This window comes from Kiritimatiella glycovorans (genome assembly GCF_001017655.1).
GTDB lineage: Bacteria > Verrucomicrobiota > Kiritimatiellia > Kiritimatiellales > Kiritimatiellaceae > Kiritimatiella > Kiritimatiella glycovorans.
The window spans coordinates 1261314-1488701 of the sequence record NZ_CP010904.1 but is presented as its reverse complement, the minus strand read 5'-3'; the positions used below and the strand labels follow the sequence as shown (position 1 = coordinate 1488701).

Here is a 227388-nt window from a genome sequence, read left to right as displayed (position 1 = left end):
TCGAAGAGGTCGGGCGCTTCGGGCAGGTGCACGTCGAACACCTGCGCCGGCCCGAAGGCGAGGACCTGGAGGGTGAACGCGCCCGGCTCGAACGGACGAAAAGGGCGCTGGCCCTGCTGCCGGAGCCGGAGGAGCAGGCCGACCCGGAGTGCTCCGGGGAAGAGATCATCGCATCGCTCGAAGACCTCGACGGGCGGCGCCACCGCACGCGTGAGATGCTCGAGAAGTTGCGCGGAGAGCGGAAACGCATCGCCCCCTTCGGCGAATTCGATCCCCTGCAGGTCCGGGAGCTGGCCAACCGCGACATCCATATAAGGCTCTACAAGACGGCGCCCAAGCAGCCGGTTCCGGAGCCGGACGATGCCGTGGTCAGGGTGTTCCGTCGCGCGAAGGGAGAGGCCTTCTTTGCGGTCATCTCCCGTAGCCTGCCGAAGATCGAGGCGGAACCGATCGATCTGCCCGATATGAGCCTTTCGGAGATGGACGAATGGATCCGGCGCGCGGAGCGCGAGCTGCAGGAGATCGCGCAGTCGCTCAAACGCTGCGCCTGCTATCGGCACGTCCTCGAAGACCGGCTTCATCTTCTGGAAACCCGGGTTCACTTTCACGAGGTGGAGCGCGGCATGGAGCAGGCCGAACCGGTGGCCGTGCTCAAGGGGTTCTGTCCCGCCGAGAGAGAAGAGGAACTCCGCGGCCTCGCCGCCCGGCGGGGGTGGGGCGTGATCTTGACGGACCCGGAGCCCGAAGACCGGGTGCCGACGCTGATCCGCAATCCGCGCTGGGTGCGGCCGATCAAGGCGATCTTCGACATGATCGGGATCACGCCGGGCTATCGCGAGGTCGATGTGAGCATGTTCTTCCTCATTTTTCTGAGCATCTTCTTTGCGATCCTCGTCGGGGACGCCGGCTACGGCGCTCTGTTCCTCGGAATGACGCTCGCCGTGCGCGCGAAGTGGCCGCACGCGCCGGGGCATCTCTTTCATCTGCTGATCCTGATGAGTTCGTGCACGATCGTCTGGGGGGTGCTGACCGGTACGTATTTCGGCACGGGACTTGTACCCGGTCCGCTGGAGAGGCTGCAGATCGGCTGGCTGACCGGTGAGGGTGCGGATGCTCATCTTATGCTTCTCTGCTTTGTTATAGGGGCCGTGCACCTCTCGCTGGCGCACGGCTGGAACGCGATCCGCCTGATGAATTCCGTGCGTGCCCTGTCTCAGATCGGATGGATCGGGGTCACCTGGTCGATGTTTTTCGCCGTGCGCTACATGGTGCTCAACGAACCGTTTCCGCCGGCGGCGGGCTGGACGCTGCTGGGCTCGGCGGTGCTGGTGCTGCTCTTCATGAATCCGCCGCGGGAGATCAAAAAGAACGGATTCGGGTACGTCACGTTTCCGCTCGACCTGATCAACAACTTCGTGGACCTCGTCTCCTACGTGCGTCTCTTCGCCGTGGGGGCGGCCACGTTTGCCGTGGCACACTCCTTCAACCAGATGGCCCTCGAGACGGGCTACGACGGCGTCGTATCGGGGATCGTGGCGACCCTGATTATCTTTCTCGGGCATACGATGAATATACTGCTCGCGGCGATGGCGGTCATGGTGCACGGCGTCCGGCTGAATGCGCTGGAATTTTCAAGTCACGTGGGCATGGAGTGGTCCGGCACGGAGTATCGACCGTTCCGGTACGAGGCTGATTCGGCCGGGAACACGTGAGAGTAAACGCAGAGAGTAAGGCAGCAGCGAACACGGGAGGACGAAGATGGATCTGGAAATGGCAGCGGCACTGGGCAAGGCCGGCGCAGCGGCGGCCTTGAGTATGGCGGCGATCGGTTCGGCGCTCGGAACGGGAACGGCGGGCATGGCGGCGATCGGCGCGTGGAAGAAATGTTACCTGCAGAACCGGGCGGCGCCGTTTATCCTGCTGGTCTTTATCGGCGCACCGCTCTCGCAGACGATCTACGGGCTGATCCTGATGAACGGGATCAGCGGTATGTGCGAGACCGCGCTCGAGGCCGGCGAGATGATGAACTGGCCGGCTATGCTCGCCGCGGGATTCGTCGGCGGCTTCGCCATGGCGATGTCCGCCTGGTTCCAGGGCAAGGCGGGCGCCGCGGGTTCCGACGCACTCGGCGAGACCGGCCAGGGCTTCGGGAACATCCTCATGACGCTCGGCGTCGTCGAAACGGTCGCGCTGTTCGTCATGGTGTTCGTGCAGGGCGCGATTGGATGACGCGTTCTGCGTGCGAAGGCTGAGGTCTGGACGGGGGTTGAGTCCCGCGGGTCTCAGCCTTCAGATTTCGAACTCAGCCATCCCGGTTCGGCACAGGCCGCCCGAGCTTCCGCAGGACTTCCTGAAGGTCCTCCCAGGCGGGGCGTTTCTGCGAGGGTGAGCGCAGCAGATAAGAGGGGTGAAAGGTCGGCATGAGGTCGACGCCCTCGTAGGTCTGCCACGAGCCGCGGAAGCGCGTGATGGCGACTTCCTTGTGCAGCAGACCCATCACGGAGGTCTTTCCGAGGGCGACGATCACCTTCGGCCGGATAATCCCGATCTGGGCGCGCAGGTAGGGGATGCACGCATCCATCTCGTCCGGCGAAGGAGGACGGTCCTTTCCGGTGGACGTGTTGTGGGCGCGGCATTTCACGATGTTGCCGATAAAGACTTCTTCGCGTGCGAATCCCATCGCGGCGATCATCTTGTCGAGCAGCTTGCCGGCGCGGCCTACAAAGGGACGCCCCTGCCGGTCCTCCTCGGCGCCGGGTCCCTCCCCGATGAACATCACGTCGGGCCTCAGCGGTCCCTCGCCCGGAACGGTGCAATTTCTGTGGCGGCAGAGGCGGCACTTTTCGCATTCCGCCACCGCGGCGGCGACGGCTTCGAGGCTGTCGTACTCGAGGATCGCCCCGGCCGCAGGCGCGACGCTTCCGGGGTCCACCGCCGGGCCGGTCGACGTAGAGGACGCTTCGAAGCTCTTTTCCAGGTCATCCATCGTGTCCGGCTTTACCTCCACGGGTTCGCCTTCGTCTTTTGCATAGGCCGCGTATTCGCGGATCTGTTTCGCCATGCGCCGCTTGTGGTCGGTGTCCATATCGTCCGTCTCCCCCTGTGTGCAGAATGACGTCATAGCAGAAGTGCCGCCCGCGGACGAGGATGAACAGGGTTGATCCTGATCTGACTATTCAGTGCCGGGCGAGCGTAGAGTCCGGATCATGTGCTCCATGTCCCCCGGCACGGGCGCCTCGAACACCATACGCGTTCCGGTGCGGGGATGGGGCAGGGCCAGCCGGGCGGCGTGCAGCATCTGGCGGTCCGGGGCGGGCAGGGATTTCGGCGGCTTGCCTCCGTAGACGCGGTCCCCGAGCACGGGATGTCCGAGATGCGCCAGGTGAACACGGATCTGGTGGGTGCGTCCGGTTTCGATACGGCATTCGACCAGCGAGACATGGGCCAGGGAGTCAAGGGTGCGGTAGTGAGTGACCGCGTCTTTCCCGCGCGGCGGATCGACGGCCATCTTTTTTCGTTGCGTCGGGTGACGGCCGAGGGTCGTGCGCAGCGTGCCGGAGGCCGGCACGGGCGTGCCGCGGACGAGGGCCAGGTAGCGTTTGTCCGCGTTCCCGGACTTGAATGTCGCGACCAGGGCGTCGCGCGCGGTAAGGGTGCGGGCGACCACGAGAACTCCGCTCGTGTCGCGGTCGAGACGATGCACGATGCCGGGGCGGTGTTCCGTCCCGGCCGCTTTGATCCCGGGCCAGCGGTACAGGAGCGCGTGGACGAGCGTCCCGTGCACGTGGCCGGGCGCAGGGTGCACGACGAGGCCGGGCGGCTTGTTCAGCGCGATCAGGTCGTCGTCCTCGTAGAGAATATCCAGCGGGATATCCTCCGGGACCAGCTCCGGAGTCGAGGACGCGGGCGCACGCCAGCAGACCGTCTCGCCGGCTTTCAGACGATGCGAGGCCCGCACCGTTTTCCCGTCGACAAAGACGTGTCCGCCGCGGATGCGGCGCTGCCACTCCGCGCGCGGTTCGTCGGGTCGAAGGCCGGCGAGCCATGCGTCGAGGCGTGCGCCCCCGTCGTCCGCGCTTACGACGGCGCGTCCGCTTTCGGTTTTCGGCTGCTGATCCACCACAGAATAAGGCCTCCGGCGAGCACGGCCAGACTGGTCCACTGGGCAACCGTGAGTAGCTGCCAGCGCAGACGCGGGTCTCCGCGCAGAAACTCAAAGAGGAACCGGCCCGTTCCGTAGAACACGAAATACAGCGACGCGACCCGACCCGGCCGGACCCCGCGCAGATAGACGAACAGCAGGGCCCCGTACAGCGCGAGATTCCAGCCCGATTCATACAGCTGGACGGGATGAAGGGACTGTCCGGGCCAGACCTCGTCCGGGTGGGAGTCCGGAGGGAAGCGGACGGCCCAGGGAAGCCGACAGGGGATTCCGTAGCAGCACCCGTTCAGGAAGCAGCCCACGCGTCCCAGCGCGTGGCCGAGGGGCAGGGCGGTAATGATGAAGTCTCCGAGCTTCAGAAACGACTCATGCCTGGCCTTCGCGATGAGCCAGGAGGCGGCCAGGCCTCCGAAGAGGCCGCCGTAGAAGATCAGTCCGCCGTGGTCGATGCGGGCGATTTCGCCGGGATGGGCCGTGAAGTAATGGAGATTTGAAAAGACATAGGCGAGCCGTCCGCCCAGGATGCCGCCTAGCATGATCCAGAAGGCGAGTTCCGCCCCGAAGCCCGGGGGCCGCCCCTCACGCCGTCCGAGCAGGTTCCAGTGGACTACGGAGGCGAGAAAGCCCAGCGCGACCATGACGCCGTACCAGTAGATCGTGACGCCGCCAAATTGCAGGAATACCGGATGCATGCCCCCTCCAGAACAGTTGAAAGCAGTGACGTTAGCACGCCGTCCGCCGCGCGTCCAACGGTTGAACACAGCGGTCAGCGATTCTCATTATGGCTTCACCCTTTTCGGTCGGGGTGGCACCCGACCCTCCCAGTGCCCGAAAATGCGTCGGATATCGACTCGGGAGGGACGGCTGCCACGCCGTCCGCGGTCGGAATGCGGCCATAATGAGAATCGCTGCACAGCGGTACTCCGTCCGGGCGCGTGATATCGTTCGTAGTAGCGCCGCACGCCTGCCCCCGGCAGGCCAGGCGCGTGAAAGATAACGGCCCTGGCCCTGCTTCGCAGGCCTACGGGCCCACTACGAACGGAAGAGAAAACGCACGATCCCTTTCCCCGCGCTATTCTCATTCCGCTTTGCGATCCCTGCGCCTTTGCGAGAGTCATCGCTTGTGTTTTCGAACGGGGTTATTCCGGTTCGAACCGTACGCCGCGCGGCGGGCTGAAGCGGTCCCCGGCGCGGATGCCCTGTTCGGCGTACCACCCCCCCGCCGTCTCGACCGCGTAAAGGCACCGGCGCGACGAGGAGTAGTCGCCGGTCGTGTCATGGGGAGTCATGGTGTGGATATCCGTGATGATCCAATCTTCGCTTACAAAGGCCACGTCGATGGGCACCGGACAGTTTTTCATCCAGAAGCGGAGTCGGCGGGGCTGATCGAAGACGAAGAGCATGCCCGTGCCCGGCGGGATGTCGGTCCGTCCCATCAGGCCGCGGGCGCGTTCGGCCGCGGAATCAGCGATTTCGCAGCGGAGCGTGCGGCCTTCGATACGCAGCACCTCCGTTTCGCCCGCCTCGCGGCTGCAGCCGCAGAACGCGAGCACGGCGCACAGCAGGCCGATTGCGGGAAGAACCCTCACGGGACAAGCACCTCGTTACGCACGGTTCAGTCTCCGAAGCAGGTGCCGACGTCGCGGGCGGCGGTGACCCACGGATGGTCCGGGGGCACGAGTTTTTTCTTTCCCGCCACTTCCTCCAGATCGACCGGTTCCGCCCCCCTGCCGCGTGCGGCGATCATGACCCCGTAGCGTTCGTCGGCCAGGGCGCGGGCGCAGGCGGTACCCAGGCGTGTGGCCAGCACACGGTCTCCCGCCGAAGGCGTGCCGCCGCGCTGGAGATGACCCAGGATCGTCAGTCGGCTCTCCTGCTGCGTCAGACGTTCCAGCTCCCGGGTCAGGATCACGGTATGATTGAGGTGTTCCTCGTGAAATTCCGCGAGCTTACCGGAGTACTTCTGCCGGTCCGATTTGCGGTCGGCCTCTTTTTTCTTCTTAAGCAGGTTCTCGACCGTGTCCGCCTGTTCGCGTGACATGGCGCCTTCGGCGACGGCGACAATGCTGAAGCGTTTTCCCGCTCTCGTGCGGTCGCGGATCGCCTGCGCCACCTTCTCGAGGTCGTAGGGGATCTCCGGGAGCAGGATCACGTCTGCACCGCCGGCGATCCCGGCGCCGAGCGCCAGCCATCCCGCGCGATGACCCATCAGTTCGACCACGATGATCCGATGATGACTGGTGGCGGTGGAGTGAAGCCGGTCAATGGCCTCGGTGGCGATGCCCAGTGCCGTATCGAACCCGAAGGACACATCGGTACCCGCGACGTCGTTGTCGATCGTCTTGGGAAGCGAGATGACGTTGAGTCCTTCCTTCTGCAGGCGCCGCGCGTTTTTCTGGGTGCCGCCCCCGCCCAGGCAGACCAGGGCGTCCAGGTGATGGCGGCGGTAGGTGTCCACCGCGGCCTCGGTCATATCGCGTGTCTTATCCCCGATCGTCATTTTATGGGGTTTGTCGCGGCTCGTTCCGAGTATGGTTCCGCCGTCGGTCAGGATCCCTGAAAGCAGACGGGGGTCGAGGTCCATGGTGCGGTTCTGCACGAGACCGCGGAAACCGTCGCGGAATCCCAGAAAACACATGCCGTGCTGCTCCCGACCGGCGCGGACGACCCCGCGTATCGCCGCGTTGAGTCCGGGACAGTCTCCCCCGCTGGTCAGGATGCCGATGTGATGGGTCATGGTGTCGAGCTCCGGTTGCCGACTCGCAGGGCCGTGGTGCGCTAACTTTAAATCTTTCTCCGACTCCGACTCCGACTCTGATTCTGACTCTAACTCTGATTCTAACTCTGATTCTGATTCTAACTCTGATTCTGACTCAGGTTTCAGGTCTCAGGTTTCCCACTCACCCTCACCCTTCCCCTTCCTCCTCTGACTCAGGTTTCAGGTCTCAGGTTTCCCACTCACCCTCACCCTTCCCCTTCCTCCTCTGACTCAGGTTTCAGGTCTCAGGTTTCTCACTCACCCTCCCACTCCATCCTCTCCTACGTCGAGATCCGTCCCACGTCTCTGACCTCGACCGGTTCGAGGTTCCACACCTTCTCCGCATACTGGCGGACGGCCCGGTCGCTGGAAAACCAACCCATCCGGGCGACATTGAGCAGGGTGGCGCGGCACCAGCGTTCGCGGTCGCGGTAGCATTCCGCGACGCGCTGCTGCGTCTCGATGTAGTCCCTGTAATCCGCGAGGTAGAAGAAGGGATCGCCGTGTGCGGTCAACTCGTCAAAGAGTTCTCTGAACACGTCGGGATCCTCGGGTTCGTACTCGTTGTCTTTCAGGGAATCGAGTACGCCTTTGAGTTCAGGATTGCGGTCGTAGTACTGCCAGGGGTTGTATCCGTCGCGCCGGAGGTCTTCGAATTCCTCCTCGCGGCGGCCGAAGATGAAGATGTTCTCTTCGCCGACATGTTCGGCGATCTCGATGTTCGCGCCGTCCCAGGTGCCGATGGTCAGGGCCCCGTTCAGCGCGAGCTTCATATTGCCGGTGCCGGACGCTTCCTTGCCGGCCATGGAGATCTGCTCGGACAGGTCCGCGGCCGGGATGATTTTCTCGGCGAGCGAGACATTGTAGTCGGGGAGAAAGACGACCTTCAGCCGCCCGTCCACCTCGGGATCTTTGTTGATGACGTCTCCGAGTGTATTGATCAGCTTGATCACGCGTTTGGCGAGCAGATAGGCGGGCGCGGCCTTGGCGCCGAAGATAAAGGTCCGCGGCGTAATCTCCATTCCGGGGTTGTGTTTCAGCCTCCGGTAGAGGGTGATGATGTGCATGGCGTTCAGCAGCTGCCGTTTGTACATGTGCAGGCGTTTGATCTGAACGTCGAAGAGGCTGTCGGGCGGCACGTCCACCCCGGTGGTTTCATGGATGTATTCCGCGAGCCGGGCCTTATTGCGGTGCTTGATTTCGAGGAAGCGTGTGCGGAAGTCGGGGTCTTCGATTTCCGGCTCGAGTCGTTTCAGCTGCTCGAGATCGTAGATCCACTCATCGCCGATGCGTGAGGTGATCAGCTCCGCCAGTTCGGGGTTGCACTGCACGAGCCAGCGGCGGTGGGTGATTCCGTTGGTGATATTGATAAAGCGGTCCGGCTTGAGATCGGCGAATTCGGGCATGACGCGTTCGCGCACCAGCCGGGAGTGGAGTTCCGAGACCCCGTTGACCGCATGGCTGCCGACGACGGCGAGGTGGGCCATGCGGACCTTTTTGCGTTCGCCTTCCTCGATGAGCGAGACCTTCTGCAGCAGCGCATCGTTCCCCGGCCGCGAGAGCTGGACGCGCTGGAGGAACTGGTGATTGATCCGGTAGATGATTTCCATATGGCGCGGGAGGACGCGTCGGAGCAGGTCTTCCGACCATTCCTCGAGTGCCTCCGGGAGCAGCGTGTGGTTGGTGAACCCGAGGGTCCGCACCGTCAGATCCCATGCCTTGTCCCACGGCACATCGTGCTCGTAGCAGAGCACATTCATCAGCTCCGCCACCGCGAGCGCGGGATGGGTGTCGTTCATCTGGATGGCGTTCTTTTCCGGAAAGTCTTCCCAGTCGTGATGATTCTTCAGATAGCGCCGCACGAGGTCGCGGATCGAGCAGGTCACCAGGAAGTACTCCTGGATCAGCCGCAGTTCGCGCCCCGCCTGGGTATTGTCGGAGGGGTAGAGCACCTTGGTCACGTTTTCGGCCCAGTTCTTCTCCTCCACGGCGCGGACGTAGTCGCCCTGGTTGAAGACGTCGAGCTGGAAGCCTTCGGCGGCACGCGCGCTCCAGAGCCGGAGCATGTTGACCGTATTCACCTTGTAGCCGATGACGGGGATGTCGTAGGGCACGCCCTCGAACATCTGCCAGTCCGTCCATACCTGAAAGGTCCCGCCGTGGGGGTCCCTGACGTCTTCCAGCCGGCCGTAGACGCAGACCGGCTGGACGTATTCGGGGCGCACCATTTCCCAGGGGTAGCCCGTGGACAGCCAGTCGTCGGGTCTTTCCCGCTGCCAACCCTCCTGGAACTCCTGCCGGAATATCCCGTGTTCGTAGCGCAGCCCGTATCCGTAAGCCGGATATTCGAGCGTGGCGAGCGAATCCATGTAACAGGCCGCCAGTCGTCCCAGCCCCCCGTTGCCCAGGCCGGCTTCGGTATCGCGTTCGAACATGGCCTCGGGATTAAGACCGAGCTGTCCGAGCGCTTCGCGCCCCGGCCCGAGCATGTCCAGCGCCAGCAGGTTGCTCTTCAGCAGCCGGCCGACGAGATATTCCATCGAGAAGTAGTAGAGGCGCTTGACGTCGCGGTCCAGGTAGTGCTGCTGCGTCGCGACGAAGCGGTCGATGACCAGGTCGCGCACCGCGTGGGCGAAGCTCCAGTACTCGTCGTAGGGGGTGGCGGTGCGTCCGTCCTTGCCCCGTGAATACTTGCGGTGGAAAAGGGTGCGCGTCTTGAGTTTTTCCGGTGGGGTCTGCGTGGTGCGGGTCGATTCTTGCTCGCTCACGGAGTCGTTCCTGTGTTTGTATGGGCCTCGTTTCAACCTCGCCGGAGCGGGCCGCGGAAGCGGCTCCGGAGTTCGGGAAAAGATATGGGGCAAATGCCGCGCTATTTCAAATCATTATCCTCCCTTTCGCCGCTCAGTCTGCGCACGATCACCGAAACGGAACGGCGGAACTGCGAATGCGCCCGCCCGCCGTTTCCCCGCCTGACCCCGCACAGCGCCTCGCTGCTCGATCGTCTCGGACCCTCGCACCCGCTTCGCAGGACGCTGATCCCGGCCGTTCCGGAACGCGACGGCGCGGCGGGGGAAAGGGTCGATCCGCTCGGAGAGGAGGCGCACATGCCTCTCCCGGGGCTGGTTCATACGTATCCGGAAAAGGTGTTGTGGCTCGCCACCAGCCGCTGCGCCGTGTACTGCCGCTACTGCACGCGCCGGAGGCGCGTCGGAAAGGACGGGGACGATGCGCTGGAGGACGGGCCCCGCCTGCGCTGGCTGAAGTCTCAAACCGGGATCCGGGATGTTCTCGTCTCGGGCGGCGATCCGCTCGTGCTGGCGGATGAGCGGCTCGACGGGCTGCTCGGTTCGATTCGGGCGGTGAACCATATCCGCACCCTGCGTGTCGGCTCGAAAATACCGGCCGTGCTTCCCGAAAGAATTACGCCCGGCCTCTGCCGCCTGCTGCGTCGTCACCGGGCATGGCTCAGCCTGCATTTCGTGCATCCGGACGAGCTGAGTCCGGAAACGTGCGGGGCCCTGGACCGGCTTGCGGACGCCGGGGTGCCGATGATCGCGCAGACCGTGTTGCTGCGGGGGGTCAACGATTCGGCGCCCGTGCTGACGGAACTCTTCTACCGCCTGCTGGAGTGCCGGGTGAAGCCGTACTATCTTCTCCAGTGCGACCCCGCCATCGGAACCGCGTCCTTCCGGACGCCGGTCCGCAGGGGAATCGAACTGATCCGGTCGCTCCACGGGCGCATCGCCGGTCCGGCGATTCCCCAGTTCGTGGTCGATGCCCCCGGAGGCGGCGGCAAGATCCCGCTGCTCTCGGACGATCCGCTCGAACCGTGCGACGGGGGCTGGACGCTGCGGAATTTCGAAGGGAAAGAATTCCGGGTGAGCGAGGCGGGAAGACCGGACTCGTCAGATCGTTCGGACTGACGGGACACCCGGCTTTTTCCGACTCAGTTCACTTTCCCTTCTTCGCGGCGCTTCTTCACCACTTCTTCCGCGATCGACCACGGAACGGCCTCGTAGTGCTCGAAATGCATCGAGAAACTCGCGCGCCCCTGAGTCTGGGACCGCAGCGAATTCGCGTAGCCGAACATTTCGCTCAGCGGCACCATCCCGCGGATGACCTTCATGCCGCCGCGGCTTTCGTTCATGGACTCGACCCTTCCGCGACGCTGGCAGACCGAACCCGAGACCGCACCCATGAATTCCTCCGGCGTGGTGATCTCGACCGACATCACCGGCTCGAGGAGCTGCGGGTTGCCTTTAAGAAAGAGCGCGCGGAAGCCGTGAAAGCCCGCCGTCTGGAATGCGAACTCGCTTGAATCCACATCGTGATAGGATCCGTCCTGCAGCCGTACCCGCATGTCCACGACCGGATAGCCGGCGAAGGGGCCGGTGCTCATGGCATTGATGATGCCCTTCTCCACGGAGGGGATGTACTCGGAAGGGATGCGCCCGCCGGTGATTTCGTTGACGAATTCGAATCCCTGGCCGGGGTCGATCGGCTCGACCGTCATGACCACATGGCCGTACTGCCCGCGTCCGCCGGACTGCTTGGCGTGCTTGTACGAGCCTTCCACCGGGGAGGTGGCGGTCTCGCGGTAGGCCACCTCGGGGCGGCCGATCTCGGCGGCGAGATTGAACTCCCGTTTCAGGCGGTCGACGATGATTTCGAGGTGCAGCTCGCCCATTCCGGAGATGATCGTTTCATGTGTCTCGGGATCGAGCGACACCGTGAACGTCGGGTCCTCGTCCGAAAGACGATGCAGCGCCTCGCCGAGCTTCTCGTTGTCGGCCGAGGTCTCCGGCTTGATCGAGATCGACATCACCGGCGCGGGGAATTCGATCGCCTCAAGGTGAATCGGATCGTCTTCCGTGCACAGCGTATCGCCGGTCTTGGTGTCCGAGAGCCCCACGATCGCAACGATGTCCCCGGCATGGGCCTCCTCGACCGCCTCCTGCCGGTTGGCGTGCATGCGGAGGATGCGGCCCACGCGCTGCCGGCGGTCCTGCGTGCTGTTGAAGACATTGACGCCCGACCCCAGCGTGCCGGAATAGATCCGGATATAGGTCAGCTTGCCCATGTGCTTGTCGGCCACGATTTTGAACGCCAGGGCGGAGAACTTCTCCTCGTCGTCGACCTTGCGCCGCTTGCTCTCGTCCTCTTCGCAGATGATCGGCGGGATCTGTTCGGGGGAGGGGAGAATGTTGACGACCCCGTCGAGCAGCCGCTGGACGCCCTTGTTCTTGAACGCGGACCCGCAGTACACGGGCACGACCTCACGGGCGATCGTCGCACGCCGCAGGATGCCCCAGATGTCGTCTTCGCTGAGATCGTCATGCTCGAGGAACTTCTCGAGCAGCTCCTCGTCCTGTTCGGCGCATTTCTCGACGAGGTTCTGGCGCCATTTGCGCGCCTCCTGCAGCCATGCTTCCGGGATGTCCTCTTCGCGGAAATCCTTGCCGTAGGATTTATCCTCGTAATACACGGCCTTCATTTTGATCAGGTCGATCAGTCCCTCGAAATCCTCTCCGCTGCCGATGGGTACGACGACCGGAACCGCGTTGGCGCCGAGTTCCCCCTGGATCGACTCGACCACGCCGAAGAAGTCCGCCCCGATGCGGTCCATCTTGTTGATGAAGGCTATTTTCGGCACGCTGTACCGCTCCGACTGGTGCCAGACCTTTTCGGACTGCGGCTGGACCCCGCCCACGGCGCAGAACAGGGCGATCGAACCGTCCAGCACGCGGAGGCTGCGCTCGACCTCCATCGTGAAGTCCACGTGGCCGGGCGTGTCGATGATCGAGATCATGTGATCCCTCCAGGAACACGTCGTCGCGGCGGAGGTGATGGTGATGCCGCGTTCCTGCTCCTGGCTCATCCAGTCCATCACGGCCGCGCCGTCGTGGACTTCGCCCAGTTTGTGCGAACGTCCCGTGTAATAGAGGATGCGCTCGGTCACCGTGGTTTTCCCGGCGTCGATGTGCGCCATGATTCCAATATTTCGAACTTTGGAAAGCGGTACCTTCCGTGCCATGGTATGTCTCCCGCTGGCTGTATGATGGTTGCGATGCTGTTGACAAAGAGCGGCGAACTATAATTCGCCGCGACGAAGCATCAAGGGCAAAAAACATTTGTTTTACATAAGGATGCCCCCGATGCAAGGGGGAAACGGAGGAAGACGGTGGAAGTTCTGTTTGTGGGCGATATCGTGGGGCGTCCGGGACGCACGGCGTTTCAGCGTCTGGTGCCGGAGTGGCGGCGCGACCGGGGGCTCGATCTCGTGATCGCCAACGCGGAGAATGCGGCCGGCGGGCGCGGGCCGGGCCCGTCGATCGCCGACGCGCTGTTCGAGGCGGGCGCCGACGTCCTGACGCTCGGCGACCACGCCTGGGACGACCGCGAGATGATCGCGCACATCGCGTCCGAGCGCAGGATTCTCCGCCCGGCGAACATGCCGCCCGGCGCGCCCGGACGCGGGGATCTGCGCATCGACACCCCCTCGGGTCCCGTCACGGTGCTGTCGCTGATCGGCCGGACGTTCATGGGGCCGAACGACTGCCCGTTCCGCGCCGCCGACGACGCCCTGAAGGAGGCCCGCGCGCCCGCGCGGGTGCGAATCGTGGATTTTCACGCCGAGGCCACCTCTGAAAAGATCGCCATGGGGCGCTATCTCGACGGCCGCGCCGCCGCGGTGTGCGGGACGCATACTCACGTGCAGACGTCCGACGAGCGCGTGCTCCCGGGCGGCACGGCCTGCATTACGGACGTCGGCATGACCGGACCGCGCAATTCCGTGCTCGGACGCGAGATCGAACCCGTGCTGGAGAAATTCATCACCCATGTGCCCCAGCGATTCGGCGTGGCGAAGGGCGAAGCGGTGCTCGAGGCGGTGCGGATCACCATCGACCAGGCCACGGGCCGGGCCGAAGCGATCGAACGCATCCGGGAGATCGTTTCGTGAAGGTGTACGGGGTCAGCGAGCTGACGCGCCGCATCCGCACGCTGCTGGAAGACGACCTCGGGACGGTATGGGTCGAGGGCGAGATCTCCGGTCTGCGACGCCCGGCGTCGGGGCACTGCTATTTCACGCTCAAGGACGATCGGGCCCAGTTGAGCGGCGTGCTCTTCCGGCGCGACGCCGCAAAGCTCGATCTGGCGCTCGAGGACGGCATGCAGGTGCGCGGGACCGGCAGGGTGACGGTCTACGAGCCCCGGGGGCAGTACCAGGTGGTCTTCCGCCGCCTCGAGGCGGCGGGCCGCGGCGCGCTCATGGCCCGGTTCGAAGAGCTGAAGAGGAAACTGGACGCCGAAGGACTGTTCGCGCCCGAGCGGAAACGCCCGCTTCCCATGCTTCCCCGCTGCATCGGGGTGGTCACCTCGCCGACCGGCGCCGCGATACGGGACATCATCCAGGTGCTCGACCGTAGATTTCCCGATGTCCACCTGCTGCTGGCGCCGGCGAAGGTGCAGGGGGCCGGGGCCGCGGAAGAGATCGCGACGGCGATCGAGGCGCTCAACGCGCTCCCGTCCGCGGGCGGCGGCCGCGGGCCGTTCCGGCCGGATGTGCTGATCGCCGGCCGCGGGGGAGGAAGCCTCGAGGACCTCTGGGCGTTCAACGAGGAGAGGGTTGCCCGCGCGGTGGCCGCCTCAGCCGTGCCGGTGATCTCCGCGGTGGGGCACGAGGTCGATTTCACGATCTGTGATTTCGCGGCCGACCACCGCGCACCGACTCCGTCGGCCGCGGCGGAACTGGTGGTGGGACGCAAAGCGGATTTCAGGGAGCGGCTGGACCGCAGCCAGTGGCGTATGCGGCGCCTGGCCGGGCAGCAGATCGCCCGACTGCGCCACCGCGTGGACCTGCTCGCCGGTAGCTACGTCTTCCGCGAGCCGTCCCAACTGATCGGGCAGCACCGGCAGCGCCTGGACGGACTCGACCGACGCATGCGCCATGCGCTGAACGCTCGCACGAACGTTCGTCCGCGGCTCGCGGGAGCGGCGCAGCGACTGCAGGCCGCCACCCGGGACGCCGTCCGGGAGGCGCGCAGGGAAACGGAGGGTACAGGAACGGCCATGCGCGTCGCGGTCCGGGACTATTGCGCCTCGCGCCGGCATGCGATCGAGCGCGCGGCCGGCAAACTCGACACCCTGAATCCCTTCAGGGTACTCGATCGCGGATACAGCCTTACTCGGCGGGAAGACGGCTCGGTGGTGCGGAGCGCCTCGGATCTGGCGCGGGGAGCACGCCTGATTACCGTGCTGAGCCGCGGCGAAGTGGAATCGACAGTGGATCGGATACGGGAGGATGGAACCCATGACAGACGAGCACACACGGACTGAACAGCCGCAGAAGTTCGAGGACGCGCTGGCGCGCCTCGAAACGATCGTGGAGGAGATGGAGGCCGGAGCGTTGAGCCTCGACGAGATGATCGCGCGTTTTGAAGAAGGTTCGCGCCTGGTCAAGTCCTGCTCCGCGAAACTCGACGAGGTCGAACGGCGCATCGAAAAGCTGGTGCAGCGGGAAGACGGAACGCCGGATGCCGAGGCGTTTGAGGAAGACACGGAGTAAACCGGCCGCACGCAGCCGGACGTTTCCGGTTTGACAGACGGAACAGGGCTAACCTAGTATCGCGCGCTATTTGGTGAGGGTCTTGAGTACAAGGGAGTGTCGCATGCCGACCTATGAGTATGAATGCCGCAAGTGCGGTCACCATTTCGAGAAATTCCAGCGGATTTCGGACGCGCCGGCCAAGCGCTGCCCGAAATGCCGTGGCGCGGTGCGCCGGCTGCTTTCGGCGGGCGCGGGCGTGATTTTCAAAGGCGAGGGGTTTTACGCCACGGACTACCGGAGCGAATCGTACCGGAAGCGGGCGGCAGAGGAGAAAAAAGCGTCCTCGGGCGGCGAGTCGTCCGGCGGCAAGGAAACGGGTAAATCTGAAGGCAAGACCGGCTGAAGTACGCCGGGCTGCATGGCGCAGGCTAAAGGAGAAGAGGCGGGATGATCGAGAAACACGAATTTCACCGGATGCTCAGAGAATTGGACGGGAAGCCGTTCGCGGACTACGAGCGTCTGATCCAGGACTGTGATTTCGGACGTTTTGTGCTGCGCGTCGCGGAATCGGGATTCAACGCGGAGCAGCCGCGGCTCGCGTTCACGCTGCGCATTCCCCAGAATCTGGCCGGATTTCCCGCCGATCTGTTCGACTCGCCGGTGCGCAGAACCGCCCTCGAAGACTGCCTGATACGTTCGTTCGATGCCGAACTGGCCCGCATGGCGCAGTTCGGGCCCGACGGCACGGCCCGGCGGCACATTTACGTGGCCTCCCCGGGACAGGCCATCCTTCCGCGTACGGCGATGCTGGTGACCAAGGAATACGTCGAAGCCCGCATCTGGATCTCGCTCCCGTACAAAACCCTGCCGTATGCCTTCGGTCAGGATGAACGGGTGATCGACGGCGGCGCGGCGGAGAGGATCTTTTTCGACGAACTCCCGGTGGCGGTCAATGCGGGCATGCTGTACTGCAATGTGGACCGCGATTATGTGCAGCAGGCGGTATGTCTCATGGAGGATGCCACGCGCGTGCGCCAGCTCCTCCCGACCCGCGGACTGGTCTCCTTTATAGGCGAGGGGGCGCTGACGGCGCGTCGCTGTCTCGACGGCACTCCTGACACCGAGACGGGCGAGCCCCTGATGGTTGACGAGGATCAGATGGCGGAACTGGAGGTTCCCAACGCGGGCACTGTCCGGGGACTGGGTATCCCCGCCGGTCTGACCGTGATCGTATGTGAGGGCGGAAGAGAACGCAGGGACCTGATCCGGGCGCTTTCGGATGGAATTTATAACCATGTGCTCGGCGACGGGCGCGAGATGGTGGTGACGGTCTCGGACGCGGTCCATATCGGATCCGAGCTCGGGCGCAGCATCCGCCGGATGGATCTCAGCCCCTTCTATGCCGACGGCGATACGCGGGATGCCTGGGTCGATTACTCGACCGAGTGCGCGGACGCGTTCGAGTCGCAGGCGGCCTCGACGATGGAAGCGCTCGAGTCCGGCGGCCGGGTTCTGATTTTCGACGAGGACAGCTCCTCGCCCGAATTCCTGTCGGGCGCCCCGGCTGGCCGCGGGCTGCTGGAAAAGCCGGAACGGATCCCGATTTCGTCGCGCGCGAGGGCCATGGTGGACGATCTCGGACTCTCCATGATCGTGGTCGGTTCATCGCTGACCGCGGAATACCTCTCTTCCGCGGACACGGTCTTCCGTTTCGAAGGCAACCGGCTGACGCAGATCGATGCCGGGGCTGCGGACGGGCATTATCCGGAACCGCCGCACGCTCCCGCGGTCGATCTTCCGGCCCTGCTGGACCGGAGCCGCTGGGTCATGCCCGGCAGCCTCGACCCGACGTCCGGCGTGGACGATACCGCCATCGGGGTCGTGTCCGGACACGAAATCCGGTTCGGCCGTTCGACGGTCGATCTCTCCGGCGTCACGCAGATCGCGGACGTTCACCAGATGAACACCATCGGCCATGTGCTCTATTACGCGCGCCTCAGGTTTATGGACACCGGTTCCTCGCTGCGCGAGGTCCTGGACCTGATCGATCGCGACCTGACCAATCAGGGACTGGTGGGACTGACCCGTGATCTGCGCGGGGACCTCGCACGTCCGCGCCGCCATGAGATCGCGGCGGCGCTCAACCGCCTGCGGGCCTTTCGCGTCTCTCACGCGACCCAGTAAGGCGCAGGCATGAAGCTGGTGATCCAGCGGGTCCTCAGCGCCGGGGTCGAGGTGGACGGGGTCCGCGTGGCGGAGATCGGGCGGGGCGCGCTGGTGCTCGCGGGTGTCGGCGAGGGCGATACGGAGGCGGATGCCCGGCACCTGGCGCTCAAAACGGCGAAACTGCGGATGTTCGAGGATGCGGACGGCCGCATGAACGAGTCGCTGGACGCCGTCAAGGGTTCGTGCCTGGTCGTCAGTCAGTTCACGCTCTACGGCGACTGCCGCAAGGGGAACCGTCCGAGTTTTGTGGGGGCCGCGGATCCCGAACGGGGCCGGGCGCTGTACGAACTCTATGTCCGTGAACTGGAATCCGCGGGAATTCCGGTGAGTACGGGTCGGTTCGGTGCCCTTATGCGGGTGGAACTGGTGAACGACGGTCCGGTGACGCTGATGCTGGAGAGTTGCGGACGCGCATGAGGAGCAGGCCATGGCTACGACAAAGACAACGGTTGGCGATATCGATCCCGAAGTGCTCCGTTTTACGGCGGGGGAGGATCGCACCTGGGACCGCGAGCTGGTGGAGGCGGACTGCATCGGCACGGCCGCCCACGTGGTAATGCTTTCGCGTATGGATGTGGATCCGCCCGTGATCGGTACCGGGGAATGCGACGCCGTGATCGAGGCGCTGAAAGATATCATCCGCGCCGACCGTGCGGGCAAATTCCGAATCTCCGAGCAGGATCAGGATGTCCACCTCGCCGTGGAAAGGCGGCTGACCCGGGAGCTGGGCGATACGGGACGCCGGGTCCATACGGGGCGGAGCCGCAACGATCAGTCGGCGGTGGATCTCCGTCTGTACACGAAGCGCGAACTGCTGGAGCTGCTGTCGGAGACGGCCCGTCTGGCCGGAACGCTGCTCGACTGGGGACGGGAGCGCAGGGATGTGCCCATGCCCGGGCGCACTCACATGCAGCCCGCGATGCCCAGCTCGCTGGGACTCTGGGCCTCCGCGTTCGCGGAAGGGCTGCTCGATGACCTGGATCTGCTCATGCATGTCTACGGAACCAACGACCGCTGCCCGCTGGGGGCTGCGGCGAGTTACGGGGTTCCGCTCCCGCTCGACCGCGAGCTGACCTCGCGGCTGCTGGGTTTTTCCTCGCCCGTGCACAACGTGCTGCATGCGAACCATACGCGCGGCAAGCTGGAAAGCCTCGTGCTGGCCGCTCTCTCACAGGTGATGCTCACAGTCTCGCGGCTGAGCCAGGACTTGATGCTCTTTACGATGCCGGAACTCGGCTATGTGCAGCTCCCGGATGACTTCTGCACCGGGAGCAGTATCATGCCCCAGAAACGGAATCCCGATGTGCTCGAACTGGTCCGCGCGCGCACGGCCGGCGTCCTCTCTGCAGCGGGTTCCGCGGCGGAGATCATGCGCGGCCTGCCGTCGGGATACAATCGCGACGTGCAGGAATCCAAAGGGGCTCTGATCAAAGGGCTCGCCGATACCCGCGCCTGCGTCAGGATCCTGCAGCCCCTGATCGCAGGGATGCGCGAAGACCGCGATGCGCTGCTGCGAGGGTTTACGCCCGGCATTTTCGCCACCGATCGCGCCCTGGAACTGGTGGGCGAGGGCGTGCCGTTCCGTGAAGCCTACCGTCGGGTGAGACGCGAACTACGGGAACTGGACGGGCGTGACCCGGAAGAGGCGGTGAAGATCAAGGACCACGCCGGGGCGCCGGCGGGGCTCGACTGGAAGGTGTACCGCAAAAGGGTGCGCGCGGCGGAACGGTTCGTTCGAAATCACACCACCGCGTTCAACGACGCCGTCTCCGATCTGCTCAAGGCTCCCTGGCCCGAACTCGCACCGCAGAGCGGGGACCGTAAAGGGGCGGGAAAAGGTGTTTGAATCGGCGCGTGGCGTACTTTTCCGCTTGTGCGCGAGGATTCGTGGGTGATACATTGCCGTCGTTTGAACACGCGGCGAACGGGCCGTGAAAGGGAACCGAACAGGAGCGTATGATATGAGAAGCAGGAAGTGGATGGTGGCGCTGGTGGTCTTCGTAGCCGTGGGAGTCGCGGACGCGAATGCCGGCTATATGGAAAAAATCATGCGCAAGCTGGGTCGCGGGGTGGCTAATGTGGCGTCCTCTCCGATTGAATTGCTTTCCAATATGCAGGATGTTACGGAAGATTCCGGCCTCCTGGCGGGACTCACCTATGGAACGGTGCGCGGCGTCGGACATGGCGTGGCCCGGATCGGGGTCGGAGCCGCCGAAATCCTCTCGTTCTATGTACCCTCGGAACCGGTTATTCATCCCGAATTCGTGATGGATCCCGACACCTCCGAGGAATACGAATGGGAAGTCGGTCCCGGAGATATGGAGTAGCAAACTTCTGAAGTCCTACTCATGAAAAAACGCCCCCCAGCGGGGGCGTTTTTTTGTTCTGCGATTATTCGTGAAGGAAATGGGTTCGACCTGTGTTTCTGGGTAGGGCGTGCTCTCTCCGCCTTCGGCCCTTTATGCCTTCGGCGGACAGGCTAAGCGCGCCGGGTTTGCGGATGGCCCGATCGCAGCGGTGGATTAGAAATCCGCTCGCGTCACAACGTACGCGTACTCGTACTCAGCGAAGCGGTACTCGTACTCGAGCTCCTTTTATCGGGGGAGTGGGATCGCGCCTTCGGCGCTCCGAGTACGAGTACGAGTACGAAAACGGCGGGCGGCCTTCTGCTGTCCAGCAGAATCCCAACCCTCACGCACGGGTTCGGCTTGCGCCTCCCGGGCAGGGCGCGATTCCATCCCCCGATTCAAGGAGTACGAGTACGATATTCCCCCGGGTGTCCCCATGTGGAACTCAGGCGCTGTCCCATAGAAAACTCGTCTTACCAGCGCCTCCGGGGTCGCGGATGCGGACCATGGCGTTTCCCTTTGACCGGTTCACCGAGCACCTCGATTCTTTTCGGTTCGAGGTAGTAGGCGGGATCTTTCCTGAGTCGGGGATGCACGTCGAACTCGCGGACAGTGCCGTACACGTTCAGCGGGGTGTGGCGTTTCATGGCGCGGAACTTACGGCCCAGATCGCTGTCCTGTTCTACGATCAGAGGAAGCTCCTCGTCCCCCACGGAGACGCGATAGTGATCGTCACCGTCGAACCCAGAGTCCTCCATGAACGCCGGAAACCTGCTGCTGATGTCCAGAAAGACGCCCCTGTAGGTGACGTCCTCTTTCTCGTGTGCTTCCGGATCGAGCTTCAGGTCCTTCAACTCGATCTTCCGGTACGTTTCCCCTTCTTTGTCCTCGCCGGAGGCGAAAGCCGTCACCGACAGCCCGGTTATGAGCGCCACGGCAATCATTGTTTTCATGCGTTCCCCTCCTCGCTGGCGTAGGGGACAACCTGATCTTCCATCCCGCAGTGGATGAAGCTCTCGTTCATGTGTTCCCGTTCGTCCAGGCCGATTCTTCGGAAGACGTCGGCCCAGTTCCCGATCCGTCCGCGTCCGGTGATGATGGAGGGATCCTCAACCGCCTGATCCTCCCATTCGGGGTGCTCCTGTACGAACCGGGCGTAGGTGTGTTCGGCGTGGTCCTCGAACTCCGCGTTAAACAGAAAGGCGCGGCGGATATGGAAGGTCGCCACCGTGCGCGTGAAAGCGATGTAGAAGAGGATGATGAAAAAACGCACCGGCGCGCTCAGGTACCACGGATCGCGGATGTGGTCCCTGCGCATCTTGTAGTCGATGGTTTTCAGGTGCCAGAGTTCGTTGTCTTCCGCCTCCCGGCTCCAGTGCATGACCTCTTCGGAATCAGCGATTTTGCGGGAGTCGCCGTAAATCCACGCCATGCGCCAGTATTGCCGGAGTTCCCAGGCCTGATAGGGAATCCGGGCGAGGATCTCGATGAGCTTGGTCTTCGGCAGCGTGGTCTTCTTTCCCGCGACCAGGTCCATCACCGCGAAAAAGAACCGGGCGGCCGCGGAATAAGGGTAGCGGGGGCGTTCGAGCGAGGCCTGCTGTTCTCTTTTCAGGTCGATCGAATCAATATCCATGGATTCCTCCCGTTTCGGGTCACAGGTGCGTGAGCGGGGCTTTTCCGACGGAATAGACGTTGAATCCAATGTGGAACAACGCGGTGTGGTCGAGATAGTTCCGTCCGTCGAAGACAAAGGCCGGCTTTTCCATGCGGCCGTACACCTGCTCGAAATCGAGCGCGGCGTACTCCGGCCAGTCGGTGATCAGCGCGATCGCGTGCGCCCCCTCCGCGGCGCGCATCGGATCGGCTTCATAGGTGATGCGCTGATCGCAGCCGGCGAGGTCGCGCCTTGCGTTGTCGAGCGCCTTCGGGTCGGTGATCACCACCTCCGCCTGCTCCTCGATCAGGTCGCGGGCGATCGACAGGGCCGGCGTCTCGCGCGTATCGCCCGTATTGGCCTTGAAGGCGAACCCGAACAGGGCAATGCGCTTCCCGGCGATCGTGTTGAACATGCTGCGCAGCATCCGCTCTACAAAGCGTTCCTGCTGAAACTCGTTCATCTCGACCACCTGGCGCCAGTACGCAGCGCACTCATGCAAGCCGTAGGACTCGCAGAGATAGACGAGATTCAGGATATCCTTTTTGAAGCACGAGCCGCCGAAGCCCACGCCCGCGTTGAGGAAGCGCGCTCCAATCCTGGAGTCTGCTCCGATGGCGCGGGCCACCTCGCCGACGTCGGCCTCCGTGGCTTCGCAGAGAGCGGAAATGCTGTTGATCGAGCTTACGCGCTGGGCGAGAAAGGCGTTGGCGGTCAGTTTCGAAAGTTCACTCGACCAGACATTGGTCGTCAGAATCTTTTCGCGCGGCACCCAGTGCGCGTAAATGTCCGCAAGCACGTCCACCGCGGCGCGGCCTTCGGGCGTTTCGCGCCCGCCGATCAGGACCCGGTCGGGCGATTCCAGATCGGCGATGGCCGTTCCTTCGGCCAGGAACTCGGGGTTGGAGAGCACGTCGAACCGCACCCCGGTCTGCCCGCTCAATAGGATCCGCTCCATGGCCGCCGCGGTGCGGACCGGCAGCGTGCTCTTTTCCACGACGATCTTGTCGCTGCGCGCATGTTTCAGGATCTGGCGGGCCGTCTTTTCCCAGTACTGCAGGTCGGCGGCCCGTCCCGCTCCGCGACCGAACGTTTTGGTGGGGGTGTTGACGCTGACGAAGATAATGTCGTTTTCTTCGATGCCTTTTTCGATCTCCGTCGAAAAGAAGAGGTTGTGGCCCCGGGCCTCCCGAACTACCTCGTCGAGACCGGGTTCGTAAATCGGCAGCTGGTCCGATTGCCAGGCCGCGATGCGTGATTCGTTGATGTCCACGACCGTCACCCGGATGTCCGGGCATTTCTTCGCGATCATCGCCATGGTCGGACCGCCCACGTAGCCGGCGCCGATGCACAGTATATTGCGGTTCACAAAGCCCCTCCGGTTGCTCCACACACACCCCGGAGTTTCCCCGTTTTCGCCGCGGGGGTCAATATTTACGGTTGCTCGCCAGCAGTTCTCATTATGGCCGCATTCCGACCGCGGACGGCGTGGCAGCCGTCCCTCCCGAGTCGATATCCGACGCATTTTCGGGCACTGGGAGGGTCGGGTGCCACCCCGACCGAAAAGGGTGAAGCCATAATGAGAATCGCTGGTTGCTCGCAGCACAGCTCGCAGCAGTGAGATTCCGGCAGTTCCAAATCGTCATCGCCGCCCGCGTTCGTTAGAGTGCCGGAATGATGACGACGGGCGAAATGAAGCATGCCTGGGTGGAGATCGATCTTGAGCGCGTACGGCGTAACGTGCGCGCCGTGAAGGATTCGCTGGGCCCCGAAACCGGTCCGATGTTTGTCGTAAAAGCCGATGCCTACGGGCACGGCATGATCCCCTGTGCGCGGGCCGCGGCCGAAGCGGGGGTACGCTGGTTTGCGGTCGCGTATCCGGAGGAGGCCTTCCCGCTGCGCCGGGCGCTCCCGGAGGCGGAGATCCTGGTGCTGGGTGTGGCGATGGAGGACGAGGTGGAGCCGCTCGCCCGCGAACGGATCACGCCGATCATCGCCAACCGCGAACACGCCCGCCTGCTGGCCTCCGTCGCGGCGGCGAAAGGCGTGCAGCTGAACGCGCACCTGAAGGTCGATACCGGCATGAGCCGACTCGGCGTCCTGTGGTCGGAACTCGATCCGCTGCTCGAGGAACTGGCGGAATCGGACGCACTCAGGCTGACGGGGATCTGCAGTCATTTTGCCGCGGTGGAACCCCGGGATCTCTCCGAAGCCGAGCGCCAGGCGGGGCGGTACCGGGAAGCGGTGGAGCGGGTCGAACGGATGACGGGTACGCGCGTCTTCCGTCACCTGTCGAGCAGCCGCGCCGCGAAATACTGTCGTCAGTGGGATTACGACGCCGTCCGGCCGGGGATCGCGCTCTACGGGTACGGGGCGCGCGACACGGAGGGTCGGTTTCAGACGGAGCCGATCCTGCAGTGGAAATGCCGGGTCCTGCAGGTCAAGCGCCTCCCGGCGGGATCAAAGGTGGGCTATTACGGGACCTGGACGCTGCCCCGGGACACGTGGCTCGCCACGCTCTCGGCGGGGTATGCCGACGGCTACCACCGCGCGCTGAGTAACCGCGGCGATGTGCTGATCCGCGGCCGCCGGCGGCGTATTGTCGGCCGCATAAGCATGAACTGGATTCTGGTCGACGCAGGACCCGAACGCGATGTGGACGTCGGCGACGAAGCGGTTTTGATCGGGGAGCAGGGGGGCGCAGCGGTGTGGGCGGACGAGCTGGCGCGGCTCTGCCGCACGATTCCCTACGAGATCCTGACCGGCATTCACCCCGCCCTGCGCAGAGTTTACCGGTAGAACCAGCGGCTGGCCGTCGCCACAATGGCGCAGATGCCCGATATGGCGAGACAGACAAACAGGACCAGCCACTGGAGTCGTTCCGTATCGTAATTCTGGCCGTGTTCGGAGAGACCGTAAAAAATGATCACCCCGAGCGCGAAGAACATGAACGCAACCCACCACAGCCAGGACTTCGGATAGAAGGATCGATGTCTGTACGGTCCGAGATCAGCCATGGTTCGCAACCTGTCTTTCGCCGTTTGCCCGTAAATACGGGGGGTTATGAACTGTCCTTTTAGATAATCACCCCCCCGGATGCAAGAGCTTTTCCGGAAGGTGTTTTGAGAAGATGCTTCCCGTCCGGAAAGAGTCATCCCGCACGGAGCGGCGGACTTAAATAAAGCGGGCGAATTTCTCGGCTACCCGATAGACACGTCCGGCCAGTCGGCGGCGCAGCTTTCGAAAAGTCTTATGCGTTCGCCCCTTCCTGTCGCGGCCCGCATGTCTCCGGACCCGCGTGGATTCGAGGACCATCCAGAACCTGGCGAGGGCATCCGCCGTGCGATGGAAAGCATGGGTTGGCGCGGAACGCACCGCCGCAAGCGACCTGCACAGGGCCACAGGAAATCGCGGCCCACCGGGAGAGGTCGGGATGATGTCCGACATTAATTCGTCGGTTTTGCGGCGGATCGTATCCCGGATTTGCTCGCGACGGCTCCGGCCCGAAAGGTAGATCCGGTCCAGCCGCTCCATCGAGTTGTCCCGCAGCCGGCGGTCCGCTTCACGCTCGCGGCGTTGTGCATCGTAATGCAGGGGTTCGTCGATAAAGGTCCGCCCTTCGTTGAGACCTTCCTTGATCGCAGCCTCCGCCCCGGTCGAGCTCCGGTTCGCACACGCCATGATGAGTCCGTAGGCGCTCAGCGAAAGAATGAGAAGCGTACCGCCTCCGATGAGCAGGACGAGCAGGGACTGTTCGCCGAGAGTCCACGCCGCTTCACCTCCCGCGGGATCCCGCGGGTCGCGCGCCGCCCCGGAACGTACGAGGCTCTTTTCATCGGAGAGGTCATAGTCGGCGCGGGTGAAGAGCACGCGGACGTAGCTGTCGTCGGTGGACGGCTCGAGGTCGTCCGGGAGGTCCCGCGTCCCGGGCGAGGCTTCTTCCGGTTCCGTCCCGCCCAGAAAAAGCGAGCCGGGCTCATCGCGGACGGTATCCGGCGCAATTTCGCCGGGGCCGGACAGCGGTTCCGCGGTATCCCAGGGGTCGCCGACGACCGACCGCAGGGTCAGGGTCAGCACCGATGCGATGACGAGACTCGCCATCCGGTATGGATCCCCTGTGCGCCCCGCCGGAAATTGCATGCTTCCACCCCTCTGAGTTCGTCCAGGGGGGAACCGAACCGCAGGGGTATTTGTGGGGTGTTAGGAAAATCTTTGTTAATCGCAATAAATTCGTGTTGCTCACTTAACGCCCGCTTCTTATCCAGTCGACGAGCAGTCGCGCGCCGAACAGCGTGGCGCCGGGGGGATGCGGGGCTCCGGTCTTTTCTTCCCAGGCCGTGCCGGCGATGTCCACATGCGCCCACGGCACGCCTTCCGGAACAAAGTGTTTGAGGAACGCGGCGGCGGTAATGGCCCCCGCCTTGCCGTCGCCGATGTTGCGGAGGTCTGCGAAGGGCGATTCGAGTGCCTTCCCGTATTCAGGCCACAGGGGCAGCGACCACACCCGGTCGCCCGAGTTTTCGCCGGCGCGGATCAGGTTCTCGCGCAGACCGGCGTCGTTGTCGAGCAGCGCCGCGGCATGGCTGCCGAGGGCGACGATAGAGGCGCCGGTGAGGGTGGCGAGATCGACGATGGCCGCGGGCTTGAAGCGCGCCGACCAGGAGAGGGCGTCGGCGAGCGCCAGGCGCCCTTCGGCGTCGGTGTTGATGACTTCGACGGTCTTGCCGGAGTGCATGCTGATGATATCGCCGGGCCGCGTGGCCCGTCCGTCCGGCATGTTTTCCACCGCGGCCATGAGGCCGATGACGGGGCGGGGGCAGCCGGTGGCGGCGAGCAGTCGGATGGCGCCCAGCACGGCCATGCCGCCGCACTTGTCGTAGCGCATCCACTCCATGTTCTTGCCGGGTTTGAGCGAGAGGCCGCCGCTGTCGAACGTCACGGTCTTTCCGACGAGCACGACCGGTTTCCCCTTGCGCGGGCCGGTACGCAGGACGATGAGGCGCGGGCCGTCTCCGCTTCCGCTCCCTACGGCGGTCATGCCGCCGAACCCTTCGCGGCGGAGCCGCTGCGGTCCGAGCACTTCGCACCGGAATTCCTCTTTCTCGGCGAGCCTGCGGATGCGGGAGACCAGCTTGCCGGGCGTGGCGCGATTGCCGGGCAGGTTGGCGATCCCGAGGGTCGAGTTCATGAGTTCTCCCTCGCGCGCGGCCGTGCGGGCCCGGGCGCGAAGGCGACGTACGTCCTTCCGGGCCGCCCCGGCGAAAACCGCTTCACGGAGCGAACGTTCGGGACGCTGACTTTTGAGCGAGGAGGCCGGGGACGCGGCGCCGCAGGTGAGCCCCCGGGCGCAACGGAAGAGCGCCGACGCGGGATCATCGTCCTCGCCATGCGGCAGAGCGCAGCTCAGCACCAGCGTTTCGACGCCGTTCTGTGCGGCGCAGCGCGCGGCCGCCGCGGCTGCGGTTTCGAGTGCGGCGGGGGACGCGCCCTGATCTCCAAGTCCGGCGAGCAGGATCGATTCAGGCCCTCCCGGTACGGACGGGGCGGGGAACTGCCGCGCTTCCCCGGCGCACCCTGAAAACCCCGATTTTTCGATCCGATCCTCTACCGCCCTGCGTAGCGGTTCCGGTTCGTTCCCCTCCAGGTACGGAGTCGTACCGCGGGCGAAGATCAGCCATACGCCGCCGTATGACTCGCGCGGCCTGGAAGAACAGGAAATCTTCATGATGGTTCCCATAATGAGCGTATCCGTCCGTGTGTCCTTGTCATTCCATGTCCGGGCGCGGCTCCGCCGGGGGGCGGCTGTCCGCGCGGTAGCCGTGTTTCGCGATGCGGTATTCCAGGTTCATCCGGCGGAGTGCGTCGGAGTTGTACTGGATCACCACCGAGTTCTGTTCGATGTTCGGAGTGACCTCATAGACGCCGGGCATCCATCCCCCGTCGTCCTCCCGAAAGGCCTCCCGCATGGCCTCGGCATCCTGCGCGGTCTCCAGTCCCGGAACGTCGAATTCCGCCGTGCGGACCTCTTGCCGGAAACATCCGCCGCAGAGCGCCAGCATCAGCGCGATACACGGAAGGGTGCAGATAATCGATCGGTTATTCATGGCCGTCTACTCCTCTGATGATGTGGTATGCGATTCAATATCGTGTTCGATCCCAACCGAGATTCTTACGGCGTCTGACTCAGGTCTCAAGTCTCCGGTTTCAGTCCCGTGGGGCTCACGGCTCCAGCTCCATGATGCCGGTTTCGAAGATCTTCTTCATGTAATAGCGGGAGAGGTGTTCGGCCCCGGTGTCTTCCATTCTCCTGATCCATTCCGCGGCGCCCGGAAACAGTTCGCCGAAATAGAGCAGGAACTCACGGTAGAGCGGCTTCGCCGCCTCGTAGCGAGAGTCGCGGTGGCGGCTCATGGCGAGGCCCAGCAGAAAGGCCGGGTGGTCGGGGTCCTGTTCACGCAGCCTTTCGTAACCCGTTTGCGCCGTCTCATGTGCTCCCGAAAGCAGAGCCATGTTGGCGGAGATCAGACGCGCCTCGAGTCGCTCCGTCGAGCCGGGGGCGAGGTCGGGGTGAGACAGCAGCTCCCGGCAGGAGGTCAGGGCGCTGCGGAAGCGGCCCTGGCGGTAGGCCGAACGGGCCTCTCCGATGATGGTGTCGGGCGAAAGCGGTTCGCGGGCCGCGCGGTTGAAATGGTGAACGGCCGCGATGCCGGTGATCAGTACGGCGATAATGGCTGCGTCGTATACGTCGATCCGGTTCCGCCGCAGGAAGCGGCGCAAGCCGCGCAGCGGCCGGCCCCCGCCGCGGACGGCCGTCTCCTCCGCGGCGGCATCCAGCACGAACGCCGCCTGGGACGGACCTAGAAAAGGAATCAGGTGTCCCGGTGCCGATTTCCAGTGTCGACGGAACGCCGCTCCGTACCAGCCGCGCAGGAGGCGTCGGCTGTGGGTGTGATAGACCGTCTGCAGCCGCCCGCCGGGATCGAGACGCGCCATGTCGGCGGTGAGCAGCGTGTACAGGGCGGGGGTCGCCTGTTCCTCTCCCGTGCGCGCGAACAGACTTTCCCCTCCGACGGTCCGCGCGGGAAAAAACGGCGTCTCGGGAATGCGCGCGGTCAGAATCGCGCGGCGCGCGTCTTCCAGATGACGGTTCAGCGCCGGGGCGATGGTATGGAAGCCCTCGCGCCGGATCGCCTCGTCTTTCGTGAAGACGCGGCTGTACACGTGATCGGTGTCGTCCCAGAAATCCGTCTCGATCATCTGTTCGAGTTTTTTCCCCGCGTCGGTGATCATGGCCGGCGCCGGTGCGCCGGCGCGCTCCTCGTGCAGACGCAGGACAGCCTCGATTTCCCCCAGCAGCAGGGCGGCGAGTTCGGCGGAGGACGACTCCTGCTCGAAGCGCGCCGGGTGAATCATCTCTCCGGCCGCCTGCCACCGGGGCCGCTGTGTGCCGGGGGGGAGGAAGTGACGGATCTGCCACTGGACGTAGCGATTGAGGCGGGGGAGGTCGCGCTGCAGCCGCCCCGGATCGCGCGTCGCCCGCCAGACGCGTTCGTACGCGCGTGCTACCAGGGGGTAGGGGGCGGTGACTTCCTCGCGCACCCCGTCCGGCCGGGCTCTCGCCGGGAGATAACCGTCCGATCGTTGCAGCGAGAGCGCCGTGTGCATCAGCGACACGGCTACGTCGGTGTCCAGGTGCAGCCAGGCGCGCGTCAGCGGATAGAGTTCGTTCAGCGAGAAGGTGGGTTCGGTGTATTCGGGAGACACGGACCACGTGCCGGGGAGGGACTCGCAGGGCGGACGAAGGCGGGCCAGGGCCGACTCCGAAGCGATGGAGGTCCACGCCGCCTCTTCCTCGTCCTGGTCGAGCAGGGCGGACAGCGCGCCGCGGACGGGCGCCATCTCCGGCCGCGCGCCGAACCGGGCGAGTAGCGCATCCGTGTCCGCCTGCGGATCGCGCGCAAGGACCCATTCCGTGCCGCGCCCCCCATCCTGGCACCCGGTCGCCCAGGTCTCGGGGGGGAGGGGATCCAGGTCGATGCCGGACGGGGCGGAGATCCGCACCACGCCGGGTGCGGCGTGACGGATGAACACCGGGCGGCGCGCCGATTCGCGGGAGCGGGTCAGGATGATCGTGTCCGCCAGATAGCGGACATAGCGGTAGCGCCGCGCGGACGGTCCGAGCCCGAACGACGCGGCCTCTCCCGTTTCCGGCAGCATGAAGCGCCGCTCCCCGGTCGCCGTCAGCAGCGGGGTTTCGTCCCCCGCCCGGGATTCGTTGCGGGAGTCCGCGGGAGCCTGGAGAGGCCAGCCGCCTCGCCAGGGCAACGCGGGGATCGCGGTCCAGCCCTCGAAAAGTTCGTGTGTCGCTTCAGTCATTGATCGCGGATTTCCTGCCGGTGAGTGCACCACTCACCTTAATGGAGATGAGCCGTTGTCCTAAGCGATTTTTTCTCTAGAATGAGGCCGGCGGGCCGGTATGCTCGCAAACGGCCACGGAGTGACGGACGAAGGAGAGACGATGAGTGACGGCGGCAATCCCCGGGAGTGGATCGCAGAATATATACCGGATCTTGAGCAGCGTATGAACGCCTTCGCGGTCGAAGCCATGGAGATGGACGAAGAGCTGAAGGAGGCCTTCTGCAGCGAACTGGCCCTCCAGTCCGGCGAGCTGGAGGCGGGACTGCGGGACAACGATCACGAGCGCATCCGTCGCGCCGCGCATTCGATCAAGGGGATGGGAGGCACGATAGGCCTTCCCGAGATCTCCGTGCTGGCCGAAGAAATCGGGAGCTGCGTAAAAGAGGGACGCGAGGAGCGGTGCGCCGAGCTGGCCCGCGCGTTCATCCAGTGGAGCCGCAACTACACGGGACAGGGGTCCTGAGCGGGAGAGGTCGATGACCGGACACGTATCCGAACGTTCGCTGGCAGGACGGGTCCTGGTCGTCGACGACGAGCGCCCAAACCGCCTCTACCTGCGGAAGCTTCTGAGCGCACGGGGATGTGAGGTGATCGAGGCCGAAAACGGGCCGGTCGCCCTGGAACGCGCTCACGGCATGCGCCCGGATCTTATTCTGGTCGATGTGGTCATGCCCGGCATGGACGGGTTCGAGCTGTGCGGCAAGCTGAAGAGCGACCCGCGCTGCGCGGAAGTGCCGGTGGTGATGGTCACCGCCAAGACGAAGATCGATGATCTCGCCCGCGCCTTTGAGATGGGCGCGCTGGACTACATCAGGAAACCGTTCAATCCGCGCGAACTCGTCCTGCGCGTAGGGAACGCGCTGGAACTGAAACGCAGCAACGAGTCGCTCCAGCGCTGGAAGACGCGCGTATCCAACGAACTCAGACTGGCGGGTACGATTCAGCGGACGTTTTTTTCCGACAAACCTTTTTTCAGTTCGTCGTTCGAGATCCGTATCGCCTACCAGCCGTGCATGGACGTCGGCGGCGACGCCTTCGACATCGTGGAGCTGCCCTCGGGCCGCCTCTGCGTGTATGTGGGCGACGTCTCCGGGCACGGGGTGGCCCCGGCCATGATCTCGACCTATCTTAAGGCGTCGTTCGGCGAGCTGGTGCGCAACATGCCGGACGCCGGTCCGGCCGACCTGTGCAACGAACTCCACGCCCGGTTTCGGCAGAGTGTGGACGCCTCGTCCTACTACGCCACGTTTTTCGTCGCCATACACGATCCCGAAACGAACGTGTGGCGCTGCATGAACTGCGGTCATCCCTCCCCGCTGCTGGTACGCGACGGGAAGTCGGGAGCCGCCGATCTCTTTGAAGAGGGCGGCGGCGTGCCCATCGGATTCCCGATGCTGGGAGACGCGCCGTACCGCCGGGAGGATGAGGTTGCGGTGCAGGCGGAGGAAGGCACGTATTTCGTGCTCTACACCGACGGCATTCTGGAGGCGCGTCACGAGGCCAGCGGCGAACTCTGCGGCCGGGACAGTCTCCGCGCGCTGGCGGGGGAGGTGCTCGCGCGCGAGAACGAGTTCAACAAGGCGCGGGGGCTGCTCCGGGAGGTGCAGCAGCGCGGCTATTCGCTGGAAGGCGACGACTGTACCTCCGTCTGCATCTACATGAAGCGCAAGCGCGAGGTGGCCCTGGAGCGGTTCTCGCCCCCGGAACTCGAAGAGGTGTCCAGACTCGCCGCGGAGACGGAGGGCCTGCTGAAGGACCGGGGCTGGTCCGAAGACGCGGCGGCCTCCGCGCGGCTGCTGCTGATGGAGCACGGCGCAAATATCGTCTATCACAGCGAACTTGCGGAGGACGAGACGTTCTGGGTGCAGATCAATCTCGGCGACGAAGTGTGCAGGATTGTCGCGATCGACCGGGGCCGGGAGTGGAACATCGACCGCCGCAGCCGGCGCGGCGACGAAGAGGACATGCTTGCCGAAGGGGGGAGAGGACTGGCGATTATCGACGCCGTGGCCGATTACGTGGAACGCTATCGGATCAATCACTCCAATGTGTCCTTTTTCGTCATACGAAGAGAGCAGCGGGAGACGGAATAGTTATGCCAACGGACAGCGTATATCGCGCCCGGCGGGATCTTTTTGATCAGCTGAATGTGCCGATGAACAAGGCGGACATCAAACGGCTTCGCCGCCGCCAGCGCATCCGGCTGAAGGTGTGGGAGGCGACCCTCAACAGTCTGCTGGTGTTCAAGCGACTGCTGGACGTGGCGTTCAGCCTCGTCGCCCTGGTCCTGCTCCTGCCGGTGTTTGCGGCGGTCGCCGCGGCGATCGTCCTCGAGGACGGTCGGCCGGTGCTCTACGTCCAGAACCGGGTCGGTCTGGACGGGCGCGTGTTCCGCTTCTACAAGTTCCGCTCGATGTACCGTAACGCGGACGAGATCAAGAAACAGCTGGCGGCGGATAACGAATCCGGGGACGGGGTCATCTTCAAAATGAAAAAAGATCCGCGCGTAACCCGGATAGGCCGCATCCTCCGCAAATTCAGCATCGACGAAATGCCGCAGTTCATCAACGTGCTGATGGGCGACCTGTCCGTCGTCGGCCCGCGCCCCCCGCTGCCGGACGAAGTGGCCCAGTATTCTCTGGAAGAGCGCAAGCGTCTGCATGTAAAACCGGGATTGACGTGTCTGTGGCAGATCAAAGGGCGGTCGGAAATCCCGTTCCATGAACAGGTGAGGCTCGACCTGGAATATATCCGCAGCCGGAGCCTGTGGAACGATGTGCTGATCATCCTGAAAACCGTCCCGGCCGTGCTGCTGGGGAAAGGGGCGTACTGAATCGTGAAGAGGGACGTCGGAAGAACGGCCTCTCGCGGGCCTCGTGGCAGTCGGGGGAAGCGTGTCAACGGCCCCTGCGGGGCCTCGTGGCAGTCGGGGGAAGCGTGGCAACGGCCCCTGCGGGGCCTCGTGGCAGTCGGGGGGGGCGTTCCCCCGAGCGAAGCGTTGCCTCGAGGCGCGAAGCGCCGTTGTCCCGAGCTGGAGAAGGCGTGGCAACGGCCCTCGCGGGCCTCGTGGCAGTCGGGGGGGCGTTCCCCCGAGCGAAGCGTTGCCTCGAGGCGCGAAGCGCCGTTTCCACGAGCGGGGGGGATCGTGGCAATCGGGGGATATGTCGTTTCCCCGAGCGAAGCGTTGCCTCGAGGCGCGAAGCGCCGTTGTCCCGAGCGGGGAAGCGTGTCAACGGCCCCTGCGGGGCCTCGTGGCAGTCGGGGGAGATCGTGGCAATCGGGGGATATGTCGTTTCCCCGAGCGAAGCGTTTTCCCGAGGCCGAAGGCCGTTTCCACGAGCGGAGGGAAGCGTGTCAACGGCCCTTGCGGGCCTCGTGGCAATCGGGGGGGATCGTGGCAGTCGGGGGATATGTCGTTTCCCCGAGCGCAGCGTTGCCTCGAGGCGCGAAGCGCCGTTTCCTCGAGCGGGGGAAAGCGTGTCAACGGCCCCTGCGGGGCCTCGTGGCAATCGGGGGGGGCGTTCCCCCGAGCGAAGCGTTGCCTCGAGGCGCGAAGCGCCGTTGTCCCGAGCTGGAGAAGGCGTGGCAACGGCCCTCGCGGGCCTCGTGGCAGTCGGGGGAGATCGTGGCAATCGGGGGATATGTCGTTTCCCCGAGCGAAGCGTTTTCCCGAGGCCGAAGGCCGTTTCCACGAGCGGAGGGAAGCGTGTCAACGGCCCCTGCGGGGCCTCGTGGCAGTCGGGGGATATGTCGTTTCCCCGAGCGCAGCGTTGCCTCGAGGCGCGAAGCGCCGTTTCCTCGAGCGGGGGAAAGCGTGTCAACGGCCCCTGCGGGGCCTCGTGGCAATCGGGGGGGATCGTGGCAGTCGGGGGATATGTCGTTTCCCCGAGCGAAGCGTTTTCCCGAGGCGCGAAGCGCCGTTTCCTCGAGCGGGGGAAAGCGTGTCAACGGCCCCTGCGGGGCCTCGTGGCAATCGGGGGGGATCGTGGCAGTCGGGGGATATGTCGTTTCCCCGAGCGAAGCGTTGCCTCGAGGCGCGAAGCGCCGTTGTCCCGAGCGCAGCGTTGCCTCGAGGCGCGAAGCGCCGTTGTCCCGAAAGCACGCGGACGTCGAATGAAGTCGTAGAAATCGGAGTGGTTGAATAAAGTCGACCCCAAACAGGGAGAAGAAAATGGAACTGAACTGCACGCGGAAAGACAATGTGGGTATCGTGGCGCTGCACGGAGCGCTGACGGCCGCCACGGTGGATGCCTTCCGGGAACAGCTACGTTCGTGGCAGGAGGCGGAGAGTGACGTCCTGAATTACGTGGTCGACATGGGGGATGTCGATTTCATGGACAGCGCGGGGCTGGGAGCCCTCATTGCGACGCTCAAGCGGATCACGGAACGCGGCGGCGATCTGAAAATCGCGGGGCTTCAGAAGAAGCCGCGCATGGTCTTTGAGATCACCCGTGCGTACAAGGTGTTCGAGATCTACGATTCGGTCGACGAGGCCGTCCGCTCCTACAGCGATTAGATGCATGCCGTGATCGACACGGGCGCACGGGCGCCCTGGGCCGGGTCGCTCGGAACGACGCCGCAGGCGCTGCTGCCGGTCGGCGGACGCGCATGGATCGAACACGCGATCGGACAGTGTGTCGATCTCGGGATCCGTGATTGCCGCATCCTGCTCGGCGAGGGCGCGGAAGAGATCGAGCATTTCGCGGGCGAGGGGGAACGCTGGGGCATCCGTGCGCAATTCAGCTTTCTCAATCCGGGACAGACGATCCGGGACTACCTCGCCGGACATCCGGAGTTGTGGGAGGGGGGCGTGCTTGCGCTCTCCGGCCCCGTGTTTCTCCGCCGCGGCGCCTCCTACGACGAATGCAGAGAAGCAGGTCCGCCCGCGGAACCCGCGCTCTATGCACAGGGTGAGGCGCTGGCGCTGGCGGCCTCCGATCCCGCCCACGTGCAGGCCTGGCTCGATGGAGTGCTTGAACCGGGCGGGTGGGAGCACCTCGATATTCAACCGCAGGAGATCCGCTCCACTCAGGAGTACTGCCGGCTCAACATGGACTTCGCCGCCGGGGAGGCCAAGCGCTACGTCCGCCCGGGCTACGCCTTTCAGAAAGGGAACCACATCGGGCTCAATGTCATCATCCCCTCGTCGACCGAATTCCGCCCTCCGGTCATTATCGGTAATGACTGCCGCTTCGGACCTCTCTGCACCATCGGTCCGCACGCGGTCATCGGCGACCGCGTCATTGTCGAGCGTCATTGCGAACTCTCCGACTGCGTGGTGCTGGGGCACAGCTACATCGGCACCAATCTCGAGGTCCGCAACAAGATCATCGCCGGCCGGAGGCTGATCGATCCCGAGAGCGGCGATTTTATCGATCTTACCGATCCCTGGCTGCTCGCCGAAACGGGCGGGAGCGGAGCCGCCCGGGATTCGGTGCGGTTCGTCCTCGAGTACCCGGTCGCACTGGTTCTCTGGATCGTGCAGCTGATCCCCTTTCTCGCCGGCACCCTCGCGCTCCGGATCTCCGGGGCGGCGCGGTTCGAGAAGCGGGAGGTCTACGGAATCCACCTGCGCCGTACGCACCGGGTGCCGCTGCTGAACGTGGCGCGCCGCAATCGGCTGGTGCGCTTGTTTGAGGGACTGAACCTCGACCGGTGGCCGCTGCTCGGGCGCGTACTCACCGGTCGTTTCCGGCTCTGCGGCCAGCCGCTGCTGGATGCCGACACCGCGAAATCCGGTCTCGAGGACCTGAACATCTATTTCCCCGGGGTCTTCTCCTACGCCACCGGACACGCCGAGAGCGATACGTTGTGCGACTGCCTCTACTACGCCTATCACCGGTCGATCCGCGAAGATCTTCGTATCCTGCGCGAGGCGATCTTCAGGAAATTCCTCCGCCTTATCGTTTCCAGTGAACCTCCGCATTGATAGACTGTCGAATCCCACTTGAAGCGGAGGTTTTTTATGTCCACGGACACTGCGGCCGGTAGAGCGCCGCGCAGCTTTCATGTGCTCGTCAAGCCTATCGGACCGGTGTGCAACATGGCCTGCCGGTACTGCTACTATCTCGAAAAACGCGCCCTCTACGGCGAGGCGCACGATTACCGCATGGCCGACGACGTGCTGGAGTCGTTCGTGCGCCAGTACATCGCGGCCCAGGAGGTCGACGAGGTCGAGTTCGGCTGGCAGGGCGGGGAGCCCACGCTGCTGGGCATCGACTTCTTTCGCCGAGTGGTCGAGCTGCAGCGGAAGTATGCCGACGGTAAGCGGGTCCATAATTCCCTGCAGACCAACGGCACGCTGCTGAACGACGAGTGGGCCGCTTTTCTGAAAGAAAATGATTTTCTGGTCGGGCTGTCCGTCGACGGCCCCTCCGATCTGCACGACTACTACCGTGTGGACCGCGCCGGGAACCCCGCCTTCGACAAGGTGATGGCCGGGCTGGAAGCGCTGAGAAAAAGGGACGTGGAGTTCAATACGCTGACCTGCGTGAACCGTCTGACGTCGGAACATCCGCTGAAGGTCTACCGCTTTCTGAAGCAGATCGGCGCCCGCCACATGCAGTTTATCCCGCTGGTGGAGCGTAAGGCGGATGCGCAGGCCCGCGAGATCGGGCTCGAACTCGATGTCCCGCCGCCCGTGGGGGAGTGGGAGGACGGGGAATCGCCGGTGACCTCCTGGAGCGTACGGCCTCAGGCCTACGGTAAGTTTCTGACGGCGATTTTCGACGAGTGGGTCCGGCACGATGTCGGTCGTTTCTTCGTCAATGTCTTCGATTCCTCGCTGGCCAACTGGGCGGGGTTTCCGGGCGGGGTCTGCGTCTTCCGGAAGACGTGCGGAAAGGCGCTGGTGCTGGAGCACAACGGCGATCTCTACTCCTGTGATCACTACGTCTATCCGGAGTACCTGCTCGGCAACATCACCGAACGGTCGATGGTGGAGATGGTCGAATCGCCGCGTCAGAAGGCCTTCGGCGACGCCAAGTACGAGGCGCTGCCCGAACAGTGCCTGCGCTGTCCGTGGCGCTTCGCATGCAACGGCGAGTGTCCCAAGCAGCGCTTTCTCCACGCCGCCGACGGCGAGGCGGGGCTGTGCTATCTCTGCGAGGGCCTCCAGGCGTTTTTCGCCCACATCGATCCGTACATGCAGGAGATGACGCGGTTGATCCAAACCAATCGTCCGGCCTCCGAGATCATGGACGTCATCGCGCAGCGAGAGCGCGGTGCATCGGCGTGGCGGGACGTGGGCCGCAACGACGCCTGCCCCTGCGGCAGCGGCAGGAAATTCAAGAAATGCTGCGGCCGTAGCGCCTCGCAGCCGTGAATCAGAGTAAGAGGGAGCGGAATTCTAATCCGGCCGCTACGGTTCCAGTAGTTCCACAAAAAAACCACGAAGAACCACGTTTTTGCGCGACTACCACGCCCTGACGCGGGGGAGTATTTCGCCGGCGGCCCTCCGGCCCGCTTCGATCGCCCGGTCGGCCTTGACGAAATCGAGGAGCTGGATGCCGGGCATTTCGGGGCGGATGAGCAGGTCCGGGGGGTGGTCGCGGAAACGGGCGTCGCAGATCCGGGCCTCCATGATCTGGATGGACAGGCCGAGCACTTCGAACAGATTGGGGCCTTCACCCTGTTCGAGCCAGGATGGCGCCGCGGATGATCTGTGGGAGAAGAGGTCGTCGATCGCGGTGCGGAACTTCTCAAAAGTGTTTCCCGGCGGTGCAGCCGGGGACTGGGTCCACGCAGGTGTATCGTCGCCCGTGCGTTCGTTCCAGCGCGGGGCGGAGTTGATTTCGACGGCAATCACCCGGTCGGCGCCCATGGCGTGGGCCACATCGACCGGCACAGGGTTGACCAGGCCGCCGTCGACCAGCAGGCGGTCGCCGCACGCCACCGGAGAGAACATGCCGGGAAGCGAGATGCTCGCCCGTATCGCCTCGATGAGCGGCCCCTCGCGAAAGACATGCGGCGAGCCGGTCCGCAGGTCCGTGCTCACCGCCGCAAACGGGATAGCCATCTCACCGATGTCCCGGCAGGGCACCCGCTCGCGGAGCCAGCGCTCGATGTGGTGCCCGTCGATCAGGCCCTGACGGGGAATGCGGGGTTCGACGAAGTAGTAGAGGAAATCGCGCCAGTTCATCTTCAGCGCCAGTTCCCGCAGGGCTTCCAGTCCGCCCCCGGCGTAGACCCCGCCCACCAGGGCGCCCATACTGGTGCCGGCCACGCAGTGGATGTCCACGCCTGCGTCCAGGAGCGTGTCGATCACCCCGATGTGCGCCCAGCCGCGTGCCGCCCCGCTGCCGAGGGCCAGCCCGATGCGTGGGCGGGTTGCGTCATCTCCGGACTTGAGGAAAGACGGCCACTTCATGGCGTCGCACGTTGAGGTTCGACCTCGAAATCCCAGACGAGCGGAAGATGGTCGGAGAGTTCCACCTGCGGCACGTCGAATCGGACGGAATGTATTTCAGGGCTGTGGAGAATAAAATCAAGGTGGCGGCGCGGCTTCCAGCTCGGGAACGTCGGCACCCGGTTCTCGTTGGCGCTGGTCAGCCGGGTCGCGCCGAGGAAGAGATCAATCTCGTTTTCGCCCCACAACGCATTGAAATCACCGGCCACGATGACGGGTTTTTCGGTCCGCTCGACCAGGTTGTACAGCTCGGCGAGCTGCTGGTGGCGCGTCCGGAACTGCAGGGCGAGGTGGACCAGGAAGATGACGACGTTCTCGAGTTCGAGTTCGATGATCAGCTTCTTCATGCCCCGCTTGAAGTAGTGAAATACCGGTTCGATCGAGTCACGCGTGAGGAAGGCATTGCCCTGCTTATTCATGACCGGGATGAAGCGCGTCCAGCCCTCCGCATGGTACTTCGAGCGATAGATATGGTAATGGCCCAGCCGGGCCGCCATCTGCTCCGCCTGGTTCCGGTGTCCCGTGCGGAACGAACCTTCGTCCACCTCCACCAGACCCGCCACATCCGGTTCGCAGGAGGCGACAAAATCGGAGATGGCTTCGATATTGCGCGTGGAGTCACCCAGGTAACCGCCGCACGGCAGGAAGAACCGGTTCGGACCCGTGCCGTATCGTATGTTGTAGAGAAGCAGTCGCATGGTGTCGTGAAAGACTCTGCGATCAGTCAAACAGGTTCTCGCGGGGTTGGCAAGGAGGGGCTGGGGAAAGAGTGGGATGTGGTTTGCGGGATGCGGAAAGGGAGCTCTCTTACTCTGATTCCGACTCTGACTCTAACTCTGATTCTGATTCTGATTCTGATTTCTTACTCAGGTCTCAGCTTTCAGGTTTCACACTCAATCCTCTCATCCTCTCCGCATCCCCTCGTTTGACTTCCCGATACGCCGGGTTAAGAATACGTGTCTGGCAAGGAGGTCTGTGTGTACGTGCTCGCGGGGTGGGACTGGATGCCCACGGTTCATCGCCTGGGCGGCTGGCTCGGCGTGGGCTGGGCGCTTCATGTGACTGCCTTTGTGCTCGTGTGCCTGCATCTGCTGCGCGATCGCCGGGAGGCGGCCGCAGCCGTGCTGTGGATCTTCATCGCCTGGTCGTTTCCGGTCCTCGGCCCGCTGCTCTACCTGTCGTTCGGGATCGACCGCATCCCCGCCAAGGGGTTTGCGAAACATCAGCATAATCAGCAGTTTCTCGCCGAACGGCGCGCTCGCGAAGCCCGGGCTCTCGCGCACTGGCAGGCGGTTCACGAGGATGCGTCCGGGGTGCCGGAGGACGGCTTTGTACGTGAATTGAACCTGGCCACGGAGGCCCTCGCCCCGGACCACCCGCTGATGCAGGGCAACGAGGTCCGGCCGCTGGTGAGCGGCGACGAGGCGTTTCCCCGGATGCTGGAGTCGATCAGATCGGCCCGCGATCATATCCACCTGCAGAGCTTTATTATCGGGAATGACGCCACAGGGCGGGAGTTTCTCGATGCCCTCGCAGAGAAGGCGGACGAGGGGGTCGAGGTGCGGGTGCTCTTTGACCGGTTCGGCTCATCCCGCGCCGTGTTCGGGGGGCTGTTCCGCCGCTATCGCCGTCACCCCCACCTGCACGTTGCCGGTTGGACCCAGGCGAACCCGCTCAAACGCCAGTTCCAGGTCAATCTACGCAACCACCGTAAGGTCCTGATCGTCGACGGCCGGACCGCCTTCACGGGCGGTGTGAATCTCTCCGACGCCAACCGCACGATCGACGGCCGTTCCCCGATTCGCGATTACCATTTCAGGTGTTGCGGCCCGATCGTGCAGGAAATCCAGTTTACTTTCCTGCGTGACTGGTACTTCATGACCGGAGAATCCCCCGATGGCCTCCTGACGGAGCGCTACTTTCCACTGCTCGAACCCTGCGGCCGCTCGGCGGTCCGGATGATCAACGGCGGTCCTTCCTCCCGGCAGGAGGTTATGGCGGACGCCTTCTTTCTCTCCATCGTCTCCGCGCGCCGACAGGTCCTTGCGGTGACCCCGTACTTTGTTCCTAATCGCGATATCCTTCGCGGACTCCGTTCCGCGGCGCTGCGCGGCATCGACGTGCGCCTGATCGTGCCGGAGAAGAACAATCACTATTACGCCGGAATGGCCGGGCGCGCCCTGTATGAGGATCTGCTCGATTCAGGGGTGCGCATCTTTGAACGCCCCCCGCCGTTTATCCACGCCAAGGCCCTGCTGGTCGATGGGCGCTGCGCGCTGATCGGTACGGCCAACATGGATATCCGCAGCTTTCGTCTCAATTACGAGTCGAACTTTGTGGTCTATGACGAGCACTTCGTCGATGTCATGAAACGCATCATCCTGGAAGACGAGTCGCTCAGCCGAGAGATCGATCTCGCCTCCTGGCAGCGCCGACCCGCGTATCAACGTATTCAGGAAAACCTCTTTTCGCTGATGACGCCGATTCTGTGAGGGCAGCAGCGGTGGCCCCGACAGCGGAGCCGGGCGATTCACGGGTTGTTTGAAGTGTGCATGATGCTTATCCTCGACTTATGTATTTCGTAAGGTATCGTTACGATTCGCGAAATCGGGGGAGATACAGGAAGGGGAGGAACGTCATGTTCGGGGGCTATGGCTGGAAGAAAATGCTGGTTTCGTTCGTCTCACCGGCATGCACAGTGGAAGGTTGCGGGAGAGTCGCGAGCGCTCGTTATTCAGGTGCAGGCAAACAAAAGAGGATATGATGCGAGGGATTCGAGTCATCGGATTGATGGTTGCGGTGCTGGGTTGGGGGACGGGCGTGATGAGCGCGGCGGAGCGACCGGTTCCGGTCTTTGAAGAACTCCCGTTCGGAACGGTACGGCCGGGGGGATGGATTCAGGCTCAACTGGAGCGCGATGCCGCGACGGGTGTGCTCCCGGATTTCGACAAGTTCTGCACCGCCGTGCAGCGCCGCGTCTTCGCCTCGAAGGCCGGCGCGCCGAAGGGACAGAACTCAACGGAATACTGGTTCTACGACGGGGCGCACGAAGGGTACTGGATGGATTCGCTGGCCCGGGCTTCGATTCTCTCACAGGACGAGGCGCTGCTGGAGAAGGCGGAGGATTTCGTGAACTACCTCCTCGAAAGCCAGGAGGAGAACGGGTATCTCGGCGTCTATCCCCCCGAACTCCGGCTCAGCCATGTGGGCGATGACGAGGAGTTCTGTACGGCCGGCTGGACGTATATGGGCTTACTGGCCTGGTACGAGGGCACCGGCGATGCGCGGGTGCTCGAGGCCGTGGAGCGGGCGATGGGGTGGTACATGGATCACTACAACCGCGGGAAACAATCGTATTTTTCTCGACCGGAGGTCCCCTTCGTTTCCGGACCGGTCTCCCACGGACTGGTGCTGACCGAAGTGGCCCATACGCTCTATCGCATCACCGGCAACGAGGCGTATCGGGACTATATGCTGTGGATCTATGAGGATTTCGAACAGGGGAACGCGGGGGGCGATGACATCAAGCTGAAGCGCCTGCTGGATCCGACCCGCGCGGCCACCCAGCACGGGGTTCACTGGACCGAGCAGCTCCGTATTCCGGTCTGGGCCTGGTACGCCACCGGGGACCCGAAATACCGGGAGGCCGCGGAGGCGGCCTGGGATAAGACGCGCGAAGCGCTCCTCCCCTCCTTCTGCGTGATGAGTGACGAAGGCGTAGGGCGCGAACGCCGGCTGCCGACGCCGGAGACGGCCTACGAGTACTGTGACACGATGGAGCTGACGGCCTCCGCGCTCTACACGGCCGAAAAGACCGGCGAGTCCCGGTTCGCGGATCTCGCGGAACGCTGTTTCTTCAACGCAGCCCAGGCGGGGCGCCTTCCGGATGGGACGGCCAACAGCTACTTCACCATCGACAACCGCTACGCGATGCCCCCCGAACCGGCCACGCGGTTTCGCCACAACGCGGGTCATTACTGGTATCGTCCCGTGCAGGGGCCTCCGTGCTGCTCCTTTCTCATGTTCCGTATCGCCCCGTACTACACGAAGATGATGTGGATGAAGACAGCCGATGGCGGGGGATTGGCGGCCGTCGCCTACGGACCGAGCCGGGTGTCCACGAAGGTGAACGGCACGGGGGTGACGATTCGCGAGGAAACCGACTATCCGTTCAGCGACACCATCCGCTTTACGGTCGAGGTCGAGCGTCCCGTGTCGTTTGAGCTGTGGCTGCGCCGGCCCGGTTGGGCGCGGCGGGAAGGGGAGGCGCGGGAGGCCCTGACGCCGGAGGCCGCGCTGTTGCGCGACCGCACCCGGGCGCATAGGGCCTCGCAGGCCGATATGACCGTTACGGCCCCGGACGCCGCGATCCGGAAAGACGGTGATTACTGGGTGGTCTCGAAACAGTGGAAATCCGGCCATACCGTGACGGTCGAGTTCAGTCCCGTCGTGGAAAAGGCGCTCGCGGCGAACGGGGAATACGCCCTGCGCCGCGGTTCCCTCGTATATGCCCTGAGCATTCCCGCGGAAGAGACATGCCTCCAGGTGTGGAAGACCGGGGGCGCGGGCGAGGTGATTACCCCGGGCGAGGCCCTGGGTGGTCTGGAGGAAACGGTCATCGAGGCCGATCCCGACTCACGACTGCAAAGCAGGAAGTATACGCCGAAGGAAGGGGCGGAGTGGACCTACTGGATTCATGCCGTTCCCCACGGCAAGGGGGCCCGCCAAGATTTCGAACCCGTCGCACTGGAGGGGGACCCTCTGAATCCGTGGGAAGAGCCGACGTGCGGATTGCGGGGTCGGATGGTCAATGGCGCGGGAGAAGAGATCCCGCTGACCCTCGTGCCGATGGGGTCGACCATCCTGCGCCGCACGACGTTTCCGAAAGACAATCCATAGCGCTGCTGACTCTCAGGAAAGGAAGGGGATCCGATGGGATTGATGCGGATGGACGCGTTGCTCGTGGAAGCGCGCAGAAAGAGGATGGCGATCGGGGGATTCGAGTGCTGGAGCAGTGCCGGTGCGCGCGCGATCGCCGAGGCGGCGGCCGAGTGCCGCATGCCGGTGATCTTCCAGGCCACGCGTGCGGAATATGAATTGATGGGTGGCGCCGCGGCGATGAAGGCGATCGTCGAATGCTACGTCGAACAGGCCGGGATCGACGCCGCCCTGCATCTGGATCACGGGGCCTCGATGGAAGAAGTGCGCACCTGCCTGGACGGCGGATTCAGCTCGGTCATGCTCGACGCCTCACGCCTGCCGCTGGAAGAGAATATCGCCGCCTCGAGCGAGGCGGCCGGGGCGGCGCACGAAGCCTCGTGTTCAATCGAGGCCGAGCTCGGCCATGTAGGCGGGTTCGAGGGCGATCTCGAAGAGGTCGACGACGAGCAGGCGGGCCTGACCGATCCGGAGGAGGCGGAACGCTTCGTCGCCGAGACCGGGATCGATTGTCTCGCCGTCGGCATCGGTACCGTGCACGGGGAGTACCGGCGCGAACCGAACCTCGACCTCGACCGCCTCGCTCGTATTGCCGATCGCGTGCCGCTTCCGCTCGTCCTGCACGGCGGCTCTGGCGTGACGGACGAACTCCTTCTTCAGGCGATCGAGCGCGGCATCGCGAAGATCAATATCTGCACGGATATTCATAAGGTCTGGATCGCCGCCGTGACCGCGGCGCGGGAAACGCGGACGCCCTCGCTCGCGGGACGTTATTACGAGCCCGCTCAGGAGGCCCTGAAGACGTCGATCGCGGGGATCATTCAGAAGTTTGCCAATGGAAAATCATGGTAGCCGGAAGGAAATGGGTGACATGAAACGATCTGAGATCAACGAAATCCTGCGCGAATCGAAGGCGTTCTTTGAACGCATGCAGTTCGTCCTCCCTCCGGTGGCCTTCTGGTCGCCCGACGAGTTTCGGGCGCGAGGTTCGGAGGCACGTGAAATCATCGACTGCGGGATCGGATGGGATTTGACCGATTTCGGGCGGGGCCACTTTCATGAACAGGGCCTGACGCTTTTTACGCTGCGCAACGGCGTGCCGGGCGACGCGCGCTACCCCAAGCCCTATGCTGAAAAAATTATGATCGTAGGCGAGAACCAGCTCACCCTCACGCACCACCACTGGAAGAAGACCGAGGACATCATCAATCGCGGGGGCGGGACCCTGATTCTCCGTGTTCACACGGCCGCGGAAGACGAGACTCTTTCGGATGATCCCGTGACGTTTTCCAAAGACGGCGTGATGCAGACCGTGCCGCCGGGGACCGACGTGAGGCTGGAGCCGGGCGAGAGCATTACCCTTACGCCACGGCTCTACCACAGTTTCTGGGGGGAGGCCGGCTGCGGACCGGTTCTGGTCGGCGAGGTGTCGGCGGTGAATGACGATCACCGCGACAACGCCTTTCTGGAACCCCAGCTCCGCTTTCCCGAAATCGAGGAAGATGAGCCGCCGCTGCATCTCCTGGTCGGCGATTACCCCGAAGGGGGCGGTGGGGCATCATGAGCGAATCTCTTCCCGGAGTGGTTGTAGCGGGGCTTACCTGCCTTGATCTCGCGCCGAAATTCCGCGCCGAAACGGGCAACGATATGGCGACCCTGTTCCGGCCGGGCAAACTGATTCCGATGGACGATTGCCATCTGAGTCTCGGAGGCCCGGTGCCGAACACCGGGATCGGGCTGGCCAAACTGGGATTTGATGTAAGTCTGTGCGGAAAGACCGGCGACGACGTGTTGAGCACCACGCTGCGGGCGATTCTCGGGGAAGAGCGCAGCCGGTCGATGACCCTCGACCCCGAGGGAACTTCGTCGTACACCGTCGTGCTCGCCGTGCCCGGCCGGGACCGTATTTTCCTCCATCACGAGGGCGTGAACGCCACCTTCGGTGCGGAGGATATCGATTGGTCCGCCGTAGAATCGGCGGGGCTCTTCCATCTGGGTTATCCCCCCGCGATGAAGCGGTTGTATCGGGATGACGGCGCGGAACTCGCCGTGATTATGCGTCGCGCGAAGGAACTCGGGGCGACGACCAGCCTGGACATGTCCCTGCCCGCCGCCGGGACTGAGGCGGGTGAGCTGGATTGGACATCGGTACTTCGGAATGTCCTGCCGCACGTCGACCTCTTTCTGCCGAGTATTGAAGAACTCGCCTACATGCTCGACCGCGATCTCTTTCATCGCAGGGAATCCGAGGCGGAGGACGGCGACCCCGTGCGGGCGTATCAACCGGATGATTATGGTGCGCTTTCCGATTCCGCCCTCGAATGGGGCGCCGCAGCCGTCACCCTCAAGAGCGGGGAGTGCGGATTTTACCTTCGAACCGCCGGGGCCGATCGCTGGGCGAACCTGGGCCGGGTGCGGCCCGGGGACACGCGGGCATGGTCCGGCCGGGAACTCTGGGGTCCCTCGTATCGCGCCGATCCGGTCGTCTCCGCGACGGGGTCGGGGGACTCCTCGATCGCCGGATTCCTCTCCGCCTTCATGCGCGGGTTCGGTCCGGAAGAGGCTGTTCAGGCCGCGAATATCGTAGGATGGCAGAACGTGCGTGCGATGGACGCTTTGAGTGGCCTGGAGGCCTGGCCCGCGACGCTGCAATACATGGAGGATCATACCCGGCCACGGAACCCCCTGGAACTCGATCCGGCGAGCTGGTCGTGGTCCGAGCGTCATCAGATATTTCACGGTCCGCACGATCAGGAAACGCGTTGAATAAGGCGTCAGCCAGCCTTGCCAGGACGGAGTGAATACATTTACATAAGGCGAAATATTAAGAAAGGTGGAGCGATGAAGCGGAGAATACGGGTCATATTGACGGGAGTTGCACTGGCTTGCGGAGTTTTCGGTGCGGAGGCGGAAGAGGAGATCCTGGCGCTCGGGACGATGGACGGGTTTTACCGCAACACGGCGGTCCTGGATCGCACCCTCGCCAAAGCCATGTGGTTACGGGATATGCCCGACTGGCTGCAGGAGACGGACTTCCCGTACCCGAAGAAGGAGGCCGACATCGAGGCGCCGTTTGCCGACCACCTGTCCGTCGTGCGACTGCTCGGCGGATGGCATGATCCCAAGCTCCCGCCCGACCGGCATAACGATCCGAACGACCTCGTCGGGCGGAATGATTCGGGCGAACTCTTTTACCGCTGGGACCTGCTCAAGGCGCGGCTGGATCCGTATGTTACACGCGGATATGACCTCACACTCGTGCTCGACAACGTCCCCTACTGCCTGCCCGACGAACCTCGCAAGGGGACGTACGGACAGGCCGCTCCGCCGTCCGATTTCAATGAATGGCAGACCTTTATCCGCGAGATGTGCCTGGAGTTGAAGCGGCTCTACGGGGCTTCGTACGCGAACCGTCTCCGGTTCCGCATGGGAACCGAGATGCAGGATCGGCGGCGCTTCGACGGGACGTATGAGGAGTTCCTGCAGACCTATGACCACGCCGCGGCCGCCGTGAAGGAGGTCCTGCCCGGGGCGAAGTTCGGGCCGTTCAACCGGTCGATGCCGCACGGGAACTTCGATACCTTCGAGGGCCTGGTCGAAGGGAACGTCAGCATCTTCGATCTGGCCGAGCACTGCGCGAACGGCACCAACCGCGCCACCGGAGAGATCGGGGCCCCGTTCGACTTCCTCGCGCGGTCGTTCTACTACTTCTCCAGCAATCCCAAGCCCGGCAAATTCGGCAACATCCATCCCGATCAGCGTGTGCCGGAATTCGAGCGGTTGTGGGAGACGATCGAAGGTATTGCGCCGAAGCACGAGGGTATCTCGCGCGAAGTGCATGAGTACGGACCGCACCTGAACACCGAGGGCGGCGTCTACGGACTCGATACCGGCGCGCGCGGGGCCGCCCAGAATCTGCATACCATAGCGGAGATGAAGGAAGTCGGCTGCGATCGCCTCTGGCACTGGGGCATCTTTGAGTGGATCGATGGCGATCACGTCCTGATGCAGGGGCACGCCTGGCTGTATCACGTGTTTGAACGGATGCGCGGAGGCGCGCTCTACACCGTTCCGGTCACCGCGTCCGAAGATCACGGCCATACGCAGAAAGCCATGCTCTCGGTAAAACGCGACGAAGCGATTCTCGTGGTCGCGAACTGGAACGTCGATCGGGAAAAACATGAATCCGGCGAACTGATCGTCGACCTTCCGGGCGAGGTTCTCCCGACGCGGCTGAAGGCTGCGGAGCAACTGGTCTTCAACCGTGAGACCTCGGTCTATGACGTGATCCGCCGCGACCTGGAGGCCGCGGGCCTGCTCTCGGAGAAACACAGGGAACACCGCGGAGAACCGGCGACCGTGGTCTCGGAAGGCGGCTATACCGTGATGGCTGCAGACCGCGCAGAGGGCCGGACGTTTGTCCGAAAGAACTGGGACCGCTATCTCGGCATGATGAAGGATTCGCTGACGCGGGTCCCGTTCGACGGCATGGCCGTGGTGGAGGAGGGGGCCCCTGTCTGGCGCCAGTGGTTCGGCGGCGATCCCGGCAGCACCATGGTTACATTCCACGCGGAATGCCCGTCTGTAACAGTCGTGGTGTTCCGGTAAATTTGCTGGCCGCGACGAGGTTCTGTATAAAGAACGAAAAAGAATCCTGGGAGGATAAAATGAAACACCGCGCCATATCATGGATGGTCGCCGCTCTGCTGCTGACCCTTCTTCCGGCGTCTTTGACCGGCGCCCGCGACGTTCGCGAGGTCCGCGCGGATTTTGAAGACGCCGCGTCGATCGGGAAGTGGGACGGGTTTTACCGCGGTCACCAGCTTCAGGGCCACCTCACGAGCCTTCGGCAGGGGCTGGTCACGATTCCCGAGTACATGTTCGAGACGTCGTTTCCGTATCGTAAACGGCCCTATGAAGAAGAGATCCCGTTTGTCGACACGATCTCGATCGTCCGTTTCTGCGGCGGCTATCAGAAGGCGTGGGCGCGTCAGTCCGGATTCGATGAGCCGGCGAAGCTGGATCTCGCGTACGAGGATGAAAACGGCGAACTGCAGTACCGGTTCGAGTGGGTGAAAAAGCGACTGAACCCCTACCTCGAGATGGGCTACCGCGACATCATCATCTCGCTCGACAACGTGCCCTATGCGATGCAGGCCTACGAATCGACCGGGGCTTACGGACAGATCGCGCCGCCGCGGGATTACGAGGAGTGGGGCCGTTTTATCGAAGCGCTCTGCAACCACATGATCGATCTCTACGGCTACGATCTGCCGAATCGCTGGACGTTTCGGATGGGGACCGAGAACAACGGCCAGAAGCCGGGCGACGCCCATACCTTCGACGGCACGCACGAGCAGTGGATCCGGTGGTACGACTTCACGTCCGCCGCGGTGAAGAAGGTGCTGCCCGGGGCGCGCTTCGGTCCGGGCGAATTCGGGGGCCCGATCCACACCCGCGGGGTCGAACCGCCCGCCGTCGACTACATCAGGTTCGTCGAACATTGCGCGACCGGGGCCAACTACGCCACGGGCGAAATCGGCGCCCCGCTCGACTTTATCGCCAATTCGTCGCACTCGGTGCCGCGTTATCAGAACGGAAAGCTGGTCGGATGCGCGTGGCCCTCCGAACGTGTGGATGCCAACCGAGATTCGTACCGCAATATGATCGGTCCGCACCGGCAGTACGCCGATCTTCCGAAGTACTGCTTTCAGTTCGGACACCTGTGCAGCGAACAGACCGATCCCACCGAGAAGGCCATGCCCGGGGTCGGCAGCGTCCTGCGCACCTGTGAACCGGGCGGACGCGGGGCGGCATGGACCTTTCACACGCTCGTGGAGATGAAGGAGGAGGTCCCCGCCATCGAGGGGATCTGGCATTGGGGCGTGCTGGAGAGTTTTAAGGGCGGCCTCGACGGAAGCGCCGAAAAGAGTACGGGACGGGTGACGCACGCATTGCTCAAGAGCAACGGATGGCTCTACTCCATCCTCGATTACGCCCAGGGCGGCGAGGCGTGGGTTTTCGATGTCCCCGCCGGCGCCGACGGGACGGTCTACAAGATTCTTTTCACGACGCGCCGGGGGCATACCTACCTGATCGCCTCCGCCTTCCACGCCGACCGGGGTTATTTCACCCCGCGCGAACTCTCTGTGACGATCCCGGCCCGGCTGTTTCCGGGTAACCCGAAAAAGACCCTCGCCGGACAGGTTGAACTTACGCAGAAGAATTCCGTCTATCGCGAGATCCGCAAAGATTTTGAGGAGCGGGGCCTGCTGGCCCCGGGCCATGCTCGCTATGACGATCTGCTGGCCGGGATCTATGAGATCTCCGATCGGGAAAAGCGCGGGGAGGTCATCGATTGTCTGCGTGCGAACTTTCCCGTCTATCGTGAACGCATGGTAGACTCGCTCACCCTGAAGCCGTTCGAGGGTGTCCTGGAGCGCGGGAATGATGAGTATACATTCACCTTCGAAATGATCCCCGGCTCGGTCAAGGCGATCGCGATCGAACACCCTTAACGCTCGTAGTAGGCCCGCAGGCCTGCGAAGCAGGACCAGGGCCGTTATCTTCACGCGCCTGGCCTGCGGGGCAGGCTTACGGCGCTACTACGAACTTTTCCTCCCGCTCGTAGTAGGTCCGCAGGTCCGCGCAGCGGGGCCAGGGCCGTTGTCTTCACGCGCCTTGCCTGCGGGGCAGGCTTACGGCGCTACTACGAACGTTTCATCACACGCGCGCACTTAACGTTCGTAGTAGGTCCGCAGGCCTGCGAAGCAGGCCCAGGGCCGTTATCTTCACGCGCCTGGCCTGCCGGGGCAGACGCGCGGCGCGGCTGCAAACCCTTCTTCGGTCTCGCGTTCACGCGGACGATCGCACGCGGCCCATCGTGCGCGCTATTTCGAGAGACTCCTGGAGCGGCATCCGTTCGCTCTCGGTTCGGCCCTCGCGAAGGTCGCGATGGACCTCGCGGATCTCGTGTTCAAAACCGGATTTCTCGCAATGAATGACCGAGTCCTCTTCGCCGTCCCGAGAGATCGTGAACTGATCCGCGCCGGTGAAAAGGGATACATGGATCGTTCCCCGCGTACCGGTGAGAACCACATCGCGCGGTCGCGCTTCCCGGAACGAGCATCGCCATTCGGCCACCGCGCCGTCCGGATAGCGGAACCGTGCAGCGGTGGTCTTATCGACGCCCGTCCAGGCAGGCGTGATCGAAGACTCGACCGTTTCAGGATCGCGCCCGAATATCATCCGCGCATAGGCCACCAGGTAGACCCCAAGATCAAGCAGGGCCCCGCCCGCGAGGCGGGGACTGTACATCCGGTTCCAGGGCATCATTTTCGGCGCAAGCAGCGGCATCCTGACGCAGAACTCCGCTTTCATATGTTGGACCTCGCCGATGACGCCGTCCGCGAGCACCTGCTGAAGCCGGATTGACGAGGGATTGAAACGGGTCCACATCGCCTCCATGGCGAAAACCTTCCGCGCGCGGGCCGTCCGGATCAGCCGTTCCGCGTCGCTGGCATGGTGGGTCAGGGGTTTTTCGACCAGCACGGGGATGCCGCGCTCCAGGCAGAGCAGGGCATGATCCGCGTGGACGTTGTGCGTGGTGGCGATATAGACCGCATCGAGATCCTCTTCTTCAAGCATGCGGGAGTACGAGTCGTAGAGATGCGGGATGCCCGTCTTGTCGCCCAGCCGACGCGCCCGGCGCATCGACTTGGATGCCGCGGCGACAACGCGTCCCTCTCCGGTGTTTAAGAGCGAGCGGTGAAACTTCGGCGCGATCAGGCCGCAGCCGATGATGCCCCAGCGGATTCCGTTTGAATCGTTCATGAAACGAACTATCACAGAATTTCAGTATGGATAAAAGGGTCACTCATCAGAGGTGCCATATTGCGGTCCGTTTTGCTTCTCAAGGATGCTCTTTGACTTGAATATTGAAGTTGAGACAGGAGCGGTTGACTCGACGGTAACGTTTCGTTATCTTTCAGCGACTATAAAAGGGAGGGGTTCAATGAGGCAGCTTGTTTCCGGGGTGATGTTTCTGTCGGTACTGACCGCAGCGGTTGTTTTTGCGGCGGACGATGAGCGCGCATTTTACGAATCGGACGCCTTCACGGTGTATCAGACGTCGGTGACGCGGGACGGGAAGCGCGCCTATCTCGATCCGGATACCGGGGCGCTCGTCTCCGAGGCGGAATTTCGTTTCAACCGCAAGCCGGAGCGGCCGGCGGAATGGACGCCGCAGCACGACCTCTCGCCGTATCCCTCCTTCCGCAGCGAGTACCCGATCGTCGATGCGGTTTACAATCTGGCCATGGACAACATCCTTGTCCACCTCGATTACGCCTGGCCGAATGAGAGTACGGTCGGTCTGTTCAACGCCTCCGAGGGCCGTCCTCTCTGGGTGCGTGACACGGCCTACTCGGTTATGGGCAGCCTGCCGCTCTTCCAGGAAGGCGCGCGGAAAAGTCTCGAATGGTGTCTGCACAAGGGCGAGGGCATCAAGCCGGAGCAGATGTACGGGATCGTCGGGTTCCACATCAATTTCCCGACCGTGGACAACCGCTACAGCATGACCGATTTTCTGATCTGGATTGAGGGGGCCTGGCAGTACGCGCTGGCGAGCGGAGATGTTCAGTTTCTGAAAGACCATTACGTCGAGATGACCCACAGTGCGGAGCTGGTAAGGTCTCTGCATTTCGATCCGTACGACGGACTTTACCACGGGGGCGAAACGATCGGCGACGGCGGCAGCATTTACCCGGAAGGCGCCACGGGCCGCACCGACCTCAAGGGCAGCAGTGTGAATTTCATTCATTACCGCACGCAGCTTGTGCTGGGGGAGATCGCCGACTGGATCGGGCGTCCGGTCGAAGAGGCGGAGCGCTACCGCCGTCGCGCCTACGCATTGAAAGACGCGGTCAACCGCGAACTCTGGCTGGAGGAAAAGCGGTTCTTTTCTCTGCTCAAAATGGGGCGCGATACCGAGCCCCTGGGCCGGTCGACGCTATCCGGCAACAGCTTCGCGTTGCTCTGGAACGGGATCAACGATCCGGCACGCGTGGAGTCGATCATCGACCATGTGCCTGACACGCCCTGGGGTGCGCCGCTGACCTATCCGCCGTATCTGAATCGCGGGGCCTACCATGACCAGAACGTGTGGCCGATGATGGACGGCTTCTGGGGCGCGGCGAATGCGCGCGCCGACAACCCGGAACGCATGGTCAAGACCCTGGCGCTGCTGACCTGGGACGGGGCGTTCCATCATACGATGAGTGAGATGTGGGGGCTGTTTGACGGGGACCCGCGCGGAAAATATCCTCAGCTCTGGTCCTGCACGGCCTTTCTGCTGAACGTCTACCAGGGCCTGCTGGGAGCGGAGGCCCTGCCGCAGGGAATGCTGATTGAACCCTCCGTGCCGGAAGAGTTCGCCGGAGGATTTGAGATCGCGGGATTTCCGTATGGAAAAGCCACATGGACCTTTCGGGTCCGGGGCGAGGGGACGAGAGTCGCTTCATTCAAGATCGACGGCAAACCGTCGATCAATATTCTTCCCCGTCAACTCGAAGGAGATCACGTCGTCGAGATCGAAATGACGAAAACCCTGCCGTTCGGGATCACACAACCTCCGATGCGGGTTGCGGTCAACGGGGATGCGCTGGAACTTGAGGTGCGCAACGGGGGGAGAGACGATCTCGGGGCCGTGGTGTTCGCTGCACCTGACCTCGCTCCGCAGCGATTCGAAGTCAGCCGCGGAACATTGACCCTTGAGCCCCGCGAGCTGCGCGGGAACCGCACCGGGACGATCCGGTATATGCTCTACAGCAGGGACGGCAAGGGGCAGCCGCGGTCCATGGGTCCGATGCGGACCCTTGAACTGAGGCGGCCGACGGTCGCGCGCTGGGCCCCCGGGGTGTACGACACCTCCCGCCCGATCGAGTCCGGGACCTTCGCCTGTCATCGGCTCGTGGTGCGCAACGAAAAGCAGACCGAAGAGAACTGTAAAGTCAGGGTGGAAACTCCGGCCGGACTGAGAGTCGAAAAAGCCGTGCATACGCTGCACGTTCCCGCCGGGAGCGAAGCGGACGTAAAAGTCTCCTGGGAGGCGACCGCGGAACTCGATTACGGGCGTCACACCATACGGGCGGAGATCATTCCCGAACACAGCCCGATCTTTTATGCCGAGATCCCGGTCCTCGTTGAAGAAGCCATTAAATTGCGAGGGACGTGGTGCATGCATGAGCACGAAGAGGGGCTCGAGGGGGCGTCGATGGAGATCAACGACCGCGACGGACGCTGGCCCATACGACGCCTCCCGCGGCGCTGGCAGCGCTGTGAGGGGTTCGAGAACTCAGAGGGCCCGCTGTGGTACCGGAAGCACGTGCTCGTCCCGACGGTATGGGATGGGCATGACGCCGAGCTGTTCTTCGGCGAGATCGACGGTTATCCGACCGTGTACGTCAACGAGACCGAGCTGGAGCAAATTCCTTCCCGACCCAAAACATTCCGCTACCGCGTGCCGGCGGAGTTGCTCCAATACGGGGCGAATAATCTGATCGCCGTCTTTGTCGAACAAGGGGCCAACCCGAACAAGAGCGGACTGTGCGGCTGGCCGATGGAACTGCGCGTGCTCCCGGCTTCAGAAGGAGAGGGGCGGTGATGAGAGAGGTTTTCGTATCCGTCCTTATGTCGTTCGTTCTGATAGGACGCGGCGCGGGCATGTCGGCCGAGCGCCCGCGTCCGAATGTGATCCTGGTGATCTGCGACGATCTCGCGCACAAGGCGATGGGCTGCTACGGCGACGCCCTGCTGGACACGCCCCGGCTCGACCGGATGGCGGAGCAGGGCGCGCGCTTCGATCACTGTTTCGTCACCGACAGTCTCTGCTCGCCCAGCCGCGCGGCGATCCTGACCGGCAAGTATGCGCATCTGAACGGCGTGCCGGATAACTGGGCGGATTTTGACGGTTCGCAGCCGACGCTGCCGAAATACCTGCGCAGGGCCGGATACCAGACGGCCATGATCGGCAAGTGGCACCTGCATACGGAGCCGACCGGCTTCGATCATTGGCAGGTGCTGCCGGGGCAGGGGGCGTATTCCAATCCCCAATTTCTGACCCCCGCCGGCAAAATCCGGCGGTCGGGCTATGTGACCCGGGTCGTTACTGAGGATGCGATCGAATGGATGCGGAACGGTCGCGATCCGGGCAAGCCGTTCTATCTGCAGATCGGACACAAGGCGCCGCATTCGCAATGGGAGTACGAGCAGCAGTACGCCGGGCTGTTTGAAGGGCGTAGGCTTCCGGAACCCGGGACGCTGAATGAGGATCTTTCGCATCGTACGCCTCCCTTGGAACATGTGGAGACGACCCTCGACCCCGAGGGGATCTGGAAGTACGAGAAAGGCTGGGCCGCTCGCCACGGCGGGCCGGAGCGCATCCTTCCCGAAGGGCTGAACAAGGCCCGGATGCGCGGATGGATCTATCAGCGTTACGTCAAAGACTACCTGCGCACGGTTGCATCGATCGACGATCAGATGGGCCGTCTCCTCGACTACCTGGACGAGTCGGGGCTGGGCGAAAACACACTCGTGATCTTCACGTCCGATCAGGGGTATTTCCTCGGCGAACACGGGTTCTACAGCAAACACCTCATGTACGAGCAATCCTTCGGCACCCCACTGCTGATGCGCTATCCCGGCGTAATCCAGCCGGGGTCGGTGGTCGACGATCTCGCCATGAACATCGACTTTGCTCCGACCGTGCTCGATTTCGCCGAAGTGGAGTGTCCGGCGGATATGCAGGGTCGGAGCCTGCGCCCGCTGGTCGATGCCTCGGTCGACGGCGGGACCTGGCGGGAAGCAGTCTACTACCGGTACTATCACCCGGGCTGGGGTCATACGCCCCACGAGGGGGTGCGCACGGACCGCTATAAATTAATCCGCTTCATGCACCCCCGAAGCGCGCCGCGCAAGGAGTACTGGGAACTGTACGATCTGCAGGAAGACCCCGACGAGATGCATAACCTTTACGAGGAGGCGTCGCCGGAACTCATCCAGCGTCTCACGCGTAAACTGGTCGAACTGCGGAGACGCTATGACGTGCCGGAGGATAACTCCGACCTGCTGTTCAACATGGGGCCGAAGGTCCCTCCTCTGGAGTAACCCTGTGAGCCAAGGATGTTGCGGATGAATCGGAATACGGTAGGCGTCCGGCGTACGGCGGCGCTGCTGATGATGGGGGCTTTCGCGACGGCCTCGTCCGCCGCCCCGCTCTGCAAGCCGCTCGGCGAGCTGGACGCCTTCTGGCGCTACAGCCCGGCGCTCGGCCCGTTCCATGAGGTGGGGCAGGCCCTGATCGAGATTCCCGATTACGTCCTGAAGAGCGATTTCCCGTATGCGAAAAAACCCTATCCGCGCGAAGTGCCCTTCGCGGATCACCTGAGCATGGTGCGCATTCTGGGCGGCTTCAACGACGGCAGCGAAGAGGGCGAGGGCGATCCCGCCGTTCGTGCACGCGATCTGGCCCGGCGCGACGAGCGGGGGGATATCCGCTACCGCATGGAGCTGCTCGAGCCGCGTCTGCGCCCGTATCTCGACTGCGGCTACTCGAGCTTCACAATCGTGCTCGATAACGTGCCGTGGTGTTTTCCCGAAGATCCGAATGCGGTGGGGCTGGGTCAGTACGAGCCCCCTCGGGATCCGAAGGAATGGCACGACTTCATCGTCGTATTCTGCCGGGAACTGGAACGCATCCTCGGTGCTGAAAAGGCCAATCAGCTCCGATTCCGCGTCGGGACTGAGAACAACGGGCTCGAGCGCTTCGGCGGGACGCATGAAGAATTTGTGCGGCACTACGACGCCGCGGCGGTCGCGGTGAAGACCGTCCTCCCCGGCGCGGATTTCGGGCCGTACAATATCTCCGGCGCCAATCTGCGTCATTTCCCGAAGCAGAACGTGAATGCCCTCGCCCTCGCCGAACATTGCCGGACGGAGCCGAACACCTTCAACGGTGCGCGCGGGACGCCGTTCGACTGGGTGGCCTTTTCGCGCTACTACTCGCCGGATACGGACGTGCATGCCAGCGCCCGGGGGTGTTATCAGATCTGGGAGGAATTCGAGCGGAGATTCCCTTCGCTCGAATTCTCGCGCGAGATTCACGAATTTGATGTGGCGCCCTTCGGTGAAGAACGGCGCGGGGCGTTTGTCAGCGAAGAGTACGGTGCCCTCGGGGCGGCGCTCACCGCCCAGATGACGCTTCGCCTGCGCGAGGCGGGCATCGACCGCCTCTTTCACTGGGAGATGGCCGATCGCTTTCGGGACCGGCGCGCCCGGATGAAGCACCTGTTCACAGGCCACGCCTGGCTGCTCTCCGTCCTCGAACGCGGGGTCGGCGGCGAGTCCTATCTGCTCGAGCCGCTGTTCTCTTCGATGCACCGGACTGATCACCTGGGCTTTTTGAGTGTGGGGGACGACTGGGCGTTGTTCGTGTTTGCCGCGTACAACCGGAAGACCGATGTCGATGAGATGGAGGAGGTCGTGTTTCAGGTCCCCGCCGAAGTCGCCGACCTGCGCGGGATGAGGCGATCCACGGTCGTACTGGACCGCGAGACGGCCGTGCACGATCGCATTCGCGACGATCTCGCCGCCGCCGGGCTGCTGGTGGACCGCTTCGTCGAACGCCCCGACCGGCTGGGCGGGGTGCGCGAGATGGGGAAGGGTCGTCCGGCGGAGGGACTCGTCGGCGATAAGCTGGAGACGTATCATCAGCAGTGGATCGATTCGCTGACCCTCCAGCCGCTGGAGGGGGAGGCGGGGTCGATCCGGCGTACCCTCGAGGGGTATACTCTTGCATTGAACCTTGCCCCGCCAGAGGTGCGGGTGATCTGGATGGAGCGATGATGGAAGGATGTGTGCAGTCGGAGTCGTTCGGGGAAAAGAGAACCCTGAAAGCGTTCACCCTGATCGAACTGCTGGTCGTGATCGCGGTGATCGGCATCCTGATGACGATCCTCGTGCCGATGATCGGCAAGGCCCACAATCGCGCGCTGGCGACCCAGTGTACCTCGCACCTGAGTCACCTGGGCGAAATGTTTCTAATGTATGTCACCGATCATGACGGGTATATGCCCGCCTGGAAACAGAACGATCCCGATATGCCCACCTGGTTTGAAGCTTTCTGGGAGGCGGGCTACGTCGACACACGCTATGGGCGAAGCAAATACTTCTACTGTCCTCTGACCGCGCGGGACGGGCGGGATCACGGCAAGGGCCTTTCCCACTGGCACTGGGTCAATCCCGATTACGGTATGAATTACGGCCTGGTGCAGTACGGCAACTGTCCGACGGATCGTACCATGTGCAGAGAAAACGCCTGCTTGCCATTCCCCGGCCCGGAGAAACCGTGGTGATGGCGGATTCGGGAAACAGTTTGCGGAGCGCAGCGGGCGACTACCTCGGGGACTTCCGGCTGGCGCCGGTCTGGTATAATTTTATTCGCGGAGGGCCGATGCCGAACATGGACGACTACGACGGGTACGGCTTTTTATGATTTCGTCACCCCCGCCCCGAAGGATCGATGCGAAACATGACGGACTGCCATGCGAACGCGCTCTTTTTCGACGGACCTGTGGAGGCGCTTCACTATACCGATCCGCGCATCCAGTCGCTGGAGGGCCGGCGACAGCTTTTTATCGGTGATCCGAACAGTGACTGGGCGCCGGGGTTGCGATGAATCGGCACATCGAACAAACAGGGAGAATGTTGTAATGGCGAAAACAGTGCTGAAATCTCTTCTGTTGCTTGTCCTGTGCGGAGTCCTTCAGACGGCCCGCGCGGCGAAAGACCGTCCGAATGTCCTGTTGATCGTTACCGACGATCAGGGGATTGGCGATTTCGGGTTCATGGGCAACGACACGGTGAAGACGCCGAATCTCGACCGGCTCGCGGAACAGTCCGCGCACTTCACCAATTTCGTCGTCGCCCCGGCCTGTTCGCCGACGCGCAGCTCGCTGATGACCGGCCGCAATCATATGAAGGCCGGCGTCTGGGGCGTCGGGCCGCGCAATAATCTCATGCGCGACGAGATCCTCATGCCGCAGTATTTTAAATCCAACGGCTACGGCACCGGCTATTTCGGAAAGGGCGACGGCGTGGGACTGCTCGAGCTGAAGCCCTGGGATCGCGGCTGCGACGAGGCGGAGTATCCCTGGGGCTACGATCATCTCGACCCTCGTATGATCACGCCGGAGGGCGTGATCGAACGCGAGGGCTGGACGTGTGATATCAATGTCGATTTCGCCCTGGATTACATTCGCCGCCAGGGCGATCAGCCGTGGTGGTGCACGGTGGCTTACATCATCCCGCATCTGCCGTGGGAACCGCCGGAGACCTATGCCGAATACTACCGCAAACAGGGTTGCTCCGAGCGTCTCGCCGCCGTCTACGGGAGCATTACGCAGATGGACGACGCGACCGGTCACCTGCTGCGCGAGCTGGAGAAAATGGGACACATCGAGGATACGATCATCGTTTTTCTGAGTGATAACGGGCCCTCCTACAAGGACATGACGGAAGAGGAGATCGAGAGCCGCAATTCACTCGAACTTCGCGGAACCAAGGCCACGGCGTGGGACAACGGGATCCGTGTGCCGCTGCTGGTCCGCTGGCCCGGAACGATCGAGCCCGGCCCGCGGCCCCAGTTTGCCTCGGTCGAGGATATCCTGCCGACGCTGGCGGACCTGACGGGGCTGGATCCGGCGAAGTTCCCGGAACATCACCCGTGGGATGGCGTCAGTCTGCGCTCCGCCCTGCAGGATCCCGATTCGGCGGAGATCGAGCGGACCGTGTTTCGCGTGGCCATCTCGGGCGAAGGCGCCGCCGGCGGCGCCCGGGCGGTGGTCAACCATCCCGACGAAGTTTCGATGCGTGAACAGCACGTGACGCTGCGCGGCCCGCGTTTCAAATATCACAACTACGCGGACGGGTCTTCGGAACTTTTTGACCTCGATGCCGACCCCGGCGAGACGGTCGACGTGAGTGACGAATTCCCGGAAATCGCGGCGCGGTACGCCGCGGAACTCGAGGACAAGTACGAAGCGATCCTCGATACCGGCCGCGCCTACCGGATGCCGTGGCTGAAGGTGGGCCGCTACCGGCCGGGGTACAATAAGCTTAACTCGGTGATGGCGCAGAAGATCTACGGAGACCTGAAAGGCGTCGGCTTTCACTACCTCAAGGGCTTCGCCCAGCCCGGAGATCGCGCGGAGTACGCGATTGAGGTGGTGCGCGGCGGCGAGTACACCGCCACGATGGACGGAAAGCAACTCGACCATGGCGGGGGATGGATGCTTCGATTCGGCGACACGGAGGTGCGGCCGGAGACGACGACTCCGCAGAAAGTGACCTTTCCCCCGTTCACTTTGGGCGAAGGCCGGCAGACGATGACTCTGACGGTAGAAGGAAGCGGCGAACAGCGCGATCCGCCCCTGGTGCAGAAGATCTACCTCGCCCCGCCACGGTAAGAAAAATCGCCCCCCTTCGGGCCGACCGCAAAAAACGGCCACGATACAAAAAGGAACCGCCATGAAAAAATCCTGTCTTCTCTCGCTCCTGCTCTTCACCGCCTCGGTTTTCGGTCGCGCGGCAGAACGGGAACACCCGAATGTGCTGCTGATTATCAGCGACGACCAGGGGATCGGCGACTTCGGGTTCATGGGCAATGACACGGTCAGGACGCCGAACCTGGACCGGCTCGCGGAACAGTCGGCCCTATTCACGAACTTCATCGTCGCCCCGGCCTGTTCGCCGACGCGTGCGTCACTGATGACGGGCCGCAATCATATGAAAGCCGGCGTCTGGGGCGTCGGGCCTCGAAATAACCTGATGCGCGATGAGACCCTGATGCCCGAGTTTTTCAAAGCGGCGGGATACGGCACGGGCTACTTCGGGAAACGCGACGGGATTTATCTTCTCGAAATGGAGGCCTGGGAGCGCGGCTGCGACGAGGCCTCGCACGTCACCGGATACGTGCACAAGGACGCGACCAGCATCACCCACACCGGCATGGTCCCGCGAGTCGGGTGGACCTGTGATGTGGATGTCGACACCTCGCTCGATTACATCCGCCGCAAGGGCGACGGTCCGTGGTGGTGCACCACGGCGTTTATCCTGCCGCACCTGCCGTGGGAGCCTGCGGAGGAGTTCGCGCAGCCGTACCGCGACGCGGGGTGTTCCGAGCGCCTCGCGGCCGTGTACGGATGCGTCACGCAGCTCGACGACGCCATCGGGCGGCTGCTGCGCGGGCTCGAGGAGCTGGGCCATGCCGACGATACGATCGTTCTCTTCATGAGCGACAACGGTCCGTCCTATAAGAACATGACGGACGAAGATATCGCGAACCGCAATCCGCTGGGCCTGCGCGGCAGCAAGGCTACGGCGTGGGACAACGGCATTCGCGTGCCGTTGATGGTCCGCTGGCCGGGTCACGTGCCGCCCGGCGAACGCCCGCAGTTCGTCACCGTGGAGGATATCCTCCCCACACTGCTCGACATGACGGGGATCGATGAAGCCGAGTATCCGGAGCATCGGTCCTTCGACGGAATCAGCGTCCGGGATGCCATCGAGAACCCGGAGGCCGAAGAGATCGAGCGTTCCGTGTTCCGTATCGCGATTTCGGGCGAAGGTTCCGCGGGCGGACGCAAGGGGATCGTCAACGATCCCGGACAAATCACGATGGCTGAACAGCATGTCACCCTGCGCGGCCCGCGCTTCAAATATCACAACTTCGCCGGCGGAGAGACGGCCCTCTATGATATCGATGTCGACCCCGGCGAGACGACCGACGTGAGCGGGCGTTTTCCGGAGATCGCCGCGCGGTATGACGCGGAGCTGGAACGCACCTACGGGGAGATCATCGACACCGGCCGCGCCTTTCGTATGCCGATCGTCAAGATTGGTCGGCCGCAGTCAGGCTACAACACCGTGTGGGGCGCTATGGCGCAGCGGATCGAGGGCGGGCTGCGCGGGGTGGGATTCTTTGGCGTCAGGGGATTCGACGCACCCGGCGACCAAGCGACCTACAATGTGATCGTCGACCACGCCGGGCGCTACGACATACGGGTCCTGGGCGAGCACATCGCACACGGGCGCGGATGGCAACTGGAGATCGCCGGCGAAGAGATCCCGCTGCGCAAGCGGGACGACGACGCCCTGGTCTTCGGCCCGACTCAATTGGTGGCGGGCGATCTTGACGTATCGGTCTCGACCGAAGATAGAGCAGAGACCGGCGAACCGCCGATGCTGGAGAAAATCAGGTTCTATCCGCTCGATTAAAAACCGACTAATTTTAGTTGAACTTCAGGAAGCGTTGCGATAAATTTCGCTCTGTTCGAGGAAGGTGGGGAGTTGCGAAAGTGTGACCCAACCCACGGGGATGCAGGGGAAGAGAAACTAACAGGAGGAGAAATCGCATGAAGACAGTGAAATTGTTTGTCATTCTCGTGCTTACAGGTGCGATGGCGGGCGCGGTTTCGGCGGCGACGGCGACGTACACGAACAACGACGTAGGGAACTGGACGAATCAGAATTATTGGACGGGCGGCGACGCGGCGGGCGGCCTTCCGGACGCGGATGACGACGTGGTGATGCAGATTATATCGACGAGCGGGGCTAAAAACCTGGGACTTGATGACGCGCGCACGGTCAATTCGTTCACGATGGACAACAACAATGGTAATACCCGACTGGAAATCCGTACGGGCGGCAGTCTGACGATCGCGACCGGGGTACTCGACGGAAACGGACAGGCCGGTTCGCTGCAGATTGAGCAGAACATCGAGGCGAACGCAGACAGTGTCTTTACCGCAGATGCCTCGGAGTTGTTTTATGTCGGTCTTCGTGGAGCGGCGAACTGGGGCGATACGGCGTACTGGACGCTTGTCAACGGTCAGGATATTGACAGCCTGAATACATTCATCGGCCAGAACAATCAGCCCTATGGCGGTGTAATGACCCTTGAGACCGGCAGCTCGCTGCGTACCGGGCAGAGGTTGCACCTTGCACCGCGCGATAACGATATCCAAGCCAGTACGACTGAATTTAATCTGGACGGGGGAAAGCTGATTGCGCGTCTCGGCATCATTCGTGACGGCAATGACGAGTTTACGGATGGTACGGCGATCTTCAACTTTAACAGCGGTGAAATCGAAGTCGATAACGCAGCGGAGTCGGTCATCGAAAGTACGCAGGGGGGGTCGACGCTGGACATCTCGCTGGGCGACGGGGCCGGATCACGGGTCATCGATACGCTGGGTCTGACGATGAGACAGGCCTCGACCGCGCGGTTCGTCGATCAGTCCGGCGCGAACGGCGACTGGCAGAAGCTCGGGACCGGCATCATGATTCTGCAGGGTACGAACACCTACACCGGCGATACGGTCGTCGATGAAGGTACGCTCAAACTCGATGAAACCGGGACGCTGTCTTTCCTCGTCGAAGGCGACGGCGTGAACAACACGATCTACGACAGCGCGGACGCGGACGCCGCGCTCGTGCTGGCCGGTGAGTTCGTGATCGATCTCACGGGTGCCGGAACAACGGTCGGCGACGAATGGGAGCTTTTTGACTACGATAGCTTCCAGCAGGTTCAGATCAGCAATACGTTCTCGGTCGCTTCGTTTACGGACGCGGGCAGCGGTCTCTGGACGAACGCTTCGAACGGCGTGACCTACGAGTTCGATGAATCGGACGGCATGCTGACGGTGATTCCCGAACCGGCCACGCTCGGTCTGATCAGCATGGCCTTCGGCGCGCTGTTCGTGCTGCGTAGGCGTATTATGCGCTAATCATGACCGTATGAGTCGTAGAAAGGCCTTTCCCGGAGACGGGGAAGGCCTTTTTTTTTCGGTTTCCGAAGAGCGCGAGCGGGTATCCCTCTGCCTTTGCCCGTGGTCTTCCGCGCGCTCGAAACAGGGCAATGACAGCGCGCACCCATAAAGAGATGGTGGCCAACTAACGATCCCCCTGTTATTCTATCGCTAAGTTTCTATCCGGGCCGAACACTACAGATCACAAGGGAGGCGGAATGAGGTCGATTCGTGTGGGCGCGTGCTTTTCACTGGGGGTGCTGATCGCGGGAACCGCCTGGGCTGCGGCCCTTCCGCCGCCGGTGGATGTGACCACATGGGATCTCGAATCGTGGCGCGCCTGGCCGCACGAGATCGAAATCCTCTCCACCCGCATCGCACCGCTTCAGTTCGCGGGAGGCAACGACTGGGTTCACGTCGGCGATAGTTGGGTCGCCGCGAGTGAGGCGAATGAGGAAGACACGGCCTCCGCCACCGCATTGTCCTATGATCTCGAGATCACCGATTTTTATGTCACCGGCGGCGGCAATGAAAACGGCCCCAATCGTATTTTCTGTGCGAGTGCGGTGCCGCAGAATGGGGAGGGACCCTTCCCCGTGCTGTTCGTCTTTCACGGCGGGGGAGGGCATGCGAGTGGGGCCCTGGCCCTCGGGATCGCGCGTATGAATCCCGGATTCGCCGCCGTGGCGGTTGACTACAATGGCCAGTTCCGGCCCGTCGACGCCCCGGTCACGCAGTGGGTGACCCAGACCGAAGAGACGCGCGAGCGGCGTCACGATCTGGATCCAAATCCGCTCAACTTCCCGATGTACCACAACGTACAGGCAACCCGGCGCGTCCTCGACTGGACGGAAGCCCAGCCGTGGTCGGACGGGGAACACTTCGGCGCGGTGGGCATCTCGTACGGCGGGTGGGTCTCGTTTTTTCTCGCCGGCGTGGATGAGCGTATCACGTCGGTCCTGACCCACGTCAGCGCGGCGGGCACGAAAGGAATGCGCGGTCGCAGTTGTCAGGCGCTTGACTGGCCGCCGGAAGAACAGGTTTCGATCTGGCAGGAACACGCCGATCCGATCGTTTACGCGCCGCGCCATGATGTTCCCGTATTCATGAAACTGGCCGCGAACGACCGCTTCTTCTGGCTCGACGGTGCCGCGAATCACCGCGACCGTTTTCCGCATAAGGGTCAGTGGGCCCTGATCCCGAACAGCGATCACGGCAACGGCGGTCCCGACTTTCCGGATCCGAGCGGACTCTGGCACCAGGCGGTCTATTTCGGCGGGACACCGTTCCCCTCGTATGGAACCATCTCCTGGGCACGGGATGGTCGGGACGTGCGCGTCCCCATTCAGGCCGAACGCCCCCTGAAATCGGTCCATCTCGCCTGGAGTGTCGGCGATCCCGTTTCGCCCGCCCGCTATTGGCGGTGGATCGAGGCGGAGGAGAAGGGCGGGGTCTGGTCCGCACCTCTTCCCGAGGGACATGAGCGTTTCGAAGGCCACATCTATTTCACCGCGATCGATATCGACGGCCGCATCGTCTCTTCCGACCTCGTACGTAAACCGGGGTCAGCCCTCGAAGAGGCCATGACATGGGAACGCGGCGCGTTATGGGACATGGCCATGGGCCCCGCGGCCTGGCGCTCGGATCTCTCCTTCGATAAATCGACGATTCAATCGGCGGGAGAGGGCCGGGTGCGCTTTGTTCCGCTCAAGGCGGGACGACGCGCCGTCCTGCTCACGAACAGCTTCATCGTTCCGGAAAAGGCGCGTACGCCCCATCGCGGCATCCGGATCGAACTCTCGGGCAACGGGGAATCCTATGCGACCCGCGTCGTCCTCGCCCGCGATTATATGAGTCTCGACCAACAGCTTTACGCCGCCGAGGTCGAGGTTCCGAAGGAGTCGGATGTCATCGATCTCACCTGGGATCAATTCGAGCCGTACGGCGGCGGCACGAGCGAACCCCATCCCGGGTCGATCAACGGGCTCGTACTCGATACCGAATCGCTGCCCGAAGGCGGACTGACCGTAGGACCGATCGGCTGGATGGATGAATAGACCGGAAGATGGGCGTTGGAATGTTAAGGCAGGGATTCTGCTGTCCAGCAGAACCGACCGAAAAGCGGCGCGCTCGGAAATCGCGCCCATCCCGGGAACACAGGGTGAAATTAAAGGCAGGGGGGTGAAACCTTGATTCCAAGATTGATATTGAGTGTTGCCGGCGGGATCTTCTCTCTGTTTGCTCTGAGCGCGGACGCCGTTCCGCCCGGCTGGACGGCGGAGGGGCACCGATTCGGCGGAGAGGGTGCGGTCGAGGTATACCGCGGCGACCATCATCATCACCTTTACGCCGAGACGATCGAGGTCGACGGCGCGGTATTCTCCGATGAGTTCATACTCGAAAAACCATGGCTCAATCTGAAGTTCTGCGAGGACACCTTTCGAGGAACGCTGAGTCTGGTCACCATGGACGACGAGGGGCGTGTCCGCGAATCGCGCACGATTCCCGATGTGAGTCGTCAGGCGGAGGGGTGGCTTAACGACGGATGGTTCGCCTTTGAGGTGAGTGAACTGATCGGACTTCGCGCGCGGCTTCAGGTGCGCGATCTTGCCTCGCTGGATGAGTTCACACTCGAACGGGTCGAACCGTCGAACCGAAGCCGGGGACCGGAGAATCTCGATTGGTACGTCGCGAAGATGACGGCGTTGATGAAGGCGGATGAAGCCGTCGCGAACAGCGATCCGTTCCGGCCGGTCATCCATACGGCCATCCCCTCAGGCAAGAGCTGGGACGCGAACGGCCTCGTGTTCAAGGACGGCGTCTATCATTTCTTCTATCTCGCCCGACCCAACGGGTCGACCCCGGTGATGGGCCATAAGCGGTCGACCGATCTGATCCACTGGGAGGAACTGCCGCCGGCGTGCGTGCCCAGTTTCGCGCACGGCGAGACCGCCGTCTGGTCCGGCTCGGCGATCCTCGGGCCGGACGGGCGCTGTCACCTTTATTACACCAGCGTCGGACCCGCCCGTCCGACCGCCTGCAATCCGTACCAGGGACATGGGGTCAGTATCGACGACGACTTCGTCCGCTTCAGGAAGGTCGCTCCGAATATGATCGTGAACGAACGCGATATTCCGGATCCCGTACAACAGGTGCGCGACCCCTTCGCATTTCGCGTCGAGGACCGGTACTTCATCACGTTGACCGGCGGGATCCTGCGCGAGGAATACCGCGATACGGTCACGAACCTCGAGGACTGGGACCATGAACAGATGGCCCCGGTCCTGATGCTCTTTGAATCCGGGGATCTCTACGAGTGGACCTATCGGGGCCTTGTCTTTCGGGAAGACCGGACAGGGTTCTGCGAGGTCAGCGATCTGTTCGAACAGGAGGGCCGCTGGTTCTACTCGCCAGGCGGGATGAAGTATTTTGTCGGCGACTTGAATTTCGATTCCGCAACCTATACTCCGGCGAAACAGGGGACGGCGAATACCGGCCTCTTTTACGCCTACCGTTCGATGACCGCGCCCGACGGGCGGCGTCTGGCGATCAGCCGGATCAAGGAGGGCGGCGATCTGGCGACAAAGAAATGGACGGAGTGTTACACGCTCGTCCGCGAGTGGTGGCTGGAAGGCGACGTGCTCCATCAGCGTCCGGCGGAGGAGAATCACGCCCTGCGGACCGGTCATCGTGAATGCACCGGGACCGTGAGCGGTGTCGAAGCCCTGTTCGAGGCCGGCGGCGAATACGAGATCGTCGCGGATCTCGTCGCGACGACCGCCGCGCGCTGTGGTCTTCAGCTTCGCCGCTCCGATGACGGGTCGCGGTTCTTTCAGGTGGGATGGGACGTAACCCGAAACGAGGCGTGGTGTTCCGTCATCAAGGACGGTGAAGTCGTGACGTATGACGCGCCGTGGATGGCGAGGCTCGCGATTCGACCCGAAAACAAGCAGGATCCTCATAAGGTCACTTTCCGGGTCATCATCGATCGCGGATTGGCCGAGATCTTTATCGATGACCAGAAGACGATCAATCGATGGGTGGAGGATATCCCGATCGACTGCACCGGAGTCGCGGTGTTTGCGGAAGGCGGCGAGGTCGAGGTGGACCGGCTGGATTACTGGGATCTCGAGTTGTGAGGACCACGGCGGAACACGCGGAATCTCGCGGATCGATAGAAGGCAGGACGTGGTACACAGGAGGGAGCCACCCATGATTCATCGACTCAAAACAACCGGAATTGCTGTGTTGCTGCTGGCCTTCGCGATCCATTCCAGGGCCGCGACACGACCCAATGTGCTGTTCGTCATCGCTGATGATCTTAACGACAGTGTGGAGGGATTCGGCGGTCATCCGCAGGCCCGCACACCGAATCTGGACCGCTTTGCCCGTTCCGCCGTGAAGTTCGCCGACGCGCATGTCGCCGTGGCCTTGTGCGGCCCCTCACGCGCGAGTCTGCTCAGCGGGCTCTATCCTCACACGACCGGCTATTACGGATGGGCCCAGAATGCCCGCGGCGGCGGCGACCCGCAGAACCCGAAACATACCTTTGAGCGTCCCGTGCTGAAAGATTGCACCACCTTGCCGCAACTGTTCGCGCAACACGGCTACACGGTATTCGGGACCGGCAAGATTTCGCATGAGTATCACCTCGGCGCGTGGATGTTCGACAACGCTGACGGAACACGGCACTGGGCCTTTTCTCCCGTCACCCAGGGACCGGGGCCCAGCGACGGGCGGACGTTGCCCAACGGATCGCTCCGTGGTGCGCCGACGACCGATCGGATGCCGCGGGAACTCGCGCGGATCGGAAGCTATTTCGGGCCGCTCTCCGAGGTGCCGGATATCCCGCCCGATCCGAAGACCGGTGCCCCGGGGTACCGGGGGTGGATGGAATGGGGCCAACCGTTTCGTTATGTCGATGAAAACGACCGCGACTTGATGAGTGATGAGAAGTCCGCGAACTATGCGATCGAAGTGCTCCGGCAAGAGCATGAGTGCCCCTTCTTTCTCGCCGTGGGTTTCTGCAAACCGCACACGCCGCTTATCGCACCGAAGAAGTACTTCGACCTTTTCGCCGAGGTGGAGATTGAGCTGCCGCCGTACCGGGAGAACGATCTGGAAGACTGTGTCGAGGAGCTCTGGAAAAACACGGTGCCGCAGAAGTATTTCAAGGCCGTGCGGGACGCGGGGATCGATACGTGGAAGGAATGGATCCGCGCCTATCTCGCGTGTACGGCCTTTATGGACGATCAGTTCGGACGCGTCCTGAGCGCACTCGAATCGAGCCCCTATGCGGACAATACGATCGTGATCTTCGTCAGTGACCACGGCATGCATCTCGGTGAAAAGGACATGCTCGCAAAAATGACCCTCTGGCACGAATCGACCCATGTTCCGATGCTCATACGGGTTCCCGGGTCCGCACAGGGCGGCCGGGTATGCGATCGCCCCGTGTCCGTCGTCGATCTCTATCCCACCCTTGTGGAATGCTGTGATCTTCCCGCCCCGGAACAGGAGCTGGACGGCGTCAGCCTTCGACCGATGATAGAGGATCCGGAAACGAAAGAATGGAGCGGGCCGGGCGAGGTTCTGGTCGCGTGGATGGGGCGTCCGACGCCCGAACAGCGCGAGCATCCTTACGTGAAGGCGGAAATCGAGCATCAGCACTTCGCGCTGGTCACGGACCGTTATCGCTACATCCGCGCCGCCGGCGGTGGGGAAGAGCTCTACGATCTCGCGAACGATCCGAACGAATGGACCAATCTCGCATCCGATCCGGAGCAGCGACCCGCGCTCGAAAGCCTTCGCGCAACGCTCGACGCACGCCTGGCGACGCCATAGCCCCGCGGATGGTGCATGACGAAACGCCGCAGCGGCGGTGCTATGATCCTCGATTACCTTCGCCTATATCTTTTCCGGAGAAGTCGAGGGAACCGGCACGAGCTATGCCGAGATTCTTTCGAACGCTACCCTGAAGGCGACCGGAACGTTCATTAGTAATGCGGGGAATCAGTGGTATGACGGGTATCTTACGCTTCGAAGCGGAGGGACGATGGACAACCGTCATCTGAACTCCAGTTTTCTGTCGGTCGGCGGTGAGTCGGAGAACATGTTCGGCAGCCTGATCCTGGAACCCGACGCCACGGTCAATGCGTCCCTGTTCAAATTATATGATTACGGAACGGTGTCCTTTCAGCTCGGGGAAGACAGCGTCACGACGATCAACACGACCAAGAGTAATGCGACGGACTCCAACGTGGTGGACGGTACGGTCATGATCGATATGGCCGATCTGACGACGAATGGGTCGTATACGCTGATCGACAGTGCAAGCAGCAACGTGACCCTCACCGGTGCTCTGATCGACGATATCGTTTCGGCCGGAGGCACCATTTCCAACGCGTCTCAGTCGACGCATCTCGACGTCCTGAACGCCGGGACCTGGGAATGGGAAAGGCCTTTTTTACGGTCAGGGCGTGCTCTCCGAGCGCGCCGCTCTTCGGACGGCTCTTCGGACGGCTGAGACAGCCGTCCCTACCTTCGCGTGTGATTTCGTTCTGTGTTCCCGGGTAGGGCGTGCTCTCCGAGCGCGCCGTCTTTCTTCATACCGCGTGATTCAAGATCGCCTCCAAAGCTTGTAAGATGCTTCAGCCATGAACCCAACGTCCGCCGATTCAGAAAAAAGAAACGGAGCGATCATGAACATTCGAGGCGCGTTATCCAGTGACCTTCAGTTGAGCGTCAGCCACCTGGGCTACCGGCCCGATTCGCCGAAAACGGTCACCCTGGTCGGCGCGACAAAGGACGATCTTCCCGAGCAAATCCCCTTTTATCTTCGCCGGGCGATTCCGCGACTGAAGCGCACGCAGGAGCGTCCCGATGCGTTCGGCGTTCACTTCCCGTGGCCGTTCGACCCGATGAACGGCGAGGTGCAGCCGGAGCGGGGTGAGGGTCCGGGGCGCTACGTGTACGAAGGGATGCTCGTTCGTGAGGAGACGCGATGGGGCACGGTCTGGCAGGGCGATTTTTCTTCGTTTTGTGAACCCGGGGCCTGGGCGATCGAAACGGAATATCAAATCTCGCCGCCGTTCATGATCCGGGACCGGGTGTACGAACGACTCGAGCTCGGCTTTCTCAACTTTCTCCATGCGCAGCGTTGCGGATGCGAGGTGCCCGGGGTGCACGAGGCCTGCCATCTCGACGACGGGGTACTCGAGGACGGCACGCCGTGGCCGGCGGCCGGAGGATGGCACGACGCCGGCGACGTCCGTAAATGGCTGGCCCTGACGCAGGGTAATCTCGAGGGACTGGTCACCGTCGCGGAGCACGGTCATCACGCCTTTCGGGATCGCGCGTGCGATGAGATCCGCTGGGGCAACCACCTTTTTCACGCGATGATTACCGAAGAGGGTCAGGTCTTCGAAGACGTCGCCGGCGGCGAGGTCCCTCCGGTCATCATGGAATCCTCGGGGAATCTTGAAGACGCCTGGTGGTACGAGAATCATCCCGGATGCAGTGCCGCACAGAGTGACAACCGGTGGACGGACAATCGTCCCGGCTCGGGGGACGAGCGGCTCGTGCGCCGATTCTACAACCCGGCCGTCCAGTTCGCGTTCGTGCATCATCAGCGTCAGTGCTCGCGTGTCCTGCCCGACGCCGACGGGGTCCGATGCCGGATGCTCGCCGAACGCGCCTGGCGGTACGGGCGCGGGCGGGGGCACGACGGGCGGACGCTATTTGTGGCGCAGGAGCTTCTGGCCGCGCTGGAGATGAACGAGATGGATGCCGTGCGCGAACTCGCCGGGGAACTGATCGCGCGACAGGAGACCGGCGACGAAACCATACGCGGCTTCTTTTACGAAAAGGACCGCGTCGACGCCTACCGCAGCATCACCTTTGCCGAGTCGCCGGTCTGGGCATTATTGAAGCTGATTGAGTTCGCGCCCGCCGGCCTGGACGACCTCATCGGGCGGGCGCGGGAGGCGGTGGCCTTCTACTGTGACGGGTATCTCGTCACCGATGCAGCCTCCAATCCGTTCTCGCTCGTCCCGTACGGCGTGTACGTCGACCCGCCGCATCCGGGCCACCAGACCTTTCGCGACGCCGGGGGAGGGCGGGGCATTCGCTCCTTCATCCAGGTCTTCGGCCGGCAGGGGGTGATCCACGGAACCAGCGGGGTCGTACTCGCTCACGCCGCGGTACTGGCCAAGGCCGCCGCACTCCTCGATCGGCCGGAGTGGCGTAGGCTGGCCGAGCGACAGATTCAGTGGACGCTGGGGCACAACATCGTCAACCGCTCCCTATACAATGGTATCGGATACCGCCAGCCCGTGTTCTACGGAGCCCTGACGACGCAGATCCCCGACGCGACCTGCGTCGGATTCATCGGTCGCCCGGACGATACCCCGTATCTCGAAGAGAGCCTCGCACTCATCTGGAGCACGCTCGAGATCTGGGACGTCCCGTACCACCACCTGATGAAGGCCCTGCCGTGGATAACGGGATGATGCGGCGCTTAAGAAGGATCTCAGACGTTGATCTGAGACAGGCTCAACGCGTGGGCGGACTCGCGCATTTCCTGATCGTAAGTAAATAGCTTAACATTCGGGACTGCACGGGCCAGCCGCTCCATGACAAAAAGGTGCGCCGCATCGGCCGCGCGGAGTCGCAGGGAGCGATTGAACGCGCAGAGGGCCTCCAGCTGATGGTCCGGTAGTTCAATCCAGAATAATGCACGCTCTGCGCGGCCCCAGTTTTCCCAAGCCTCCATGGGCGCACGGCGTCGCGCGAGGGCGGCTTCGGTCTCCACCTTCAGCCAGCGCCACGCAAAACGCTCTTCCGTTCTCTTCCAGACGGACAGTGCTTCTTCTGAGTAAGGCTCGGCAATCAATAGCGGGACCACCGTGCTGGTATCAAAAAAGACGCGGCTCACCATGACTTTGCCCCCCGCATCTTTTGTACGGTATTGATGTCCTCACGACCGTCTCCCGCGGTCACGGGCGGATTTAAATCGGAGTCACCGTCAGAGGGGTGTTCGCTGAGAATGAGACCCGCCTGCTTGAGTCTGGCGTGCAGACGGCGGCGCTCGTCCTTCACTTCATTTTCCCCGCCCGCAGGGACCATGTACGCAACCGTCCGCTCTCGAACGCAGACTTCGAGCGGTTCGTCTTGCCCTTCCAGTTCTCTGAGGTAGCGGGAGAGATGAGCTTTCAGTTCGCCGACTTTAACCTTCATGAGGTCAAGTTAGTCTTTATATAGGGTCATAACAATACCTATTTCGGTAAAAGGTTGCCAGCGGTGGTCCCGGAAAACGGAGCCAGTGAGGGGCGGATAGACAGCATCGGGCTCTCCCGGTACAAAGGAGACCGAAAGGAGAGCCGATGAAGAAGCCGAGACGAAATCACAGCGCGCAGTTCAAGCGCGTATCGCGATAGAGGCGTTGCGCGGCATCAAGACCGTGGCGGAGATCGCGGCAGAAAACAACGTGCATCCGACGATAATCACTCGATGGAAAAATGAGCTCACAGAGGGCGCAGCCGAACTCTTTGAGCGCAAGAAGGCCCGGATCAGGAAAAGCGCGGGCTGGAAAAGAACTGCGACCGTCTCCGACGAGTTCAAGGACCCATTCTCGACGGCCGCAGGCTATGGACAACTCGCCGGAGTTGTGGCAGAACACTCGCAGGAAGCGGGAGACCTGATGCTGACTTAAAGCTCGAAAAAACTGGCTCCGCTATCGGGACCACCGCTGGCCTGGCCCGCGCCTCGGGACGGGGTTGGATAATGGAGGAGCATGATCATGAAGCGGCTGTGTATGGGCATGGTGATGGCAGGCTGTGCGGCAACCGCGCTCGCGCTGGAACACGTCGACGTGACCCGGGTGGAACTGGCGGGCGAGCCGTCGCGTCGCCGACAGATTCAGAAGAAGTATCTCTGGCGTTATCAGACGGGGCGGTTGCGCCATTTCGAAGGGTTCCTGGATTTCGAGCGCGATCTTTTGGGCCCCTATCTTGACCGTCGATCTGCGGAATGGGTGAGGGAGAACCTGTTGTGCGGCTATACGGCGGTTGGAAAGACCCTCGAAGCGGGGGTACTGTATGAGGCCTCCGACGCGGACCCCGGTCCGGCAGCCCGTACGGCGGGCTATATCCGGCAGCTGATTGATTCGCAGGATCCGGACGGGTATATCGGCATCTATCCGCACGGGGAGCACCCCCCGCTTTTTTATGGATGGACCCTTCACGACGGGGCCTATATCGACCTCGCGATGATCGAGCACTTCCGCCGTTTCGACGCCGGGCCGTCGCTCGAGTCCGCGCAGAAGTTTGTCGATCTCGTGATGGGTTCATGGGATCGCGCGCCGACCCGGCCGGGCCGTTGTTCGCCGATCGGGATCACCGATGCTTCGCGCGAGCTGTACCGGACCACGGGCCGGGAAAAGTATCTCGAGTTCTTCGCCGATACTCCGTTCGACGGTCGCTTCATCGCCATGGAATCCATCCGCGACTGGCGGCAGCGAATCTATCCCATGCGCGCGCCTTCCAGCGACGACGCTTCGGCCAGATTCGAGAGCAAGATCCACACCTACCGCCTCTTTGCACGCTGTATAGATCAACTCGCCCTGAACGCGATAGAGCCCGATCCCGGTCTCGAATTCATGAGCGATTACCTGCTCGCGAAAATGGTCCATCGCAAGGCACCCGGGATGTTTATCACCGGCGCCACCGGGCGCTCCGAGGGCTGGGTCGAAGATCAGGACGGCCGGGGAGCAGTGGGCGAGGCATGTGCGGTGATCCATCAGATCTGGTGGCTGCAGCGTTTGATCGAACTGCGGGGCGATCTGAGGTATGGCGATCTGATGGAGCGAATGATTTTCAATCACATGTATGGCGCGCAAAACAGCGATCCCACCGATGGTCGTACGCGTTATTTCACCCCGCTCAGCGGCGCGCGCAACTACCGCAAGGGCGCTCACTGTTGCGAAGGCAATACCCGGCGCTTCTGGGCGCGGCTGCCGGAACAGGTCTACTTCACCGGGGAAGATGCCATCGCAGTAAACCTCTATATGCCTTCGGAATTGAAGGCCGAGCTCGGAGGACTTCCCGTCGTCGTGAAACAGGAGACCCCATATCCGCGGAAGGGAACGGTTGCCTTGACGGTAGCGCCTCTTCGTCCGAAGACGTTCACGCTTCGTCTGCGCATCCCGCAATGGGCGGACCGTCACGAATTGACGGTGAACGGTCGAAGGATGGAGTCCCGGGTGGAGCAGGGCAGGGTCGCGATTACGCGTCGATGGAAGAAGGGCGATACGGTTCTTCTCTCCCTGCCGATGACATGGCGCTGGGTGAGCGGGAAACTTCACTACGACGGACGCGCGGCGCTCATGCGGGGGCCGCAGGTGTTCTGCGTGTCGCGTGAACACAACCCCGGCCTGGAGGGCGTGGCGCTCTCTTCCATCACCATGGATCCTTCCTCGATGCGGGCCATGGAACCGACCGGCCTGACGGCCGAACGGGGAGGACAGGCGGTGCGGGTTCGCGGGACGATGCCCGACGGTCAGGAGGTCGAGGTCGTCTTTAATGACTTCCCGGAAGAGGGAGGAGAGGAGACCTATTTCCCGCTGAGTGATCCGTCCGCCGCGACAGAGGACGAGTTGTACCGTGACGTCGATCTCGATCGATGGGAGTCGACTCTGCCCCCGGAGCCGAAGCCGTTCACAAATCCTGATGAAGCGGACGTGAATTGGATCGGCGAAGACGGGCGTCGTTATCTCAGCGCGTCACAGGCGACCGGGGCCACGCAGGGCTGGCCGAAGCGCTCGATCGCCGATATGCGTGACGGGCGGAATATCGGGGGGCGTCCACTGCGTATGGGCGGGGTAGGATACGAACACGGGATTGGAACCCATGCGCCCAGCCGAATCGTATTTCAGCTCGAAGATGAACTCGCGGGCTATGCGCGTTTCGCGGCGACCGTAGGCATAGACGATGAAATGCGCGATAAGCCGGCGAAGGTTCGTTTTTCCGTGAAGCGGGACGAAGCGACCGTCTACGACTCCGGCCCGGTAACGCCCGGCACCGAACCGATCTCCGTCGATGTCCCCCTCGAAGACGCGAAGACGCTCACGCTCGAGGTCGATGCACTGGGGGATATCCGGTTCGATTTTGCCAATTGGGCCGGGGCCGCGTTGTTGCGCGAATGAGGATTCTCATCCACTGCCTCCCCCCTGTGCCCCTTTGTGGCCCTTCAGCTCGGCCCGATAGCGCCTTGGCGTCGTGCCGGTATACTTTTTGAAGACCGTGGCGAAGTACTGGCTGCTGGAGAACCCGAGCTCATGCGCGATATCGGTGATTCGCCACGCCGTCCCCGTCAAGTGGTCACACGCCAGCTCGAGTTTTCGGCGCAGAAGCATCTCATGAGGCCGCTCGCCCGTCTCGAGCTTGAATCGGCGGAAGAACTCGCTCCGGCTCAATCGCGAGGCATGACGGAGATCCGCCACGACGACCCCTTCGCAGAGGTGCTCGTCGAGGTAACGGAGCGCCCGGTGTACCGGTGGTGTCAGGGCGGGCCGGTCATCGGAACGACCGGCGCATTCGATCGTTTCGGCAAGCAATAGCGTGAGGCGGCTGCGCTGCAACAGACGGGCATGCCATTTAGGATGTTCGCAGACATGCATCATCCGTTCGAGTAAGGCCACGATTTGAGTGCATCCCGGAAACTTACGCGCCTCGAATTCAAAGAGCCGGTCGAGCAGCTTGCGCATCTCCTCGTCGCGCCCCGCTCGAATCGCGTCGATCTGAACAAAAAAGAGTTCCCCCGGCTCCATGACCGATCGGCACCCTCCGTGCACTTCGCCGGGCAGGGTGAGAAAACAGTCGCCGGGGTGCAGCACATATTCCCGTCCGCCGAGTTCCCAGTGCAGGTGGCCCGAAATAATGCCCGCGAGTTCGAAACAGTCTTTATGAATATGATGCGGCAATTCGGTCAGCGCGACGCCGTAACGAACCCGCCCCAGATGGGGGATGAACGGACACTGCGTGTCGTCTCCGGCATAAGTCTGACGCCAGCCGGAACAGGAAGGCTGTTCCACATAGGGCAGCCGGCCTTCCGCCTCACGCATCATCCGGGTGTGGGGATCGCGGGATTTCACCGTGCAACCATACCCGGCAGCGTGGGCGCGACTCAATAAAATGTATGATATAGTCTGGAGCCCCGGTTGAACGTCAGCGTGATTAATACGGACTAGGCTCAAACATCTTTCGGATTTTTATGAGGAGAGAGCACATGAGCCAATTATATGTTCCTGTGGTAATCATGCTTTCGCTGCTGCCCATGATTACCCCCTTGCGAGCGGCGGTGACTCCGTACGCGATGGATGAGAGGACCGCGGCGCTGTACCACTTCGATGCCGTAGAGGGTCGCGAACTGCAGGATAGCTCCCCGGCGGCCAACCACCTTCTGATACCCGAAGGCGGAGATATTTTGACCGAAGGACCTCCGGGCCTGGGTTCCGCACTCATCACGGGAGGAGACCGCAGGATTGAGCGCGGCGGCGAAACGGCGAATCTCAAAGAATTCGATACCACCTCGTTCACGATCGAAGCCTGGGTACGGCTTGATCGGCCGAGACCGGGATTGCAGGGCCTGGTGCGGATCGACGACGGTGGCGGCCCGAACGAGATCCGGGACTCGCTGGTACAGTTCATCTACAACGGCCGGGAGGGCGAGCTTCAACTGGGGTTCATGAAAGAGCCTGAAGGGGTATACCACGTGGTGCGTTCGCCGCACCTGGACCTGGCCGGGCAGGGATGGGTCCACCTGGCCGTGACGTACCACGAGGGCGAGGTGCGCTTCTTCGCCGATCCCGCCCGGCGCCGTGACTACATCCCCTCCCGCGCCGGTTCGCCGCTCGGCTCCCCCGTGCGCGCGCCGCGCATTCGGGGACTCCATGCAGACGGGCGGGGTCAGATCGGCATCGGCGGCTTTGCCAACATCGGTGCGTTCAATGGTGCGATAGACGAAGTGCGCTGGTCCAACGGCGTGCGTGATCAGTTCAACCTGATGGAGGGTGAGCCTCAGGATGAGGAAGCCACGTTTCGCGCGACAGCTTCGGCGAAGTCGTCCGCGCCCGCGGAGTTCGATCTCCAGGTCTACGAGGCCTACGCGCCACAAACCCCGCCGCCCGAGCCCCGTTTTCGGGCGCTGCCCTTCGGCGCTGTACAGCCCTCCGGCTGGCTGAGAGCCCAGATCAATCGCGATGTGGAGCAGGGGGCGTTCGCCTGGTTTGATCAATTGAGCTGGACGGTACAGAACGACGCTTTCGGCACGCGCGGGGATAACCCGGAAAAGCAGGGCCACTACGGGGTCTACTGGGACGGCGCGCACGAGGGATACTGGACCGATGCACGGGTCCGCATGGCTTATCTCTCCGATAACACGGCGGCGCGGGCCAAGGCCGACCGGTGGGTCGAACACATCCTTGAGACGCAGGACGAGGACGGATATCTCGGCATCTATCCGCCGGGTCGCAGGTATGCGCGAGCCCTTTCCGGCGAAATGCCGACCAAGGCCTGGATGAACATGGGCCTGATCGCCTACGCACAGGCCACCGGGCGTGAGGACGTACTCGGTGCCGTGGAGCGCGAGGCGAATCTCACCATGCGCTCCTACACGCCGGAACATCGCTATTATTCGCCCATACCGAAATACGGACGGCGCGCCGGGATTACTCACGGCCTGCTCTACGGCGAAATCATGGAGCTGCTCTGGAAGGCGACGGGCGAGGAGGTGTACCGCAACTACGGCCACTTCTATTACGACGATTACAATACGCTGACGAACGCCCAGTTGGTCGGGACCGATATGCAGGTCCATCATCTGCTCGACGAGGATCTCGACTTTCAGGGACACGGCGTGCATACCGCCGAGCATCTCCGTTTCCCTCTCTGGGCGTGGTACTGGACCGGCGATCCCGTCTACCGCGACGCCTTCGACGCCGCGTTGCGCAAACTGGAGCGCCATGGCTCGGTCAGCGGCAGCCTCTGCGGCGATGAGGATATCGGCGGGCGCCACGCGCGATCCGACTTCGCGTATGAGTTCTGCACCACGACCGAGCTTATGATTTCTCTGCTCTACGCAGCCGAAAAGACCGGTGATCCGGCATACGCCGACCGCGCCGAGACGGCGTTTTTCAATGCCGCCCATGGTGCCCGCCTGCCCGACGGCACGGCGCACAGTTATCTGACCCCGGATAACCGCCTCTCGATCAATACCGTGCCGCACCACACCCACGACAAATACAAGTATTCGCCGAGTCACTTCCCGCCGTGCTGCACGCTGATGCTGTTTCGCATCGCACCCTACTACGTGCAGCACATGTGGATGGCGACGGAAAACAAACCGGGGGTGGCCGCCGTGGCCTATGGCCCAAGCCGTCTGGCGACCGAGATCGACGGAGTGCACGTCGAGATCGAAGAGGAGACCGGCTACCCCTTCACGAATCGTGCGCTGATTCGCGTGACGCCGGAACGGCCGCACTCCTTCGACCTGTGGTTAAGAAAACCCGGATGGTGTCCGGAGATCCGTTTCGATACGGACGCCGAGGTGGAACTGATCGATGGCTATTACCGGCTTCACCGGAAATGGATGCCCGGAGATGAAGTTGCCCTGAAATTCGAGATGCCGATCCGGGCGGTGGAGAGCGTCGACGGTCTTACGGCCCTCGCACATGGCGCACTCGTCTACGCCTTTAAGATCCCGGAAAAGGCGATCCCGGTTAAAACGTGGGGCGAGAGCGGGCTGCACGATTATCACTTTGAACCGGCGTATTTCCACCACCGATGGAACGGATATTGTTTTGATCGCAATCTGGGCCCGGCGTTCGGGTTCGAGGTGGAGAGAGACGAGGCGGCGGATCTGAACGATCCCTGGACATCCGTTCCGGTTCGCTTGCGCGGGAAACTGCTGGTCGGGTTCGGCCATGTACACGATGAGGTGACGCTCGTTCCGATGGGGAGTACAGTCTTGCGCCGGACGACCCTGCCGGTGGGACAGCTTAACGAGCAATAGAAGGAAGTGGTTTCATGCACTGGATCGACTGGGTTCTGGTGACCGGATACTTTGCGTTCATCCTGGGATTCGCGACGTGGATCAGTATGCGGGCGCGGCGGAAACAGGCGATGGATTCGGCCTCGTTTTTTCTCTCCGGACGCGATGCGGGATGGTGGGTCATCGGGGCTTCGCTCTTCGCGGCGAATATCGGATCGGAACATCTCGTCGGGCTCGCCGGGACCGGGGCGGCCTCGGGGGTCGCGGTGGGGCAGTTCGAGATCGCCGCTTCACTGATTCTACTGCTGCTCGGCTGGCTCTTCGTGCCGTTCTATCTCCGCAACGGGGTGTTCACGATGCCCGAGTTCCTTGAGCGCCGCTACTCGGCCGGATCCCGGTGGTACCTTTCGATCATTTCGATCATCGCCTATGTCCTGACCAAGATCTCCGTTACCATCGCGGCCGGCGGGATCGTCTTCGAAGCGATCATGGGGATCAATTTCTGGGCCGGAGCGGTGGCCGTGGTGGCGATCACGGGGATCTACACCCTGCTGGGCGGGTTGCGTGCGGTCCTCTATACCGACTTCATCCAGATCTTTGTGATTATCGCCGGATCGCTGACGGTCACCCTGTTCGGTCTCGATAAGGCCGGCGGATGGAGTGAGGTCCACGCCACGGCGGGACGATCCTTCTTTAATATGTGGACCAATCCAGATTTTCCCTGGACCGGTCTCGTGATCGGCGTGCCGATTCTCGGCGTGTGGTACTGGTGCACCGACCAGTTTATCGTGCAGCGCGTCCTCTCCGCGCGAAACTTTCATCACGCGCGCGGCGGCACCGTATTCGGGGGATTTCTGAAAATACTCCCCCTCTTCCTGTTCGTCATCCCGGGTATCATCGCCCATGCCTTGGCGCAGAAAGGCATGCTGGAACTGGAGGATGCCGATGCCGCACTGCCGACGATGGTGGCGGCGCTCCTCCCGGTGGGATTCCGGGGGCTCGTGGTGGCCGGACTTCTGGCAGCACTGACCAGCTCGCTCGCCTCCGTCTTTAATTCCTGCTCGACCCTGATCACCTTCGATATCTACAAGAAGCTCAAGCCGGATGCCACGGAACGAAGCCTGGTCCGGGTGGGGCGGGTAGCGACCGGTTTTCTGATCCTCTGCGGCCTCGCCTGGATCCCGTTGATGAAGCTCGTCTCAGGCGAACTCTACAAATACCTTCAGAGTGTTCAGGCCTATATATCCCCCCCGATTACCGCGGTGTTTCTGGTTGGACTCTTCTCGCCGCGCGTGAACGGCCGCGGCGCCCTGGCGGCGCTGCTGACCGGCTTTGTCCTGGGAACGGCTCGGCTCGTGCTCGAACTGAACGCAGGTGCGCTCGGCCCGGGCCCGCTGCGCTCGCTGGTAGAGATGAACTTTCTGCATTTCGCGGGCGTGCTGTTCGCCTTCTGTTCGGTCGTCCTGGTGCTGGTGAGTCTCCTCACCCCGGCCCCGGATCGCGAACGGTTGCGGGGGCTTACGCTGGCGACGGGCGTCGAGGGCGAGGTCAGGGAAAAGGCGAGTCCGCTGGTAATCGCGGCCAGCGTGCTTCTGCTGGTGACGGTGCTCGCGATCTGGGTGGTGTTTTCATCGTGGGGAGTGGGGTGATCCTGTGAACGGGTATGAACGTGTTCGTGCCGCTCAGCGCGGCGAACCCACGGACCGGGTGCCGGTCTTTCTGCACAATTTCATGGCGGCCGCGCGCGAAGCCGGATACACCATGCGCGAGTTTGGTACGGACCCGCGCAAGGCCGCCGACGCCTTTATTCGCATTACGGAGAAATACGATCTCGACGGCGTGCTGATGGACATCGACACCGCCACGACGGCAGGAGCCCTGGGCGTACCGATCGATTTCCCCGAACACGAGCCGGCGCGATGCGAACACGGACTGCTGCGGACGCTTGATGATCTTGAGCGCCTTGAGCCGGAGCGGATCGGCGAAAACGAACACCTCCAAGTGTGGCTCGAGACGATGCGGCGGCTCAAGGAACACTTCGGCGATGAGAAGTATCTGCGCGGCAACATCGACCAGGCCCCGTTCTCGGCCGCCAGCATGCTGCGTTCGCCGCAGGCGTGGATGATGGATCTGGTCGATGAGGAGAACCACGAGGCGGTGCATCGACTGCTGGAAATCTGTACCCGCGCCACCTGCCGATTCATCGATTTGATGGCCGGGGCCGGCGCGCACATGGTTTCGAGCGGCGACAGTCCCGCCGGCCCGGCCATGATTTCCCCGGAAATGTACGGGGAATTCGCACGCCCTTACGAGGACCTCGCCGCCGAACACGCTCACGAGCAGGGGATGCCGTACCTGCTGCATATCTGCGGGGATACGGGAGCGATTCTCGACCAGTTCGCGGGGCGACCGATCGATGCCGTCGAACTGGACTACCAGACGGACGTGCAGCGTATCCACGACACTTTGAGCGGCACGTCGGTGGCTTTCTGGGGCAACGTAGATCCCAGCGGTGTACTGGCACGCGGAACTCCGGAGCGCGTCCGCTGCGAGGCGCGCAGGCTCATGGATCTGTTCTCAGACACGCCGCGCTTTGTGCTCAACAGCGGTTGTGCGCTCCCCGCCGATACGCCGGAAGAGAATATGCGCGCGTTCCGGGAGGTCGTCGATGAGACCTGAAATCCTGCAGATCTGAAAATGTAGAGTTGATAAAGCGTACGCTATGTCGTACGTTGTGATCAAAAGGAGGGGACAGATGACTACGCTGACCGCAACAGAAGCCAGAAAGCAACTTTACACGCTACTTGATGACGTTTCGCAGTCCCACGATCCGATCCAGATCGCAGGCAAGCGGCATTCTGCAGTCCTCGTTGCCGAAGATGATTGGCGAGCCATACAGGAGACGCTTCACCTGGATTCCATCCCGGGAATGAGAGATTCTATAGTGGATGGCATGAAGACGTCTGTTGAGCAGTGTGAAGAGGACCTCGACTGGTGAGCTGGAAACTCATTTACACCAGGCAAGCCAAAAAGGATGCTCGCAAGCTTGCATCCTCCGGATTGAAAGATAAAGCAAAGCAACTTCTCGAGATCTTGGAGGAAGACCCATTTCAGTCTCCTCCACCATTCGAGAGACTCGTTGGCGACTTCGCTGGCGCGTGCTCGCGACGCATTAACATTCAGCATCGTCTCGTGTATCAAGTTCTAAGTGATATCAACACGGTCAAGGTCATCCGGATGTGGACCCACTACGAGTAAGGCTTGGGATAAAACGGTTTTGAATCCGGGCGGACCCCGTTTCCTGAGTTCTGCATGGCCCGAAAACGCGATCGAACCCTCCGGTGAACATTGAAGTGAGTTTTGAATCAGGGGGTCCCGGCGGGAAAAAGTGGATCTACAGGATGTTTAGTGGATGGCGGGCCTTGCTCCGATAATGTTCCCTCTCAGGAGTAGAAAAGGCAGGGGCCGAGTACGCGTACGAGTACCGCTTCGCTGAGTACGCGTACGATATTCCCCCGGGGGTCCCCATGTGGAACTCAGGAAGTCGGGAGTCGGCCACACGCTCATCGGCCATCCGCGGGGAGGGGGACTGTATGATGCGGATCAGCCCGCCCCGTTCAGCGATTCTCCCGGAAGCAGCGGCGGAACGGGACATTCGAGCGAGTCGGCGACCGCGCGCAGCAGTTCCGCCTCTTCGTGCGTCACGGTGCCGTCGGCGGCGACACAGGCGATACAGGCGGCGAGTACGCGTTTCTTGATTGGGGGCGCGGCGAGGCGCAGCCGGTCGAGGGCGCGGTCGAGCGGGTCCAGGCCGCATTGATCGGGGGCGGCCATGTCCAGCCCGTCTTCTTTCAACTGCCCCGCCGCGGTTTCAAAGGCCGCCTCCGCGTCTTCCCGGGAGTCGGCCCCCCAGCAGGCGAGGCAGGAGAGCAGGGCGGCGATATCCGGGAGCAGCGGCCGGATTCCGTGCCACTTGACCGTCCGTTTTTCGACCTTTTCGAACTTCGGCTTGAGGTGGCGCAGGATCATGCGCGAAAGCGTGTATTCAAACAGATCGACCGCCTCGTCGGCGTGGATGAGATGCCGGATGTTATCCCGGAAGTCGCGGAACTGCGCCGGGGACAGTTCTTTCAGGGAGGCGATGGCGAGGTCCGCCAGCGGCAGACGATGTTCGGCTTCGAGGCTCGCCGCCGCGTCGGCGAGACGGCGCGTCTCCTCGAAAACGGCGGGATCGGCGTGCCGGGCCAGGCGGTCCATCTGCTTGTCCCGGGCGCCGGATTCGTCGTTGAGCAGAAGGGCGTACAGCACCGCGCGGGCGCCGAACGGTTCGCGGGCCGCCGCGGACAGCGACTCGGGCAGCGAGGCGATCAGCTCGCGGGCATACTCCACGTGTTCCGGCCGGGGCGTGCCGACGCCGTAGACCATCGCCGCCGGGGCGACCGCCAGCTTCGCGCGCTGCTTTTCCTGCGCGATTTCGCCGGCCAGGCCGGACACCCCCTCCACGTAGGACGGGGCCGATTCAACCTGTACTTCCGGGAAGACGCCGTCGAACGAGGGATCGATTTTCCTGATGCGCTCCGCCAGGGGAGGGTGGGTCGAGAGCAGCCCCGCCATCCGGGAGGAGAGACCGTTGGCGAAAAAGAAGTGACTCGCCTCCTCCGCATGTGCGTGGTCGACCCGGGAGCCGTACGAGGCCCCGCCGATCTTTTTGAGTGCGCCGGCCAGTCCGTCGGGATTGCGCGTGAACTGGATCGCCGAGGAATCGGCGAGATGCTCTCGCTGTCTGGAGATGGCGCTTTTGATGATGCGCCCGAAGAACACGCCGATAAATCCGATCGCCGCCAGCGTGGCCCCCGCCACCGCCGCGGCCATGATCACGCGCGCGTCTTTTCGCGATCGCCCCCGGGCGAAGACCAGCGAGCGCAGGATGAAGACGCCGATGAGACCGATCACCAGGATGCCGTGGAGCACCCCGGTCAGGCGCAGGTTCAGCCGCATGTCGCCGTTCAGGATATGACTGAACTCGTGGCCGATCACGCCCTGCAGTTCGCCGCGGTCGAGATGCGTGATGGCGCCTCTCGTCACCGCCACCACGGCGTCGCCCGTCTTGAATCCGGCCGCGAAGGCGTTGATGCCCGGCTCCTGGTCGAGCACATAGATCTCCGGAACGGGGGTGCCGGAAGCGATCGCCATTTCCTCGACGACATGGCGCAGTTTGCGTTCGTTCGGGTCGTTCGTGTCCGGGCGCACCTCGCGTCCTCCGAGCATCGTCGCCACGGCTGCGCCGCCGCGCGAGAGCTGGACGATCTTATACGCCGTGCCGGCCAGCACGATCAGCAGGGTAATCCCCGTGACCCCGAGGAAGAGTTCAGGATTCCACCAGGTCCAGCGCACCGTGCTCGCGTGATCCTGTTCGCCGCTGAGCGCGAAATACAGGACCAGCGTGAACGCCGCGTAAACGGCGGTGATGATCAGCGCCATCGCCGCCAGGTAGCAGCCTACCAGCAGCCCGCTTCGGCGACGCGCATCCTCCTGGAACTGAAAGAAGTCCATCGTCAGAACTTGACTTCAGGCGCCTCGCGCTCCTGCTCGTTCTCGATCTCGAAGAGTTCCGCCTTGCCGAATCCGAGCGGGCCGGAAACCAGTACGTTGGGAAAGGTCTCGCGTGCGGTGTTGTAGGTCATCACGGCGTCGTTGTACGCCTGGCGCGCAAAGGCCACCTTGTTTTCCGTCGTCGTCAGCTCTTCCATCAGCTGCGACATGTTCTGGTTGGCCTTGAGGTCGGGATAGCTCTCCACCGTCATCAGCAGACGCCCGAGCGCGCCGCCGAGGGTGTTTTCGGCGCCCGTCAGGTTCTGCATGGCGTTCGGATCGCCGGGATGGGCCGCCGCCTGCTGGTTGGCGGCCGCGGCCTGGTTGCGCGCCTGCGTGACCGCCTCCAGCGTTTCACGTTCGTGCTCCATGTACCCCTTCGCCGTTTCCACCAGGTTCGGGATCAGGTCGTAGCGGCGCTTGAGCTGTACGTCTATCTGCGCGAAGGCGTTCCTGAACCTGTTGCGCAGCTGGACGAGTTTGTTGTAGATGCCGGCGGCGAAGATCGCCAGCAGGATGATCACGGCGAGGACGATCAGAGTCGGTATCATGTTCGTATCCCTTTCCTTGCGGTTGCGTTCCGGAAGTGTACTGAAGCCCCTTCATGGGGATTCATACCCTGTTCAAGCGCGGGGATCGAATCAAAACGGATATTTTCCCCGTGAACACTTTGGCCCGCACTCATGTTTTGCGGTAAGGTCGCTCCGATGAAGATCCGCAGCAGCATGTTTTCGCGCTTCGTATGGGCGCTGGTTCTACTGGTTCTGATCGCCGAAGCGGCCTATCTGATATCCCTGTCGGCGTTCGGGTTCGAGAGGGTGGACGCTTTTGTGCGCGAAACGGCTGCCGAGCTGCTGAAGATGTTTTAGGCAGCGCAAAGGATAGGAGGGTGCAGCCGGGCGGGTCAGCGTTTACGGAAGGAGCAGCGTCCGATCGGCTTGCGGCCGAGGTAGAGCAGTTCGAAGTCGGTGCGCTCCGCGGGCCGCGGAATGAAAACCGGCTCCGGCGCGAAACGCGGATCCGAGGAGAGAAGGGCATAGATCTCTTCGAAGTAGGGCTGGTGATCCGTGGCGAGGTGCAGCACGCCGCCGGGCTGGAGGGTGCGGTGGAGGGCGTCGACGAACGGGGGGCTGAACAGTCGGTGATGATGGTGTCTTTTTTTCGGCCAGGGATCGGGGAAGAGGCAGAAGCAGGTGCGTACGGACGCCGCGGGCAGCAGGTAGGTGACGGCGTAGTACCCTTCGACCCGAAGCAGCCGGACGTTGTGGAGTTGGCGGCGCACGAGCTTCCGGTCGACCTTGCGGATGCGTTCGAGCATGCGGTCGAGGCCGAGAAAGCGGGTTTCCGGGTGTGCGGCGGCGCGGGCGACGAGAAACCGGCCCTTACCGCAGCCGAGGTCGAGGTCGAGCGGGCGGCCGGGATTGGCAAAGTGCCGATCCAGCTCCAGCGGTCCGAGCCAGTTCCCGGGATGGATGCGCAAAGATGTAGACGGGTCGCACACGACCGGCATGCTTATCGGGAGCAACGGTTCCAGGCAAGATCGTTTTCGGGCGGGTAGATTTTAATGCAGCGCTGGCAGGAAAAACTGGAAGAATACGTACTCGGCCTGATCGAGGGGCGGATCACCGGACGCCGCGCCGCGGCGGGGAGGGGTGCGCTGCGCGCGCTGTCCTGGCTCTACGGCGGCGCGGTCCAGCTGCGTCTCGCGCTGTACCGCGCCGGACTCATCCGCCCGAACGATCTCGGATGCCAGGTGATCAGCATCGGCAACATGACCGTCGGCGGCACCGGAAAGACGCCGGTGGTGGAGGTATTCGCCCGCGCCCTGGAGCAGGCGGGGCGCAGGGTGGCCATCCTCAGCCGCGGCTACCGCAGCGTCAAACCGCCCGTCCACGACCGCCTGGCGCAGAAGCTCAACCTCCGCGAGGGCTCGCCGCCCCGTGTGGTGTCCGACGGGCGGCGTCTCCTGCTCGATTCGGCGATGAGCGGCGACGAGCCGTACATGCTCGCCTCGAATCTGCCGGAGGTCACCGTGCTGGTCGACAAGGACCGCGTGAAGTCCGGAAAGTATGCGATCCGCAGGCAGGGCTGCGACACCCTGATTCTCGACGACGGCTTTCAGTATCTCTCGCTGCGGCATCGGCTGGACATCGTGCTGGTGGACGCCCGGCAGCCGTTCGGGTACGAGCGCATGCTGCCCCGCGGCCTGCTGCGCGAGCCGATGCGGAACATCAAGCGGGCGGGTTTCATCTTCATCACCAAGTGCGGTCCCGGCGGCGCGCCCGAACTCCGGCGGAAGCTGCGGGAACTCAACCCGCACGCCGAAATCTCCGAGTGCTGTCACCGCTCCAAGTACGTGCAGGACGTCTTCCGGCAGGAGCGCTACGGGCTGGAGTGGCTGCGGGGCCGCCGGGTCGCGGCCCTGTCCGCGATTGCCGTACCCGAGAGTTTCGAGTCGGAACTGAGCCGGCTCGGGGCGGAGCTCGTCCATACCGGACGTCGCGCCGACCACCACCGCTACTCGCAGCAGGAGGTCATCGAATTCGTCAACCGCAGTATCGCCGCCGGGGCCGAGGCGATCCTGACCACGGAGAAGGATGCGGTACGGATGCCGTTTCTCGAGCGGCGCGACGTCCCGATCCTGTTTCTGCGCGTCGAGATCGAGATGCTGAGCGGCGACGATGCGTTTCGCGACTGGATCAGGAGGATCTGTTTTGAGTGAACGCGCGGCGGCGATGCGGTTCAGTGCGCTGGGCGATATCGCCGCCGCGCTTCCTTTTCTGCGCGCGCTGAAGGTGCGACCCGCAATGGTCACGTCGCCGGCCGGACGCGAACTCCTGCGCGATGAATTTCCGGCGTCGATCGTACTCCCGGATAAACGGTTGCGGTCGGTCGCCGGCCTGGTCATGCAATTGCGGCGTGCCCGGTTCGAGGTTATGCTCGACCTCCAGAACAACGATCGGTCGAAGCTGATAGCCGCGCTGTGCGGAGCGAAGACGGTGTACAGCAACCGGGGCATGCCCCGTGGCGTTCCCGCCTGCGATAATTTCCGCCGCATTCTGGAACCCTCCGGCCTGCTCGGGCCTCTGGACGAGTCTTTCGAGTCCAAACCGCGCGATTACATCGTGCTCCATCCGGGCTCCAGCGCACGGTGGCGTTCAAAACGGCTCCCGGACCGGAAATGGACGCAGATCGCGGTCCTGCTCCGGGAGCGTTACGGATTGCCGCTTATGGTCAGCGGCGGCCCCGACGAGGCCGACTACGCGGAGCGTCTTACGGCCTCGCTTCCGGTCGAGGCGAGCTGCACGGCGGGTACGCTCGATCTGCAGGGGCTGAAAAGGCTGCTTGCGGAGGCGTACCTGGTGGTCTCGACCGACTCCGCGCCGATGCACCTGGCGGCGGCGATGAAGACCCCGACGATCGGCATCTTCGGCGCGACGAGCTGGGTGCGGAGCGCGCCGTTCGGTCCCTGGTCGACGGTCGTTTACGATCGTGTATATTATGCGGACGGCAGACCGCCGGTCCGGAGCATGGAAGAAGTGGGACCGTATTATGAAAACATCGACATCGGGGCGGCGCTCGATCGGCTTGCCCCGTATCTGAACGAAAGCGGCAGCGATTATGAATGACGTCCTCAGCAGCGGCATAAAACGTGCGTTCCGGATGCGATGCCTGAACCATCGCTGGTTCAATACGACGATGGTGCGGCGGCGGAAATTCGACGGTCACATCCTGAGCATGCAGCAGTCGGGCACGCACTGGCTCCGTTACATGCTCAGCCTCTGCATGGCCGAGGTCTACGAAAAGCCCGCACCGGAGACCATCCAGGATATGGATTTTATCGGGCGCCCGAAACAGCCCCCCAAGTATTCCGGCCTTCCGCGGATCGTGAGTTCCCATTCGCTGCCGCACGGTCTCATGTTTATGCGCCCCGTCCGGGACCGGCTTGAATTTCCGAGATATTTGATCCTGGTCCGCGACCCGCAGCACGCGCTGGTGTCGCACTACGAAAAATGGAAGGCGCGCTACGGCGTGGATTTTTCCAGCTTCCTGCGCGGTGATGTGCGCGACAAGCTCTATTTCAATGATATATGGCGTCAGCTCGAGTTTCTGAACGGGTGGGGCCGCGTCGTGTGCGATCCGTTTTTCACGACGATGACTCTTAAATATGAAAACATGAAGCGGGACCCGGAGGCGGCGTTGAAGGCCGCCTGCGAATACTTCGGTATTCCGGCCGGCGAAGAGGTCGTAAGCGCCGCCGTGCATCGCTCCACCAAATCGGAGATGGCGGAGCGAAGCAGACCGCGCAACCGGGAACAGGTGATTCGGAATGATCGACGCGACCCCATGGAGTGGTTCACGGAGCAGGATCGGAAGTGGTGGAACGCGGTCTGCCGGGAACTGCTGGACTGGGACGCCGGGTACGGATTGCACATGGAGGTGCCGGGATGAGTTCCTCCGCACCACCCGGCCCCGGGGCCCGGAAATCGCACGGATCACCGGGGCGCCCCTTTCGCTGGGTGCGGAATCTGCGTCGCCGCCGCCCGCGGCTCGAGATCAGGAAAGGCCATACGGTCCACGGCGAAAAGATCCTGCTGGCGGGCCCCTGGATCGGCGAATTCGGATGGGAACTCTTCTGCTGGCAGGGGATGCTTCGCCGGGAGGCCCGCAGGTACGATCAGGTCATCGTGGCTTCTCGTCCGGAGATGGAGCCCCTCTACCGTGATTTCTGCGGAGAGTTCGTGGCGTATCGCCCGGGCGGGGAAGGGATCTCGGGGTACCGGTGTGAAGACGGGTCCAGCGGAGCGGACGCGGTGGCGGTCGGCCGCGAATACACGAGGCACATCACGGGGCAATCAATCATCGGCTACAATCAGCGCCGGCCCTATTTGAGCTCACGGCTTTTTCTGGACCAGACGTTCGTGGCCTACGGTCGGCAGGATCCGGGACTTGCCTTCGACGTGCTTCTCCACGCGCGTTCCACGAAGAAGAACCACAGCGGCGACCGGAACGGCTGGGATGCGGAGGGCTGGGCCCGGTTTGCAGGCCGTTTGCGCTCGAAAGGCCTTACGGTCGCATGCGTCGGCACGTCCGCCGCAGCGCTCGCGGTCGAAGGATGCGACGATTACCGCGGAATCCCGCTCGATCAACTGTTTAATCTCATGCGCAGCAGTCGTGTCCTCGCAGGCCCGAGTTCCGGTCCGATCCACCTCGCCGCGCTCTGCAGGCTTCCGCACGTGGTCTGGAGCGGCGCGGGCTTTAACCGCGCCAAGTATGAATACTACTGGAACCCCTTCAGGGTCCCCGTGCGCTATATTGCCGCGCCGCTGTGGCGCCCCGGGATGGACGAGATCGAGCGGAACACGATGGAGCTGGCGGATGGCAGCGGCGTCCGGGAGGTGCGGTGCCGATGAAGCAGGAGGAGCCCACCCGCACCGTGGTGCACATCGGCTACCCGAAATGTGCCAGCACGTACCTGCAGCGCCTCATCTTTCCCCAGCTCCCCAATTTTGCGGATCTCTCGGACGCGCCCTATGAAGACAAGGCGCTGCTGTACCACCGCGGGATGACACCTGAGGCATACCGGATCATGGTGGCGCGTCATATGCGCAGGCGGGACGACACGATCCCGTTCCGGATCCTGTCCTGCGAGAGTTACGTCGAACTTCCCTTCCGCGGGTTCGAGCGCAACTTCGGACGCGTGGCGTTGCGCCGGGGCATTGATCCCGCTCCTTACGATCACCGTAACGAAGTCATCGCCCGCAACCTGGCACGCACGTGGCCGGACGCCTTCATTCTGATCGTGATAAGAAACCCGCTGGACTGGGCCGTTTCGCGTTACGATCACTGGTATCGACGGGATCTGGTCGACGAGCCGCTGGATTCCTGTCTGGATGAACCGGGCGGAGGATACGATGAGGTGTGGCGGCTTTACGCCGGGTGGTTCGGGCGCGAGCATGTGCGCGTGATCCCTTACGAGAGGCTGCGCGCCGACCCCGAGGGATTCGTGCGCGAAGCGGTGTCGTTCGCGGACCCGGACCTGAGGCCGGAGGTGCCTTCCCTGCCGATGAATGCCGCCCCCTCGAGCCGCGCGGAAGTGGAATACCGCCGGGCGGGCTACCGTCTCAAGCACCGCGGCGGACATCAAGGCTCGGGGAGACCGCTGCGGCGTGTGGCTCGCGCACTGCTTCCCTGCACCCGTCCGTTCTTCCGGCTCCGCTACGGGAACAAGATTTACCGCAGTGCCGTGTCGCCGGAAGCGGTACGGCGGCTGCGGCCGGGACTCGCGGCGTCCTGCTCGAGACTGCAGCAGGAGACGGGCATCGATCTCGCCCGCTGGGGTTATCCCGTGGAGGGCAGGGGGGTATGAACACGGAATCGTCCCATATCACCGAGGCCCATCCTCCGGTGCTCCATATCGGGTACCCGAAATGCGCGAGTACCTATCTCCAGCAGCTCATCTTTCCGGAACTCGGCAACGTTACGAACCTGTCCGCCGCGCCGTGGGATGAAAAATGCTATCTACTGATGAGCGATATGAACCCGCAGCGCTATCGCCGCCTCATCGAAAACCGGCGGACCTGCGTGCGGAGCGATCGACCGCACTCCATCATATCGTGCGAGGCCTTCGTGCAATTCCTGTTCCGGGGATTCGAGGACCATTTCGCCCGCAATCTTCGCCGGCACGGAGTCGATCCGGATCGATGTCTGCGGGACAATGCGGATATCGCGGCGCGCCTTAAAGCGGAACACCCCGGCGCCCGGATCCTCATCGTGATACGGGAACCGGTGCAGTGGGCCCTTTCGCGCTACAAGATGCACTACCGGGCGGGACAGACCTCTTCGACCTTCGCGGAATTCACGCGCGAACCGCTGGAGGATTACGATGGGATGGAGCAGCGCTACAGAGAACTTTTCGGCCCCCCGCAGGTTCGTGTGATCCCGTTCGAGCTGCTGCGGGAGGACGCCTCCGCTTTCGTCGATCAGGTGACCTCGTTCATCGCCCCCGGCATCGAGCTCGCCGCGCCGCAGAGGAAATTAAATGCCGCCCCGCCGCTGCGGCGAACCGTCGAGACGGGACGGGAGAAGGCGAGGGTCAAGGCGGAGTGGGAGCCGTGCAAGTGCCGCAGCCTGCGGGCCCGGCTGAGGCACCGTCTCGCCCGCTGGAAGGTCTCCACGCAGGTCCGCTTCAAGAACTTTCTGCGGTATGGGGATCAGCCTTTCGATATCGAAGTGGATGAGGCCTGCGCGGCGCGGATACGGGATGCGTTCGCCCCCGGTCTGCGCAGGCTCTGCGAGCGCACCGGTCTGGATCTGGAGCGGTACGGCTACCGGACCGGGCCGCGGCGGGAGGGGAGGAGGCCATGAGCGGCGGCGAAGAAGTGATCCTTCATGTGGGCTATCCCAAAAGCGCGAGCACCTACCTGCAGCAGTGTATCTTTCCGCAGCTCGGCGATCAGTCGAATCTCGCGCCGGAATCGCGCGAAACGAAAATGCTGCCCTTCCTGGCGGACATGGACCCGGAGGTGCTTCGCGAACGCGCCGGGGCCTGCCGTGTGCCCGGACCGGAACCCGGCCGGCGCCATATTGTTTCCTGCGAGGACTGGGTGGAGCTCTGGTTTCGCGGGATCGAAGACCTGCTCCTCCGGGCCGCGGAGCTGAACGGACTCGATCCCACTCCGTATGAGCCCCGGAATGCGCGCATCGTGGAGAATCTCGCGCGCACCTGGCCGGGAGCCAAAGTACTGATCGTCGTCCGCGAACCGCTCGCCTGGGCGATCTCGAAGTACCGCATGCACTACAGGCACCATCAGACGTCCGCGCCGATCGAAGAGTTGCTCGTCCCGGAACTGGAGGGATACGACGGCACCGTGGCCCGTTTCCGCGAGGCCTTCGGCGCGGATCGTGTGCGGGTGGTGCCTTTCGAGTGGATCCTTGAGGATCCGCAGCGTTTCGCCGAGGCGGCGGCAAAACTGATTGCCCCGGGCGCGACGGTCCGCGCCCCGCACACGCCCAGCAATCAGGGCGCGCTCTACCGCCGGGAGGTGGCGGTGATGCGCGATAAGGCGCACCTGAAACAGACCCTGCGTCCCACGGGCGCGCGCGCCACCCTGGCGGAAAAGGCGCGCTATGAAGCGGCGCGCTTCTGGGTCAAGACGGTGCACCGTGCGCGCTACGCGCTGCAGTACGGAAACCGGCGCGACCGGGTCGTGGTCCCCGAGTCCTCGCGCAAGGAACTCCGCCCCGTGCTGGAGGCATGCAGCCGCCGTCTTTCTGAGATGACGGATATCGACTTCGCGGCCCTGGGATACGGGGGTTGAAGCATAGGCTTCACCAGTTGAGATCCCCGGCGTACCCCAGGTCGATCAGCAGATCGCCGGCCCGTTCTTTGAACCGGCACTTCTCGTCTGCACTCATCTCGTCGCGCCAGCGTCCCGATCCGTCGTAAAGGGGGTTCCTGAGCTGCGCTTTCCGGAGGGCGCGGTTCGGGGGCAGGTCGGGTTGTTTCCGGATCCCCGCGGACTCTCCCCCGTAAACCGTCGTCTGGGTGTGAAAGTCTGCCAGTCCTTCTTCGAACCGCTCTCCCAGGAAGGTCATCACCTCCCGCATCCGCGGCTCGAAGTCCCGGACGAGATCCTCGTACCGGAGCTCAAACACACGCGGGTCGCCGCACCACGCATCGCCCGCGCGATTATCTTCGATCCAGCGATGGACCGCGCGGTCGAAGTCCCCCCACCGCTCACGCAGCGATACCGCCACGTCGCGCCCGTCGCGCCGCATGAGGATCACCCGGGCTTGCGGCCATATTCGGAAGATTCGGTCGATGCAGTAGACATGCGCGGGCGTTTTTTCCGCCCAGCGGCGCTTGGCGGCGGCGACGGCGTTTTTGCGCCAGAGCGCCTCCGCCATCCGGATTTTAAATCGTGACCGCAAGAGCACGCGGCTCTCAAAAGGAACGCCGTAAATCGAGGAGTGCATGTCGACGATGCGCAGCATCAGCGAGGTGCCGCTGTGTCCGCAGCCCACGATAAATACCGGCGGCCGGTCACATCGGAGCCCCCGGCTCCGATTGCGGAGGTACTCCCGTGCACTCCGCACCGGCTTTTCCGTCCTCATGAATTTGCTCGTCAGGCCCATGTCACGGGTTCCCGGGGGTGTTCGTGGTCTTGGAAAATAGCTGTATGGAACTCTTCGTAGATAACCCCTGCATCCTGCTCAGGCATTTGGTTTCTCACTCACACGCTCTCCCGTCTCCCGCTCCCCTCAGGGATACCCGAGCGCCTTGAGATCCAGCCCCGTCATCCGTTCCACTTTCCGGTCGGCCTCGGCGAAGGCCTTCATCGTCTCCGGCACCCTGGCCGGATCGAAGGGAACCTCGAAGGGCGCGTCGCCCCAGGTGCGGCGCAGGGCAGGTCTGGCGGCGACGGTCAGCGCGGCCCGGGCCGGAGCGTAGAGCCACCCCATCCGGCGGCTGCGGAGCGCGCGTCGCAGGCGTTTGGTTTTGCGCTCAAAAAAGACCTCGCGGGCCAGGTCGGGGGCGGCGTTGACCCGTCGATCCGGGGCGTCCACCCGCAGTCCCGGACGGATGAACTCCGTGATGCGGTCGACGAAAGCCTGTCGGTCGGCCCGGATGAGCTCGTACGGAATCACGAGGACGCGCTCCGCGCCGAACAGCGACCGCCAGCGTTCGACGGCGGTGTCGTAGGTCTCGGTCAGCGGATGAAGGTATCGTTCGAACGGAGCATCCACCCGCCCGCCGCGGAACAGCGACTTGTAGCGCGAGCGGCACCACTCGATCGGATCACGCAGCACGACGATCACGGAGGCGTCCGGAAAAGCGGTCTTGAGGTTATTCGCGATGCGCTGGTTGGAAAACTCGAAGCGGGCGCGGTCGAGTCCGTTGTAGGCGAAGAAATTGTCCACAAACGGCGCGGTCAGATGATCGCACCAGTCTTCGCAGGAAACCACCAGCCGTTCGGGTTCGCTGAGATCGTCGACGCGATGCCGGTGTACGAGGCTTCGAAAACGGTCCGGATCGAAATCGCGCCTGAGGGGTTCTCCTTTTTCATCTGCCGGAGCAAAGGCGATGTTCGAGTACGCGCCCGCCTTCGGGAACACGATCTTCTGCAGGTAGGTGCTGGCGCACTTGGGGTATCCGACGTGGAGAAGGGTCTTCATCCGTTGCAGCTCCGTTCATGGGTAGATCTGATCGGCCCAGGGCGCGTCGCCTGCCTCGCCGGTGAGCGTGGTTTCAACCATAAACCGGCTGACGGCCCGGCCGGAGAAGGCGCGCTGATAGAAATCGCGTCCGCGGGCGGCGACGGCGCGGCGCTCTTCATCATGTTTTCGATAGTGGTTCAGCTTCGCGACGAGGTCGTCCATGTCGCGAAAGTAAAGCGCCATCCCGTCGTCGATGAAGCGCTTCAGATCCGTGCGCTCCCACAGGACGGTAAGCAGACCGTTGCCCATCAATTGCGAGATGCGGGCGGAGGAATAGAGTTCGTGGCCGCGAAACCGGTCGAGATTCAGTCCCATCCGGCTGCCCGCAATGACGTCGTCGTAGTCGCGTCCCCATACGGCGGGGTGGCCGTGCATGCCGAAGCTCTCGAATTTCAGCCGGCCTTTGAGTTCATCATGAAGTTGTTCGATGAAAGGATAGCGCTCATCCGTCGGCTGGCCCACGCCGCAGAACACCAGATCCCGATCAAAGGCGGTCTTCTCCGCATTATTCTGATCCTCTACGGCGGGGTCGCAGGGGTTCGGCATCCAGGCGACCCTGTTCTTTCCGGTGCAGAACTGCCGCAGAAAATCCCCGCCCGTCGTCATGAAAATCGCATCCGCCGCCTCCATCCTTCGCCGCACACGTTCGATGTTCCGCTCCTCCCAGGGCGGATCGACGTTCCGGTAGGCGATCCTGACGGAGGGCAGCAGGCGCCGGATCTCCCGAAGCGTACCGTTTTCGATCAGATCGCAGTGCCCCATGAGCACCAGGTCGGGATGGAAGTTGTCGCAGGTCTCGATCAGGCGGCGGTTGGCGATACGCACGCCGAGCGGTTTGATCTTCAGCGGCGCTTCGAAGCGCGCGATGTCGCGTTCGCTGAACTCACAGACCTTGTAGTTGTTGCGGACCATGCCGTACATCAGCTTGCGGCCGGTCGAAACCTTCGCGCGCCCGTAGCGGCGGATCTGCAGATTGTCGACGTGTACGATGCGCATGATTACGATCGGGACGACAGGGGCTGAATACTGACCTCGGGCTCGACACCGATCACGACCTACCTCCTGCTTCCCGCCTTCCATGTGTTCCGGAGACCTTGTGACGAAATCCTATCTGACCCCGTGCGTAAAGAAAAGGCGGGAGGGTGAGAGTTTGAGCGTTGAAACGATCCTTCGCAGTTGAGCGCCGCGCCACTGGAGCGTAGGGTTCGATCATGCGCATGACGCACATCATGTTGAGTAAAGGATTCGGCGGTGCGGAACGGTCTTTCGTGGATACCGCGCTGGCGATGTCGGCGCGCGGGCACGAGGTGCAGGCCGTCTGCCATCCGGCGTTCAAGGGGAAAGAAAAGCTGGAAGGCATCCGTGGAGTGCGCGTCGCCCCGGTTCGCGTACTCGGAGACTGGGACCGGCTGGCGGTGCGCCGCATCCGCGCAAAACTTAAGGCCTTCCGGCCCTCGGCGGTACACACGCAGCTGCGCCGGGCGGCGAAGCTGGGGGGCAGGGCCGCAGCGGGGGCCGGCGTCCCCGTGGTGGCCAAACTTCACAATTACGCGGATCTCTCCTGTTACCGCGACGTCGATGTGCTGATCGGAACCACCCGGCACCAGGTCGACTACGCGCGCGAGCACGACTGGCCGGAGGATCGGCTGCGGCTCATTCCCAATTTTTCGCGGGTTCCCGCCGTGGAAGAGGCCCGCGTCCGGGAAGCGCGGACCGCGCGCCGGCTGCTCTCCTACGGCCGCTACGTGCCGAAAAAGGGATTCGACCTGCTTCTCCGTGCGTTTGCGGCGCTGGTGGAGGAGGGCAGGGACCTGCAGCTTACCCTCGGTGGCGGGGGACCTGAACAGGACGCGCTTTCCTCCCTCGCGCGGAAACTCGGAGTCTCGGACCGTGTGCGCCTCGGCGTCTGGATCGACGATGTCTCATCCGCGCTCGATCAAGCCGATCTCTTCGTGCTGCCCTCGCGCGACGAACCGTTCGGGATCGTCATGCTCGAGGCCATGGCGCGCGGAATACCGATTGTGACTACGAAGACGCGCGGCCCGTCCGAGGTGCTTGCGGACGATTCGGCCTTTTTCGCCTCTGTCGATTCGGCGGATTCGCTTCTCGAAGCGATGCGTACCGCGCTGGAGAACCCCGGAGACGCCGTGCGCCGGGCGCAATGCGCGCTCGAATGGTACCGCCGCAGGTACTGTGAAGAAGCCGTGATCCCGCAGATCGAAGCGCTCTACCGGGTCGTCGCCGTCAGCGAATCGTAGACCTCCAGCACCTGCGCGGTCATCCGGTCGAGCGTGAAGTTGCGCAGCACATGGTCGCGCAGCCCCGTCCACTCCCGTTCGAGCACCCGGACGATGGCCGCCGCGAGCTGCTCGTCGTCGTCCGGCTCGAAGAGATATCCCTGCACCCCGTCCCGGACAATGTCGAGCGCGCCGCCGTGCCGGGGAGCGATCACAGGCGTATTCATGGCCAGCGCCTCGGTGAGCGAACGACCGAAGCTCTCCGGCTTCAGGGAGCATGAGAGTACCGCCCGGCTGAGGGCGTAGACCTCGGGGACCCGATCGATCCCGCCGGTAAAGATGACGCGTTCCACGAGCCCCAGTTCGCGCACCCGGGCCTGCAGTGTTCTGAGGCAGGCGTGGTTCGAGGGATGGGCGTCCCCGACAATCAGCGCACGCAGTTGAGGATGGGCGTCGCGCAGCCGGTTCATCGCCCGGATCAGCGTCCCGCATCCCTTGCGTTCGGAAATGCGTCCCACCATGCTGAGGATCGGCCGATTTCGTATGCCGTGCTCCTCCAGCCACGCGTCGATCCACTCCCGGTCGATTGCGGCGGGGTCGAACACGCGGGGATCAACCCCGCGGTGCACCACGGAGATGCGGTCTTCGGATACATCGTAGTGTTGGAGTATGTGCTCGCGAACCGGATGGCTGACGCAGATCACGCGGTCGCCGCGCGTCATGATCCGGCTGTAGGCGCTGATGCTGTTGAACCCGTGCACCGTGGTCACCCACGGAATCCCCAGGGGCTTGTTGGCCCAATACGTCAGCCAGGCGGGCACGCGGCTGCGGGCGTGCAGGATGTCGGGGTCGAGACTTCGGAATAGGCGGCGGAGGGTTTGTACACGCCAGGGTGCCGTGAGCGGGTTTTTGCTGCAGACCGGGGCCGGGTAGTGTTCGCCGCCCTCGGCGTTGAGTTGCGTGACCAGCCGCCCCCCCGCCGACAGTACCGTGGAGCGGTGGCCGAGTTTGACCAGTTCGCGGCTGAATTCGACCACCCCGCGTTCGACACCGCCCTGGTTGAGTTCGGGTACGAGTTGGACCACATGCATCGGATTACCACTTCTTCAATATCGGATTGATCGCTTCCCGCAGGATCGGTCCCAGATCAATTTTTTCACGCTCGTCGCCCAGCGAACCGTCGAATACGTGGGCCGCGCGGCGGCGGCGAAGCCCTTCGACCAGCCGCTCGAACTTGTTGGGACTTTTGAGTGGACGGTTGGGGAGTATCTCGAGCCGTGCATCCCCGAACGAGGCGCACTCGCTCAGCATGGACGCCGAGTCATCGGTCACGCATAACGTGTCGCAGAGGGCGATGAAGGCCGGAATGGGGTTGTAGGGTTCGCGGCTGTAGATGAGTTTGAAGTCAAAGGAAAACCGGTCGATCACCGCCTCGACCTCCGGAGGGGTGCGGCGCGAGGTGGTGACCCAGTGCTCGTGCTCCGGGGTGAGGTCGAAGATCCGTTCCACGTAGCTCCTGATATCGGCGGGGTTCATGTCAAAGGCGTGGTTGGGTCCCCCGATAATGAGGCCCACTCCGCGTTTCCGCGGCAGATGGCGTTCAAGGAATTCCTCGCGCCGGTCGCGGTAATAGGCGGGGTCGGTGTCGCAGAGGTTGATGGGCAGGGGGACGACAGGCCCGGCCGCGGGCTGCCGGTCATATTCGGGAACGAGCACGCGGTCGAAATCGAGCCGGTACCCCCCGGGATTCAGGATGGCCACGTTCGGACGCCGGCTGGCCGCGGCAATCACCTTGTTCGGGTAGTAGGTCGCGGAGCCGGCGGAGACGACGAGCGCCGTTTCATGTCGTCGCTGCCGCAACTGCAGGAGATCAAACCGCCGTCCGTCAGCCTGCATCGTGAAGGGGAGGGTCGATTTGACGCCGAGACGATCCAGCACATACGTGGCAGCGCGCGCGAACCGATGACGGTGGGCGACCTCTATGGTGTCGGGCTGGAGTTCGAGGTGACGGCAGAGGGCATGCGCCTGGTTCACATGTCCCGGCTTGCCGTCGCTGATCACCAGTGCCTTAGCCTGCATGAGAAACCCGTGTGGCGATGTCCGTGACGGTACCCAGGGGTAGGGACGGATCTCCGAATCGTCCTGCCGCTTCCGCGCGCATCCTGTCTTCATCCGACATTCTCTTGCGCCCTCTTTGTTTTCTTCGACGGCCGCCAGCGGTCATGCATCCAGAACCACTGTTCGGGATGCTCTCTAACCTTCTCTTCGATAATCTTTTGCAGGCGTTGTGTCAAATCGGCGATGCGTTCGCGTTCGGGTTGTCCTTCGGCGGGCGGGTCGACCGGACCGTCGACCTCGAGCCTGTAGCGGTTGCGGCCGGTACGGAAGAGGAAGACCGGGACGACGGGAATGTCGTACCGGAGGGCGAGCGCCGCCGGCGCGCTGACCGCCAGGGCCGGGCGGCCGAAAAAATCGGTCTCGATGCCGCCCTGTTTGCGGCTGAGTTTCTGGTCGATCAGGATGCCGACATGCTCGCCGCGGAGCAGGGCCCGGACCATGGCCGTCCCGGCGCCTTTCTTATAGATGATGCCGGTGTTGAATACCCCGCGCAAACGGCGCACGACGTCTTCCTCGATCAGACGGTTATCGCTCCTGCGCGCGACGAGATGCTTCGGGCGCCGCAGAGTACGCGCAAGGCAACGGCCCATGAACTCCCAGTCGCCGAGATGCGCGCTGACAATCATCAGCCCCTTTTCATGCTCCGCTTCGAGCGCGAGCAGCCGCTGCGCCGCGTCGTCGTCCACCTGCGCGTCAAGCTCCGCCTCCGTCCAGAGGCGGCAGAGCATCCGCGCGCTGTGCAGCGCCACTTCGCTGACGTGAAGATATGTGCCCAGCGCCAGCCGCAGCCTCCGGCGGGCGGGAAGCTCGGGAAGGGCGGCGCGCAGGTTCGTCAGCGTCAGCCGGCGCCGGCGTCGGCCGACCAGAAAGTAGCCCAGCGCGAGACCCCTGAACAGCACGCGCGTGAGCGGTTCCGGCATCAGGGCCACGAGGTTCAGGGTCGCCCGGACCCCCAGGTATTCAGTTCGTTGCCTTAACCCATTCATCAGTGCAGCATCCCCTTTGCCGGGAAAACGGTATACGCTAGCCGCACGGGGTTCGGGGGTCAATGAAGATGAGGCGCGGGCGGAAGCGCTCAATTGTTCGTGACACGGAGTTAGCGCATTTGTACCGTTTGCGGGTATTCCATTCAGCGAGAGGATCTCCACTATGGCCGGACACAGTAAATGGGCGAATATCAAGCATAAGAAGGGGCGCGCCGACGCCGCCCGTGGAAAACTGTTCAGCAAACTGGCAAAGGATATTACCGTGGCCGCGCGCGAAGGCGGCGGCGATGCCGATATGAATATTACGCTGCGCACCTGTATCCAGAAGGCGCGCGAGGCGAATATGCCGGCGGACAACATCGATCGCGCCGTGAAGAAGGGTACCGGGGAACTCGGCGGGGCAGCCCTGGAAGAGACCCTGTACGAAGGCTACGCGCAGGGCGGGGTGGGCCTGCTGGTGCACGTGCTGACGGATAATCGCAACCGTTCCGCCTCCGAAGTCCGCAGCACCTTCACGCGCAATGGCGGCAATCTGGCCGAATCGGGCGCCGTAAGCCACATGTTCCAGCGCAAGGGACAGATTTTGGTCGACGGCGGGGACGTCGAGGAGGACCGCCTCATGAATATCGTGCTCGAGGCGGGGGCCGAGGATATGAAACGCGAAGGCGACCAGTTCGAGATCATCACCGATCCCGTCGACTTCAGCACCGTCTGCGAAGCGCTCGAACAGCAGGGGGTCCGCCCGGACACCGCCTCCGTGACCATGCTCCCGGACGTGCCGCTGAAGATCGACGACAGGGAACAGGCCGCCGGACTGATCCGCTTTGTCGAGGAACTGGAAGATCTGGACGACGTCCAGAACGTGTACGGGGCCTTCGACATCGACGACGACGTGCTCGAAGCGCTGAGCGAACAGGATGCGTGACGCCGTCAGAGTGCTGGGCGTGGACACCTCGCTCCGGTCGACGGGATACGGAGTACTGGAGGGCACGCGCAGCCGTGCCCGCGCCTTGACCTGGGGCGTGATCCGCAACCGCCGCGATTGCAGCCGCACCCGCTGCTTGGCGCACCTGGCCTCCGGGATCGGGGCGTGCCTGGACGAATACCTGCCCCTGGAGACGGCGATCGAAGGGGTTTTCTTCTGCCGCAATGCGCGCACGTCGCTCATCCTGGGAGAGGCCCGGGGCGCGGTACTCACCACATGCGCGCAGCGCGACGTCGAGGTCTTCGAATACGCACCCCGGCGTGTCAAGGAGGCCGTCGTCGGCAACGGCAGCGCGCGCAAGGAACAGATCGAACTCATGATTCGCCGGCTCACGGGGATCCAGGAAAAACTCCCCTCCGACGCCGCCGACGCCCTCGCGATCGCCTGGTGCCACCTCGCCTCCGCCACCGGTCCGGAGGCGCTGAGGGGAAAGGGGAGGGTGTGAGGGGGAGAATCAGAATCAGAGTCAGAGTGAGAGGGAGTGAGAAACCTGAGACCTGAAACCTGAGTAAGAGAGTCAGAGTTGTCCTCGTTCCAGCCGGATCAGCGTGATCTCCGGAGGGCAGTTATAGCGCACGGGTACGGACGAGGCGCCGGCGCCGACGGAGGTGTAGCCCTGCATTTCGTCGAAGCGCCAGAGTCCGTGGCGGAATGCGCGCGGACAGCGGACGTTGCCGGCGACGGCCACGCCGCCGGGGAGACAGATCTGGCCTCCGTGGGTGTGTCCGCAGAGGTAGAGATCCACGTTCCCGGCGGCCGCTTTGCGGTAGAGTTCGGGCGAATGTGCGAGGAGGATGCGCACGGGCGCGTCGATGCCCCCGGAGAGCGCCTTGTCGAGGTTTTCGGTCTCGTAGAAATGGGGATCGTCGACACCCGCCAGGTAGATCATGTCGTCGCCGCGCCGGATGGAGACGCCCTCGTTGATCAGGAACCGCAGCCCCGCTTCTTCAAGAGGATCGGTCATCTCGATAAAGTCATGATTGCCGAGCACGGCGTGCACCGGCCCCGGCAGCGCGGATTTCAGGCGCAGCGTGAGTTCGACGGCGCGGTCGAACGATTCGAAGGTGCTCTCCCGGAAGTCCCCCGTCACCACGGCGTGATCGTAGTCGAGTGCGCGGATCTTCCCGATCAGCACGTCGGTCACGGGAGGGTGTGCATCGAGATGCAGATCGCTGAGATGAAGAACGGTGAAGCCGTCGAACGCTTCGGGCAGGGAGGGCAGGAGGACCCGTTGCCGGCGGACCCGGACATCCAGGGTATTGCGCAGGCCGCGTCGATACATCCCGGCGGCCTTGAGCGTTCCGCGAATTACGGCGTGCAGGCGTCGCATCCGTTCGAGATGGAACCGGGTGCGTCCGGGACCAAAGACTTCCGAGACATGCAGGCTCTGGCGGTTGAGGCGCCGTTCCAGGTGGACCCTGCCGATCCGCCGCTCCAGTTGTTCGTAGTCGATCACGGGTTTCCGGTGGCCTCAGGCTTCTCTTTCGGGTTCCACTGACAGGTAACACGTCCGGGGCGGAATGTCTATGCCGACACCCTCCGTCGGCTGGCTGGCCGTCTCTGTTTTCGGTTATTCGCGGATTTTTATGTGGATCCCAGACATTGAACCCGGTGTACGAATCCTGAATGATGAGGCGCGTGGACCGTGACGCGTCATTCTGGATCCGGGAACTCGGCATGGAACGCCACCCGGAGGGCGGCTGGTTCGTGCGCACCTATGAATCGTGCATACGGATCGATGAGTCGGCGCTGCCTGAAGGGTTCGAGGGCGGACGGCCGGCGGCCTCGTCGATCTATTACCTTCTGGGACCGGGGGACTATTCGGCGTTTCACCGGCTGCGCGGGGAAGAGCTATGGCAGCACCGGGCCGGAGGGGCGCTGTGTCTGCACCGGATCGATGCCGACGGCGTCTACGCCCCGGTCCGGCTCGGGTCCGGCCCGGAAAGCGGAAGCGAACGCCAGGCCGTGGTTCCCCCCGGCACCTGGATGGCCGCCGAGTGCCTCGAGCCCTCGTCCTGTGCGCTCGTGAGCTGCACGGTCACCCCGGGATTCGAATACGCGGATTTCGAGCTGGCCGACCCCGAGTCGCTGGCCGCGCGATTTCCGGCGCATGCGGAACGGATTCGAAGGCTGGGGGGCCGGAGCCCTGGCAGCAGCTGACCCGCCGCCCTGCGCGGGAGTTTCGGCCGGGCGGCCCCGAAAAAACGTGAGGTCGGGTCCAAGAATCTTGACGCCGCTCCCGTTCGCGGCTACATTCATTCGCTTTTCACCGCACGGCGGGGTAAAGGACGGGACACAAGGTAACGCATTGAGAAAAAGGCCTTTGTGTTGCCCGATGGTGTAATGGCAGCACACGGCCCTTTGGAGGCCAGGGTCCAGGTTCAAGTCCTGGTCGGGCAACCATGCAGTGCGGCAGGCGGAGACCGGAGGACGGCAACGGCATGAAGATACTGGCGGGTACGGCGCACAGAGATCTGGCGGAACGCATCGCGGGCGATGCGGGCGCGGAGCTGGGTCATGTGGAGATCAGCCGCTTTCCGGACGGCGAGGTCTTTGTCAAGATCAAGGACAACGTCCGCGGCGCCGACCTGTTTATCATCCAGCCGCTGAGTTATCCGCCGAACGAGAGCCTGATGGAGCTGCTGATCATGATCGACGCCGCCAAGCGCGCGTCGGCCAATCGGATCACCGCAGTCCTTCCGTTCTACGGCTATGCGCGGCAGGACCGCAAGGACCAGCCCCGGGTGCCGATCACGGCCAAGCTGGTCGCCAATCTGCTGGTGGCCGCGGGCGCAAACCGGTTGCTGACGGTCGATCTTCACGCGCAGCAGATCCAGGGGTTCTTCGATATACCCGTGGATCATCTGTACGCCTCGCCGATCATCGTGCGCCACCTGCGGGCGAAGCGCAATTTGAAGAACCTGGTCGTGGTTTCGCCCGATCCCGGCGGGCTGAAGATGGCCTACGGCTATGCCCGCCAGCTCGAGGCCGGACTGGCGCTGATCGGCAAACAGCGCAAGAGTTCGAGCGACGTCGAGTCGGCCTATCTCGTCGGCGAAGTCCAGGACTGCGATACGTTGATCGTGGACGACATCGTGAGCACCGCGGGCACCCTGAGCGGGGCGGCGCAGCTGCTGAAGGATTCGGGCGCCCGCAGCATCCGGGCGGCGGTCACGCACTCGCTCCTCTGCGAGAAGGGTGTGGAGCGAATTCGCGCGTCGGCGATCGAGGAATTGATCACGACCGACAGCGTCCCGCAACGGATACAGAACGACGGATTCGACCTGACCATCCTGTCGCTGTCCGAACTGCTGGCCGAGGCGATCTGCAGGATTCACAAGCAGCAGTCCGTGTCCTGCCTGTTCCGCGTTGAGGAATAGATGCAGCGGCCGGCGCCGCTCAACGTGCCATACAAGGAGAAGATACGTCATGACGGAAGAGATACTGCTTCAGGCAGTGACCCGAACGGAGACGGGAACGCGACCGTGCCGCCGGATGCGGCGCTCGGGGCAGCTGCCGGCCGTGTGCTACCGGGAAAGCGGTGAGAGCCAGAGCCTGGCGCTCCAGGAACGGGCGGTTCAGCGCATGCTCCGGAGCCACGCCAGTGAGAACATGGTGCTGCAGCTCAGCATCGACGAGTCCGGGCCGATCCAGGCCTTTCTGAAGGATGTGCAGCACGAGCCGCTCGGGGAGGGGCTGGTTCATGTCGATCTGCAGGAGATTTCGGCCAATCAGAAACTTCGCGTCGCCATTCCCGTGCACCTCACCGGCGAGCCCGCCGGGGCCGTGGAAGGCGGGGTGCTCGAGCATCTGCACGGACAGATCGAGGTCGAATGTCTGCCCGCGGATATTGTGGATATGTTCGAGGTCGATGTAAGCGCCCTGAACATCGGCGATTCGCTTTCAATCGCGGATGTCCCGATGGATAAGAGCAAATACGATCTGCTGGACGATCCCGAGATCGCCATCGCCCACGTCAGTGCCCCGCGGACGGAAGAAGAAGAGATGGCTGAAGAGGAAGAGGCCCTTGAGGGCGAAGAAGGCGAAGCGGGCGAGGAAGGCGCCGAAGGCGAAGCCGGGGAGGGCGAAGAGCCCTCTGAGGGCTGAAGAGGTCAGGGGGCCGGTGTGCCGGAGGTCGGATGAAGGCCGTGATCGGACTGGGAAATCCCGGACCGCGCTACTCGGGCACGCGGCATAATGCCGGGTTCGAAGTGCTCGATGAGCTGGCGCAACGATTAGGGGTCGCCTTCCGGCGGAAGTGGCGGTTGAAATCCGACCTGGCCGAAGCGCCCGGATTCGACCAGCCGGTGTGGCTGGTGAAGCCGCGCACGCTGATGAACCGCAGCGGAGAGGCCGCGACGGCGGTCCTGCGCAGGAGTCCGGCGGAGATGCAGGATCTGCTTCTGGTCTACGACGACCTCGCGCTGGACCTGGGCCGGATCCGGGTGCGGCCGGGAGGCTCGGCCGGGGGGCACAACGGGGTTCGCTCGGTCGCGGCGGCCCTGGGCGCGCAGGACGTGCCGCGGCTCCGGATCGGGGTCGGCCCGCGACCGCCGGGGGCGGATCAGGTGGCCTACGTGCTGGGGCGGTTCACGCCGGATGAGCGCGAGGTGATGAACGAGGTGCGGGGCCGCGCCGCGGACGCCGTGGAGGCGGTGCTGCGCGACGGGGTTGAAGCGGCGATGAACGCGCACAACGGAAGGGAATGAAGGACGGGAGGACAACGTGAGAGTATACGAAGGTTTATTTATATTTCCCGAATCGCTCGGCGAGGATGAGCTGAACGAGGCCGTCGAAAAGGTCAAAAGCGAGGTGGGCCGCGTCGGCGGCGAGGTGGAGAATACCGCCCGCATGGGCCGTCGCCCGTTCGCCCGTCCGCAGGGCAAGCATACGGCCGGCCACTACGTGATCATGAATCTCAAACTCGACGAGCAGCGGATGGATGACTTGAAAAAACGGATCAAACTCGGTACAGAGGTCCTTCGCTCCCAGTTCACCAGAGTCGAAGACCGGGCCGCAGCCGGCCGGGAGGCCTGAAATGGCGGATATGAATCGTGTTTTTCTGGCGGGGAACCTTACCCGCGATCCCGAAGTGCGCTATACGCCGTCGGGGACGGCGGTCTCGGATCTCGGCCTGGCCGTCAACGAGCAGTACCGCACGCGCAGCGGCGAGACCGAGGAGCGCACGGTCTTTGTAGATATCACCGTGTGGGGGCGCCAGGCGGAAACGTCGGGCGAATACCTGTCCAAGGGATCGCCGGTGCTGATCGAGGGCCGTCTGCAGCTCGATCAGTGGGAAAACCGGCAGGGCGAGAAGCGGAGCAAGCTCAAGGTGCGGGCGGATCGGGTGCAGTTTCTCGGAAGACCGCGAAACGCCCGTTACGAAGATGCCCCCCAGGACGGCGGACGGCAGTCGCGGGGTGAAAACCCGCAGGCGCAGCAGCAGGAAGAAGACGACGATATTCCGTTCTGAGGGCAGGGCGGGTTAATCCAGGAGGTCACCATTGCCAGTTAAACGACGTGCCATGGCGCAGGAATTGCGTAACGTGGAAGAAATCGATTACAAGGACGCGGAGCTGCTCCGGAAGTTCATGACGGAGGAGGGCAAGATCACGCCCCGCAGAATCACCGGAGCGACGGCGGCGCAGCAGCGCCAGCTGAAGCGTGCCATCCGCCGTGCGCGGAACATGGGGCTCGTGCCCTGAAGATGAGTTGAGAAAGGAATGCTCTGATGGCGAAAGAAGTCATTTTACTCGAGCGGGTCGAGAACCTCGGGATTGAGGGCGACGTCGTCCGCGTGGCGGACGGATATGCGCGCAATTACCTGGTGCCCCGCGGACTGGCCGCTCCGGTCACGGAAGGCCGCAGACGACAGATCGAGAACAAGCGCCGCGAACGGCTCCGGCAGATGCGGGAGGAACTCGAGGCGGCCAGGGAACTCGCGGAAAAGATCGACGGCATGGACTGCACGGTGCTCGTGAAGACGGGCGACCAGGGTCAGCTGTTCGGCTCGGTGAACGCCCAGCTGATCGCCGACAAGGTGCGGGAAGAAAAAGGCATCGAACTGGACCGCAAACAGATCGTGCTCGAGGATCCGATCCGCGAACTCGGGGTCTTCGATGTCGCGGTCGACCTTCACCCCGAAGTGCAGCCTAAGCTCAAGGTGTGGGTGGTCGAGGAATGACGGAGACCTCCTCCACCGCCTCACGTCGCGTGCCACCGCACAGCGCGGAAGCGGAACGGGGGGTGCTGGGCTGTGTTCTGAGCGACGCGGAGCGCGTCATCTCCCTCTGCCAGGAGCGGCAGGTCAGACCGGAATCGTTCTATACGCGACAGCACCGGGACCTGTACGAGGAACTCCTGCAGATGGGCGAGGAGGAGAACGCGGTCGATCTGCTGACGGTGGTGGACCGCCTCACCCGGAACGGGAAACTGGACCGGCTCGGCGGCCAGGATTACCTGGTCGAACTCATCGACAGCACCCCGACCTCCGCGCACGCAGAATTCTATATCGAAATCCTGCAGGAGCAGTTCCTCCGCCGGGAGATGATCGACCGCGCCCGCGCGGCGGTGGAGTCCAGTTACGATTCCGAGAAGGACGCGACGGAAGTACTGAGCGAGGTGGAGCAGTCCTTCTTCGAACTCGGCGCCGAAAAATCCTCCGATATCGTGAGCTGGCCCGAGGCCGTGCGCGAGGCGGTGAAAAAGATCGAAAAAATTCACGCGGAAGGCAAGCCGATCACCGGCATCTCGTCGGGCTTTCAGGACATCGACAAGCTGCTGTACGGGCTTCATAACACCGATGTGATCATCCTCGCCGCCCGTCCGTCCATGGGTAAGACCTCGCTGGCGATGAACATCGCGGAACATGTGGCGCTCGGGAAACGCGATCACAGTCCGCGTCCGATCGGGGTGTTCAGCCTCGAAATGTCGCGCGAGCAGCTGGTCCGGCGCATGCTCTTCTCGAACGCCCGCGTGCGGATGCAGTCGATGATGGAGGGGAACATCACGCGCGAGAACCACCGGAAGCTGATGAACGCGGCGGACCGGCTCCAGAAAGCGGAGATCTACATCGACGATTCGGCCGGGCTGGAGGCGCTCGAACTCCGCGCCCGCGCCCGGCGCATGAAACAGCGGTACGACGTGCAGATGATCGTGGTCGATTACCTGCAGCTGCTCAATTACTCGAAATACGCGCGCGACGGGCGCCAGCAGGTGGTCGCCGCCATCTCCGGCTCGCTCAAGGCCATGGCCAAGGAACTCGACGTCCCCGTTCTGGTGCTCAGCCAGCTCAGCCGTGCGCCGGAGAACCGCGACCGCGAGGCCAAACCGAGACTGTCCGACCTGCGCGAGTCGGGATCGATCGAGCAGGACGCCGACGTGGTCATGATGCTGCGCCGGCCGGCGATGTACGACCAGGGCGAGGACGAGACGCTGGCGGAGCTTTCGATCGAGAAACACCGTAACGGACCCACCGGGCTGGTCCGGCTCAGTTTCTACGGTGAATTCACCCGATTTGAGGACAGGACGGAACAGGAACCCGAAGAGGCCGTGGGATATTAGAGAGTCAGCCAAAGGAGACTGCATGAACGCCAGTAGATGGATTGCCGCCGCGCTGATCGTCGCGTCCGGAGCCACACAGGCCGGGACCGTGAAGGACCTCGACGTGAAAAACCTGGGCCGGGCCCGCGTGGAACCTTCCGCCGTGACCACGGTGGTCGCCCTGAAAGAGGGGCAGAACTACGAGAACGAGGGCGTGCTCCGGCATGCCGTTTCGGAAGATGTGAGACGCCTGCGCGACGCCGAACGGTTCGCCTACGTGGCCGCGGACGTGGAACCGGTCGGCCCCGACTGGCGGGTGGTCTTCCAGGTCAAGGGCCGCCCCCGGGTGCGCGACATCGAGGTGCAAGGGGCGAAGGCGGTCACGTCGAGAAAAATCCGGAACCTGATGGAACTGGAGCGGGGGGCGTTCGTCGACGACCTGACGCTCGCCGCGCGGATTCGCGAGGTGAAGGAACACTACCGGAAACACCATTATCCCTACGCGGACATAGACTGGGATCTCCAGTGGAATGAAGACGAATCGGTCGATGTCCGGATTGCCGTCGACGAGGGCAAAAAACTGGTCGTTAAACAGGTGGAGATCGTCGGCAACGAGGCCGTCAAGGACAAGGTGTTGCGCAAGGAGCTGGAGCAGAAGGGCACCTCGATCCTGTCCTGGATTACCGGCGCCGGTACCTACAAGGCCGGGGCGGAGGACCACGACCGCGCGGCCGTGCGACGCGTCTACCACGATCGCGGTTATCTCGACGCGGAGGTCAGCGGTCCCGACCTGGAGGTAAACAAAAGGGGCAAGGCGGTCTACCGGGTCAAAGTCGAGGAAGGCCCCCGCTACGAACTGGGAGATGTTTCGTTCGACGAATCGCGCCTGTTCCCGCAGGAGGAACTGCGCGCGGCCGCGGATCTGCACTCCGGCGCGCCCGCCTCGGTGTCCGCGATCGAATCCGCCGCGGGGGCGATTCGCGGGATGTTCGGTCGCCGCGGTTTTATCCACGCCTATGTGCACCCGGTGATGACCCCGCGGGAGTCGGGCGAGGTCGTGGACGTCCATTTCGAGATCGACTCCGGGGAAAAGGCCTACATTCGTGAAATCAGGATTCGCGGCAACCGCCAGACGCAGGACAAGGTGATCCGGCGCGAACTGACAATCGAACCCGGCGAGGTCTACAACAGCGAGCAGGTCGAGACCAGCAAGCGGCGCCTCCAGAACCTCGGCTATTTCAAGTCGGTGGAGGACCATACCGAACCGGCGGACGAAAAAGGCATCTACGATCTCACGTTCAAGGTCGAGGAGCAGCCCACCGGGCGGTTCATGATCGGCGGCGGGGTCTCGAGCGTGGAAAACGTGGTCGGGTTCATGGAACTCTCGCAGGGGAACTTCGATATAACCCGCTGGCCGCCGGTCGGCGCAGGGCAGAAGGCGAAAATGCGCGTGGCCCTCGGATCCGAGCGTCAGGACGTGCGCCTCAATTTCGTCGAACCGTGGTTCCTCGACCGCAGGCTTTCGCTGGGCGTCGACCTGTTTCACACCTCGGTGCAGTATTACAGCGACGAATTCGACCAGCAGAACACCGGCGGACGGGTCTCGCTCACCAAGCCGCTGACCTCGTTCGACCGCTTCAAAGTGCAGTATTCGCTGGAGCAAATCTCGATCGACGACGTGGCCGCCGGGGCCTCGGATTTCTTCAAGGCCCAGGCGGGGGATTATCTCCGCAGCGGTCTGAACCTTTCGCTGATTCACGATACGCGCGATAACTATTTCGTGCCGCACCGCGGCAACCGGAGCATCGCGGAAACGACGCTGACCGGTCCCGGCGATGTGAAGATCTACGGCCTGCGCGGTCGCACATCCCAGTACTGGCCGGTGTGGTGGGACCACGTGTTCAATGTGCGCGGCGAAATGGCGTTCGTCGATAACTACGGGGACGATGACGTGCCGGTCTTCGACCGCCTCTTCCTCGGCGGGCCGCGCGATCTGCGCGGGTTCGATTTCCGCGAAGTCGGTCCCAAGGACGACAACGACGAGCCCATCGGCGGTAAGACCAGCCTGTACGCCACGGCGGAATACACCGCGCCGGTTTGGAAAAAAGTGCGTGCGGCGACGTTCTATGATATCGGTTTCGTGTCGGTGGACGCGTTCGATCCGAATTTCGACGGACTGCACTCCGACTACGGCGTCGGACTTCGGTTTGATATGCGCGGGTTCCCGCTGCAGATCGACTACGCCTGGCCGCTGCAGAGTGAAGGCGATGCGGATGAAGGGGCGCAATTCAATTTCAACCTGGGCTACACCTTCTAGCGCGCGGTGGGCCCCAGCACGGGAGAAGATCCATGATACGGGCATGCAGCAGAAAGACGGGGTTCCTCGCCGCCATTCTCGGACTGGTCGCGGCACATTCGGTCTTTGCGGCGGAAGAGATCGTGTTCATCGATCTCGCCAAGGTCTTTAACGATTACTACAAGACCAAGCTCGCCGACACCCAGCTCAAGGCCCAGATCGGCGAGGTCAAGGATCAGGCCCAGGGGATGGTCGATACCTTCGAGCGGCTTCAGAATGAATTCGAGAAACTCCGCGAGGAGGCCAAAGACGAGACGTTGAGCGAAGAAGTGCGCGATGCAAAGCGTGCGGAGGCGGAGGAAAAGCTGGTGGAACTCCAGGAGCAGCGCAGCCGTATCAACGAATTCGAACAGCGTCACAATAAACAATTCCAGAATCAGAAGCAGAGGATGCGTCAGCGCATTCTCGCGGAAGTGAACGAGGCCATCCGTGACCGGGCGGAGCTGAAGGGCTACCGCGCGGTCCTGAATTTCAACCGGATCGGCAGCGGAGGCGGCTTCGGCACGGTGATGTATCACGACGACGATGCGGAGATCACAGCGGATGTCCTCAGCATCCTCAATAAGAGCCGGCCGGAAGACGAAGAGGACGAAAACGACGATGAAGATTGAAGAGATCGCGTCACTGATCGGCGCGGAGATCGACGGGGACGGTTCACGCGAGATTACGGGAGTGGCGGGAGTCCGCGAAGCGGGGCCGCGGGACATCACGTTCATCGCCAATAAGCGCTATGCCGCGGATGCCGAAACCACAAAAGCCGGTGCCGTAGTGGTGGGAAGCGACTGGACCCGGACCTGTCCGGCCACGCTGCTGCGAACGGAGAACCCGGATGCGGCGTTTGCTCGCGTCGCACGACGATTCCGGCCCGAACTGCCGAAACCCGAACCCGGGATTCACCCGACCGCGACCGTGGCCCGGGACGCCGAACTCGGCGAAGACGTGCATATCGGCCCCGGAGCCGTCATCGATCCGGAAGCCCGGGTGGGCGACCGGACCGTGGTGGGGGCCCAGAGTTATATCGGATTCCGGTCCTCGGTGGGAGAGGATTGCTTGATCTACCCGCAGGTCGTCATCAGAGAATGCGTCACCGCCGGCGACCGCGTCATTCTCCATAGCGGTGTGGTGCTGGGATGCGACGGGTTCGGCTATGCGGTCCAGGAAGACGGTTCTCGCACTAAGATCCCCCAGATCGGTCGCGTGGTGATCGGCGACGACGTCGAAATCGGTTCCAACACGACGGTCGACCGGGCCCGCTTCGGCGTGACCCGCATCGGCAACGGGGTCAAGATCGATAATCTCGTCCAGATCGCGCATAACGTGGTCATCGAGGATCATGCGGTGATCGTGGCCCAGGTCGGAATCTCCGGAAGCTCGCATATCGGCAGTCGCGCGATTCTGGCGGGGCAGGTGGGCGTGGCCGGACACCTGCGCATCGGCGAGGACGCGATCATCGGCGCGCAGTCCGGCGTGAGCAAGGATATCGATGCCGGCGCATTCGTCTTCGGCTCTCCGGCCGCGCCCATGGAAAAAGTCAGCCGGGTCCGCGCCCTCGTCAACCGCCTCCCGAACCTGAAGAGCAAAATCGAGGATCTGGAGAAACGCCTGGAGGCGATGGAGCGGAAAGGGAGCTGAGGGGTAGAGTCAGAATCAGAATCAGAATCAGAGTCAGAGTTAGAGTCAGAGTAATAGCGGGGAGTATGAACAAATGACGGAATGAAGACCAGCAACCCTCGCGTTTCTTGCTCTTGCTCTCTTACTCAGGCTTCATTCCCAGATTTCCCACTCACTCTTACTCTGACTCTGACTCTGATTCTGACTCTGACTCGCACTCTGATTCTCAGTCCCGGATGGGTTCGCGGTTTTCGATGCAGCGTGCGTATTGCTCGAGATCCGCTGCGATGTTCTCCTGGCCCTTTTCGCGCGCGTTTTTGATCGCGCTCTGAATATATTCACCGGCGTCGTCAAACCTTCCCAGCTCCGCGCAGGCGGCGCTCATGACCGTCAGGCAGAGCGGAGTGTGGCCCCCGCTCAACGAAAGCGCCCGCGAGGCCAGTTCCAGCGCCTCGCGTCCATCGCGCCTGCTTTCTTCTGTGCTGGTGGCGCGCACCCATGCGAGGCGGCAGAGCGCGTCCGGCTGATCGGGGTTCTCCTCCAGCGCTTCAGCGGCGCGTTCGGCTTCATCATCCGAGTCCGCCTCCTCCGCAAAGGGCGTGTCGTCCGGCGGAGGGATCTCAATGCCGTGCTGCTCGAGTTTCTGACGGATGGCCAGCTTCTGGATCGATTTCAGATAGGCCTCGGTCGGTGAGATACGCCCGTCGAGCACCAGCTGCAGGAGGGTGTCCTCGAACTGGTGCATCCCAACGTTCTTGCCCGTCTGCATCGCGGAGGGTATCTGGTGCGTCTTGCCCTCGCGGATATTCGCCGAGACGGCCGAGGTGACCACCAGAACCTCGGTGGCCGCTGTGCGGCCGCCGCCCTCGCAGCGGCAAAGCGTCTGCGCCATCACGCCCTTGAGCGTGTCGGCCAGCATGACCCGGATCTGGTTCTGCCGGTCGGCGGGAAACTTGTCGATGATCCGGTCCACCGTCCCGGCCGCCGTGTTGGTGTGCAGCGTGCCAAGCACCAGGTGGCCGGTCTCCGCCGTCTCAATGGCGGTCTCCATGGTCTCCAGGTCGCGCATCTCTCCCACGAGGACGATGTCGGGGTCCTCGCGGAGGGCCGCGCGGAGCGCTTTGGCGAACGACGTGGTATGCTCGTGCACCTCGCGCTGATTGATCAGGCAGCCGCGGGCCCGGTGAATAAACTCGATCGGGTCCTCGATCGTCACCACGTGCTCGCGGCGCGTGCGGTTGATGTGCTCGATCATCGCCGCCAGCGTCGTCGATTTTCCCGAACCCGTCGGCCCCGTGATGATCACCAGCCCTTTGCTCAACATGCAGAACTCGCGAATGACCCGGGGCATCTCCAGCTCGTCCAGGGTGGGCACCCGATTGGGTATGAGTCGCGCGACCGCGCCGACCCCGTTGAGGTCGCGGAAGACATTCACGCGGAAACGTCCGAGGTCCTCGAGCGCGTAGGCGAAGTCGGTGTCGGCGTGCTCCTCGAATTCGCGGCGCGTGCGTTCGGACATAAGCCGGTAGATCATGCGCTGCGTCTGTTCCCCCGTAAGGGGCTGAGACTTCTTCAGAAATTCGATCTGCCCGTCGATCCGGAGCGACGGGCGGTAGCCTGCGGATACGTGCAGATCGCTCCCGCCCTTCTCCAGAACCAGCGAGAGTAATTGATCCATATCCTCCATACGACCTCCAAGCGTGACCCCGCAACTCTACGCCCATGCTAGCCGATGGCGGGTCCGGCCTGCAACGGCAATCCGATGTCCTCACCAGAACTGCCACGCGCCGGACTGCCAGACATAGATTCCCAGCATGAAGTTGGTGACGGCATGCGCGACCACCCCGGCCCAGATGTCGCGGGTGTGGATCACCAGCCAGCCGAAAAGCAGGCCGCATGCGATCCCCGCGGCCCATTCGAAGTGTTCGATGCCGAAAAGCGCCGCGACGGCGACGAACATGCCCACGCTCATCCGTCCCATCGGAATGCGGAAGAACGGGCTGCCCAGCATCCAGCGGTAGAGAAAACCGCGCCAGAAAAACTCCTCAAGCAGCGCCACGGCGATCGAGGTTCCGAACATGTGTGCCCAGAACAGCGGCCAGCCGGTCACCGACGGGTCGTAAGGGGAGGGCCGTTCCAGAGGTTCGCGCAGCTTTCCGAAGCGGGTCAGGTCGACGGCATAACGCTCGTAGGCTTCGGACAGCGCAGGGAACCGTTCGGTGAACCACGCGCTCTCCGGCCCGACCCATACGACAAAGACCAGCACGCCGATTCCGACGGCGAGCGGCATGTTTCGCCACCGGGGGGGCGCGTACCAGCGCCACGGCCGGCAGGCCAGCAGCACGGCCGTGCCGAGCACGGTTCGCGCGGCATAGGCCCACCCCGAGGGATCGAACAGGGGGATGAACGTGATCCAGACGAGAAAGGGGATCACGTGCACCCAGACCGCACGCTCGTTCTCTTTCTTAAGCTCTTCCGTCCACTCCTGCTCGGGGACGGCATTGCGTGATGCTTCACTCATGACGGTCAGTCTGCCGTGCGTATCCGTCGGGGTCAAGTGAGCGGCATTCCGCCTTTCGCGAGCGGAGCCGGTGCGGTACCTTCGTGCCCCCATGGCTCAGCGCGAAAAAATTGAAATCATGGCCCCCGCCGGATCCTATGCCGCCCTGGCCGCAGCGATCCGCAGCGGGGCGGACTCGGTCTACTTCGGCGCGGGAAAACTGAACATGCGCGCCCGCTCGGCCGACGCCTTCACCGCACACGACCTCGGACGCATCGCGCGGATCTGCCGCTGGTGCGGGGTGCGGAGCTACCTGGCCCTCAACTCGATCGTGTACGACGAAGAACTCGCGGATGTGGAGTCGCTCTGCGCCGCGGCCCGGGCGGCGGGCGTCTCCGCCGTCATTGCCGCCGACGCCGCCGTGATGCGGATCGCCCGGGCCCATGCCCTGGAGGTGCATCTCTCCACGCAGGTCAATATCTCCAACTACGAGGCCCTCCGCTTCTACGCGCAGTTCGCCGACGTCGTCGTGCTGGCGCGCGAACTGACCCTGGAACAGATCCGCGCGCTGCATGAACGCATCGTCCGGGAGGACCTTCGCGGTCCCGGGGGCGGCCGGGTCAGGATCGAGCTGTTCGTCCACGGCGCCCTGTGCGTAGCCGTCTCGGGCAAGTGTTACATGAGCCTCGCGCAGTACAACGCATCGGGCAACCGGGGCTCGTGCTACCAGAGCTGCCGCCGCCGCTACAGGGTCGAAGACGCCGAAACCGGCGAGTCCTTCGAGATCGACAACGAGTACGTGATGTCGCCGAAGGACCTCTGCACCGTGCGCTATCTCGACAAAATCATCGAGGCCGGTGCGGAGATTCTCAAGATCGAAGGGCGCGGCCGCTCGCCGGATTATGTCGCGGAGACCGTCGCGGTCTACCGTGAAGCGCTGGAATGCCGGGAAAAAGGCGGATACGCCGACGGCCCCCCGGAGGCGCAACTCGAGACATGGATGCGGCGGCTGCACCGCGTGTTCAACCGCGGCTTCTGGGAGGGCGGGTACTACTGCGGCCGGAGATTGAACGAGTGGGCCGGGACCAATAACTCGAGCGCCACGCGCCGCAGGGTCCAGCTCGGGCGCGTGAGCAACTACTACGCCCGGCCGGCGGTCGCCGAGTTCAAGCTCTGTCACGCCCGGCTCGACCGGGGGGCCGAACTGCTCTTCCACGGCCCGACCACCGGCTCGCTGCATGCCGTCGCCGAAGAGCTGCGGGTGGAGGGCGAGTCGCGCACCTCAGCCGCGATGCACGAAATCGTCACCGTGCCCGTCCCGGCCAAAGTTCGGCGGGGCGATAAGGTGTTCGCGTGGGAGAGGAGGAAGGTTCTGAGTGAGAAACCATATTTTGAGTGCGAGACCTGAAACTTGAGACCTGATTAAGAGGAGCTTGAGTATGACAATCCGACGGCTGTCGCACTCGAAGGCAGTAAAGGATGGACACAGGTCACTACTGTCCCAACGTTTGAACGACATTGCCTTGTAACACATACTTCATGAACGACTTAGAACAGAAAAGGGCTGTTGGCGACTTGAACTTGCCTGTAGCTTCCGACCTTCCAACACAGGAGGGAGGCCGGGATGTACACAGGGCCGACGATATTCGCGCAGCTCATGCAGCACTTGCCGTGGCACCATTTCGACCGATGCGTGACTCGATACAACGGCAACCACAAGGTCAAGGAGTTCAAGTGTTCCGCCCACTTTCGGGTGATGGCTTTTGCGCAGCTGACTTACCGGGAGAGTCTGCGCGACATCGAAGCCTGTCTGCGGTCCGTGCGACCGAAACTCTATCACATGGGCATCCACAGCACGGTCTCGCGCAACAACCTGTCCAACGCCAACGAGAAACGGGACTGGCGCATCTATGCCGAGTTCGCTCAACACTTGATTGTCGAGGCACGAAGTCTCTACGCGGAGGAGGAACTCTCCGTCGACCTGGACGCCTCGGTTTACGCTTTGGACTCGACGACCATCGACTTGTGCCTTTCGATGTTTCCATGGGCACGGTTTCGAAAACGCAAGGGCGCGGTCAAGATGCATACCTTGCTCAATCTGCGAGGCAGCATTCCCGAGTTTATCCTGATTTCCGACGGGAAAATGCACGATGTTAATGTCCTGGACTATCTTGTTCCTGTCCCCGGGGCGTATTACCTCATGGATCGCGGGTATCTCGATTTTGCACGTCTATACGAAATAGACATCGGCCAAGCCTTCTTCGTTACTCGTGCCAAAGACAACTTCAAGTTCAAGCGTCGCTACTCTCGCCCCGTCGACAGAACCACTGGTCTGATCTGCGACCAGACCGTGATACTCACAACTTTCTATCCGGCCAAGGCATATCCCAGCGATTCTCATTATGGCTTCACCCTTTTCGGTCGGGGTGGCACCCGACCCTCCCAGTGCCCGAAAATGCGTCGGATATCGACTCGGGAGGGACGGCTGCCACGCCGTCCGCGGTCGGAATGCGGCCATAATGAGAACTGCTGGGCATATCCCGAGCCGTGGCGTCGGATCAAGTTCCGCGACCCGGAAGATCCGAGTTCCTTGCTCGTGTTCCTGACCAACGATTTCACACTGCCCGCGATGACCATCACCAAGCTGTACAAAGCCCGGTGGATGATCGAGCTGTTCTTCAAATGGATCAAACAGCACCTCCGCATCAAGGCGTTTGTCGGCACTACGCCCAACGCGGTGAAGACACAGATATGGATCGCCATCTCCACGTACCTGCTCGTTGCCATTCTCAAGAAGCGACTCCGCATCGAGCTGCCGCTCTACACAATTCTACAAATCCTGAGCGTGTCCCTGTTCGAGAAAACCCCCATTCTACAGGCATTTCAGGCTTGGGACTACGAAACCGAAATACCCGAAAGTCATAACACGTTGATGTTGTTCGACTAATATTGGGACAGTAGTGGACACAGGTATCCTCTTACTCAGGTCTCAAGTTTCAGGTCTCGCACTCAAATGATCTCCCTCACTCCCGCTCTACATTAATCCGGTACATGTAGGAGCGGATCCGGAAGACGGTGTCCGTGTAGATGTTCATCGGCGGGGTGGCCGGGGCATTGGTCAGGAGCTGAACCCGCGAGGAGGGATCGCCGAGGTCGCTGTAGCGGTAGAGATCGTAGACCCGCCCCGCACGGCTCGGCCAGCGCAGGACGAACTCGTCGAACAGATCGAGATGGTAGACCGGGTCGTCGAGGTCCATTGAGAAACAGGACCCGTCGCTCATCGGATCGGTCCCTGCGATGTACTCGTCGCGGTCCGAGACGCCGTCCCCGTCGGTGTCGGTCAGCGACGGATCGGTTCCGGTCGTGCTCTCGCCCCAGTTGCTCAGTCCATCTCCGTCCGTATCGTCGTAACGCCCCGGCACCGTGCTCCCCCACCACCGCATCTCGTCGCTGTCGGCCATCCCGTCCTCGTCGGCGTCGACGCGGGTGGTATTGAACGACCGCAGACCGTATTCGTATTTCTTCCACTGCGTGGCCCCGAGGAAGATCCCGTTTGTGCCGGCAAACCAGAGGTCCTTGATCTCGGGGTCCTGCCACCAGTACTCATCGCTCATCGTGTTGCGCCGATCGATCGGGTCGCCCACGCGGAACGAGGTGATATTGGTGCCGCCTCCGATCCAGATGTAGTCGCCGGTCGGGGCGTGGTCCTCGATAAAGACGTTCTGAACCACCCCGTTGGTGTAGAGCCCCTCATAGCTCATGGCGGCGGAGCTGATGTCGATCGCCACCACGCCGTTGAGGTTGTCGGCGACCCACAGCCGCCCGTCCGCGGCCTCGAGCCGGTAGGCGCTCGCGCTTTTACCCATGTCGATGGTGTAGTTGTAATGCTCCGTATGCCAGGTTTCGTTCGAGCCCTTTTCTTCGCAGTAAACGCTGTACACGCCAAGCCCGCCGGCCGCGGCGTAGACTTTGCTTCCGTACGTGGTGAGGCCCTGAATCGGCGAGCCGGCGAAGAAGTTTGTCTGAAGCGTCGGGACGGACAGATTGGTCGCCACCAGCAGGCCGTTGGTGTAGTCCGCCACGTAGATCCTGCCGTTGAGGTAGCGCACGGCCCGGGCGTCGTCGGTATCGAGGTGGCTCTGAAGGGCCATATTGGCGGGATCGGTAGCGTCGAGCACGACCAGACCATTCTCACCGTCGGCTACCAGCAGCGTGTCGCCCCCGTCGGTCACATCGATCCCCATCGCGATCCCTTCGGTGTCGTAGCGCCCCAGCCGCGTCCAGTTGGTCACGTTCACGATGTGCACCCCGGAGTGGTAGTTCGCCACGTAGGCGACATCATTCAGGATCTCCATGTCCCATCCCTGACCGGAGGTGATGAAGCGCCCCCTCGGTTCGGGCGCCGCCTTGTCCGTGACGTCCATCAGGCGCAATCCGCCGCGGTCGACCTGGATCCCGTACGCATTGGTGTAGGTTCCCCAGCCGGTCGGCAGGTGGACGAAGTCGCCCTCGGCGTCGACGTCATGAATCCCTATCCCGTCCGTGGGGCCGCCGGATCCATTCTGCCAGTGGGCCAGTTCGACCATGTTCGACGGGTCGGAGACGCCGTAGATCCAGAACCGCTTCCCGCCGATCACGTAGGCATTGGTGCCTTCCACGTCCACGTCGTCCAGGTTGTCGTACGGAAACGGGTTGTGTGAGGAGATGAAATTGTCGATCAGGGCAGGTGACGCGGGATCGCTCAGGTCGAAGGCCATCAGCCCGTATCCGTCCTGGCACATGAACAGCGTATCGCCCTCGATGTCGAGACCGCGCGCGGCGTATTCGCAGACCCCCACGCCCTCGTACTCGTTGGTGGCCGTGATCACCATGGTTTCGGGATCGGAGATGTTCACGGTTTTCAGCCCCTCGGTGAAGTTGGCGCAGTACGCGTAGTCCCCGCGCACGGCTACGTCGCGGATAGAACCCGGCGCGGGGTGATTGGTGTTGCTTACGTCAAGCTGCCCCAGCAGGACCGGCGAGGCCGGGTCGCTGATGGAAAGCACCGTGAGATCGCTGTTCTGGGCGACGTAGAGCCGGTCGCCCACCGCCGCCATCGGTCCATAAAACAGATGTGCGTTGGTCCAGGTGCAGAGTACGGCCAGGTTCGAGGGTGTCGAGGCGTCGAAGATCGTCAGGCCGTAATTGTCCGCACCTACGAACACGTACGGGCCCAGGCCGCAGATTTCTTCGGCCCGTCCGGGGATCTCGTGCATGTCGATCAGGACGGGGGCGTCGGGGTCGGAGCAGTCGATGACCTTCAACCCGCCGACATCGCAGGCGACATAGGCGGTCGTGCCCGTGACATAGACCTCCTCGGCGTCCGCCGAGAGATTGTATCCGTAGCTCGGGGTGTAATTCGTATAGCCGGGCAGGATCTCGGACGGGCTGGTGGGGTCGTACCCGTACTCCAGCTCCCAGTCGTCGTAGAGCGTATCGTTGTCGGTGTCCTCGGACCCCGGGTCGGTCCCCGCGTCGTGCTCTTCGATATTGCTCAGCCCGTCGCCGTCCCCGTCGCCGCCGCTGTCGTTCACTTCGGGATCGAGTCCGTAGGTCCGTTCCCATTCGTTCAGCATGCCGTCGCCGTCATTGTCGTTCGTCACCGCCACAGTCCACTCCACCGACACCTCGCCGTTGGTCCAGAAATCGTCGCTGATCTCCACGAGCAGGGTGTACACGCCCGCGCCGCCCCATGGGGTCCCGAAATCGTAGCTCGCGCTGTTCGTGCCCACGGCGGTGCCGTCGAGCGTCCACGCGTAGGACAGCGGGGTGCCGTCCGGATCGGAGGCCGCCACGCTGAATGTGTTCGTCTCCGCCTCGTCCATCGGGTATGCGCCGGCGGCGGGTGTGCTGCCGGAGACCACCGGTTTCGCGTTGCCGCCCTCGGTGACGACCAGATCGAGCGCCGCCGCGGCCTGGCCGTTGGTGGCGTCGGTGACGCGGAAAGTCAGACTGTTCGTGCCCGCGTTCCACGGCGTTCCGTAAAGCTCGCCCCCGGAGGTCATCACGATGTTGGTCGGCAGCGCGTCTTCGGGCTGGAAGCGGATAATGTCGCCCGGGTCCAGCCAGGCGTCGTTGTTCGTGCTGACCACGTAGTCGACCCCGTTGCCGGCCGACAGGCCGCAGAAGCGGGGCGACATCATGCCCTCGTCGCCTGACATGTCGACCCGGATCAGGCCGTTCTCGTTCATCTCGAGTTTGATGCCGACGTATTGCCACATCGGGGTCCTGCCGTACCACCGGATCACGCAGGAGGAATCGTTGGTCCAGATATAGATATCCAAATCGCCGCCGGCGGAGGTGTCGAGGTCCTTCCAGTCGGCGGCGATCATGCACTGCTGCGCCAGCTCGTTTGTGGTCGGCGTGCTGTCGAGGTAATTGGTCGCGAAATGGACGTAGCCGTCCACCGCGACCCAGCACTGGGTGTATCCGACGCCGTAAAACGGGAATGTAAAGGGCAGATCCAGCAGCCACGCTTCGGAATCCGCGTTCCAGTCCATGTCCGCAGACGGATCCTGCATCGCGTTGGTCTCGATGCTCTCGGCGTAGTCCTGGGCGACGTTCCAGCGGTAGGGGGTCGTGCCGCCGGAGGCGCTCAGGGTCCCGCTGTACGCCTCGGCTACAGCCCCGGTGGGGAGTGAAGTGGTGGTGACACTGACCGCGTGCGCGGACACAGCACCGAACGCGAGACAGGTGAAACAGGCGGCCGAAAAGAAGGCTCTCATGACATCCTCCCCATGGTTGTAATGCAAACATGGCTTCGTGAATAACAAAATGTCAATATTGATGAGGCCTGTTTTTCGTTAAAAAAGCGTTTTCCGGAAATTCAAAAGCTGCTGATGGAAAAAGCCTTCCCGAAAAAAACAAACCTGCTTGACAAAATCGACTCGATCAGCCCTTAATAAAGACGAAGCAGTAAATACTCTCCCGGGAGGTGCCTGATGCACAGGAAAAGGATGCTCTCTGCCACTTCACTTGCGCTGATTCTGGTGGCCGGAATCTCGAGCGCCCAGGATGTGGTCGTCTCTGAAAATATCGTCGGGTTTGTGCGCGAAAATACGGAACCGGGCGTTCAAATCGTCGGCGTCCCGTTCGTCAATGGCACCAATACCCTCGCGGAGATCGTGGGGACGAACGGTGTGGCGGGCAATGATATCAGCAATGCAGATGTAGTATACGCCTATACGCCCGAAGCGACGAGCTATAAGGAGTTCTGGCTGGCCGACGACAGTTATGGTGCGGAGTTTCAGCGGAAGTGGATTGATCATGACCAGTCCATTGTGGCGACGAATGAATTTACTTCTGAAGCCGCTCTTTGGTACAAAAGCCGTGCGGCAACATCAAACGAGCTGGTGTTCGTCGGTGAAGTCGTGGCGGACGGTGCCGTGACAAACACGATAGTGCCTGGCGTCCAGCTTGTTTCCTATCCGTTCAGCTGCGATCAGTCGCTGAATGAGATGAGCCTGACCAACGGTCTGGCAGGTGAAGATATCAGTACCGCCGACACTATCTATCTTTATGTGCCGGGCGAGGGTGGCTACAAATCATTCTGGTTGGCCGACGACTCCTATGGTGCGGAATTTCAGCTCAAATGGATAGACCGGGATAAGGCCGAGGTCGCGACCAATGTTGTCGGCATGGGACAGGGATTCTGGTACAGGAGTCGAGGAGCGTCCGCCTTTGATTGGGTCGAAGAGCGCCCCTATGATCTGCAAGCTGAATAGATAAACCATTAACGATGACAAGAGGAGGAGGGGCAATGAAGGCGAGATTGATGTCGTGTCTTGTGGTAGTCGTAGGTTTTTCGATGGTCGCGAATGCCAATCTGGTGCTTCAGTGGGGCTCCGGAAACCACCAGATAATGAATTATAACGGCGCTAACATTCCGTACAGCGAATCAGATGGGACTCAAGGGGCTTTTGCTCAATTAATCAATACGGGCCCGGACGGGACACCCGATTTCTTTGCGACCAATCAGTTGTCTACCACAGGCGTTACCGATGACGACTTCGTGGTCAGCGTTACCTATTCCTACGGGGGACCAGCCCTTGGAACACAGTCCAATGAGTTCAAGTTGGTAGACTCGACCGTAGACACGGAAGCGGAGAATGGAACGTATTATGTTCGTGTTTTTAATGTGGCCAATACGGCGTATGTCACCAAGGGCACCAATGCCCTTCTTTCGGACCTTGATTACGCGGATATAGACGACGTCTATTACTGGGAGTCCGCCACGCACACCTTTACATACAGTGAGCTTGGCGTTCCGGACGAATTTTACTTCACGGGCGGCTCGGACCGCCAGACGACCTTTGCGGTCGTCCCCGAACCGGCTACGGCGCTGATTTTCGGTCCGGGTTCGATGCTGCTGATCGCGCTGCGCAGGCTTATGCTGCGCCGTCGCCGTCGTTCAAACGCTTCCGAGCTCGAAGACTACGTAGCGCAGATGGAGCCGGCTTATGCGACGGGGCCGGTGGAGCGCACGTTGAGCCGGGACTGCCCGCGCTGTGGGTCCAAGGAGCACTGCGCTGCACCGCCGACGTGGTGGATGTCGGTCATGCCGTATGTGAGCCGACATCACTGCAACCGGTGTGAAAAGGAATACGTTTCCCTCGACTGGTAATTCCCTCGGTCGATCAGACGGGGAGGGGCGGTGGCGGCACCGCCCCTTTTTTTGAGGTCAGTCAGGAGGGCCTGACTTACTTATCCGTGCCACTCGGTGTCGTCGACCGTCGTCTGAAACTCGTCGCGCACCGGCTCGCCCACGTCCTCGCCGTCGGTCTGTTCGAGCTCTTCCGGCCCCGGCTCGCCGATGTAGAGGATGCCGTTCATCGGGCATTTCTCAAGCGCGAGCTGCGCCTCATCCATCGATTCAGGATCGTACTGATCGTAATCGATGTGCGCGAGGTTGTCTTCGACCCTGAACAGGTCCGATTTGCGCGCGCACATCCCGCACCCGATACACCCGACCTTGCAGACCTGCCGGACGTATTTGCCCGGGTCGTGGTTGGAGCAGGCGACCACCATCACTCGCTCGGACTTGAACGGGATCATGTGAATGATGTTCCGCGGGCAGACCCGGGCGCAGGCCCCGCAGCCGGTGCACTTTTCGTAATCGACCCGGGCCAGGCCGTCGATCACGTGAATCGCGTCGAACGGACAGCTCCGCTCGCAGTCCCCGAATCCGAGACATCCATACGTACAAGCCTGTACGCCGCCCACCAGATTCGCGGACCGGCAGGATGGCTCTCCCCGGTATTCGCTGTGGATCAGGCGTTTATCATACGTCGCCCCGCAGTGAACGACCGGGCGGAACGGGAGTTTCTGTCCGACCTCGATGCCCAGGATTTCCGCGACCGCCTGCGCGCATGAATCACCGCCGACCGGACAGAGATCCGGGGGGGCCTCGCCCGAGGCGGCCGCCTCGGCGTATTCGCCGCATCCCACGTACCCGCACGCGCCGCAATTCGCGCCGGGCAGTGCGTCGAGCACCGCGCTCACGCGCGGATCGACTTCGACGTGAAACGCGCGGTTCGCCCAGCCGAGAATCCAGGCCATCAGACAGGCGAGCAGCACCATGATCAGCGAGGCGAGGAGTATTACAATCATCGGCTCACCTCGTGAGGGTAGGGCGCGCTCTCCGAGCGCGCCGTCTGCGCGGTTTCGTTTTTCTCCGGCCGCAGGGCTTCTTCCAGGCCGCGATCGACTCCGGTGAAGCCGGTGAAGGCGAGGGCGAGGATGCCGGCGACGATCATGGCGATGGGCGGTCCCTGCAGCGGGGCGGGTACATCGCACAGGTCGAGTTCCTCGCGGATGCCCGCCATGATCACGATCGCCAGCGTGAAGCCGAGCCCCCCGAAGACCGCGAGCGTCAGGGCCTCATGCAACCCCCACATCTCCGCGGGCGAGGAGGCCCCCGAAACGTGCTTCATAATCTCCAGACAGGCGAAAAGTATCGCGCAGTTGGTGGTGATCAGCGGCAGGTAGACCCCGAACGCCTTGTAGAGCGGGGGGAAGAACCGGCGCACGTACATCTCGACGAACTGGACCGAGGAGGCGATCACGAAGATGTAGACGATGTAGTTCAGAATCGTCAGGTCGATCTCCGCCGCCCGGTCGGGCGACAGGAAAAACCCTCCGATCCACGCCGTTACCGGCGCGCCCTGACGGAGGACGTAGAAGGTGAGCGTCCAGCTCAGCAGCGAGGCGATCGTGATCACGAACGTCACCGCCAGCCCCATCCCGAAGGCCGTGTCGAGCCGTCTCGAGACGCCGACGAACGGGCAGAGACCGACGAAGTAGTGCAGCACGAAGTTGTTGATCAGCGCCGCGCCGACCGCGATCAGAATCAGTGTAGTCAGTGTTTCCATGTCCGGGTCCGGTTACGGTTCGTTTGCGGATTTCGTCTTTTGGCTCATCGTAAGCCAGTTGACGGCGGCCATCAGGAATCCGAGCGTCAGAAACGCGCCCGGAGGGAGCACCATCAGCACCCAGTTGGGCCAGGCGTCGGGGAGTACGCTGAAGCCGAGCCAGCTCCCGTTGCCGAGGATCTCGCGCACGGTGGCGATGCTCGCGAGCGCGAGCGTGAAGCCCAGCGCCTGGCCGACCGCGTCCATCGCCGCCGTGCGCGTGTTCTGCTTGGAGGCGCAGATCTCGCAGCGGCTGATGATGGCGCAGTTCACGATGATCAGCGGGATGTAGGGCCCCAGTTCCTTGCTCATCGGCCACATGAACGCGGCGATGAACTTGTCCGCGATGGTCACGAATGTGGCGATGGTGAGCGTAAACACGAGAATGCGCAGGTGCGGTTTGAGCAGACTGCGGATCAGGCTGACGAGCACGTTCGCGCAGAACAGCACGAACAGCACCGCGCCGGACATCGTCAGCGCCGCCTTCATGCTGTTCGTGACCGCCAGGGTGGGGCAGAGCCCGAGCAACTGACGATACACGGGGTTCTCCGGGAGGATCCCGTTAATGAACCGTTCCAGGGGTGTGGGGCCGTCGCTCATCAGGATCCCGCCTGTTTTATGGTTCTGAACTGCCGCAGGGTATTATTTACGATCTGAACCACACTCCGCGAAGAGATGGTCGCACCGGTGATCGCCTGGATTTCATGCGGGCCGGCCTCCTGCTTGGTCACCTCGAGCCCGGTTTGCGCGTCCATGCCGCGGAACTGCTCGCGCCAGTCCTCCGCGGCGATTTTATTGCCGAGGCCGGGGGTTTCCGTCTGGCTGAGCACGTAGAGCCCCGTGATTTTGTCGAGGTCCGCGTCCACGCCGACGAGCAGCTCGATCGGTCCCGCAAAACCCTGTCCGGACGCCAGCACCACCCAGCCGGCGGTCTCGCCGCCGTCCCCGAGCGCCCGCCACGCGCGCAGCCCGGCTTCACCGGCCGGCTCGCTCTCCTTCGCGCCCGGGACGAGCGAAGGGATCTGGCGCATCGTCTCCGCGCGCTTGTTGGCTTCGATCTTCGGATGAAGCCCCGTCTGGACGCCCGCCAGCGCCGCGCCGAAGATCAGCGCGAGCCCGAGCACGAGCCACGCCTCAGTAAAATATATGGCCGTCTGTTTCATGCCGCGGTTCGGATTTCCGGGTTCTTTCTCAAGTTTCAAGTCTCAGGTTTCTCACTCACTCACTCACTCACGGACACGCCCCACCCACCGGCACGGGTTTCGTCCACCGGTTGATCAGCGGGGTGAGAGCGTTCATCAGCAGCACGGCGAACATCACCCCTTCCGGGTAGCCGCTCAGCGAGCGCAGCAGCATGACGAAGGCGCCGAAGCCGAGGCCGAAGATCCACTTCCCCTTCGGGGTCAGCGGCGTCGACACGGGGTCGGTGATGATGAAAAAGGCCCCGAAGAGGAAGGCGCCGCCGCTCAGGTGCTGCAGCGGGCCCCAAGGGGCGTCGCCGAACTGCCGGAGCAGGGCGATGGCGGCCACGGCGACCCCCGCGCCGGCGGGGAGTTCCCACGAGGCCGTTCGGCGCGCGCACAGATAGGCTCCGCCCAGAAGGCAGGCCAGCGCGCTCGTCTCGCCGAGCGATCCGTTGGTGTTGCCGATTAGGAGTTTCAGGATCGGGGTGCTCTCGCCGGCCTGCTGAAGCGAGGTCAGCGGGGTGGCGCCCGTCACGGCCGCGACGGCGCTGTCGGGATCGACATACGCCGAGGCGCCGAGCAGGGCGGGGAAGGCGATCATCACGAACGCGCGACCGACCATGGCGGGATTGAACAGGTTCTGTCCGAGTCCTCCGAAGGCCGCCTTCCCGATCCCTATCGCGGCAAAGGAGCCGATCAGCGATACGAACCACGGGGCCGTGGCGGGAAGCGAGAGTCCGAGGATGAGGCCGGTGACGAGGCCGGATCCGTCCCGAAGGGTAGGGCGGTGGCCGCGCATGGCCGCGAACACGGCTTCGGCCAGCAGGGCGAACAGGCCGCAGAGCACGAGCTGTTTGAGCGCATAGAGCCGGAACACCCACAGGGCCACGGCCATGAGCGGCACGAGTGCGACGACCACGTCCCACATCATTCGCCTTGTATGCAGAGCCGGGTCGACCAGGTGCGGACCCGGGGCCACGTGCAGACGGGGGGTGTTCTGCGGATCGCTGGAGGGCTGCGCGCTCACGATTCGCTGCGCTCCTGTTTGATCAGTTCGCTCTTGCCCATCCGGATGAGCTGGACGAGCGGAATGCGGGCCGGGCAGATGTAGCCGCAGCAGCCGCATTCCATGCAGGCCTTGATGTCGTACCGCTCCACGATATCGAGCCGCTGTTTGCGGGACGCGATTCCCAGCCGTGAGGGCACGAGGTTGAGCGGGCAGACGTCCACGCAGCGACCGCAGCGAATGCAGCGCGTCTCCTCCTGCCGGCGTATCTCGGCCTCCGTGAGCGCGAGCACACCGCTGGTGCCCTTGGTGACCGGAACATCGAGATCGTGCAGGGCGAATCCCATCATCGGCCCGCCGGCCACCACGCGCGCGGTATCCTCCTTCAACCCGCCGCAATGTTCGATGATTGCCCGATACGGCGTTCCGATCGGTACGAGCAGGTTTTTCGGTTCGCGTATGCCGCGCCCGCTGACGCTGAGGATGCGGTGAGTGACGGGGTTGCCGCGCAGCACGGCGCGCGCCACGGCGGCACAGGTGCCGACGTTGAGCACCACGACGCCCACGTCGAGCGGCAGGCCGCCGGTGGGGATCGTGCGGCCGAGCACCGCCTGCACCGTCTGTTTCTCGCCGCCCATGGGGTAGCGGGTCTCCACGACGGCGATCTCCACGCCCGTGCCGTCCGCGGCCCGCCGCAAAGAGGCGACGGCGTCCGGTTTGTTGTCTTCGATTGCGATCACGGTGCGTGTCGCGCCCGCGGCCCGCGCGGCCAGACGCGCGCCGGCGATCACGGGATCCGGATACTCCTCCATCAGGCGCTGGTCTGCGGCTAGGTACGGTTCGCACTCGCAGCCGTTGACCAGCACGGTGCCGACGGGCTTTTCCCCGTTGCGCTTCACCTTTACGTAAGTGGGGAAGGCCGCTCCGCCGTGGCCGACGATCCCGGCCTCGCGAATTATGCCGGGCAACGCACCGGGATCGTGTTCCTCCGGGTCGACGTTCCAGTCCCCTCCCAGGATGCGCCGCACCGGGTCGCCGTCCCCCGCCGGGGCTTCGCCCCGCTTGACCGGGATCGTATTCACGTGGCGTCCGTTCGGCAGGGTGGTCACGCCCTCCCGGCCGACCGTGCCCGCGATGGAGGCATGGACCGGCGCGGAGATGAAGGATTCCGAGTCGGCGATCGTATCGCCCTCCGCGACCTCCTGCTTCGGCTTCACGCTCGAGATGCAGGGGGCGCCGACGTGCTGCAGCACGGGGATCTCGACCTGCTCCGGCGCGGGCAGGGGCTCGATCGGCGCACCTTCGGCCAGCTCTTTCCGTTCGGGCGGGTGCACGCCCCGAGCGAATCGGCCCCGGCCGCCGGCGTTTTCGGGGAGCGCGATCATGCGGTACGACCCTCCCGGCTGAAGCGGCCGATGCAGAGTCTCGCCGTCAGGACCCCCGCCGCGAGACCGGCGAATGCAGCGAGCACATCCAGGCCCGCCCCCGCAGGAGTCAACGCCGCCCCCGCGATCGCCAGCAGCAGCGGCAGCAGAAATGCCGCCGCGCTGTGCCACACGCAGACGCGCGGGGCGTCCTCGCCGGGCTGCCCCCCGCAGGAACACCCCCCGCGCTCACAGGATTCATGTTGATGGACGTGATTCATGGGACGCCCTTTATTGACAGACGCAAAAACGTAGATCGTACGCCCGTGGAGCACGTTGCGCAATCGAAAACAATCGCGGCTTCAAAAGAGGTCCGGGCCGCGGATTGACAACAGCCGCCGCGTACGGAAATCTAACCCGGCTAACACAAAACTAATGAGATATGTTAGAAGGCGCGCGCATGGGGTTCCGCACGTATAAAAATTTCAGCATCGGCCGCATTGAGCAGTCGCTGCGCGGAGTTCAGAAGGAATTTGATTCGATCAACCGCCGACTGTCCCTGCACCGCGAAGATCTCACCGACGAGATCGTGGATCATATTCTCGAGGCGTACCGTTTTCTGAATGGCCTGATGGGCAAGGGGGTCGACCTGTTTTCGCTGGCCGGTCTCCATTCGCTGCTTGAACTCAATCATATCGTACTGTGCGGGACGGACATGCGTACGCGGATGGAATACCACGAAAGCGTTCTCATGGCGCGGCGTAAATACACCGCCCGTATCGGACGTATCCGCGACTGGGTCATCCGGAACCGGGAGCGGGGCGATCCGTACCGTACGGCATCGATATTTTACGCCTCGGCGCTGAGCCAGCCGCAGCTGTTTGTGGAGGGCAATCACCGCACGGGCAATATCGTCCTCAATTACCTCCTCGTAAGCCGTAACGAACCGCCCTACGTGATGGAACCGGAGACGGCGGTGGGCTATCTCGAAATCTCCGGCCGGATCAAGTTTTCTGACCGTACGATTCTGCCCGGGAAAGTTGCGCTGAATTCGGTGCACGGGCGGCATTTTGCGCGTTTTCTCCGGGAGAGTGCGGACGCGAAATTCATGGAAGAGGAAGAATAGGGGCGCGGTATGCACGGATTCTTTGTTTTGCTCAATATGATCGGCGGGCTGGGCCTGTTCCTTTACGGCATGCACCAGATGAGCGACGGCCTGCGGCGCCGGGCCGGGGATCGCCTGCGCAAGCTGCTGCAGACGCTGACCAGCAATCGTGTGTTCGGTGTGATCACGGGAGCCAGCGTCACCACGATTATTCAGTCATCGTCGGCCACCACGATCCTGCTGGTGAGTCTGGTGAACGCCTCGCTCATGACCCTGGAACAGGCCATCGGCGTGGTCATGGGCGCCAACATCGGGACGACCTTTACGGCGTGGATCGTGTCCCTGCTCGGGTTTAAGTTCAAGATCACTTCGCTCGCCCTTCCCGCGGTGGCGGTGGCCCTGCCGTTCTTTTTCAGCCGCATACCGAAACGGCGCGAATGGTCTGAAATCCTGCTCGGTTTCGGCATTCTCTTCATGGGTCTTTCGGTGATGAAGGAGTCCGTCCCCGATATTTCGAAACACCCCGAGGCCCTGGAGTTCGTGCAGCATCTGGTCAATGCCGGATTCTGGTCGGTGCTGCTGTTTATTCTGCTGGGGACGCTTCTGACCATCGTCGTGCAGTCCTCCTCCGCCGCCATGGCCATTACCCTGACCATGGCCTACAGCGGGTGGATTGACTTTGAAATCGCCGCCGCGATCGTGCTCGGCGAGAATATCGGAACGACGATCACGGCCTTTCTGGCTTCACTGGGGATGTCACCGAATGCAAAGCGCACGGCGCGTGTGCACATGGTCTTCAATATCGTCGGCGTCGCCTGGATGCTGGCCGTGTATCAGCCTTTCCTGCAGATGGTCGATCAGATCGTTCCGGGCGGTGTCAACGACCCGCACGCCCTCCCGGTGCATCTGGCCGCGTTCCACACCCTGTTCAATCTGGCCAATACAACCCTGCTGATCGGGTTCGTGCCTCAGCTCGCCAGGCTGGCCAGGGTCATGGTCCGCCCCCGCGAACACGGCCCCGCGCCTATCGGAACGTTCCATGTGAGTCATGTGCGCACGCGAACCACGGACGCGCTGGAGGCGGATCTCGTCAGCGCGCGCGCTGAGGTGGGCCGCATGGCGGTGATGGTGCACGATATGCTTCTCAAAGGCCTGAACGCCTATCATTCGAGTCCGGCCGAGCTGGAGGAACTGCGGGAGGAATCGAAGCGGACGGAGAAATTGACCGACCAGATGCAGGACGGCATCACCGAGTTTCTCACCGACTGCATGAAAGAATCCGTCACCGAGCTGCAGGCCCAGCGAATCTTCGCCATGCAGAAGGTGACCTCGGAACTGGAGAGCATCGCTGACAGCGCCTACCGGCTGGTCCAGCTGTTCCGCCGCAAAGTGCGCAAGGGAATGGGATTCCACGAACACGCCGACGAGCAGCTGTACGCCTATACCTCGGAGATTCTCGACTTTCTCAAGTATAATGCGGATTACCTGACCTATTCGGTGCCCGAGTACAATTTTGATACGGCGCTCAGACTGAACCGGGCCCTCAAAAAGACACGCAAGGGGCTGCGTAAAAATGTAAACGAGGAAATCGCTTCAACCCCCGACGCCGACGTGGGAGGGGAAGTGCTGTTTATCGACCTGGTGAGACACCTCGAACGCATCGGCGAGCGTAATCTCAATATCGCCCAGGCCATCCAGCGCCTGAACGAAAACGCGTTCTGAGCACGTAGAGCACCTTCTCGTACGCGCACCCGTGCTCACACTCACTATGAGCTCTAAAGCCCTCTTTTTTTCGGTCAATCATGCGAAAACCCCGCAATTAGATATAAATTCGTTCAAGATTTGAGATATAGATTTCCGGGAGGCCACATTTATATAAAAATATCCTTTATTTTAGACTTCGGCGGGATATAGTCTCCAACTTACAAGATAAAGGCTGAGTTAACAGCTTTGCGGAGGTTCGAAATGGCAACAGATCCGATAAGTGGCGGCGAAGCCATCATCCGGTGCCTTGAAAACGAGGGGGTCGAGTACATATTCGGGTACTCGGGCGGCGCGGTGATCCCGATATTTGACGCGATGGTCACCACAAATACGCGCATCCAGTTTGTTCTGACCCGTCATGAACAGGGTGCGACGCATATGGCGGACGGTTATGCCCGGGCCACGGGCAAACCGGCGGTGGTTCTGGTCACGAGCGGTCCGGGCGCGACGAACACGCTCACGGGAATCATGACGGCGCACATGGATTCGGTTCCGATGATTGTCCTGACGGGGCAGTCGGTCACGCCGATGATCGGCAAGGACGCCTTTCAGGAGGCGGACATCTTCGACATCACGATGCCGGTCGTGAAGCACAGTTATCTGGTCAAGGAATCCAACCAGCTGCCGCGGATTCTTCGGGAGTCGTTCCACATCGCGACCACGGGTCGTCCCGGACCGGTCCTGATCGACGTCCCCAAGGACGTCAGCGCGGGCGACTGTACGGCGGACCTGCACGCGCCGATGGATCTGCCCGGGTACAGGCCGGACACGCCGGAATATGAGCCTGCGGACGTCCAGGAGATGGCCGAGATGCTGAGCAAGTCGAGGAGGCCGCTGATCCTGGCCGGTCATGGCGCGGTCATGTCGCGTGCGGAAAAGGAGATCCGGCGGCTGGCGGAGAAGATCAAGGCGCCGGTCACGACCACGCTGCTCGGCAAGGGCGCCTTTCCGGAGAGCCATCCTCTCTCGCTGGGCATGCTCGGCATGCACGGGACGGCTTATGCGAACAAAGCGGTGTGTGAGTGCGACCTGATCCTCAATATCGGTTCGCGTTTCGACGACCGCATACTCGGCAATCCCGCGCAGTTCGCGAAACAGGCCCGGATTCTGCATATCGACATCGATCGCGCGGAGGTCTACAAGATGATCCGCCCCGATCTCTACTGTGTCGGGGATGCGCGCGAGGTCACGGCGGAACTGGCCAAACACGTCCCGGAACTGGATACCGGCGACTGGATCGAGCGGCTCGCAAAATATCGCAGAAAATACCCGCTCCGGTATCGGAAGCAGGGCGGGCTTAAGATGGCGCATATCATCGATGAACTCTACAAGATGACCGAAGGCCGTGCGGTGGTGGCGACGGACGTCGGCCAGCATCAGATGTGGGCGGCGCAGTTCTATCGCAGCGACGACCCGCATAATTTCCTGACCTCGGGCGGAGCGGGCACGATGGGCTTCGGTCTGCCCGCGGCGATCGGCGCGCAGTTCGGGCGGCCGGACGACCTGACGGTCGCGATCGTCGGCGACGGGGGGTTCCAGATGACCTGTTACGAACTGGCCACCGCGCGTCTGCACAATCTTCCGCTGAAGATCATCGTGATGAACAACCACTACCTGGGCATGGTCCGGCAGTGGCAGGAGCTGTTCTACGAGGACCGTACCAGCGGCGTCGATCTGGAGGGCAATCCGGACTTCGTCAAGCTCGCCTCGGCCTTCGGCGTCAAGGGATTCAATCTGCGCCGCTCCGGGGATGTCCGCAAGGTGCTGGGAAGAATGCTGGAGTGGAACGACGGCCCGTGCCTGATCAATGCGGAGGTCGAGAAGACGGACAACGTCTTTCCGATGGTGCCCGCGGGCAAGGCGCTTGAGGACATGATGATCGACCCCCCGCGCAAAGGGCAGAAGCTGGATAAACCGACGGGATCGACCTGAGGGAGGAGTCACAATGAAAACAGGTGGTGCAAATTCACGGGAGATCCACGCACTGAGCGTCTATGTCGCGAACAAACCGGGCGTGCTGGCCCGGGTCGCGCAGGTCTTTTCACGGCGGGGATTCAATATCGAATCGCTGGTGGTCTCGCCGGCCATGGACGGGACGTTCTCGCGCATGACCATCGGCGTCAGCGGCGAATCCGAGGTGCTCGATCAGCTCATCCGCAAGGTCTCGAAACTGGTCGACGTCCTGCACTGCACGGACCATACCTACGACGATACGGTCACCAAGGAGATGGCCCTGATCAAGCTCGCCGTGGGATCGGAGGACCGGGCGGAGGCCCTGCAGATCTCGGAACACTTCGGCTGCAAGACGGTCGACCTGACCGAGAACTCAATGATTCTCATGGCGACCGGCGATCCGGAGAAGCTCGACGCGCTCGTGGGCATGCTCTCGAAGTTCCGGATGATCGAGCTGGTCAACACCGGCGCGGTCATCATGAGCCGGGGCGAAGGGGAGACGTAAGAGGAGGCGAGGGAGACGTTATACCCTCCGCGTCGCGTACATGGCCAGGGCGCCGGCGACGGCCGCGTTCAAGGACTCGCAGGCGGGGCGCATCGGGATGTGTACCATGCGGCTGCAGCGCCGGCGCGCTTCGGAACTGAGGCCGTGGGCTTCGTGGCCGAGCACGACGACCGAGCAGGGGGGGAAGGCCGTTTCGAAGAGATTCTCTCCTTCGCCGGCGGCGAGGCCGACGATGTCGTACCCCCCTCGCTCCAGTTCCATCCAGCATTCTTCGGAAGCGCGATGAAGGCCGATCAGGGGCAGCATGCCCATGGAAGCGCGGACGCATTTCGGATTGAAGGGATCGGCGCAGGGCCCGTGAAGCAGGATGGCGTCCACCCCCGCCGCCACCGCCGTGCGTATCAGCGTCCCCATGTTGCCGGGATCGCCCAGGCCGTCGAGGACCACGTAGCGGCCCTGGCGGTCATGGATCCGCAGTTCGGGCGGCATGTATTCGACCACGGCGAGGATCCCCTGACTGTTCTTTACGGAGGTCAGTCTGCTGAAGAGCGGGGCCGGCAGCGAAAAACGGGACGCCTGTTCAAAAGAGCCCGACCAGCGGTCCTCCAGCCCGCGTCCCTCCTCGAACCAGAGTTCCCGTACCCGGCCGAATCCGTTGCGGTCGTGTTCCAGGGCCGCTATCGCGCGCGGGCTCTCGAGCAGAAATACGTGTTCCTCGCGATGCGGCTTCCGCGTGCCGCCCAGCGAGCGCACGCGTTTGAAGCGCGGATTATTCGCAGAAGTGATCCGGAGGGTCATGGGATGATTCAGCCGCCAACGGAGGGCATGGAATGCATCATCCGGGCCGCGACACTGCCGAATACCGTGGCTGCCAGGACGAGGTAGATCAGGGTGCCGATAAGCCCGAGCAGCAGGAGGAACCCGTACGCGGCGAAGTGGGAACGCAGCTTCTGATAGAGGGTGGCCGGGTCGGGGCCGTCGTCGAGTTCCCGTTTCGCGCCGAAGAGGGCCACGCCCGATATAATCATCGGAACCCCCCAGATCGCCCCGATGATCGTCAGGCAGGCCAGGATTCCGGTGACGACGTGGTAGATGCCGATAAACGCCATCCACCCCCGCAGGCCCGCGGGTACGTTGCGCGCGCCGCCCGCCGGTGCGGTGCGGGATGTCGCGCCCGCGGCCGTGCGCGAAAACTCGGTGCGCCGGAGGGGGGTCCAGGTCTGCATGCCCTCGCGCCAGAGGAGCGTGTCCTGGTTGAGGTCCCCGTTACGGATCATCTCGCGTATGCGCGACGGCGCGAAAGGTCCGCTGGGCTGGTTCTTCCGGTCCGCGTAGTACCACTGAGATTCCATCGTCGAACTCCCGTTCAGAATTCGATTCCAGTAGACCACAGCCGACGAACTGAACAAACCTTTTTGCGCGTCAAATCCCGTTTCCTGTTCCCACGCTTCCAGATATCGGGTTTAATGGAAGGATGATCGATATGACGGCAACAGACCGAGGGACGGCGCCCGGCAGGGCTCGCCTGGCGGAGTACACGACCTTCCGCATCGGGGGCGACTGTCCGGAGCTGCACCGCTGCCCCGACGCCGAATCTCTGCTTCGATGCGTAAACGCGCTGCGCGAACGCGGCGTGCGCGGATACCGGGTCGTCGGGCAGGGGTCCAACCTCCTCGTGGCCGATGCCGGGCTGCCGCATCCGGTCCTCCGGTTCTATGACGAAAAAGTCCGGTTCGAACGCAAGGGTGACTTCGTCCGGGTCGAAGGCAGCACGCCGCTGGATGCATTTGCGGCCGCCGCCCTGGAACGGGGCTGGGGCGACCTCTCCTTCTGCTCGGGTATTCCGGGCACGGTGGGGGGCGCGATTGCCGGTAATGCGGGGGCGTTCGGCCGCCAGATCGGCGATCTGGTGCGCAGCGTGCGCCTGCTCGGGCTGGAGGGCGACACGTACCGCGCCGACGGTGAGCGACTCCATTTCGAGTACCGGGACTCGCGCCTGCGGCGCTCGGGTGAGATCGTGCTGGAGGCCGACCTCTTTCTTCCCGAACAGGACCCGGAGGAACCCCGCCGCGAACGCGAGCGTATCCTGCAGTACCGCCGCGAGCGGCATCCGGACTGGCGGACGACGGCGTGCGCGGGCAGCGTCTTCCGCAATGTCGAGCCGGGATCGGCCGTCCGGCGCAGGCAGTCCGCCGGCTGGTTCCTCGAACAGGCGGGGATGAAGGGAGCGCATTCCGGCCGGGCGAAGGTCTACGAGCGACACGCCAATATCATTGTCGCCGAACCCGGCTGCCGCGCGGAAGACGTCCTCACGCTGATGCGCCGGATGGAGAGGGCGGTATACGACCGATTCGAGATCGAACTGCAGCGCGAAATCAGGCTCATGGGTCTTTTCGAGACGGGATCCCGGGAGGAGCAGCAGGACTGATGGAAGCGGCGTTCAGCCTTGGATCGAATCGCGGCGACCGGCTCGCCCATCTGTCGCGGGCCCGCGATCTGCTCGCCGCCACGGAGGGCGCTGCGCTCGCCGCACAGTCCCGGGTGTACGAAACGGAACCGGTGGGCGTCCGGCCTGAGTTCTCCCATCTGTTCTTCCTGAATGCCGTGGTGATTGTCGAAAGCGAATACGGTCCGGAGCGCTGGAAGGCGCGGATCGGCGAGATCGAAGACGCCCTGGGACGGGTTCGTTCAGACGACCGCTACGCACCGCGTAATGTAGACGTCGATCTCCTCTACGTGGACGATCTCGTGCGCTCTTCGGCGGATTTGACGGTGCCGCACCCGCGCTGGCGCGAGCGAAAGTTCGTGGTGCGTCCGCTCTGCGATGTGCGCCCGGATGCTGTACTGCCCGGAGAGACGCGCCGCGTGGCCCGCGTGCTCGAGGAACTCGAAGACCCCGCGGGGATCGAACTCTTCGCCGAAAAGTGGTAGGATGTCCCCATGAAGTGGACGGCACGAAAATTGAGGGAACTCAAGGGAGGCGACCCGTTTGCGGCCCTCACGGCGTACGACGCCTTCACGGGTCGCATCGCCGACGAGGCGGGCCTTCCGCTGTGTCTGGTCGGCGATTCGCTCGCCGGCACGGTGCTGGGGTATGACGACACGCTGCCCGTGACGATGGACGAGATGCTGCACCACGCCGCGGCGGTAGGCCGCGTGGTGACCTCGGCCCTGATCGTGGCCGATATGCCGTTCATGTCCTATCAGCCCTCCGTGGCCGACGGCCTGCGCAGCGCCGGACGATTCCTGAAACAGGCGCGTTCCGACGCCGTGAAAATCGAGGGCGGGGCGCATCGCGCGGAGCTGATCTCGGCCTGCCGGGAGAACGGGATTCCCGTGCTGGGCCATATCGGGCTCACGCCGCAGAGTGTGCGCGAGATCGGAGGCTACAGGATCCAGGGACGCGAGCCCGAAGAGGTGCGGCGTCTGCTCGACGACGCGATGGCCGTGGAGCAGGCGGGCGCGTTCGCGGTGGTGCTCGAGTGTATGCCCGCTTCGTTGGGTGCGAAGATCACCGAGGCGCTCACGATCCCCACGATCGGGATCGGCGCGGGCCCGGACTGCGACGGGCAGGTGCTCGTGATCTCCGATCTGCTGGGAATGAACCGGGGCAGGGCGCCGCGGTTTGTAAAACGCTATGCCGATTTCGCGTCGGAAGCCCAGCGTGCGGTCGAAGCCTTCCGCGACGAAGTCGGGTCGCGCCGGTTCCCCTCCTCAGAACACTGCTACGGCGGGGACGCCCGATGACGGTACGGAGCGAACCCGAGGTGATCGACGAACCGGCGCCGATGCAGCGTCGCGTCGCTGAAGAACGGCGTGCAGGACGGACGGTCGGCCTGGTGCCTACGATGGGCGCCCTGCACGAGGGACATCGATCCCTGATCCGCCTCGCCCGGCAGCGGGCGGATACGGTCGTGGTCAGCATCTTCGTCAATCCGACGCAGTTCGGTCCGGACGAAGACTACGAGCACTATCCCCGTGATTTCGAACGGGATATGGCCGCGTGCGCCGAAGAGGGAACCGATCTCGTTTTCCATCCCGACCCCGGAACCCTCTACGCGCCGGACCACAGCACGTGGGTGGACGAGACCTCCGTTTCCGCCCCCCTGTGCGGATCCGGACGGCCGGGCCACTTCCGCGGCGTCTGTACGGTGGTCGCAAAACTGTTCCATATCTGCGCGCCCGACCTCGCCGTATTCGGTCGTAAGGACGCCCAGCAGCTGCGGGTGATCCGGCGGATGGTCCGCGACCTCAATATGCCCGTCGAAGTGATCGGCGCACCGATCGTCCGTGAACAAGACGGTCTCGCCATGAGTTCGCGGAACCGGTACCTCGACCCGTCCGCACGACGTCAGGCGCGTTGCCTGCGGCGCGCGCTCGATCGCGCCGCCGAAGCAGTGCGGCAGGGGCAGCGGGATGCCGAAGCGCTGAAGATCCTGATGACAGGCGTGATTGGAGAAGAGCCCGACGCCGCCCTGGAATACGCGGAAATCGTGGATGGAGAGACACTGGAATCCGTGGACCGGATCGAAGGGACGGTACTCGCCGCCCTCGCGGTGCGGATCGCGGGAACGAGACTGATCGACAGCGAGGAGCTGACACCGGATGAAGAAGAAAGCCCTGATTAAAGACACCGCCCACCGCCATGAATGTCATTTCGGCGTGAAGCCGCAGGCCGCGGCCTATGCCCCCGGAAGGATCGAGGTGCTGGGCAATCATACCGACTACAATGAAGGTTACGTGATCTCGGCGGCCGTCGACCGCGGGATCTGCGTCACGCTCTCGAAGTCGGACCGCCCCGGCATGGAGTGGTATGCCGTTAACATGAACCGCCGCGCGCGGATCGATGAACTCAATGACCGTCCCGAGTCCGGCGAAACATGGATCAATTATGCGAAGGGCGTGCTTTATCTGCTCCGCGAGCGGGGAATCGAGGTGCCCCCGGTCTGCGGTACCGTGCAGGGGAGTATCGAGCGCGGCGCCGGACTCTCCAGCTCCGCGGCGTACGAGGTCGCCGCCGGACTGGCGGCGGCGGACCTGGCCGGCGGGCAGATCGAACCGGAGGAACTGGCGCGCCTCTGCCGCAGGGCCGAGGAGGAATTCGCCGGTGTGCGCTGCGGTCTGCTCGACCCGCTCACCAGTCTCTGCGGCAGGGAGCACGGGATGATCATGACGGACTTCCGGTCGCTTGACCTTCAATCGGATGCGATCCCGGACGGGTACGTCTTTCTCCTGTTCGACACCAATGTTTCGCACTCGCTGGGCGACTCGGACTATAACGCCCGGCGCGAGGCCTGCGAGCGGGTGGTCGAACAGGTGGCCGCACGACTCGACCATCCCGTCCACGCCCTGCGCGATATCTCTGTCGACGAATGGGACGAGGTGAAAAGCGGGATCGACGAAACCGACGCGCGCCGCGCGGAACACGTGATCCGGGAATGCGACCGCGTTCTGCGGGCGTGGACGTATCTGGGACGTGGAGACATCGAGCCGTTCGGCGAACTCATGTATGAATCCCATCAGAGTTCGCGGGATCTGTTTGAGAACTCCTGCGATGAGCTGGATGCCGTGGTGCGGGAGTGCCGCAACGCGGGGGCGCTGGGGGCGCGTCTTTCAGGCGGGGGGTTCGGCGGCAGCGCGCTGGCCCTCGTACGGGAAGCGGAGGCGGACCGGATCAGCGCCTTCGTCCGGGAACGATGCGAGTACCAGGACGGTGCGCGTCCGGTGGCGCGGGTGATCGTGCCCTCCGCCGGGGCCGAAACGCTGGGTGTCGAATGATCCCGGGTGCGCTTTTTTAGACTTTTTTCTGGAATGCGCTGAGACACGATTCATACACTGTAGTTTGAACCTGACGATCCCATGGCGCGGTAGCCAAGTGGTAAGGCGGTGGATTGCAAATCCATGTATCACCGGTTCGAATCCGGTCCGCGCCTCCAACCTGTTTACGAATACGGCCCCTCCGGTGTGAATCGGCCGTTTCACCCGAATAAGAACCTGCGGAGCAGAAAGATGGACTCGATTCCTACAGACCTGAAATACACGGAGAACCACGAATGGGTGAAGATGTCCGAGGGTGTGATCACCGTGGGCCTGACGGATTTCGCCCAGAGGCAGCTCAATGACGTCACGTTCGTCGAGCTGCCCGAGCCGGGGGACCGCTTCGATGCCGAGGACGAGTGCGCGGTGGTGGAATCGGTCAAGGCGGCCTCGGACATCTACGCGCCACTTACGGGCGAGGTGAGCGAGGTGAACGACGTGCTCGACGATCGCCCGGAACTGATCAACGAGGATCCCTTCGGGGAGGGCTGGATCTTCCGCATGAAGGTCGACGATCCCGAGCAGTTCGAGGAACTGCTCAGCGTGAACGAATATGCGGACATGCTGCCCGAAGAATAGTGAAATCCTGGTGTCTCAGATTCGAGCGGCCGGTTCCGTACTCCGAAGCCCGTGATATTCAGCTTCGTCTGCTCGAAGAGAGACGGCGCGAACGCATTCCCGACACGGTGCTCCTGCTGCAGCATCCCCCTACGATCACCCTCGGGCAGCGCGGCCGTGATCACTATCTGCTCAAAACGCCTGCGGAATACCGGGAACGGGGCATCGAGGTTCATAAGGCCGAGCGGGGAGGGGATGTCACCTGGCACGGCCCCGGCCAGTGGGTTCTCTATCCGATCCTCCACCTCGGCGGACGCGGCGCCGATTCTCACGGATACCTCTACAATCTCGAAGAGGTCGCGGTCCGGACCGCCGGCGACCTCGGCGTGCGGGCGTGGCGGCGAGAAGGTAAAAACGGCGCGTGGACGGAGGCCGGCAAGATCGCGGCGATCGGATTCCGGCTGCGGCGCTGGGTCACGTTCCACGGAATGAGCTTCAATGTCATGCCCGATCTCTCGGGGTTCGACACCATTGTCCCGTGCGGTCTTGAGGGAGAAAAGGTGGCGTCAATCGAAACGCTGCTGGGGTCCGCCACCCCCTCGATGGACCGCGCCGGTGACGCGCTGCTGGAGAACTTTGAAGGTGTGTTCGACCGCACGCTGACGCGGTTCCGCGAGGGCGACGCGCTCCCGGCCGGTCTGCAGCCGGATCGGGGGACGTGATGCCGTTCGGCTCGACTTTGATCATCCTCGGGGTTTTCGCGGCCGTGCTGGCCGCAACCCGGGCGGGTCTCTCCCTGGGCGCGGCGCTCGCGGCCGGAGGGGTCGCACTGGCTTTGCTCGCGGGGCGCGGGACGCGCGTGCCGCTCGATTTCGCCGGGACGTTTGCGCTTCCCGAACTCTGGCTTCTCCTGGCGATCACCGTACTCATCACCGAGTTCGGGAGAATCATGACCGAGCCGCATAACGCGGAATCGCTGATGGCGCTCACGCGCAAATGGGGCGGCCGCGAAGTCGGCGTGATGATCGCGCCCGCGGCGATCGGCCTGGTGCCGATGCCGGGCGGCGCACTGTTTTCAGCTCCCCTCGTGGGGCAGACGGCGTCCGAAGACCACTGGACGCCGGAGTGGAAATCCGCCGTCAACTACTGGTTCCGCCACGTCTGGGAATACTGGTGGCCGCTCTACCCGGTCATCATGGTCACCCTTTCCGTGACCTCGGTCGAGTACTGGCGTTTCTTTCTCCTCCAGGCGCCGTTTACGCTCGTGTCGTTCGGGGCGGGGTACCTGTTTCTCGTCCGCCCGCACCGGGGCCAGTTAAATGCACCGGTTCCGGGGCTTGCGGCGAACACGCAGCGCGCGGTTTTTCTGCTCCTGATGCTGGGGCTGGTGATGGCGGGCGCCCTGCTCATACCGGAACTGCTGCAGGCGGTGTTACCGGCGGGGGATACGGGGGCCGTCCAGATGACCGGCGTGCTGATCGCGCTTGCGGCGGTCGGCGTACCGGTCGTGCTGCGCGAACCCCGCGAATCGCGCCGCAGGCTGTTTGCTCAACTCAGGACACGCAAGGCCCGCGGCATTCTCGGCACCCTTACGGGCGTGCTGATCTTCAAGCATATGCTCTCGGTCTCGGGTCTGCTGCCGCGGGCGGCGGAGGAGATGATGACCGGCGGGGTCCCGGCCCTGGTCGTGTCGGCTGCGCTGCCGTTCATCGCGGGGCTCGTTACCGGCATCGCCGTGGGCTTCGCCGGCACCGCCTTTCCGCTGGTGATCGGCCTGTACGGCGGCAGCGACTCGTTTCCCCTGCCGGTACTGGCGCTGGCCTTCGCCTTCGGGTACGCAGGCATGATGCTCTCCCCGATGCATCTGTGCTTCGTGCTTACGCGCAATCACTTCGAGGCGCGTTTTCACCGGATCTATCGCTATCTGTGGCCCTGCGTGGCGAGCGTAATAGCGACGGGCCTCGTGCTGTACTTTGTCGCCGGCGGCGGTGGCTGAAGCACGCCGCGCCCCAGGGTTCATGGTTCTTCGTGGATGTTTATGGAAGGTTTCCCGGAAAAGGTGGGATGCGGGAGATCGGGGGGGGATAGGGATTAACCATGAAGGACATGAAGAGCATGAAGGTGGGTTGAGGGGGGAGGAACCTGAGTTCCACATGGGGACCCCCGGGGGAATATCGTACCCGTACTCGAATTCCTTGAATCGGGGGATGGAATCGCGCCCTACCCAAGAGACGCAGGTCGAACCCGTGCGTGAGGGTAGGGGCGGACCTCCGGGCCGTCCGCAAACGAGCGGCGCGCTCGGAGAGCACGCCCTACCCAAGAGACGCAGGCCGAACCCGCGCGTGAAGCGCCGAAGGCGCGATCCTTTTTCATGGCCGGCCCAGAAGGTAGTCCCGGCTCTCGCGCGCCTTGGCGACGATTTCCTCTTCTCCCTCGATGACCCCCCCGCGCATCAGGATGCGGCCGTCGCAGATGACGGTATCGATGCAGGAGCTGTCGGCCGCGTAGACCATGTCTGAGATAAGGTTGTACCCGGGATTGAGGCGGGGGTGGCCCAGGTTGACGAGCATCGCGTCGGCGAGCATGCCTTCGCGGATCCGTCCCGACTCGCGGGCGAAGAGGTTCGCAGCGCCGCCGGTGGCCAGCTCGAACACCTCTTCGGCACCGAGCACCGTCGGGTCGCGGTAGCGCAGCTTGGCGTGCAGCGCGGCCAGTTTCATCGTTTCGCCCATGTCCAGATTGTTGTTGGACGAGGCACCGTCCGTCCCGAGGCAGACCTTTATGCCGCGCCCCGCCAGGTCGGCGTAGGGGAATGACCCCGAAGCCAGTTTCATGTTGGAGGCGGGATTGTGGGCCACGCGTACCCCGCGCTCGGCGAGCAGATCCATCTCTTTTTCATCCACCCAGTTCACATGCGCCGCGACCGTCCTCGGTCCCAGCACGCCGTTGCGGTCGAGATGGGCGACCGGCGAGCAGCCGAAGGACTCCTGCGCGTTCCGGCACTCTTCTTCCGTCTCCGCGAGGTGGATGTGGATGTCGCATGCCCGCGACTCCGAGACTTCGGCCGCCCAGCGCAATGAAGCTTCGGATACCGTGTACACGGCGTGAGGTCCGAGCGTGATGCGGATCCGGTCCGGGTACCGGTCCGCAGCGCGCAGCAGCGCGTCGTTGTTTCGTCGCTCCTCATCCGCCTTGTCGGGATCGTGAAAATCGATGAACACCGCCGAGATATCGGCGCGCAGGCCCATGGCGTCCGCCGCGCGCGCCGTGCCGTGCGGATGCCAGTACATGTCATTGAAAAACGTGGTTCCGGAACGGATCATTTCCGCGCATGCGAGCCGCGCCCCGTTGTATACGTCCTCTTCGCGCAACTTCGATTCCAGCGGCCAGATGTGCCGGTTCAGCCAGGTCTCGAGATCCATGTCGTCCGCATACCCGCGCAGCAGCGTCATCGCCGCATGCGTGTGGCCGTTGTGAAAGGTCGGAAGAATCGCGAAGCCCGCGCCGTCGATCACGGTGTCCGCAGGTTCATCCTGCCCGGGTGCGATCCGGGTAAACCGGTTCCGGTCAATGCGTATATCGGTCGGGTTCCCGTCCAGCCGCACATTGTGAATCAACAGGCTCAAGCGTCGCTCCTACTTCAGGCCTTGTAACAGACCGCGCGCTGTTTCATCGGGTCGGCGCGGAAATACAGCCGCTGATGTTTGCCGAACTGATCCCCGTCGACCACCCGCAGCACCTCCTGCCAGCGCAGGGCGTCCGGAAGCACCTCGACCAGTCGATTGGGGGAGGACTTCAGGAATTCCGGCGAGAAGCTGTTCCCCTCCCGGCCCGGGAACACGGCCAGGCAGATCAGTCCGGCCTCGACCATGTCGTTGAAGAAATGCGTGCCCAGTGAGACGTCCGGCACCAGGCCCTCGTGCATCATCGCCAGTTCGCACAACACGGACGTGCGGTTGATCTCGGCGAAGGTGACCGGCACCCCCAGCGACGGCGATCGCGTACCCCAGCGGCCGGGTCCGATCAGCATCAGGGTCTTGCGGCGTTCCTCCGTCTCGAGATGGGTGATCCGGCCGATCAGCCGGGCCACGCCGTAGCGGTCCTGGGTCGACAGCTTCGAGTAGGCTTCCGGGACCACGTAGAGAATGCGGTCGATCTCGCCCGCCAGGCCGGGGCCGATCACGGGGCCGCTGCTCTCGAGCAGCGTGTCCTCGGCGGTGAGGGACTCCGGCCACTGGACGAGGTGCCCCTGGGCGCTGACCTGGACCTGGAACGGACGGCACTGGACCAGGTTGTAAAGCAGTTTGCGGTCGCCGGTGATGTTGGCCGTGAATTCGACATCGACCGGGTAGCGGTAGGCCTCGTGCAGTATGTGCAGCATGTCGCGCAGGTCTTTCACGAACGTATCTTCGCTCAGGGTGCGATCGAAGCTCAGCCGCCAGGCGGTGCGCATTTCACCGCGCTGACGCGCGAACTCCTCGACCCGGCTGTCGCGGACCGCGAGATGCGGCAGGAGGCGTTCGGGCAGCCGGCGCATGATGTCTTCGACCGGAAAACTGTCGAGCTGATTGTTCTCCAGGTCGAGTACGTCCATGCGCCGTTGAGAGAAACGGCGCGCGTCCTCGTCGTCGAACGGCTGCTTCATCGGGGCGTTCAGAGCCACGAGCCGGGTGTAGTCGTCCTCGGTGCGGTCGACCGCCCGCGTCCCCAGACCGGCGACCAGCCGCACGATGCCGGTCTCGGGATCGATGTCCCGGTTCCAGACGTAGGGATTGAACGAAAACGCCGTGCCGGCCATATGGGGGAAGAAGAGGCCTTCGTGGGCGTTCCCCGAAACGCGCTGAATCAGCAGCGCCATCTGCTCGTCCCGGTCCAGCAGCCCGCGGTCGGAGCGATACGTCAGCGTCTCCCGGTTCATGGTGCTGGCATAGACGGTCCGGATGGCGGAGAGCAGCTCCTCGAACCGCTCCTCCGGCGTACCCTGATTCGTGCAGAACACGCTATCGTACTTGCCCGAGAAGGAATTGCCGTAGTTGTCCTCGAGCAGGCTGCTGGAGCGGACGATGATCGGCGACTGTCCGAAGTAGTTCAGCATCTCCATGAACTGGTTGCGGATGTCCTCGGGAAACGCGCCGGCGAGGATTTTCTCCCGGGCGGCGCCCGCATTGTCGAGAACCTCTTCCATGGTGCTGTCGGCCTTGCGCCGCCGCAGCCACCAGCATTTGTTCTGCACGAGATAGGTGTAGAAGACATCCGAGCCCACGAAGAAGGAATCGTGGACTTCGAGCTTCGCCTGCCAGGCCGGGTTTTTCGCGCAGAGCATGGCGCGGGCCAGGAGCATGCCCAGCGATTTGCCGCCGATCAGCCCCGTGCCGATCATGCGCTGCACGATCGCCAGCAGATCCCTGAGCGAGAAATAGCGCCGGCAGAGATCGATGAACCGTTCATCGCGCGAGACCGCCATACGCAACAGCCGCAGGTAGAGTTCCTCGTCGTCCCCGGGCTCCGCGTCCTGCGAGGTCAGCTGCTCGCAGACCTCCTGCGCACGCATCACCGTGCGGGTCCACACTTCGGGGCGGCGGTTGGCGAATTCCAGCCACGGCTGCGTCGTGTCGCTGAGGATGTCCGCGGTCACGGCGCTGTCGGTCACCGGCTGGAACGCCTCGCCCTTCCAGTGGTTCAGGACGTACATGGTCGGCGAGTAGCGCTGGTCGACCTTCTGGGGGTGCACGTACAGCTCGCGGTGGTTGCGGTAGACCGTCATCACGACCTGCGCGGTCCGGCGGATCGCGTCGATGGCCAGCGAGGAGTGATTGTTACGCAGCAGCGCGAAGTAGGCGATCGTGTCCAGCCGGTAGAGGTAGGGGCAGGCGAGCATGAAGAAGTTGCCCAGCATCCGGTCGCTGTACCAGTCGACCGCCAGATCCGAGAGGCAGTCGAAGACGTAACAGGCGCCGGGCCCCGCCCGCTCGATGATATCGAGCGTCTCGGTGATGAACCGCTCGAACCCCGCCTCGGGATGGAGGTGGTGCACCTCGGCGCCGGCGTCGTCGGGGATCAGCGGCCGGTGACGCGCGAAGCGGAAGTAGATGAGCTTTTTACCCTCGGCGAGGTTCGCGCGGTAGAACGGTTCCACCAGCGGCGAATACTCGTCCATGCGACCGACCTGCAGGACGACATTGTCCCCGGGCCGCAGCCCGTGGAGCATTCGATCCAGTCCTGATATGCCGGTAGTGAATTCCAGCTTCGTGGATGCCATTCGTGCCCTTCCTTGATCCCGGAACAGCGCCCGCTAGACCGCCAGATCCTCGTCCGTGATGGTCATCTTGCGTCCGGCTTCGATGGCCGGGTTGACCTTGAACACCGCGACTTCGCTCTCGAAGGCGTGGTCGGCCGGGCAGTTCAGTTCCTCTTCGCCGCGCATGGCCGCGAAGAAGTTTTCCAGGTGCGGCTGGTGGATCGGCTTACTCAGCGTGACCGGGATTTTGAAGGCCACGAGCGGCGCGGTCTCGCGCACATCGACCTTGCCGGCCTCGGCCTGCTGCGGTCCGGGCATGTCCATCTTTTCGAGATAGTGCAGCTTGAACCACTTCTCCCAGTCCGGCGCGTGCGCTTCGCGGTAGACCCGCGTCCACTTCGGATTCTCGGCGATTTTGACGGTGCCCTCGGTGCCCATGAACATCTCCCAGTAGCCGCCCCCGGCGCTGGTGGTGTTGAGGGTCTGGTAGAAGGCGCGGGCCGTCCCGTCGGGCGTATCGTACTCGAAGATGGCCATGACGTTGTCGTACCACTCCCAGTCCTTGTAGAAGTCGTTGCCCCCGTCGGCGGTCACGGTCCTGGGGGCTCCGCCGAAGAACCAGTTGAAGATGTCGATCTGGTGGGCGCCGAGATCAAAGATGGGTCCGCCGCCGTATTTCCTGTACCAGCGCCAGTTGCGGAACTGCTGCATGTCGGCATATCCGAATTTTGTAAGCACATCCTGCGGGATCGTGTACTTATCCGGCCACCCGCGCGGTTCGACTTTGGCGCGATTCCACTGCGCGTTGGCGTTGGTCATCGTGCCGGTAATCCGCGCCTTCTTCAGAAGATTGTGGTAGGTGTGGATGTAGCGCGGGTTGCTGCGGCGCTGATGGCCGATCTGCAGCAGGCGCCCGGTCGATTTCATCGCCCGGACCATGGCGCGCGCCTTCTCGATGTCGTTGGACATCGCCTTTTCGCAGTAGACGTCTTTGCCGGCCTCCAGCGCGGCGATCGTAATTTCGTGATGCACGAAGTCGGGCGTGGCGACGATCACGGCGTCGAGGTCGGTCTGTTTCTCGAGCATTTCGCGGTAGTCGGTGTAGACGGCGGGATCGTGTCCGAATTTGCGCAGGTAGTTGCGCCCGTATTTTTGACTGTACTCCCAGATATCGCAGACCGCCGTGAAGTTCAGTCCGGGGAGGTCCTTGGCCGCGTTGAGCAGCACGCGGCCCTGTTCGCCGACCCCGACGAGGCCGACATTGATCTGGCCGGCGCTGGAGGTCTCCGCCGCCCGAACCCGCGCGGCGTGCGACGCCGCCAGCCAGAGTCCGGCCGCGGCCGTACCGCTCTTCTGCATGAATTCGCGTCTCGTGGTTTCATTCGTCATGGTTTCGCTCCGTATGGTTGCGGGTTTATCCCTTTTGCGTCAGGGCCAGTCGGTTGTCGTCCGCCCAGGAGAGGGCCAGGGCGATCATGAGGATGTGAATGCCCAGCCAGGCCACGCCGCCGTCCTGCTGGATCAGGATGAGGCCGAAGGTGAGCGAGGTGTACAGAAGGCCCATCAGAAAGAGCGACGTGCGCGTGAACAGTCCGACGAGCAGCATCAGGCCCAGTCCGATCAGCGCGTAACCGAGCACGGCGTAGTAGGGGGTGAGAAAGAAGTCCGGCAGCAGGGGCTCCTTGCCCAGGGCTTCGGCCAGGGACGGATCGACCGCGTGGTAGTGCTCGAATCCGTAGACCTTGGTCTTGACCTCGACCATAGCGCCGCTGATGTCGGGTTCGCCGAATTCGTCGAGCAGCGGCTGTTCTTCAATCTTTGTGCCGGTAAACTTCTCGATGCCGGTGACGATGGCGCGCATCGCCAGCCAGATGCGAAGCGTGAGAAAGGCCCAGGTTTTCCCGGTCCAGTCGCTCATAAATCTTTTCTTCATCGGCACACCCTTTCGGTTAATGATGGATACTACTTCCCGGCATCGTGGTTCTTCATGGAGGAGAGCGATTCGCCGTCGATGCGCAGGTCGTGAATGGACCACCACTGGTGGGCCTCGGACTGGTTGACAATCTTGACGAACTGCGTTTCCACGCCGCCGAGATCGATTTTTGTCACCGTGGATCCCTCACCCCTCAGCCGCGGGGCGGCCGAAGCCTCCTGCTCGTCGTCGGTATACACCTCATATTGATTCGGAAAATCATTTTTCGAGCCGGACGCATCCAGGGTGATCGATCCCACCCGGCGGGGCACCCGGAAATCGATGAGCAGCCACATGCCCGGTTCCCGCGACTGGTGGCTGGTCCATCGGTCCTCGGTTTCGGGGGTGAAGAGGGCCTTAAGGGTGCCGCCCCCATGGGATGCCGTGAGTTCAGGCGGTCCGGAGAGGGCCTTCTCAATGGAGCGGTGGGCCCGTTCAATGACGGCGGTCAAGTCGGCGTCACCGTGGAGGCCGGAGATAAAATCGAGGGCACTCGCGGAAGGAGCCGAGCGGGCCAGCAGTTGGATCGCCTCGAGGCGAAGGGCCTTGTCCTCGCACTCCCGGATGAGCGCCATCCATGCCTCGCCTTTGAGGTGAGCGGGGATATCGAGATAGTCGACCAACTGCATCAAAATCCGCATGCGGGCCGTGGAATGCATTTCCCGTGCATGGTCCAGGGCGCGCCGGTATCCGTCGAGCACGGCTTTCTGATCCTTGTATTCCTGGGCAATTTTGCGAATAACGCCCGCCAGTTTGGGCGCCGTGCGATTGTTCACCGCAAAGAAAAGCTGAATAACCGGACCGAGATCATCCCGGGTCGCGTGTTCCTTGAGAGCGTTCAACGCCGCGGAAGCGGTGATGTGGTCATCATACCAGGCCGGGTCGCGCAGACGGTCCAGCAGCTCGGGGTGTTCGCGTTTGGAGAGCAGTTCGATCGCCAGGGCGGTATCTTCGGGTGCGGTGTCGGGATCGAGTTTCTTCAGCAGAAACTTATCCGTCCCCGGAAGATGATCATAACTCAGGACTTCGCGGGCCGGGCCGGAGGCCCCTTCATCCTCGTGGGCCGCCCAGTCAAAACAGCGGGCGAGGTCCTCACGTTCGCCGAACCGGCCGATGATTGCCAGGGCCATAGAGGCCGAGGACGGCTCGTCTGTGTCCAGCATCGAACGGAGGATCGGCAGGGTTTCGTCAGGCGCCACCCGCGCAAGCACCTCCAGCGCCATCGGGACGCGGTCGTCCGGCAGCGAATCCAGGGTACGGGCCAGCGGGCGCACCGTGGACGGGGTGAGGAGTTCGGGCAAGATCCGGGCGGCCGTTTCCGCCACGGGGTCGGAACCTTCTCGCAGGGCCTTGAAAAGGTCGGGGATCATTTCCCGGCCGCGGAGGGAAACCAGTCCGGGGAGTGCGGCCGCGCGGCTCTGCGGGGAGCCCCGGCCTGTCAGCCCCTCGAACAGACGGCGGGCGTTCTCCGCAGATCCCGCTTCTGCGAGGCGATAGGCCGCATCCAGCAAAGCCGGCTCAAGGATGGAATTTTCCTCGGCGGTGTAGGCCTCCATGAGCGTCTCGATCGCCGGCGGGCTGGCGATGGTAGCCAGCGCGTAGCTTGATGCCTTGACAAGGGCTTCGTCTTCAGACGCGAGTCTCCGGGCGAGCTGCGGTACGGCCGCGTTCACCCGTCGCCGTCCCGCGGCGTTGATCACACTGATCGCATGAGCGTCCCCGGAATCGGCCAGAAAATCGACGAGGGCCGCATCCGCCTCGGCACTCGGATGAACGCCGAGTGCGATACAGGCTTCGTCGCGCAGATCCGGGTGGCGCAGCGCTTCCGCGAGGGCGGCACAGGCCCGCTCCGAACCCGAGTGGCCGAGCAGCCGACAGATCTCGCGCCGGCCGTCGAGGGTGGATCGCGTGTTGCGCAGGGCCTCGGTGAACTGGTCTTCGAGTTTCGCGCGTCCCGCATCGTCGGCTTCATTCCAGCGGATTCGCAAGCGCTCGAAGGGCATCCGGGACTGTTCATAGGCCCAGCCGGCGATGCGGTCCAGATCGTCGCGTTGCGCGCTCGGCGTCGTATCGACCTCGAGGTCGCCGGCGGCAAAACGAAGACCGTCATAAAGATGACGCATCAGGGGCCTGTTCCAGTAGATGGCGTTGTTGTGACCGAATCCGAAGTAAAAGACGCGGCCTGAGCCCTCGGAGCGCACCCAGGTGATGGCGTGATCGAGATCATCGCGTTCGCGGCCCTGGACCTCGAGATTGGACGCCTGGCTGAGATCGACCCGGGTCAGCACGCGGACTCGTTCCCGGCTGTAGGGATCCTTGAACTGGTAGATTTCATCGCTCGCTTCAAACGTCAGTTCTTCAAAGGCCTGGTTGAGCCGGTGGCCTGGATCGTCGAGGACGAATGACCACATCCCTTTGAAGTGCCAGGGATGTTTATTGAACAGCCCGCCCATCATCTGCGCCGCTTCGGGATCGGAATAGAAATTGTCCGTGGCGGCATGAATGCCGACGATTCCGCCTCCGCCGCGCACGAAATCGAGCAGGGCTTGGAGCTGTTCGTCCGTGGGCTGCAGACGGGTCGTGCTGTTGAACACGACGACATCGTATTCGGCGAGACGTTCCGGCGTGAACACCGCCATGTCTTTACTCACCGCGCAGGTCCACGCCTTGTTCATGGCCCCCATTTCCTGAATCGCCCGGTTCGCCCAGGGAATGGCGGAGTGATAGAAGCCCTCGCAACGCCAAAAGAGCAGGATACGGCGCGGGGTTTCGGGGGCCGGGGCCGGGGAGGGGAGGGCGGCGCGGATCTTCGCGACGTGGTCCGCGGGAACCTCCGGCAGGACGTCGGGGGCCGGGGCGGCCACGGAAGGGACGGGGGGGCTCGTCAGGACGGCCACGAACAGGGCTGTGAAAAAGAAGACACGGGGATTCATGCGCATCACAGGCTCCAGGGTTCCCGATACGTGCGGCCCAGCATGGCGTTGGCCGTCGGATCGTTAAGAATACTCTCGCGCTCAGGATCCCAGTGCACGTCGCGGCCGAGCAGCAGTGAGATTTCACAAAGCAGGGCCACCGACGCCGTGCGATGGCCGACTTCGGCGGGGGCGACGGTCGTTCGGCGCGACCGGATACAGCGGACAAAGTTCTCGTGGTGATTGACGGAACGGGTCAGTGCCTTCCAATTGCCCCGGCCGTATTCGTGACGAAGTTCAGGCGGATCGATTTCCAGCAGTCCCCCGCGGTTGACACGGATCGATCCCCGTTCGCCGATCCATTTTGTGCCCATATTCATGCCCGGCGGGCAGCCGACTTCAATGATGTGACCATCGGCGTAATGGGCCTTGAAGTAGAACTGCCCCGGTGTGTTGAAGAGCCCCCTTTCGGGGAAGATCCCCCGGGCCTCGGTGATTTTCACCGGCCCGGTCCGGTCGTAACCCATGCCCCAGTGGGCGATGTCGAGGTGGTGCGGACACCAGTCCGAGAGATAACCCGCGCCGTAATCGCGAATCCAGCGCCAGTTCCAGTGCATGGTTCGTCCCTCGCGGCCAAGCGCGCGGTGGGGACGCCACGGGGCGGGACCGAGCCATCGCTCGTAGTTGAATCCTTCCGGCGGGGGCGTGACCGGCACGAGCGGACTGTCGTGGACGCCGCCGGGGATACCGACCTCCACCCGCTGGATTTCACCCAGAACACCGTTGTGTACCATTTCGGCCCCGATCAGGAAGTTGCGCTGGGATCGCTGCCAGCTTCCCGTCTGCCAGATTCGTCCATACCGCTCGACGGCGTCACAGATGGCGCGCCCCTCGCGAATGGTGCGCGCGACCGGCTTCTCGCCGTAGACATCCTTGCCCGAGCGAAGCACATCAATCGCCGCCCGCGCGTGCCAGTGATCGGGCAGGGCGATCATGACCGCATCGATATCCTCGCGGGCCACGATCTCGAGGTAGTCTTCCGTCGCCAGGCAGTCCTTGTTGCCGTAATAGTTGTCGACCATCGTCTTGCCCGCCGCCCGGCGGCGCGGATCGACGTCGCAGACCGCCACGACGCGGCAGTCTCTCCGACGCATCAGGTTCGCCGTATTTCCGCGGCCCATCCCGCCCTGGCCGATCGCGGCGATCACGATGTCGTTACTCGGGGCCTCAGCACCCAGGACGTAAGCGGGGATGATCGCCGGTGCGCCGATCACGGCCGCCCCGGCGCGAACAAACCCGCGGCGGTTCACACTACCCGTTTTCATCGCTCACCTCCTTCACCTCCCGCGTCCCGCATCGTCAGTCCCCGAAGGCGGCATCGAAGGCCCGGCCGGATTTCGGGAAGTCGATGTTCTTTACATACTGACAGGCCTCCTCGGCACCGTGTTCACGATCCATGGCGGCATCCTCCCATTCAACCGAGAGCGGACCGTCGTAGCCGATGGCGTTCAGCGCCCGGATGATCGCCTCGAAGTCGACATCGCCGCGCCCCACGCTGCGGAAATCCCATCCGCGCCGCGGGTCGCCGAAATCGAGGTGCGAGGCCAGGATGCCGGATACGCCGTCGAGCGTCGTCGCGCAGTCCTTCATGTGCACGTGATAGATCCGATCGGGAAAGGCTTCGATGAACTTGACCGGGTCCATGCCCTGCCACTCGAGATGGCTCGGATCGAAATTGAATCCGAAAGCTTCCCGGTGATTCAGGGCCTCGAGGGCGCGCTTCGCGGTGTAGAGGTCGAAGGCGATCTCCGTGGGATGCACTTCCAGCGCGAACTTAACGCCGCACTCGTCAAAGACGTCCAGGATGGGGTTCCAGAGTTCCGCGAAGCGCCCGAATCCGTCGTCGATCGCCGACGGCGGCAGCGGCGGAAACGAATACAGCATGTGCCAGACCGGCGATCCGGTGAAACCGTTGACCACGGACAGGCCCATGTTCTTTGCGGTGCGCGCCGCGTTCTTGGTCGTTTCGATGGCCCATTCGCGCTTCTTTTCCGCGTCGCCCGCGCAGTCCTCCGGCGCGAAGGCGTCCGTGCGTGCATCGTCGTTCGGGTCACATACAAGCTGACCGGCGAGATGATTGCTGATCGCAAAACACTTCAGCCCATGCTTCGCCAGAAGCTCGTGGCGCCCCCTCGCGTACGCGGCATCCTGCGCCCCGCGGTCGGGATCGCAGTGATCCCCCCAGCAGGCCAGCTCAAGCCCGTCGTAGCCCCACTTCGCGGCCTTCCGCGCGAGTTCATCGATCCCCATGTCGGCCCATTGGCCCGTGAACAGTGTTACCGGTCGGCTCATGATGCGCTCCCTGGATTAAGGATTCCAAACGCCAGCAATATTTCAAAAGTATGCCTCTTCCATCAATACTGTGCTTGTAATCGTTCGCCAATTTCTTGTAATTTTTCGGCATGGACGCCCTTGAATATCAACAGGCCTTTATGGTGCGGCTGGCGAGCGATCCGCAGGTGGGATCCCTGTTCGAATTTCTTCCGGACGTTTTTTTCTTCGCCAAAAACCGCGAGGGCCGCTTCGTGATGGCGAACCGGTTGTTTTTCGAAAAATGCGGACTGAGCCGCCTGGAGGAGCTGCTCGGCCGGACGGACCACGACTTCTTTCCGCCGGACCGGGCGGAGCGGTACATCAAGGACGACACCTATGTGATGCGGACCGGCAACCGCATCGTGAACCGCATCGAACCCGCCCCGGAAATGGACGGCCGCAACAACCTGTTCGTGACCTCAAAAGTTCCGCTGTTCGACCGCGAGGGTGGAGTGATCGGCCTCGCGGGCATCGCGCGCGACCTCAACGAATCCAAATCGAACCTAGAGCCGTATTCCGTGTTTACCACCGTGGTGGAATACATCAACCGGCACTTCGCCGAGCCCCTCGACGTCCCGGTGCTGGCGAGAATGGCGGGCATGTCCGTCAGCCAGTTCGAACGGAAGTTCCGCAGGCTGTTCCAGATGACGCCGCGCCACTACCTGATCCAGGTCCGCGTCAACCACGCCTGCCGCGCGCTGCTCGAAACCGCCGATACGATCTCCCGGATCGCGCAGGACTCCGGGTTCTACGATCACAGCCACCTCACCCGCCAGTTCAAGCGGATGAAGGGGGTCACCCCGCAGGAGTATCGTCGGATTCATTGAGCAGGCATGACGAAAAAGTCCAAATATAAAGCAGATTTGTACAAGCAGGACTCAGGCGAAACCAGTATACAGGCGACGATAGGAGCAGCCGGTGGTCGGAAACCGGAACCGGGCATTGAAAAGGAGAGCGGGCATGAAGCGTTTGAAGATGGGGATGGTCGGCGGCGGCCCCGGAGCATTCATCGGGGAAGTGCACCGGAAGGCGGCACGCATGGACGGCCACATTGAAGTTACGGCCGGGGCTTTCGATATCGACCCGGAAAAGAGTCAGGCGATGGGGCGAGAGCTGGATCTGGATCCTGAGCGGGTGTATGACGATTATAAGGCGATGCTGGCCTCCGAATCGGCGCGCTCCGCCGACGAGCGCATATCCTTCGTTTCCGTGACGACGCCGAACAACTGGCATTTTCCGATCGCGAAGGCGGCGCTTGAAGCGGGTTTTCACGTGATGTGCGAGAAGCCGATGACGATGACGTCGGCGGAGGCGGTGGAACTGCGCGACCTGGTGCGGGAGAGCGGACTCGTGTTCGGCCTGATGCATGTGTATACGGGCTATCCGATGGTGAAACTGGCCCGCGAAATGGTTCGGCAGGGTGATCTCGGGGAGATCCGCAAGATTGTGGTTCAGTACCCGCAGGGGTGGCTGGCCCGGGCGATCGAGCGCGAAGGCGTGCAGCAGGCGAGCTGGCGGACGGATCCGAAACAGAGCGGAGCTGCGGGTTGTATCGGCGATATCGGCACCCATGCGGCGAACCTCGCCGAATATGTGGCCGGGATCGGGATCACTGAATTGTGTGCGGATCTTTCGACGTTCGTGGAGGGACGGCCGCTCGACGACGACGGCCAGATGCTGCTGCGCTTCGATAACGGGGCGAAGGGGCTGCTCCACGCCAGCCAGATCTCGATCGGAGAAGAGAACAACCTGGCGATTCGGGTGCACGGCGAAAACGCGAGCCTGGAATGGCACCAGGAAAACCCGAATGCACTGCACGTGCGCAAGTTGAATGCGCCCGAGGAGATATGGCGGCGCGGCAACGACTACGTCGGCGAAAAATGCGAGGCGGCCGCGAAGTGTACGCGAATCCCGTTCGGCCATCCGGAAGGGTTCATCGAGTCCTTCGCCAATCACTACGTCAACTTTGCGGAAGCGATCCGCGCCCACGCGGAAGGCCGGAACCCTTCCGCGGACGGGTCGGATTTCCCGTCCGTCGACGAAGGGGTTCGCGGCATGCGATTCATTGAGGCGGTCGTGAAATCGTCACAGGACGGGGCCGTGTGGGTAAAACTGGAAAACGACTAACCGGGCGTGAGCCGGGAGGAATCCTATGAAAAAGAAGACACGATTTGTACTTGTGGCGGTCATGTGCGGCGCGGCGGGCGCGTACGCAATGGCGGGCGGAAATACCGGCCAGAGCGGGGGCGAAACGCCGGCAGGTGAAGTCACCGCTCCGGAGATGGTTCCGCTGAAACCGGAACTGCCCAAGCCGCTCTTTGCCGGCACGCCGGTGCCGGTCAAACTTCCCAACCTCGAAAACCGCGACGAACCGCGCGGAGAAATCATGGTGCCCGAAGGTACGGAACTGCTTTCGAAAAACAAGCCCGTGTCGGCCAGCGATCCGTTTCCGGTAATCGGTGAACTGGAGATGGTGACCGACGACGACAAGAGCGGCGACGCGGGCCATTTCGTCGAGCTGGGCCCGGGGGTGCAGTGGGTGCAGATCGATCTCGAGCAGAAGGCGGAACTGCACGCGATCCTGCTCTGGCACTTTCACCGCCAGGCCCGCGCGTACCACGATGTGATCGTGCAGGTATCGGACGACCCGGATTTCATCGAAGGCGTGCAGACGATCTTTAATAACGACCACGACAATTCGGCCGGAATGGGTGCCGGAACCGACCCCGCCTACATCGAAACGTACGAGGGGCGCATGATCGACCCGATGGGCGTCGAGGGCCGTTACGTGCGGCTGTATTCGAACGGCAATACCTCGGACGAAATGAACCACTATGTGGAGGTCTCGGTATACGGCATTCCGTGATCAACCGCTGCGGGTTCGCCGCGCTCCTGTTTCTCCTCCTGCTCGCGGGGGCGGGCTGGGCGCGGCTGGCTGGCCTGGATCACCGCCCGATGCACACGGACGAGGCAGTGCAGGCGGTGATCTTCGGGGATCTGCTCGAGGAGGGTGACTACACCTACGATCCCTACGAGTATCACGGTCCGACGCTGATGTACGCGACACTGCCCGCCGCCCGGCTCGCCGGCGCGGAGGGGCTGGCCTCGCTCGATGAGATCCCGTTGCGCGTCGTGCCCGTCGTGTTCGGACTGCTCTGCCTGCTGCTCTCCGCGGCGCTGATACGGCCGCTGTCTTTTCCCGCGGCCTGGACGGGCGCGCTGCTCGCGGCGGTCTCGCCGGCGTTTCTGTATTACAACCGCTACTACATCCACGAGACGCTGCTGGTGTTCGGCACGTTTCTGCTCCTGATCGCGCTGGGCCGCTGGGCGCGAACACGCACCGTTTCCGCCGCCGTGCTGGCCGGGGTGGCGGCCGGGTGGATGATCGCGACCAAGGAAACGGCGGTGCTCTCGTATTTCTCCATCGCCGCAGCGGGACTCATCCTCTACCGCGGGCGCGTCTTTGCCGCTCTGCGCGATCACCCGGTGCATGGCGCCCTGGCGCTCGGCAGCGCCCTGGCGGTGACCGTCGTCTTCTACACGTCTTTCTTCACCAACCCGGAAGGTCTGGCTGCGGCCGTGCGGTCCGTGACGCACTACCTTCCCCGCGCGGGCGGGGAGGGCCACGAGAAGCCCTGGTACTATTACCTCGTCCTGTTCGGCGGCCACAGCCGGGGCGGGGTCTTCTGGAGCGAGGGGCTGATCCTGGGAATGGCCGTCTTCGGCACGATCCGCGCATGCCGGCCGCGGCGGGAAGGCGGGATGCGCGGGAGTGCGCTGGTGCGCTTCTTCGGACTGTACGCCCTGATCCTGCTGATCGTCTACTCCGCCATTCCGTACAAGATTCCCTGGCTGATGCTCTCCTTTATCCATATCGCCGCCGTGGTGGCGGGGTGGGGGGTCGTGGCGCTCTTCCGGGATCTGCGCGGACGCCGGGTATGGACCGCGCTCGCGGCCGTGCTCCTCCTCGGGGCAACCCTGCATCTCGCCCGTCAGTCCGCGCTCGTCCGTACCCGTTATGCCTCGGCGCCGCGCAATCCCTACGTCTACTCGCACACCAGCGCCGACCTGCTGCGCGGCATCGAACACGTGCAGACCGCAGCAAGGCACCATCCCGAAGGACGCGCCATGACCGTCAAAGTGATCTCCGGCGAATACTGGCCGATCCCCTGGTACCTGCGCGGGTTTGAACGCACGGGCTACTGGAAACAGCCGCCCGCCGATCCCGCCGCCCCCGTAGTCATACTCGATATGGACACCGCGGAGACGCTCGGCCCGCAATTCGACGACACGCATACCGCCGAACTCGTCGGCCTCCGCGCCGGCGTGATCCTGCAGTTTCTCTACCGTAACGATCTCTGGCAGAAAATCATCACTCCCCCCGGCTCCCACTCCGACCCTGCTTCTCACTCTGACTCTCACTCTGATTCTGACTCTGATTCTGATTCTCCTCCTCCCTCTGACTCGGTTTCCAGCTTCTCTTCCCTTTCGCATGTCCACTGAACTCCAGCCCGTCGAGATCCGCCGCGAGGCGATGAACACCGTGTTCGCATTCCACGCGTATCACGATCGCCCGGCCTATGCGCGCCACGCCCTGACTGCGGCGATGGAGGAGGTCGCCTGGGCCGAAGAGCGGCTGAGCCGTTTCCTGGAGTCGAGTGATCTCGGGCGGATCGCCGCGGCGGGGACGGGGGAGGTTCTCCGGGTCGATCCGATCACGTTCGAGGTGCTGCGCGTGTCGCTCAAACTCTACGAGGCGAGCGGCGGAGCGTTCGATATCGGATGTCGGCAACGTCCCCGTATTCCTCTGACCGATCTGATCGCATTGGAGGAAGGCGGACTGTGCGTGCGGGTGCTCGCCGACGGGCCGGTTCTCGACGCGGGCGGGATCGGAAAGGGCGCGGCGCTGGATCGCGCGGCCGCGGTGCTGCGAGAGGACTGGGACCTCGAAAACGCCCTCCTCTGCGGCGGTACGAGCACGATTCTCGGAATCGGCGCCCCGCCCGGAGAAGCGGGCTGGCGCCCGCTGGTGGAGGGAGCGGTCTTTCCCGGCCCCGTCCTCCTGCGTGACCGTGCGTTCAGCGCTTCAGGCGTGAACGTTCAGGGGGAGCATATTCAACCCGAAGCTGAGATCATGTGCCGCCGGGCCTGGGCGGGCGCGCCGGGGGCGGCCACCGCCGACGGGTTGTCGACGGCGTTGATGTTGCTGCCCCGCGAGGATGCGATCCGCCTTCTTGAAGAGGATCGGGACTGGTTCGGTTTTGCGGAATACGAGCCGGGGGTGATCACGCCGTTGAAAGAACCGAGTTCGTAGTAGCGCCGCAGGGCCGAAGGCCAAGGCGCGTTATTAAGTGGGTCGTAGCGCCGCGAACGCGTGAAGAGGGCCGACCGGCTTATGATTGCGGGATTTCCATAATCTCGATCGTGCGGAACCGGACATCGAGATCCGCGTTTCCGTGCAGTTGAAGACCGATATACCCCTCCGGCAGCCCGGGATCGTCCTTCACTTCGCAAACCTTTTTGCCGTTGAGCACGACCTGGATATCGCCCCCGACGGCGCGGACTTCCATGACATTCCAGTCGTATTTTTTGAAGACGGCATTGACCTCTTCCCGGTCGGAATGGGCGACCCATGCGCGCCCGAGTGTTTCATAGAGACCTCCGACCGGGAACCCCGCGGGACAGATCTCGGCCTGAAAGCCCTTGACCGCGACCGGGTGGTCGACCCGCTCGGTACGAAAGTAGAGGCCGCTGTTGCCGAGTACGGACATGAATTCCACGCGGAGGTGAAAATCGCGATATCGTTTATCACTGATCAACAACGCGTGAGATTTGGATTCATGCGTCCCGATCCCGATGATCTGTCCATCGAGAACGAACCACGTCCCGCCGGGCAGGGCGTGCCATCCGTCGAGATTCTCTCCATTGAACAGCGGAACCCATGTGCCCGCGTCGGCCTCGGAAGGCTCGCGGTCATCGGCGGGGTTGGCCGCCTCTGTATGGCCGGGCGAATCGGCGGCGCGGCTTTCGGCCCGGGTCTCTTCCGCGAGCGCTTCGTTGATGCGGTTGATCCACGCGCCGTTTCGGATCTTCCGCCTGTTCACGAGAATGGACAGCGCTTCGAGCGACGATCGCCTCAGGACCGCGTCGGAGGAATCGGCGAGTTCGAAAAGAAGGTCGACACTTCCCGTATCGTCCCACGCGGCCAGGGTTCGCACGGCCCTTTGCGCGAGGTCGGGATGGTCGCCGCGGGCATACTCCGCGAGCAGCTCGATCGTCGCCTCGCACTGGGCCCGGCTGAGAAAGCCGATATAGGAGATCCGGGTTTCGACATCCTCGCGGGCGATCCGGTTTTTGAGCGTGTCCAGCAGGGCATGAGGATCCGCGGACGTAAGAATAATCCGTGCGAGGGGATCCTGGAGATCCTTTCCGGACGAGCCGGGCAGGCCCAGGGCGTATTCGAGGATCTCGCCGAATTCACGGTCCGTCCCCAGGGCGGCGAGGGCCTCCGCCGCCGCGGAAATCCGCGCCTCGCCTTCCATCCACTCCGACGAGAGCAGGGTGGGCACCACGGTGCGGCACCCCCGCAGGACGAGCGTCTTCAGGGCCCGGATGCGACGAGTCTCGGGTCCGTTCACAAACAGGACTCTCAGGGTCTCGTCAATATCGGAGCCGGGTATGCGTGAGAGCGCTTCACGCGCGGCCTCCGCGGCCGGATCTTCGCTTACCGCCAGTTCGATGAGGCGACCTTTCGAGGCGGTATCTTTCAGCTCGCCCAGCGTGCGGACGGCGGCGATGCGCTCCGCGGCGTGGTCGGCCTGAAGCGACGGACGGATAGCGGGAAGGGCCGCGGCGTTTCCCCGCATCCCCAGCACCGAGATCAGCCGGGTTCGAACCTCGGGCGTGAGCGAAGCCATGTCTTTCGCCGTGGGCAGGAACACCTCGCGCTCCCCGCCGCGGAGGGCGAGGGAGAGGGCCGCCTCGCAGATAAGCGGGTCCTTCGCTTGAAGAGCCTCGATCCAGTCCGTATCGCTCAACGCGCCGCGATGTCCCCGTTCGATGAGCTGCGCCGCGGGGTCGGCGGCGTACTCCGCCGGACTCGAGGGGATGAGGCATAGGCCGAAGAGGACGGACAGAACGACCGTGAGACACAGATTTGGGATCCGATCGATGGGGTGCATGAATGACTCCTTTTCTACGCTAAGAGAATTACAGGGTCCAAGGGGCGCGCATTTCGCGCGACATCATCGAGCAGGCCCGGGCATCGTCGGGAAAACGCTCCTGCTGCGGATCCCATGTCAGCGGCCGCTCGAGCTGGAGGGCGATGTTGCCCAGGTGAACGATGGTGCTGACCCGGTGAAGGGCCTCGACCGGAAAGTAGGGATCGCGCCTGGACTTGACGCAATCGAGAAAATTGCGGTGCTCGCGGCTGTAATCCGTGTAGAGGCGGACCTCGTTCGGACCGGTGATATGGCGCAGGACCGTGGGATCCGATGCCTGAATCGGGCGGGCCCAGGCCGAAACTTCCAGCCAACCATCGGTGCCCTCAAACCGAATTCCGGTCCCTCCGGACTCGATCGTCATATCGAAGCCTTCGGCATACCGGTAGCGGACCTGGAACTGATGGGCCGTGTTGTAGAGCCCGTCCCTGAAGAAATAGCCCCGGCCGGAGACGTCGATCGGACCGGTCGATTCCGTGTTGCTGGCCCACTGTGCGGTATCCCCCATGTGAACACCCCAGTCGCTGAGCATCCCCCCGGAATAATCGCGGATGAAGCGCCATCCTCCGGCGGGATTCATGTAATGGACGCGCTCGGGCTGATAGGGGGCTTCGGGCGCGGGACCGAGCCACATGTCGTAGTCGAGCGTGGCCGGAACAGGAACGGACTTCACCTCGAACTGGGGCGGCTGTCCCCGGGGTGGGGTTTCCGACCACGGCGCGCCCGGCACCGTGATCCCGATGTGCCGGAGCTTGCCGATATGGCCGTTGCGGACCAGCTCGGCCATGCGGTGGTACATCGGCATGGCGCGGTCCTCCATCGAACCTTGGAACACGCGGCCGTACTCGCGCACCGTCCTGCGCAGCACCTGACCCTCTTCAATGGTCAGCGTCGGCTTTTCGCAGATGACATCCTTCCCGGCCCGCAGCGCGGCCAGCGCGATCGGTACATGCCAGTGATCCGGCGTCGAGATCATCACCGCATCGATATCCGATCGGGCAATAACCTCGCGCCAGTCTGTAGTGACCGCCTTCCGGTCCAGAGTGATCTCCCGCGTGGACTTCACGTGATCCATAGCCCGTTTCAGATAGTCGGTATCCACATCGCACAGCGCGACCGGTTCCATGTCCGGCTGGGCGAGCATGGATTTCAGGTTTACGCCGAAGCCGTGCCGGCCGAGTCCGATAAAGCCCACGGTAATCCGGTTGGAGGGTGCGGGCATACCGCGCACGCCACGCGGCAGTATAAGCGGAGAGGACAGGGCCGCCGCGCTCCGTAGAAAGGCCCGGCGTGCGAGTCCGTTGGTCCCGGTTCTTCTCTTCTTCATTTTTCCTCCGTGTTGGGGTCTCCGGCAGACGGGTTTGAGGCGAGGAGTTTTATCACCCAGATATTCCTGAATTCGACGGGATGACCGTGATTCTGCAAAAAGATCTCGGCGGAGTGCGGTCCGCCTTCACGGCGGTTGCCGCCGGTGGTGCCGGTCATGCGACGCTCGTCGTGCACCAGGAGCCCGTTGTGCAGGACCGTCATCCTGGCGGGTTCGACCTTCCGCCCCCATCGGTCGTATCGGGCATCGCGAAAGAGAAGATCGAACGTTTGCCACTGACGCGGCGGGGCACAGGCATTGATCTGCGGAGCGTAATGGTGATAGATCGCCCCGCAATCCTGATACGTGGGTTCGACGGCGTAGCTTTCGAGGATCTGTATTTCGTAAAACCCCTTCAGATAAATCCCGCTGTTGCCGGGGAACCGTCCCGTATCGTCGGGATTGAACGGGGTGCGAAATTCGAGATGCACGAGCTGGTCGCGATACCGGTCGCGCGAAAGGACCCAGCGGGTTTTGGGAACGATACGCATGACGCCGGGACCCGCCGGCTCCCATGGGTCCGGGGATTCGGGTTCGTGCGGAAAGTCCGACCAGCTCGCGCGCCAGGTTTCGGTGTCCGGACCGAGGAGCACGTCAGCTCCCTCCGGCGCGGCCAGTCCGAGGGTGGGGGAGGGTCGGATGACGCGCGCGGCCTCGAGCCGGCCGTGCTCATCCCGCGCGGACAGCTGACCCTCCAGCCGACCGTTCCGAAGCGTCAGGGACCACGAACCCCCCGGCATCGCGCCGCCGGTACTCCGGCCCGTAAAGACGATCCCGTCGCCCGTGCCTGATTCGTACAAGACGGCGAGGGGCTCGACCCGACGATCAAACTCGGGAAGGATGTGGGCCACACGCGTTGCGCCCCGATGCTGAATCCGGACAGCCACCGTCTGCCGGGCGCCGCCCTCCATGACGATCGACCCCTCGTAGTCGCCGTACTGTTCTGAGCCCTCGAACCCCGCATCCGGAGCGACCGAGGGATCGACCGACGGAATGCGCTCCACCCGATGGCTCATGATCATCGCGCGCGCTTCCCGATAGGTAAGCTCCGCATCCGCCGCGACCGGGTTTCCTGAAATCAGGAGAAGCCCTGCCAGAAACCCTGGTCTCGTGACGTCATGAACGGTCATAGGGTAGGCCCTCCTGCGGTTAGAACGAGACGACCATGTGCCAGAGAAACGTGTTCGCCCAGGCGTCGTAAGCGTTCCACGTCGTTTTAACGAGGGCCTCGTCGCCGACGATCGACGGGAAGGTGGGCTTGATATCATCCCACGGTTCGACCGTCCCGGTCGGCCGTTCCGGGTGCGGGGCGCGCCGCGGATCGGACGTCTTGAGCGAAAAGGCGGGCGCATCCGGCCGCGGCGTCGACTGCGAATAGACGCCGTACTCGCGGAAGGTCTCGGTCATCACCCGCATGTTTTCGATGGAGGCGTCGTTCTGCAGAATGGCACCGGCGTCCGCGATATACCCGCCGTCGACGGCCACCTCATCGATGACCCTGCGGCAGAAGGCGCGCACCTGGTCGGGTTTCCCGTAACTGAGCAGCACATTGGGGATGCCGCCGCTGATTGCAAAACGGTGCCCCAGTTTCTTTTGGGCCGCGAACACGTCGTCGCGGTCGCAATGGACGATAATGCTCCCCTCGGGAAGCTCGAGGAATGCGTCCCAGTGGTGTTCCCACTTGCCTTCCATGTAGAAAATCGTCCGGCGCCCGGCGGCCCAGAGTTCCTCGATGATCGGCTTGAGCGTCGGCCAATAGTAACGGTCGAACTGTTCCGGTGTAATAAACGGGACGCATCCGCGATGCATCCAGATCGAGAGGGGGAGGGTGCCCGTGGGGTCCGAGGACGCCATCGCAACCGAAAGCATGTGCGGCATCATCGCCTCCGCGGCCGCCATGACCTCGTCCGGGCGCTCGAACAGATCCATAGTCAGGCCCACGTAACCGCGAAACTTGTCGGCGATGATATCGAACGGACTCTTCAGAATGCCGCAGATGGACGAAGGCATCGCACATTCCACGCGCAGTCGCTCGACGGCGCTGCCGAGCGCGTTGAAGTATTGGGACATGGCGATGCCGCCCTTGAGCCAGGCCATCTGGTTTTCGCGCGTGACGGGTTCGCCCGGGGCGACGACGCGGGACTGGGTCCGCGGAAGCCAGGAATCGATCAGATACGCCGTCGGATCCGCGATAAGGGCCGGATAGTCCTCAGGCGGCATCCAGGCCTCGTCTCCCGGAGGTTCGAGATACTGAAATCCCACGTCCGGCGGGAGACCCACGCCGGGGATCGCATAGTAACGCGTGCCGAGCATCTGAGGGATACCGCCCCAGATGTAGACCATGGTCGGCCCCATCGCGTCCCAGTCGAATTCCCGGGCCGTGAGCCGGACGGCCTCAAAGGCCTTCTCGTAATCCTGGGTGATCTCCTGGCAGGTCATGCCGGCGACGTTCGCCGTGAACTCGGCGGCAAAAGGCCGAATCGGGATTCGATCCGGCCGGCCATTGGCCATGGCCGTGCGGTAACGGTTGAGCCGCTCCTCGTAAATCGCCGGATCCGGTGTATTGGGTGTATCCATTATGGACCGAACTTAGACTCCCGTCGTGTCGCAGGCTTGTATTCGTATGCCGTATTCGTGTATAATACGCGCATGAATACCGACAAATTACAACATGACTTCATAAGGCGAATGGACGGATATCGTACGTTTCATGCGCTGCTCGATCTGCTTCCGGATGTGGCCTTCTTTATGAAAGACCGTAAAGGACGATTCGTGATGCACAACCGCCGCGCCTGTGAGTATTGCCGCGCGGCGTCGGAGCAGGAGACGCTGGGCAGGACGGATTTCGACTTCTGGGACGAAGATCGCGCCCGGTCCTATGTGGAGGGCGATCGCCGGGTCATGGAGACCGGCACGCCGATCATCAACGCGATCGCGCTCGCGCCCGAGGAGGCGGGGTCGGACCGGCTGATTATTTACAGCAAAGTGCCTGTGCGCGATCGACGGGGTCGGGTGATCGGCGTGGCGGGCATCCACCGTGAGATCGAAGGGCGCCATACGCCGGCATCCTACGACCAGATCAATCGGGCCGTGCAGGCGATCCACGAACGGTACCGGGAGCCGATAAAGACGAGGGAACTGGCCGGAATCGCGGGCCTTTCGACCAGTCAGTTCGATCGCCGGTTCCGAAAGCTGTTCGGCACCACCCCCCGTGAGTACCTGCTCCGTGTCCGGGTCAACGCCGCCTGCCGGATGCTCGAGGATGCTGATCGCACGATCACAGATATCGCGATGAGTTGCGGGTTTTACGATCACAGCCACCTCTCGCGCACATTCCGCCGCATTATGGGTACGGCCCCCTCAAAGTATAGAGATTTGCACGCTCCGTCCTGATGGTGGGTTATTCGCCTGAGTTCCACATCGGGACACCCGGGGGAATATCGAAATATCGTACTCGTATTCAGCGAAGCGGTTCTCATGCTCGAATTCCTTGAATCGGGGGATGGACTCGCGCCTTCGGCGCTCCGAGTACGCGTACGTTGTGAGGCGAGCGGATTTCTAATCCAGCCGCTACGATTTCAGTAGTTCCACAAAAATCTAAAAAGAACCCGGAGATCGCGCCCTACCCAAGAGACGCAGGCCGAACCCATGCGTGAAGGCAGGGATTCTGTTTTACAGCAGCCGCCAGGATTCCAGTAGTTCCCCTTTTTTCCATCAGCGGCAGATGATATAAGGATGCCACGGTACGGTAACCGGGTGATGAACCGGGAGGTTTCATGAAAAAACGTCGATTAACGATGCTGTTCGTCTCCGTATGCAGTCTCGGCCTGATGTCGGGCTTATCCGCCCGGGCGGGTTCGATCGAACTCGAGGACGGGTCGAAACTGGTCGGCGAGATCAGGAGCGTTGAAGAGGAGACCGTAATCATCGACACCTCCTTCGCCGGCGAATTGTCGGTGCCGATGGAGAAAGTCGCCGCCGTCGCCACGGACGACGCGCGCAAAGTGGCCCTGGAGAGCGGTCATGCTCTGGTCGGCACGCTGAAGGCCGAAGACGGCAAAACCGTGATCGAGACCTCGCTGGGGACCTTCGATCTCACGTCCGAGAAGATCGCCGCCGTATGGGCTGTGGACGGAACCCGTCCGGAGGTCGAACAACTGCAACGACGCATCGAAGCGCACCGCGGAACATGGGAGTACGAACTGTACGGGGATCTGAACGGCAAGAGCGGAAACTCGGATCGTTTCGGCACGGAGGTGGGCGCGCAGGCGGCCCTCAGCCGTCCCGACGACCGGCTCGAATTCCGTGCTTCTTTCCAAAGGGTCGAGGACGAGGGGAACGAGACGGTGGACGAAATGAAAGGCAGCATGGATTACGAGCGCGACATCGCGAGACGGCATTCATGGTACACCCGGCTCGAGCTCGAACGAGACGACGTCGAAAAACTCGACCTCTCCACCGTGGCCGCGGCCGGCTACGGGTACTATTTCGTCCGCCGGCCGAAACACGAGCTGCGCGGACGTACCGGTCTGCTCCTGCGGCATGAATCGTATGAAAATCAGGTGAGTGAACAGACCGTCGGCGTCGACTTCGGTCTGCATCACCGCTCAGAGATCAACGACTGGCTCAGCCTGGTGAACGACGTCACCTATACGCCGGCGATTGATAACTTCGGCGACTACCGGATTGATCACGAATCAAGTGTCGAGACGCCGCTCGGGGATTCAGAAATCTGGAAGCTGCGGATGGGCATTGCCAATGAATATAACAGCAGCGCGCCGCCCGATACCGACGAACTGGACATCTCGTATTTCGCCCGACTGGTGATGAGCTGGCACTGAGCCCGGCCGGCTTACTCGAACAGCTCGATGTCGTCCACGTTCAGTTCTGTCGAACGCACCCGCGGATCGTACCAGTAAACGGGAAGCCCCAGTTCGGCGCGTTTTTCCTCTTCATACGACTTCCGGGTTGCGATCGGATGGCCCGCGAACAGCAGTTCGGCGTGATGGAGTACGATCCGGCCGATGTGATCAGGGATCCTCATGGTCTTAACCGGTCGTGATTCGACTTCGACGTGGCCCAGACTGCCGGCGAGACAAACCCCCGCCTCCCGGGAAGCCTTTCTGGCCGCTTCATAGGACGAGGGGATAAAGTTGTTGAACTGATCGGCATGAAAGGTGAGAAATACAAAAGTCCCGTCCCTGCGCGTGGCCAGCACGTGCACGACCATAACCGGTTTGCGGATCAGGCGCGTGGCGACGTCGCGATCGGTCTTGAAACTGTATTTGGAGTTCAGATCCCAGAAACGAGCGTCATTATCGTTTTTCTCAATGGAGACCCTCACGCCCTCGATCGTCACTTCAATATCGGGCGAGACGGCCGGGGCGGTCCTGGCCACACCCAGCAGCACAAAGAGCAGAATCATTGACCTTTTCATGTTTCGCTCCTTTCACCTGGCACGCATTGCAATTCGAATAATCACGAGCGCCCATTATGGGGAGGCGTCAGCTGCGGATCAAGTATCGCTTTTATCCTCTTTTTTTCGCTCCGCCATTGACCCCGGACCTCCCTGCCTCGATAAAGCGGGATTCCAGCCGCAAGGAGATCCGATGAAACTGAAGATTCTGCCGCTGAACGTAAATGCCCGCGAGGCTTATGCCGATCACGGACACTTCCATGACGGGGATGCCGGACTCGACCTCTACGTCCTTGAGGACAGGGTGTTCCAGCCGGGCGAGACCCTTCCGATCCACTTGGGCATCGCCTGCGAACCGGAGGACGGACGGGCCTACTACCTCATGCCGCGCTCGAGCATCTCCAAAACGCCGCTGCGTATGGCGAACTCGATCGGCCTGATCGACGGCGGCTACCGCGGCGAACTGATCGCCTTCTGCGATCACATCAAAAGCGAGCCCTATGAGGTGAAACGGGGCCAGCGCCTGTTCCAGCTTGTGGCCTGCGACAGTTCACCGATCCATTACGAACTGGTCGACGCCCTCTCGGATACCACGCGGGGAGACGGCGGGTTCGGAAGCACCGGCGCTTAACCTGAGCCCCGGGGAGAGTAAGTGATCCGGCTGGGGCTCGAACCCAGGACCCTCTGATTAAAAGTCAGATGCTCTACCAACTGAGCTACCGGACCCCCGAAAAAGCGCTACACAATACTTGATCCGGTACTGCGTGTCAACACGGGCACAACATTGGACAGCGATTCTCATTATGGCTTCACCCTTTTCGGTCGGGGTGGCACCCGACCCTCCCAATGCCCGAAAATGCGTCGGATATCGACTCGGGAGGGACGGCTGCCACGCCGTCCGCGGTCGGAATGCGGCCATAATGAGAACTGCTGGACACTGGACCGAATTGTGTACGAGTACGATTGAGAGTCAACAGATTCCATGCGTATTTCGCATCATCTGACCCGTCACCTTGCTTCACCGGCCCTCGATCTGGTCTATCCCCGCCGCTGCTGCGCATGCGGTGCGCGCGACCCCGCACCGCTGCGGTATCTCTGCTGGGACTGCTGGTCCGGGATGCATCCCGTCGCGCCGCCGTTCTGCGCGCGGTGCGGCGATCCGGTGGCGGGGCGCATCGATCACGAGTACCTCTGCCACGCCTGTACGTCATCGGACCCCGCTTTCGACCGGGCCCGCTCCGCGGTCCGGTATGACGGCCCGGCGCGAGAGATGCTGATTGCGCTGAAGTATCGCCACGCGATCTGGCTCGTTCCGGACCTCGCGCTGATGCTCGAGGGTCTGGTTCGCGCGGAATTCCGGCCCGGCACGCCGGATGCGGTCGTTCCGGTCCCCCTGCACCGCAGGCGGCGGAGAGATCGCGCCTACAACCAGGCCGGGCTGATTGCGGGTGAGCTGGCGCGCAGGCTCGGTGTGCCGTGCCGCCCGGGAATGCTGAAGCGCGTGCGCGACACCGGAACTCAAACGCGTTTGACAGCCGCACAGCGGGAATCTAACATGCGCGGTGCCTTCAGGGCCGCGCCGGGGGCCGTGTCCGCAGGCGCGCACATACTGCTGATCGACGACACCATGACGACCGGGGCCACGGTCCGCGAGTGTGCGCGGGCTTTCAAACTGGCCGGGGCGTCGAAAGTGGACGTGGCCACGGTGGCCCGGGGATGAACGAGGAGACATCATGCCGCTGTTCAAAAATCGACAGAGCTACACGGCCGTTCAGGTCCGGAAAAAGGATATCCCCGGCGGGCTCTGGATGAAGTGCAAGGGATGCGCGGAAATCATCTTCAAACAGGAGGTGGAGCAGAATCTGCACGTGTGCCCCAAGTGCGGCCATCACTTCCGCATGCCCCGTCGGGAACGGATCTCCATGCTCGCCGAACCGGATTCGTTCCATGAATACGACGCCGGTATGACGTCCGTGGATTCGCTCCAGTTCACCGGAACGGCCTCGTATGAGGACAAGCTCGAAACCAACATCGCCAAGACGGGGGAGCAGGAGGCCGTGACCTGCGGAGAAGCCCGCGTGGGCAATCACGAGGTGGGCCTGGGCGTGATGGACTTCGCGTTCCTGGGCGCCAGCATGGGCAGCGTGGTCGGCGAGAAGGCCACCCGTATGTTCGAGCGGTCCACGCAACAGGGCCGACCGATCCTCATGATCTGTACCTCCGGCGGCGCGAGGATGTACGAGGGTATGCTCAGCCTCATGCAGATGGCCAAGACCAGCGCCGCGCTGGAACGGCACGCCGAGGCGGGGCTGGCCTATATTCCCGTGCTGACGCATCCGACCACCGCCGGCGTCATGGCGAGTTTCGCCTCGCTCGGCGACGTGATCCTGGCGGAACCGGAGGCCCTGATCGGCTTTGCGGGACCCCGCGTGATCAAGGAGACCACCCAGCAGGATCTTCCGGAGGGATTCCAGCGCGCGGAGTTTCTCCTCGATCACGGCCTGATCGACCGCGTGGTCCCGCGCCCCGAACTCAAGTCAACCCTCGTCCAGCTCCTGGATTATTTCGACCGGTGAACCGACCCCGCGGATCTGAATCATCGCACGGCGAAGAACAGCCGGCACTGCAGCGGTTGTACGAACGGACCTCGCGGGGCGTCGGACCGGGACTCGAGGTGACGCGTCTCGTCCTCGACCGCCTGGATAACCCGCACCTCGACCTGGCTCCCGTGCACGTCGCGGGTTCCAACGGAAAGGGCTCCGTATGCGCGATGATCGAATCCGCGCTGGTCCGCAGCGGACTGCCCGCCGCCCTCTACACGTCGCCCCATCTGGTGCGTCTCAACGAGCGATTTCGCGTCGGGGGGCGCGACATCTCTACCTCCAACCTCCATCGATGGATCGAAAAGCTTGAAAGGCTGGCGCTGGAGCTTGAACTCGAAGCGGTGCGCCCGCCGACCTTTTTCGAACTGACGACGGCGCTGGCGTTCGGGTGGTTCCGGGAGGCGGGCGGGACGCTGCCGGTCATCGAGACGGGCATGGGCGGACGCTGGGACGCGACCAATGTCGTCCATCCGCTCCTGTCGGTCATTACGCGTATCGACCTGGAACATACGGAATTTCTGGGAGATACCCTCGAGCAGATTGCCGGGGAAAAAGCGGGGATCATCAAGCCGGGACGTCCGGTGGTCTGCGGCGCAATGCCCCCGGAGGCGCTCGAGGTCGTCCGCCGGACGGCGGACGAACAGGGCGCTCCGCTGCGTGAGGCGGCCGGGACGGTGGAGGTGCAAATGCTCAGCCGGGACGCCGCAGGCCAGAAGCTCAGGATGACGACGAGCAACCGCAATTATGCGCCCTTCGTACTGCCGCTCCGTGGCGCGTGTCAGCGGGAGAACGCCGCGACGGCGGTGGCCGCCCTGGAGACCGCGGAGGAGCTGCTCGGGATGGAACTGGATATCCCCGGCGGGCTGGCGCAGACGAAGTGGCCCTCCAGGCTGCAGTGCCTGAAGGAGGGTCCGCCGGCGGTCCTGCTCGACGGGGCGCACAATCCGGGCGCGGCGCGGGCGCTGGCGATATCGCTGCGCGAACTCTACGGGAAAAAAGTGCAGGCGGGGTTCGTGCTCGGATTTCTGAAGGATAAGGATGCCGCGGCTTATCTCAGGGAGATCCGGCCCGTGGCCGCGCGCTGCTGGTCGGTTCATCTGCCGGCGGACCGCCCCTCGATGACCGCCGGCGAGATTGAGTCGCTGGGGCGAAGCGGGGGCCTGGAGATCCGGGCATCGGACACCCATCACGCGCCGCGGGAAGCGGAAGCGTGGGCGGCCGCAGACCCACGCCGGGTGGTGGTTATCACAGGTTCGCTCTACTGGGCGGAAACGCTGAAACGGGACGGTTGGAATACGTCCGGCAGGGTGCATGCCTCATGAGCGAACCCCGGCTCCATATCGCGGTGGCCTGCGGGGGTACAGGCGGGCACCTCTGTCCGGGACTCGCGACGGCCGCAGAACTGAAGGCGCGCGGTCACCGCGTGACGCTCTGGCTCACAGGCAAGGCGCGCGAACGCGAGGCGGCGGCGGAATGGGACGGAGCGGTGATCGATGTGCCGTCCGAGGGATTCCAGTTCGGATGGCATCCGCGTTCGCTGCTGACCGTCGCGCGCCTGGCCGGAGCGGTGGCGCGCGGCCGCGGACGGATGAAAAAAGACCGGCCCGACGTCGTGCTCGCCATGGGCAGTTACGCCTCCGTCGGACCGCTTGCCGCTGCGCGGATGCTCGGCGTCCCGATCGTGCTTCACGAGGCGAATGTCCTCCCCGGAAGAGCCAACGCACTCTTCGCGCGCACGGCGGCATGCGTGGGGGTGACGTTCGAGGAAACCCGTCACTACCTCCGCGGAAGACGCGTCGTTCATACCGGCATGCCGCTCCGCCGCGGGCTGAACCCCGGGCGCACGGAACCGCCGGCGTTCGAGGGCGTGCTCCGGCTGCTGGTGATGGGCGGCAGCCGCGGGGCGCATGCGCTCAATGAAACCCTGCCGCACGCCCTGGCCCGGGTGCAGAGCCGGGGGCACCGTGTCTGCGTGACCCATCTCGCCGGCGACGAGGACCGCGACGGGACCGCGGCGCGTTACGGGGAGGCGGGGGTCGAGCACGATACGCGGGCTTTCTGCGGAGATATGGATGCCCTCTACCGGATGACCCACCTGGCCGTCTGTCGGGCGGGAGCCTCCACCTGCGCGGAACTGAGCGCCTACGGCATTCCCGCGCTGTTCGTGCCGTACCCCCACGCGACGGCCGATCATCAGACCCTCAATGCCCGCCAGCTCGAAAAGCGCGCAGCCGCGGATATCGTCGCCCAGGACCAGCTCACCCCCGAATGGCTCGCCGATTACCTGCTCAGTTTCTTTGCACGGCCCGAACGCCTGCAGCGCATGAGCGCGGCGAGTCGCGGCAGCGGGATCGGCCGCGATCCCGCCGCCCTGGCGGACCTCGTGGAGGAGGCGGGGAGGCCGCAGCCGTGAAGGCCCGCGGTGCAGCGTCCCCCGGACGGGAACTCTTCAGGAAGGCTCCGGCGCACCTGCATCTGGTCGGATGCGGGGGTGCGGGCATGGCCGGACTGGCCGGAATCCTCCTCGACCGCGGATTCCGCCTGAGCGGATGCGATCTGCACGACCACGACCGCGTCCGGCGCCTCGCTGAACGCGGCATGGCGTTTATGGCGTCTCACGATCCCGGTCATATCCGCGATCTGAACCCGGACGCCGTGGTGCGGAGTGCGGCGGTCAGCGCGAGCGAGCCGGAGATCCGCGCCGCGATGGAACGGGGCATCCCCGTGTTGCGGAGGGGCGAGGCGCTTCCGGGCGCGTTCGAGAGCCGGACGGGGGTCGCGGTGGCGGGCAGCCACGGCAAGACGACCACGACCGCTCTGCTCGTCCGGGTCATGGAGACGGCGGGGATCGGCTGCGGATACGCCGTGGGCGGCGATCTGCCCGACCGCGCCGACGCGGGGCGCGACGGTGATCCGGTCGTGCTGGAGGCCGACGAGAGCGACGGTACCGTGGCGCTCTACGAGCCGGACGTGGCCATCGTCACCTCGATCGAACCCGATCATATGGAGCATCACGCGGACGAAGACGCATTCGTCGAATGTTTCAGGCGGCTGATCGACCAGACCTCCGGCCCGGTCTTCTATTACGGGGACGATCCCGGTGCGCGCGGGCTGTGTGCCGGTATCGCATGCGCGAAGCCTTATCACGAGCGCGACCTGGCGGCGTGGCCGCTCGCCCGGCTCCCCGGGCGCCACAACCGGCGCAATGCGGCCGCGGCGGCCCTCGCCGCCCGCTATCTCGGCGTCCCGGAAGCGGCCATACGCCGCGGACTCGAATCGGCTTCGCTGCCGAAACGCCGCTACGAACGGATCAGCGAATCCGGCGGGGTCCGCGTCGTCGCGGATTACGCGCATCATCCCACGGAGATCCGCGCGCTGATCGAGCTGGCCCGGGAAGAGGGCCGCGGCCGTATCCTGGCGGCGTTTCAGCCGCACCGCTACACGCGCACCAGAAATCTGCGCGAGGCGTTTCCTCCCGCGCTTGCCGGCGTGGATCGGCTGTGGCTGCTGCCGGTATACCCCGCCTTCGAATCCCCGCTGCCGGGCGGCCGGAGCCGCGATCTGGCCGCCTCCTTTCCGGCGGACTTCGCGGCGAAGCGGCTGAGGGAGGCGGACGACCCGGAAACCGCCGCACGGGAAATCGATGCCGAGGCGCAGCCGGGAGACACCGTCCTGATCATCGGTGCGGGGGATATCGAACGGATGGCGGATTACTGGCGGGCGCCCCGGGGCCGGGGAGAGATCGTATGAACGACCGGAGGGTGCGAATTTCATGATGACGACGGTGCTGAGGACAGGAATCAGGATCGGCTGCGGCTATCTTCTGCTGGCGGCGCTGCTCTGGCTGGTGTCGGAGCGGATGATCTTCCCCCTGCGACCGCGCACTTATTCCGACGGCGAAGGCCTGATACGGCTGCACACCCGTACGGGGGACACGGTGGTGGCGCGCTACTGCCCGGCCGGCCCGGAGGCTCCCGTCGTGCTGTACAGCCACGGCAACGGGGAAGACCTCGGTACGCTGGAGCCGGTCCTCTCCCGTTTCGTGGAGCACGGCTACGGTGTGTTCGCTTATGATTATCCCGGCTTCGGGCTGAGTTCCGGGACGCCGACGGAAAAGAGCACCTGCGCCGCGATCGGGGCGGCCTATGCCTGCATGACGGAAACCCTCGGCATCGAACCGTCCCGTATCATCCTGCACGGCCGTTCCGTGGGGTCCGGCCCCACGCTGCACCTCGCCGTGCGCGAAGCGTACCGCGCGCTCGTCCTGGAGAGCGCGTTCACCAGTATCGCCCGCGTACACACCCGGATTAAACTACTGCCCTTCGACCGCTATCCGAATCTGGAGCGAATTCGGAAGGTACGCGGCCCGGTGCTGGTCATACACGGCATGCAGGACCACACGCTCCCGCCCTGGAACGGAAAAGATCTCTTCCGCGCGGCGCCGGAACCGAAATACCACCTGTGGGTCGAGGACGCCGGCCACAACGATCTTCTCTGGAAAGCGGGGGCGGCCTTCTGGGAAGCTTACGAAAAAGTCAGGTCGCCATGAATCCGGACAGCCCGTTTCAACTGCGCTCGGAATACGGTCCCACCGGCGATCAGCCGGCGGCGATCGACGCGCTGTCGCGCGGACTGGACGAAGGAAAACGCTTCCAGACGCTGGAAGGGGTGACGGGATCGGGCAAGACGTTCACCGTCGCCAACGTGATCGCGCGCCGGGGGCGGCCCGCGCTGGTGATCTCGCACAACAAGACGCTCGCCGCCCAGCTCTACGCGGAACTGAAACAGTTCTTTCCCGAAAATGCCGTGGAGTACTTTATCAGTTACTACGACTACTATCAGCCGGAGGCGTACATTCCGCAGACCGATACGTTCATCGAAAAGGATGCCTCCATCAACGAGGAGATCGAACGCCTCCGCCTCTCGGCCACCGATGCGCTCCTGAATCGGGAAGACGTGATCATCGTCGCCTCGGTCTCCTGTATCTACGGGTTGGGTTCCCCGGAGGACTACAAGGAAATGACGGTCAGCGTGCGGCGGGGGGAAGAGACCGACCGCGACCGGGTGCTCGAGAAACTGGTTGAAATTCAGTACGAGCGCAATGACGTGGATCCGCGCCCGGGAACGTTCCGCGCGCGCGGCGATACCCTCGATATCTTCCCCTCCTACGCGAAATACGGCGTGCGGCTCGACTTCTTCGGCGACGAAGTCGAGCGCATCCGCCGCATCGATCCGCTCACCGGAAACACCGAGGCCGAACTCGAACGGGTCACCGTCTCGCCGGCGCGGCATTTCGTCATGCCGTATCCCAAGGTCGAGCGCGCCATCGGGGCGATCATGGCCGAGATGGAGGAGCAGGTGCAGAATTTCGAGTCGCGCAATAAACTGCTCGAGGCGCAGCGGATCCGGATGCGGACGGAGTACGACATGGAGATGCTCAGGGAACTCGGCTACTGCTCCGGCATCGAGAACTATTCGCGCCACCTGTCCGGGCGCCGGCCCGGCGAGCGCCCGGCCTGTCTGCTCGACTACATTCCCGGCGACTTCCTGACGGTGATCGACGAGTCGCATGTGACCGTCCCGCAGATCCGCGCCATGTTCAACGGGGACCGCGCGCGCAAGGAGACGCTGGTCGAGCATGGATTCCGCCTGCCGTCGGCGCTCGATAACCGTCCGCTCGATTTCAGCGAGTTTCTGGACGTCACGGGCCCGACGATCTACACCTCCGCGACTCCCGGCCCGTTCGAACTGGAAAAGAGCGGCACGTCCGTGGAGCAGGTCATCCGGCCGACCGGAATCCTCGATCCGCCGATCGAGGTGCGCCCGCTGGAGGGCCAGATCGACGACCTCATGGAAGAGGTCCGTTCGCGGGCGGAGGACGGCGAGCGGGTGCTCGTCACCACGCTGACCAAAAGAACGGCGGAGGACCTGAGCGAATACCTGGAGGGGACCGGTCTGCGCGTCAAATACCTGCACTCCGAGATCGACGCCATCGAGCGGGTCGAGATCCTGCGCGGGCTCCGGCGCGCGGATTTCGACTGCCTGATCGGGATCAACCTCCTGCGCGAAGGACTGGACCTGCCGGAGGTCTCGCTGGTGGCCATTCTCGATGCCGACAAGGAGGGCTTTCTGCGTTCGGAGACGTCGCTGATTCAGACGGCCGGTCGCGCGGCGAGGCATGTCGACGGGAAGGTCATCCTCTACGCCGACCGAACGACGCGGTCGATGGACCGCCTGCTCCGGATCACGGAATACCGCCGCCGCCGGCAGCGGGAATACAATCAGCAGCACGGCATCACGCCGCAGGCGATCAGGAAGGAGATCGCCGAGAGCCTGCGCACGCACGAAGAAGCCCGGGAGGTGGAGGCCTCGGTGGTCCGCGAAACGGGTGAGGCCTACAACGTGCAGGAGGTCGTCCGGGAACTCGAACGCGAGATGTTCGAGGCCGCGGAAAAGCTGGAATACGAACGGGCGATGATTCTCCGCGATCAGATCGCCGAACTCAAAACGGCCTCGGAGGGCGGACCGGGGACAAAGCCGTCGAAAAAGGGCGGGAAACCGCGCAAAAGCTACCCGGGGCGGACCCTCAAGCGTAAAGGAAGACGAAATGGATAGTTTTCTCGATCTGTGCCGCGCGAGACGCAGCTGCCGGAATTTTCAGAACACGCCGGTCGCGGTTGAAGCGCTGGACCGCTGCCTCGAGGCGGCGCGGCTGGCCCCCTCCGCCTGCAATGCCCAGCCCTGGCTGTTCCATGTCGCCGGACCGGGACCGGCGAAGACGGGCCTCGATCAGGGCGCCTTCCGCGGCGCGTACAAAATGAACGCCTTCGCCGCGGATGCGCCCGTCATCATCGCCGTGGAACGGCGGCGCGGCAAAATCCTGCCGCGCCTCGGCGGCCGCATACGGGGGACCGAGTACTCGGTACTCGATCTCGGGATCGCCTGCGAACATCTCGTGCTGCAGGCCGCGGAGGAAGGACTGGCGAGCTGCTGGATCGGGTGGTTCGACGGGAAGGCCGCCGGGGAAGCCCTCGGGCTGGGCCCCCGCAGGCGGCTCGAACTCCTGATCGCGATCGGGTACGCCGCCTCGGATCCGGCGCCGCTCAAGCGCAGGACGATCGAAGAGATACGGGAATTGCATTGACAGCGCCCTCCGGAAAACGGATAAAAACAGCCCTTTTGAAGTAAATGTACCGGGAGGTCCGTGATGTCGATGCACCCCAGTTTCAAACAGGCGACCAAGATCAGGACGCGGCGCAATGTGCTCAAGCGGTTCGAGCGGGTTAAACTGCTCAAGAAGCGCGGCGAGTGGGAAGAGGGCGACCGCGCCTTCGGTCTCAGGAAGACCAAGCCCGAAGAGTAATCCTGAGACTTCAGAAATATCTCGCCGAATGCGGCCTCGGATCGCGCCGCGCCTGCGAGCGGATGATCGCCGGGGGCCGGATTCAGGTCAACGGCGAGACGGTTTGCGAGCAGGGCATCAAAGTCGATCCGGTTCAGGACGATATCCGCATGGACGGCCGGGTCGTGCGGCGCGAGTCTAAAGTCGTCTATATACTGAACAAACCCCCCGGGGTCATGTGCACGAACGACGACCCTCAAAGCCGTCCGCTGTACCGGGATCTCTTCCCCGCCGACGCCGGACGTCTGTTCCCCGTCGGTCGTCTTGACTGCATGAGCGAAGGGTTGCTGTTGGTGACCAACGACGGCGATCTGGCGCACCGTCTCATGCATCCGCGCTACGGATTTCACAAAACCTATCTCGCCCGCACTCCGGATCGCGTGACGGCGGAGCAGATGAAGCGGATGGAGCAGGGCGTTGAAGAGGGCGGCGAGAGGCTGCGCGCCCTCCGCGTGCGCAGAGAGCGGGGCGCGGGACCGGGAACCCGGCTCAGGATCGTTCTCGGAGAAGGGCGCAACCGGCATATCCGCCGGATGTTCAAGGCGCTGGGACTCAGAATCGACCGGCTGAAGCGGGTGAAGCTGGGCCCGCTCGTGCTGGGCGGGCTTCCGCAAGGCTCATGGAGAGAATTGCGTCCGCAGGAACTGAGGCAGCTTCAGGTCTCAAGCCATCAGCGGGATGCGTGAGAGGCCCTCGACGTTTTCACGCTCCAGCGCCGATTCCGATCCCACGACCACCGTGACGCCGCCGGATTCCGCCGCCTCCAGCGATGCGCCGAACGCGCGCAGATCTTCCGCCGTGGCGGCCAGAAGCTCGTCGCGATGCCGCTGGCGGAGTTCATCGGTATAGCCCGCGAGCAGGCGGATCAGATCGTTGTATCCTTCGGCGTCCGGCAGGCGGTAACGATCCATCGCCCCGACGGCCCCGACGACGGCGTGATCGAGGTCCTCCTGCGGGAGGTCGATGGTTTTAAGCCATTCGGCCGTGGCCCGGTATACGTCGAGTGAGCGTCGGATATGCGGGTCGCGATAGCTTCCGAAATGGAACAGCCCCGAGGCCGGATCGAGACCGCACAAGGCTCCGTAGGCCCCGCCTTTCATCCGCAGTTCCTCCCACAGCCGGCCGGTCTGAAGGAGGCGGCTCACCACGGACGACGAACCGTGGGCCTTGCAGCCCGCCGGGGTCAGGGGCAGGACCCGCGCCACGTAATTGACTTCCGAGGGCAGCGTCAGCGCCTCGCCGGCCCCCGTACAGGCGGGGAGATCTTCCTCCTCCTGCGGACAGGGGCTAGCCGATTCCAGGCCGTCCACGAGCCGATCCGCCGCACGGCGCGCCTCCGCGCGGTCTTCGCCGTCGCAGGTGAGGTGGGCCACGACGGCGTTTCGCCGCACGACCCGGCGGTGGAGATCCTGCAGATCGGCGAGGACGCGGTCCCAGTCCGTCCGCACCCGCGATTCGAGGTCTCTCAGGAAAAACAGGGTTTCGACTCCTCCGAGCAGGTCCGCCCGGCGGTGAGCCGGATGGAGGTGCGCGCGGGCCCGCTGAATGGCGATGCCGTGTCCGTTCGGGATCAGCGCGCTCTCCAGCGAGGCGCGATGCTCCAGCACGATCTGCAGAAAGCGGTCCCGGTTCGTGAAGTCGGGCTCGGTCAGCACCTCGCCCATCAATCCCGTCATGGCCGCGGTCTTTTCGCGCAGACATTTACCCCGCAGGAAGAAATGGGTCGCCGCGCGGTTTTCGCCGAAGACCGCGCCGGTGTGTGTGACCGGATGCAGTCCGCCCGTATCGCGGGCGATGCGGCGCGAAAGCTCGACATAATCACGCCGGGTCGTCCCCATTTCGAGCAGCGCGGCGGTGTACACGCCCATCCAGGGCAGGAGCCGGGCGGGCAGGTCGCCGAGATCGAAACCGAGATCGAAGTAGACGATGCCCGCGCAGGGCCGCTCGTGCGTAAGCCGGAGTCCGTCCCCGGCGCGTTCCACGGTCCGGGGACAGGGTTTGATCCCGGGCTTCATGTCGGCGCGGCGGAGGCGCGGTATCCGGGCCAGGTCCTCCGGTCGATCCGGCTCCGACTGCAGGCGGTGAAGCTCCCGCGTCTCTTCAGTGATGCGCTCGCGCTCCGACTCGGTGAGCGACTCGGCGATCCGGTCGATGCGCGCCTGTTCCGCCTCCCGCATCCGGGTTCCGTGGTCGGGATCGGGACGCAGGATTACGCGGGACCGGTTGGGGTTTTCGATCAGCCCTTCGCGGATAACCCCCTCCAGGTATCCGGGTTCCGCCGCGCGGGCCGCGACCGTTTCGAAGGGGGCTTCGTGGGCCACCAGCGAGAGCGGGTCGCCATCGTAGAGCCAGGTCTTCATGGAGCGGAGCATCACCGCCAGCCCCCGCGGGGCGCCGCCCGTATTGTTTTCGCGCAGCGCGAACCGGATCGTATTCAGCGCGCTCTCCACGAGATCGGAAGGCAGACCGCGCTCCGCCAAATCCGTGAGGGTGTCGTCGATCAGGCTCGCGGCGGCGTCGAGGTTCACCGGCGCCACGTTCTTCAGCCCTGCGGAAAAGACCATCTGCCGGAGCTGCGACTCCAGCCCGCCGCCCGTCAGATCCTCTCCGTAGCCCGACTCGATCAGGGCTTTGCGCAGCGGCGAGGCAGGCGTACCCAGCAGGACCTCGTCGAGGACGCGCCACGTGAAATAGCTCTCCGGATCGAGCGGGGCGTCCAGCAGCCAGTTTCGCGTGAACCAGGGGCGGGCGTCCGGGCTCGAGGCCTCGTACGTCTCGCTCCACTCGACGGGTTCGGGAAGCGGGGGCTGCATGGGCACGGCGGAATCCACCTCCCGCCGGCCGAAATCCTGCAGGCGGGCGTCGAGCCATTCGAGGCGGTGTCCGGCGTCATCGTTCCCGTAGAAGAAAATGCGCGCGTTGGACGGATGATAATACGTCTGGTGGAACGCCTTGAAGGACTCGTAGCTCAGGTCCGGGATCGTGGCGGGATGCCCGCCCGAATCCACGCCGTAGGGCGTGTCGGGGAAGAGCGACTGAATCGAACGCGTCTCCAGCAGGTCGTCGGGCGAGGAGTACACGCCTTTCATTTCGTTGTACACCACCCCGCTGATCGTAAGTTCCCCGTCCGGGTCGGGCAAATGACAGTGCCAGCCCTCCTGGCGGAAGAATTCGGGCGCCAGCCGGGGGTGAAACACCGCGTCGAAGTACACCTCCGCGAGATTGAAAAAATCCGCGGGGTGGCAGCTCGCGACCGGGTAGCAGGTCTTGTCGGGATAGGTCATGGCATTGAGAAAGGTATAGTGCGACCCCTTGAGCAGCTGTACGAAGGGGTCTTTGAGCGGATAGCGGCGCGAGCCGCACAACACCGTGTGCTCCAGGATATGGGCGACGCCGGTGGAGTCGAAAGGTGGAGTGCGGAAGGTGATCCCGAACACCTTGTTCTCGTCGTCGTTTTCCACGGACATTACTTCCGCGCCGGTGGAGCGGTGGCGCAGAAGCCGGATCCGTCCGCAGACCTCCGGTATGTCCTCCTCACGTACGATGTCGAAAGCGGGATGCGTCATGGTGCGTGCTCCGGTCGAAACCCGGCACGCTAGGCGATCCGCGCATGCAGGTAAAGAAAAACGGCGCCGGGAGATGCGAGTTCGAAAAGTCTGTGATCCGCTCTTACTCAGGTCTCAGCTCTCAGGTTTCAAACTCTCTTTGACTCTCACTCTGACTCTGATTCTGACTCTGATTCTTTCTCCGTTCCCGATTTCTCATCCCCCCTCCGGTTCTGCTGGCCTGCTCCACCTGTTTCCGCTAAAAATAGCGGCCCGGAGAAGGAGAAAACGGCATGACGGACAGGGACCATCTCGACCTGGTGTACGATATTTCGGAGTTCGCCAATCTCTTCGAGAGCAGCCAGGGGCTGGACGAGTTTCTCGATAATGTGGTGGATATGATCAGCCGCCACATGAAGGCCGAGGTCTGCTCGATCTACCTGCTGGAGGACTCGGGGAGTGAGATCGTGATGCGGGCCAATCGCGGGTTGAAACCGGACGCGATCGGACGCGTCCGCCTGCGGGTGGGCGAGGGGATCACCGGCGTGGCACTGCGCGAGCTGAGGCCGATCAACGTGGGACACGCCTCCCACCATCCGGATTACCGCTTTGTGCCCGGCATCGATGAGGAATCGTACGAGGCCTTTCTGGCGCTGCCCATCGCGCGCGGGCTGGAACGGATCGGCGTGCTGGTGCTGCAGGATCGTCAGCCCGACCGTTTCGGCCCCGAAGACATCAAGACCCTGCGCACGATCTCGTCTCAGCTCGCGCGCACGATCGAGGGCGCCGATCTGCTGCTCAGCATCCACCAGGCGGAAGCGCGCGACGAAAAACCCCGCGCCGAACTCGAGCCGCTGAAGTTTCTCCGCGGCACTCCTGCCTCGGGCGGGATCGTGCTCGGCAAAGCCGCGCTGCTGGACGCGCCGGATATCGAGGCCTTCCTGGAACAGGCGCCCGAGCGGAAGGAACCGTTTACGGTCGAGGATTTCAACCGCGCCCTGCGGGAGACCGAACAGCAGCTCGAGGAACTGCAGAGCCAGGTCGAGGAACAGCTCGACGATGTGGCCGGACTGATCTTCAACGCCCATCTGCTCATCCTGAAGGACGAGGAATTCTCGGGGTCGATACGCCGGATGATCGAGGGCGGGATGACGCCGCGACAGGCCGTGGTCGAGGTCGTCAACCGCTATGTCCAGTTTTTCACGAAGAGCCGCAATGCCCGTCTGCGGGAGAAAATCCACGACATCAAGGACCTGGGCCACCGGCTGCTTCACAATCTTTTCGGCGTGAACGACGACCACAGCGACTACAGCGGACATATCATCATCGCCTCGGAAGTGCTGCCCTCCGAACTCCTTTCGCTCAGCGCCCAGAACGCGGCCGGACTCCTGATGATGCGCGGCGGGGTCAGCGCCCATGTGAATATACTGGCGCGGTCGATCCAGATGCCCATGGTCGTGCTCGATGAGCCGCGTTCGCTTCCCGTGGAGGAAGGCACGGAACTCCTGCTGGATGCCTACCAGGGTACGGTCTTCGTGGAACCCGATGACGATGTGCGTGACCGGTACCGGGAACTGACCCGCCGCGAGCACAGCGTCCGTACGAGCCCCTGGGCGAAACAGGAGGAGACGTATACCGGGGACGCCGTACGCGTCACGGTTCAGGCGAACATCAATCTCCTGAGCGATCTGCGCCGCGCCTCCGGCTATCACGCGGAAGGCGTGGGTCTCTACCGGAGCGAGTTCCCGTTTCTGATCCGCGACGATTTTCCGATGGAGGACGAACAGCTGCGGATCTATCGCCAGCTCTGCGATTCGATGGGGACGCATGAGATCACGATTCGTACCCTCGATATCGGCGGCGATAAAATGCTCTCCTATTATGCGCCGAACGAGGAATCCAATCCGTTCCTCGGCCTGCGCGCCATCCGGTTTTCACTGCGCAATCGCGATATTTTCCGGGAGCAGCTGCGCGCGATTCTGCGCGCGGCGGAGGACCGCCGCGTCCGTATCATGTTTCCCATGATCTCCTCCGTAGACGATTACGTGGAGGCGGCCGACATCGTGCGTGAGTGCGAACGGGAACTGCGCTCCGAAGGCGTGGCGACGCCGGCGAGCGTGGAACTCGGGCCGATGGTCGAATTGCCTTCGGCGGTCGAGGTGGTCCACGAACTGGCCGAGCATGCCGATTTCATGTCGATCGGCACCAACGACCTGATTCAGTACATGCTGGCCGTGGACCGCACCAATGAGCAGGTGGCCAACTTCTACGTCCCGCACCACCCGGCGGTACTCAGGGCGGTCAAAAAGATCGCGGAGGCGGCCGAACGCAACGGCACCGACTGTTCCGTCTGCGGAGAGGCCGCGCTCGATCCGGGCATGCTGCCTTTCTTCCTCGGCGTGGGACTGCGCAAGTTCAGCGTGGATGTCCACCGCATCCCCGAGTTCCGGGCGATGCTGGCCGCGCTCGATATCGAGCAGTGCAGGGAGGCGGCGGAGCGCATGCTGTCGGTGGCGATGATCTGCGAGCTGGACGAATATATCGAACGCATGAAGCGGGAACTGTACGGTGAAAGCTACTCGAAGTTCATCGAGGAGTACCGCCGGCAGGGCGCCGCGGGCTGAGCGGCGGTCGTGTTCGTTTACCACTCGATGCCGCATCGCGCCGGCACGCCGGCGTCGAAATAGTGTCGTGTGCAGGTTACCTCGGAAACGAGATCGGCGCGTTCGAGAATGCTCTGCGGCGCCGTGCGGCCGGTGAGCACCAGCTCCACGGAAGCCGGCCGCTCGTCGATCCAGCGCGTCACGGTGTCCTCCTCCACCACGCCGGCCTCGATCGCGCCGAGGATCTCGTCGAGCACGACCAGGCGGTGTTGCGCCCGGCGAAGGACATCCGTGCAGCGCCGCACGCCCTCCGCGGCCGCCTCGAGTTCCCGCCGGTCCGGCGCTCCCGTCACGAAGCGGCCCGTACCGAAACATTCGAGGGTGACGGGGAGTTCGTTCCGGTTCAGCGCGCGGTGCTCCCCGCCGTTGTGCTGCTTCAGGAACTGGCCGATGTACACCGGCAGACCCCATCCGGCCGCGCGCAGCGCCAGGCCCAGAGCCGCCGTCGTCTTTCCCTTGCCCCGGCCCGTGTAGACCTGGACCCGTCCGCTCCAGTCCGCATTCATGGCTCCGCCTTCCGTCATGGCTTTCGTCAGGGCCTACATTTCATGCTGCACCGCCCGCGTCAGCAGGAGCACGATAAAAAACGGTCCGCCGATCAGCGCCGTCCAGACCCCGACGGGCATGTCCGCCGGGGCGATCAGCGTCCGCGCCCCCAGATCGCACAGCGCGAGAAAGGCGCCGCCGAAGAGCGCGGACGCCGGCAGCAGATAGCGGTGGTGAGGACCGACCAGCAGGCGGCAGATGTGCGGCGCCATCATGCCGACGAATCCGATCGGGCCGCACACCGCCACCACGCCCCCGACCATCAGCGATACCGCCAGATACAGCCATTTCTTGATCCGGTCCACCTCCGCGCCGCGACTCAGCGCGATCTCCTCGCCGGCCGCGAGCAGATTGAGTTCGCGGACATGAGCGGTCAGCACGGCCAGTCCGCCGGCGGCAATAAGGAACAGCATCAGCGGCGGGCCGTAATCCGTCACCGCAACGGAACCCATCAGCCAGCGCACGATGCGGAAGGTGTGTTCGACCCCCGCCAGATACTGGATGAACAGGATCAGGCTCGAGAAGAAAAAACTGACCGCGAGACCGGCGAGCAGAAGGGTGGTGGTGCTGAACCCGCCCTTCATCCGGGTCAGCCCGTAGACCAGGGCGACGGTCAGCAGCGCGCCGGCAAAGGCGCCGGCGGCCTGGAGCGGGAGGCCGAACAGGGCGGTGGCCGCTCCGAAGCGGATGGCGATCGAGGCCCCCAGCGCCGCTCCGCTGGAGGCCCCCAGGGTAAAGGGCGTGGCCAGCGGGTTTCTGAAGAGGGCCTGAAACGTCATTCCGCACAGCGCCAGGGCACAGCCGGCGAGCCACGCCGTAAGGACGCGCGGAATACGAAGCTGCCGAAGGATCCTGATCTCCGCCGGGTCGCCGCGGCCGAACAGCGCCCCGGGCGGAATTACGTCCGGTCCCAGCAGCGGGGTAACGAGCAGCACCAGTACGGCGGCCGCCCCGAGGAGGACGAGCATGGTCCGGGGATGCGCGAAGGCCGGTTTCATATCCCCTCCCCGCAGACGACGACCGGGGTCGGCCGCAGGTCGGTGTCGATACGGGAGAACGGCGTTCCATACAGGGATTCGAGGCGCGATCCCTCCAGCAGCGCGGCGGGCGGCCCGTCAAAAAACACGCCGCCCTCCCGGAGGGCGAGTACGCGGTCGCTGCATCCCGTGACGCGATTGAGGTCGTGGTCCACGGCGATGACGGTGACGCCGGCGTCCCGGTGGAGCGCGCGGAGCGTGCGCATCAGCTCCACCTGATGCCGGTAATCGAGAAAGGTGGCGGGCTCATCGAGAAGCAGAAGTTCCGCGCCCTGGGCCAGCGTCGCGGCGAGATACACCATCTGCCGCTCGCCGCCGCTGAGCGTCGCCAGGCGCCGGTCTTCAAATCGTTCGACGCCGGCCTTCTCCATCGCCTCCCGAACCGCCCCCAGGTCTTCCGGCGTCAGCGATTCAAAGGGCGTACGGTACGGATAGCGTCCCATGCGCACGAATTCACCGACGGTGAACGGGGGACACGGACCGTGCGCCTGGGGCACGTAGCCGGCGGTGCGGGCGAACTCGCGCTGACGGATCGACGCGAGAGGACGGCCGTCGAGTTCCAGCGTGCCGCGCCAGCGGCGCTCGATCCGGCACAGGCATCGCAGCAGGGTGCTCTTACCCGCGCCGTTCGGACCGATGATCGAGAGGTACTCGCCGCGTCCGACCGTGAAGCCGACCCGGCGAAGGATCTCGTGGCCGTTCAGTTCGATCGAGAGCTGGTCTGTTCTGATGAGCGGGGTGGCTGTCATGGTTCATTCGTGCGGGTCATCATGGATCATCTCCACGAAATCCTCCAGTACCTTTACAAAGCGGGGACCCGGGATGGCCGCGTGGCGGGCGGTGTAGATATAGACCCGGTCCCGCCGCACCGCGGTCAGTGCGTCCGCGCCCTCCCAGTCGTTCCGCAGCGTGTCGATTTCCGCGGCGCTCTGGCCGTAGGGGTGCACGTCGATGATGACCTCCGGGTCGAGGCGCACCAGCGATTCGTAGGAGAGGGTCGGGTAACGCAGCGATCCCTCGTAGACGTTGCGGCCTCCGGCCCGGACCAGCAGTTCGTGGTAGAACGTCTCCGGACCGATCGCGATCACTTCCGCCGGCACGCCGCGGCCCGCGCGGCGGCTGATGCAGATAAGCGTTGCCGGGCGCTCGTCGCCGTCCGCCGCGCGCGTCAATGCCTTCCCGCGCTCCCTGAGCCGCCGGTTTAATGCCTCCGCGCGTTCCGGCACCCCGAAGATGCGGCCGAGTTTCCCGAGGGCGCGGTAAATGTCTTCGATGTCCTGATGGGGAAGGGCGGCCACCCGGAGTCCGAGATCGCGGAGGGCCTCGATCCCCTGCGCGTCGGTGTCGACCACGCAGACGAGGTCGGGATTCAGTTTGAGGATCCGTTCGTAGTCGGGGTCGACGTATCCGCCGACCCGCGGCAGGTCCTCGACCGCGGGCGGATAGTCCGCGAACCTGGAGACGCCGACGACCTTCGAGCCGAGTCCGAGCGCGAACAGCATCTCCGTGATGCTCGGGGCCAGCGATACGATACGCTCCGGCGGACGGTCGCGGTCGGCGGGCGCGGAGGGATCGGGGGAACAACCCGTGATCGCCGGGACCGCCGCAGCGGACAGGAGGATGATGGCAAGGGTCCGGTTCAAGGAGACTTCTCCAGTCGGAAGGTGATTCGCTGCGTATAGGTCATCGGCACGGGCCTTCCGTTCCGCCGCGCGGGACGGAAGGAGGTCCTGCGCACCGCACGCACGGCGGCGCGGTCGAGTCGGCGGTGACCGCTGCCGTCGCTCACGGTGACGCGTTCGGGTTTGCCCTCTGCGCTGACGTGCACCTCGAGTGTCACGGTCCCTTCTTCGCCCCGCTTTCGGGAGAGCAGGGGGTAGTCCGGAACGATGCGGCCTTCGACGGGGGCGGGGCGCTCGGTCCCCTGCGGGGCCGCCGAGGATGCGGAAGCTTCGGCCTGCGGATTCGGCGAATCTTCTTCCACGGCGGGTTCTGCAGGGGCCGGATCCGGACGTTCGCGCGGCTCGTCAGGGCTCGGCTCCGGTTCAACGTCGTCCGCGGCAGGTTCGGTGCGTTCCGGCCGCTCCGTCTCGTTCTGTTCAGGCGGCGGTTGCTTCGGTGAAGTGTGCTGCGGGGGCGGATCCGTCTCGCGCGCAGGTTCCGGTTCGGCTTTACGGGTTTGTTCCGGCCGGGCCGCGGACTCGGTTTCCTCCGCCTTCTCCGGAGCTCTGCGATCTTTTTGGCTCTGATCCGCCGGTGCCGACGGCGCGAGACGCATCGTCAGTACGGTCCGACCCGCAGCCAGTTCGGCTTCCGGGGGTGAAACCCGGGAGGACGGCGGCGCCCACCTGTACGCGAGTACATGCAGGCCGGCCGAGACGGCCAGCGCGGCACTCATGGTGCGGAGATATCGGGTTTCCGTTCGCATGCGAAGGATACTTCGGTGATGCCGGCGGACCGAAGGGCGTCCAGCGCCCCGACGGCGATGTCCAGCGGCGCCTCGCGGTGGCCTTCGATCCACACCGGCAGGTTTGTGCCGCGGCGACCGCGTGCCGCGCGGACCCGTGCGGCCAGTTCCGACAGCGATGTTTCCCGGCCTTCGACGAACAGACTCCGGTCCCGGTCGATGGACACCGTCACGCTCTCGCGCTGATCCGTCTGCGCCGAGGCGGCGCCGGGCAGTTGGACTTCAATACCCCGGTGAACCACCATCGAGAGCATGGCGTAGATGAAAAACACCAGCAGAAGAAAGACGACGTCGATCAGCGGCAGCATCTCAATGCGTGCGCGCCGCCGGTCCTTTCCCGTGTTCAGCTTCATCGAGCCGCTCCAGACCTTTCCGATAGGTCAGTTCGAAGTGGGTGGCGATGTTTTCCAGGTACCTCGCCACTTTGTCCGTTTTGCTGTTCAGTGCGTTGTAGGGGATCACGGTGACAATCGCGATCGCGAGTCCCGTGGCCGTGGTGATCAGGGCCTGGGCGATCCCGCCGGTCACGGCGCGCGGGTTCTGTATGCCTGCTTCCGAAAGCAGGTCGAAGGAGAGGATGATGCCGGAGACGGTCCCGAGTATGCCGAGCAGCGGGGCCAGCGTGATAATGGTATCCAGTACGCCCAGGCCCCGCTTCATGTGCTCGAGTTCGGCCATCGCGGCCGCCTCCATGCTGGAGGGGAGGTCGTAGTTTCGGTGAACCAGGCCCGCCGTGAGTACGCGGACCGTGACGGCGGGAGATTGTGCTCCCGCCGCCGCGGCCTCGTCGAACCGCCCCTCTTCCGTCATCGAGAAGAGACGGTTGATCAATTCCCTGTCCCGCCGCCGCGCGAGCCGGAACCAGAACCAGCCCCGCTCGAGGATGACGGCCAGCGCGATCAGCGAACATGCGGCCAGAGGCCACATCAACGGTCCGCCGCGTATCATCAGCTCCTGCATCCGTCCTGCCTCCCGGTCCGCATCAGAAGCGGACGCTTACGCCTCCCTTGAACACGCGCTCCGGTGCCGGATAATAGGTGGTATCGGCCCCGTAATTCGACGCGTAGAAGACGTATTCTTCTTCAAAGATATTTTCCGCTCCCGCGAAGGCCTCGACTTCACAGCCGCCCAGAGTCGTTTTGTAACGAACAAAGGCATCGAACAGCGCATAGGCCTCGAGGCCGTCCGCGGCATTCGCAGTGTCGCCCGCGACAAACTGATTGTCCAGCCATGCGAAATGCGTGTTCAGGGTCCAGTGCTCGTCGAGGAAGAAATCCATGTTGAGATCCACCTCGTTCTGCGGAGCGAGCGGGATGTCTTTGCCGTCGTCTACGCCCTCGGTAAAGGTCGCCTCGAGCAACGTATACCACAGCTTCATCCGGACCCAGTCGGCCGGGCGATACGTGGCGGCGAGTTCGAGCCCCTGGTGCAGCGTGTCGTCGTAATTGACGAGCGTGGCGCCGTCGAACGCAATCTCATCCTTCATTTCCATGCGGAACACGGTGCCTTCCAGCTCGAGCGTATCAAGCGGATGGACCGTGCACCCCGCCTCGTAGCTGCGTCCCGACTCCGGCTCGATGTTCGCGTTGAATCCGTCCACGCCGAAGTAGCCGTAGTACGCGGCCTGTTCGTCCGTGGAGGGGAACCGATAGAACTCCTCGTAGCGCGTGAACAGTTTCAGCCGTTCGTGCGGCAGCCAGGTGAGTCCGCCGTGAAACGCGTTTTCGTAGCGCCCCTTGCTCTCGTCGATATTTCCGGCGGAGCCCGATTCCTCGAAGTCGATGTCGTATTTCTCACGCCGGCCGCCCAGCGAGGCGATCAGTTCATCGCTCAGGTAGAGCGAATCGAGGGCATAGGCTCCTACGGTCCAGCGGTTCATGTGAGCATCGGCGCTGGTCGTGCCAAACATGTCCCGGTTCACCTGCTCGGTGTCGAGCCGCTCGTAGCCGACATCGGTCCCGATCAGCAGCTCGTTGTCGAAGCGTCCCAGCGGACGGGTCAGCCGGTATTTCGGCGAGGCCGTCCAGCGGTCGATCTTGTACTCGGTCCACGTGTCGTACGCCCAAAACGGATCTGTCACGTGAAACTCCGCGTTGATGTTTCGTCGCCCGTAGCCGATATCCAGCAGCAGCGACTGTTCGGCGCCCGGCTCGATGCGTATGCCGAAATCGGCGAAGATCGACTGCTCTTCGGCGTTGTCATTATGAAACGGCTGTGACTGTTCACGGTCGGCATCCATCTCCGCTTCCTTCAGGGCTCCGGGCAGCTGGTACTGGCTTTCCGCGGCATTCAGACTGAAATAGACCTCTGCCGCGTCTTCGTCCCCGTACTCCAGGTTCAGCGCCGCGGATTTCGTGTCATAGCGCGAATGGTCGCGATAGCCGTCGGCCGACTGGTGGTTGATTGACGCCGCGTACCCCAGACCGTCGATCGATCCGCGTACGGCGGCGCTCTCGTCGTGGAACCCGTGAGACCCGGCCTGTACCGAAAGGTCGCGTTCCATCTCTTCCGCGCTCTTTCGCGTAATGATATTGATCACGCCGGCCACGGCATGGTCCCCGTAAAGAACGCCGGCGGGACCGCGGAGGACTTCCACGCGCTCGACGTTGTTCATCGGGACCTCCGACCAGTTGAACGCGGCCTGGTCCGGACGGTTCATCTTACGGCCGTGAGCAGGATCAGGATCTTCTGGTGGGGGGCATCGCCGCCGAAGCCCCGCATGTTCGGCCTCTGCAGTGCGGGACTTTCCCCGAACGCATGAAACGTGACGCCCGCCTCTTTCTCGAGGACCTGGTCGAGCGAGCTGTATCCGCGGGCGCGCAGGTCGCCGCCGTCAATGACGATCGCGTTGCGCGGCTCCGTCCGGATGTCGCTCTCCACTCTCCGGGCCGTGACGACCACTTCACGCGCCGCCGTCTCCGTTGTGTTGGTCTCCGCGGCGGGTAGCGCGCCCGCCGCCGTAAGCACGGCGATACCCGCCGCTGTCTTCCATGCATTCATCCCTGTGTCTCCTTGTGTCGTCCCGCTTCATTGTGAGGCCGACGCACCGTGCGGCGGCTCTCGTATGACGGCCGCCGGGATGGATTCCGGGAGAGGAAAAAGAGCGAAGGTACGCCTGGCGGGAACACGCAGGTTCCGCGGGGAACGCTTGCTCTCCCCATCCGCGGAGAAGACCAAACCGGAGGCCGCAGCGGACGAGGTCTGGCTCGGGTACCCCCACACAGTTGCGCGTCAGCGGCCGAATCTCACGGCCCTTCCCGCCCGCTTCAAGCGCCCTTTTGTAAACGACCGGCCGGGATTGTCAAACGATTTGTGTCTTGGCGACCCCGGTCGCAACCTGTTTTATTGATGTCTTATCATGAAAGGGATGCATCTGATGACGGAAGGACTGGTATTCGATCTCGACGGAACGCTGGTGGACTCGCGCCCCGATCTCGTCCGGGCGGTGAACCTGATGCGCGCGGATTACGATCTGGAGGCGCTCGATCAGGAGTCGGTCACGAACGGCATCGGCGACGGCGCGCGCAAACTCGTGGAACGCTCCCTGGAAGGAACCGGGGTCGATGTCGAGGAGGCGCTGCCCGTTTATCTCGAACACTACCGCCGGCACATGACCGATGAGACCGCGCTGTATCCCGGCGTAGCGGAAGGCCTCGAAAAGCTGCGTACGGCCGGGCTGAAGCTGGCGGTGCTCACCAACAAGCCGGGGAAGAGCACGAGAGAAATCCTGAACCATTTCGGACTCAGCGACTTTTTCGCTCTTGTGATCGGCGGCGGCGATATCGAAGCTTTAAAGCCGGATCCCGGCGGTCTGCGCCGCATCCTGACCTCGCTGAACCTTTCCACGCACCTGACGTGGATGGTCGGCGATCACCGTACCGACCTCGAGGTCGCCTCCCGCATCGGCATGCGATCGATCTACGCCGCCTACGGGTTTGGCCGACGGGATGCCGATCAGCAGCCGGACGTGACTATCGAGAGCTTTGACGAGCTGGTGGGCCATGCCCTGCCGGAAGGTAAACACGATCCGTACGGCGCATGACCCGGCTGCCGTACCGGCAGAGCCACGGATCCGGCAACAGGGGGAGCGCGCCATGAATGAAACGGATGCGGTCGCTCCACGCGGGGCCGCCCCGACCGCGGAACTGATCGAGATCTTCAGCTCGATTCAGGGCGAGGGGCTCTGTGTCGGCGAACGACACCTCTTTGTGCGCTTTGCCGGATGTCACCGCCGCTGCGCGTACTGCGATACTCCGGTGAAAGCGGGATCGACGTTCCGCGTGGAAAGCCCGGCCGGCAGCGGTCACTTCCGTACCGTCGCGAATCCGGTCGAACCACAGCGGCTCATAGATGAAATCGACACGCTGAAACGGCCCTCCGGACTCCATGCGGCCGTGGCCCTGACGGGCGGCGAGCCCCTGCTGCAGACCGATTTCCTGTCCTTGCTGCTTCCGCTGCTGAAATCGGAGGGCCTTCGCGTACTCCTCGAGACGGCGGGGGACCATCCGGACGAGCTGGAACGGATAGCTCCGTGGGTCGATAGTGTGGCGCTGGACGCCAAGCTGCCGCAGGCCACGGATGAATCGACGGACTGGGAACGGGTGGGCCGCTGCGTGAAGCTCTGCGCGGAAAAGATCGAAACCGCTTTTGTGAAGGCGGTGATTGCGGCTTCAACCGATGAGACCGAACTTGCCGAACTCGCGGAGGCGGTCGGCGATCGGCTTCCGCTGGTACTGCAGCCGGTCACGCGCGTGAAACACGGCCCCGAACCGCCGTCGGCGCGCAGGCTGCTTGAACTGCAGGCCTTCCTGGCGCAGAATGCCCTGGAGGTGCGGATTATCCCGCAATGTCACCATACCCTGGGCATGATTTAAGAGGTCGATCGGGATGAGAGCAACCAACAGACGTGCGGTGGTCCTCCTCAGCGGCGGGCTGGATTCCGCCACGGTGCTCGCGGAGGCGCGCAGCCATGATCTGGAGTGCTATGCCCTGACGCTCCGCTACGGACAGCGCCATGAACTGGAGCTGGACGCGGCGCGCGCCGTCGCCGACGACCTCGGGGTGAAAGAACACCTCGTGATGGACCTCGACCTGCGCCGGATCGGAGGATCCGCGCTCACGGCGGACCTGGACGTTCCCAGGGGAGAGAAGCGACCGGGCGGCGGGACGGCCGCCGCCATACCGGTCACCTACGTCCCGGCCCGCAATACGATCTTTCTCTCGATCGCGCTGGGGTGGGCGGAAGTGCTCGGCACCGGGGATATCTATATCGGGGTGAACGCGGTGGATTACAGCGGCTACCCCGACTGCCGGCCTGAATTCATCGACGCCTTCGAGGCCATGGCGAGCCTGGCGACCCGCGAGTCGGTGGAGGGGCGGATCCGCGTACAGATCCACACGCCGCTGATCGGGATGAGCAAGGCGGAGATCATTGCGCGCGGACGCCGGCTGGGCGTGGACTACGGGCTTACGAGGACCTGCTACGACCCGGAAGGCGACGGCCGCGCCTGCGGACAGTGCGAGGCCTGCCGTCTGCGGCGGAAGGGGTTCGAGGAGGCGGGTCTGCAGGACCCGATCGAGTACGCGAAAGGATAGTGATGCCGACGACCGAACTATACTGCACGTTCCGCTTCAGCGCCGCGCACCGCCTTCCCTCAAGCGGGGAGGAACACAAGTGCCGCGCGACGCACGGCCATACGTTCGAGCTGGTCGTGACCGTCGCAGGGGAGCCGGATGCGGAAAAGGGCTGGGTGCTCGACTTCGCCGATCTGCGCGCCGCCGTCGATCCGGTGGTCGCCGAGTTGGACCATAAGACGCTCAACGACATCCCCGGCCTGGAAAATCCGACCAGCGAACACCTCTGCCGCTGGTTCTGGGGCCGGCTGATCGATGCGCTGCCCGGCCTGGCGGAGATCGAAGTGAAGGAAAGCCCTGAATGCGGCTGCCGGTACCGGGGTGGCGGGACGGGATAAAGCACGCAGCAGGACGATAACGTCCGCCGTTTTTTCATGACGCGCCTGGTCTGCCGGGGGCCGGCTGCGGCGCTACTACGAACTTCTTCACGCTCGTAGCAGGCTCGCAGGACCGCGAAGCGGGGCCAGGGCCGTGATCTTTCACGCGCCTTGCCTGCGGGGCAGGCTTACGGCGCTACTACGGACGTTTCCGTCACTCCGCCGAGTCGACCCTCACCGTCGAAGTGATGCCGCCGCGGGCGGTGAACCGGCCGCGGACTACGAGTCGCCGGGGTTCCAGAACAGCGTGCAGGTCGGAGTAGATGCGGTTGATCACATCTTCGTAGAAGGATCCCACCTGGCGGAATGAGAACAGGTAGAGCTTGAGCGACTTGCTCTCGATACAGCGGTCCGCGGGGACATATTCGATCCGTATTGAACCGAAATCGGGCTGACCGGTGACCGGGCAGAGCGAGGTGAATTCGTCGCTGTCGAACGTGATCCAGTAGACGCGGTCGGGATGCTCGTTGGAGAAGGTCTCCAGAATGGCCCGGTCGGGGGTGTCAGGGTAGCTCTTCTCGCCCGCGCCGAGATGCTTGAGTTCCTCGTAACGCTGTTTATTCATAACCGATTCTCTCCTCGCTGGATCGGATCCATTCTCGTGCCGGAAGCAAGGCGGCGTCAAGCCGTCGTATGGGGCGGATCCGGTCCGGTTACAGCCTTTGCTCCGTCCATATCTCGACGTCGGGATGATCGTGGAGGGCGCGGCCCGCGGGGATCGAATCGGGATCCTCCATCAGGCGCCCGATCATCGAACGCTTCGATTCGCCGCCCGCGAGGATCCGGATGCGTTGTACGCAGCGGAGCAGGGCGGGGGTGACGCTGACACGATCCGGTTCGTCCTCCCGGCGAACGGCGCAGGCCAGTTCGTCCCCGCCGCGCGCGGCGTCCTCGCGCGTGAACAGCGAGGCGGTATGGCCGTCCGTACCCAGCCCGAGGAGTCCGAATCCGATACGGAGGCCGCGGAGCAGGGCCTGCCCCAGGTCGCGGTCGAACCGTTCCGCCGCATCCTCCAGCGGCAATTCCGTATGGACCGGCAGCAGCTGTTCGCCGCCCGCCGCCCAGGCCTTCAGCATGGGACGCACATGACCGAAGTTGCTCTGATCGGACGAGAAGGGCACCATGCGCTCATCGCTCAGGAAAAGCATTACTTTCGGGTGGAGCGTGGACGAAGTTCCGGCAAGGCGGCTGAAGACCTTTTGCGGGGTGCGGCCGCCCGACAGCATGATCCCCGTCAGCTGGGCTCCCGGCGGAGGTCTAGTCATCCATCCGCGCAGGACGGAGGCCGTATGATCGTAGAGAGCGTGCGGGCTGTCGAAAACCTTGAGTTCAGCCTTCATCGCGAAGCTGGGCGTTGATGGCCTCCGCGGCGCGGCGGCCTTCGCCCATGGCGAGGATCACCGTGGCGGCGCCGAGCACGATATCGCCGCCCGCGTAAACGCGGTCCATCGAGCTGCGGTTGTCTTCGTCGACCTCGATATTCCCCCAGCGGTTCACCTTCAGCTCCGGCGTCGTCTGAGAGATCAGAGGATTCGACGAGTTGCCGATGGCGACCACGACGGTGTCCACGTCGATCGTGAACTCGCTGCCCTCGATCGCGACCGGACGCCGCCGGCCGGAGTCATCCGGTTCGCCCAGTTCGTACCGCAGGCACTCGATCGCTTTGACGCGTCCGTGTTCGTCGCCCAGAATCCGCTTCGCGTTCTGGAGCACGTGAAACTCCACGCCTTCTTCCTTCGCGTGGGCGACTTCCTCTACCCGGGCGGGCATTTCCTTCTCCGTGCGCCGGTAGATGAGGTGCACTTCCTCCGCGCCCAGCCGGAACGCACTGCGCGCGGCGTCCATCGCCACGTTGCCGCCGCCGAGCACGGCGACTTGTTTCGATTCGAGGATCGGGGTGTCGGCCCGGTCGCGCTCGTAGGCGCGCATGAGGTTCGAGCGGGTGAGGTATTCGTTGGCCGAGTAGACGCCGACGAGGTTTTCGCCCTCGATGTTCATGAAGCGGGGGAGTCCGGCTCCCGTGCCGACGAAGACCGCGTCGTAGCCGTCCTTTTCGATGAGGTCCTTCAGTTTGCGGGTGCGGCCGACGACGAAGTTCGTCTTGATTTCGACGCCCATCCTGCGCAGCCCTTCGATTTCCGCCTCGACGATATCGTTGGGCAGGCGGAATTCGGGGATGCCGTAGATCATCACGCCGCCGGGTTTGTGGAACGCCTCGAGCATGGTCACCGCGTGCCCCTCGCGGCGGACGTCGGCGGCGACGGTAATCGAAGCGGGGCCCGTGCCGATGATGGCCACTTTCTTCCCGGTGTCGGGCTGGATGCCCGGGATGGCCCCGCCGTTGTGTTCGCGCTCGCGATCGGCGGCAAACCGTTCCAGCTTGCCGATCGCCACGGCCTGGTCGCGGTCCTTGAGCGCCTTGCCGACGGTGCAGTGCTCCTGGCACTGCGTCTCCTGCGGGCAGACCCGCCCGCAGACGGCGGGCAGCAGACTGTTGCGTTTCAGGATCTGCGCCGCGCGGTCGTCGTCGCCTTCCGCGATCGCACTCACGAAGCCGGGGATGTCGATCCGCACGGGGCAGCCTTCGATACAGGGGGCGTTTTTACACTTGAGGCAGCGCATGGCTTCCAGGCGGGCCTGTTCCTCGGTGTAGCCGAGCGCGACTTCGTTCATATTGTGCCGCCGGACGGCCGGGTCCTGTTCCGGTATCGTCTGCGGAGGGATCGCCATCCGCTCTTTGGGCTTCAGTTCGCTCGCGCGCGGATTGACTTCCTTGAGCAGTCGTTCCGCTTCCTGCTGCAGTTTTTCGGGGGGCTGATAACTCATGAGGATTCGTTCCGGCTTTGCTCTTTGTCGCGCGCCGCCATCTCGAGATGGCATTGCTCGTGTTCATCGTCCTCCAGCGGCTTATAGGTGCCCAGCCGCTGGATCATATTATCGAAATCGACCTGGTGGCCGTCGAACTCCGGGCCGTCCACGCAGACGAACCGCGTCTCGCCGCCGACGGTCACCCGGCATCCTCCGCACATCCCGGTGCCGTCGATCATGATCGTATTGAGCGAGACCACGGTGGGCACCTCGTAGGGCCGGGTCGTCCCGGCGCAGAACTTCATCATGACCGGCGGGCCGATGGCGACAGCCAGGTCCGGGCGCGGGTCGCGTTCGCAGACTTCTTTCAACGGCTCCGTCACCAGCGCCTTGCGCCCGTGCGATCCGTCGTCCGTGCAGACGATCAGTTCATCGGCGATCGCGCGCATCTCGTCCTCGAGGATCATCAGTTCCGCGTTGCGCGCACCGATAATGACGGTCAGATGGTTGCCCGCCTCTTTCAGCGCCTGCGCGATGGGGTAGAGCGGCGCGGCGCCGATCCCGCCGCCCACGCAGACCGCCGTGCCGAAGTTTTCGATATGCGTGGGTTTGCCGAGCGGGCCGACCACGTTGTTGATCGCGTCGCCGGGCTCCAGCTCCGCGAGTTTGTGCGTCGACTTTCCGACCGACTGGAAGATCAGCGTAATGCTCCCCTCGTCCGTGTCCGCGTCGGCAATCGTCAGCGGTATCCGTTCACCGTAGTCGGTGTCCTGCTGCACGATCACGAACTGGCCCGGACGGCGCTCCTCCGCGATCAGCGGCGCGTGCACCCGCATCCGATAGACTTCTTCCGCAAGCTGTTCTTTCGCGATAACCTTATTCATGCTTAGCTCCGTAAAGATGAGCGCGAAAGAGTAGTGGACGCATATCCCGGGGTCAAGGTCGCGAATGAAAGGGATGATGAGTGAGAAGGCGGAGACCTGAATCCTGAGGCAGGGCGCGATCCCCGAGCGCGCGGCACATAGAAACGAAAGGGCAGGGCGTGCTCTCCGGGCGCGCCGCCATCCGTCAGTCATGACCCGTTATCACATGATCATCGCCTACGACGGCACGGCGTATTACGGCTGGCAGGTTCAGCCGCACCACCGGACGGTGCAGCAGACGCTCGAGGACGCGCTCGAGCGCCTTTTCGGTGCACGGCCGCGGGTACACGCCAGCGGTCGGACGGACACGGGAGTGCATGCGCGGGGGCAGTCGGTCCACTTCGATGCGCCGCGTACGATGGAAGCGGCGGATATCCGCAACGCGCTCAACGCCTTTCTGCCGCCCGACGTGCGTGTAATGAAGACCAGACGCGTGCCGTCCGGTTTCCATGCACGCTATGACGCCACGGGCAAGGAGTATCGCTATTTCATCTGGGACGGACCGGTTCTGCCTCCGCACCGCCGCCATACCCACCACCATGTACCCCGGCGACTGGATGTCGAGGCGATGGAGCAGGGCGCCGCTGCGCTGATAGGCCGCCACGATTTCACCGCCTTCGCCGCCTGGCCCAAAAAAACCGTCGAGAATCCCGTGCGGACTATCGACTCGCTGCGCATCCGCCGCCACGGGCACGAGACCACGATCGCCGTGCGCGGCGACGGTTTTCTATACAAGATGGTCCGCAGCCTGGCGGGCTACCTCATCCGCATCGGCACCGGCGAGCGCAGGCCGGACGACGTGAAGCCCGTGCTCGAGTCCGCCGAACGCACCGCCGAGGTACCCACCGCCCCCGGCCACGGACTGGTGCTGTGGCGAGTTACCTATGGAACAACTTCAGGTATTCGCCGTATCCCTCTTCCTCGAGCTTCTCCAGAGGGATAAACCGCAGGGCGGCGGAATTGATGCAGTACCGCTTGCCCGTCGGCCCGGGTCCGTCCGGGAAGACGTGGCCGAGATGAGAATCCGCGTCCGCCGAGCGCACCTCGGTGCGTACCATGCCCAGCTTCCGGTCCCGGCGCGTCTCGACCGCGCCGGGTTCCACGGGCCGGGTGAACGAGGGCCAGCCCGTGCCCGATTCGAACTTGTCCTTCGAACAGAACAGCGGCTCGCCCGAGACGACGTCCACGTAAAGGCCGGTCCCGTGGTGGTCCCAGTAGGCGTTATCGAACGGCTTCTCCGTACCGTCGTGCTGCGTGACCCGGTACTGCTCGGGGGTCAGGCGTTCGCGCAGCTCGCGGTCGGTGCAGGTGAATGGGCCCCGCTTATCCTGGTTCATCGCGTTTTCTCCTTCCTCTGCACAGCCGACCGGCAGGAGGGCGGCGGCGAGTACAAAAACCGTCAAACCCGAAGATTTGAATGTCACCATATGGGTCTCCTTATCTGCATGAGTAGACCGTTTTGGCCGCCGGATGTTCAATGTGTGCGGCTTCGTACTTGTCGCCCATTCATGAAATCCTTACATTCTCCGAAGCGGGGTTGGGCGGGGCTTTAGCATCTCGTAACGTGAAATGGAGCGTGAAGATGGCCGGGGAAGCGGCGGAGCAGCGCGGCAGGCGCAGGACGAACGAGGAGTACGAGCGCGAGCCCGTACCCGCGCACAGGCTGAAGGGTCTTTCGGGTTTCGTGGGCATGTACGCCGGGGAGCACGCGGCCGGAACCGAGTTCATGATCGGCCCGCTCTTCGTGGCCCACGGGGTCAGCGCCTTCGACGTGCTCACGGGTCTTCTGCTCGGGAACCTGCTGGCCGTCCTGAGCTGGATGTTTCTCACCGCCCCCATCGCGGTCAAAAAGCGGATGACCCTCTATTATCAGCTCGAAAAGATCTGCGGGCCGCGGCTGGTCGATCTCTATAATGTGGCCAACGGCGTGATGTTCTGTTTCCTCGCCGGCGCCATGATCGCCGTTTCCGCCACGGCGGTGGGCATGCCGTTCAATATGCCGATGCCGGAACTCTCCGACCTGCTCCCCACCAGCGCGGGCTGGGTGGCGGCGGTCTTCGCCGTAGGGCTGGTGATCTCGGTCGTTGCCGCCAAGGGCTATGATTCCGTTTCCCGCTTCGCGAACATCGCCTCGCCCTGGATGGTACTCGTCTTTCTCGCCTGCGGCATCGCCGCGCTGCCGGAACTGGGCGTGGAAAGCCCGCGCGATTTCTGGCGGGTGGCGACGACCTCGGTCTGGAAGGGCGCGCCGGTCGAAGGCCAGACTCCGTTCACGTTCTGGCATGTCGTGTTTTTCGCCTGGTTCTGCAATATGGCGATGCATATCGGCATGGCCGACCTCTCCGTCCTGCGTTTCGCGAAAAAGTGGTGGTACGGGAGCGCCTCCGCGGCCGGCATGTACGTGGGACACTACATGGCGTGGATCGCCGCCGGGCTGCTCTACGCGCTGCAGCTTCAGCGTACGCCCGGACAGACGGGGGTCGCCCCCGGCCCGATGGCCTGGAACATTGCGGGTTTCGCGGGTCTGCTGTGCGTGGTCGTCGCCGGATGGACTACGGCGAATCCCACCATATACCGCGCAGGACTGGCGTTCCAGGCGCTGCGTCCGAAATGGTCGCGTTTCAGGGTAACCATGATCGCCGGACTGATGGCGACGATCGGCGGATGTTTCCCGGGACTGGTGATGAAGCTGCTCAACTTCGTGGCGCTCTACGGCCTCGTTCTGATGCCGATGGGGGCGGTGATCTTTGTGGATCATCACCTGATGAAACGCATGGGCCTGCGCGAATTCTACGCGGAAAAGAAGGGGCTCAACTTTTACTGGGCGCCGGCGCTGACCTGGTTTGTTACCCTGGGCGTGTGCCTGATCCTGAATTTGAGCGCAGGAATCGAAATCTTCTTTCTCGGATTGCCGGGCTGGTTCATCGCGGCCGTGCTCTATATGGCGCTCAGCCGCATGATGCAGAAAAGGGAAGGGGAGGCTGCGGCATGAGAACGGTTCTGAAAGTTATCTCCATCCTGGCGCTCGTTCTCCTGACGGTCCCGTCCACGCTCTTCTGGGCGGGGTGGATCACGCTGCCGATGCAGAAACTCTGTATGACCGTCGCGACGGTCCTGTGGTTCGCGACAGCCCCTTTCTGGATGGGGAAGGGGAGCGCGGAGAGCTAAAAAAGTTATTCGTGGATTTTGGTGGGGTGTCGTTGAAGGACATGAAGGGCTTGAAGGGGTGAACATAATTCGTACTCTTACTCGTACTCGGAGCGCCGAAGGCGCGATCCCACTCCCTCTGTTCAAAAAAATCGAGTACGAGTACCGCTTCGCTGAGTACGAGTACGATGTGACGCGAGCGGATTTCTAATCCAGCCGCTACGATTTCAGTTGTTCCACCAAAATCCACAAAGAACCAAAAAAAGGGGCCGCGGAACATGGACTCCCGCAGCCCCCTCGGCCGTTTCGCCTGCCTCCGATTCTTCACTCAGAGTTCAGACGCCAGCTCCCGTGGCTTTATTCGACGACCCTGCCTCCGGCTTCGATCCAGCCTTCGATCCCCTGGGGATATTTGACGACATTCTCGTAGCCGAGTTTCTGCAGATGCCTGGCCAGCTTGTGGCTGGCAGGGCACTGCAGGTTGCTGCAGTACGTCACCACGAGCGACTGCTTGTTCGGGATGTGCCGGGCGACGACCTTCCGGGACGAGCCCGGAGCGAGCTGCTTCGCGCCTGGCAGCCGCAGTCCGTCGTCGTACTTCCCGCTGCGCGCGTCGAGTATGACGGCCCCGCCCGAGGCCACTACCGCCTTCATGGCGGCGGTGTTGAGCTTAGCCACGTCCGCTTCGGCCTGTCCCTGGTGACCTTTGCGTCCGTAGTCCGCCTTGCATGCGCCCCCTTCGCAGGCCGGACCGGATTGGGCGCACTTCGCCTCGCTCTTGTCGGCGCACGCCTTCCCGCCGGTTCCGCACTCGCCCTTACTGGACGGACACGCGGCCTTGCCGGAGGAACAGGACTTCATTTCGGGTTCCTCGTGGGTGTGGCCTTCGCCACCCCCGCAGGATCCGCAACCGGCATACACGCCAGCCGCCGGCCCGATCAGCAGCAATGCTACTGCGGACGCTGTGATTGTATTCAGGGTACTTTTTCTCATGGAGACCTCCTTTTTGTTTGAGGGGCATCTGCCCCCCGCTCCCTGACTTTGAATGTAATGATACCAGTACAGTGGCATATGGCAAGTCAAAAAGATGAAAATAATCGATCCCGCAGCGGGGGTGTGGTATGGGTAATCCAGACCAATGGAACACCTCTACCGGATAGCGGAATTCATCGAGAATTACGCGGGCCTCACGCCTGCCGTGCAGCTCAAGCTGGTCGAGACCCTGGCCCTCCTGATCGCGGCCTATCTCGCCTACGTCCTCCTCTGCCGTCTGATGCGCTGGCGCGTGGAGGACGTGGGTAAGCGGTACGTGGGGCGCAAAACGCTCACCTATGCGATCGGTTTCTTCGTGCTGCTGATCCTGTGGCGGATCTGGCTCGGCGGACAGGGTCTGGCGGCCTACTTCGGCATCCTCTCGGCGGGTCTTGCCGTCGCGCTTCGCGATCCGCTCTCGAATCTCGCGGCGTGGCTGTTCATCACGATCCGGCAGCCGTTCACGGTGGGCGATCGGGTCGCCATCGGTGGTCATGCCGGCGATGTGATCGATCAGCGTCTGTTTCAGTTCAGCCTGATGGAGATCGGCAACTGGGTTCAGGCCGACCAGAGCACGGGCCGGATCATTCATATCCCCAACGGCAAGCTGTTCACGGACACGATCTGCAACTACACGCAGGGCTTCCATTTCATCTGGAACGAGATCCCGGTCATGGTCACGTTCGAAAGCGACTGGCGCCGCGCCAAGAAAATCCTCGCGAAGATTGCCGAGGCGCACACGGCGATCCGCAGCGAATACGCCGCGGAACAGATCCGGGCGGCCGCGCGCAAGTTCCTGATCTTCTTCGAACACCTGACCCCGATCGTCTGGACGAGGGTGGACGAATCCGGGGTGACGCTCACGATCCGTTACCTGACGGACCCGCGCCGCCGCCGAAGCTCCGAAACGGAAATCTGGGAGGAGATCCTTTCGAAATTCGCCGAGTGCGACGATGTCGATTTCGCCTATCCGACACGCCGGTTCTACAATAACGCGGAAGAGGGCAAGTCCGGTACGCGCCCCCGGGCACCTGCACCCTGAGGAGGAACACGGTATGATTGTCACCCGCGCCCGCAGACGTTAGGATCACGGAGAGTTTACCACGGGGAGCCCGGAGCGGTTCACACGGAAAAGGAGACAGCAATGAAGGAAGAACGTCACGTGATCATGGGCATTCACATCAGCGACCGCGTCTCGCACGCCGTGTCCGTACAGGAGGTCCTGACCCGCTACGGCCACAAAATTAAGACCCGGCTCGGGCTGCACGAGTTCGGCGGGGCGGTGACGGTGCCGAACGGGGTGCTGATCCTCGATATGGTCGACGACGAGGAGTCGGTCGTTCAGTTCATGAATGAGTTGAACGGGCTCGAGGGCGTCGAAGTTCAGCGGATGGTCTTCGATCATCCCTGAGGGCGAGCGCGATGGATCATGCCGGAATTTTCCAGAATCTCGATCTCTGGTCGGCCGTCGTCGGCTGGCTGGCGGCCCAGACGGTCAAACTGATCCGCGAAACCGGCAAGTCGGGACGCGTGGACTGGAGCTACTACCTGAGCACCGGCGGCATGCCGAGCGCCCACTCCGCTTTCGTCTGCGCGCTCGCGGCTTCCGTCGGACTGAGTGCGGGATTCGATACTCCGCTTTTTGCGGTGGCCCTGGCGTTCGCCGGCGTGGTGATGTTCGACGCCCAGAGCGTACGGCGCGCGGCGGGCACGCAGGCCCGGCTGCTGAACCAGCTCGTCGAGGAGCTGTTCACCGAACATCATCTCTCGGAACACAAGCTCGCCGAACTCCTCGGACACACTCCGGTTGAAGTGTTTATCGGCATGGTCACCGGCATCATTGCAGCCCTTGCGGTCCATGCGGTGGCGGGATGAGCCGGACGACGGTCAACGGGCACTGGCGTGAAGAGGCGCTGGAGGAATTTGTCCGCCACCTGCATTCGCGCGGGTTTCGCGTGACGGAGGCCCGCAAGAAAGTCTTTGCCGGGGTGCTGGCGCGCGACGATCATTTTTCGGCCGATGAACTGGCGGCGGCGCTGGCACGGGGGGAGGGCAGGGTGAGCCGCGGTACCGTCTACCGCTCGCTGGATCTTCTGCTGGAATCCGGATTCGTGCGCAAGATCGTCGACTCCGAGGCCCACGCCCACTACGAGCACATCTTCAAGCGGCCGCGACACGAACACCTGAAGTGCGAGGTGTGCGGAGCCTATATCGAAGTGGGGGGAGAGGCGTTCGGCGCGCTGATCGAAGATCTTTGCCGCCGCCACGATTTCGAGCAGCGGGCGTGGCGGGTCCTGGTACTGGGCCGGTGCTCGCGCTGCCGCCGCGGCTGAACCCCTAGCGGCCCGGGTCTTCAGACCCGTTCACGGCGCCGTCCTCCCGATCGCCGCGGGACTTCGCCTTCCCGCAGAAGGGGCAATGTTCGCGTTCGCCGGCCCCTTCATCGTCCCGGGAACGGCTTCGGGAGTTCCGGTGCACGGCGAAGGCGAGCAGGCCGAGCATGATCAGGGCGGCGAGCGTGGCGATCCCCATGGTGATTAGAGCGTCCATACCGTTATGGAAACAGAGTGCGGGCGGGATTTCGAGGTTTCAGTGCCCAGCCGTTCTCATTATGGCCGCATTCCGACTGCGGACGGCGTGGCAGCCGTCCCTCCCGAGTCGTTATCCGACGCCTTTTCGGGCATTGGGAGGGGCGGGTGCCACCCCGACCGAAAAGGGTGAAGCCATAATGAGAATCGCTGTTCAGGGCCTCCCGGTGTTGAATTCCGGCCGGTGATCGATCAGAGTGTCCCGCTTTACCGGAAAGCCGCTTTGTTCGCGGCCCGGAACTCCTGACCGGAAGGCGATACGGATGAGTGTACATATCGGCATTGTAGGGCTGCCCAATGTGGGCAAATCCACGGTTTTCAACGCCCTCTCCACGGAAGCGCGCGCGGAGACGGCGAACTACCCGTTCTGCACCATCGAATCGAACCGTGCGGCGGTTCCGGTGCGCGATCCGCGACTGGAGGCCATCGCCGAAATTGCGCGGCCGGCCAAAGTCGTGCCGACCGCCGTGGAGTTTGCCGATATCGCGGGCCTGGTGGAAGGCGCGAGCCGTGGCGAAGGGCTCGGGAACCGGTTCCTGGCCGAAGTCCGGCTCGCGGATGCCCTGCTGCACGTGATCCGCTGCTTTCACGACGACAACATCGCGCACGTCGGGGGCGGCATGGATCCGTGCCGCGATGCGGATGTGATCGAAACCGAGCTGATGCTGGCCGACATCGAGACCCTCGAGCGGCGACGCGAAAAAGTGGAGAAGTGGGTGCGGGGCGACCGCACCTGGCAGGCGCAAATCGAGGTGATCGACCGCCTGCTCGCCCGGCTGGGCGAGGGCCGACCGGCGACAACGGCCGAGGAGCCGCCCGGAGGTCCTCTCGCCGACCTTCTCCGGGCCGTGCCGCTGCTGACCGCCAAGCCGATCCTCTACTGCGCCAACACCGATACGTCCGGACGACACGAATCGCAAACGGCGGTCGACCGGCTCCGTGAGCGCACCGGTCAGCGCGGGGTGGACCTCGTGGAGATCTGTGCGCGCGAAGAGGAGGATCTGCGCGAATTCGACGCGGAGGAGGCGGAAGGTATGCGCGAGGAGCTCGGACTGGGGGAACGGGGACTCGATCGCCTCGTCCATGCCGCGTACCACACGCTGGGATTGATCACGTTCTTCACGGCCGGACCCAAGGAAGTCCGCGCCTGGACGGTGCGCCGGGGCGCCAAAGCGCCAGAGGCGGCCGGGAAGATTCATACCGATTTCGAGCGGGGATTCATCCGCGCACGTGTGATCGCATACGACGATTTTATCGGTCACGGCGGCGAGAAGGGCTGCCGCGATAAAGGGCTCATGCGCGAAGAGGGAAAAGACTACGTCGTCCGCGACGGCGACGTGATCGAGTTTCTGGCGGGGACGTGAGAAAGCAGTGAGACCGTTGTGCCGTGTCCCGGAGAGCGGTGATCCGGCATCACCGCTCTGAAAAAGTGCTGACGCGGTCAGCGCACCCTGGAGCCTATCTGGGCGGCAGCACGCCTTCGCGCACGAGCTGATCGTCCATTTCCTCGGTGAGGGGGATCGGGAGCGGGGGCTGACCTTTGCGGAGGACTTCCATCTGGTATTCCCGCAGGTGTTGTTCCAGCTCCTCGCCGGTCAACTGTGGCCTGGGAGTCGGAACGCGTGACTTCCGCGCCTCGCGAGGCGATTTTTCCTTGGGTTCGGATCTCGAGATCTTGTCGCCGGTGCCCGGTTGCCCCGGAACGGGGGCGGATTCGGACGCGGCGGTCAGTTCGAGGACGGCCGTGCGCCCGTCGATGCTGCTGAGCGTGATGCACCCGGTCTGAAGATCCACGTGGTCGAGATGCAGCCCTTCACGGGTCTCTCCCATGCGGAGAATCATGCTCTTCTTCGAGCGCCGGTGGATGAGGCCGGCGCGCAGGTCTCCGTCAAATCCTTCGTAGATCGTACACAGACGAAAATCGCGGGCCAGCGCCTCGCTCTGCTGTGAAGCCGCGGCCGATTTTCCATCCGACGAAGACGCCTCGATCTTTACCGCGAAAGGACGGCGTTCGAGGATGGGTTGATAGCGCGACCAGTCCGAAGATCCGCGCGTGGCGTCCGCCGGGAGGATCCATAAGACCGTTACACAGATTGTGATCCATATTCGCATGGCATCCGTCAGGGCTATCTCTTACAGTACGACAAGTTTTGTCCTGAAATCGATCAACGTCAAGAGGCGGTGTTCCGGTGCAGCGGATCGACAGCATGCGAAATCCGGGAGTAAAGGCGGCGGTACGCCTGCGGAAGCCCTCGGAGCGGCGCAGGACGGGCCGGACGCTCGTCGAGGGATACCGCGAACTGCTTCGGGCGGCGGAAAGCGGATGGCCGGTCGAGACGCTGTTCGTCTGTTCTCCGCTTTTTCTGGGAGACAACGAAGCAGGACTCATCGAGCGTTGCCGGTCCATGGGGGCGGAGCTGGTGGAATGTGCCGAACCCGTGTTCCGGAAAATGTCCTACCGCGACCGCCCGGACGGACTGCTCGCCGTCGCCCCGCTCGTGCGGCGCGGCCTGGACGACCTCGCGCTGCCCCCGAATCCGGTGCTGCTCGTGGTCGAACAGATCGAGAAACCCGGCAACCTCGGCACGATTCTGCGCTCCGCCGATGCGGCCGGAGTCGATGCGGTGATCGTCTGCGACGGAAAAACCGATCTCAATAATCCCAACGTGATCCGGGCGAGCGTGGGAACCCTCTTTTACATGCCGGTCGCCGAAGCCGGGCTCGAAACCACCCTTGCCTGGCTGTCCGCGAAAGACATCCGTCTGATCTCCGCGGTTCCGGGTGCGCAACGGAATTATTTCGAATGCGATATGACCGGCTCCGTCGCCCTCGCGGTCGGTGCGGAACAGTACGGTCTGACGGAAACGATCCGGGAGGCCTCGCACGAGCTCGTCTCAATCCCGATGTGCGGCCGGAACGACTCGCTCAACGTGGCCTCCGCGGCCGTGCTGATGATGTACGAGGCCCTGCGCCAGCGATCTCCCGTCTCGTCCCCGTGACCCCGCTCACAGCGCCGACGCTTCGCCCGTTGAAGTAATGCGTTCGATGTCATGAAAGCGGTAAGGGCATAGTTGCGGAGTATCTAATAGGAGCTTGTCACAATCAATATATCCAAGGATATCATCCGTGCTTCTACCTGGAACTCGTAAAACACCAGCTGCGTACACTCTTCAAGTGACCGCTGATATATATCGTATACTACATGCTAATACCGTTGTTATCATATCGCCATTCTTTAGGTGATTTTCCTGTATAACGGCGAAATACATGTGTAAAGTATTGTTGAGTATTAAAGCCTGTAGCGAATGCTATCTCTTTTATAGTATTAGTACTGTTTTTCAGCATATAAGCTGATTTACGAATACGTACAAGTGCCAAGTGTTTCACGGCCGTGCACGACAGCTCCTGTTTAAAACGGCGATTTATGGTCACGGAGCTGGCTCCTAGGGTTTTATACATACCTTCCAGGCAGTCGGGCTTATTAAAGTGTTGGGAAATATAATCGACGGCCCGTTGAAGCAATGGATCCTGAATTAATATAGCGTTGGAGGATTCTCGCTCATACAGGTGCATATCCGAAAACCGGAGAGTGTGCGGTGTTGTATCACGGGATGTTATCAGCCCATCCAGCAGTTCGGCGGCAACATATCCTATCCGGGCATAGTTTAGTGAAATACTGGTCAGCGTCGGCGTGGAATACCGTGCGATAATGGGGTGGTTGTCAATGCCGACGACCGCCATTTTATCTGGAATTGAAATTCCCAGAATACTGGCAGCTTCAAGAATATCCATTGCTTTGGAATCGTTTGCTGCAAGAACTCCGCAGGGATAGGCCAATGTTTTTAACCAGCCGATTAATCGATCAACCGAGTTTGTCTGACCACTCTTTGCTCGAAATATGGAGTATTCTGCGCCTATGCTTTTACAGGCAGTGCCGAACATTTTCTCCCTTAGCAAAAGCCACTCCATTCCATCGACGTAGATGTCGCTTAAGAAGTGTATGCGTTTCAGTCCCAGATGAGATAAATGCTCAACGCCGATGCTGATGACCTTTGACTGGTTAATTTCAACACAGCTAACTTCGCTGGTAATGTTGCAGGTCTGATCTCGAATAAGAACTGTTGGAAATTGCTGTCGCTCAAGGAAGCAGGTGTAAGGTGGCAGGGCAATCGCGCCATCAAAGGTGTTGCCCAAATCTTTGGGGGCGGAGTGGTGGCGCGAGTTGCAAGGAATCAAACGCCAATCTTTTCGAGTGTTTTGAATATAGTTAAAAAAGCCCTCAAATAGTCGCACGACAACAGGTTGCTCTGGATTAATCACAACGGCAATATTTTGAGTGCAGCTAAGGTGTGACATGCTTCTATATTAGCCTTATAATCCTAATATCCTGCTATTCTATTGTACCAGCGTCCCACTCAAGAGGTACGGAAATTGCGCTGGCTGACTAACTGGCTACAATCTTCTTTGAGAGCAGGTCAGGGGAGATTGCGTGATGCTAGTCAGTCGAGCCGCGGGCAAGAGTGCCATTTTTCGTCAGGCATGTGAACTCATTCCGTCGCATATTGTGCCGAAAGATGCGCGCAAGCACGGGATCAAGTCGAGGGGTATCACGCCCTGGAGCCGACTGGTGAGTATAATCTATGCGAAATTCACCCACGCGATCGGTCTGAACGACGTTGTGGACGCGCTGTGCGCCCATGGGGCGCCGATGGCCCGCATCCGTGGTGCAAATTCGCCGAGCCGCAACGGCCTCTCGCACGCGAACGAGACCCGCGATCCGAAAATGGCCTTGCGCTCAAAAGAAGCCCTTTTCGGTCCCTCACACGCACGGACGCACCCAGACCAGCACGGACGCGCCATGTTCACTTACAGAACCCCTCGCACCGCCCGCCTGCGGCGTTCGTCACGAGGGGTTCTGCAAGAGCCTCAACAGGCAGCACCCTCTTGAAGGGTGCCGACGATGCCGTCGCTGCGCTCCACCCACGAACCTCCGGGCCGCCCCTTCGGGGACGGGCTCCGCTACGCGACGGCATCAGAATTAAGTGGGAGCTGATCGCGAAAAGAGGAATCGGGGATGCGCAGGTCCACTATATTTTCAGCGACCTGCAGTCCAAAAATGGGGGTGAGCCACGGAGAATGTCGCATTTGTGTAACAATGCACAATTATTGCAATAATTATAAATGGAAATATATCATCAGATTATTTAACGATATCGTTCGAAGGGAAAGGTCAGGCGGAGAAACGTCTGCTTGAATTAGGAAAATAGAGAGGAGTAATCATGAAGAAGCAAAATATCGTGGGTGTAGCTGTATTGGTCATATCAAATTATGTCTTCGGTGGTATAATTGATGACTTCAGTTCGGATACCTCTGCAAACTATAGTGGTTATATTAGTTCTGGATCCAGCAACCTTGCAATGTACGCCAGGGATAACGAACGTTTTGCGCCGACGAACAGTTTTAATACTATATCGCACCTGATGCGTAACGATGATACGTTTGATGTCGGTGAAACCGTATCCATTGAAATTCACGGTCTTGGAACTGAGGGTGACCGGGCCGGATTAGCTTTCAGTCAGAGCCTGAATTCTTCTGTAAATGAGAATAATATTCAGTTGAGTTATTGGGACGGCAGTTACTCACTTCAGAGCCCCGCGGCGAGCGGTAAAGATGTATCGCTGTCGAATTACAACGCAGACTATAGCTCCACACTTACGGTGACTCGTTTTAAAGACCAGACCAATACCAATAGGTGGACACTCACCTATACGACGACAGAGCTTGAGCAAGCCGAGGTTGAAGGAACGTTGTGGGGTGGATTCAAAGATGCTACTGGAACCTATTATTACGGCATGGTCGCAAGAAACGGCACACCGACAACCCAGACGGTATTAATGGATAATATTTCTGTAGTTCCGGAGCCTACATCGATTAGTATATTTGTTGTAATGTCCTTAAGTGCGTTGGTGCTTCGCCGACACATGCGGCGGTGCTAACGGTCGCTGTGAAGCTATTATTGAGGCACCAGTAATGCCTTAAGGAAGTTTCATGAAGTTATCCAGCTTGTCTTTGGTCTCGCTCTGGTTCGCAGCCATGGCCGGCGAAGCGAAAGCCGCTTTGACGGAAACCTTCGATTTTGGTTCCGGTGTTTCCGCACGGGAGGAGATTTTGGTCGGCGACCCTGTCGACGGGGTTGTGGCGGATGGAGCGAGCGTGCGTTGGCAGGCTGTTCAAGGTCGTCCCTCCTTCGGAGGCTCGCCGGGTTCGCGTGGCGCTTGGGCAAATATGAACCTCGGCCGCCTCGGAAATGTGCTCCGCTTGCCGTATTCCTTCGACGAAGAGACGCGGGTTCTATCGCGCTGGTCTTGGACCCCCGGCTCCGAGGGAGTGCGCGGGATATACATGGGTTTGGAGGCGGCCGTTCCGGACGATCGCTTATTGATTAACCAGCGCTCCACGGACAGTTTGTTCATTCGCGTCTTTCCGAATGGCACCATAGAGGTCGGCGGGTCGGTCGAAGGATTCCACTCGGAAGGCAGGAAACGGGTGAGCTTTTCAGAGGGCGACAAGCTGGAGCTTTGTCTTTCGTTGGATGCGGTCAACCGAAAAGGAACAGCCGAGGTCGGGAATACCACCGAGGGCACGATTGCATCCATCTCTTTTTCTTGGGAAGACGAGTCCCCGGCATGGTCTCACCTCGCTTTCAACGTGACCGGGCAAGCGGATGTCGCCCTCCTGCGCGAAGCGCGGGTCGAGGAACCGAATTCGTCGGTAGAGAAAGAACAGCCGAACGTGCTTTGGCTCATGATGGAGGATTTTTCGGTTCAGGTGGGGTCCTATGGTGACCCGGACGCAATCACACCAAATTTGGACGGCTTGGCGGCCGACGGAATCCGTTTCGCAAACGCCTTCAGCCACGCCCCCGTTTCCGCACCTGCACGCACTACTTTGATCACGGGCATGTCCCCGGTAACGACCGGCGGTCATCAAATGCGGAGCAAAGTGCGGATCGGGGACCGGGTTCCGGTCCTCCCTGCGATCCTTTCCGGGCAGGGATTTTTTAATCTGGTCAACAAACGGGATTTCAATCTCGACACGCCCTATGCTTGGCCGAGGGGTTGGGATGCGGCCCTGAACATACCGATGTCAGCCGCTCCGCAAACTTTTCGCGACGCGGCTGAAGTCATTCGCGAACGGGCCGGCGGGCAACCATTCTTCGCGATGTACTCCCTCGGCAGAACCCATCAATCTCAGTATGGCTACCCGAATGACGAGGAGGCTTACCATCAGCAGCGTTGCACGCGCCTGCAGCCCGCGCAATACCAGTCGCGGGGGCAGGTTCGGTTGCCGCCCTTTTACCCGGACGTTCCGGCGACGCGGGAATACTGGGCCCAATACCTCGAGGCCGGCACCGAGGTCGACGCCCAAATAGGCGATGTCTTGGAGGTTCTTGCGGAAAACGGGTGGGAGGAGGACACCATCTTATTCGTCTTCGGTGACAACGGAATGGGCGCGCGCGGTGGCAAGGGCCTTCTTTACGAAGAAGGTCTAAGGGTTCCGTTTTTCGTCCACGTCCCCGAAAAATGGCGGCCCTCCGGTTTCCCCCCGGACGGCAGCGTCCTGACGCAGCTGGTGAGTTTCGAGGATTTTGCACCCACGCTCTTGTCGCTGCTCGATCTTCCCGTCCCGGAGGCGATGCAGGGGCAGCCATTTTTCGGCCCGGAAGCTGAGCCGCGCCGGTATGTCTTTGGCATCCGAGACCGGATTGGGACTTGGTTCGATCCGATGAGGTCCGTCCGCGACGAGCGTTTTCTCTACATCCGGCGGTTACTGCCGCACCTTCGTGGAGTCGAAAAGGCTTACTCCGTGCTCCAGGCTCCGGCTCTCCTTACGGAATTTCAACGGGCGATTATCGAGAATCGGCTGCCCGAAGGTCGCCTTCGCCATCACTTTTTGCTGCGGCCGCCCGAAGAGTTGTACGACCTCCAGGCCGATCCTTGGCAACAAGAGAACCTCGCGGATGACCCGGCATTCCAAGCGGATTTGGAGCGCCTGCGCGGTGCGCTGCATACCTGGATGATCGAGAGCCGCGATCTCGGTTTGTTGCCCGAACTCGAGATGCGCCGCCTCGCCGGGAACGGTCCTGTGTTGGAACTCGGAAACGACCCGCAACGCTTCCCGCTCGAAAGATTGCTCGGGTTGGCCGATCGGGTGGCTTCGGCCGAGCCCTCCGATCTCGAAGCATTTCGTTCGTACTTGGACTCGTCGGACGCTGCCGTCCGCTGGTGGGCGGTGCAGGGCTTAACGGCCTTGGGCGAATCGGCGAGGCCCGCCCTGCTGGACTTGCAAGCCCGTCTCGAAGAGGACGAAGCCCCCGAAGTTCGTTTGGCGGCCGGCGAAGCCCTTTGCCTTCTCGGGCGGAAGGATTTGGCCTTTCCGGCTATGGCGGAGGAGTTACGGTGTCGGGGCGACAACCAGCGGATCAAGGTGGCGCAGAGTTACCATCAACGCCTCGGGGGGCTGGCCGCGGAAGCGCTCCCGGCCTTCCGGGAAATCGTCCGGGATCGCGTCGGCTATGTGACTGGCGCTGCCGTTTTCGCGGAAACTTTCGGGCGAGCCCTCGAATACGAGAACCCTGATGCCTGGTGGGCGGAGCGAATCATCGGAATGCGTGAATTCTATCTTCCGGCCGCGAGGGACGCCGACGAAGCTATGCGCCGCCTCTCAGATTAAATCATCGATGAGATAAGTCCTTATAGAAGGGGCATACTACCTCGGGGATGTCCCGAATCCTGTTGAAACTCGTTGGCGGTCTCGGTCTTCATTTCGATGTAGTTCCTTGTCATTCTCTTGTCCAGTCCCTGTTCGGCAGTTCGCTTCGCTCTCTGCCTGGGGGTGAGGCGTCGTGGAGTGGAGCCCGTTCCCGCCGGAGGCGGGATGGCCCGGAGGGCCAAGGGCGGAGCGGAGCGACGCCTCAACAGCTTCCGATGGCCAGCCCAGGGATTTCAAAAGCACCGGGATCTGACGATAGCCTTTGATTCGACGGAACCCTTTCTCGGCTGTCGGAAGCGAATAGGCCAGCCAGCGTTCCGCCTGATCCGTCTCTGCGCGCCAACGCTTCACCCGCCCGATTTTTGCGCGTGTGTTTCGGAACGGGTTCTCGATGCAGTTTGTGTTCGTCAACGTGGTGTGTAGAGTGGACGGCGCATTCAGCTTGTGAACCGTAATGAGCTCCTCACCGGCCTCGTGCAGGGATTCCAGGGCCTTGTGGCTGTGCCGGCTCAGAAAGCGTTCCGGATCGGCGAGTGCTTCACGTCCGGCTTCTTCGCCTTCCACGGAGCGGAGACGCTTGAAAACGTCGCTCACGCTGCCGTGATGACGCCTGGAGAGACAACGCTTAATATTTCGTTCCTTATGCACCAGGCATCGTTGAATGCGCGCTCGCGGAAAATGCTTCAAGACGCTGTTATGAAGTGCCCGAGAACCGTCGAGAACCGCCAACGGATCGCCCTCGAACTCAAGACCGCGGTGGACAAGCCGGTCGAGCCAGCGATTCTCATTATGGCTTCACCCTTTTCGGTCGGGGTGGCACCCGACCCTCCCAGTGCCCGAAAATGCGTCGGATATCGACTCGGGAGGGACGGCTGCCACGCCGTCCGCGGTCGGAATGCGGCCATAATGAGAACGGCTGCGGTCGAGCAATGCGTCACACACTTCTGTCGATTCCTGTGCGCCTATTTCAAAATCCAGCATAACTTTGCGGCCGTCCAGCGTAATGCCCAGCCCCACAATGGCGCTGAGATCCTCGGACAGTACAATGCCGTCCAGCAGCATGCAGAAGAACCTCTCGGACTTCAGGTCGCGGTCACGGAGCTTCTGTATGCGCTGTCGGCCCTCGACAATCCAGGCGCGGGAAACCCTGCTGCGTCCGGGCGCTGAATCGGGATACAAGGTTTTCTGATCACGTGAACTGACTCCGGCAGCTGTGGCACGCAAGATACGGTCACGAAGGTCGTCGGCCCTGTTGACCGCGTCGTAACTTTTAAGCCTGACCTCCTTCGATGTGTCTGCCTCATGGCGACGTACACGCGGCTTGCGGATCTCCTCATCAATACCGTCAATTCGAAGTCCTACGCGGGTTCCGCCGGCACGTCGGCAGCCTCTGTCCCCTGCCGGCTTGTAGGCCGGACCACACAGTTCTGTGACCTCTTCAGCCAGAATATCGGCGATCAGGGTTCGCATTTCACCACGCAGCCAGTCACGGAAAACATCTCCTGCTGCAGACGGTTCAACTTGTCCAAGGGGGAGGTATAACCGAAAGTTGTGGATGAGTAAGAGAAGAGCGTATCCTTCTGATTCACGAGATCAGAACACCCCGGTAGTAGCCGGGAGAAAGGATACGCTCCATGAATAAGGGTACAGCTCAGACGGTCGCAGAGCAACCAATAATCAAACAGCAGTTCTCATTATGGCCGCATTCCGACCGCGGACGGCGTGGCAGCCGTCCCTCCCGAGTCGATATCCGACGCATTTTCGGGCACTGGGAGGGTCGGGTGCCACCCCGACCGAAAAGGGTGAAGCCATAATGAGAATCGCTGCGACGCCTGGGACTGGACTTTGTCCGGAACAGGGGTCATTGTATTCCAGACAGCACCAGTAAGCAGCCGGGCACGCCCGGCACACAACATCTGAGTTCACCTGACCGGTGATCCGCTACGCTCCTCACCGGCAGGTGCCTCAGGCGTTCTGCACGAAACAAAACCACGCCAGGAGATAACCGATGGCCAAAGTCTACACGGGAAGGGTGTCTATCCCAGGGGACAAACTCCAAGAGTATTTCGAGTTGATGAAGGCAGCCGAGAAGGAGCGCGCTCCCTTCCGAGAGCATCTGATGGCGCTTCAGGCCGATTTCTATGACCATCTGGCCGACCGCTACAGTGAACGCACGGCCCGGAAACACGCCTCCATTATCGAGATGTTCGTGGAGTTCATTTGCCGCTACACTGACGTACAGGACATTTCGGAAATCACCCGTGGAATGGTCAACAGCCATTTCCGGGCGTGGTGGAAGCGAAAGGTCTGGGACTCAAGTACACCCGACGACCTACGGGTAGCACTGAAGAAGTTCTTCGCCTTCCTCGCGTCAGAGAAGGGAATCATCAACGAGAAGGCGCTCAAGGCACTCGGGTAAAAGCAGATGAGAGCAGAACAAGACAGATGCACCAGACGGTCTACGCTGCGCTCCGGCCACTGGTGATCTGCACGTTCCCCGGACGCCTGCCGGCGTCCGGGGAACACTAAAATAAACCGAATGGCTGTCTTCATGGGGTTCCTTCCCTTTTTTGAGACTGCGTCGATGGAAAGCACACTTTCATACGAGTCGCGTGTGTCCGCGACCGGATTCGACGGTCCCGATCCTTTTTGCTCCGGCCTTCATCTCCCTCAGTTGTGTAAGCGCGTGCTCGGCCTCCTCGGGGCGGACGATCAGGACCATGCCGATTCCCATGTTGAAGACGCGGTACATTTCGTCTTCGCTCACCTCGCCGGCTTCGGCCATGAATTCAAAGATCGGCGGTATGCGCCAGGTTCCGCGCTCCACAACCGCGTCGACTTCCCCGGGCAGGATGCGCGGGATGTTGTCGATGAACCCGCCGCCGGTGAGATGGGCGATCCCGCGCAGCGTGACGGACTCCATCAGTTGCGTAACCGGGCGCAGATAACTCCGGTGAACGCGCAGCAGGGCCTCGGCAAACGTGGTCCGGGTTCCGGGCAGCAGGTCGTCCGGCTTCCTGCCCGCCTGCTCGAAGATGACGTGGCGGGCCAGGGTGTAGCCGTTGGTGTGGAGGCCCGTGGAAGGCAGACCGATCAATACATCGCCCGGCCGTATATCCCTGCCGGTAATCCGCTTCTTCTTCTCGACCGCACCCACGATGGCTCCCACGAGGTCGTATTCGCCCTCGGGATAGAGGCCGGGCATCTCCGCCGTCTCGCCGCCGAGCAGGGCGCAGCCGTTTTCGCGGCAGGCGCGTGAGAATCCCCGTATCACGTCATTGAACACGCCCGGTTCCAGTCGGGCGGTTCCCAGGTAATCGAGGAAGAAAAGCGGCCGTGCGCCCTGGGTGAGGATATCGTTGACGCAGTGATTGACCAGGTCGCGGCCTACGGTGTCATGTCGCCCCGCCATGGCGGCGACCTTGAGTTTGGTGCCCACGCCGTCGACCGAACTGACGAGCAGCGAGTCGCGGCCCGGCGAACGGAACAGGCCGCCGAACGCGCCGGGTGCGGGGACGACGCCCTCCGTGTGGGTCGACTTCACCTGCCGACCGACCCTCTTCAGGGCCTCATCCATCGTGTCGATGCTGACGCCGGCGCGGGCGTATGCGGAGTTGTTCTGGTCGCTCATGAACAATAGACCCCTTCCTGTAGGCGTGTAAGGTTCTTCCTCAAAAAAGCAACCCTATCCGCGCACACGCACTCTGGCAAGAGGATCGGAGTCGTACTTCTGAACGATTACGTTTGTCACCACTTTTGAGATCATTAATATATTATCCGCCGACAATCGATCCTCCGGCGGTTCCCGGAGATTAAGAGCAGGATAACAGTCCGCAGAAAAAGGTGATAAAATGGATCAACTATTCGTGACTCCCTGGTTCTGGTGGTTTGCGCCCGCGGCTTCCGTGCTGGCGCTCGTGTTCGCAGGCTACTTTCATCACGACATGTTCAAGTCACCGGCGGGCAACGAGGACATGCAGCGCATCGCGGGTTACGTGCGCGAAGGGGCGATGGCCTATATCCGGCGCCAGTACGGTGTGGTGATCAAGGTATTCGCCGTGCTTTTCCTGCTGCTGGGCGTGCTCGCCGTCTTTCACATCCAGAATCCGTTTGTGCCGGTGGCCTTTCTGACGGGCGGTTTCTTTTCGGGACTGTGCGGGTACATCGGCATGCGCACGGCCACGTCGGCCTCCTCCCGCACGGCGCAGGGCTGCCGGGAGGGATTGAACAAGGGCCTCAAGGTGGCCTTCCGCTCCGGGGCCGTCATGGGTCTGGTGGTCGTCGGCTTCGGGCTGCTCGACATCTGCCTGTGGTACCTGATCCTCGACCGCCTGGTCTACACCCCCGCCAACATGGCCCACGGACTGCATCTCTTCGGCATGACACTGGTCGAGGAGGGCACCACCGCGTCGCAGAAGCTGGTCGAGATGACCACCACCATGATCACGTTCGGCATGGGGGCCTCGACGCAGGCGCTCTTCGCCCGTGTGGGCGGCGGGATTTACACCAAGGCGGCCGACATCGGCGCCGACCTGGTAGGAAAGGTCGAAGCGGGTATTCCCGAGGACGACCCGCGCAATCCGGCGACGATCGCCGACAACGTGGGCGACAACGTGGGCGACGTGGCGGGTATGGGAGCCGACCTGTACGAATCGTACTGCGGCTCGATCCTGGCCACCATGGCGCTCGGGGCGTCGGTCGGCGTGCGCCGCGACATCGGCGAGGCGGTCGGGATGGTGACCGCCCCGATGATCGTGGCCGGGATCGGCGTTCTGCTCTCGATCTTCGGCGTGTTTCTCGTGCGCTGCAAGGAGGGTGCCTCCCAGAAGCAGCTGCTTCGGGCCCTGGCGACGGGTACGCTCACCAGCTCGGCGCTCATCGTCGTGGCGCTCTTCGGAATCTATGCCGCGGGAATGATTCCGCTGGGCGTGGTGTTCTCGGTGGTTGCCGGACTGGTCGCGGGAGTGATTATCGGACAGTCGACTGAATTCTTCACCTCGGCGGAATACAAGCCGACCCGGGGTATCGCCGAGCAGGCGCGCATGGGTCCGGCCACGACGATCATCGACGGACTGGCCGTGGGTATGATGTCGGCGGGCATTCCCGTGATCACGATCGTGCTCGGCATTATCTGCGCGTTCGGATTCGCCGACGGTTTTTCAAATATCGGGATGGGGCTTTACGGGATCGGGTTCGCCGCGGTCGGCATGCTTGCCACGCTGGGCATCACCCTGGCTACGGACGCCTACGGTCCGATCGCCGATAACGCCGGAGGCAATGCCGAGATGTGCGGTCTTCCCCCGGACGTGCGCCGGAAAACCGATGCGCTCGATTCGCTCGGCAATACCACGGCGGCGACGGGTAAAGGGTTCGCGATCGGATCGGCCGCGCTGACCGCGATGGCGCTGCTGGCGGCGTACATCGACGAGGTGAAACTGTGGATCGGGCGTCTGCCGGACGTGGCGGCCAAGTTCGGAGTGCAGGGCGAGACGACGCATCTCGAAATCATGGATTTCGTGGAGATCTACGAGCTGCATATCATGAATCCGCTGCTGATCTGCGGCATCTTTCTGGGCGCCATGATGGCGTTCGTGTTCTGCGCGATGACCATGAAGGCCGTGGGGCGGGCGGCCGGCCTGATGGGCGACGAGGTCCGCCGCCAGTTCAACGAGATCGAGGGCATCCTGGAGGGTACCGGAAAACCCGATTACGCGCGCTGTGTGGAGATCTCCACCCGCGGCGCCCAGCGGGAGATGATCGTGCCCTCGCTGCTCGCGATCGTCGTGCCGATCGCCGGAGGACTCGTGCTCGGCGTACCCGGCGTGCTGGGTCTGCTCGCCGGCGGACTGACCACCGGTTACGTGCTGGCGAACATGCTGAACAACGCGGGCGGGGCGTGGGACAACGCGAAGAAGTATATCGAGGAGGGCGCGCACGGAGGCAAGGGTTCCGACGCCCATAAGGCGGGGGTGGTCGGCGACACGGTCGGCGACCCCTGCAAGGATACCAGCGGTCCTTCGCTGAACATCCTGATCAAACTGATGACGATGGTCAGCGTGGTCTTCACGCCGGTGGTGGTGAAGTTTTCGCCCGCGATCCAGGAATGGCTGAACATCGCGCCGCAGATACTGAAGTGAGATGAAGCCGACGAATCCCGAAGAGGCCCTGAGACAGATGCTCCTGGACGACCCGCGTTACTCGGAGGAGGCGTACCGGTTCGTTCAGGAGGGGTTGTCGTTTACGGCCCGGAAGCTCGAACGGCCGGCGGAAGGGCCCGGGCGCCATATCAGCGGGGCTGAACTGCTGGACGGACTCCGGGAGTACGCGCTGCAGGAATACGGGCCGATGGCCAAAAGGGTGCTGAACCACTGGGGCGTGCATTCCTGCATCGATTTCGGGCATATCGTGTTCAATATGGTCGAGGCGGGCATGCTCGGAAAGACCGAGGAAGACAGCCTTCGCGATTTTGAGGGGGGATACGATTTCGACGAGGCCTTCCGCCGGCCGTATGCCCCCGACAGCCGCTCTACTACGCGTTATCCCTGAGTCCGTGGGCCGGGCGAGAACGTTTTTCCGGGTCGTCCGGGGTTTCACTCCGCGGCGCCGGGTGTAATCTGAGCATGTGATGAGCAAGCCGCCGACCAGCGATCCGCCGCCCTTCCGCACGTACCGCGACTTCATGATCGAACGGTACGGCGGAACACTCCAGCGGATTCCCGTGGATTTCGGCACCGGCTGCCCTCACCGGGCGGAGGACGGTTCAGGGGGATGCACGTTCTGCGCCGAGCACGGCGGGCGGGCGCGCCAGACGCTGCATGCGGCAGGGATCGAAGAGCAGGTCCGGCGTGGTGTGCAGTTCGCGCGCGGACGTTACGGCGGGACCCGCTTCTGGCTGTACGCCCAGACCTGGACTCCGACGCTCGCTCCGCCGGAGGTTCAGCGCCGCTTGTTTGAGCGCGCCCTGGGGGTCTGCGATGCGGACGTCGTATCGGTGGGTGCGCGCCCCGACTGCCTTCCGCCCCCCGTGCTCGATGTTCTGGAAGACCTGGCGCAGGGACGCATCGGTCCCGCCCACCCGCGCGAGGTGTGGGTGGAACCGGGAATCCAGAGCCTTCACGACGCGACCCTGCGGCGGATCCGCCGCGGTCATGATGCGCAATGCGGCCTGGAGGCGATACGCGCCCTGAAGCGGCGCGGGTTCCGGGTGGCCCCGCACCTCATCCTGGGTCTGCCCGGAGAGTCTTTCGAGGGTATGATGGAGACCGTTGAACGCCTGGCCGCGGAGCCGGTCGACGCCGTCAAGCTGCATAACCTGCATGTGATTCGAGGTACGGCGCTGGCGGAGGAATACCGTCGCCGGCCGTTCCCCGTACCCGGCCCGCTGGAATACGCGGAACTGCTGCTCGAGGCGCTGCGGCGTCTTCCGCCGGACCTGCCCGTCATGCGTCTCTGCACGGACACGCCCGGCGAGGAACGGGTCGCTCCGGTCTGGCGGATGAATAAGGGGGCTTTCACGGAACACCTCGTGCGTCTCATGCGGGGACGCGAGGCGCGGCAGGGCGACAGGATCGGTCCGGTTGCGACCTCTTCCGGGACGGAGGCGGGGAAGGGTGACGAAGCGGGTACGACCGGCGATGACGGCAGTGTGACCCGGTGGAACGCGCAGTTCAGCGAGCATTATCACTGTCGGGCCGGGGCGTGGTGGGAGGCGCGCACCCGTTTCGTCGAACCGGCCAGTCCGGAAGGATTCGACGGTTCCGAGGTCAGGGTGCTCGATGTCTGTTTCGGACTCGGATACAACACCCTTGCGGCGCTGATCGAGGCGCGGCGGCGGGGCAGGGCGCGGCGGTTTCGGGTCGACGCGCTCGAAATAGACCGCGGAGCCGTACGGTGGGCCGCGGAACATATACGGCCGCCCGAAGACGCCTCCCTCTGTCCGGATCCGGCTGCGATCCTGCGTGCGCTTTATACATCGGGCCATTGGCGCGACGGGCAGGGCGCGCCGGAGGCCGACATCGCGATGCACTGGGGCGGCGCGCGCGAGAAGGCGCCGCAACTGGATGCAGGCGCGTTCGACCTGATTTTCCACGATCCGTTCTCTACGCAGCGCAACAGCGAGCTGTGGACCGTCGATTTTTTCCGCATCCTGCGGCGCCTGATCCGGCCGGGCGGCCTGCTGCTGACCTACAGCCGTTCGCGTCCGGTGTGCGCCGGCCTCCGGCAGGCCGGTTTCGCTGTCGGCGACCTGGAGTCGCGGCACGCCGTGCTCGCATCGCCCGACCCCGCGCGTGTCGGAGAACCGAGGTTTATGGACCCCGCCGAGACGGGATCCATCCCGTTTCGAGATCCGTGGTTGTGCCGCACCAACCGCGAAGTCCTCCGCGCGCGCGAACGACGGATCCGGCTGTGGAAAAAATGAGGTTATTCGCTTATATTTTCTACCAGTAGAGTAGAGAGGGAGCCACGGGATGAGAGGCGTATAGCCAATGACCGCGGACTGCCCTCCCCCTCGTCGAACCGGACATGCGGATTTCCCGCATCCGGCTCTCGCGGAAGGCATTTGTTGGATGGTTTCACAGGTAGATCAGTCCCATGTTCTTGAAATGCGCGTAGTAGCTCATACCTTCAGGGGGCCAGTAGCCGCGCTGACTGCGTCGTTTCGCATGTCGCGTGAGACGCTGTCGCACGTATCCATTGACGTGGCGGAATGCCACACGCGGATAACCCAGCGAGAAGTAGTTTGCCCATCCTCGCATTTGCATGTTGAGTTCGTCGATCACCGTCGGCAGAGGTTTGAAGCATTGTTCCGGTCCGGTCATCTCCCGAAGCCGATCACGTTCCCGTTGGAGCGCTTTCCGCGACGGTGTCAGGTTCCAGTACCGGCACGGGCGTCCGCCGAGGTCCCGGTCATAGCGGAAGCTATATCCGAGAAAGTCCAGCGTCTGCCCCGGTTCCCGAGCATCGAGTATCCGGGTCTTGTCCCGGTTGATCTTCAGCCCGAGCCACCCTTCTATCTTGGCTTCGATGAACGCTTCGAGTTGCGGACCGATATACCGGGCGAGGACCACGAAGTCATCGGCGTACCTCACCAGTTTGGCCTTCGCCCACCGTGCCGGTCCGTCTTTGCGGTAAAACACCGCATCGAACCAGTGCAGATAGATGTTGGCCAGAAGCGGCGAAATGACCCCGCCTTGCGGCGTGCCCTTGTCGTTGCGCTTCACGGTCGGCGGTTTGCCTTTCTCCGTTTCCTCTACCGGCGCTTTCAGCCACATTCGGATCAGCTTCAGCACGGACCGGTCGGTGACACGCATCTGCACACAAGCGATGAGCTTGTCGTGTGGAATACTGTCGAAATAGCCGGCCAGATCCGCATCATAAACCGCACACCGCCCTTGCCGGAGCTCCTGTCCAATCGCCTTCAACGCATCATGCGCCGAGCGCTCAGGCCGGAACCCATGGGAGCAGTCCTTGAAGTCAGCTTCAAAGATCGGTTCCAATATCAGAACCGTAGCGGTCTGCACGACCCGATCCCGCACCGAGGGTATTCCCAAGGGACGGAGTTTCCCGTTCACCTTCTGGATGTAGACCCGCCGCACTTTTCCAGCACGGTAGGTTCGATCCTTCAGGCTGCGTTCAATATCCGCCAAGAAGGCTTCGACTCCTCCTTGACTCTGTTCGATGTCCTCGATGGTCACACCATCGGGGCCTTCTTTTCCGCCGTTGGCGCGTACATGTTTCCATGCCGCCAGCAGAGTGTCGGCCCGGCCAATGTGGCCATAGAGACTGTAGAAGCGAAACCGCTTCTCCTGTTTGGCCTTCTGACTCAGCTTCTGTCTCAGCGCGGCGAGTTTCGGCGGCAAGAGTCTGTCGTCAATGCGATAGTACTCCGTCGCTTCTTCTGTCATAGGTTTCACCAATCAGTCCCCCGCGCTTCTTACTCAGCTCGTCTTCCGCCGAGACCCCTTCGCTCCACGGGCATTACCCCGCTTCATCACTACTACGAGCCTCTCCGACTCCCGCACGCGATCACCCCCGAGGTTATTGATTCCCCCACGGGCTTGTCGGCTTACCCGACATCACGGCGGGCCTCCCAAGTTCCTGGCTGTTCTTTCTGCGCGCGCCGTCTCTTGTTACCCCGGAGGGCCTTGCCGGTGCATATGACCGTTCCTTCCCGACAAGTGCTGGCTTCATCATATCCGATAGGCTGGCCGCCCTCGACTTGTGTAACGAGGCTGAATCAAGTTCGCTTTCGCTACGGCTCGCGCGTTCGCCTTCCCAGGCTTCGACGCCGGGGTTACCCCCGATCACCGCTGGGTCGGCTACATGTGCAACGATCAATTCACACGACTGACTCCTTTCATTCAGTTAGAAACAGCCAAGCTTTGCTTGGCGCACCGGATTACACCGATGGCACGGATGGGGTCTCGAAGAAATCGGGATTCACATAATTCGTACTCGTACGCGTACTCGGAGCGCCGGAGGCGCGATCCGGGGGATGCGCCCGCGGGGTTACTGCTCCCGGAACCGCTAATGGTCGCGAAGGGACGCAAATGTCAGGAATGGTTGGTTGGAACCCCCTGCCGGAACTTCGAACCTGCCATGTGGTTTTCACCACACAGCAGCAGTTCTCATTATGGCCGCATTCCGACCGCGGACGGCGTGGCAGCCGTCCCTCCCGAGTCGATATCCGACGCATTTTCGGGCATTGGGAGGGTCGGGTGCCACCCCGACCGAAAAGGGTGAAGCCATAATGAGAATCGCTGACCACATAGTTCTGTCAACAGCGGGTCCTCCGGCATAACTTTAAGATACGGATTGCAGGATGCGGTCGATGCGGCGCAGTTCTTCGACGTCAAAAGGCGGATCCTGCGTCGCGGCACAGTTCTCGACCACCTGGTCCGCGCGGCTCGCCCCGATCAGGGCGGAAGTCATACGCGGGTCGCGCAACACCCAGGATACGGCCATCCGGGCGAGGGTCTGGCCCCGCGCGGCGGCGATTTCATTCATTTCGCGCAACGCCTTCTGAATTTTCGCGTCGATTTGTTCCGGGTCGAGGAAGGTGCCTTCGCGCGCCGCCCGTGACCCCTCCGGGATCCCCTCCAGGTATTTCGAGGTCAGCAGGCCCTGCGCCAGCGGGCAGAAGGCGATTGCGCCGATACCTTCATCCTCCAGGGTATCGAACAGTGCATCTTCCGCATCCCTGAGCAGCATGTGGTACTGGACCTGGTGGATCAGGCAGGGGATGCCGGCTTCGCGCATATACGCCGCGGCGGTTCTGGTCTCTTCCGCGGAATAGGACGAGATGCCCGCGTAGAGCGCCTTGCCGCTGTGCACCGCGTGGGCAAGGGCGCCGACCGTCTCCTCGACCGGGGTCCCGGGGTCGGGGCGGTGGTGATAGAAAATATCCACGTATTCGAGATCCATGCGCCGGAGGCTCTGATCGAGACTCGCGATGAGGTATTTGCGCGAACCTCCGTCGCCGTACGGGCCGGGCCACATCGGGAATCCTGCTTTGGTCGAAATGATGAGCTCATCCCGATGACCGGCCAGATCGCGCTGAAGTATTTCGCCGAACCGAACCTCGGCCTCCCCGGGCGGGGGTCCGTAATTGTTGGCGAGGTCGAAGTGCGTGATGCCGTGGTCGAAGGCCGTGCGGATTATTTCACGGGTGTGGTCACGATCGTCGTCCGCGCCGAAATTGTGCCACAGCCCCAGCGAAACCGCCGGCAGGGAGAGTCCGCTGTGTCCGCAGCGGCGGTAGGGCATGGATTGGTAGCGGTCGTCTTCCATAGCGCCTCCTTTTCATGTCTGGCGCAATAATTGCTGTTAAAAATGAACGATTATTATTCGCGGGGTTCTAACCCTGTGAACAACAAGCCCCGCGGGAACGCGATCCGGGGGATGCGCCCGCGGGACTTCTGCTCCCCTGCAACGGGGGGGTCTCCTTTCGGGGGTCTTGCGCCGTGGCTCCGATGAATCTCCCGGAACGGCGCCTTCTATTTACGGGGCGAAGTCTAGAAATCGAAAGGAGCCAATGCAAGCGGCTTCTTTCGCGTATTTCATAGTGACACCCCACCGGCGGAGATCGCGCCCTACCCAAGAGGTGCAGGCCGAACCCGCGCGTGAGGGTAGGGATTCTGCTGGACAGCAGAAGGCCGTCCGCCGTTTTCGTACTCTTACTCGTACTCGTACGCGTACTCGGAGCGCCGAAGGCGCGATCCCACTCCCCCGGTTCAAGGAACTCGAGTACGCGTACCGCTTCGCTGAGTACGAGTACGATATTCACCGGGTGTCCCCATGTGGAACTCAGGCGGAAAAAGTTTGTAGTAGGCCCGCAGGCCTGCGAAGCAGGGCCAGGGCCGTTATCTTCACGCGCCTGGCCGGCCGGGGGCAGACGTGCGGCGCCACTACGAGCGGTATGACGCGCCCCGGCCCTTCGGGCGCTTGCGGCGCTACTACGACCGTTTGCCGTCTCCCATTCCGACTCCGGCATCCTCTGTGACCGCTGTGGTGAATCCCCATCCCGCCTCTTCCCCGAACGGCTCCACCATAAAAATTTACGTAGAACCAAAAAAAAGGCGTTTTCGCCGCCGAACAGGGAAAGACGGGCTAGGGAGGGACGCGGCAAGCCTGCGTCAGGCGCAGGGACGCGAATATCAGAAGTGTATTATTCGCGTGGATTGGCGTTCATTCGCGGTTCAGGCAGGGATTTTTCTTGATCCAAATGGTCGGGGTGACTGGATTCGAACCAGCGACTTCTACGTCCCGAACGTAGCGCTCTGCCAGGCTGAGCTACACCCCGTTTCGGCGATGGCGGAAAAAGCGGCGTTGTACCGGAGAAGGGGGCGGGGTTCAAGTCTATTCAGAAACAGAAAGGCGCGGCCGTTTCAGGGCCGCGCCTTCTTTTACGCCGAAGGGATCGGCAGGCAGGGTTCAGCCCGTTTTGAGGAAACGGATGCCGTAGACTCCGGCGAGTCCTACGAGCGTGTAGACGATCCGGCTGAGCACAGCACTCTGACCGCCCAGCAGGGCCGCGACGAGGTCGAACTGGAAAATGCCCCACAGCCCCCAGTTCAAAGCCCCGATCACAATCAACAGCATCGCAATGAAATTCAATGCCT

At 63.1% G+C, this 227388-nt stretch carries 203 protein-coding genes, 4 tRNA genes and 1 pseudogene (2 of these 208 running past the window's edge); 126 read left to right on the top strand and 82 right to left on the bottom strand.

What is annotated here, in order from left to right:
* On the top strand, positions 1-1712 hold the 3' portion of the coding sequence (locus tag L21SP4_RS06245) for a V-type ATP synthase subunit I (protein WP_144413775.1). It extends 49 nt beyond the left edge of the window; the window shows 1712 of its 1761 coding nt (coding positions 50-1761); its start codon lies beyond the left edge, outside the window; its stop codon occupies positions 1710-1712.
* A 46-nt stretch (positions 1713-1758) separates the two neighbouring features.
* Positions 1759-2229, top strand: coding sequence for an ATP synthase subunit K (locus L21SP4_RS06240; RefSeq protein WP_052881851.1), 471 nt, complete (start codon positions 1759-1761; stop codon positions 2227-2229).
* 73 nt (positions 2230-2302) lie between these two features.
* Here L21SP4_RS06240 and L21SP4_RS06235 read toward each other — a convergent pair whose 3' ends face one another.
* From L21SP4_RS06235 to L21SP4_RS06210, 6 genes are all read right to left on the bottom strand, one after another.
* Positions 2303-3085, bottom strand: a complete 783-nt coding sequence (locus tag L21SP4_RS06235; protein WP_201774596.1) for a uracil-DNA glycosylase — start codon at positions 3083-3085, stop codon at positions 2303-2305.
* An 87-nt stretch (positions 3086-3172) separates the two neighbouring features.
* Positions 3173-4123 carry an RluA family pseudouridine synthase gene (locus L21SP4_RS06230; protein WP_169747693.1) on the bottom strand — a complete coding sequence of 317 codons (951 nt, stop codon included), beginning with the start codon at positions 4121-4123 and terminating at the stop codon, positions 3173-3175.
* Positions 4078-4854, bottom strand: a complete 777-nt coding sequence (gene lgt, locus L21SP4_RS06225; protein WP_052881850.1) for a prolipoprotein diacylglyceryl transferase — start codon at positions 4852-4854, stop codon at positions 4078-4080. Before lgt ends, L21SP4_RS06230 begins: the two co-directional genes overlap by 46 nt.
* 447 nt (positions 4855-5301) lie before the next feature.
* On the bottom strand, positions 5302-5751 hold the full coding sequence (locus L21SP4_RS06220; RefSeq protein ID WP_052881849.1) for a DUF192 domain-containing protein: 450 nt from the start codon (positions 5749-5751) through the stop codon (positions 5302-5304).
* Positions 5752-5777: 26 nt separating this feature from the next.
* Entirely contained in the window at positions 5778-6899 is a 1122-nt protein-coding gene (locus L21SP4_RS06215; RefSeq protein WP_052881848.1) for a 6-phosphofructokinase, read from the bottom strand.
* 302 nt (positions 6900-7201) lie between these two features.
* A complete protein-coding gene (locus L21SP4_RS06210; protein ID WP_201774595.1) occupies positions 7202-9688 on the bottom strand; it encodes a glycogen/starch/alpha-glucan phosphorylase in 2487 nt (828 codons plus the stop codon).
* 84 nt (positions 9689-9772) lie between these two features.
* Between L21SP4_RS06210 and L21SP4_RS06205 the strand changes: the two genes are divergently transcribed.
* Positions 9773-10843, top strand: a complete 1071-nt coding sequence (locus tag L21SP4_RS06205; RefSeq protein WP_082116577.1) for a KamA family radical SAM protein — start codon at positions 9773-9775, stop codon at positions 10841-10843.
* 23 nt (positions 10844-10866) lie between these two features.
* On the opposite strand, the gene fusA is transcribed toward L21SP4_RS06205, so the two are convergent.
* A complete protein-coding gene (fusA, locus tag L21SP4_RS06200; protein ID WP_052881845.1) occupies positions 10867-12954 on the bottom strand; it encodes an elongation factor G in 2088 nt (695 codons plus the stop codon).
* Between the two features lie 147 nt (positions 12955-13101).
* Here fusA and L21SP4_RS06195 point away from each other — a divergent pair, with 147 nt between their 5' ends.
* The 8 genes from L21SP4_RS06195 to L21SP4_RS06160 all read left to right on the top strand — a co-directional run bounded on the left by L21SP4_RS06195 (position 13102) and on the right by L21SP4_RS06160 (position 20021).
* Complete coding sequence (locus L21SP4_RS06195; protein WP_052881844.1) at positions 13102-13881, top strand: TIGR00282 family metallophosphoesterase; 780 nt, start codon at positions 13102-13104, stop codon at positions 13879-13881.
* A complete protein-coding gene (gene xseA / locus L21SP4_RS06190) occupies positions 13878-15257 on the top strand; it encodes an exodeoxyribonuclease VII large subunit (protein WP_052881843.1) in 1380 nt (459 codons plus the stop codon). The genes L21SP4_RS06195 and xseA overlap by 4 nt, the downstream gene beginning before the upstream one ends.
* On the top strand, positions 15232-15486 hold the full coding sequence (gene xseB / locus L21SP4_RS06185) for an exodeoxyribonuclease VII small subunit (RefSeq protein ID WP_052881842.1): 255 nt from the start codon (positions 15232-15234) through the stop codon (positions 15484-15486). The genes xseA and xseB overlap by 26 nt, the downstream gene beginning before the upstream one ends.
* 103 nt (positions 15487-15589) lie before the next feature.
* Positions 15590-15871: an FmdB family zinc ribbon protein gene (locus tag L21SP4_RS06180; protein ID WP_052881841.1), complete on the top strand. Its 282-nt coding sequence runs from the start codon at positions 15590-15592 to the stop codon at positions 15869-15871.
* Positions 15872-15915: 44 nt separating this feature from the next.
* A complete protein-coding gene (locus L21SP4_RS06175) occupies positions 15916-17652 on the top strand; it encodes an ABC-ATPase domain-containing protein (protein WP_052881840.1) in 1737 nt (578 codons plus the stop codon).
* Positions 17653-17661: 9 nt separating this feature from the next.
* Positions 17662-18111: a D-aminoacyl-tRNA deacylase gene (dtd, locus tag L21SP4_RS06170; RefSeq protein ID WP_052881839.1), complete on the top strand. Its 450-nt coding sequence runs from the start codon at positions 17662-17664 to the stop codon at positions 18109-18111.
* A gap of 10 nt (positions 18112-18121) precedes the next feature.
* Positions 18122-19540, top strand: coding sequence for an argininosuccinate lyase (gene argH, locus L21SP4_RS06165; RefSeq protein WP_052881838.1), 1419 nt, complete (start codon positions 18122-18124; stop codon positions 19538-19540).
* A 115-nt stretch (positions 19541-19655) separates the two neighbouring features.
* Positions 19656-20021: an exosortase system-associated protein, TIGR04073 family gene (locus L21SP4_RS06160; protein WP_082116576.1), complete on the top strand. Its 366-nt coding sequence runs from the start codon at positions 19656-19658 to the stop codon at positions 20019-20021.
* A gap of 494 nt (positions 20022-20515) precedes the next feature.
* On the opposite strand, the gene L21SP4_RS06155 is transcribed toward L21SP4_RS06160, so the two are convergent.
* Genes L21SP4_RS06155 through L21SP4_RS06145 form a run of 3 tightly spaced genes read right to left on the bottom strand, consistent with a single transcriptional unit; the run spans position 20516 to position 23068 of the window.
* Complete coding sequence (locus L21SP4_RS06155; protein ID WP_052881836.1) at positions 20516-20995, bottom strand: hypothetical protein; 480 nt, start codon at positions 20993-20995, stop codon at positions 20516-20518.
* Positions 20992-21678, bottom strand: a complete 687-nt coding sequence (locus L21SP4_RS06150; protein WP_052881835.1) for a ferritin family protein — start codon at positions 21676-21678, stop codon at positions 20992-20994. The genes L21SP4_RS06155 and L21SP4_RS06150 overlap by 4 nt, the downstream gene beginning before the upstream one ends.
* 19 nt (positions 21679-21697) lie before the next feature.
* Positions 21698-23068, bottom strand: coding sequence for a UDP-glucose 6-dehydrogenase (locus L21SP4_RS06145; protein WP_052881834.1), 1371 nt, complete (start codon positions 23066-23068; stop codon positions 21698-21700).
* A 305-nt stretch (positions 23069-23373) separates the two neighbouring features.
* Between L21SP4_RS06145 and alr the strand changes: the two genes are divergently transcribed.
* Entirely contained in the window at positions 23374-24498 is a 1125-nt protein-coding gene (gene alr / locus L21SP4_RS06140) for an alanine racemase (RefSeq protein ID WP_082116574.1), read from the top strand.
* On the opposite strand, the gene L21SP4_RS06135 is transcribed toward alr, so the two are convergent.
* The 5 genes from L21SP4_RS06135 to L21SP4_RS06115 all read right to left on the bottom strand — a co-directional run bounded on the left by L21SP4_RS06135 (position 24489) and on the right by L21SP4_RS06115 (position 30075).
* Positions 24489-24716, bottom strand: coding sequence for a hypothetical protein (locus L21SP4_RS06135; protein WP_052881832.1), 228 nt, complete (start codon positions 24714-24716; stop codon positions 24489-24491). The genes alr and L21SP4_RS06135 overlap by 10 nt on opposite strands.
* A gap of 157 nt (positions 24717-24873) precedes the next feature.
* Positions 24874-25800 carry a hypothetical protein gene (locus L21SP4_RS06130; protein WP_052881831.1) on the bottom strand — a complete coding sequence of 309 codons (927 nt, stop codon included), beginning with the start codon at positions 25798-25800 and terminating at the stop codon, positions 24874-24876.
* 142 nt (positions 25801-25942) lie between these two features.
* On the bottom strand, positions 25943-27424 hold the full coding sequence (locus tag L21SP4_RS06125; protein ID WP_074041548.1) for a leucyl aminopeptidase family protein: 1482 nt from the start codon (positions 27422-27424) through the stop codon (positions 25943-25945).
* Positions 27425-27464: 40 nt separating this feature from the next.
* Positions 27465-27803 carry a hypothetical protein gene (locus L21SP4_RS06120; protein ID WP_052881829.1) on the bottom strand — a complete coding sequence of 113 codons (339 nt, stop codon included), beginning with the start codon at positions 27801-27803 and terminating at the stop codon, positions 27465-27467.
* A gap of 115 nt (positions 27804-27918) precedes the next feature.
* Positions 27919-30075: a hypothetical protein gene (locus L21SP4_RS06115; RefSeq protein ID WP_052881828.1), complete on the bottom strand. Its 2157-nt coding sequence runs from the start codon at positions 30073-30075 to the stop codon at positions 27919-27921.
* Positions 30076-30217: 142 nt separating this feature from the next.
* Here L21SP4_RS06115 and L21SP4_RS06110 point away from each other — a divergent pair, with 142 nt between their 5' ends.
* The 6 genes from L21SP4_RS06110 to L21SP4_RS06085 all read left to right on the top strand — a co-directional run bounded on the left by L21SP4_RS06110 (position 30218) and on the right by L21SP4_RS06085 (position 37441).
* Positions 30218-30580, top strand: coding sequence for an Hpt domain-containing protein (locus L21SP4_RS06110; RefSeq protein WP_160300719.1), 363 nt, complete (start codon positions 30218-30220; stop codon positions 30578-30580).
* 13 nt (positions 30581-30593) lie between these two features.
* The gene (locus L21SP4_RS06105) at positions 30594-32210 is read left to right on the top strand and encodes an ATP-binding SpoIIE family protein phosphatase (protein ID WP_052881826.1); all 1617 of its coding nucleotides are present in this window, start codon (positions 30594-30596) and stop codon (positions 32208-32210) included.
* Positions 32211-32212: 2 nt separating this feature from the next.
* Positions 32213-32950 carry a sugar transferase gene (locus tag L21SP4_RS06100; RefSeq protein ID WP_052881825.1) on the top strand — a complete coding sequence of 246 codons (738 nt, stop codon included), beginning with the start codon at positions 32213-32215 and terminating at the stop codon, positions 32948-32950.
* Between the two features lie 1338 nt (positions 32951-34288).
* Positions 34289-34633 carry an STAS domain-containing protein gene (locus tag L21SP4_RS06095; protein WP_052881824.1) on the top strand — a complete coding sequence of 115 codons (345 nt, stop codon included), beginning with the start codon at positions 34289-34291 and terminating at the stop codon, positions 34631-34633.
* Positions 34634-36046: a nucleotidyltransferase family protein gene (locus L21SP4_RS06090; protein ID WP_052881823.1), complete on the top strand. Its 1413-nt coding sequence runs from the start codon at positions 34634-34636 to the stop codon at positions 36044-36046. It begins immediately after the preceding gene.
* Between the two features lie 36 nt (positions 36047-36082).
* Positions 36083-37441 (top strand): anaerobic sulfatase maturase, encoded by a 1359-nt coding sequence (locus L21SP4_RS06085; RefSeq protein ID WP_052881822.1) that lies wholly within the window; start codon positions 36083-36085, stop codon positions 37439-37441.
* 90 nt (positions 37442-37531) lie between these two features.
* On the opposite strand, the gene L21SP4_RS06080 is transcribed toward L21SP4_RS06085, so the two are convergent.
* Complete coding sequence (locus L21SP4_RS06080; protein ID WP_052881821.1) at positions 37532-38485, bottom strand: patatin-like phospholipase family protein; 954 nt, start codon at positions 38483-38485, stop codon at positions 37532-37534.
* Positions 38482-39252 (bottom strand): endonuclease/exonuclease/phosphatase family protein, encoded by a 771-nt coding sequence (locus L21SP4_RS06075; protein ID WP_201774696.1) that lies wholly within the window; start codon positions 39250-39252, stop codon positions 38482-38484. The genes L21SP4_RS06080 and L21SP4_RS06075 overlap by 4 nt, the downstream gene beginning before the upstream one ends.
* Positions 39253-39501: 249 nt before the next feature.
* On the opposite strand from L21SP4_RS06075, the gene cls reads away from it, so the two are divergent.
* The 7 genes from cls to L21SP4_RS06040 all read left to right on the top strand — a co-directional run bounded on the left by cls (position 39502) and on the right by L21SP4_RS06040 (position 49980).
* Complete coding sequence (gene cls, locus L21SP4_RS06070; RefSeq protein ID WP_052881819.1) at positions 39502-41016, top strand: cardiolipin synthase; 1515 nt, start codon at positions 39502-39504, stop codon at positions 41014-41016.
* Between the two features lie 268 nt (positions 41017-41284).
* Positions 41285-43423 (top strand): beta-L-arabinofuranosidase domain-containing protein, encoded by a 2139-nt coding sequence (locus L21SP4_RS06065; RefSeq protein ID WP_160300718.1) that lies wholly within the window; start codon positions 41285-41287, stop codon positions 43421-43423.
* Between the two features lie 33 nt (positions 43424-43456).
* Positions 43457-44314: a class II fructose-bisphosphate aldolase gene (locus tag L21SP4_RS06060; protein ID WP_052881817.1), complete on the top strand. Its 858-nt coding sequence runs from the start codon at positions 43457-43459 to the stop codon at positions 44312-44314.
* A 19-nt stretch (positions 44315-44333) separates the two neighbouring features.
* Complete coding sequence (locus L21SP4_RS06055) at positions 44334-45026, top strand: D-lyxose/D-mannose family sugar isomerase (RefSeq protein ID WP_052881816.1); 693 nt, start codon at positions 44334-44336, stop codon at positions 45024-45026.
* Positions 45023-46228: a carbohydrate kinase family protein gene (locus tag L21SP4_RS06050; RefSeq protein WP_052881815.1), complete on the top strand. Its 1206-nt coding sequence runs from the start codon at positions 45023-45025 to the stop codon at positions 46226-46228. Before L21SP4_RS06055 ends, L21SP4_RS06050 begins: the two co-directional genes overlap by 4 nt.
* 75 nt (positions 46229-46303) lie before the next feature.
* Positions 46304-48070 (top strand): GH39 family glycosyl hydrolase, encoded by a 1767-nt coding sequence (locus tag L21SP4_RS06045; protein ID WP_144413774.1) that lies wholly within the window; start codon positions 46304-46306, stop codon positions 48068-48070.
* Between the two features lie 59 nt (positions 48071-48129).
* Positions 48130-49980 carry a GH39 family glycosyl hydrolase gene (locus tag L21SP4_RS06040; protein WP_160300716.1) on the top strand — a complete coding sequence of 617 codons (1851 nt, stop codon included), beginning with the start codon at positions 48130-48132 and terminating at the stop codon, positions 49978-49980.
* A 337-nt stretch (positions 49981-50317) separates the two neighbouring features.
* Here the strand turns inward: L21SP4_RS06040 and L21SP4_RS06035 are convergent, their stop codons facing one another.
* Positions 50318-51295: a Gfo/Idh/MocA family protein gene (locus L21SP4_RS06035; RefSeq protein ID WP_052881812.1), complete on the bottom strand. Its 978-nt coding sequence runs from the start codon at positions 51293-51295 to the stop codon at positions 50318-50320.
* Positions 51296-51476: 181 nt separating this feature from the next.
* Here L21SP4_RS06035 and L21SP4_RS06030 point away from each other — a divergent pair, with 181 nt between their 5' ends.
* The 14 genes from L21SP4_RS06030 (at position 51477) to L21SP4_RS05975 (ending at position 71837) form a co-directional block, all read left to right on the top strand.
* Positions 51477-54125 (top strand): glucosidase family protein, encoded by a 2649-nt coding sequence (locus L21SP4_RS06030; protein WP_144413773.1) that lies wholly within the window; start codon positions 51477-51479, stop codon positions 54123-54125.
* Positions 54125-55627 (top strand): sulfatase family protein, encoded by a 1503-nt coding sequence (locus tag L21SP4_RS06025; protein ID WP_052881810.1) that lies wholly within the window; start codon positions 54125-54127, stop codon positions 55625-55627. The genes L21SP4_RS06030 and L21SP4_RS06025 overlap by 1 nt, the downstream gene beginning before the upstream one ends.
* Before the next feature lie 24 nt (positions 55628-55651).
* Positions 55652-57364, top strand: coding sequence for a glycoside hydrolase family protein (locus L21SP4_RS06020; protein WP_052881809.1), 1713 nt, complete (start codon positions 55652-55654; stop codon positions 57362-57364).
* Complete coding sequence (locus L21SP4_RS06015; RefSeq protein WP_082116571.1) at positions 57361-57873, top strand: type II secretion system protein; 513 nt, start codon at positions 57361-57363, stop codon at positions 57871-57873. Before L21SP4_RS06020 ends, L21SP4_RS06015 begins: the two co-directional genes overlap by 4 nt.
* Positions 57873-58013, top strand: coding sequence for a hypothetical protein (locus tag L21SP4_RS13090; RefSeq protein ID WP_160300714.1), 141 nt, complete (start codon positions 57873-57875; stop codon positions 58011-58013). The genes L21SP4_RS06015 and L21SP4_RS13090 overlap by 1 nt, the downstream gene beginning before the upstream one ends.
* Positions 58014-58049: 36 nt before the next feature.
* Positions 58050-58196, top strand: coding sequence for a hypothetical protein (locus L21SP4_RS13085; RefSeq protein ID WP_160300712.1), 147 nt, complete (start codon positions 58050-58052; stop codon positions 58194-58196).
* Between the two features lie 34 nt (positions 58197-58230).
* Positions 58231-59985: a sulfatase-like hydrolase/transferase gene (locus tag L21SP4_RS06010; RefSeq protein ID WP_052881807.1), complete on the top strand. Its 1755-nt coding sequence runs from the start codon at positions 58231-58233 to the stop codon at positions 59983-59985.
* 61 nt (positions 59986-60046) lie between these two features.
* The gene (locus L21SP4_RS06005) at positions 60047-61795 is read left to right on the top strand and encodes a sulfatase-like hydrolase/transferase (protein ID WP_052881806.1); all 1749 of its coding nucleotides are present in this window, start codon (positions 60047-60049) and stop codon (positions 61793-61795) included.
* A 137-nt stretch (positions 61796-61932) separates the two neighbouring features.
* The gene (locus tag L21SP4_RS06000) at positions 61933-63306 is read left to right on the top strand and encodes an autotransporter-associated beta strand repeat-containing protein (RefSeq protein ID WP_052881805.1); all 1374 of its coding nucleotides are present in this window, start codon (positions 61933-61935) and stop codon (positions 63304-63306) included.
* Between the two features lie 239 nt (positions 63307-63545).
* A complete protein-coding gene (locus tag L21SP4_RS05995) occupies positions 63546-65384 on the top strand; it encodes an alpha/beta hydrolase family protein (RefSeq protein ID WP_144413771.1) in 1839 nt (612 codons plus the stop codon).
* A gap of 144 nt (positions 65385-65528) precedes the next feature.
* On the top strand, positions 65529-67466 hold the full coding sequence (locus L21SP4_RS05990; protein WP_160300710.1) for a glycoside hydrolase family 32 protein: 1938 nt from the start codon (positions 65529-65531) through the stop codon (positions 67464-67466).
* A gap of 73 nt (positions 67467-67539) precedes the next feature.
* Positions 67540-69171 (top strand): sulfatase, encoded by a 1632-nt coding sequence (locus tag L21SP4_RS05985; protein ID WP_096335063.1) that lies wholly within the window; start codon positions 67540-67542, stop codon positions 69169-69171.
* A gap of 211 nt (positions 69172-69382) precedes the next feature.
* On the top strand, positions 69383-69853 hold the full coding sequence (locus tag L21SP4_RS05980) for a hypothetical protein (protein WP_052881801.1): 471 nt from the start codon (positions 69383-69385) through the stop codon (positions 69851-69853).
* Between the two features lie 175 nt (positions 69854-70028).
* Positions 70029-71837 carry a glycoside hydrolase family 9 protein gene (locus tag L21SP4_RS05975; protein ID WP_160300708.1) on the top strand — a complete coding sequence of 603 codons (1809 nt, stop codon included), beginning with the start codon at positions 70029-70031 and terminating at the stop codon, positions 71835-71837.
* Between the two features lie 20 nt (positions 71838-71857).
* Here L21SP4_RS05975 and L21SP4_RS05970 read toward each other — a convergent pair whose 3' ends face one another.
* Complete coding sequence (locus L21SP4_RS05970) at positions 71858-72265, bottom strand: type II toxin-antitoxin system VapC family toxin (protein WP_052881799.1); 408 nt, start codon at positions 72263-72265, stop codon at positions 71858-71860.
* Positions 72259-72564 carry a hypothetical protein gene (locus L21SP4_RS12920; RefSeq protein ID WP_144413769.1) on the bottom strand — a complete coding sequence of 102 codons (306 nt, stop codon included), beginning with the start codon at positions 72562-72564 and terminating at the stop codon, positions 72259-72261. Before L21SP4_RS12920 ends, L21SP4_RS05970 begins: the two co-directional genes overlap by 7 nt.
* 205 nt (positions 72565-72769) lie before the next feature.
* On the opposite strand from L21SP4_RS12920, the gene L21SP4_RS05960 reads away from it, so the two are divergent.
* Positions 72770-73039, top strand: a complete 270-nt coding sequence (locus tag L21SP4_RS05960) for a hypothetical protein (protein WP_052881797.1) — start codon at positions 72770-72772, stop codon at positions 73037-73039.
* A gap of 87 nt (positions 73040-73126) precedes the next feature.
* Entirely contained in the window at positions 73127-75529 is a 2403-nt protein-coding gene (locus L21SP4_RS05955) for an NPCBM/NEW2 domain-containing protein (RefSeq protein ID WP_160300706.1), read from the top strand.
* 6 nt (positions 75530-75535) lie between these two features.
* On the opposite strand, the gene L21SP4_RS05950 is transcribed toward L21SP4_RS05955, so the two are convergent.
* Entirely contained in the window at positions 75536-76477 is a 942-nt protein-coding gene (locus L21SP4_RS05950) for a helix-turn-helix transcriptional regulator (RefSeq protein WP_144413768.1), read from the bottom strand.
* A 134-nt stretch (positions 76478-76611) separates the two neighbouring features.
* Here L21SP4_RS05950 and L21SP4_RS05945 point away from each other — a divergent pair, with 134 nt between their 5' ends.
* From L21SP4_RS05945 to L21SP4_RS13405, 5 genes are all read left to right on the top strand, one after another.
* A complete protein-coding gene (locus tag L21SP4_RS05945; RefSeq protein ID WP_160300704.1) occupies positions 76612-79395 on the top strand; it encodes a beta-L-arabinofuranosidase domain-containing protein in 2784 nt (927 codons plus the stop codon).
* 14 nt (positions 79396-79409) lie between these two features.
* Positions 79410-81023: a sodium:solute symporter gene (locus L21SP4_RS05940; protein ID WP_052881793.1), complete on the top strand. Its 1614-nt coding sequence runs from the start codon at positions 79410-79412 to the stop codon at positions 81021-81023.
* A gap of 4 nt (positions 81024-81027) precedes the next feature.
* Positions 81028-82053, top strand: a complete 1026-nt coding sequence (locus tag L21SP4_RS05935) for a uroporphyrinogen decarboxylase family protein (protein ID WP_052881792.1) — start codon at positions 81028-81030, stop codon at positions 82051-82053.
* A gap of 76 nt (positions 82054-82129) precedes the next feature.
* Positions 82130-82372 carry a type II toxin-antitoxin system Phd/YefM family antitoxin gene (locus L21SP4_RS05930; protein WP_052881791.1) on the top strand — a complete coding sequence of 81 codons (243 nt, stop codon included), beginning with the start codon at positions 82130-82132 and terminating at the stop codon, positions 82370-82372.
* Positions 82369-82632: a Txe/YoeB family addiction module toxin gene (locus tag L21SP4_RS13405; protein WP_052881790.1), complete on the top strand. Its 264-nt coding sequence runs from the start codon at positions 82369-82371 to the stop codon at positions 82630-82632. Before L21SP4_RS05930 ends, L21SP4_RS13405 begins: the two co-directional genes overlap by 4 nt.
* A gap of 345 nt (positions 82633-82977) precedes the next feature.
* Here L21SP4_RS13405 and L21SP4_RS05920 read toward each other — a convergent pair whose 3' ends face one another.
* Together L21SP4_RS05920 and L21SP4_RS05915 are read right to left on the bottom strand one after the other, a co-directional pair.
* Entirely contained in the window at positions 82978-84927 is a 1950-nt protein-coding gene (locus L21SP4_RS05920) for a M48 family metallopeptidase (protein WP_052881789.1), read from the bottom strand.
* A 2-nt stretch (positions 84928-84929) separates the two neighbouring features.
* Positions 84930-85517, bottom strand: a complete 588-nt coding sequence (locus L21SP4_RS05915; protein WP_052881788.1) for a LemA family protein — start codon at positions 85515-85517, stop codon at positions 84930-84932.
* 156 nt (positions 85518-85673) lie between these two features.
* Here L21SP4_RS05915 and L21SP4_RS13080 point away from each other — a divergent pair, with 156 nt between their 5' ends.
* Entirely contained in the window at positions 85674-85835 is a 162-nt protein-coding gene (locus tag L21SP4_RS13080; protein ID WP_160300703.1) for a hypothetical protein, read from the top strand.
* Between the two features lie 35 nt (positions 85836-85870).
* Here L21SP4_RS13080 and trmB read toward each other — a convergent pair whose 3' ends face one another.
* Positions 85871-86476, bottom strand: coding sequence for a tRNA (guanosine(46)-N7)-methyltransferase TrmB (trmB, locus tag L21SP4_RS05905; RefSeq protein ID WP_082116565.1), 606 nt, complete (start codon positions 86474-86476; stop codon positions 85871-85873).
* Positions 86477-86530: 54 nt separating this feature from the next.
* Here trmB and lpxK point away from each other — a divergent pair, with 54 nt between their 5' ends.
* Genes lpxK through L21SP4_RS05870 form a run of 7 tightly spaced genes read left to right on the top strand, consistent with a single transcriptional unit; the run spans position 86531 to position 93287 of the window.
* Positions 86531-87688 carry a tetraacyldisaccharide 4'-kinase gene (gene lpxK, locus L21SP4_RS05900; protein ID WP_052881785.1) on the top strand — a complete coding sequence of 386 codons (1158 nt, stop codon included), beginning with the start codon at positions 86531-86533 and terminating at the stop codon, positions 87686-87688.
* Positions 87681-88595, top strand: coding sequence for a glycosyltransferase family 9 protein (locus L21SP4_RS05895; protein WP_052881784.1), 915 nt, complete (start codon positions 87681-87683; stop codon positions 88593-88595). The genes lpxK and L21SP4_RS05895 overlap by 8 nt, the downstream gene beginning before the upstream one ends.
* Positions 88588-89418: a sulfotransferase domain-containing protein gene (locus L21SP4_RS05890; RefSeq protein ID WP_052881783.1), complete on the top strand. Its 831-nt coding sequence runs from the start codon at positions 88588-88590 to the stop codon at positions 89416-89418. Before L21SP4_RS05895 ends, L21SP4_RS05890 begins: the two co-directional genes overlap by 8 nt.
* Entirely contained in the window at positions 89415-90380 is a 966-nt protein-coding gene (locus tag L21SP4_RS05885) for a glycosyltransferase family 9 protein (protein ID WP_144413767.1), read from the top strand. The genes L21SP4_RS05890 and L21SP4_RS05885 overlap by 4 nt, the downstream gene beginning before the upstream one ends.
* On the top strand, positions 90377-91336 hold the full coding sequence (locus tag L21SP4_RS05880) for a sulfotransferase (protein WP_052881781.1): 960 nt from the start codon (positions 90377-90379) through the stop codon (positions 91334-91336). The genes L21SP4_RS05885 and L21SP4_RS05880 overlap by 4 nt, the downstream gene beginning before the upstream one ends.
* Positions 91333-92334, top strand: a complete 1002-nt coding sequence (locus tag L21SP4_RS05875) for a sulfotransferase (RefSeq protein ID WP_052881780.1) — start codon at positions 91333-91335, stop codon at positions 92332-92334. The genes L21SP4_RS05880 and L21SP4_RS05875 overlap by 4 nt, the downstream gene beginning before the upstream one ends.
* The gene (locus L21SP4_RS05870) at positions 92331-93287 is read left to right on the top strand and encodes a sulfotransferase (protein ID WP_052881779.1); all 957 of its coding nucleotides are present in this window, start codon (positions 92331-92333) and stop codon (positions 93285-93287) included. The genes L21SP4_RS05875 and L21SP4_RS05870 overlap by 4 nt, the downstream gene beginning before the upstream one ends.
* Positions 93288-93297: 10 nt before the next feature.
* On the opposite strand, the gene L21SP4_RS05865 is transcribed toward L21SP4_RS05870, so the two are convergent.
* From L21SP4_RS05865 to L21SP4_RS05855, 3 genes are all read right to left on the bottom strand, one after another.
* The gene (locus L21SP4_RS05865; RefSeq protein ID WP_160300701.1) at positions 93298-94083 is read right to left on the bottom strand and encodes a sulfotransferase family protein; all 786 of its coding nucleotides are present in this window, start codon (positions 94081-94083) and stop codon (positions 93298-93300) included.
* A 147-nt stretch (positions 94084-94230) separates the two neighbouring features.
* On the bottom strand, positions 94231-95145 hold the full coding sequence (locus L21SP4_RS05860; protein WP_052881777.1) for a sulfotransferase: 915 nt from the start codon (positions 95143-95145) through the stop codon (positions 94231-94233).
* Between the two features lie 15 nt (positions 95146-95160).
* Positions 95161-96183 carry a glycosyltransferase family protein gene (locus L21SP4_RS05855; RefSeq protein ID WP_052881776.1) on the bottom strand — a complete coding sequence of 341 codons (1023 nt, stop codon included), beginning with the start codon at positions 96181-96183 and terminating at the stop codon, positions 95161-95163.
* 215 nt (positions 96184-96398) lie between these two features.
* Between L21SP4_RS05855 and L21SP4_RS05850 the strand changes: the two genes are divergently transcribed.
* Entirely contained in the window at positions 96399-97445 is a 1047-nt protein-coding gene (locus tag L21SP4_RS05850; protein WP_201774695.1) for a glycosyltransferase, read from the top strand.
* On the opposite strand, the gene L21SP4_RS05845 is transcribed toward L21SP4_RS05850, so the two are convergent.
* From L21SP4_RS05845 to L21SP4_RS05835, 3 genes are read right to left on the bottom strand one after another with little or no spacing between them, the layout of a single operon-like run.
* Positions 97415-98515: a glycosyltransferase family 4 protein gene (locus L21SP4_RS05845; RefSeq protein ID WP_052881775.1), complete on the bottom strand. Its 1101-nt coding sequence runs from the start codon at positions 98513-98515 to the stop codon at positions 97415-97417. The two genes, L21SP4_RS05850 and L21SP4_RS05845, sit on opposite strands and share 31 nt — an antisense overlap.
* Before the next feature lie 4 nt (positions 98516-98519).
* Complete coding sequence (locus L21SP4_RS05840; protein ID WP_082116562.1) at positions 98520-99596, bottom strand: ELM1/GtrOC1 family putative glycosyltransferase; 1077 nt, start codon at positions 99594-99596, stop codon at positions 98520-98522.
* Entirely contained in the window at positions 99593-100528 is a 936-nt protein-coding gene (locus L21SP4_RS05835; RefSeq protein ID WP_074041399.1) for a lysophospholipid acyltransferase family protein, read from the bottom strand. Before L21SP4_RS05835 ends, L21SP4_RS05840 begins: the two co-directional genes overlap by 4 nt.
* A 163-nt stretch (positions 100529-100691) precedes the next feature.
* Here L21SP4_RS05835 and L21SP4_RS05830 point away from each other — a divergent pair, with 163 nt between their 5' ends.
* Together L21SP4_RS05830 and ruvC are read left to right on the top strand one after the other, a co-directional pair.
* Positions 100692-101453 carry a YebC/PmpR family DNA-binding transcriptional regulator gene (locus L21SP4_RS05830; protein ID WP_052881772.1) on the top strand — a complete coding sequence of 254 codons (762 nt, stop codon included), beginning with the start codon at positions 100692-100694 and terminating at the stop codon, positions 101451-101453.
* Positions 101446-101958 (top strand): crossover junction endodeoxyribonuclease RuvC, encoded by a 513-nt coding sequence (gene ruvC, locus L21SP4_RS05825; RefSeq protein ID WP_052881771.1) that lies wholly within the window; start codon positions 101446-101448, stop codon positions 101956-101958. The genes L21SP4_RS05830 and ruvC overlap by 8 nt, the downstream gene beginning before the upstream one ends.
* Positions 101959-102030: 72 nt before the next feature.
* Here ruvC and L21SP4_RS05820 read toward each other — a convergent pair whose 3' ends face one another.
* Complete coding sequence (locus tag L21SP4_RS05820; RefSeq protein ID WP_052881770.1) at positions 102031-102969, bottom strand: metallophosphoesterase; 939 nt, start codon at positions 102967-102969, stop codon at positions 102031-102033.
* Positions 102970-103139: 170 nt separating this feature from the next.
* Here L21SP4_RS05820 and L21SP4_RS05815 point away from each other — a divergent pair, with 170 nt between their 5' ends.
* The 13 genes from L21SP4_RS05815 to lpxD all read left to right on the top strand — a co-directional run bounded on the left by L21SP4_RS05815 (position 103140) and on the right by lpxD (position 113043).
* Positions 103140-103673, top strand: coding sequence for a cupin domain-containing protein (locus L21SP4_RS05815; RefSeq protein WP_082116561.1), 534 nt, complete (start codon positions 103140-103142; stop codon positions 103671-103673).
* Positions 103674-103842: 169 nt separating this feature from the next.
* Positions 103843-103916 (top strand) — tRNA-Gln (locus L21SP4_RS05810).
* 38 nt (positions 103917-103954) lie between these two features.
* Positions 103955-104893, top strand: coding sequence for a ribose-phosphate diphosphokinase (locus L21SP4_RS05805; RefSeq protein ID WP_052882978.1), 939 nt, complete (start codon positions 103955-103957; stop codon positions 104891-104893).
* 49 nt (positions 104894-104942) lie between these two features.
* Positions 104943-105620: a 50S ribosomal protein L25 gene (locus L21SP4_RS05800; protein WP_052881768.1), complete on the top strand. Its 678-nt coding sequence runs from the start codon at positions 104943-104945 to the stop codon at positions 105618-105620.
* A gap of 32 nt (positions 105621-105652) precedes the next feature.
* The gene (gene pth / locus L21SP4_RS05795; protein WP_052881767.1) at positions 105653-106222 is read left to right on the top strand and encodes an aminoacyl-tRNA hydrolase; all 570 of its coding nucleotides are present in this window, start codon (positions 105653-105655) and stop codon (positions 106220-106222) included.
* 16 nt (positions 106223-106238) lie between these two features.
* Complete coding sequence (gene rpsF, locus L21SP4_RS05790) at positions 106239-106550, top strand: 30S ribosomal protein S6 (protein WP_052881766.1); 312 nt, start codon at positions 106239-106241, stop codon at positions 106548-106550.
* Position 106551: 1 nt separating this feature from the next.
* A complete protein-coding gene (locus L21SP4_RS05785) occupies positions 106552-106986 on the top strand; it encodes a single-stranded DNA-binding protein (protein ID WP_052881765.1) in 435 nt (144 codons plus the stop codon).
* 52 nt (positions 106987-107038) lie between these two features.
* Positions 107039-107218, top strand: coding sequence for a 30S ribosomal protein S18 (gene rpsR, locus L21SP4_RS05780; RefSeq protein ID WP_052881764.1), 180 nt, complete (start codon positions 107039-107041; stop codon positions 107216-107218).
* Positions 107219-107244: 26 nt separating this feature from the next.
* On the top strand, positions 107245-107697 hold the full coding sequence (rplI, locus tag L21SP4_RS05775; protein WP_052881763.1) for a 50S ribosomal protein L9: 453 nt from the start codon (positions 107245-107247) through the stop codon (positions 107695-107697).
* The gene (dnaB, locus tag L21SP4_RS05770) at positions 107694-109076 is read left to right on the top strand and encodes a replicative DNA helicase (RefSeq protein ID WP_074041398.1); all 1383 of its coding nucleotides are present in this window, start codon (positions 107694-107696) and stop codon (positions 109074-109076) included. Before rplI ends, dnaB begins: the two co-directional genes overlap by 4 nt.
* Before the next feature lie 22 nt (positions 109077-109098).
* Positions 109099-111372 (top strand): outer membrane protein assembly factor BamA, encoded by a 2274-nt coding sequence (bamA, locus tag L21SP4_RS05765; protein ID WP_052881761.1) that lies wholly within the window; start codon positions 109099-109101, stop codon positions 111370-111372.
* A 32-nt stretch (positions 111373-111404) separates the two neighbouring features.
* Complete coding sequence (locus L21SP4_RS05760) at positions 111405-112022, top strand: OmpH/Skp family outer membrane protein (RefSeq protein ID WP_052881760.1); 618 nt, start codon at positions 111405-111407, stop codon at positions 112020-112022.
* Positions 112012-113043, top strand: a complete 1032-nt coding sequence (lpxD, locus tag L21SP4_RS05755) for a UDP-3-O-(3-hydroxymyristoyl)glucosamine N-acyltransferase (protein ID WP_052881759.1) — start codon at positions 112012-112014, stop codon at positions 113041-113043. The genes L21SP4_RS05760 and lpxD overlap by 11 nt, the downstream gene beginning before the upstream one ends.
* A 205-nt stretch (positions 113044-113248) precedes the next feature.
* Here the strand turns inward: lpxD and L21SP4_RS05750 are convergent, their stop codons facing one another.
* The gene (locus L21SP4_RS05750) at positions 113249-114700 is read right to left on the bottom strand and encodes a type IV pilus twitching motility protein PilT (protein ID WP_201774694.1); all 1452 of its coding nucleotides are present in this window, start codon (positions 114698-114700) and stop codon (positions 113249-113251) included.
* 90 nt (positions 114701-114790) lie between these two features.
* Positions 114791-115543: a CAAX prenyl protease-related protein gene (locus tag L21SP4_RS05745; protein WP_160300699.1), complete on the bottom strand. Its 753-nt coding sequence runs from the start codon at positions 115541-115543 to the stop codon at positions 114791-114793.
* A gap of 91 nt (positions 115544-115634) precedes the next feature.
* Between L21SP4_RS05745 and L21SP4_RS05740 the strand changes: the two genes are divergently transcribed.
* Both L21SP4_RS05740 and L21SP4_RS05735 read left to right on the top strand, forming a co-directional pair.
* Positions 115635-116930: a peptidase U32 family protein gene (locus tag L21SP4_RS05740; RefSeq protein ID WP_052881757.1), complete on the top strand. Its 1296-nt coding sequence runs from the start codon at positions 115635-115637 to the stop codon at positions 116928-116930.
* A gap of 216 nt (positions 116931-117146) precedes the next feature.
* Entirely contained in the window at positions 117147-118469 is a 1323-nt protein-coding gene (locus L21SP4_RS05735) for an IS4 family transposase (RefSeq protein WP_052881756.1), read from the top strand.
* Between the two features lie 76 nt (positions 118470-118545).
* Here the strand turns inward: L21SP4_RS05735 and L21SP4_RS05730 are convergent, their stop codons facing one another.
* The gene (locus tag L21SP4_RS05730; protein ID WP_052881755.1) at positions 118546-122286 is read right to left on the bottom strand and encodes an LVIVD repeat-containing protein; all 3741 of its coding nucleotides are present in this window, start codon (positions 122284-122286) and stop codon (positions 118546-118548) included.
* A 216-nt stretch (positions 122287-122502) separates the two neighbouring features.
* Between L21SP4_RS05730 and L21SP4_RS05725 the strand changes: the two genes are divergently transcribed.
* Together L21SP4_RS05725 and L21SP4_RS05720 are read left to right on the top strand one after the other, a co-directional pair.
* Positions 122503-123285, top strand: coding sequence for a hypothetical protein (locus tag L21SP4_RS05725; RefSeq protein WP_144413766.1), 783 nt, complete (start codon positions 122503-122505; stop codon positions 123283-123285).
* 35 nt (positions 123286-123320) lie between these two features.
* On the top strand, positions 123321-124184 hold the full coding sequence (locus tag L21SP4_RS05720) for a hypothetical protein (protein ID WP_052881753.1): 864 nt from the start codon (positions 123321-123323) through the stop codon (positions 124182-124184).
* A gap of 80 nt (positions 124185-124264) precedes the next feature.
* Here L21SP4_RS05720 and L21SP4_RS05715 read toward each other — a convergent pair whose 3' ends face one another.
* From L21SP4_RS05715 to L21SP4_RS05685, 7 genes are all read right to left on the bottom strand, one after another.
* Positions 124265-125170, bottom strand: a complete 906-nt coding sequence (locus L21SP4_RS05715) for an RnfABCDGE type electron transport complex subunit B (protein WP_052881752.1) — start codon at positions 125168-125170, stop codon at positions 124265-124267.
* Positions 125167-125931 (bottom strand): electron transport complex protein RnfA, encoded by a 765-nt coding sequence (locus tag L21SP4_RS05710; protein WP_082116559.1) that lies wholly within the window; start codon positions 125929-125931, stop codon positions 125167-125169. Before L21SP4_RS05710 ends, L21SP4_RS05715 begins: the two co-directional genes overlap by 4 nt.
* A gap of 12 nt (positions 125932-125943) precedes the next feature.
* Positions 125944-126570, bottom strand: coding sequence for an electron transport complex subunit RsxE (rsxE, locus tag L21SP4_RS05705; RefSeq protein WP_052881751.1), 627 nt, complete (start codon positions 126568-126570; stop codon positions 125944-125946).
* Positions 126570-127133, bottom strand: a complete 564-nt coding sequence (locus tag L21SP4_RS05700) for an RnfABCDGE type electron transport complex subunit G (protein ID WP_074041545.1) — start codon at positions 127131-127133, stop codon at positions 126570-126572. Before L21SP4_RS05700 ends, rsxE begins: the two co-directional genes overlap by 1 nt.
* A 67-nt stretch (positions 127134-127200) precedes the next feature.
* Positions 127201-128181 carry an RnfABCDGE type electron transport complex subunit D gene (locus L21SP4_RS05695; RefSeq protein ID WP_201774693.1) on the bottom strand — a complete coding sequence of 327 codons (981 nt, stop codon included), beginning with the start codon at positions 128179-128181 and terminating at the stop codon, positions 127201-127203.
* Complete coding sequence (rsxC, locus tag L21SP4_RS05690; RefSeq protein ID WP_052881749.1) at positions 128178-129545, bottom strand: electron transport complex subunit RsxC; 1368 nt, start codon at positions 129543-129545, stop codon at positions 128178-128180. Before rsxC ends, L21SP4_RS05695 begins: the two co-directional genes overlap by 4 nt.
* The gene (locus tag L21SP4_RS05685) at positions 129542-129805 is read right to left on the bottom strand and encodes a hypothetical protein (protein ID WP_052881748.1); all 264 of its coding nucleotides are present in this window, start codon (positions 129803-129805) and stop codon (positions 129542-129544) included. Before L21SP4_RS05685 ends, rsxC begins: the two co-directional genes overlap by 4 nt.
* Before the next feature lie 161 nt (positions 129806-129966).
* Here L21SP4_RS05685 and L21SP4_RS05680 point away from each other — a divergent pair, with 161 nt between their 5' ends.
* The 4 genes from L21SP4_RS05680 to ilvN all read left to right on the top strand — a co-directional run bounded on the left by L21SP4_RS05680 (position 129967) and on the right by ilvN (position 134851).
* A complete protein-coding gene (locus L21SP4_RS05680) occupies positions 129967-130650 on the top strand; it encodes a hypothetical protein (RefSeq protein WP_144413765.1) in 684 nt (227 codons plus the stop codon).
* A 9-nt stretch (positions 130651-130659) separates the two neighbouring features.
* The gene (locus L21SP4_RS05675) at positions 130660-132351 is read left to right on the top strand and encodes a Na/Pi cotransporter family protein (RefSeq protein WP_052881746.1); all 1692 of its coding nucleotides are present in this window, start codon (positions 130660-130662) and stop codon (positions 132349-132351) included.
* Between the two features lie 243 nt (positions 132352-132594).
* Positions 132595-134325, top strand: coding sequence for a biosynthetic-type acetolactate synthase large subunit (ilvB, locus tag L21SP4_RS05670; protein WP_052881745.1), 1731 nt, complete (start codon positions 132595-132597; stop codon positions 134323-134325).
* Between the two features lie 13 nt (positions 134326-134338).
* Positions 134339-134851, top strand: coding sequence for an acetolactate synthase small subunit (gene ilvN / locus L21SP4_RS05665; protein ID WP_052881744.1), 513 nt, complete (start codon positions 134339-134341; stop codon positions 134849-134851).
* A gap of 18 nt (positions 134852-134869) precedes the next feature.
* On the opposite strand, the gene L21SP4_RS05660 is transcribed toward ilvN, so the two are convergent.
* Both L21SP4_RS05660 and L21SP4_RS05655 read right to left on the bottom strand, forming a co-directional pair.
* Positions 134870-135649, bottom strand: a complete 780-nt coding sequence (locus L21SP4_RS05660; RefSeq protein ID WP_052881743.1) for a TrmH family RNA methyltransferase — start codon at positions 135647-135649, stop codon at positions 134870-134872.
* A gap of 8 nt (positions 135650-135657) precedes the next feature.
* Positions 135658-136203, bottom strand: coding sequence for a DUF5362 family protein (locus tag L21SP4_RS05655; protein ID WP_052881742.1), 546 nt, complete (start codon positions 136201-136203; stop codon positions 135658-135660).
* A gap of 131 nt (positions 136204-136334) precedes the next feature.
* Between L21SP4_RS05655 and murB the strand changes: the two genes are divergently transcribed.
* The 9 genes from murB (at position 136335) to L21SP4_RS05610 (ending at position 143222) form a co-directional block, all read left to right on the top strand.
* Entirely contained in the window at positions 136335-137279 is a 945-nt protein-coding gene (gene murB, locus L21SP4_RS05650) for a UDP-N-acetylmuramate dehydrogenase (RefSeq protein WP_160300697.1), read from the top strand.
* Complete coding sequence (folK, locus tag L21SP4_RS05645) at positions 137279-137782, top strand: 2-amino-4-hydroxy-6-hydroxymethyldihydropteridine diphosphokinase (protein WP_052881740.1); 504 nt, start codon at positions 137279-137281, stop codon at positions 137780-137782. Before murB ends, folK begins: the two co-directional genes overlap by 1 nt.
* Before the next feature lie 9 nt (positions 137783-137791).
* Positions 137792-138598 carry a 3-methyl-2-oxobutanoate hydroxymethyltransferase gene (gene panB, locus L21SP4_RS05640; RefSeq protein ID WP_052881739.1) on the top strand — a complete coding sequence of 269 codons (807 nt, stop codon included), beginning with the start codon at positions 137792-137794 and terminating at the stop codon, positions 138596-138598.
* Positions 138595-139479 carry a pantoate--beta-alanine ligase gene (panC, locus tag L21SP4_RS05635; protein WP_052881738.1) on the top strand — a complete coding sequence of 295 codons (885 nt, stop codon included), beginning with the start codon at positions 138595-138597 and terminating at the stop codon, positions 139477-139479. The genes panB and panC overlap by 4 nt, the downstream gene beginning before the upstream one ends.
* Complete coding sequence (gene galK, locus L21SP4_RS05630; protein ID WP_052881737.1) at positions 139457-140629, top strand: galactokinase; 1173 nt, start codon at positions 139457-139459, stop codon at positions 140627-140629. The genes panC and galK overlap by 23 nt, the downstream gene beginning before the upstream one ends.
* An 83-nt stretch (positions 140630-140712) precedes the next feature.
* A tRNA-Cys gene (locus tag L21SP4_RS05625) sits at positions 140713-140787 on the top strand.
* Between the two features lie 73 nt (positions 140788-140860).
* Entirely contained in the window at positions 140861-141247 is a 387-nt protein-coding gene (gcvH, locus tag L21SP4_RS05620) for a glycine cleavage system protein GcvH (protein ID WP_052881736.1), read from the top strand.
* On the top strand, positions 141247-141948 hold the full coding sequence (gene lipB, locus L21SP4_RS05615; protein WP_052881735.1) for a lipoyl(octanoyl) transferase LipB: 702 nt from the start codon (positions 141247-141249) through the stop codon (positions 141946-141948). Before gcvH ends, lipB begins: the two co-directional genes overlap by 1 nt.
* On the top strand, positions 141948-143222 hold the full coding sequence (locus tag L21SP4_RS05610; RefSeq protein WP_052881734.1) for a DUF401 family protein: 1275 nt from the start codon (positions 141948-141950) through the stop codon (positions 143220-143222). The genes lipB and L21SP4_RS05610 overlap by 1 nt, the downstream gene beginning before the upstream one ends.
* Positions 143223-143595: 373 nt before the next feature.
* Here L21SP4_RS05610 and L21SP4_RS05605 read toward each other — a convergent pair whose 3' ends face one another.
* The 7 genes from L21SP4_RS05605 to L21SP4_RS05575 are packed head-to-tail and all read right to left on the bottom strand — an operon-like array spanning position 143596 to position 154700.
* Positions 143596-144852, bottom strand: coding sequence for an amidohydrolase (locus tag L21SP4_RS05605; protein WP_052881733.1), 1257 nt, complete (start codon positions 144850-144852; stop codon positions 143596-143598).
* Positions 144853-144866: 14 nt separating this feature from the next.
* Positions 144867-147485: a PEP/pyruvate-binding domain-containing protein gene (locus L21SP4_RS05600; RefSeq protein WP_052881732.1), complete on the bottom strand. Its 2619-nt coding sequence runs from the start codon at positions 147483-147485 to the stop codon at positions 144867-144869.
* A gap of 33 nt (positions 147486-147518) precedes the next feature.
* Positions 147519-148853, bottom strand: coding sequence for a Gfo/Idh/MocA family oxidoreductase (locus tag L21SP4_RS05595; protein ID WP_052881731.1), 1335 nt, complete (start codon positions 148851-148853; stop codon positions 147519-147521).
* 25 nt (positions 148854-148878) lie between these two features.
* Complete coding sequence (locus tag L21SP4_RS05590; RefSeq protein WP_052881730.1) at positions 148879-149397, bottom strand: DoxX family membrane protein; 519 nt, start codon at positions 149395-149397, stop codon at positions 148879-148881.
* A gap of 29 nt (positions 149398-149426) precedes the next feature.
* Positions 149427-152375, bottom strand: coding sequence for a ThuA domain-containing protein (locus L21SP4_RS05585; protein ID WP_052881729.1), 2949 nt, complete (start codon positions 152373-152375; stop codon positions 149427-149429).
* The gene (locus tag L21SP4_RS05580; RefSeq protein ID WP_052881728.1) at positions 152375-153673 is read right to left on the bottom strand and encodes a Gfo/Idh/MocA family protein; all 1299 of its coding nucleotides are present in this window, start codon (positions 153671-153673) and stop codon (positions 152375-152377) included. The genes L21SP4_RS05585 and L21SP4_RS05580 overlap by 1 nt, the downstream gene beginning before the upstream one ends.
* 34 nt (positions 153674-153707) lie before the next feature.
* A complete protein-coding gene (locus tag L21SP4_RS05575; RefSeq protein ID WP_052881727.1) occupies positions 153708-154700 on the bottom strand; it encodes a sugar phosphate isomerase/epimerase family protein in 993 nt (330 codons plus the stop codon).
* A gap of 110 nt (positions 154701-154810) precedes the next feature.
* On the opposite strand from L21SP4_RS05575, the gene L21SP4_RS05570 reads away from it, so the two are divergent.
* From L21SP4_RS05570 to L21SP4_RS05550, 5 genes are all read left to right on the top strand, one after another.
* Complete coding sequence (locus tag L21SP4_RS05570; protein WP_074041396.1) at positions 154811-155548, top strand: AraC family transcriptional regulator; 738 nt, start codon at positions 154811-154813, stop codon at positions 155546-155548.
* Positions 155549-155681: 133 nt separating this feature from the next.
* Complete coding sequence (locus L21SP4_RS05565) at positions 155682-156848, top strand: Gfo/Idh/MocA family protein (RefSeq protein WP_052881725.1); 1167 nt, start codon at positions 155682-155684, stop codon at positions 156846-156848.
* Between the two features lie 25 nt (positions 156849-156873).
* On the top strand, positions 156874-157587 hold the full coding sequence (locus tag L21SP4_RS05560; protein WP_201774692.1) for a hypothetical protein: 714 nt from the start codon (positions 156874-156876) through the stop codon (positions 157585-157587).
* The gene (locus L21SP4_RS05555; protein ID WP_052881724.1) at positions 157584-159224 is read left to right on the top strand and encodes a flippase activity-associated protein Agl23; all 1641 of its coding nucleotides are present in this window, start codon (positions 157584-157586) and stop codon (positions 159222-159224) included. The genes L21SP4_RS05560 and L21SP4_RS05555 overlap by 4 nt, the downstream gene beginning before the upstream one ends.
* Positions 159214-160035: an FAD:protein FMN transferase gene (locus L21SP4_RS05550; protein ID WP_082116556.1), complete on the top strand. Its 822-nt coding sequence runs from the start codon at positions 159214-159216 to the stop codon at positions 160033-160035. The genes L21SP4_RS05555 and L21SP4_RS05550 overlap by 11 nt, the downstream gene beginning before the upstream one ends.
* Positions 160036-160114: 79 nt before the next feature.
* On the opposite strand, the gene L21SP4_RS05545 is transcribed toward L21SP4_RS05550, so the two are convergent.
* From L21SP4_RS05545 to L21SP4_RS05530, 4 genes are read right to left on the bottom strand one after another with little or no spacing between them, the layout of a single operon-like run.
* Positions 160115-161902 (bottom strand): DUF1080 domain-containing protein, encoded by a 1788-nt coding sequence (locus tag L21SP4_RS05545; RefSeq protein ID WP_052881722.1) that lies wholly within the window; start codon positions 161900-161902, stop codon positions 160115-160117.
* A 28-nt stretch (positions 161903-161930) separates the two neighbouring features.
* Positions 161931-163268: a Gfo/Idh/MocA family protein gene (locus L21SP4_RS05540; protein ID WP_052881721.1), complete on the bottom strand. Its 1338-nt coding sequence runs from the start codon at positions 163266-163268 to the stop codon at positions 161931-161933.
* Positions 163265-164437 carry a 3-keto-disaccharide hydrolase gene (locus tag L21SP4_RS12715; protein WP_052881720.1) on the bottom strand — a complete coding sequence of 391 codons (1173 nt, stop codon included), beginning with the start codon at positions 164435-164437 and terminating at the stop codon, positions 163265-163267. The genes L21SP4_RS05540 and L21SP4_RS12715 overlap by 4 nt, the downstream gene beginning before the upstream one ends.
* A gap of 19 nt (positions 164438-164456) precedes the next feature.
* Entirely contained in the window at positions 164457-165884 is a 1428-nt protein-coding gene (locus L21SP4_RS05530; protein ID WP_074041395.1) for a uroporphyrinogen decarboxylase family protein, read from the bottom strand.
* A 111-nt stretch (positions 165885-165995) separates the two neighbouring features.
* Between L21SP4_RS05530 and L21SP4_RS05525 the strand changes: the two genes are divergently transcribed.
* On the top strand, positions 165996-166700 hold the full coding sequence (locus L21SP4_RS05525) for an AraC family transcriptional regulator (RefSeq protein WP_201774691.1): 705 nt from the start codon (positions 165996-165998) through the stop codon (positions 166698-166700).
* 383 nt (positions 166701-167083) lie between these two features.
* Positions 167084-168148, top strand: a complete 1065-nt coding sequence (locus L21SP4_RS05520; protein ID WP_082116554.1) for a DUF481 domain-containing protein — start codon at positions 167084-167086, stop codon at positions 168146-168148.
* An 11-nt stretch (positions 168149-168159) separates the two neighbouring features.
* Here L21SP4_RS05520 and L21SP4_RS05515 read toward each other — a convergent pair whose 3' ends face one another.
* Entirely contained in the window at positions 168160-168744 is a 585-nt protein-coding gene (locus tag L21SP4_RS05515) for a hypothetical protein (RefSeq protein ID WP_160300693.1), read from the bottom strand.
* A gap of 172 nt (positions 168745-168916) precedes the next feature.
* On the opposite strand from L21SP4_RS05515, the gene L21SP4_RS13075 reads away from it, so the two are divergent.
* On the top strand, positions 168917-169354 hold the full coding sequence (locus L21SP4_RS13075; protein ID WP_052881717.1) for a dCTP deaminase/dUTPase family protein: 438 nt from the start codon (positions 168917-168919) through the stop codon (positions 169352-169354).
* 22 nt (positions 169355-169376) lie between these two features.
* On the opposite strand, the gene L21SP4_RS05505 is transcribed toward L21SP4_RS13075, so the two are convergent.
* Positions 169377-169449 (bottom strand) — tRNA-Lys (locus L21SP4_RS05505).
* Positions 169450-169705: 256 nt separating this feature from the next.
* Between L21SP4_RS05505 and L21SP4_RS05500 the strand changes: the two genes are divergently transcribed.
* The 10 genes from L21SP4_RS05500 (at position 169706) to L21SP4_RS05460 (ending at position 179414) form a co-directional block, all read left to right on the top strand.
* Complete coding sequence (locus L21SP4_RS05500) at positions 169706-170443, top strand: ComF family protein (RefSeq protein WP_052881716.1); 738 nt, start codon at positions 169706-169708, stop codon at positions 170441-170443.
* A 13-nt stretch (positions 170444-170456) separates the two neighbouring features.
* Complete coding sequence (gene accD / locus L21SP4_RS05495; RefSeq protein ID WP_052881715.1) at positions 170457-171299, top strand: acetyl-CoA carboxylase, carboxyltransferase subunit beta; 843 nt, start codon at positions 170457-170459, stop codon at positions 171297-171299.
* Positions 171296-172648: a bifunctional folylpolyglutamate synthase/dihydrofolate synthase gene (locus tag L21SP4_RS05490; RefSeq protein ID WP_160300691.1), complete on the top strand. Its 1353-nt coding sequence runs from the start codon at positions 171296-171298 to the stop codon at positions 172646-172648. The genes accD and L21SP4_RS05490 overlap by 4 nt, the downstream gene beginning before the upstream one ends.
* Complete coding sequence (locus L21SP4_RS05485; RefSeq protein WP_052881713.1) at positions 172645-173739, top strand: UDP-N-acetylglucosamine--N-acetylmuramyl-(pentapeptide) pyrophosphoryl-undecaprenol N-acetylglucosamine transferase; 1095 nt, start codon at positions 172645-172647, stop codon at positions 173737-173739. The genes L21SP4_RS05490 and L21SP4_RS05485 overlap by 4 nt, the downstream gene beginning before the upstream one ends.
* A complete protein-coding gene (locus L21SP4_RS05480) occupies positions 173736-175076 on the top strand; it encodes a UDP-N-acetylmuramate--L-alanine ligase (protein ID WP_052881712.1) in 1341 nt (446 codons plus the stop codon). Before L21SP4_RS05485 ends, L21SP4_RS05480 begins: the two co-directional genes overlap by 4 nt.
* 22 nt (positions 175077-175098) lie before the next feature.
* A complete protein-coding gene (locus tag L21SP4_RS05475) occupies positions 175099-175875 on the top strand; it encodes an alpha/beta hydrolase (RefSeq protein WP_052881711.1) in 777 nt (258 codons plus the stop codon).
* On the top strand, positions 175872-177941 hold the full coding sequence (uvrB, locus tag L21SP4_RS05470; protein WP_052881710.1) for an excinuclease ABC subunit UvrB: 2070 nt from the start codon (positions 175872-175874) through the stop codon (positions 177939-177941). Before L21SP4_RS05475 ends, uvrB begins: the two co-directional genes overlap by 4 nt.
* Complete coding sequence (locus tag L21SP4_RS05465) at positions 177934-178470, top strand: nitroreductase family protein (RefSeq protein ID WP_052881709.1); 537 nt, start codon at positions 177934-177936, stop codon at positions 178468-178470. The genes uvrB and L21SP4_RS05465 overlap by 8 nt, the downstream gene beginning before the upstream one ends.
* A 63-nt stretch (positions 178471-178533) precedes the next feature.
* Entirely contained in the window at positions 178534-178689 is a 156-nt protein-coding gene (locus L21SP4_RS12360) for a small basic protein (RefSeq protein WP_074041394.1), read from the top strand.
* Positions 178635-179414: a pseudouridine synthase gene (locus L21SP4_RS05460; protein WP_082116549.1), complete on the top strand. Its 780-nt coding sequence runs from the start codon at positions 178635-178637 to the stop codon at positions 179412-179414. Before L21SP4_RS12360 ends, L21SP4_RS05460 begins: the two co-directional genes overlap by 55 nt.
* Here L21SP4_RS05460 and L21SP4_RS05455 read toward each other — a convergent pair.
* Positions 179391-182294, bottom strand: coding sequence for an insulinase family protein (locus tag L21SP4_RS05455; protein WP_052881708.1), 2904 nt, complete (start codon positions 182292-182294; stop codon positions 179391-179393). The genes L21SP4_RS05460 and L21SP4_RS05455 overlap by 24 nt on opposite strands.
* Before the next feature lie 272 nt (positions 182295-182566).
* Between L21SP4_RS05455 and ptsP the strand changes: the two genes are divergently transcribed.
* A complete protein-coding gene (ptsP, locus tag L21SP4_RS05450) occupies positions 182567-184897 on the top strand; it encodes a phosphoenolpyruvate--protein phosphotransferase (RefSeq protein ID WP_052881707.1) in 2331 nt (776 codons plus the stop codon).
* A 17-nt stretch (positions 184898-184914) separates the two neighbouring features.
* On the opposite strand, the gene L21SP4_RS05445 is transcribed toward ptsP, so the two are convergent.
* From L21SP4_RS05445 to L21SP4_RS05405, 9 genes are read right to left on the bottom strand one after another with little or no spacing between them, the layout of a single operon-like run.
* Positions 184915-185460, bottom strand: a complete 546-nt coding sequence (locus tag L21SP4_RS05445; protein WP_201774690.1) for a cob(I)yrinic acid a,c-diamide adenosyltransferase — start codon at positions 185458-185460, stop codon at positions 184915-184917.
* A gap of 15 nt (positions 185461-185475) precedes the next feature.
* Entirely contained in the window at positions 185476-186480 is a 1005-nt protein-coding gene (locus tag L21SP4_RS05440) for a FecCD family ABC transporter permease (RefSeq protein WP_074041393.1), read from the bottom strand.
* Positions 186477-187268: an ABC transporter ATP-binding protein gene (locus L21SP4_RS05435; RefSeq protein WP_052881706.1), complete on the bottom strand. Its 792-nt coding sequence runs from the start codon at positions 187266-187268 to the stop codon at positions 186477-186479. Before L21SP4_RS05435 ends, L21SP4_RS05440 begins: the two co-directional genes overlap by 4 nt.
* A 3-nt stretch (positions 187269-187271) precedes the next feature.
* Entirely contained in the window at positions 187272-188162 is an 891-nt protein-coding gene (locus tag L21SP4_RS05430; protein ID WP_052881705.1) for an ABC transporter substrate-binding protein, read from the bottom strand.
* Entirely contained in the window at positions 188159-188947 is a 789-nt protein-coding gene (locus L21SP4_RS05425) for an energy transducer TonB (protein ID WP_082116548.1), read from the bottom strand. The genes L21SP4_RS05430 and L21SP4_RS05425 overlap by 4 nt, the downstream gene beginning before the upstream one ends.
* Positions 188914-189339 carry an ExbD/TolR family protein gene (locus L21SP4_RS05420; protein WP_052881703.1) on the bottom strand — a complete coding sequence of 142 codons (426 nt, stop codon included), beginning with the start codon at positions 189337-189339 and terminating at the stop codon, positions 188914-188916. The genes L21SP4_RS05425 and L21SP4_RS05420 overlap by 34 nt, the downstream gene beginning before the upstream one ends.
* Positions 189296-189946 carry a MotA/TolQ/ExbB proton channel family protein gene (locus tag L21SP4_RS05415; RefSeq protein ID WP_052881702.1) on the bottom strand — a complete coding sequence of 217 codons (651 nt, stop codon included), beginning with the start codon at positions 189944-189946 and terminating at the stop codon, positions 189296-189298. Before L21SP4_RS05415 ends, L21SP4_RS05420 begins: the two co-directional genes overlap by 44 nt.
* Positions 189947-189968: 22 nt before the next feature.
* Positions 189969-191645 carry a TonB-dependent receptor gene (locus tag L21SP4_RS05410; RefSeq protein WP_052881701.1) on the bottom strand — a complete coding sequence of 559 codons (1677 nt, stop codon included), beginning with the start codon at positions 191643-191645 and terminating at the stop codon, positions 189969-189971.
* A complete protein-coding gene (locus L21SP4_RS05405) occupies positions 191642-191986 on the bottom strand; it encodes a TonB-dependent receptor plug domain-containing protein (protein WP_052881700.1) in 345 nt (114 codons plus the stop codon). Before L21SP4_RS05405 ends, L21SP4_RS05410 begins: the two co-directional genes overlap by 4 nt.
* Positions 191987-192362: 376 nt before the next feature.
* Between L21SP4_RS05405 and L21SP4_RS05400 the strand changes: the two genes are divergently transcribed.
* The 4 genes from L21SP4_RS05400 to queD are packed head-to-tail and all read left to right on the top strand — an operon-like array spanning position 192363 to position 194958.
* Entirely contained in the window at positions 192363-193028 is a 666-nt protein-coding gene (locus L21SP4_RS05400; RefSeq protein WP_074041542.1) for an HAD family hydrolase, read from the top strand.
* Positions 193029-193080: 52 nt separating this feature from the next.
* Positions 193081-193860 (top strand): 7-carboxy-7-deazaguanine synthase QueE, encoded by a 780-nt coding sequence (locus L21SP4_RS05395; protein WP_052881698.1) that lies wholly within the window; start codon positions 193081-193083, stop codon positions 193858-193860.
* A gap of 13 nt (positions 193861-193873) precedes the next feature.
* Positions 193874-194581: a 7-cyano-7-deazaguanine synthase QueC gene (gene queC / locus L21SP4_RS05390; protein ID WP_052881697.1), complete on the top strand. Its 708-nt coding sequence runs from the start codon at positions 193874-193876 to the stop codon at positions 194579-194581.
* A 2-nt stretch (positions 194582-194583) separates the two neighbouring features.
* The gene (queD, locus tag L21SP4_RS05385; protein ID WP_052881696.1) at positions 194584-194958 is read left to right on the top strand and encodes a 6-carboxytetrahydropterin synthase QueD; all 375 of its coding nucleotides are present in this window, start codon (positions 194584-194586) and stop codon (positions 194956-194958) included.
* 193 nt (positions 194959-195151) lie between these two features.
* Here the strand turns inward: queD and queF are convergent, their stop codons facing one another.
* From queF to L21SP4_RS05365, 4 genes are all read right to left on the bottom strand, one after another.
* Complete coding sequence (gene queF, locus L21SP4_RS05380) at positions 195152-195562, bottom strand: preQ(1) synthase (protein ID WP_052881695.1); 411 nt, start codon at positions 195560-195562, stop codon at positions 195152-195154.
* Between the two features lie 88 nt (positions 195563-195650).
* Positions 195651-196337 carry a 6-phosphogluconolactonase gene (locus L21SP4_RS05375; protein ID WP_052881694.1) on the bottom strand — a complete coding sequence of 229 codons (687 nt, stop codon included), beginning with the start codon at positions 196335-196337 and terminating at the stop codon, positions 195651-195653.
* Positions 196327-197823 carry an NADPH-dependent glutamate synthase gene (gene gltA / locus L21SP4_RS05370; protein WP_052881693.1) on the bottom strand — a complete coding sequence of 499 codons (1497 nt, stop codon included), beginning with the start codon at positions 197821-197823 and terminating at the stop codon, positions 196327-196329. The genes L21SP4_RS05375 and gltA overlap by 11 nt, the downstream gene beginning before the upstream one ends.
* The gene (locus L21SP4_RS05365) at positions 197820-198689 is read right to left on the bottom strand and encodes a sulfide/dihydroorotate dehydrogenase-like FAD/NAD-binding protein (RefSeq protein ID WP_052881692.1); all 870 of its coding nucleotides are present in this window, start codon (positions 198687-198689) and stop codon (positions 197820-197822) included. Before L21SP4_RS05365 ends, gltA begins: the two co-directional genes overlap by 4 nt.
* A 190-nt stretch (positions 198690-198879) precedes the next feature.
* Here L21SP4_RS05365 and truA point away from each other — a divergent pair, with 190 nt between their 5' ends.
* Positions 198880-199671: a tRNA pseudouridine(38-40) synthase TruA gene (gene truA / locus L21SP4_RS05360; RefSeq protein ID WP_052881691.1), complete on the top strand. Its 792-nt coding sequence runs from the start codon at positions 198880-198882 to the stop codon at positions 199669-199671.
* Here truA and msrB read toward each other — a convergent pair.
* Positions 199607-200065 carry a peptide-methionine (R)-S-oxide reductase MsrB gene (gene msrB, locus L21SP4_RS05355; RefSeq protein WP_052882971.1) on the bottom strand — a complete coding sequence of 153 codons (459 nt, stop codon included), beginning with the start codon at positions 200063-200065 and terminating at the stop codon, positions 199607-199609. The genes truA and msrB overlap by 65 nt on opposite strands.
* Before the next feature lie 245 nt (positions 200066-200310).
* Between msrB and L21SP4_RS05350 the strand changes: the two genes are divergently transcribed.
* Both L21SP4_RS05350 and L21SP4_RS05345 read left to right on the top strand, forming a co-directional pair.
* The gene (locus L21SP4_RS05350) at positions 200311-201720 is read left to right on the top strand and encodes a purine-cytosine permease family protein (protein ID WP_052881690.1); all 1410 of its coding nucleotides are present in this window, start codon (positions 200311-200313) and stop codon (positions 201718-201720) included.
* Positions 201717-201896: a hypothetical protein gene (locus tag L21SP4_RS05345; protein WP_052881689.1), complete on the top strand. Its 180-nt coding sequence runs from the start codon at positions 201717-201719 to the stop codon at positions 201894-201896. The genes L21SP4_RS05350 and L21SP4_RS05345 overlap by 4 nt, the downstream gene beginning before the upstream one ends.
* A gap of 336 nt (positions 201897-202232) precedes the next feature.
* Here L21SP4_RS05345 and L21SP4_RS12705 read toward each other — a convergent pair whose 3' ends face one another.
* The gene (locus L21SP4_RS12705) at positions 202233-202868 is read right to left on the bottom strand and encodes a rhodanese-like domain-containing protein (RefSeq protein WP_160300688.1); all 636 of its coding nucleotides are present in this window, start codon (positions 202866-202868) and stop codon (positions 202233-202235) included.
* A 145-nt stretch (positions 202869-203013) separates the two neighbouring features.
* Here L21SP4_RS12705 and L21SP4_RS05335 point away from each other — a divergent pair, with 145 nt between their 5' ends.
* From L21SP4_RS05335 to L21SP4_RS05320, 4 genes are all read left to right on the top strand, one after another.
* Complete coding sequence (locus L21SP4_RS05335; RefSeq protein WP_052881687.1) at positions 203014-203949, top strand: mechanosensitive ion channel family protein; 936 nt, start codon at positions 203014-203016, stop codon at positions 203947-203949.
* A 102-nt stretch (positions 203950-204051) separates the two neighbouring features.
* Entirely contained in the window at positions 204052-204318 is a 267-nt protein-coding gene (locus tag L21SP4_RS05330; RefSeq protein ID WP_052881686.1) for a CPF_0552 family protein, read from the top strand.
* An 11-nt stretch (positions 204319-204329) separates the two neighbouring features.
* Positions 204330-204782 carry a divergent PAP2 family protein gene (locus tag L21SP4_RS05325; protein WP_052881685.1) on the top strand — a complete coding sequence of 151 codons (453 nt, stop codon included), beginning with the start codon at positions 204330-204332 and terminating at the stop codon, positions 204780-204782.
* On the top strand, positions 204779-205240 hold the full coding sequence (locus tag L21SP4_RS05320; RefSeq protein WP_052881684.1) for a Fur family transcriptional regulator: 462 nt from the start codon (positions 204779-204781) through the stop codon (positions 205238-205240). The genes L21SP4_RS05325 and L21SP4_RS05320 overlap by 4 nt, the downstream gene beginning before the upstream one ends.
* 4 nt (positions 205241-205244) lie before the next feature.
* On the opposite strand, the gene L21SP4_RS05315 is transcribed toward L21SP4_RS05320, so the two are convergent.
* Positions 205245-205457 carry a hypothetical protein gene (locus L21SP4_RS05315; RefSeq protein ID WP_144413763.1) on the bottom strand — a complete coding sequence of 71 codons (213 nt, stop codon included), beginning with the start codon at positions 205455-205457 and terminating at the stop codon, positions 205245-205247.
* A gap of 301 nt (positions 205458-205758) precedes the next feature.
* Here L21SP4_RS05315 and ychF point away from each other — a divergent pair, with 301 nt between their 5' ends.
* The gene (gene ychF, locus L21SP4_RS05310) at positions 205759-206859 is read left to right on the top strand and encodes a redox-regulated ATPase YchF (RefSeq protein WP_052881682.1); all 1101 of its coding nucleotides are present in this window, start codon (positions 205759-205761) and stop codon (positions 206857-206859) included.
* A 94-nt stretch (positions 206860-206953) separates the two neighbouring features.
* On the opposite strand, the gene L21SP4_RS05305 is transcribed toward ychF, so the two are convergent.
* The gene (locus L21SP4_RS05305; RefSeq protein WP_052881681.1) at positions 206954-207607 is read right to left on the bottom strand and encodes a hypothetical protein; all 654 of its coding nucleotides are present in this window, start codon (positions 207605-207607) and stop codon (positions 206954-206956) included.
* Between the two features lie 95 nt (positions 207608-207702).
* Between L21SP4_RS05305 and L21SP4_RS05300 the strand changes: the two genes are divergently transcribed.
* Positions 207703-208494, top strand: a complete 792-nt coding sequence (locus L21SP4_RS05300) for a TrmH family RNA methyltransferase (protein WP_052882970.1) — start codon at positions 207703-207705, stop codon at positions 208492-208494.
* 199 nt (positions 208495-208693) lie between these two features.
* Here L21SP4_RS05300 and L21SP4_RS12350 read toward each other — a convergent pair whose 3' ends face one another.
* On the bottom strand, positions 208694-209851 hold the full coding sequence (locus tag L21SP4_RS12350) for a substrate-binding domain-containing protein (protein ID WP_074041392.1): 1158 nt from the start codon (positions 209849-209851) through the stop codon (positions 208694-208696).
* A 136-nt stretch (positions 209852-209987) separates the two neighbouring features.
* On the opposite strand from L21SP4_RS12350, the gene L21SP4_RS13480 reads away from it, so the two are divergent.
* The 3 genes from L21SP4_RS13480 to L21SP4_RS05295 all read left to right on the top strand — a co-directional run bounded on the left by L21SP4_RS13480 (position 209988) and on the right by L21SP4_RS05295 (position 214228).
* Positions 209988-210443, top strand: coding sequence for a DUF4372 domain-containing protein (locus tag L21SP4_RS13480; RefSeq protein WP_074041391.1), 456 nt, complete (start codon positions 209988-209990; stop codon positions 210441-210443).
* 331 nt (positions 210444-210774) lie between these two features.
* Positions 210775-211491: a hypothetical protein gene (locus L21SP4_RS12910; protein ID WP_144413762.1), complete on the top strand. Its 717-nt coding sequence runs from the start codon at positions 210775-210777 to the stop codon at positions 211489-211491.
* 52 nt (positions 211492-211543) lie between these two features.
* Positions 211544-214228, top strand: a complete 2685-nt coding sequence (locus L21SP4_RS05295; RefSeq protein ID WP_052881680.1) for a sulfatase-like hydrolase/transferase — start codon at positions 211544-211546, stop codon at positions 214226-214228.
* A 36-nt stretch (positions 214229-214264) separates the two neighbouring features.
* Here the strand turns inward: L21SP4_RS05295 and L21SP4_RS12340 are convergent.
* Both L21SP4_RS12340 and L21SP4_RS12335 read right to left on the bottom strand, forming a co-directional pair.
* Positions 214265-215032 (bottom strand): annotated as a pseudogene (locus tag L21SP4_RS12340) (transposase); the annotation flags it as partial.
* Positions 215033-215062: 30 nt separating this feature from the next.
* Positions 215063-215824: a transposase gene (locus L21SP4_RS12335; protein WP_256381203.1), complete on the bottom strand. Its 762-nt coding sequence runs from the start codon at positions 215822-215824 to the stop codon at positions 215063-215065.
* Between the two features lie 451 nt (positions 215825-216275).
* Between L21SP4_RS12335 and L21SP4_RS05285 the strand changes: the two genes are divergently transcribed.
* Positions 216276-216686, top strand: coding sequence for a site-specific integrase (locus L21SP4_RS05285; RefSeq protein ID WP_052881679.1), 411 nt, complete (start codon positions 216276-216278; stop codon positions 216684-216686).
* 180 nt (positions 216687-216866) lie between these two features.
* Here L21SP4_RS05285 and purM read toward each other — a convergent pair whose 3' ends face one another.
* Positions 216867-217898, bottom strand: coding sequence for a phosphoribosylformylglycinamidine cyclo-ligase (gene purM / locus L21SP4_RS05280; protein ID WP_052882969.1), 1032 nt, complete (start codon positions 217896-217898; stop codon positions 216867-216869).
* 220 nt (positions 217899-218118) lie between these two features.
* Between purM and L21SP4_RS05275 the strand changes: the two genes are divergently transcribed.
* The 3 genes from L21SP4_RS05275 to mnmL all read left to right on the top strand — a co-directional run bounded on the left by L21SP4_RS05275 (position 218119) and on the right by mnmL (position 222686).
* The gene (locus L21SP4_RS05275; RefSeq protein ID WP_052881678.1) at positions 218119-220404 is read left to right on the top strand and encodes a sodium-translocating pyrophosphatase; all 2286 of its coding nucleotides are present in this window, start codon (positions 218119-218121) and stop codon (positions 220402-220404) included.
* Between the two features lies 1 nt (position 220405).
* On the top strand, positions 220406-220813 hold the full coding sequence (locus tag L21SP4_RS05270) for a Minf_1886 family protein (protein WP_052881677.1): 408 nt from the start codon (positions 220406-220408) through the stop codon (positions 220811-220813).
* Between the two features lie 79 nt (positions 220814-220892).
* Positions 220893-222686 carry a tRNA modification radical SAM protein MnmL/YtqA gene (gene mnmL / locus L21SP4_RS05265; RefSeq protein ID WP_052881676.1) on the top strand — a complete coding sequence of 598 codons (1794 nt, stop codon included), beginning with the start codon at positions 220893-220895 and terminating at the stop codon, positions 222684-222686.
* A 154-nt stretch (positions 222687-222840) separates the two neighbouring features.
* Here the strand turns inward: mnmL and ltrA are convergent, their stop codons facing one another.
* The 4 genes from ltrA to L21SP4_RS05245 form a co-directional block, all read right to left on the bottom strand.
* Positions 222841-224172: a group II intron reverse transcriptase/maturase gene (gene ltrA, locus L21SP4_RS05260; protein ID WP_052880802.1), complete on the bottom strand. Its 1332-nt coding sequence runs from the start codon at positions 224170-224172 to the stop codon at positions 222841-222843.
* A gap of 898 nt (positions 224173-225070) precedes the next feature.
* On the bottom strand, positions 225071-226057 hold the full coding sequence (locus L21SP4_RS05255; protein ID WP_052881675.1) for an aldo/keto reductase: 987 nt from the start codon (positions 226055-226057) through the stop codon (positions 225071-225073).
* A gap of 935 nt (positions 226058-226992) precedes the next feature.
* Positions 226993-227069, bottom strand: a tRNA-Pro gene (locus tag L21SP4_RS05250).
* Between the two features lie 131 nt (positions 227070-227200).
* Positions 227201-227388, bottom strand: partial view of a DUF378 domain-containing protein gene (locus L21SP4_RS05245; protein WP_052881674.1) — the 3' portion only. Its footprint extends 4 nt past the window's final position; only the last 188 of its 192 coding nucleotides appear in the window; its start codon lies off the right edge, out of view; the stop codon is at positions 227201-227203.

Excerpts from the sequence above, each read along its gene's own strand:
- L21SP4_RS06240 (WP_052881851.1), top strand. The coding sequence starts at position 1,759 with ATGGATCTGGAAATGGCAGCGGCACTGGGCAAGGCCGGCGCAGCGGCG.
- L21SP4_RS06235 (WP_201774596.1), bottom strand. The coding sequence starts at position 3,085 with ATGGACACCGACCACAAGCGGCGCATGGCGAAACAGATCCGCGAATAC.
- lgt (WP_052881850.1), bottom strand. The coding sequence starts at position 4,854 with ATGCATCCGGTATTCCTGCAATTTGGCGGCGTCACGATCTACTGGTAC.
- L21SP4_RS06215 (WP_052881848.1), bottom strand. The coding sequence starts at position 6,899 with ATGACCCATCACATCGGCATCCTGACCAGCGGGGGAGACTGTCCCGGA.
- L21SP4_RS06205 (WP_082116577.1), top strand. The coding sequence starts at position 9,773 with ATGGGGCAAATGCCGCGCTATTTCAAATCATTATCCTCCCTTTCGCCG.
- fusA (WP_052881845.1), bottom strand. The coding sequence starts at position 12,954 with ATGGCACGGAAGGTACCGCTTTCCAAAGTTCGAAATATTGGAATCATG.
- xseB (WP_052881842.1), top strand. The coding sequence starts at position 15,232 with ATGACAGACGAGCACACACGGACTGAACAGCCGCAGAAGTTCGAGGAC.
- L21SP4_RS06180 (WP_052881841.1), top strand. The coding sequence starts at position 15,590 with ATGCCGACCTATGAGTATGAATGCCGCAAGTGCGGTCACCATTTCGAG.
- L21SP4_RS06175 (WP_052881840.1), top strand. The coding sequence starts at position 15,916 with ATGATCGAGAAACACGAATTTCACCGGATGCTCAGAGAATTGGACGGG.
- dtd (WP_052881839.1), top strand. The coding sequence starts at position 17,662 with ATGAAGCTGGTGATCCAGCGGGTCCTCAGCGCCGGGGTCGAGGTGGAC.
- argH (WP_052881838.1), top strand. The coding sequence starts at position 18,122 with ATGGCTACGACAAAGACAACGGTTGGCGATATCGATCCCGAAGTGCTC.
- L21SP4_RS06160 (WP_082116576.1), top strand. The coding sequence starts at position 19,656 with ATGAGAAGCAGGAAGTGGATGGTGGCGCTGGTGGTCTTCGTAGCCGTG.
- L21SP4_RS06155 (WP_052881836.1), bottom strand. The coding sequence starts at position 20,995 with ATGAAAACAATGATTGCCGTGGCGCTCATAACCGGGCTGTCGGTGACG.
- L21SP4_RS06150 (WP_052881835.1), bottom strand. The coding sequence starts at position 21,678 with ATGGATATTGATTCGATCGACCTGAAAAGAGAACAGCAGGCCTCGCTC.
- alr (WP_082116574.1), top strand. The coding sequence starts at position 23,374 with ATGATGACGACGGGCGAAATGAAGCATGCCTGGGTGGAGATCGATCTT.
- L21SP4_RS06135 (WP_052881832.1), bottom strand. The coding sequence starts at position 24,716 with ATGGCTGATCTCGGACCGTACAGACATCGATCCTTCTATCCGAAGTCC.
- L21SP4_RS06130 (WP_052881831.1), bottom strand. The coding sequence starts at position 25,800 with ATGGCGAGTCTCGTCATCGCATCGGTGCTGACCCTGACCCTGCGGTCG.
- L21SP4_RS06125 (WP_074041548.1), bottom strand. The coding sequence starts at position 27,424 with ATGAAGATTTCCTGTTCTTCCAGGCCGCGCGAGTCATACGGCGGCGTA.
- L21SP4_RS06120 (WP_052881829.1), bottom strand. The coding sequence starts at position 27,803 with ATGAATAACCGATCGATTATCTGCACCCTTCCGTGTATCGCGCTGATG.
- L21SP4_RS06115 (WP_052881828.1), bottom strand. The coding sequence starts at position 30,075 with ATGACTGAAGCGACACACGAACTTTTCGAGGGCTGGACCGCGATCCCC.
- L21SP4_RS06110 (WP_160300719.1), top strand. The coding sequence starts at position 30,218 with ATGAGTGACGGCGGCAATCCCCGGGAGTGGATCGCAGAATATATACCG.
- L21SP4_RS06105 (WP_052881826.1), top strand. The coding sequence starts at position 30,594 with ATGACCGGACACGTATCCGAACGTTCGCTGGCAGGACGGGTCCTGGTC.
- L21SP4_RS06100 (WP_052881825.1), top strand. The coding sequence starts at position 32,213 with ATGCCAACGGACAGCGTATATCGCGCCCGGCGGGATCTTTTTGATCAG.
- L21SP4_RS06095 (WP_052881824.1), top strand. The coding sequence starts at position 34,289 with ATGGAACTGAACTGCACGCGGAAAGACAATGTGGGTATCGTGGCGCTG.
- L21SP4_RS06090 (WP_052881823.1), top strand. The coding sequence starts at position 34,634 with ATGCATGCCGTGATCGACACGGGCGCACGGGCGCCCTGGGCCGGGTCG.
- L21SP4_RS06085 (WP_052881822.1), top strand. The coding sequence starts at position 36,083 with ATGTCCACGGACACTGCGGCCGGTAGAGCGCCGCGCAGCTTTCATGTG.
- L21SP4_RS06080 (WP_052881821.1), bottom strand. The coding sequence starts at position 38,485 with ATGAAGTGGCCGTCTTTCCTCAAGTCCGGAGATGACGCAACCCGCCCA.
- L21SP4_RS06065 (WP_160300718.1), top strand. The coding sequence starts at position 41,285 with ATGATGCGAGGGATTCGAGTCATCGGATTGATGGTTGCGGTGCTGGGT.
- L21SP4_RS06060 (WP_052881817.1), top strand. The coding sequence starts at position 43,457 with ATGGGATTGATGCGGATGGACGCGTTGCTCGTGGAAGCGCGCAGAAAG.
- L21SP4_RS06055 (WP_052881816.1), top strand. The coding sequence starts at position 44,334 with ATGAAACGATCTGAGATCAACGAAATCCTGCGCGAATCGAAGGCGTTC.
- L21SP4_RS06050 (WP_052881815.1), top strand. The coding sequence starts at position 45,023 with ATGAGCGAATCTCTTCCCGGAGTGGTTGTAGCGGGGCTTACCTGCCTT.
- L21SP4_RS06045 (WP_144413774.1), top strand. The coding sequence starts at position 46,304 with ATGAAGCGGAGAATACGGGTCATATTGACGGGAGTTGCACTGGCTTGC.
- L21SP4_RS06040 (WP_160300716.1), top strand. The coding sequence starts at position 48,130 with ATGAAACACCGCGCCATATCATGGATGGTCGCCGCTCTGCTGCTGACC.
- L21SP4_RS06035 (WP_052881812.1), bottom strand. The coding sequence starts at position 51,295 with ATGAACGATTCAAACGGAATCCGCTGGGGCATCATCGGCTGCGGCCTG.
- L21SP4_RS06030 (WP_144413773.1), top strand. The coding sequence starts at position 51,477 with ATGAGGCAGCTTGTTTCCGGGGTGATGTTTCTGTCGGTACTGACCGCA.
- L21SP4_RS06025 (WP_052881810.1), top strand. The coding sequence starts at position 54,125 with ATGAGAGAGGTTTTCGTATCCGTCCTTATGTCGTTCGTTCTGATAGGA.
- L21SP4_RS06020 (WP_052881809.1), top strand. The coding sequence starts at position 55,652 with ATGAATCGGAATACGGTAGGCGTCCGGCGTACGGCGGCGCTGCTGATG.
- L21SP4_RS06015 (WP_082116571.1), top strand. The coding sequence starts at position 57,361 with ATGATGGAAGGATGTGTGCAGTCGGAGTCGTTCGGGGAAAAGAGAACC.
- L21SP4_RS13090 (WP_160300714.1), top strand. The coding sequence starts at position 57,873 with ATGGCGGATTCGGGAAACAGTTTGCGGAGCGCAGCGGGCGACTACCTC.
- L21SP4_RS13085 (WP_160300712.1), top strand. The coding sequence starts at position 58,050 with ATGACGGACTGCCATGCGAACGCGCTCTTTTTCGACGGACCTGTGGAG.
- L21SP4_RS06010 (WP_052881807.1), top strand. The coding sequence starts at position 58,231 with ATGGCGAAAACAGTGCTGAAATCTCTTCTGTTGCTTGTCCTGTGCGGA.
- L21SP4_RS06005 (WP_052881806.1), top strand. The coding sequence starts at position 60,047 with ATGAAAAAATCCTGTCTTCTCTCGCTCCTGCTCTTCACCGCCTCGGTT.
- L21SP4_RS06000 (WP_052881805.1), top strand. The coding sequence starts at position 61,933 with ATGAAGACAGTGAAATTGTTTGTCATTCTCGTGCTTACAGGTGCGATG.
- L21SP4_RS05995 (WP_144413771.1), top strand. The coding sequence starts at position 63,546 with ATGAGGTCGATTCGTGTGGGCGCGTGCTTTTCACTGGGGGTGCTGATC.
- L21SP4_RS05985 (WP_096335063.1), top strand. The coding sequence starts at position 67,540 with ATGATTCATCGACTCAAAACAACCGGAATTGCTGTGTTGCTGCTGGCC.
- L21SP4_RS05980 (WP_052881801.1), top strand. The coding sequence starts at position 69,383 with ATGGACAACCGTCATCTGAACTCCAGTTTTCTGTCGGTCGGCGGTGAG.
- L21SP4_RS05975 (WP_160300708.1), top strand. The coding sequence starts at position 70,029 with ATGAACATTCGAGGCGCGTTATCCAGTGACCTTCAGTTGAGCGTCAGC.
- L21SP4_RS05970 (WP_052881799.1), bottom strand. The coding sequence starts at position 72,265 with ATGGTGAGCCGCGTCTTTTTTGATACCAGCACGGTGGTCCCGCTATTG.
- L21SP4_RS12920 (WP_144413769.1), bottom strand. The coding sequence starts at position 72,564 with ATGAAGGTTAAAGTCGGCGAACTGAAAGCTCATCTCTCCCGCTACCTC.
- L21SP4_RS05955 (WP_160300706.1), top strand. The coding sequence starts at position 73,127 with ATGAAGCGGCTGTGTATGGGCATGGTGATGGCAGGCTGTGCGGCAACC.
- L21SP4_RS05945 (WP_160300704.1), top strand. The coding sequence starts at position 76,612 with ATGAGCCAATTATATGTTCCTGTGGTAATCATGCTTTCGCTGCTGCCC.
- L21SP4_RS05940 (WP_052881793.1), top strand. The coding sequence starts at position 79,410 with ATGCACTGGATCGACTGGGTTCTGGTGACCGGATACTTTGCGTTCATC.
- L21SP4_RS05930 (WP_052881791.1), top strand. The coding sequence starts at position 82,130 with ATGACTACGCTGACCGCAACAGAAGCCAGAAAGCAACTTTACACGCTA.
- L21SP4_RS05920 (WP_052881789.1), bottom strand. The coding sequence starts at position 84,927 with ATGGACTTCTTTCAGTTCCAGGAGGATGCGCGTCGCCGAAGCGGGCTG.
- L21SP4_RS05915 (WP_052881788.1), bottom strand. The coding sequence starts at position 85,517 with ATGATACCGACTCTGATCGTCCTCGCCGTGATCATCCTGCTGGCGATC.
- L21SP4_RS13080 (WP_160300703.1), top strand. The coding sequence starts at position 85,674 with ATGAAGATCCGCAGCAGCATGTTTTCGCGCTTCGTATGGGCGCTGGTT.
- trmB (WP_082116565.1), bottom strand. The coding sequence starts at position 86,476 with ATGCCGGTCGTGTGCGACCCGTCTACATCTTTGCGCATCCATCCCGGG.
- lpxK (WP_052881785.1), top strand. The coding sequence starts at position 86,531 with ATGCAGCGCTGGCAGGAAAAACTGGAAGAATACGTACTCGGCCTGATC.
- L21SP4_RS05890 (WP_052881783.1), top strand. The coding sequence starts at position 88,588 with ATGAATGACGTCCTCAGCAGCGGCATAAAACGTGCGTTCCGGATGCGA.
- L21SP4_RS05885 (WP_144413767.1), top strand. The coding sequence starts at position 89,415 with ATGAGTTCCTCCGCACCACCCGGCCCCGGGGCCCGGAAATCGCACGGA.
- L21SP4_RS05880 (WP_052881781.1), top strand. The coding sequence starts at position 90,377 with ATGAAGCAGGAGGAGCCCACCCGCACCGTGGTGCACATCGGCTACCCG.
- L21SP4_RS05875 (WP_052881780.1), top strand. The coding sequence starts at position 91,333 with ATGAACACGGAATCGTCCCATATCACCGAGGCCCATCCTCCGGTGCTC.
- L21SP4_RS05870 (WP_052881779.1), top strand. The coding sequence starts at position 92,331 with ATGAGCGGCGGCGAAGAAGTGATCCTTCATGTGGGCTATCCCAAAAGC.
- L21SP4_RS05865 (WP_160300701.1), bottom strand. The coding sequence starts at position 94,083 with ATGAGGACGGAAAAGCCGGTGCGGAGTGCACGGGAGTACCTCCGCAAT.
- L21SP4_RS05860 (WP_052881777.1), bottom strand. The coding sequence starts at position 95,145 with ATGAAGACCCTTCTCCACGTCGGATACCCCAAGTGCGCCAGCACCTAC.
- L21SP4_RS05855 (WP_052881776.1), bottom strand. The coding sequence starts at position 96,183 with ATGCGCATCGTACACGTCGACAATCTGCAGATCCGCCGCTACGGGCGC.
- L21SP4_RS05850 (WP_201774695.1), top strand. The coding sequence starts at position 96,399 with ATGCGCATGACGCACATCATGTTGAGTAAAGGATTCGGCGGTGCGGAA.
- L21SP4_RS05845 (WP_052881775.1), bottom strand. The coding sequence starts at position 98,515 with ATGCATGTGGTCCAACTCGTACCCGAACTCAACCAGGGCGGTGTCGAA.
- L21SP4_RS05840 (WP_082116562.1), bottom strand. The coding sequence starts at position 99,596 with ATGAAGACAGGATGCGCGCGGAAGCGGCAGGACGATTCGGAGATCCGT.
- L21SP4_RS05835 (WP_074041399.1), bottom strand. The coding sequence starts at position 100,528 with ATGAATGGGTTAAGGCAACGAACTGAATACCTGGGGGTCCGGGCGACC.
- L21SP4_RS05830 (WP_052881772.1), top strand. The coding sequence starts at position 100,692 with ATGGCCGGACACAGTAAATGGGCGAATATCAAGCATAAGAAGGGGCGC.
- ruvC (WP_052881771.1), top strand. The coding sequence starts at position 101,446 with ATGCGTGACGCCGTCAGAGTGCTGGGCGTGGACACCTCGCTCCGGTCG.
- L21SP4_RS05815 (WP_082116561.1), top strand. The coding sequence starts at position 103,140 with ATGATGAGGCGCGTGGACCGTGACGCGTCATTCTGGATCCGGGAACTC.
- L21SP4_RS05805 (WP_052882978.1), top strand. The coding sequence starts at position 103,955 with ATGAAGATACTGGCGGGTACGGCGCACAGAGATCTGGCGGAACGCATC.
- L21SP4_RS05800 (WP_052881768.1), top strand. The coding sequence starts at position 104,943 with ATGACGGAAGAGATACTGCTTCAGGCAGTGACCCGAACGGAGACGGGA.
- pth (WP_052881767.1), top strand. The coding sequence starts at position 105,653 with ATGAAGGCCGTGATCGGACTGGGAAATCCCGGACCGCGCTACTCGGGC.
- L21SP4_RS05785 (WP_052881765.1), top strand. The coding sequence starts at position 106,552 with ATGGCGGATATGAATCGTGTTTTTCTGGCGGGGAACCTTACCCGCGAT.
- rpsR (WP_052881764.1), top strand. The coding sequence starts at position 107,039 with ATGGCGCAGGAATTGCGTAACGTGGAAGAAATCGATTACAAGGACGCG.
- rplI (WP_052881763.1), top strand. The coding sequence starts at position 107,245 with ATGGCGAAAGAAGTCATTTTACTCGAGCGGGTCGAGAACCTCGGGATT.
- dnaB (WP_074041398.1), top strand. The coding sequence starts at position 107,694 with ATGACGGAGACCTCCTCCACCGCCTCACGTCGCGTGCCACCGCACAGC.
- bamA (WP_052881761.1), top strand. The coding sequence starts at position 109,099 with ATGAACGCCAGTAGATGGATTGCCGCCGCGCTGATCGTCGCGTCCGGA.
- L21SP4_RS05760 (WP_052881760.1), top strand. The coding sequence starts at position 111,405 with ATGATACGGGCATGCAGCAGAAAGACGGGGTTCCTCGCCGCCATTCTC.
- lpxD (WP_052881759.1), top strand. The coding sequence starts at position 112,012 with ATGAAGATTGAAGAGATCGCGTCACTGATCGGCGCGGAGATCGACGGG.
- L21SP4_RS05750 (WP_201774694.1), bottom strand. The coding sequence starts at position 114,700 with ATGGATCAATTACTCTCGCTGGTTCTGGAGAAGGGCGGGAGCGATCTG.
- L21SP4_RS05745 (WP_160300699.1), bottom strand. The coding sequence starts at position 115,543 with ATGAGTGAAGCATCACGCAATGCCGTCCCCGAGCAGGAGTGGACGGAA.
- L21SP4_RS05740 (WP_052881757.1), top strand. The coding sequence starts at position 115,635 with ATGGCTCAGCGCGAAAAAATTGAAATCATGGCCCCCGCCGGATCCTAT.
- L21SP4_RS05735 (WP_052881756.1), top strand. The coding sequence starts at position 117,147 with ATGTACACAGGGCCGACGATATTCGCGCAGCTCATGCAGCACTTGCCG.
- L21SP4_RS05730 (WP_052881755.1), bottom strand. The coding sequence starts at position 122,286 with ATGAGAGCCTTCTTTTCGGCCGCCTGTTTCACCTGTCTCGCGTTCGGT.
- L21SP4_RS05725 (WP_144413766.1), top strand. The coding sequence starts at position 122,503 with ATGCACAGGAAAAGGATGCTCTCTGCCACTTCACTTGCGCTGATTCTG.
- L21SP4_RS05720 (WP_052881753.1), top strand. The coding sequence starts at position 123,321 with ATGAAGGCGAGATTGATGTCGTGTCTTGTGGTAGTCGTAGGTTTTTCG.
- L21SP4_RS05715 (WP_052881752.1), bottom strand. The coding sequence starts at position 125,170 with ATGATTGTAATACTCCTCGCCTCGCTGATCATGGTGCTGCTCGCCTGT.
- L21SP4_RS05710 (WP_082116559.1), bottom strand. The coding sequence starts at position 125,931 with ATGGAAACACTGACTACACTGATTCTGATCGCGGTCGGCGCGGCGCTG.
- rsxE (WP_052881751.1), bottom strand. The coding sequence starts at position 126,570 with ATGAGCGACGGCCCCACACCCCTGGAACGGTTCATTAACGGGATCCTC.
- L21SP4_RS05700 (WP_074041545.1), bottom strand. The coding sequence starts at position 127,133 with ATGAAACAGACGGCCATATATTTTACTGAGGCGTGGCTCGTGCTCGGG.
- rsxC (WP_052881749.1), bottom strand. The coding sequence starts at position 129,545 with ATGATCGCGCTCCCCGAAAACGCCGGCGGCCGGGGCCGATTCGCTCGG.
- L21SP4_RS05685 (WP_052881748.1), bottom strand. The coding sequence starts at position 129,805 with ATGAATCACGTCCATCAACATGAATCCTGTGAGCGCGGGGGGTGTTCC.
- L21SP4_RS05680 (WP_144413765.1), top strand. The coding sequence starts at position 129,967 with ATGTTAGAAGGCGCGCGCATGGGGTTCCGCACGTATAAAAATTTCAGC.
- L21SP4_RS05675 (WP_052881746.1), top strand. The coding sequence starts at position 130,660 with ATGCACGGATTCTTTGTTTTGCTCAATATGATCGGCGGGCTGGGCCTG.
- ilvB (WP_052881745.1), top strand. The coding sequence starts at position 132,595 with ATGGCAACAGATCCGATAAGTGGCGGCGAAGCCATCATCCGGTGCCTT.
- ilvN (WP_052881744.1), top strand. The coding sequence starts at position 134,339 with ATGAAAACAGGTGGTGCAAATTCACGGGAGATCCACGCACTGAGCGTC.
- L21SP4_RS05660 (WP_052881743.1), bottom strand. The coding sequence starts at position 135,649 with ATGACCCTCCGGATCACTTCTGCGAATAATCCGCGCTTCAAACGCGTG.
- L21SP4_RS05655 (WP_052881742.1), bottom strand. The coding sequence starts at position 136,203 with ATGGAATCTCAGTGGTACTACGCGGACCGGAAGAACCAGCCCAGCGGA.
- murB (WP_160300697.1), top strand. The coding sequence starts at position 136,335 with ATGACGGCAACAGACCGAGGGACGGCGCCCGGCAGGGCTCGCCTGGCG.
- folK (WP_052881740.1), top strand. The coding sequence starts at position 137,279 with ATGGAAGCGGCGTTCAGCCTTGGATCGAATCGCGGCGACCGGCTCGCC.
- panB (WP_052881739.1), top strand. The coding sequence starts at position 137,792 with ATGAAGTGGACGGCACGAAAATTGAGGGAACTCAAGGGAGGCGACCCG.
- panC (WP_052881738.1), top strand. The coding sequence starts at position 138,595 with ATGACGGTACGGAGCGAACCCGAGGTGATCGACGAACCGGCGCCGATG.
- galK (WP_052881737.1), top strand. The coding sequence starts at position 139,457 with ATGAAGAAGAAAGCCCTGATTAAAGACACCGCCCACCGCCATGAATGT.
- gcvH (WP_052881736.1), top strand. The coding sequence starts at position 140,861 with ATGGACTCGATTCCTACAGACCTGAAATACACGGAGAACCACGAATGG.
- L21SP4_RS05610 (WP_052881734.1), top strand. The coding sequence starts at position 141,948 with ATGCCGTTCGGCTCGACTTTGATCATCCTCGGGGTTTTCGCGGCCGTG.
- L21SP4_RS05600 (WP_052881732.1), bottom strand. The coding sequence starts at position 147,485 with ATGGCATCCACGAAGCTGGAATTCACTACCGGCATATCAGGACTGGAT.
- L21SP4_RS05595 (WP_052881731.1), bottom strand. The coding sequence starts at position 148,853 with ATGACGAATGAAACCACGAGACGCGAATTCATGCAGAAGAGCGGTACG.
- L21SP4_RS05590 (WP_052881730.1), bottom strand. The coding sequence starts at position 149,397 with ATGAAGAAAAGATTTATGAGCGACTGGACCGGGAAAACCTGGGCCTTT.
- L21SP4_RS05585 (WP_052881729.1), bottom strand. The coding sequence starts at position 152,375 with ATGCGCATGAATCCCCGTGTCTTCTTTTTCACAGCCCTGTTCGTGGCC.
- L21SP4_RS05580 (WP_052881728.1), bottom strand. The coding sequence starts at position 153,673 with ATGAAAACGGGTAGTGTGAACCGCCGCGGGTTTGTTCGCGCCGGGGCG.
- L21SP4_RS05575 (WP_052881727.1), bottom strand. The coding sequence starts at position 154,700 with ATGAGCCGACCGGTAACACTGTTCACGGGCCAATGGGCCGACATGGGG.
- L21SP4_RS05570 (WP_074041396.1), top strand. The coding sequence starts at position 154,811 with ATGGACGCCCTTGAATATCAACAGGCCTTTATGGTGCGGCTGGCGAGC.
- L21SP4_RS05565 (WP_052881725.1), top strand. The coding sequence starts at position 155,682 with ATGAAGCGTTTGAAGATGGGGATGGTCGGCGGCGGCCCCGGAGCATTC.
- L21SP4_RS05560 (WP_201774692.1), top strand. The coding sequence starts at position 156,874 with ATGAAAAAGAAGACACGATTTGTACTTGTGGCGGTCATGTGCGGCGCG.
- L21SP4_RS05550 (WP_082116556.1), top strand. The coding sequence starts at position 159,214 with ATGTCCACTGAACTCCAGCCCGTCGAGATCCGCCGCGAGGCGATGAAC.
- L21SP4_RS05545 (WP_052881722.1), bottom strand. The coding sequence starts at position 161,902 with ATGCACCCCATCGATCGGATCCCAAATCTGTGTCTCACGGTCGTTCTG.
- L21SP4_RS05540 (WP_052881721.1), bottom strand. The coding sequence starts at position 163,268 with ATGAAGAAGAGAAGAACCGGGACCAACGGACTCGCACGCCGGGCCTTT.
- L21SP4_RS12715 (WP_052881720.1), bottom strand. The coding sequence starts at position 164,437 with ATGACCGTTCATGACGTCACGAGACCAGGGTTTCTGGCAGGGCTTCTC.
- L21SP4_RS05530 (WP_074041395.1), bottom strand. The coding sequence starts at position 165,884 with ATGGATACACCCAATACACCGGATCCGGCGATTTACGAGGAGCGGCTC.
- L21SP4_RS05525 (WP_201774691.1), top strand. The coding sequence starts at position 165,996 with ATGGACGGATATCGTACGTTTCATGCGCTGCTCGATCTGCTTCCGGAT.
- L21SP4_RS05520 (WP_082116554.1), top strand. The coding sequence starts at position 167,084 with ATGAAAAAACGTCGATTAACGATGCTGTTCGTCTCCGTATGCAGTCTC.
- L21SP4_RS05515 (WP_160300693.1), bottom strand. The coding sequence starts at position 168,744 with ATGAAAAGGTCAATGATTCTGCTCTTTGTGCTGCTGGGTGTGGCCAGG.
- L21SP4_RS13075 (WP_052881717.1), top strand. The coding sequence starts at position 168,917 with ATGAAACTGAAGATTCTGCCGCTGAACGTAAATGCCCGCGAGGCTTAT.
- L21SP4_RS05500 (WP_052881716.1), top strand. The coding sequence starts at position 169,706 with ATGCGTATTTCGCATCATCTGACCCGTCACCTTGCTTCACCGGCCCTC.
- accD (WP_052881715.1), top strand. The coding sequence starts at position 170,457 with ATGCCGCTGTTCAAAAATCGACAGAGCTACACGGCCGTTCAGGTCCGG.
- L21SP4_RS05485 (WP_052881713.1), top strand. The coding sequence starts at position 172,645 with ATGAGCGAACCCCGGCTCCATATCGCGGTGGCCTGCGGGGGTACAGGC.
- L21SP4_RS05475 (WP_052881711.1), top strand. The coding sequence starts at position 175,099 with ATGATGACGACGGTGCTGAGGACAGGAATCAGGATCGGCTGCGGCTAT.
- uvrB (WP_052881710.1), top strand. The coding sequence starts at position 175,872 with ATGAATCCGGACAGCCCGTTTCAACTGCGCTCGGAATACGGTCCCACC.
- L21SP4_RS05465 (WP_052881709.1), top strand. The coding sequence starts at position 177,934 with ATGGATAGTTTTCTCGATCTGTGCCGCGCGAGACGCAGCTGCCGGAAT.
- L21SP4_RS12360 (WP_074041394.1), top strand. The coding sequence starts at position 178,534 with ATGTCGATGCACCCCAGTTTCAAACAGGCGACCAAGATCAGGACGCGG.
- L21SP4_RS05455 (WP_052881708.1), bottom strand. The coding sequence starts at position 182,294 with ATGACGCATCCCGCTTTCGACATCGTACGTGAGGAGGACATACCGGAG.
- ptsP (WP_052881707.1), top strand. The coding sequence starts at position 182,567 with ATGACGGACAGGGACCATCTCGACCTGGTGTACGATATTTCGGAGTTC.
- L21SP4_RS05445 (WP_201774690.1), bottom strand. The coding sequence starts at position 185,460 with ATGACGGAAGGCGGAGCCATGAATGCGGACTGGAGCGGACGGGTCCAG.
- L21SP4_RS05440 (WP_074041393.1), bottom strand. The coding sequence starts at position 186,480 with ATGAAACCGGCCTTCGCGCATCCCCGGACCATGCTCGTCCTCCTCGGG.
- L21SP4_RS05435 (WP_052881706.1), bottom strand. The coding sequence starts at position 187,268 with ATGACAGCCACCCCGCTCATCAGAACAGACCAGCTCTCGATCGAACTG.
- L21SP4_RS05425 (WP_082116548.1), bottom strand. The coding sequence starts at position 188,947 with ATGCGAACGGAAACCCGATATCTCCGCACCATGAGTGCCGCGCTGGCC.
- L21SP4_RS05420 (WP_052881703.1), bottom strand. The coding sequence starts at position 189,339 with ATGAAGCTGAACACGGGAAAGGACCGGCGGCGCGCACGCATTGAGATG.
- L21SP4_RS05415 (WP_052881702.1), bottom strand. The coding sequence starts at position 189,946 with ATGCAGGAGCTGATGATACGCGGCGGACCGTTGATGTGGCCTCTGGCC.
- L21SP4_RS05410 (WP_052881701.1), bottom strand. The coding sequence starts at position 191,645 with ATGAACCGTCCGGACCAGGCCGCGTTCAACTGGTCGGAGGTCCCGATG.
- L21SP4_RS05405 (WP_052881700.1), bottom strand. The coding sequence starts at position 191,986 with ATGAATGCATGGAAGACAGCGGCGGGTATCGCCGTGCTTACGGCGGCG.
- L21SP4_RS05400 (WP_074041542.1), top strand. The coding sequence starts at position 192,363 with ATGACGGAAGGACTGGTATTCGATCTCGACGGAACGCTGGTGGACTCG.
- L21SP4_RS05395 (WP_052881698.1), top strand. The coding sequence starts at position 193,081 with ATGAATGAAACGGATGCGGTCGCTCCACGCGGGGCCGCCCCGACCGCG.
- queC (WP_052881697.1), top strand. The coding sequence starts at position 193,874 with ATGAGAGCAACCAACAGACGTGCGGTGGTCCTCCTCAGCGGCGGGCTG.
- queD (WP_052881696.1), top strand. The coding sequence starts at position 194,584 with ATGCCGACGACCGAACTATACTGCACGTTCCGCTTCAGCGCCGCGCAC.
- queF (WP_052881695.1), bottom strand. The coding sequence starts at position 195,562 with ATGAATAAACAGCGTTACGAGGAACTCAAGCATCTCGGCGCGGGCGAG.
- L21SP4_RS05375 (WP_052881694.1), bottom strand. The coding sequence starts at position 196,337 with ATGAAGGCTGAACTCAAGGTTTTCGACAGCCCGCACGCTCTCTACGAT.
- gltA (WP_052881693.1), bottom strand. The coding sequence starts at position 197,823 with ATGAGTTATCAGCCCCCCGAAAAACTGCAGCAGGAAGCGGAACGACTG.
- L21SP4_RS05365 (WP_052881692.1), bottom strand. The coding sequence starts at position 198,689 with ATGAATAAGGTTATCGCGAAAGAACAGCTTGCGGAAGAAGTCTATCGG.
- truA (WP_052881691.1), top strand. The coding sequence starts at position 198,880 with ATGACCCGTTATCACATGATCATCGCCTACGACGGCACGGCGTATTAC.
- msrB (WP_052882971.1), bottom strand. The coding sequence starts at position 200,065 with ATGAACCAGGATAAGCGGGGCCCATTCACCTGCACCGACCGCGAGCTG.
- L21SP4_RS05350 (WP_052881690.1), top strand. The coding sequence starts at position 200,311 with ATGGCCGGGGAAGCGGCGGAGCAGCGCGGCAGGCGCAGGACGAACGAG.
- L21SP4_RS05345 (WP_052881689.1), top strand. The coding sequence starts at position 201,717 with ATGAGAACGGTTCTGAAAGTTATCTCCATCCTGGCGCTCGTTCTCCTG.
- L21SP4_RS12705 (WP_160300688.1), bottom strand. The coding sequence starts at position 202,868 with ATGAGAAAAAGTACCCTGAATACAATCACAGCGTCCGCAGTAGCATTG.
- L21SP4_RS05335 (WP_052881687.1), top strand. The coding sequence starts at position 203,014 with ATGGAACACCTCTACCGGATAGCGGAATTCATCGAGAATTACGCGGGC.
- L21SP4_RS05330 (WP_052881686.1), top strand. The coding sequence starts at position 204,052 with ATGAAGGAAGAACGTCACGTGATCATGGGCATTCACATCAGCGACCGC.
- L21SP4_RS05325 (WP_052881685.1), top strand. The coding sequence starts at position 204,330 with ATGGATCATGCCGGAATTTTCCAGAATCTCGATCTCTGGTCGGCCGTC.
- L21SP4_RS05320 (WP_052881684.1), top strand. The coding sequence starts at position 204,779 with ATGAGCCGGACGACGGTCAACGGGCACTGGCGTGAAGAGGCGCTGGAG.
- L21SP4_RS05315 (WP_144413763.1), bottom strand. The coding sequence starts at position 205,457 with ATGGACGCTCTAATCACCATGGGGATCGCCACGCTCGCCGCCCTGATC.
- ychF (WP_052881682.1), top strand. The coding sequence starts at position 205,759 with ATGAGTGTACATATCGGCATTGTAGGGCTGCCCAATGTGGGCAAATCC.
- L21SP4_RS05305 (WP_052881681.1), bottom strand. The coding sequence starts at position 207,607 with ATGCGAATATGGATCACAATCTGTGTAACGGTCTTATGGATCCTCCCG.
- L21SP4_RS05300 (WP_052882970.1), top strand. The coding sequence starts at position 207,703 with ATGCGAAATCCGGGAGTAAAGGCGGCGGTACGCCTGCGGAAGCCCTCG.
- L21SP4_RS12350 (WP_074041392.1), bottom strand. The coding sequence starts at position 209,851 with ATGTCACACCTTAGCTGCACTCAAAATATTGCCGTTGTGATTAATCCA.
- L21SP4_RS13480 (WP_074041391.1), top strand. The coding sequence starts at position 209,988 with ATGCTAGTCAGTCGAGCCGCGGGCAAGAGTGCCATTTTTCGTCAGGCA.
- L21SP4_RS12910 (WP_144413762.1), top strand. The coding sequence starts at position 210,775 with ATGAAGAAGCAAAATATCGTGGGTGTAGCTGTATTGGTCATATCAAAT.
- L21SP4_RS05295 (WP_052881680.1), top strand. The coding sequence starts at position 211,544 with ATGAAGTTATCCAGCTTGTCTTTGGTCTCGCTCTGGTTCGCAGCCATG.
- L21SP4_RS05285 (WP_052881679.1), top strand. The coding sequence starts at position 216,276 with ATGGCCAAAGTCTACACGGGAAGGGTGTCTATCCCAGGGGACAAACTC.
- purM (WP_052882969.1), bottom strand. The coding sequence starts at position 217,898 with ATGAGCGACCAGAACAACTCCGCATACGCCCGCGCCGGCGTCAGCATC.
- L21SP4_RS05275 (WP_052881678.1), top strand. The coding sequence starts at position 218,119 with ATGGATCAACTATTCGTGACTCCCTGGTTCTGGTGGTTTGCGCCCGCG.
- L21SP4_RS05270 (WP_052881677.1), top strand. The coding sequence starts at position 220,406 with ATGAAGCCGACGAATCCCGAAGAGGCCCTGAGACAGATGCTCCTGGAC.
- mnmL (WP_052881676.1), top strand. The coding sequence starts at position 220,893 with ATGAGCAAGCCGCCGACCAGCGATCCGCCGCCCTTCCGCACGTACCGC.
- ltrA (WP_052880802.1), bottom strand. The coding sequence starts at position 224,172 with ATGACAGAAGAAGCGACGGAGTACTATCGCATTGACGACAGACTCTTG.
- L21SP4_RS05255 (WP_052881675.1), bottom strand. The coding sequence starts at position 226,057 with ATGGAAGACGACCGCTACCAATCCATGCCCTACCGCCGCTGCGGACAC.